The following is a 230,686-nucleotide window of genomic DNA, read 5'->3' as shown; positions in this document are numbered from 1 at the left end:
TGGCCCCGAAGCTGACGCAAAACGTTGAACAGAATCAGCGTCTGATTCGCCATGCTATCAGCGACTGGTTTGCCAAACAGAGTGTAATAACCGAGCTACAGTCGCAGCGCCATATCCTGATGGAAATGGCGTGCCAGGCAGATCTGATGATTGACCTGCACTGTGACTGGGAGGCGCTAACACATCTCTACACCACACCGCAGGCCTGGCCGGCGATTGAACCGCTGGCGCGTTATCTGGGCAGTGAGGTACAGCTGATTGCTGAAACCTCCGGCGGTGAACCCTTTGATGAGGCCTGCCGCGAACCCTGGAACTTTCTACAGCGTGAACTGGGCGCAGACTTCCCGCTGCCTCAGGGGCTTCAGCCGGTCACGCTGGAGCTGCGCGGAGTACGCGATGTAAGCCATCAGCAGGCAGAGCAGGATGCAGATGCGATTATTCACGCTCTGGCACAGGCTGGCTGGCTGACTATTTCTCCCGCCACTCTTCCACCGCTATTAAACGCTGCGGTTCCGCTGGCGGGCTGCGAATATCTCAGCGCTCCCCATGCGGGAGTGATACTGCATCGTCGTGACATTGGAGAGTGGATCAATCCGGGAGACGTGGTGGCTGATATTCTTGACCCGCTCAACGATCGACTAACGCCGCTGGTGGCACAATTTGGCGGCAGGCTGTATGCACGCCACTGGGTACGATTCGCCACGGCGGGGATGCTGGTCAGCAGGCTGGCCGGGAATGAAGCCAGCAGGCGCGGAGAGTTATTAGTGCCCTGACGCAAAAAAGGCTTCCCGGAGGAAGCCTTAAAATCACATGCGGACTAAATCAGTCCAGCCATTCGGTGTGGAACACGCCGTCTTTGTCGGTACGTTTGTAGGTGTGAGCACCGAAGTAGTCGCGCTGCGCCTGGATCAGGTTCGCTGGCAGTACCGCTGAACGGTAGCTGTCATAGTAAGCGATCGCCGCAGAGAAGGTTGGCGTCGGGATGCCGTTCTGCACCGCATAAGCCACCACGTCACGCAGCGCCTGCTGGTACTCATCAGCAATGTTTTTGAAGTAAGGCGCTAACAGCAGGTTCGCGATATCGGCGTTATCTTCGTAAGCATCGGTGATTTTCTGCAGGAACTGGGCGCGGATGATGCAACCGGCACGGAAGATCTTGGCGATTTCGCCGTAGTTAAGATCCCAGTTGTTCTCGGTAGAAGCGGCTTTCAGCTGAGAGAAGCCCTGCGCGTAAGAAACGATTTTGCCAAGGTACAGCGCACGGCGCACTTTCTCAACAAATTCCGCTTTATCACCGCTAACGGTCTGCACTTGCGGACCAGACAACACTTTAGACGCCGCAACGCGTTGCGTTTTCAACGAAGAGAGGTAACGGGCAAACACGGATTCGGTGATCAGTGACAGCGGTTCGCCGAGATCCAGCGAGCTCTGGCTGGTCCACTTACCGGTGCCTTTGTTCGCCGCTTCGTCCAGAATCACATCGACCAGGTAGTTACCCTCTTCATCTTTCTTAGTGAAGATATCTTTGGTGATGTCAATCAGGTAGCTGCTCAACTCGCCTTCGTTCCACTCGCTAAAGGTTTTGGCCAGATCTTCATTGCTGAGATTTAGCGCGCCTTTCAGCAGGGAATAGGCTTCAGCAATTAGCTGCATATCGCCATATTCAATACCGTTGTGAACCATTTTCACATAATGACCGGCACCGTCTGGCCCCATATAGGCAACACAGGCTTCGCTTTCGGCAACGGCTGCAATTTCGGTAAGGATTGGCGCAACCAGCTCATAAGCTTCTTTCTGGCCACCAGGCATGATTGAAGGGCCTTTCAGCGCACCCTCTTCGCCGCCAGAAACGCCGGTGCCGATAAAGTTGAAGCCCTGCTCCGACAGTTCGCGGTTACGGCGAATGGTGTCTTTATAGAAGGTGTTACCCCCGTCAATCAGGATATCGCCTTTATCAAGATGTGGAGTGAGGGAAGCAATGGTCTTATCGGTTGCTTCACCGGCCTGCACCATCAGCAGGATCCGGCGCGGTTTCTCCAGAGAGCTAACAAACTCTTCGATGGTGTAATGTGGAACCAGCTTCTTACCTGGATTCTCTGCGACGACTTCATCGGTTTTTTCGCGTGAGCGGTTGAAGATAGAGACCGAGTAGCCGCGGCTCTCAATGTTGAGAGCCAGATTACGGCCCATTACCGCCATACCTACAACGCCGATCTGTTGCTTGGACATTACATACTCCTGTCAGGAAGTGTGAACGGGGTGAAGTTCACCTCGCAAATGGATGCCTTGATATTAACTTAAATGGAACACATGCATAAAGCGATAGATGGGATAGGTAGAAAAAAGCATTAGAAGACACAATGGTCGCGAGGCTGCTCACGGCAATCTGTTTAAGAAACAACCAGAAAGGGGTTACTCCTCACAAAGACACCTAAGAATTGCCTTAAAAAAATGTGGTGCATTAAGCATAGAAATGTATGTGTTTACTTAAAAAAAAATTATAATAAATCCTGTGTGGGAACCATGCAATCGAGCGAACAAAGTGCTAAATAAGGCAAAAATATGTTGATAAGAAAAATAAAATCTTTTATCTACCCATACCTGTATAAAAGGCAAGACCTGAGTTTGCAGAAGCAAGACGCCATCATGCAGAAGCATGAAGAATTGTGTCAAAAATTAGAAGAATTAAGGATATGTGTGAAAAATCAAAAGGATGAAATAGAGAATAACAACGACATAACATTCGTAGAAAATTCTCAAGTCATCATCAATAAAATAATTGAACAAAACGCTCAATTGAAAGGAGATGTTTCAGTTATAAAAAAAATCGTAGAAACGCTTCACCAAAAGATTAAGAATCTATCGGATGAAATAACTTGCGTTTTTCTGGTGCACAATGTCAGCGCATGGGACAGTTTAAGCCCGGTGTATGACGCGATGCTAAATGACCCAAGCTTCAATCCTATCGTTGCAAGTATAAATAAAAAATTTCCAGGCGAAATGAGTTTTGCCGGCGAGGATGCCGTTGATAACTATTTAAGTGAAGAAAAAATAAAACATATCCGGCTTAAGTCAGAAAACTCTCATGAAGACCTTGATATTATTAAAACGATCAAACCAGAAGTAATTTTTAGGCAGTCGCAATGGGATGCTGATGTTCCTCCAGCATTCTCATCACAAGAATTAAATTTCGCGCACCTTGCTTACGTCCCTTACGAAATCATGAATTTCCTCGGCAACGTAGATCCGAACGTTGAAAACAGCGTATTCCATAAACACTGCTCAATGCTGTTCGTCGCAAATAAATATGCATATGATTCACTCAAGGAAAACTCTGGCATAAGTGAAGAACGTATTTTCATCACAGGCCATCCTAAAGTGGAGAAATTACTTTCTTCAGAGGGCATCTGGCCCATTTCCTGGGCAGATGGGAGAAAGAACTATCGTGTTCTATGGGGAGCTCATCATAGTATTGAGAACAACTGGTCTAACTTCGGTACATTCCTGGAGATTTACCCGCAAATGCTTGAATGGGCAAAGGAGAATTCTCAAATAGATATTGTCTTTAGTCCTCATCCGGCCTTACTTACTACGTTAAAAAACGAGAAATATGATCATATCAGACATGATATTGATCTCTTTTTCAAAGAATGGAATGAGCTACCGAATACCATGCTATTCGAGAACAATACTTACGGGCCGTTATTCAAAGCATCAGATGCATTGATAATAGATGGTATAAGTTGGCTGCTAGAATATCAGATTTTGGAAAAACCAGTAGTGTTTTTAGAACGTAATGACCACCTTCCCTTCTTAACAAGTGGCGAAATAATTGCAGAAAGCGTTTGCCGAGTATCTGATTTTAATGGCGTAAAAGAAGCTATTAGCATTCTTATGGCAACTTCAGAAGATTGTTACAAACAACAACGCCAAATTACCCTAAATGAACTGCTACACATAAAAAAAGCTTCAGAAAACATATTAAAAGTAATAAAGGATACTTTACGTTAAAATTTAATAAACGCTATTATAAATCAATTAATAGAATCATTAAAATGGCGTTATATTAATTTTTTATAGACGGCAAGCGTGCTAGCTATAATGATTTCAGAAGAAAATTTCTTTGAAACGATTTCTGTACCACGCCTGCCCATTTTTTTTCTAGCTAAAGGGTATTGGAGCAGATAGCTGATGCGTTCAGCAAGTGAATCAACATCGTGTTTAGTCACCAGGAACCCATTTTCACCATCGATAACTAGGCTTCCACAACCGCCGCTATCATAGCAAATACAAGCACGGCCGATTGCGCATGATTCGAGTAAAATTCTGGGGATCCCTTCATTATAGACAGAAGGTAACACAACGAGATTAGCTCCCCCGATCAGCTGGGCAACGTCTTCAGACATGCCCAGCCATTCAATCCATCCATTTTCCACCCATTTTTGCATTACAGAATCCTGTATAGCATCTTTATCGTCAGTAACAGCGATTCCCGCAACAAGTATCCTAAAATTCACGTCTTGATCTTTGAGTTTTACTTTTGCTTGAATGAGATCATAGAGACCTTTAGACCAAATCAACCTACTGGCAAACAATATTATTGGAACTTCATTTAAAGGTTCAGGTTGATAACAAAATTGATCTGTATTGACGCCGGCTCCATCAATGACTGCAGTTTGATGAATGGATCCATGGGTTAACGTCAAGAGCTTATCTCTGTCAGAGTTATGTTCAAAAATGAACAAAGCTTTGGGATTTTTGAAAAAAAGTTTATAAACTTTAGTGATGAAATATTTCAATATTTTTAGAAATGGAGTATTACCATCAAAAAGTCTACCTAAACCAACAATGCTAAGAACAACAGGTTTCTTTCTAAGAAATGAGTATAACCCACCAATAATTATTGGTTTAATAGTAATGCAATGTAAGATATCCGGGGAGATACTCTTCATAATGGCAAAAAATTTACAAACACTTTTCGTGAACCGTATCACATTTAGAGACTGTGAATGAACATTAAGCTTGTAGCATTTGAGTCCCAAACCTTTAAATTTTTCATAGATGATCTCATTATCAAAATTACAGATAATATTAACCTCATAACCATTATCTCTGGCTGACAAAGCTCTTTCTAACCAATGTAAATCAAAATACCAGTCAGTATTGATAAAATAGCAGATCTTATGCATGAAAGAACACCTATCAATGACGCCGTCCCGTTTTGAGTGAACGCCCATCAACTAAAGCTTTAAAGAAGTATTTGATATACTGCACAGGAGATGGTTGTCTGAAAGATATAACAAAATACTTTATCAGGCGCATGCAAATGAAACACAATGAGAACGGCCCATCAGAACCGAAATATTTACTTTCAAGCAGTAAGTTCCTGACAAGATAATAAACTTTCCAGCTTGGCTCTATAGACTTTGCACTCGTATTTATATCATGCGTGAAAGTTATCTCCGGCAAGTAGTGTAGACGAAAGCCACGAAGATGAAGATGGTATGAATAGTAGATATCATCAAAGTATATAAATAAGTCGTCGTGAATATAATTAGTAGTATCGCAAAGAAGATCTCTTTTTATTATCAAACCTACAAAAGAAAAAGAAATGATTTCCTCTCGACGCTCCCCACTAACACAATAAGAATGAGGCTCTCGCAGATACGCAATATTTTCTCTGAAGCTAACGGGATATTTCATCCAAGGTGCATTCATTTTACAAACATCGCCAGATGAATCAATCACCTTTGCAGCATATGCATCGTATCTGTTAACTTCGGATATATTATCAAAACATTCGACAATATCTTCTTGAGGATAAGCATCATCATCATAGATGAAAACCCAATCGGCACTGATATTATCTTTTATAAATTGAGCACCTTTTTTAAACCCACCGGCCCCACCAGAGTTATCAGATAGATGAAGTCGATGTAGTCTCGTATCTACTATAGTATTAAGCCACTCCTTAGTTCCGTCGGTAGAAGCATTGTTGACAATAACAATATCGTCAAATGATTGGCGGGCCGTTGAGGCCCAGCACAACATTAGCTTGTTCAGCCGATTATAAGTGACAATTAATGCAACTGTTCTCATCTTACACATACCGTAAACGCCGGCATTATTTTGTTTTTATCATTGATTGAATCAAGATAAGTCTCAGCAGTTTTCAGTGCTTCAGCAATCGTCACATCCATATCGAGATAACGATATGTACCCAGACGGCCTACAAAAGTAATATTTTCTTCCTTTTCGGCGAGGTCGAGATACTTATGCAAGATTTTCATCTCTCCCATTTGGCGGATTGGATAATATGGGGTGTCTGACTCTTCACAGGATCGACTAAATTCTTTATAGCAAATAGATTTTTTGTGACTCTCCCAAGGAGAGAAATATTTATGCTCAGTGATGCGAGTATAAGGTACATCCTGCTCGCTATAATTCATTACCGCGCATCCTTGATAATCACCATTGTAACTAAAACGTTCAAAATCCAGTGTGCGATAGCCTAATCGACCGAATTTATTTTTATAGAAAGCATCCAGAGGGCCACTATAGAAAACATGATCGTATAAGCTACGCTCTTCATTATTATAATCAACATTAAGATCAATGGTGATATTTGGGTGCTGAGCCATATTTTCAATCATCTCAGTATAACCTTTTTCTGGCATACCTTGGTACTTATGATTGAAGTAGTTGTCGTCGTAGTTGAATCGCACCGGTAACCGTTTGAGTATGGAAGCCGGTAGCTCAGAAGGTTTTATTCCCCACTGTTTAATTGTGTATCCTTTGAAGAATGCCTCATATAGCTCTTTACCTACAAACCTCAGTGCCTGCTGCTCGAAGGTAACAGGAGACTCGATTGAGCTATCCCCCTTACTTTCAATCAGTTTTTTTGCCTCATCAGGGCTACATGTTTTATTAAAAAACTGATTAATCGTGTGCAAATTAATTGGAAGTGAGAAAACTCTGCCCTTGTAAGTCGCCTTGACTCTATTTATAAAAGGCATCATAACTGTAAATTGATTTACGAAATCCCATACTTCCTTATTATCGGTATGAAAAATATGTGGTCCATAGGTATGAACCATAACATTCGTTTCCTGATCCCGAGCGTCATAGCAGTTACCTGCGATGTGATTACGACGATCGATAATACGAATCGTATGTCCATTTTCAGCCAGTTTACGGGCAATGACGACACCAGAAAAACCTGCGCCTACGATTAATATTTTTTTACTCATTTTTTTTCCTAACCTAAAATTCTGCGTCTAATTTTATAATAGATACGGGCTATGTCGCTTCGACGCTGTGTTCCTCGTGGAGCAATTCTATCGAGATATGGGAGTAATTTTCTTTTTATCTTTGTCTGCAATAATTCTATCTTAATATTTTTAGTATGAACTGTTGCGGTTGGGACAGATAAATGAAGAAGTTTCGAATAAACTTCCAGCTCCCAAGGAGTACCTTGGACATTTTTGATAAAGTTATCGTAATAATCCACTTTATCAGTATGCCAGGGCTTATTCTCACCTGCAAAGTGAATCATTTTTGGATTTTTTCTAGCCTTAAGGTAACGACTATATGTAGAGAACTTAAGATTTGGGTAAAAGGTATCGGTATGGCCATTACCATGATATACGTTCCACTCCAATGGTAGAAAATGTACACGCCCGTGGAATACTTTATTCATAATATCTTGGTCCAGAAACCAGAATTTTTGTCCCTTGAGCTCATTCATCAACCTGGAGAAAATATCCTCTTTATTCATTGCATCGATATTGAAGACCATAATACCACCCTGAAAATACTCTTCAGGCTTGCTTAGAGCGAGCTTGGTTTTGAGATATTCCCCAGCTGTTTGTACACCTTCATCAGACTCCGCAATACTTCCGAACTGAACAAATCCTTCCATTACGATATCCTGGACAGCTGCGACAAGTTTATTACCTAATGGAATATCTATAAGTTCAGCCAAGTCACTTTCAACAACTGTATCAGTATCAATAAATACTACCTTTTTAAAACCCCTAAAAAGGCGAGGAATAAATAGTCTTGAGTATGTCGCGATAGTAAAGGGTGGTCTGATGTGAACATCTTTTATTTCATCAAAAGCATGTACGCTGAAAAAACGAATACAGAAATTATCTATATTATTAATGAGTGAGAGTATTCGATTCTTGTTTTTATCAGACAATCCATTATCTAAAATAACCAAATCGTAGTTTTTTACACTACTTGCATTGTTTAGTATTGATTTAATCAGCCCGCCTAATGCCATTGCGTAATTATCATCAGAGCAGATCACTATAGGTACTGAGTTGTTGATATACTGCGGTAAAAGATAACTATTAAACTTTTCTTTATTAATAAAAGTGCGCTGTATTTCTTTTATTTTTATTGCTGAGTCGCCAATCTTTTTGATAATGAAAATATTGAAGAGTCTTTCAGATAAATGTCCAAATACTCTTTTTTCTTGCTGTGAATAATTTCTAAAGTAGAGAGTTTCCTCCAGATCGCTCAAAATTGAGAACAACCACTCTGAATACTCTATAAAAAGGTCACGTTTCATAACGTACATATTAGTATAATAACCATTATGTGCATCATTAAATTTAGTTACATCAGTTTGGTACTCAGGGTATTTATTAGTTAGAATGTCGAGTGCGTTTTGATAGTCTTCAATGTGTAAGTGATCAGAAGCTTTATAATGCTCAAAATTATTTATGTTTCCAGCTGCTTTAACCGACCACTTTTTAGGCAGAAGCAAGTCTGCGTCACCAATGCACTTTTTTATTGAATCTTCATTCAAACCAAATTCATTTTCGTAGTCAGTATTAATTTCAGAGCGATTGACCATGCCCCACACATCTTCATCTTTATACTGATCATCAGAAAAATTGAAATGTCTCCGGTAGTGCATGAAACCAACATAGTCAGGGATGTCTGTGTTTTTCCAAACCCAATAATGAGCGGTTAGTTCGCAGTAAAAGGGATTTTTTAGCGAAATACTATCCCCGCTGTCATCTCCCGGGCAGCATATCTCATCAAGAGAATTAGCTTTGCCTACATGAAGGGGTTTAATTACTGGAGAACTCAAAAAAGCACTTGGTTTATGATGTGATGTGTAGATAGAAATTTTCATTCAATGTCGACTCTTGATATAATTTTATGCCATTGCAATCTTATAGGCACTGATAACTTCACTGGATTTGCCAGTCATTTTTAAGCGATGATTCTCGATCCAAATAACTCGATCACAAACTTTTTCGATATCGGATAAATTGTGGCTGACAAAAAGAATGGTTACACCCTTCTTCTTGAATTCATTAATAGTGTTAATGCATTTCCTTTGGAAAGCGATGTCGCCTACTGCCAGCACTTCATCAATAATTAAAATGTCCGGATTAATCTGCGAAATAACAGAGAAACCGAGTTTTGCCAGCATACCGCTAGAGTAAACTCGTATAGGCTCGTCAATGAATTCACCTAACTCAGAAAATTCTATAATGTCGTTTATTCGAGCGTTAAGCTCTTTGCGGCGTAATCCCAGAAGAGTGGCATTAAGCCGTATATTTTCTCTACCCGTTAACTCCGGATGAAATCCACCACCGAGCTCCAACATCGATGCCACGCGTCCGACAACGTTCACTTCACCTGCTGTCGGTTTTAATACACCAGCAACCAAACCAAGGGACGTACTCTTTCCAGCACCGTTTCGGCCAATTAAAGCAACGGATTCCCCCTTTTCCACCCTGAAGTTTATATCCTCAATTGCAAGATAACTGCGACCGCTTAATAAACTCAAGGCCCTAATTGGATTGAAAACAAGCTCTTTGATACCTGAACCGATGTGATGGTATAGCGGATATGATTTGGTGACATTAATGAATTCAATTACAACACTCATTATAAAATCTCTGCAAATCTATGTTTAAGCTTATTGAAGATCAAGCTGCCAAGAAGTAGGAAAATTGCACCGTATACGTAAAGTTCACTCACTAAGCCATAGTTAAGTGTATTATGCATAAACAATTCCCGCCAACTAAGTATCATTGATGCAAAAGGATTATAGTCAATTAGCCATCTATATTCTTGAGGTATCATTTCTGCAGAATATAAAATTGGTGTGCAATAGAACAGTAACATGATCCCCAAACTTACAAATCTTTCTAAATCACGGAAAAAGAGATTGAGCGTTGAAAAAATCAGGGCAATACCAAGCATTAATATAATCTGAGCCAACCCAATTAGCGGAATACCCCAGATCCAATTAAGTGCTGGGCGCATATCATAGATAAAGAGGAATACAAGTATAACCGGGATTGTACAGAGAAAGTGCAGGCATTCCATAAGCACATTACAAAGCGGGATCACTGAACGTGGAAACACTGTTTTTTTTATTATTTGAGCATTTGATAAGAAAGAAAACAGTGAATTGACGGTCGAGCTGGCAAACCACTGCCACGGAAATAACCCAGCGATAATAAATACGGTATAATTTGGTATTTGAACTCTCATAATAAGTTTGAAAATGAAGAAATATATCATGGCAAACAATAAAGGGTTTGCTATAGACCAAAGATACCCGAAGAAGCTGCTTTTGTATCTGACTTTAAGTTCTTTTTCAGTTATGACTGTTACCAAATCATAAAGGTAACCTATACTAAACTTCATAATTTTCTCATCATTAGATTACTTCACGGGGAAGGTTTTACAGATTTAAAATCAAGCTAGCATTAAAATTGATTAGCTCGTAACAGAATCAGTACCTAGCTGATGATGTACATACATATGCATGCTTTTCATCCCTTCATAGACTGATATGAAGCTTCTTTTACCAATTTTAGTCTGAACTTTAGAAGTATCGAGGATGCTGTAGCTAATATCTCCGACCTTTTTATTGTGCATTACTAAATTCAATTTATTACCGCTAATGACTTCAGCGTAGTGCAATATTTCTTTCAAACTCGTCCCTTTTCCCGAACCAATGTTATATATATCGTTCCAAGAGTAATTATTGTTGACTAATGCGTACGTCATCTCACAGACATCATCTATATGTATATAATCTTTGCAAATACCTACATCGCCATATATATGCATATCTTCTTTTTTAATTGCATTTTTTAAGGCGACACCGATTATCCTGTTCAACTTTTGATATTGTCCATAGACATTAGCAGGACGTAATATCAAATAATTGAATGTAGAATTTGTTCGATTTTCATATGCCAGATAACGTTCTGAAACTTCCTTTATCCACCCATAGAAACTGACCGGAGATAGTTCGTGCCGCTCATCGATTGGGGCATCCGATACGCCATAGATGGATCCGCCGGATGAAAAATACACCAATTTATATACACTGTACTTTCTCATCAAAGAGATAATATCAATTAAACAAGACAAGTTCACTGACACTAAATCTTGGCAGCTACCAAAAGAATCCGTTGCTGATATACTTGTCAACGAGTGAAAAACAAAATCTATTTTATGATTATTAAATACAAATTCTAAATCAGTCAAGTTTCTGATATCACCCACAATCTTCTCAAGATTAGGATGCTCAATTACCGGCATTGAACGTCCAAAAGTGATAACTTTGTAGTTTTTATTGCAATAAAATGCAATCAAATTGGTTCCTATAAATCCTGAACCTCCTAATATCAAAACCGTTGGCATGGTAACTCCTTTAACTCACCTACTTTGTTTGCAAATATGTATTAAATTCAGCATCCTGCTATATTTAGCTCTTAATTGAATAAAATGTGTTCAAAATTCAGTAGTGTCTGCCTGAGATCTAGCCACTAATGACAGTATGAAGATATTTGCCGTAATCAGTTTTCTCAAGCGATTTTGCCAAATCAGCTAGTTGCGCTTTGGTTATCCAACCTTTTCTGAAAGCGATTTCTTCAAGGCAGGCTACTTTTAAACCCTGTCTTTTTTCAATGGTATGTATGAATTGTGATGCTTCAATCAAGCTATCATGAGTCCCGGTATCTAGCCATGCAAACCCGCGCCCTAATAACTCAACCTCAAGCAAGCCATTCTGAAGGTACATTTCATTTAGTGCAGTAATTTCTAATTCACCACGGTGAGATGGTTTTACTTTTTTTGCCATCTCGACTACATTTTTGTCATAAAAGTACAGACCTGTTACTGCCCAATTTGATTTTGGCTTCTCAGGTTTTTCTTCAATTGAAAGGGCTTTAAAAGCCTGATCGAAATCTACAACACCAAAACGACCCGGATCCTTTACCTGATAGCCAAATACGGTTGCACCTGTTTTCTTGGCAGCGATATTCTCAAGAACTGGAGCAAATCCCTGACCAAAGAAAATATTATCACCTAAAACCAAAGCACATTCGTCACCATCAATAAACTTCTCGCCAATGATAAATGCCTGAGCTAATCCATCCGGGCTGGGTTGTATTGCAAATTGCAGGTTAATACCAAAATCACCACCATCACCAAGTAATCTTTGAAATGAACTCAGATCCTGCGGTGTGGTAATAATAAGGATATCTTTAATGCCCGCCAACATTAGCACTGAAAGAGGGTAGTAGATCATTGGCTTATCATAAACCGGCAAGAGCTGCTTTGATAAACCTCGAGTGATAGGATGTAGACGTGTGCCAGATCCTCCTGCTAAGATAATTCCTTTCATATCAAAAATCCTTTACCTCTAAACATCTTTCACCAGCGTAGGATCCATCCAGAACCCGTTTCCACCATTCTGTATTTTCCAGATACCAGCGGACGGTCTTCTCAAGTCCCGTCTCAAAAGTTTCTTCGGGTAACCAGCCCAGTTCTTTTTCAATTTTTGTTGCATCAATCGCATAGCGTAAATCATGTCCCGGACGATCCTGGACAAAAGTGATAAGTACAGAATAGTCAGTAATACCGCGGGGCTTATCGACTACAAGACGATTGAGGACTCTGCAGATAGTATTCACCACATCGATGTTCTGTCGTTCGTTATGACCTCCGATATTATAGGTTTCGCCAACAATACCTGCAGTAGCTACCCGATATAATGCTCTGGCGTGATCTTCCACATAAAGCCAGTCTCGAACCTGTTTACCATCACCATAAACGGGCAATGGCTTGCCTGCGAGCGCATTTAATATCGTCAGAGGAATTAATTTCTCCGGGAAATGGTATGGCCCATAATTATTTGAACAGTTTGTTATTAGTGCCGGTAAGCCATAAGTACGCTGCCAAGCTCTGACCAGATGGTCGCTGGACGCTTTTGAAGCAGAGTAAGGACTGCTAGGTGCATAAGCGGTTTGCTCGGTAAACAAATCGTCTGTGCCGTGTAAATCTCCAAACACTTCATCTGTAGATATATGATGAAATCGAAATGCTTCTTTTCTTTCTACTGGCAGCCCAAGCCAATACCTTCTGGCTGCTTCGAGTAAAACATATGTTCCAATTATATTTGTCTCAATGAAAGCCGCCGGACCATTGATTGAACGATCGACATGACTTTCGGCAGCCAAATGCATAACAACGTCGGGTTCGAAATCATTAAATGCATGATTGAGTGACTCGGGATCGCAAATGTCTGTTTTAGAGAAATGATAACGAGAGCTATCACTGATACCCTGCAAAGACTCTAAATTACCTGCATAAGTAAGCTTATCAACATTTAATACAACATCATCAGTATTGTTGATGATATGACGTATAACGGCTGAACCAATGAAGCCAGCACCACCGGTTACCAAAATTTTCATAGTATTTCTCACAACACTGTGTTTTTATTGAGGTTTAGACGTGTAGCGGAGAAGATAGGGGCAGTCACATAAAAAAAGCACGCTACCGCCCCTGAGTTAAGGCTCTCAGCATGCCGATGCAGCTAACTATTGTCTGTTGTGAAAAGCCGCTAACTGGTATGCGCTGTAGAGATTATATCATTCGCATTTTTTGAAAACTAATGAAAAATGGTGCAATACCAGCATAGCTTTGAGCGTTCCAGCATTATAAATGCTAATATTTCATAGTGGATAAGATACTTAATCTAAGACTAAAAAGATATTACTACCTGATGTTTAACAAAAGACATTCAACAACTTCATTTAACAAAAAACCCAGCACTCGCTGGGTTTTGCATTAGTTACTGCTATCAATCAGCTATAGCCTTGAGGATTCTGACTCTGCCAGTTCCACGTATCACGCATCATCTCGTCAATGCCGCGCGAAACGCGCCAGTTAAGCTCTTTTTCAGCCAGCGCGGCATCGGCCCAGAAAGCAGCCAGGTCGCCATCGCGTCGTGGAGAAATCTGGTATGCCACCGGCCGGCCAGACGCTTTTTCAAATGCCTTAACCATCTCCAACACCGAGTAACCTTCCCCTGCTCCGAGGTTATAGGCTTTGTATCCTTCAATCGATTCCAGATGATCAAGCGCCTTGAGGTGCCCCTCTGCCAGATCCATGACATGGATATAGTCACGGACGCCTGTGCCATCTTTTGTCGGATAGTCATCACCAAAGATGCCGAGTTTTTCCAGACGACCAATAGCCACTTGGGCAATATACGGCAGCAGATTGTTAGGGATGCCATTGGGATCTTCGCCAATCTGACCTGATTCGTGCGCGCCTACCGGGTTAAAATAGCGTAATGCAATGGTTTTGAATTCCGGGTTAGCTTTAGCGTAATCACGCAGTATCTGCTCAACCATCAGCTTGGAAGTACCGTAGGGGCTGGTGGTACCACCGATTGGCGTGGTTTCAACGTAAGGTACAGGCGCATCGGCACCATATACGGTGGCTGATGAGCTGAAAATGAACTGATTCACCCCGGCGCTGCGCATTTCTTCCAGCAGCACCAGCGTACCGGTAACGTTATTTTGATAATATTCCAGCGGCTTGCGCGTCGATTCCCCTACGGCCTTAAGTCCGGCAAAGTGGATTACGGCGCTAATGCAGTGAGCGCTGAAAATACGACGCAAACAGGCACGATCGAGGATGTCACCTTCAATGAAGGTCGCTGTTTTACCAGTTAACTTTTCAACACGGTTAATCGACTCGCGCGCCGCATTACTCAGATTATCCAGTACGACCACGTCATCACCGCGTTGCAGCAATGAAAGTACGGTATGGGATCCGATATAGCCTGCTCCACCCGTGACTAAAATAGACATTCAAACTCCTTCAGTCAGGCCGCGCAAGTGGCACGGCGGTGATCAGATTTGGTATTATTTCGCCAGGATTTTCTGGATCTCGTCGCGGAACTCACGCCCCTGACTATGGTTACGCAAGCCCCAGGTAACGAAGGCTTTCATATAACCAAGTTTACGTCCGCAATCAAAGCTATCGCCACTGAGCAATTGAGCATCTACAGGCATCTTCTTGTTTAAGCTGGCGATGGCATCGGTTAACTGGTAGCGCCCCCACGCACCCGGCTCCAGCGCTTCCAGCTCGGGCCAAATATCGGCTGATAACACATAGCGCCCCACAGCGGCAAGATCGGAGTTCAGCATCTCTGGGTTTTCGGGTTTTTCAACGAAATCCAGAATGGAGCTGACTTTGCCAGGGAAGTCCAATGACTCCTCAGTGGTAATCACGGAGTACTCTGAAAGATCGGCTTCCGGCATGTGATGAGCCAGCACCTGACTACGTCCGGTTTCTTCAAAACGTGCTACCATCGCCGCCAGGTTGTAGCGCAACGGATCGGCGCTGGCATTATCCAGCAGCACATCAGGCAGCACCACCACAAACGCCTCATCATGCAGCATTGGACGGGCGCACAGCAAAGCATCGGCAAGCCCCAGCGGCTGGGGTTGGCGCACGTTCATAATCGTTACACCTGGTGGGCAGATCGATTTTACCTCACTCAGCAGGGAGCGTTTAACGCGGGCTTCAAGCAAGGCTTCAAGTTCATAGGAAGTATCAAAATGGTTTTCAACCGCATTCTTGGATGCATGGGTGACCAGAACGATTTCCTTTATACCCGCCGCCACGCACTCATCAATGATGTATTGAATCATTGGCTTATCGACTATGGGCAACATCTCTTTAGGAATAGCTTTTGTCGCAGGGAGCAGATGCATTCCGAGACCCGCAACCGGTATAACTGCTTTCAGCTTGGTCATAATTTTTCCATATGAATGATGTCAAAAACTTAAATTTATTATGCATTAAAGAGATGATTCGCAAGTATAATCTTAATCCGAAAAAATTACAGCGGGGCTTGGTCATAAAAATGCAAGCATAAGAGTGACCCTAATATTAATTTTGGGTTAGAACCAGCGGCTGAACCATTCAGGCATGATAAACAAATTATAATGACTAATCAGCGCTATAATTCCGATAAACACCGCTGAAACTGACATCCACTGGCGCGCATACGGCAAGAATCGGATGCCAATCACCGGTTTGATAAAGAACGGGTGGGCAAAAGCGGATATCAGTACCTGAGAAATCGATAAAGTTAACGCGACATACCACACATTTGGCCAGATCCACACCGTAGCCAGCACCATGACCACAATACCGCTCGCCACAACGTTCCAGTAAAACTCAATGTTGGTGCGACCATTGGCTTGTGAAATAGCTCCGGTCAGGCCCCCCATCGGCCGTAACATGCCAAACATTAACATCAGCGGGATAAGCTGCGCCACGGCTTCGTGCGCCGGTCCATAAAGCATGCGAACAATCACCGGAGAAAGAATACCGATCGCCAGGTACATCATCGCGCTAAACAGCATGATAACGAAGGTGCCCTTGAGAAACAGCTGCTGCAGGCGGACAGGGTCGTGTTGTTTCTCGGCAAAACGCGGTAAAGCCAGACGGTTAATCACCGGCGTCACCAGTTTAAGCGGTTGAAGTATCAACTCTTTAGCCAGAGAGTAAACCCCTAGCAGCTCTGCGCCCATCACTTTACCGACGATCAGGGAATCCGCCTGCGTGCGCAGCTGATTAATGGTCTGCGAACCTAGCTGGTAAATGCCATATTTGAGCGAGCTGTAAAACGTGGCTTTATCAAATTCGAATGTCGGCCGCCACGCTTTCTCCCCGAGCCAGATCATGCACAGAATGCGCATAGCCGCATTGGCGAAAAGACCGAGGATCACTGCCGCAACATTGAGTGAAGAGTAATAGAGCAATATCACCGTAAACGCAAAGGCAAGTAACTTGGTCGCCATCTCGATTTTTGCCAGCAATATCATCCGTTTGGCTTTAATAAAATGTGCCTGATATTGCGATAGCGACCCAAGCACCAGAAAGTTCAGGCTGGTAAGCATAATCAGCCCGCCAAGCTGCGGCAGATGATAAAACCAGGAAATTGGCCAGGCAATAGCCACCAGCAGCAAGCCTGTCAGCAGGCTCAGCAAGACGTTTACCCAGTAAATCGTGCTCTGCTCTTTGCGGGTGATATTCTGCCGATGCACAATATAACTGCTCATTCCCATATCCTGCAGCACCATCGCCACCGCCAGAATAGCGTTAATGATGGCCAGAATACCCAACTCATGGGCTTCAAGTTTGCGTGCCAGCACGCCAAGCTGCACAACCTGCAATGCAGCGGCAAAGCCGGTGGCACCGAACAGCCAGATGGCCTGACTTTTTAAGCTACTCACGCTAACCGCTCCAAAATTTCTGCCAGCTGACGGTATGCAATATGCTGATTAAATTCGGTTTCTACCTTAGCGCGTGCCGCCAGCACTACCTGGGCAATATCGTCTTCTCCCCGGGAAAGTTTCAGCAGAATAGCCGCCAGAGCTTGTGCATCGCCTTCGGGTGCCAGCCAACCTGATACATTGTGTTCGATCAGTTCAGGTATACCACTATGCCTGCTTGATACAACCGGTAACCCAACCGCCATCGCTTCCATCAGCGCTACCGGGATGCCCTCCATATCGCCATCGGCCGCAGTCAGTGACGGAAGAAGGAATATATCTGCCTCATCGAGATAGCGTTTAATCTCCTCCTGCGGCTTAAAACCCACCAGCTTGACGCAGTCTTCAAGGTTACCGTCTGCGATGCCGGTCTTCAGTTGATTCTCAAGATCGCCGTAGCCAACGATGGTGTACTCGAATTGTCCGCCCTGCTCTTTCAAGATTTTGCAGGCCTCGATCGCCACAGCCAAACCTTTCTTTTCGGTCAGGCGCGCCACGGAGAGAATGCGTAGCGGCTGATGCAGCGAATCACGTAGCTTAAGGTTGAATTTCTCTGGCTCAATGCCCATGCGCGTGACGTTAATTTTCTCCGCCGGACAGCCCATAGCAATCAGTTTGTGCTCCCACAGACGGCTGATAGGTAACAGCAGTTCGTTTTGAGCGAAAAGCCTGGGATAGTCGTCCCTGTGCTCTTCAAGAATATGGCGACGTGAAATATCGGCACCGTGGAACACCGTCACCTGTTTGCCCTGCAACACATTCAGCTCGCGCAGCTTATTGGCCAACGCACCGGCATAGCCAAAATGGACAAGGAAAATATCTGCCACAAAGGGCTTTTTGTTAGCGGCAACAATGGCCGGCAGCAATAGCTTGCTGGATTGGGCGCCATAACGCCCGATATGGAATGATTTCAGCGTGCCGGGTTTGTAGATTTTCGGCAATATGATTTTGAGACGTTGTGCCAGCTTACCGACCTTTCCAGCCTTGTCATCAGGCAACAGATAGTGCGTTTTGGCGGCAAGATTGTATTGATCAAACGCGGCATGACGGTTAACCAAATCGCCCGGGAAAACGGCGATAATCTCAACCTCATAGCCGATATCAATAAAATGTGTCACCTGGTTCAGCACAAACGTTTCCGAAGAAACAGGAAACTGCATGGTGAAAAATGTGAGTTTCATCGGATCACCCTAAACTGTTGAGAACATCTGCAGTGATTTTGTTGCCAAGGTTCCTTTCCTGTTCCACCGCCCGCGCAACCTGCTGCTCTACAGCCTCGTAGTTATCCAGTACACCGTTCACCTTGGCAATGATGCTGCCGTCCATCAGGCTCTGTACGTCACTTGCCATATCCGGCAGACCGAGCTGTTTCATCACGCCCAGAGATTTGTGTTCATAGTTAATCGCCACTGCAGGGGTGCCAAAATTCATCGAAATGATGGCGGAGTGTAAACGCGTGCCGATGGTCAGATGACACTCACCTAACAGGATGCCTAATTCAAGATCGTTGAATTCATCCATGATAACGCGGTACTTATCTTTCTGTTTTACATATTCACCCAGAGTGATTGCCACCATGCGGTCATCTCTGTGATAGCTATCAATGCCGGTACAGGTCGACAGGGCAACCACCTGATACCCTCTGTCAATCATGGCATTAATCACCTTACCAAACGCCATTTCATACTCCTGCTGCGTCACCCCCAGGCGTTTGTCGAACGGGGCCAGTTCACGCACGGTTATGGCAATGGTTTTAGTTGCGGCTATCTGTTTCTGCCAGTAAATCAGGTTGTGGCCAGGCGCATCCAGCGTTCTTGTGCGTACCAGGAAGGCTGTGTCAGCCCCCGGGATGACTTTTTGCGTGGTGATCCCCGCCTTTTCCATCATTTCCAGACTGACACTTTCGCGAAGCACCAGACTGTTTACGCGGGAGAAAACAAAATTAGCGATCTGGTTAAATCTCTCTTTCTGGAATGGTCCTACGCTGTGACCAATCATATAGACTGGTTTTTTTGCCAGCAGGGCGCAAAGCGAGTGCTCAAACTGCAAGGGCCCGTACAGATCGACGAAAAAAGAGCCGCCGACCTGAATCACTGCGTCATACTGCTTTAATTTATCGGTAAACTTCTGCAAATATTCCGGTACCGCAAAGTTTTTAAAGAAACCGCTGCCCCGGATATGTGCCATCATAATTTTGGGCATCAGACGACGCTTAATTTTAGTGACCAGACTGTTCGACTTTTTGGTTTCCAGGAACAGCTCATCCGGCAAAATATCCTGTTGCAATAGGTAGCTGGAGCTGGTGGGAAAGCGACTGATAACATCGATATCCAGATCGTTTCTTTCGAGGTAAAGCGAATCAATAATTCCGCGCAAAATAGCACCATCACCACGGTTGCCGCATGTGTGATTGCCAACTAACAAAATCTTCATAACACCCCACGGTTTTATTGTAATCCTACAAAATTATCTTTTTCGATAATAAACCAATAGCTACATAGAGTTATCCGAAAATAACGGATGAGCCAGCGCGCAATGTAGAGCTTATACGCGAATGACGTGGCGGAATGATCCCGCCAGTCATCAGGTCTTCTGCTTCAGTGCAAAATAGGGTACAGCCACCTGCTGGCCATTAATCACCAGCGAAATGTAACCTTCGGCCCTGGAGGTGTCGACCTTAGCGCTAGCAAGATGCCGCGTTTCGACCAGCAAATCACCCTGCTCGTTAGCACCGACACCTGCCAATCCATTATGAAGAGAGAAGCGGCGTACGGCCGAATGCACCTTCCCCCCTTTTGGCGGTTCGGAAAGCGACATCCGGCTGTCAAAACGCGCACACTGTCCCGTAGCGAATCGATCCTTCGCGGTGGTTTTTATGATCACGCCTGCAGAGCCTAACCACTGCGCGAGTTTGATAAATACCCGCGTGTCGGTGTCGTTCAAAGTGGTATACACAACGTCGTTAATCGGGCTGCTGCCTTCTACATTCCAGCTGGCTTCAAAGCCATGCACTTTACGCTGCAGATTGATAATGGCTTTACCGCCGGTATTGCGATCGTCGGTCATGTTCATTAATGCCTTAGTGCCTGAGCCATTACTGAACTGTGACTGACCAAAGACTTCGATTTCCCAGCTGTCTCCCACATCGGGGGTATGAATATTACCCAGCTCATACCACTTTTCTTGAGAACTGTGATTTTCTATACGGAAACGGGAAGTGAGGAAGTTGTATTTCATGCTGCCATCAACGGCGATGCCATAAGACTCCACCCGCGTGGAGCCACGCTCAAAAGCACTTAACCACTCATCATTGCCCAATGAATTATCAATCCAGCTACCGGACTGTAAATTGGTTTGACGCATGTTCAGCCGCGAACAGTGGGCTATTAGTGGATTCTTACAAGCCTCAAGACTCAAGGCATCAACAATCCACTGTCCGTTAGAGAGATCCCCTGGAAATTCGGAATGTTCAATCCAGCCATTATGGATAATAGACTGGGTACAACGTGGTAAATTAAGCACTTTGCCCTGACGACAGTGCTGCACATTGAAATTGGACAACTCAATGGCGGTGTTATGATCCCAGTTGCCTTTTTTAGTGAATGACCATGCGCCACGGATAACATCTCCGGTACATTTACTGGCATACCATTGATCGATCTTGCAATCGAGCGTATCAATCAGGCTTAGCGAAACACCACCAACGCCGATAAAGCGGAGACAGGAACCGCGAAAATATTGCCCGGCCGGGCAAGTATTATGGAAAAATCCCTGACCGTTAGGCGAATGTTCGATCTGACCTTCAAAACTGATATTACTTAGCTCCACCCAACGGGCATTAACCTTAAACAGAAAATCTGATTTCCCATCAGAGACCAGCGTGGTTGCAGGAAAATAGCCAAAATTTACCGGTGCACCTGCCAGGCGCAGAAAACGGACATACTTAGCAGAAATATCAAGTGATGAAATGAAGAAACGTCCGGCTGGAAACTGGATCGATAGTTTTTGGTTATTATTCTGCGCCCAGTGATACATGGCAGTCACGGCAGGCAGGCAGTCCTTTTGGCCATCAGCGACGGCACCAAAATCAAACAGAGTAATGCGATTCATATCGTCACTTACCCGTCGCCAGTGGAAATCCTGCCCTGATGAAGCGATATAGCCGCCATCATCATCTGCCGCCGTCAGTTCGCCGATAAAAGCACCTCCCCCTACTTCTGTACCATCATGCCAGCCTTTGAGACGAACTTTCGCCCCAGAAAATAAAGGGCGGGTTTGACGCAGCGAGGCAAAAGAGGAAATTTCCCCGATTAACTGGTAACCGCCCGGTTGAGACAGGCGGCGGCTGAACTCTGAAACGCCATTGTTTTTTACGTCCGGAACATAGAAAAGCTGTTGGTCATTGTCATTATGCAACGCCATCGAATACTCGCTTTCAGACCACAGAGCGCCCTTAGCCGCAACAAAAGTTTTCAACGTCTCGCTGTTCAGAACAATGGGTTGGGCAAGTAGAGAAACATCGCCATTGGCATTTTTCACAAACACATCAACCACATTCTGCGGCTTTGTGGGATCGCTTCCGGCCTTACCAATATAAAGCTTTCCCTTAAAATCTCGCCAGAATTGCTCTGGCATTGTAAAGACATCATCAGGCGAAAAGATCGGAACATCCGTTTTAGGAATAGCATCTGCCGATACTTTTTTTAGCGTCAGTGCATCCAAATCTTCGCTTCGCGCTCGTGCAGGAACAGCACCTAGCGCCGCCGTTGCCACCATAGTTGAAAATGCCGTTCGAATTAACTCTCTGCGTTTCATAAAATTAGCCCCGTAATTCATTCAAGGTTTCATTGCTCATTCACCCAGATGCATTTTTATATGTGGACAGGTTAGTTTCTTATTATCCTTTACGGTCTTTCTCATAAAGAAACTTCATAACTTTTACCGGCATTAAGCGTGTCATGGTACGGATAAGAAAATAAATCGCGCCATGGATGAATCCGGTCTGATTTAATTTCCTTTTCAGGCGATAGAGCTGAACTTCACTTTTGATATAAACCCACCCTCGCCTTTTATTCACCATCTCGCTACCTGCCCGAACCTTCATCAGAACTTCAGGCAAATTAGACACCGGGTAGCCCTGTGACATCATCCGCAGCCAGAGGTTGTAATCTTCCATAAACAGATGATGCTGATAGCTGCCTGCAGCAATCACCTTATCCTTACGGAAGACAACACACATATGGTTAAAGGGGTTTTTCATTTTGGCGAATTGATGGATCTCGCTATTGCTGAGAGGCAAACGTTTTAACCGCTCTTTACCATGCTCATCAAATTCGATGACGGCAGCACCTGACAAAACGACTTCAGAATGCGATTCCATATAGGAAATTTGTTTCTCAAAGCGTTCGGGCAGACAGATGTCGTCCGTATCCATGCGCGCAACAATATTGTGCGTACAGCGCTCAAGCCCGGCATTTAATGCCTTACCCAGCCCGACGTTTTTCTCCAGAGGTACGATAACCAGCGGTAATAAAACAGCCCATCTGGTTACCACCGCCTTAAGAGGTTCACTAACCGGGCCGTCATAGACTAAAACAATTTCATCAGCAGGTAATGTCTGTTGATATAAACTCTCAAGGCATTGCTCAAGATTATCTGGCTTCTCTTTATTATAGAGTGAAATAAGTACTGAAAACATGACACCTTCCCCTTAGTTCAGGATTTCATTCCATTTTCTTAAGATTAACTCAGGCCCATAGTTCACAGAATTATGCCAGGCGGTTTGAGCGAATTCTTTTCTCAGGTCGTTACTTTCAATAAGCTGATTTAACCGATCGGTAAATGCGTTATCACTTTCATAATTGATGACATAACCATCATCTTTAATGATTTCCGCCGGGCCTGTTTTACAATCAAAAGCTATCGCGGGTAAGGCATAATTCTTAGCTTCAATTAAAACCATCGGCAAACCTTCATAGCGTGAAGTCATAGCGATAACGCCAGATGAACGATAGTATTCGCTAATATTTTTGCTTGGGCTAACTATCTCTGCACTTTCTTCCAGTTGATATTTTTTAATTTTTTCCAGTAGTTCTGTCTTTTCTTCACCATCACCGACAATAAGCAATTTCCAACCCTGTTTATTTACATTTTTCCAGATATCAAGCAGACGGCCGAAGTTTTTTTGGTAAGTCAAGCGTCCCACGGCCAGCACTCTGTTCTGCTTCTGTGCGAAAACATCATCAAAGCGATTGAGGCTGTTTTCGTGATGGAAAGGTGACATGTTCCCAACAACGTGCACGTTTTTTAGCGAAAACGATGATGTAAGATAATTTTTATCATGGTGCGTCAGTACCACCACCTTCTCAGCCAGCCCGTAACAGAATACCTTTAGCTTACGCACAGCAGTGCTAAAAGTCTCAATCGAAACGTGATCGCAACAGATAAGCCTGGATTTAATACGGAATAACTTTGACAGCAGGAGTGCCTGAACAGAAAGTTTACCCATTGAGATGATCATTATGCCATCAGGGCGCATATTTTTAGCATAACGAATAAACTCTAACAGCTTTAATATACGCACTGAAGATTTCGGATAGCGAATAGAGACTTTATTATCGACAGGGTAGAAGGGATCGCCTGGATTTAATGAAAACAGGGTCACTTCATATTGATGGTTACTCAATAAACTCGACAAGGTACTGGCTACCCTGTCAGTCCCACCACTGTTGGATATTCCATCAATGAGGATTAACAACTTGTACATGTTAAGCATCCTGTTAATAATTTCAGCCCGAATTGCAGGTTGATCACTTGCCAGATAAAAAAATATTGTCAAAATGACAGAGAAAAGATATATGCCGCTCAATCTGTCTAGCCTGCACCTGGCTAAAAGATTTTTCTCTGCAATCCATTCATCTGTATATGTAGCGGTTAGCTAAAAATCCTGAATAATGGCGCAACGCTGTACCCCAGAATCGACTGAGCAGAAAGTACCGTGTTATAAGCAAGATAATAAGTCGTAATGGAAAACAACATAATGAAGTTCAGTAATAAATTACGTATACGTAGCATCAGGAATGCAAATAACAGCGGTTCCGTATGAAGAAAAAGGTTACCAACCCTGCCACCAAAAATACTGAAATCAGAGAAAGTGATGCGTACCGCAGCACCTATGCTGTAAGCAACCAGAAGGATATAGACAAAACGGTCTTCCTTCATGATTCCGTTACGGAAATAATAAAGTGTAAAAGCACCAATAAATGCAATATTTTTCAGGTTCGCCAGGCCGAATACCGGGGAAGTTGTATCAAAATTGGTTCCGCTGTAGCTTGCAGCGCGCTCCCCCAACACTGGGACTATTCCGAGAGAGTCAAGGAACAGTTTTTTACCACCGATAATGCCCAACGGGATAGATGCAAAAACCACTATCAGCGGCAAGTACTTACGCTCCCGAATGAAAAAGAAAGGAATAATCATAACGATGGTATACCCGGTGGAGTGAGACTGGGTACTAAGAATAATAAAAAGTAATGAGAGTAAATAGTTACGCGCCACCAGACTACATATAAAGGCAATAGCAAACGCACTACATAATCCGAAACGGATTTGATTCATATCCTTGTTGATGAACAGATGTGCCGAGTAAAGGCACAGAGAGCACAGGATCAGCGGCGAATATTTTTTATAAACCCAGGCGTTGGTCGACACCGCGATAAAACTGATAAACAACAGGAAGAAGTAGCTCTCATGGGTGAAGCACGATGCTAACCACGCCAGCAACATGAAAAAATTCTCATAGCGATAGATATCTGCTACCGCCTGATAGCCGGTCATGCCCGTTTGACGGGAAAAATCATGGAAAAATCCAACATATTGTGAATCATCCATACCGGAATCTGGCCCGCGCATTCCAGCGAACAAAATTAGCGCCAACACCCCTATCAGAAAGAAATAGTTAATCAATAATTTCGTTTCTGCTTTGCTGGCCTGATTAATCATCGCCAGTTCAAAAAAGCAAAAAACGAGAATGCTGTAGCTAACTATCCAATATATAGCCATAAATTTACCCGTTATTATTCTGCAGCGACCGCTACATTCCTCCCAAACGCGCCCGTAATTTATTCATAAGGCGCTTGAGGAAGTCGGTGCGGTTATCTTTATTGGTCAAGAAAAAGTAGCGGGCAAAGCTTAGGCTGGCCTGCAATGGTTTACCGTCCATCTTATAACGCAGCGGTAACTTATAGGCTTTATAGGTATGAACATCACGCCTGGTGAGATACGGCTTCATTGCGTCCAGCCAGAACAGAGAATACTTAACCGATTCCCCTTTATGCTTCGATCCAAATTGAGTCACCATATGATAATTAGCCAGCGGCTTGTCTATCATCACGAAATTAAAGCCCAATTTGTCGGCACGGATGCATAAATCGTAATCCTGATGGCGGATGTACCTTTCATCAAAACGGATTTCAGCCGCATCTTCACGCTTTAGCACGATGGTACTGGTCTGGATAAACCCGTAGCAGCCAAAAAGATATTCGGCTATCGATTCATGTTCACCGACCGGCTTTAGCGGCATGACTTTAAGGAAGCTGCCATCCTGAATAATGTTGACCTGACTATAAATAATAAAGCGCCGATTGCCCTGCCCTTCCAGCCGTTCAATCAGACTCAAGTTCTGTTGCAATTTATCTTTATGCCATTCATCGTCGGCATCGAGAAAACAGACATAGTCCCCGGTAGCAAGGTCGATACCCCGGTTTCTGGCACCCGCCCCGTTAAGTTTTATCTCAGAGAGTACTAAATTGATGTTTAATCCTCTGTAGCGTTCACTTCTCACCACTTCCGCGAGTTTTTGCGCATCGGCAGATTTATCATCGACAATAATTACGTCAAACTTTTTATAGCTTTGCTCGTTCAGACAATCAAGCGTGGTGATAATTGATTCTGATGCATTATATGCAGGTATGACAATCGAAAAGGAGATATCCTTCATGACCAGGCACCTTATTAAACATTCTCAAACTGACACTAGCCGTAATCGTGGAACCTTTCGACAGGGTGTAGAAAGGTTCCGCACGGCAGCTAGCTTTTCTCACCCTGTTTGTAGCTGTAGTCGTAATAGTCGTAACCATAACCATAGTTATTCGCTGACTTACGCACTACGGCATTGAGGATAATCCCTTTAATTTCGATGCCGTTCTGAATAAAGCGTTTGTAACTGATTTCAACTTCCTTGACGGTGTTGGTTTCAAAGCGCGCCACCATCAGTGAAGTGCCAGCCAGCTTGCCAATGATCGAGGCGTCGGTTACGGCCAGAATCGGTGGGGTATCAATCAGCACCAGGTCGTAATTTTTACTGGCCCAGTCAACCAACTCTTTCATGCGGCTGTGCATCAACAGTTCAGATGGATTGGGCGGCACCTGACCTCGGGCGATAAAATCAAAACCGTAATCTCCACGCTGCACCAGATCGGTACTGAAGGGAAGTTTTCCAGACAGAATGTCTGACAAGCCGGTTTTGCTTTCCGCGCCGAGCAGATCGTGGGTGTAGCCACGTCGCATGTCACCATCAATAAACAGCACTTTCTCGCCGGTTTTCGCAACCAGCGTCGCCAGGTTGGCGCAGATAAAGGTCTTACCAATCCCCGGACTGGCACCAGTGACCATTAAAATGTTATTTTCGGCATCCATCATCGCAAAATGTAAACTGGTGCGCAGACTGCGGATCGCTTCAATTGACAGGTCAGTAGGGTTACCCAACGCCAGTAACCTGTGATGCGGATCAACTTTTGCGGCCAGTTTTCGTTTCAGCTGCACCTCCTGATCTTTCTTACGCTGCCATTCGGAAAGCGGCACGCTGGCATAGACGCTTAAACCCAGCTCTTCCAGCTGCTCAGGATTATCAATCCCATGATGGAACAGCGCTTTCAACAGGACTAATCCGACAGACACCATCAGCCCGACGATCAAACTGGCGGCAACGATTATCAGGTTTTTCGGGGCAACGGGTTTTGCGGCGGTTTCCGCATGATCGATGATTCGGACATCACCTACGGTGCTGGCCTTACTGATATTCAACTCCTGCTGACGACTCAGCAGCTGCATATATATCTCCTGCCCCGCCTGCACATCACGCGTTAAACGAACAATCTCCTGCTGGGTTTGCGGCATCTGGCTGATTTTACCATTCAGCTGTTTCTGCTGGTTTTCCAGCGTTTGCCGTTTTTCCAGCAGGGCGCGATAGGTCGGGTGATCCTTTTTGAACAACTGGGATACTTCCGCTTCCCGGAAGGTTAACTCGTTCAGCTGTGTCTGAATGCTGACCGAAGAATCAAGGGCAGACTTAGCTTCCAGTGACATATCGACCGAGTCATGCTGACGGCGGAAGACGTTGAGTTTATCTTCAGCCTGATCCAACTTACCGCGTACTTCCGGCAGCTGTTGGGCAAGAAACTGGATGCTTTTTTCGGCTTCTTCAGATTTGCGCGCGATGTTCTGGTACAGATAGTTATTAATGACCTGGTCCAGCACTCGGCTTATCTGCAGCGGATCCTCACCGCTATAGGTCAACCCTAAAACGCCGGTATCTTTACCCATATCGGCCACAACCAGATTGTTGCCGATCATTTTGATCGCTTGCAGGGTGCTCAGTTTGCTGACGGTGAAACGGGTACCTGCATCAGCATCAATATGGCTAACCAGCATGCTGACATCACCGTGCTGCTCGAACTGACCGACTTTACCTTTAAATAGCTCATTGTCATCTTTGCTGACGGTGTAACTATCCGGCCCGTTCACTTCTACGCTAAGCTCACGCTTATCCCAGAAAGCCGGAACAGTGAGACGTGAAACAGCTATCTGTTGCGCTTTTTTTCCCATAATGCGCGACAGGCCAGCGCCTATCAGCGGGAAGTGGTCCTGCTGTACCAGCGCATCAAGGCCGAGGTCAGCCACCGTTTTGCCCAAAACCATACGCGAGGTAATAATTTCTATTTCGGCGGCAGAAGCGGGTTGCGCGTTCGGCATCATCTGAGAAAGGTCATTAAGTACCGTGTTGGCATTCTTTTGCTCAACCTGCACCATCGCGTCTGCACTGTAAATTGGCGTCGCAAACAAACTGTATAGCGTGCCCATTAACGTAAACAGTACTGACACTGCCAAGATCATCCAACGATGATCAATAAGTTGTCCCACAAGGTGCGCCAGTTCGAATCTGATCGCCTCGCCACCGTTCGCTGACGGTTCCTTACTATTTGATTTCATGGAAAATCCCAACTATCGGCTTAATGCGTTGACCCATTTCTGGGCAGCGTTTTCAAGAACTCCATACACGGCCTCAAAGGCATCCCGGCTTTTCTTGTAGGGGTCCGCTATTTCTTGCTGATTGATCCAGTGTCCAAACAGCATGGTTTTGCCACGTACTGACGGGTTAATACGGCAAACAAGGTCGATATGTTTTTTTTCCATCACCAGAATAAGATCGCTGTCACGACACATATCTGCCGTAAGCTGTTGTGCTACATGATCCTGCAGGGACACGCCGCGTTCATCGGCCACCACGCTGGCGGTTTGATCAGCCGGGCTTCCTACCATCGCCTTCAAGCCGGCGGAAGCGATTTTCTTCTCTGGCAATGCGGCCATCAGCAGCCGCTCCCCGGTAGGAGAGCGGCAGATATTGCCGATACACACCACTAAGATTGAATTGATCATAAATTCAGCCGCCGTTTACCATTTATGAATAATCTGTACGTTACGTGTCGCATCGTAGACACCATTAATAGTTGGCACCAGCTGCGAGATCACACGATTCCAACGGGTGAGAGGGGTGGAGGTAACATAAACAATGTCATAAGGTTCTAAACGGAATTCAGTTCCCATTACCATTGCGGCGGCATCTTTGGTATTAAGCTGGTAGATATTGGCGATTTTACTGCGGTTTGTACCCTTAACTGGACGAATAACGAAAACGCCGGTGGCATCAGCAACGCTCTGATCCATCCCCTGTGCACTGCCCAGCGCTTCAGAAAGCGTCATCCCGCTGCGATCCATCTTCAGCGTCGCCTGCTGCTTGACTTCTCCCATCACGAACACTTTGAGATCGTCATTACGCGGCACGTAGAGAATATCACCAGGGTATAACAGATGATTTTGTGACAGATCACCATTTTGCATCAGCGCCTGAAGAGAGACAGGCTGTTCGCGTCCGTCATGCGTTAGCACCACATTGCGCCAGTCTGCGGTGGCGGTCAGACCACCAGCGGCATTAACGGCATCAAGGATAGTCAGGGGGACGTTGGTGATCGCCTGCTGACCTGAAGTAGTCACTTCTCCCGTCACGTATGTTTTTTGCGATTTAAATGAGGCAACGTTGACATCAACCTGCGGGCTTTCGACATACCTGGACAACCGGCTGGCAATTTCATCACGAATCTCTTGTACGGTATGACCTGCTACGCGCACTCTGCCAATGTAGGGATAGAAGATGGTGCCGTCAGAGTGAACCCAGTTACCTGTATCACTGGCGCTGCGGTATTGACCCGCTGGGGTGGTCAGTTCCGGATGGTCCCAAACCGTTACCATCAATACATCGCCCACGCCAATACGATATTCGTAGTTCTGCAGTTCCCGTTGCAGCGTAGCGTTAGCCTGAGCCACTACCGGCTTAGGCTTCATGCGTTCCACCAGACTCGGGGTCAGCGGAAAAACATTGACATATTTATCAATGTCAAAATCACTATCCTGCTGCTCAACAACGTCTTTGCCCATTGTCGAAAGATGGTTACCCGGCACGACGGTACAGCCGGAAAGGAGTGCTGCCGATACCAACACAGGTATCAATTTAGTTTTGATTATAATCATCTGGTTCATCGCTATCGGTAATTTGAATGACAGTGGCAAGACCGCCACTGTACGCGTCTGGAAGTCATCAGTTGATCATATCAGGCTTGATAATTATCACTATCCTTCGCTCCCTCGTTGATTAGTAAGCGCCATCACGTTTCAGAACCACCCCAATCGTTTTGAACAAAATGGCGATATCGTTCCAAAGTGACCAGTTCTTTACGTACCATGAGTCGAAATAAACGCGGGTTTCATAACTCACATCGTTACGCCCACTCACCTGCCACAATCCGGTCATGCCTGGCTTAGCCATAAAATAGTAATCAACATCGCCCGCATAGCGTTCAAGCTCGGCTTCAATCACCGGTCGTGGCCCGACCAGACTCATTTCACCCCGTACCACGTTCCATAATTGCGGCAGTTCATCAAGACTGGTTTTACGAATAAAATGGCCGATGCGAGTAATACGCGGGTCGTTTTTCAGCTTAAAGTCTTCATCCCATTCGGCACGCGCGACCGGATCGTTACGCAGCACCTCTTCCAGCACCTCTTTGGAATTCACCACCATCGAGCGGAACTTGAGACACTTGAATTTGCGACCGTCACGACCGACGCGTTCATGGCCATAAATAGGTGCCCCTCCGTCGCGTGAAACCATAAAAATCAATACGACTAATGCGGGTAGCAGCAAGGTGATAATGCCCAGCGCGCCAACAAGATCGAAGGTACGTTTCAGAAAGCGTGAACTGTGTTTAGCGAGATTATTACTGACCCTCAGGATCATCACTTCATGGCTAAAGATATAGGCCATATCCGTGCCATAAAGCGGAACGCCGCGTAAAGAAGGGATCACCGAAACCGAGCGGCAATTGTGGGTAGCCAGATTTTTTAGCCACCAGTCACGCGACTGACTCTGCTCATATTCAACCGCCACGATAAACTGCGTATCGCTGTCTACCAATGCCCACAGCTGCGATTCCTCTTTCAGGACTGGAACCCCAAACAGTTCAAGGGCGGTCTGGCTCCCGTCAACATCGTAGAAGGCAACCACATCAAACCCCATCATCTCTTCGCTTTGCAAAGCCTGCCAGGCTTCTTGCGCATTATCCCCACTGCCAAGAATGATTGACTGCTTCTTCCATAGCTTTTTACGATTTAACAGACGTTTGACGCAGGCACGCCCAACAGGAACCAACGCCATGGACAGGATCCAGGTTAATATCCAGATCCAGCGAGAAAGTTCCCATTTAGATAACGCACTAACAGAAAGGTCAACAATTGAAAATATCAAGATTGTTCTTAATACTTCTTTCAGCTCAAACCAGAAAGGTTTTCGATAAGTGTAGTGACGTAACCGCACCCAAAACCAGCCGACACAGACCACCGACAGCAAAATGTGTGTCGCTATTTTTAGATCTAATTCGTGTTGCGGAATCCCCGTAAGAGTTTCACCTGAAAAGCCATTAATCAGCACGATGGCGAGTGCCAATGCTACATTAAAAAAGATGAGATCTGACAGGGCCAGTGACAATCTGATTAACAACCCTTTAAAGGTGAATTCAATTTCGCGCATAATTAACTCTTAATTTTATCTCAGGAATCCTGTGATTTATTGGTTTTGAAGCGGGAGTGAGGGATATTGCTTGCACCACGTCCTTTATTACACAGGGAACTCATTCAGAAAATTCTACAAAAGGTCATCATAACTGCATCACGAGCAGGGTTTTGGGTGTTAAAAACAACTTAACTATATGGTTTCCTGGATTTTACTGAACGGGTTTATCACTCATCAAGACACGCTACCGCCCCTGGCTTGTAGCTGCCAATGCGCTGTAAATGTTGCCGTTTGCTGTTAAAAGCCCGTCATATCCGACGCCCGCTAACATTTATCAGTGGATTGTGTGCTGCCTCACAAAATTCATCATTCCCCCCCACTGCACTGTGCCAAATACAACGCCCACGCAGACATTCACTAATATGTTGCTATACTAGTTATAAATGGTCTCTTTACAAGAGTCTCTCTGCCCGTGCTGACTCTTTTAGGAATAAGACTACTTTCATGTTGCGCCAGTACCACTTACCCCCCATTTTAGCCACTTTAAATTGAGATTATTCTCAATGTTTTTTCTTCTAAATCCAGCTCCCCCCTCCTTAATCAACCCAGTTGATATACGATTAATCCTGGATATATGTAAATTATGAAATGCGGTATGCCTGATAAGTAGTGTCAACATAGCTTTTGCATCCATAACAATGTTTTGCCCGCTAAGCAGGCTGACAGAACTTTAAATGCCCCCATCATCAGGTTGAAATATTCATACATACCGCCCATCATGGATTAATCAAAGATGTCATTAAGGTGAAGTCATGTTCGAATGGATCGCCGCCCCGTCAATTTGGGCCGGCCTGGTCACTTTAGTGGTGCTGGAACTGGTGCTGGGCATAGACAACCTGGTGTTTATTGCCATCCTGGCGGAAAAGCTACCACCAGCCTTGCGCGACCGTGCACGCCTGACCGGCTTATCACTGGCATTAGGAATGAGACTGCTGCTGCTGGCTGGCGTATCCTGGCTATCGTCACTGACTTCGCCATTATTCAGCCTGAGCGGGCACCCCTTCAGCGCTCGCGACATCATTATGTTACTGGGGGGTTTATTCCTGCTGTTTAAGGCTACGATGGAACTGAACGAGCGGCTGGAGGGTAAAGATCAGGCGGATAGCCCGCAAAAGTACGGCGCCCGCTTTTGGCCGGTCGTCGCGCAAATCGTGGTGCTTGACGCGGTATTCTCCCTTGACTCCGTGGTCACCGCCGTTGGTATGGTCGACCAGCTTGCCGTGATGATGGCAGCCGTCATTATCGCCATTTGTTTGATGTTGCTGGCCAGCAAGCCGCTAACAGCTTTTGTTAACGATCATCCGACTATCATTATTCTGTGTCTGAGCTTTCTTCTGATGATTGGATTCAGCCTGGTGGCAGACGGCTTTGGCTACGCCATTCCAAAAGGCTATCTGTACGCAGCCATTGGCTTCTCCGTGATTATCGAAGCACTTAATCAGCTGGCCCGATTCAACCGCCGTCGGTTTCTTTCGGCACAATATCCGTTGCGGAAACGCACGGCGGATGCGGTGCTCAGGCTACTGCGTGGGCATCCTGACCAGGCCGAACTGGATGCAGAAACCTCTTCGCTGGTGGCAGATCACAACGGACGTAAAGCCATTTTCAATAAACAGGAACGTATGATGATCGCGCGCGTACTGGCAATGGGTCAGCGTAGCGTAAGCAGCATCATGACCACCCGCCATGATATTCAACATATCGATCTGGCCGAGTCGCCGGAGAAAATCCTGGCACAGCTTGACGCTAACCAGCATACGCGCCTGCTGATAACTGAAAACGGTGACGAGCCGCTGGGAGTCGTGCATGTGATCGATCTGCTGAAGCAGGCACTTCACGATCGTCGCATCGATCTGCGCGTGCTGATGCGCCAGCCGCTGGTCTTTCCTGAAAGGCTGCCCCTGCTGCCGGCACTGGAGCAATTTCGCAGCGCCCGCACCCATTTTGCTTTTGTGGTGGATGAGTTTGGCTCGGTAGAAGGGGTGGTCACGCTCAGTGACGTGATGGAAACCATTGCAGGTTACCTGCCAAACGAAAGTGAGAAAACCGATCCGCGCCATGATATCCAGCAGCATAACGATGGCAGCTGGACGGCAAATGGCCATATGCCGCTGGAAGATCTTGTGATGCACCTGCCGCTACAGCTCAGTGAGAAGCGCGACTATCATACGCTGGCGGGACTGCTGATGGAGCATCTGCAGCGTGTTCCCCTGGAAGGCGAAGAGGTAGAGGTGAGTGGCTATCTGTTTCGCACCTTACGGGTTGCCAGCCACAGGGTGCAGAAGGTGCAGATTATTCCGTTGCCGGGATCGCTCTGAAAACCAAAAAAATAGGCCCTGCCCTTCGCCTTCCGCATCAAGGCGGCCAGCATAATGGCGGCGGCGCTCACTTTCGGCCGCCCGCCATCAAAGCTCGTTGATCAACTTTTTAACGTCACTGCTATCAGACTTGTCAGGGTTACGCTTGATCCATTTTTGCAGGCGATGCCGCGCTTCGTCACGCACCTGCTGGCGCAGCAGCTGGTCCACTTTCAAGTTGTAATTAACAGCCGACCACGGCCCGTAAACCCTCAGGGGCACCGGCAGTTGCTGCAAACGCTGCACCAGCTCGCTGTCCCCGCTCCAGCCTCCGGCGATCGTCACGCCAAACAGCACGTCTAAATTTTTCTTAATTAAATCGATGCTGCCGCTGGCGTTGTAGGTGAGCATCGCCGAGCTGGCGTCAAGCCGGGAGAAAGCAATCACGCCATTATTCAGGGTAGCGCTTCCCTGGAGATGTAGCGGATTTGGCGTGCCGTCGTCGCTCTTTCCACGCACCTTAGCGCTATTATTTTCTACCGCGCGCTGAACCATCTGCATCAGATTCAGGCCGGCAAACTGCGCGTCATCAAGACTCAGTTCGGCCTGCCCCTGCCACTGATGCTTAAACGCGGCCACGTTCAGTCCATCACCACTAAAACGCCCCCGCAGCGACAACGAACCGCTGATGGTGTCCGGAAGCTCAAATCCTTTCAGCAACGAACTCATGGCAATCTGCTTCAGCTCCGGGATCAGAGTGACCTTGGTCGGCGCGCCGCGCGCATCCACCGTACCCGGCAGCGAGAAGCTTCCCCCTTCGCCCGTCCCTTTGAAGGTGTTCATGGTCAGCAAACCCTGCTGGCTGGCAGCGTGCAGCAACACATGATTCATCTGCATCTGACGCCAGCGAAGCTGATCCACTGCCAGCGTCAGTTGCCCATCCAGAGCATTGAGAACGGAATGGACATTGTCCGTCACCGGTACGCTGGCGATAACCGGGGCATGGCCGCTACGCGGTTCAGTCGCTAAGGCGTCTTGATCCATAGCGCCGGACAGACCCAACAGCGAATCAAGGTCGAGACTGCCGATATGCAGGTTAGCCAGCAGTTCGGGGTGCGCGCCCAGCGTCCCCGACAGGGTTCCGCTTAGCTGGCTGTCATTGGCGTTAAGATGGATGTCTTCGAGGCTGAAGCGCCCGGTCAGACTCTCCCAGTTGGCTTTCATCTGCGCCTTGCCCTGGATACCGGCCAGCGGTAGATCGACCCCCTTGAGCTGATAATCTGACTGCTGAACGATCGCCTTCACCCGCTGTGGGTAATCAGTGATATCCAGCTCGCTGCTCAAATCTAACTGCAGTTCGCGCTGGTCGCGGTTAATGCGGCTACTGATTTCAATGTGCACCTGGCGCGGCTGGTTCTGGTCAAGCGCCAGATTCAGATCGCGTACATTAAGCTGCTCGCCGTTGCTCTGCTGCCATACCAGCAGGCCGTCAGCAATACGTAAATGGGAAATGTCGAACTTCCAGCCACGCGCAACATCATCAGTGGGCGAAAAGGTGCTGCTGCCGGCAGGGCCGATCGGCGCATTAACGGGAGGAAGGCTTTTACTGTCCGGCGTCAGACGTATTACCGCGCCTTTCAGCATCACCTGTTTTACCGAAAGTTGGTGAGAGAACAGGGGCAAAAGATTCACGTCAAGACGCATATTAGCCGCGCTTACCACCGGCTGCCGCGCCCCCGGAGCGGTCAAGGTGACCGGACCGGACAGGATGCTAAGCTGCGGCCAGACATGCCAACGCAGATCGCCGTTAAGCGCAAGGTGATAGCCGCTACGCTGCTCGACCTGGCGGACCATGTAGGCGCGAAAATCGTTCGGATTCACCAACATCACCAGCGCGGTCATTCCGGCAACCACCACGACCAGTAGTATCGCAAGTGTGGTAATAAACCTTTTCATGCCTGCTCCTTAACTCTTTATTTTGCCACTGACTGCCCGTCACCCGGTGCCAGGCCAGGGGTTCACCGGGTTGCCACCTTGTGCAATCTTAACCCACAGGCGCACCTTCCGCTCATTTAGTCCTTATCTATACGGCTGGCAACCGCGCCCTGTTGGCCTTTGTACTTGGCATCCTGGCGGCTGTTGTAGGGGCGGGCAGCGGGGCCTGAAAGCGGCTCAAAGCTTAACGCACCGATCAGCATGCCGGGACGCAGCGCCAGCGGCAGCTTACCTGAGTTATAGAACTCCAGGACGATGCGCCCCTGCCAGCCGGGATCGATACGGTGTGCGGTAACGTGAACCATCAAACCCAGCCGCGCCAGTGACGAGCGGCCGTCCAGCCAGCCGACCAGATTGTCCGGCAAGGTCACCGACTCCAACGTCACCGCCAGCGCCAGTTCACCCGGATGCAGAAAGAACGCATCACCTTGCGGCAGGACAATCTCATCGCTCATCACGCGATCCAACGCCGCGCTGACCTCATCTTTAGGGCCGCTCAAATCGATAAAAGCAGCGGTATGGCCACGGAAGGTGCGGAACTGGTTACCCAGGCGCACATCAACGGTCGCACCATTAATGCGCTCTACAGGCGGGCGCGGATCGATACCCAGCTTGCCATTGTCGAGCCAGGCTTCAATATCGCGGTCACATAGTCTCATTCAGGATCTCCGGCTGGCGCTTCGATTATTCAAAGAACTGATTTATTTTCGCTTTCAGGATATCGATGGCAATACGATTTTTGCCGCCGCGCGGCACGATAATATCGGCGTATTGCTTGGAGGGTTCGATAAATTGCAGGAACATCGGCCGCACCGTTTTCTGGTACTGTGCCATCACCGAGTCCATCGACCGCCCACGCTCGTTGACATCACGCTTCATACGGCGCATCAGGCAAATATCGAGCGGGGTATCAACGAAAATGGAGAAATTCATCTCCTGGCGCAAGCGAGCATCGGTCAGTAGCAGGATCCCTTCCAGGATAATCACCTTCTTCGGTTCAAGGCGAAGGGATTGCCTGGTACGGGTATGCTCGACATAACTGTAAACCGGCAAATCGATAGCCTTGCCTGCTTTCAGCATCTGCAGGTGCTGTAAAAGCAGGCTATGATCCATGGCGCTTGGATGGTCGTAATTGGTTTTGACCCGCTCTTCCATGGTCAGATGACTCTGATCTTTATAATAGGCATCCTCGGGGATCACACCAATATTTTCATCACCGACACGCTCGCGAACTTCACGATATAGCGTACTGGCAATAAGACTTTTTCCCGAGGCGGATGCGCCTGCGATACCTACGATGACGCACTGATGCGACTTGTCAGCCATATTTCAAAGACCTGGTTCTGAGACAATATAAAGGGTAAGTATTCCCTGTTAATTTCCGGATACAGCATGGCCTCATCAGGCCGTCCACCTGAACTCGGTAAAGTCAGATGAGCGGGCAAATGATAGCAACCAACACATCTGCAGCTGAAAATATAAAGGGCACAGCGGCGCAATTATAAGGAGTAACCCCTTATGATGCCAGAAAAAAGCACCTTCGCCTTTTCAGACTTTACCCTTAGGCGGCAATCGCTTTCACCGCTAAACTGGGCAACAGAAAACAGTTATAAGGAATTAGTGTGTTCTGGCCTCTTATCCACTTTCTTACCTATTTGGGTGACAGCATGTTGCTGCTACCCACCGCCCTGATCATTGCGTTGTTGCTGTTCTGGAAGAGTGACGATGAACGCAGCGCCTGGTACTGGCTACTGACATTTTGCACGGCCGGCGCGCTGGCCAGCCTGTCTAAAATCGCTTTCATGGGTTATGGCATCGGCAGCGCCCGTTTCAATTTTACCGGTTTCAGCGGCCACAGTGCCATGTCCGCAACCCTGTGGCCAGTGATGCTGTGGTTAATGAGCGCTCGCCTGAGCGGAGGGTGGCGTCGTGTCGCGATAATCATCGGCTATTTCATTCCTTTGTGCGTCGGTGTTTCACGTTTGGTACTCCACTACCACTCAGACAGTGAAGTCATCAGCGGATTATTACTCGGCTTTACCTTGAGCAGCGTTTATCTGATTGGCCAGCGCCATAATTCTCGCCGCACTATCCCCACGACACAACTGTGCCTTGTGCTGATCGTCCCCTTACTGCTGATTAGCCAGGGGCGCAAAGCCACCACTCAGCAATTCCTTCAGCACATTTCTGCGCAGATTGCCGGCATTGAACAGGCCTGGACGCGTGAGAAATTACTTAAACTATCCCAGTAAACGGCGGGCGTGGTCGGCTTTGCGTCTATTAATACCGTCACCCACCTCAAGGCCGTGGCCGGCTAATCGTCGGGCGAAGCAGCAAAAGGCATCCTCCTTTGCTCCGCACGGCTAACCCTTTTCTCAACGCGGTTGAGAGCGTCGCTGAGCGGTTATTGGCACGCTGAAGCCGCTGGTGCTTGCACGGCCTGCACTCTCAGGCTAAAGTCCTCCCTTTTTTTCACACTCAGCGGAGGAAACGATGTTTATCGGTTTCGACTACGGAACGGCAAACTGCTCTATTGCCAATATGGAGAACGGCGCACCCAGGCTGCTGCCGTTAGAGCAAGGCTCGCCTTATTTACCTTCAATGCTGTGTGCGCCAACCCGCGATGCGGTAAGTGAATGGCTGTTCCGTCATCATCAGGTGCCAACTCCGCAGGCAGAAAATCAGGCGCTGCTACGCCGCGCTCTGGCTTTCAACCGTGAAGAAGATATTGATGTCCTGCCCGGCAGCGTCAAATTTGGTCTGGCTTCGCTGGCACAATACATGGATGACCCGGAAGAAGTCTGGTTTGTAAAATCGCCTAAATCCTTCCTCGGTGCCAGCGGTTTAAAGCCACAGCAGGTGGCCTTTTTTGAAGACCTGGTCTGCGCCATGATGTTGCATATCCGTCAGACGGCGGAAAACACGTTAAATGACAGCGTCACTCAGGCGGTGATTGGGCGACCGGTAAACTTTCAGGGGCTGGGTGGCGATGAGGCCAACCGTCAGGCCGAGGGCATTCTGGCGCGCGCCGCCAGCCGTGCAGGGTTTAAGGAAGTGGTTTTCCAGTTCGAACCGGTGGCGGCCGGGCTGGACTTTGAAGCCACGCTGGGCAAAGAAAACCGCGTGCTGGTGATCGACATCGGCGGGGGGACCACCGACTGTTCCATGCTGCTGATGGGGCCGCAGTGGCACGATAAGGCCCATCGCGCGGACAGCCTGCTGGGCCACAGCGGCTGCCGCGTCGGCGGTAACGATCTGGACATTATGCTGGCGTTTAAGGAACTGATGCCGCTGCTGGGCCTGGGCGGGGAAACCATAAAAGGCACCGGGCTGCCTGCCCTGCCGTGGTGGAATGCCGTGGCGATCAACGATGTTCCGGCACAAAGCGACTTCTATGCCACCGCATCGCGCAAGCTGTTGCAGGATCTGATCCGCGATGCCGCCGAGCCGCAGAAAGTGCAGCGGCTGCTCAAGGTGTGGCAACAGCGTCTTGGTTATCGCCTGGTACGCTCGGCAGAAGAAAGCAAAATTGCCCTGTCACAGCGCAGCAGGGTTCTGACCGCGCTGGACTTTATTGATAACGGTCTGGAAACCGAGATTAGCGTGGCGGGATTAGAAGCGGCTATCAGCCAGCCGCTGGAACGCATTCAGGAGCAGGTGTCGCTGGCGCTGGCCACCAGCGGCACTCGTCCCGATGTCATTTACCTGACCGGCGGCAGCGCCAAATCTCCGGTTCTGCGCGCCGCGCTGCAACAGCAGCTACCGCACATTCCGCTGGCCAGCGGCGATGATTTCGGTTCAGTGACCGCCGGTCTGGCACGTTGGGCGCAGGTGATGTTCAGATGATCGCCTCCGGGCGGGGCTTGGCAGCAGCCACCCATCGCTTTTAATAACGGCTCGCATCCGATAGCAGGCGCAGATCCTCATCCTTCAGCTTCAGCACGGCGGCCTTCGCCAGCTCATCAACCTGTGCCAGCGACGTGGCGCTGACGATAGGCGCGGTGATCCCCGGGCGTGCAATCTGCCACGCCAGCGCAACCTGGGTCGGTGAAGCGTGATACGTTTCGGCCACCTGCACCAGCGCGTCAACAATTTTCAGCCCGCGCTCATTCAGATATTGATCAACCACGCCCTGGCCACGGGCGCTCTTCGCGGCATCCTCTTTGATACGGTATTTACCACTCAGGAAGCCGCTGGCGAGTGAATAGTAATTAATCACGCCCAGCCCGTGTTCAATAGCGACCTGCTCAAGGCCGCTCTCATACCCGGCGCGATCGTAGAGATTGTATTCCGGCTGCAAGGTTTCATAGCGTGCCAACCCCTGCTCTTCACTGATTTGCAGCGCTTCACTCAGGCGTTCAGCCGAATAATTAGAAGCGCCGATAACCCGCACTTTACCCTCTTTAACCAGCGCGTCGAACGCGCCCAGCGACTCCCGCAACGGCGTATCTTCATCGTCGCGGTGGGCCTGATAAAGGTCAATATAGTCAGTTTGCAGGCGCTTCAGGGAGGCTTCCACCGCCTGACGAATATACTTCGCCGCCAGCCCGGTTTTACCGTTTCCCAAATCCATACCGACTTTGGTGGCGAGGATAATCTGGTCGCGCTTGCCGCTGTGCTTCAGCCAGTTGCCGATAATCGTTTCTGACTCGCCGCCCTGGTTGCCGGGCGCCCAGCGCGAATAAACGTCGGCCGTATCGATAAAATTCAATCCTTTCTCCAGCAGTGCGTCGAGCAGAGAAAACGACGTCTTTTCGTCGATAGTCCAGCCAAATACATTGCCGCCAAAGGTCAGGCGCGGAACCTGAATAGCGGAACGGCCCAGCGGGCGCAGTTCTGAATGACTCATGATGATTCTCCTGATGAGAAGTGGATGGCGCAGTGGATAAGACTAGCAAACATCATTCAGCGCGCTGCGGTGATTTGTAGCAAATCATTTGCAAATATTGAATTTTCTCTACGCGACAGCCCGCATCTGAGCCGTTATCCTTATTTCCTTCATTTTTCAGCGCTTGAAATTCGCTATCCTTACCCGCCTTGAGGCTGGTCCCTTATCCCGCCCAGCGCCCTGCATTAATTTCACGGAGAGCAGTACACAGGATGAAAATACCCCGCCGTTTCCCTCTTATCGCCATGACGATCGCCGCCATGTTGGCCGCTGCCGCGCTTTACGGGTGGTACAGCCACAGTAGGGCATCCACGGCGCAAACCCGCCAGGGTTCAGAACAGCAGCGAGCCAGCGCACAGCACGCGGGCGATAGACCGCTGCCGGTGCAGGCCGCTGAGGCAGTACATCAGAGCGTGCCGCAGTATCTCTCCGGGCTGGGCACGGTGACCGCTGCCAATACCGTGACGCTGCGCAGCCGGGTTAATGGCGACCTGGTCGCCCTGCATTTTAACGAAGGACAAGAGGTTACAGCCGGACAGCTGCTGGCTGAGATCGATCCGCGCCCATACGAAGTGGCTTTAATGCAGGCCGAGGGGCAGCTGGCGAAGGATCGGGCAACGCTGACCCATGCACGGCGCGACCTGGCGCGTTATGAAAAACTGGCGCAAACCCAGCTGATTTCTGCTCAGGAGCTTGACACCCAGCGCGCGCGCGTCAGTGAAACGCTCGGCACGGTCAAAGCGGATGAAGGCAGCGTGGCCAGCGCCAGACTCAACCTGTCCTATAGCCGCGTGACCGCCCCCATCTCCGGTCGGGTCGGTTTGAAACAGGTCGACGTTGGCAATTATGTCAGTAGCGGCGATAGCAACGGCATGGTGGTGATTGCCCAGACTCATCCTATCGATCTGGTCTTCAGCCTGCCGGAAAACGATATTGCCAGCATCCTCAGTGCACAGAAAAACGGCCAGCTGCCGGTGGAAGCATGGGATCGCAGCAACAAAAAACGGCTGACCCAGGGCGTGCTGCTGAGTATGGATAACCAGATTGACAGCACTACCGGCACCGTTAAGCTGAAAGCGCGCTTTGATAATCGGGACGACCGCCTGTTCCCTAACCAGTTTGTCAACGCACGCCTGAAGATCGGCACGCTGCAAGAAGCCATTGTCATCCCGACAGCCGCATTGCAGATGAGCAACGAGGGTCATTTTGTCTGGGTGATTAACAGCGACAATCAGGTCAGCAAAAAAACCGTTTCGCCCGGCCTGCAGGATAGCGAGAAAGTGGTGATCGGCGACGGGCTGGAAGCCGGCGAGAAAGTGGTGACCGACGGCATGGATCGCCTGACCGATGGCGCACAGATAGAAGTGGTGCCCCCCCAGGCCACGCCGCCCGCCGGCAAAACCGCCCTGCCCGCCACGGGAGCCAGCCACTGATGCAGGTTATGCCCCCATCGCCCGGCGGCGGTCCGTCACGTCAGTTTATTCTGCGGCCGGTCGCCACCACGCTGCTGATGATCGCCATGTTACTCGCCGGCATCATGGGCTATCGCGCCCTGCCGGTTTCCGCCCTGCCGGAAGTGGATTATCCCACCATCCAGGTGGTCACTCTGTACCCGGGTGCCAGCCCGGACGTGGTGACCTCGGCGGTCACCGCCCCGCTGGAGCGCCAGTTCGGGCAGATGTCCGGCCTGAAGCAGATGTCCTCGCAAAGCTCCGGCGGTGCCTCGGTGGTCAACCTGCAATTCCAGCTAAGCCTGGCGCTGGATGTTGCCGAACAGGAAGTACAGGCGGCGATCAACGCCGCCACTAACCTGCTGCCGGGCGACCTGCCCAATCTACCGGTTTACAGCAAGGTCAATCCCGCCGACCCGCCGATGATGACGCTGGCCGTCACCACCACCAGCATGCCCATGACCCAGGTGGCCGATATGGTGGAAACCCGCGTGGCGCAGAAGCTATCTCAGGTTACCGGCGTAGGCCTGGTGACGCTTTCCGGCGGGCAACGCCCGGCGGTACGGGTGAAACTGAACGCGCAGGCGCTGGCCGCGCTCGGCATCACCAGCGAAACGGTGCGCAGCGCGATCGGCAGTGCCAACGTGAATTCGGCAAAAGGCAGCCTCGATGGCCCGGAACGCTCAATTACCCTGTCCGCCAACGATCAGATCAAAACCGCTGAAGGCTATCGCCAGCTAATCATCAGCTATCAAAACGGATCGCCGGTGCGCCTCGGCGACGTGGCAACGGTAGAACAGGGAGCGGAAAACAGCTGGCTGGGTGCCTGGGCCAACCGCCAGCCGGCCATCGTGCTGAACGTACAGCGCCAGCCGGGAGCCAATATCATTGCTACCGCCGATAATATCCGTCGCCTGCTGCCGTCGCTAACCGCCTCGCTGCCGAAATCGGTCGAGGTTAAGCTGCTGAGCGACCGCTCCACCCATATCCGCGCCTCGGTGCGTGATGTACAGTTCGAGCTGCTGCTGGCGCTGGCGCTGGTGGTGATGATTATCTACCTCTTTCTGCGTAACGCGGCGGCCACGCTGATTCCGGCGGTGGCGGTACCGCTGTCGCTTATTGGCACGTTTGCGGCGATGTATTTCCTCGGTTTCTCGGTCAACAATCTGACGCTAATGGCGTTGACCATCGCCACCGGCTTCGTGGTCGATGACGCCATTGTGGTGGTGGAAAATATCTCACGCCATCGCGAAAAGGGCGAGAAACCGTTGGCGGCGGCGCTGAAGGGAGCGGGCGAAATCGGCTTTACCATTATTTCACTGACTTTCTCGCTGATTGCGGTGCTTATTCCGCTGCTATTTATGGGCGATATCGTCGGCCGCCTGTTCCGCGAATTTGCTGTCACTCTGGCCGTGGCGATCCTGATTTCGGCGTTTGTCTCACTGACGCTGACGCCGATGATGTGCGCCCGAATGTTAAACACCGGGTCAGTGCGCCAGCAGAACCGCTTCGCGCGCGCCAGCGAAGCGCTGTTTGACCGCGTCATTGCCCGTTATGGCCGCCTGCTACAACGCGTGCTTAACCACCCCTGGCTGACGCTCGGCGTGGCGCTTGCCACCCTGGCCATCACCGTACTGCTGTGGGTCACCATCCCGAAGGGGTTTTTCCCCCTGCAGGATAACGGCATCATCCAGGGTACGGTGCAGGCGCCACAATCGGTCTCCTATGCCAATATGGCACAGCGCCAGCAGGCGGTGGCCTCGGTTATCATGAAAGACCCGGCGGTACAAAGTCTGACCTCGTTTGTCGGCGTTGACGGCAACAACCAGGCGATCAACAGCGGACGGCTGCAAATTAACCTGAAACCACTGGATGAGCGCACCGACCATATCACTGAAGTGATGGCTCGCCTGCAACAGCAGGTTGCACGGCTGCCCGGCATCCAGCTCTATCTGCAGCCGGTGCAGGATTTGACCATTGATACCCAGGCCAGCCGCACCCAGTACCAGTTCACCTTACAGGCCGGCTCGCTCGACGCGCTTAGCCTGTGGGTACCTGAACTGCTGGCGGCGCTGCAGGGTTTGCCTGAACTGCGGGACGTGAGCAGCGACTGGCAGGATCGGGGGCTGGAAGCTTACATTCGCGTTGACCGTGACAGCGCCAGCCGCCTCGGCATTTCGCTGGCCGATGTGGACAATGCGCTGTATAACGCCTTTGGCCAGCGGCTGGTATCCACCATTTTTACTCAGGCAAGCCAGTATCGCGTGGTGCTGGAACACGACACGGCGGCCACGCCGGGGCTGGCGGCATTGCAGAGCGTACGGCTGAAAAGCAGCGACGGCGGCAGCGTTCCCTTTAGCGCCATTGCCAGCGTTGAACAGCGTTATGGTGCACTGAGCATTAATCACCTCGACCAGTTTCCGTCCACCACCTTTTCGTTCAACGTCAGCGACAACGCTTCGCTGGAACAGGCGGTGGATGCCATTAGCCTGGCGCAGCAGGATCTGGCGATGCCAGCAGATATCATCACCCGGTTCCAGGGCAGCACGCTGGCCTTCAAGACGGCGCTTTCCAACACCGTATGGCTGATCGTCGCCGCCATTGTGGCGATGTATATTGTGCTCGGCGTACTGTATGAGAGCCTTATCCACCCGGTGACCATCCTTTCTACCCTGCCTACCGCCGGTGCAGGTGCGCTGCTGGCGCTGATGATCGCCGGTAGCGAGCTGGATGTGATCGCCGTCATCGGTATTATTCTGCTTATCGGCATAGTGAAGAAGAATGCCATCATGATGATCGACTTTGCGCTGGCAGCTGAGCGTGACCACGGAATGACGCCATATGAAGCCATTTACCAGGCCTGCCTGCTGCGCTTCCGCCCCATCCTGATGACCACGCTTGCCGCGCTGTTTGGCGCGCTGCCGTTGATGCTGAGTCACGGAGTGGGTGCCGAACTCCGGCGTCCGCTCGGCACCGCCATGGTCGGCGGGCTGGTGGTCAGCCAGGTGCTGACGCTGTTCACCACGCCGGTGATTTACCTGCTGTTCGATCGCCTGGCGCGGGCTGCCCGCCGTCGTCTGCCGGCACGGGGGGCAGAGTGAAATTCTTCTCGCTGTTTATTCATCGCCCGGTTGCCACCTGTCTGCTGGCGCTGGCGCTGGTGCTGGCCGGGTTTCTTGGCTTGCGCATGCTGCCGGTCGCACCGCTGCCGCAGATGGACTTCCCGGTGATTGTGGTCACCGCCTCACTGCCCGGCGCTTCGCCGGAAACTATGGCCTCCTCGGTCGCCACGCCGTTGGAGCGGGTGCTGGGGCGAATTGCCGGCGTCAGCGAAATGACCTCCAGCAGCTCGCTCGGCAGTACCCAGGTGGTGCTGTTGTTCGACTTCGATCGCGATATTAATGGCGCGGCGCGCGATGTGCAGGGCGCGATTAACGCCGCGCAAAGCCTGTTGCCCAGCGGCATGCCGCGCCGCCCGAGCTATCGTAAGGTCAATCCGTCCGATGCGCCGATCATGATCCTGACGCTCACCTCGGATGATCATTCGCCGGGACAGCTTTATGACTATGCTTCCACGCAGCTGGCGCAACGACTGGCGCAAATCGACGGCGTCGGCGATGTCACTGTCGGCGGCAGTTCGCTGCCGGCGGTGCGCGTCGACCTCAATCCCCAGGCGCTGTTTAATCAGGGCGTCTCGCTGGATGCGGTGCGTACCACCATCGCCAATGCCAACGTGCGTAAGCCCCAGGGAGCCATTGAGGATCATCAACAGCGCTGGTGGCTGAAAACCAATGATGAGCTGCATACCGCCGCCGAATACCGGCCGTTGGTGATCCATTATCACCACGGTGCGGCGGTACGATTGCAAGATGTCGCCACCGTCACTGATTCGGTGGAGAATGTGCGCACCGCCGGGATGTCCAATGCACGTCCGGCGGTGCTGGTAGTTATCCGCAAGTCACCACGGGCCAATGTCATCGCGACCATTGACCGCATACGCAGTGAAGTGCCACAACTGCGTAAAAGCATCCCTGCCGCCATTCAACTTGAGATCGCCCAGGATAGCTCTCCAACCATCCGCGCTTCACTGCATGAGGTAGAACAGTCGCTGGCCGTTTCCGTCGGGCTGGTTGTCCTGGTGGTGTTTGCCTTTCTGCGATCCGGCCGCGCCACGCTGATCCCGGCCATTGCGGTGCCGGTTTCGCTGATCGGCACCTTTGCCGCCATGTACCTGTGTGGCTTCAGCCTGAATAATCTGTCGCTGATGGCGCTGACCGTGGCCACCGGATTTGTGGTTGATGACGCCATCGTGGTGCTGGAGAATATCTCGCGCCACGTTGAAGCGGGTCTCAAACCTTTGCAGGCCGCGCTGCTGGGGGTGCGTGAAGTGGGCTTCACCGTGGTAGCAATGAGCGTCTCGCTGGTCGCCGTGTTTATTCCGATGCTGATGCTTGGTGGGATAATCGGCCGCTTCTTCAAGGAATTTGCTATCACGCTGTCGGTGTCGATTGCCATCTCACTGGTGATATCACTGACGCTGACGCCAATGATGTGCGCCCGGCTGTTACGCAGCACGGCACCGCGCCAGCAGCCACGCCTGCGTGGCTTCGGCCGGATGCTGGTGGCCATTCAGCAGGGCTACGGCCGTGCGCTGCACGGGGTACTCGACCATGCGCGCTGGGCGCTTCTGGTGTTTGTCGCCACCCTCGGCCTGACGATGTACCTGTTCGTTTCCATACCAAAAACCTTTATGCCGGAACAGGACACCGGGCGGCTGATGGGCTTTATTCAGGCCGACCAGAGCATTTCATTCCAGGCGATGCGCGGCAAGGTGGAACACTTTATGCGCATCGTTCATGCCGATCCGGCAGTGGAAAGCGTGGTGGGCTTTACCGGTGGCTGGGAAGCCAATAGCGGGGCCATGTTTATTGTGCTAAAACCGTTATCCACACGCAGCGATAATGCTCAGCAGGTGATTGCCCGCCTGCGCAGCAAGCTGGCGAAAGAAGCGGGAGCCAGCCTCTGGCTGAGGGCCGTACAGGATCTGCGGATCGGGGCGCGTCAGTCTAATGCCGGATATCAGTACTCGCTGCTGTCCGACAGCCTCGACGATCTGCGCCAGTGGGAACCCAGGATACGCCGTGCTTTTGCTGCCCTGCCTGAACTGGTGGACGTGAACTCTGATCAGCAGGATAAAGGAGCCGAAATGGCCCTGACCTATGACCGTACCAGTATGGCGCGGCTGGGCATTAACGTTGCCGACGTCAACGGCCTGCTCAACAACGCCTTTGGTCAGCGCCAGATTTCCACCATTTATCAGCCGCTCAACCAGTACAAGGTGGTGATGGGGGTCGATGCGCGTTACGCACAGGATATCAATGCGCTGAACCAGATGTATGTGATTAACCGCCAGGGCCTGCCGATCCCGCTGTCATCCTTTGCCAGCTGGCAGCCGGCTAATGCGCCGCTTTCGGTCGAACACGAAGGATTGTCGGCCGCCTCGACCCTGTCGTTTAACCTGCCGGAAGGCGTTTCACTGTCACAGGCCGCTGCCGCCATTGACCGCAGCGTGACCGCGCTCGGCGTGCCTGCCAGCGTGCGCGGCAGTTTTTCCGGCACGGCGGCCGTCTTTGAGCAGACGCAGAGCAGCCAGCTGTGGCTGATCCTCGCGGCGATTGCCACGGTGTATATCGTGCTGGGTATGTTGTATGAAAGCTATGTTCATCCGTTAACCATCCTCTCCACCCTGCCTTCGGCGGGCATGGGCGCGCTGCTGGCGCTGAAGCTGTTTAACGCGCCCTTCAGCCTGATTGCGCTGATCGGCATTCTGCTGCTGATTGGCATCGTCAAGAAGAATGCCATTATGATGGTCGACTTCGCCCTGCAGGCTCAGCGCCAGGGCGGGATGTCGGCGCGCGAGGCGATATTTCAGGCCAGCCTGCTGCGTTTCCGTCCGATCATCATGACCACGCTGGCGGCGATGCTCGGCGCACTGCCGCTGGTGCTAAGCAGCGGCGACGGCGCGGAATTGCGCCAGCCGCTGGGTATCACCCTTGTTGGGGGGCTGGTAGTGAGCCAGCTATTGACGCTGTTCACCACGCCGGTAATCTATTTGTATATGGATAAACTGCGGCGCAAACCCCGGCTGCAGCCGGTGCAAGAGGAAAGCTGATAGCATGTTGGCAAAAATCCGTATCGGCATTACCGCCAAGCTGTTCGCCGCCATTTTTTCTACCTGTATGCTGGTGTTGATCACCATGCACTGGGGAGTGCGGCTGAGTTTTGAACATGGCTTTATTGACTATATCAAGCGCGGCAACGAGCAGCGGCTGATTTTGCTGGCCGATGCGCTGGGTGACGAGTACCAGCAGCACGGTAGCTGGGACTTTCTGCGTAATAACACCAAGCTGGTTTATAACATCCTGCATTCTATGGAGCAAAATCCGGACGCCAGTACGCAGCTGCCGCCACACGGCTGGCGCACGCCGTTCTGGGTTATTGACCAGCAATCGCAAATCATGATCGGGCCGCGCATGCCGCTGCCGCCGGAAAGCTCGCGGCGGAGTATTATCAGCAACGACGGTACGGTGGTGGGCTGGGTGATCGGCTCGCCCCCTGAACGGCTGACGCGAAGTGCCGACATCAACTTTGACCAGCAGCAAAAACGCACCAGCTGGATGATTGTTGGCTTGACAATGCTGCTTGCCGCGCTGGTCACCTGGCTGATGTCTCGCGGGCTGCTGGCTCCGGTTAAACGGCTGGTCGCGGGCACCCATCATCTTGCCGCCGGGGATTTTACCAGCCGGGTTGAGGATTCCAGCCGTGATGAACTGGGCAGGCTGGCACAGGACTTTAACCGCCTGGCCAGCACGCTGGAAAAAAACGAGAGCATGCGGCGCGCCTTTATGGCCGATATCTCCCACGAGCTGCGCACCCCGTTGGCCATCATGCGCGGCGAGCTGGAAGCCATTCAGGATGGGGTACGTGAATTGACCCCGCAGTCGATTATCTCCCTGCAGGGCGAGGTCGCCACCCTGACCAAGCTGGTGGATGATGTGCATCAGCTGTCGTTATCCGATGAAGGCGCGCTGGCCTATCGTAAAAGCCAGACCGACCTCGTACCGCTGCTGGAACTGGTATCGGGCAACTTCCGTCACCGTCTTGCGCAGCACCCGCTGACGTTAACGCTGGATCTGCCGCCGCATGCCGCCCAGTTCGGCGACGCTGGCCGGCTGATGCAGCTGTTTACCAACCTGTTCGAAAACAGTCTGCGCTATACCGATCCCGGCGGCAGTCTGCATATCACCTTACTGCGGCATTCACACGGCAACGTGCTGCACTTTGATGACAGCGCACCGGGTATCAACGATCGGCAGCGGGCAGATATTTTTGATCGCTTCTACCGGGCGGACGCTTCACGCAACCGTGCCAGCGGCGGGTCCGGGTTGGGGCTGGCTATCTGTCAGAATATTGTCGAAGCCCATGACGGCACTATCACCGCCGATCACTCCGCTGCAGGAGGCGTGAGAATTACGATACACTTACCGTATAAAACTCATTGAACCGGGCTGATGAAATGAACCAGGTCCCTGCCACTCCGCTGATTTTGATCGTCGAAGACGAGCCGAAACTCGGTCAGCTGATGATCGACTATTTGCAGGCTGCACACTACCGCACCCATCATCTGCTACGCGGGGATGAAGTGGTCGATTGGGTGAAACACCATACGCCCGACCTGGTGCTGCTGGACCTGATGCTGCCAGGAATGAATGGGCTGTCGGTATGCCGCGAGCTGCGCCGTTTTTCCGAGTTGCCGGTAGTGATGGTGACTGCAAAAATCGAAGAGATCGACCGCCTGCTCGGGTTGGAGATCGGCGCAGACGACTATATCTGTAAACCCTTCAGCCCGCGTGAAATGGTGGCACGCGTCAAAACCATCCTCAGGCGCTGCCGGCGCGAAACGGACGAGGCGCTCAATATTTCACCGCTGCTGATCGATGAAAAACGCTTTCAGGCCAGCTGGGATGATAAACCGCTCGATCTCACCCCGGCCGAATTTCGCCTGCTGAAAACGCTGGCGCAGCAGCCGGGCAAAGTGTTTTCGCGCGAACATCTGCTCAATCATTTATATGATGACTATCGGGTGGTGACCGACCGCACCATTGACAGCCATATCAAAAACCTGCGCCGTAAACTGGAGTCACTGGATGCCGAGCAGCCGTTTATACGTGCGGTGTACGGCATCGGCTATCGCTGGGAAGCAGATGGCTGTCGCTTGATTTAGATCAGCGTTTCCTGACAGCCCCGCTTTACCATCTGCGCCCAGCACGGGCCATGCGCTCACCTGGCGAGTCATTCACGGCTGATACCGCATTTCGCTGTAGCCTCTGTCCCTCATCACTATTTCGGACCTGATATCAAGACTGAGACATTATGGTTAAACCGGAACGGCTTTCTCGGCCGCAACGATGATGCCGCATCAGGGAAGCCGTTTAACGCCAATCTGCTGACCACGCTGGCAGGACTGGCGCATCGTGGCTATACCGAAGGTTATTTGTGCCGCCCCAGGCAACGGAATTTACAAAAAAAGTTTCGTCAGGTGATTAATTTTAGAATGCGATCACAGTAATACGCTCAGTTTCCTGCCAAGATGCACAGGCTCCTAACAATTAAATCCAAATAGCATAATCATCTGTTCTGAATCATGTCTGTAAAGGCATGCAGGATGAACGATCCTCGTCACATCTTAGGCCCACACGGCTCCCCCGTGCGGGTCATTTCTTTTTCCGCCGTACCTGACCGGACATCCCTTTACCATCGATGCAACACAACAGCGACCTGTCGCCGCAACGACTGCATTCCCGATTGGTGAATAAATGGAACCTTTGTTGACATTTTTCCACTTAGCGTTTTTAAGACAACTAAAGGTTTTCTATGCGCAATAAAGAGTTTCACTCTCTTTGTCGATCCATCACAAAGGTATATCAGCCGGCAACATCCCCGCCCGCACACCAGGATGATGACGTCTATCGCCTGACTTTCGACCATGATTTAAGTATGCATTTGATCGGTACGCAGCCTGGTTATATCAATATCGTTGCAACATTCCCGGCGCCAGAGGTCTGGTTTGCTCCCGATGGAATGGAATCCCTGCTGGCGGAAAACAGCTTTTCACTGACACATCCGGCGGTCATTTTCGGCATGGACAGCAAAAGGAAAAAGCTGGTTATCTCCACTCGCCAGCCTTTAAACGAGCTGAAGGAAGAAAGCGCAGTCAAACTGTTCCAGAAAATTTTTCATCTGGCACACGGAATGTACCGTGGGGACGCCACACAACCCAAGTAACTGACCGCCAACAATAAACAATCCCTCAGGGCAGTAAAAAAAACCGTTGACGGTATAGCCTGATTTTGTTGCATGAGATTGATTTGAATTTTTAAACACCAACGGGAGAACCCATGCCAAATTTCCGCATATTCGGAGGAAGCTCATCCTCCGCCTCTTACAATGCCATTGTTGAAAATTATGAAACCGACAGCAAAGTTCACGAAACGCACAACGCAAGTTCATTAGGACTGTCAGGCTATCAGCATCGTGAAGTTGTGGTGAGTTCAGGAACCATGTCTGCGCTTGCCGATGCCAGCTGGGCTAATCGCGTGGTGAAAAATGTGCTGCCACATGGTGCAGGCAACCAGCAACACTCTATTCGCGCCACATCAGGAGAGAGTTGGGCGAGGATGCACCTCGGCTACGAAAAATACTCGGGAGGTGGGATAACCAATCACCTGAAGCGTGCACAAAAATTCCAGGGGGGTAACTGTTCAGTCCATGCGTCAGTCGCAGCGGCGGCGCTGAAAAGCAAAGGCGTCGATCGGCCAATTTGCCGCATGCGTATTCGCCTGCCGGAAGATAACAGTCACGAATTTGTCATGCTCGGCGATCACCGCGACTCGCATTACGGGGAACGCAATACGGTAGTGGTCGATGCCTGGCCCCAGCATCCCAGCGCCAGCACCCTTGACCAGACGGTGTTGCATGACGCAAGCAGGGGGACGCACATGGCGCTGACCGACCTGATGGGTCAATACCGTAATGAAACCTGGGATGTGTCTGATACGGCCAGCCGCAGTGATATGGCCTTATTACGTGATGTTAAAGTACTGAGCAGTGATAAGTTGCAGAAAAAACTGCGGGAACAGGGATTACCTGCCCTTCATTCCTCCGATCTGGTGAGTCACGCGCTAAACGATGACTCCTTCGGCTCGTTCGATGTCCGGGTTAATACAGATCCCAGCACCACTTACACCCGTGACAGTCAGTACTATGGCAGAAGCTTCGATTATCTTTTCAACGACCATCACTGATGCTGAAAAAGAGGCGATGAAAAGTCCCTGACGCGGCTGCGGCGGCTGTTGCCACGCATAAATTCCCGCCCGGCAAAAAGGCGTAATCCAGGAGTTCCATTTCTCCTGGGTTACTCAACGGCGGCAAGGTATGCTATAGATTGATGCAAACGGCAATTGCCTTCAGGGATCAAAATATGGAAACACATTTAGTAACGCTGGCGATTTTAAACGGCAAAAACGCGGGCAATGAAGAGCTGCGCCAGGCCATTTCTACCCTGCGTGAAGAGGGATTCAGTCTGGAAGTGCGCGTCACCTGGGAACATGGTGACGGCGAGCGCTACGTACGCGAAGCGGTAAGACTTAACGCAGCCACGGTGATTGCCGCCGGCGGTGACGGCACGATTAATGAGGTCGCCACCGCGCTGGCGGGGATCGCGCCGGAACATCGTCCGGTGCTGGGGCTGGTACCGCTCGGCACCGCCAACGATCTCGCCAGCAGCGCGGGAATTCCGCTGGAGATGGAAAACGCCCTCAGACTGGCGATACTCGGCAAAGCAACGCCCATCGATCTGGCACGGGTTAATCAGGATCGCTACTTTATTAACATGGCGACCGGCGGATTTGGCACGCGCATTACCAGTGAAACGCCGGAAAAACTGAAATCGGCGCTCGGTGGTGTCTCCTATCTTATTCATGGCCTGACGCGCATGGATACGCTGAAAGCGGACAGCTGCACGCTGGAAGGGCCGGATTTTCACTGGCAGGGTGACGCGCTGGTGATCGGCATCGGTAACGGGCGACAGGCCGGCGGTGGTCAGCGCCTGTGCCCGACCGCACTGATCAACGACGGCAAACTGGCGCTGAGCATCGCCCCTTCACAGGATCTGCTGCCCACGCTGATGCACAAACTGACCCGTGGTGGGGACGACAATCCTAACCTGGTTTCCGCATCCCTGCCGTGGTTGACCATCCGCTCCCCGCACGAGATGACGTTTAATCTCGACGGCGAGCCGCTTAGCGGCACCGAGTTCCATATTGAAGTGCTGCCCGCCGCTTTGGAATGCCGTTTGCCACCCTCCTGCGAACTGCTGGCATAATCTGTTACTGACATCGCGCTTTGTAGCCCTGCATGGCACGCCCGGCGTTTGTACCCCCGCCGGGCAAACTCATATGTTCTCGCTATCGCTGGTCACCTACCACCACTGATAAAAATGATGAACCGGCCCCTGTCCGTGGCCAACCTCCAGCGAATCCGCCTGCGCCAGCGCGCCCTGTAACCACTGTTTGGCTGCCTGTACCGTGTCTGCCCAGTTATCATGGCGTGGGCGCAGCGCCGCCAGCGCCGCCGACAGCGAACAGCCGGTGCCGTGCGTATTGCGCGTGGCGATGCGCGGCGTACTGAAGCGCTGCTCGCCTTCCGCCGTAAACAACCAGTCAGGGCTTTCCGAATCGCTAAGATGGCCTCCCTTCAACAGGACTGCCCGGCAGCCCAGCGCCCGTAGCGCCCTGCCCTGTTGCCGCATTTGCGTTTCATCTCCTGCCGGGGCGCAGTCGAGTAATGCCGCCGCTTCAGGCAAATTTGGCGTGATCAGCGAGACCTGCGGCAGCAGCCGTTCACGCAGCGTGGCGACAGCCCCGTCGCTAAGTAACGCATCACCGCTTTTCGCCAGCATCACCGTATCCAGCACCACCCAGGGCGCGCTGGTTTTTTTCAGCCGCTGCGCCACCACTTCGACGATGTCACTGTCCGCCAGCATGCCGATCTTGATCGTGTCAATGCGCACGTCAGACAGCACCGAATCAAGCTGCGCACCGACAAAATCAGCATCGATGCGCCTCACCGACTGTACGCCGGTGGTGTTTTGCGCCACCAGCGCGGTGATCACGCTGGTGGTGTAAACGCCCAGCGCGGAGAACGCTTTCAAATCGGCCTGAATGCCCGCCCCCCCGCTTGGGTCAGTGCCGGCAATGGTCATGGCATTAATACGTTTCATGCCCGCGCCTCCGCATCCAGCTGATACAGCGCATCCAGAAAGGCCGGGATAAAGCTGCCAGGCCCCCGCGCCTGTGCCGCAGCACGTTCCCCGGCAAGAGAAACCAGCCGGCAGGCGCTGGCGACATGCGTCAGGCGGTCGCCCGACAGTGCGGTAAAACCGGCCACCACCGCCGACAGCGCGCAGCCGGTGCCGACCACGCGCGTCATCAGCGCAGAGCCACCGTTAACGCGAAGTACCCGCTGGCCGTCAGTGACGAAATCCACCTCGCCGCTGATGGCCACCACTGCCCCACTTTTCTGTGCCAGTAAGATGGCGGACCTGATGGCCGCATCCGACGCATGCAGGCTGTCGACGCCGCGTCCGCTGACGGGCTGCCCGGCCAGCGCCATCATCTCAGAAGCGTTACCGCGAATGGCGGCAGGTTTAAGCGAAAGCAATCGCTGACAAAAACGCGTGCGGAAATCCAGCGCACCGACCGCCACCGGATCCAGCGTCCAGGGGCGCCCGGCAGCTTTAGCGGACGCTATCGCCGCCAGCATCGCCTCGCTACGCCCGCGTGTCAGCGTACCGACATTGACCAGCAGCGCATCGGCTATTGCGCTGAACTGCGCGGCTTCTTCACCATCGATAACCATCGCCGCAGACGCGCCCAGCGCCAGCAGCACGTTAGCGGTAAAGGTTTGCACCACATCGTTGGTCATACAGTGAATGAGCGGAGGTTGCTGGCGAAACAGGGTCAAAGAACGGGCCACGTCGGCGTGGCGAAGGGCTTGAGGTTGGATCATTTCTACTCCCAACCGGCGATCAAGAAGGCGATGCCGGTTGGGCATCTGACTTCCCTCCGCTGGCATTATCCAGTTCAGGTTCAACGGGTTTTTCTCAGCCGGTTCCGGTGAAGGAACGGCACCCCGAGTCATTGGTCATGCTTATCAGTGAATCAGCATAGGGAAGTGACTGGCCGAAGGCAAGCAGCAAACCGGGCTATCCGGGTCAGGCTACCTGACCACTGCCGTGCTGTGACGCTGAAATAGAGGGTAAGACCTGAAGTATCAGGCTAACAGCCTGAAATCACATCGAGTGATGTCTTATCTGACGTTGGCGGAGAATGTGCTGCAACGCTTGCGCCTGACGCGGGCTGAAAAGATGAATGACGATCTGTTAGATTCAGGTGATATACACATCGTCATTCATTGTTAACTGCACGCTATGTGAAAAAATTTGCCATGTTAATCAAGTCGATGTTTATTCTCTTTGACGTACGGGTGGAACTCAGAATGTTTGAGCCGGGCCTGCTGAAGCTGGGCTTTACGCTCCGTACCCATGGTTCTGAGCGTTTCCCGATTCATAGCCGTTTCCCGCTTATCGACTTTCCTCGCGTGGTAGTTCATTTCGTGATCTTCGGAAAAATTGACGTAGTTATGATCGCTGATTGGCATATCAATACCTTTATTCAGTAAATTGATAAAATTAGCTACAAACTACAGGCCTGTAAGATTTATCTTACCTCATAAAGAAAAGTTATCTCTGCCCTTTTAATGAAAAGATGATCTGGAACAAAAAATGCTGATGCGAGTATTCAAAGCTTATCAAGGCGGATTCTTGTTCTCAGCGGGTTAACATCGTGAGCTATGCTGGCGGATAAACACCATCGTCAGGGCCAGGCACCAATGCTGAAAACGCATTTTAGCCAGCCGCCGTCGCGCAACCCAGCCCTTTGACAAAGGTCATTATGGTGATGCCCTGAGCCTTTAACCGCGCCTTGTCATCGCCACAGGTTTCACGACCGGGACAGTTCACGTTCTGTGAGGCGTGGCGATGTTGAAAAGAACTATTTCCACTTACTTATGCAAAGTAATTTGCTGCAAGGCTTGCCACAAGCGGGTTTTATCACTGTCTTTTAAGTTGGTTTGGTCAAGCCCTTTGGTAAAAGCGGTTTTGTCGGTAAACAGATCGCCCCGGGTTAATCTTTGACTGATGTGAGTCAGAATATCGGTGCTCAGGGCGCTGATTTTTGATCTCACCTGCTCCAGCGGTTGGGGTTGCCACCCTTTTTGCGCTGCGGATAGCCAGTCAGCCCGGTAGCGATATTGGATCGCCTTGGCAGCATCCATTTGCGCTTGTATAAAGGGTTTGACCGACTCGCCATCCAGCCCCAGCTTGACCGCTAAATCCACCGAGCCGGACAAAACTTTGACTTCCTGGGAGAGATCTTCAATAGCAAGATGATTGTTCGCTTTGTATCCTGCCACATCCTTCATGTAGGACAAACGTTGGTTGATCAACGCAGCCACATCGTCTTTTGGTGCTAACGTCGCCATTGCCGTTGCCGAGAAAAGCAGTCCCGCCAAAAGCACCAGCCCCATTGGAACTTTATTACCCATTGAATTCCACCTTTTCTGTCAATCCTCAGTCGCCAGTACGCACCAGCAATCAATGTTAAATTTTCACAGCCTTTTCTATAAGGTTTGTGGTGTAAGCTGCTGCCCCAGTTCCCGTTAAGCGTTGAAATTATACAAAAATGTCGATAAAGGTAAGAAGGCCGATGGTTTAAGGCGTTCATCCCACGCTCCTGCCCTGATACGCTAAGCTGAGATAAACGCTCTCATGACCGCACGCTTTTTTGTACATCGGGTTTGACGATTTTGAGATAAACTTCGCGCCGTTGCCGTACGGCGTATTGATGTCAGGAGTCTCGTTTTGAAAATCCGCCCTTTTAATGAAGCCGATCGCCCGTTTCTGCGCACGCTTTTTCTCGCCGCGCGTAAAACCAACTGGACCTGGTGCGATACCAGCGAATGGCAGCTGGAGGACTTCGACCGCGTCACGCTGGGCGAACGGATACTGGTGGCAGAAGAACAGGGGCACCGCGTTGGTTTCGCCGCCGTGCTGGATAACGATAATTTCCTGCACAGCCTGTTTATCGACCCTGAATACCAGGGCTGCGGCGCTGGCAGCGCGCTGCTACAGGCGGTGCAAAGCAGCTTTACCTCGACCGGCGCGCTCAAATGCCAGACGGAAAATCTGCATGCACAAAGTTTTTATAAAAAGCACGGCTGGCGGGTGGCCGCACAGGGGCAAAGCGATCGGGGCGAATATCTGTTGATGCACTATGTGCTTTAATAGCGCTTTCAAATCAAACAGAAGGGACAGTTGACGATGAACAGATCGCTTCATGAGCAGGCGGGTGTTAGCAAGGTAGCCTGGGAAATGCTGCAATATCTGCAGCGTATCGCTCGCGGCGATAGCACATTTACCATTCAGGATACCCTGCTCAACCACCGCTGCAACGTGACGCCGGATAATGATTTTACCCTGCTCAACCAGTTGTTTGACGCCGGAAAGATTGATTACGACTACTCGATGGTGGACGGTTTCCAACAGCGTCTGGTGCGCCTGGTTTAGCGGCCAACAGGAAAGCATCGGCCGCGCGACAGGGCAGTTTACAGGGTACGAAAAGCAATATCTTCAGGGATAACGTCGCCCTGCCAGTAAAGCTGGGCGGCAACGTTTATCGCCAGCTGGCGGTAAAGCCCGGTAAATTCGCTGTCCGGGCGGCGAATGACCGTCGGTTCACCGTTATCCAGATCTTCGCGCAGACTGATATGCAGCGGAAGTTGACTTAGCAGGCGGGTATGATACTGCTGCGCCAGTTTTTCCGCGCCACCGCTGCCAAAGAGAGATTCCTGGTGACCGCACTGGCTGCAAATGTGTACGCTCATATTTTCCACCACACCCAAAACCGGCACGTTGACCTTATCAAACATCACAATGCCCTTGCGCGCATCGATCAGCGCAATATCCTGTGGCGTGGTGACCACCAGCGCCCCGGTCACCGGCACGTTTTGCGCCAGCGTCAGCTGGATGTCTCCGGTGCCAGGCGGCATATCCAGCACCAGATAGTCCAGTTCCGGCCATAACGTCTCATTCAATAACTGCAGCAACGCCTTACTGGCCATTGGGCCGCGCCAGACCATGGCGTTATCTTCGGTTACCAGATAGCCAATGGAGTTAGTCGCCAGCCCGTGTGCAACAATCGGTGCCATATGCGTACCGTCCGGTGAGGTTGGGCGCTGGTCTTCTGTACCCAACATGTCCGGGATTGACGGGCCGTAAATGTCTGCATCCAGCAGGCCAACTTTTGCCCCTTCTGCCGCCAGCGCCAGTGCCAGATTGACGGCGGTGGTGGATTTACCGACCCCACCTTTGCCGGAGCTAACGGCAATGATGTTTTTCACCCCGTTAACGCCGGGACGATTTTTTACCCGTTGCAGCGTTGCCACGTTCAGCGTTAAGCGCCAGCCGATCTCTCCGGCTCCGGTCAGACGCAGCAGTTCAGCGCTGACCTGGTCTTTCAGCTGTTCAAACGGGCTTTGCCAGACAAACGGCATACCCAGTTCGATATGCAAACGGTTGTCGATCAGCGCACAATGGCGCAACGCTTTCAGCGTGGTGAGATTATGCTGCAGGCTGGCGTGTTCAAATGTGGCCAGCACATTCATGACGATAGCGCGTAGTGCTTCGGGTGTATGGGGCTGCCGGGAGGATAACGTCATCGGGTTTCCTTGCTCTCGCGGGTTGTTCAGCTGCGACTCTGTGGTTAAGCATATCAGATCTGGTTTACTCTCACGTACCCGTAAGGAAAAATCCCCCGCCGCCTGAACCCCTTGTTTACGCCGGGTCGGGCAATCGGTTACCATCTAACCCCCTTTTTCAACAGGTATGAGCTAAGTCTTACTATGACTCAAGTCGCGAAAAAAATATTGGTAACGTGCGCCCTGCCGTACGCAAATGGTTCCATTCATCTCGGCCACATGCTCGAGCATATCCAGGCCGATATTTGGGTCCGTTACCAGCGAATGCGCGGCAACCAGGTTTACTTCATCTGTGCTGATGACGCACACGGTACGCCGATCATGCTGAAAGCCCAGCAGATGGGGATGGCACCGGAGCAGATGATTGCGGACATGAGTCAGGAACATCAGACCGACTTTGCCGGCTTTAATATCAGCTATGACAACTACCACTCCACGCACAGCGAAGAGAACCGTGAGCTGTCCGAGCTTATCTATACCCGACTGAAAGAAAACGGGTTTATTAAAAACCGCACCATTTCTCAACTCTACGATCCGGAAAAGGGCATGTTCCTGCCGGACCGTTTTGTGAAAGGCACCTGCCCGAACTGTCAATCACCGGACCAGTACGGCGATAACTGTGAGGTCTGTTCTGCTACCTACAGCCCGACGGAACTGATTGAGCCGAAATCGGTGGTATCCGGTGCGACTCCCGTGCTGCGTGATTCGGAACACTTCTTCTTCGATTTGCCAGAGTTCAGCGCCATGCTACAGGCCTGGACCCGCTCCGGCGCGTTGCAGGAACAGGTGGCCAATAAGATGCAGGAGTGGTTCGAGTCTGGCCTGCAGCAGTGGGATATCTCGCGCGATGCGCCCTACTTCGGCTTCGAAATCCCCGGCGCGCCGGGAAAATACTTCTATGTCTGGCTGGATGCGCCCATCGGCTACATGGGTTCATTTAAGAACCTGTGCGACAAACGCGGTGATATCGATTTTGATGCTTTCTGGCGTCAGGATTCTGACGCCGAGCTTTATCACTTCATCGGTAAAGATATCGTCTACTTCCACAGCCTGTTCTGGCCAGCGATGCTGGAAGGCAGCCAGTTCCGCAAGCCGACCAACCTGTTTGTGCATGGCTATGTCACGGTGAACGGCGCAAAAATGTCCAAGTCACGCGGCACCTTTATTAAAGCCAGCACCTGGCTGCAGCATCTCGATGCCGACAGCCTGCGCTACTACTATGCCGCCAAGCTCTCTTCGCGCATCGACGATATCGACCTGAACCTTGAAGATTTTGTGCAGCGCGTCAATGCCGATATCGTCAACAAGGTGGTGAACCTGGCCTCGCGCAACGCCGGTTTTATCAACAAGCGCTTTGCCGGGCAGCTGTCTGCTGAAGTCGCCGATCCGGCGCTCTATCAGACCTTTATCGACGCATCCAACAGCATCGCCCAGGCCTGGGCCAGCCGTGAGTTCAGCCGGGCAGTACGCGAAATCATGGCATTAGCTGACGCCGCCAACCGTTACGTTGATGAACAGGCTCCGTGGGTGGTGGCAAAACAGGAAGGCCGTGACGCAGAGCTGCAGGCTATCTGTTCGATGGGCATCAACCTGTTCCGCGTACTGATGACCTGGCTGAAGCCGGTGATGCCCTCTCTCGCCGAGCGCGCTGAAACTTTCCTCAATCAGCAACTGAGCTGGGAAGGCATTGAACAACCGCTGCTGAACCACAATATCGCCGCGTTTAAAGCGCTGTACAGCCGCATTGAAATGGATAAGGTGAATGGTCTGATCGCCGCCTCAAAGGACGATGCCGCCACCGCCCAACCGGCAGTGAGTGGTCCGCTGGCAGACGACCCATTGCAGGAAACCATCAGCTTTGACGACTTCGACAAAGTAGATATGCGCATTGCGCTGATCGAGAATGCCGAGCTGGTGAAAGGTTCTGACAAGTTGCTACGCCTGACGCTGGATATCGGCGGCGAAAAACGCAATGTGTTCTCCGGCATTCGCGCTGCCTACCCCGATCCGGCGCTGCTGGTGGGTCGCCTGACGGTGATGGTTGCCAACCTGGCGCCACGCAAGATGCGCTTTGGCCTGTCAGAAGGGATGGTGATGGCAGCAGGGCCTGGCGGAAAAGATATCTTCCTGCTCAGCCCGGACAGCGGCGCGCTGCCCGGACAGCTGGTTAAGTAATCGTCATCTGATATCGGGGGCGGCGGCAACTACGCCGCCCCCGACAGTTTCTGGAGCTTATATGCGTTCCGTGCTGCACGTTACCTGGCAATATCTGCGTGCCATATTCATTATTTATCTCTGCCTGTATGCCGGTCGCGGTGTTGCCGGGCTGTTGCCTCTTGCTATCCCCGGCAGCATTCTCGGCATGCTGTTGCTTTTTATCCTGCTTAGCTCCAACCTCCTTCCGCTTTACTGGGTCAAACCCGGCTGCCATCTGCTGATTCGCTATATGGCGCTGCTGTTTGTCCCCATCAGCGTGGGCATCATGGATCATATGGATATCCTTAGCGCGCAGTTCGCTCCGATTGTCATTTCCAGTACGGTGGGCACGCTGATCGTGCTGGTGACGACCGGGCTGGTCGCGCAGCATATGGCGCGCCGTTATCACTCACGCCAGGGGGCTAAAGATGAATGAAATCTGGTGGTCACTGCCGTTAACCGTGCTGGTATTTCTGGCGGCACGCAGGCTGGCGGCCAAAGTCAACAGCGCCATCTGCAATCCGCTACTGATTGCCATGGCGGTGATTATCCTGCTGTTACTGCTGCTGCACATGCCCTATGCCCGCTATTTTCAGGGCAGCGCGTTGCTTAACCAACTGCTGCAACCGGCGGTGGTGGCGCTGGCGCTGCCGCTTTACGAGCAAATGCCCCAGATCCGCATACGCTGGAAGTCGATCCTCAGCATCTGTTTTATTGGCAGCCTGACGGCGATGACTTCCGGCAGCGCCATCGCATTATGGCTGGGGGCCACGCCGCAAATCGCCGCGACCCTGTTACCCAAATCGGTGACCACGCCCATCGCGATGGCGGTTTCCGCTGCGCTCGGCGGCATCCCCGCCATCAGCGCCGTTTGTGTGCTGATAGCGGGCTTGCTGGGCGCGGTATTTGGCCATATGCTGCTCAATCTGTTGCAGGTACGCAGCAAATTTGCACGCGGGCTGGCGATTGGCAACGCGTCACACGCGCTGGGCACCGCCCGCGCTGCCGAGGTTGACTATCAAGAAGGAGCGTTCAGCTCGCTGGCGCTGGTGCTGTGTGGCATTATCACCTCGCTGCTGTCACCGTTTATTTTCCCGCTAATGCTGAAACTTAGCGGGTAAAACTTGCGATAAGTCTCTCATTTTGGTGATGCGTTTCACTTATTGCATTGATAGAGCGATTTAGATCACATATAACTGGCTGCCGGCCCGTTATATGGGCTGCATTCAGCGCAAGAGGCTTACTATGCACCCACGTTTTCAGCCGGCATTTGCCATGCTTCCCCACCGATTACAGCACACCTTAGAACCCATATTATCGGCGACGGACTTTGCCGGGTTTATCCGCGCTGAACAGGCCGTTGCCCTAAAGAAACAGTGCGGATTCAACGACAGCGAACTGGCCTTTGCCCTGCTGCCGCTGGCGGCTGCCTGCGCCGTTGCGCCGCTGTCTGATTTTAACGTCGGTGCCATCGCCCGTGGCAAAAGCGGCACGCTGTACTTTGGTGCCAATATGGAATTTGTCGGCGCCACGATGCAGCAAACGGTTCACGCCGAGCAGAGTGCGGTCACGCATGCCTGGCTGCGCGGGGAAAGCGCGCTGATAAGCATCACCGTTAACTACACGCCGTGCGGCCACTGCCGCCAGTTTATGAATGAGCTGAACAGCGGCACCGATCTGACGATAGAGCTACCGGGCCGCGCCGCCGCCACGCTTGGCCACTATCTGCCGGACTCATTCGGACCACGCGACCTGGCTATCTCTACCCTGCTAATGGACGATGTCGACCACGGGGTGGCGCCCTGGGGCGATGTGCTGCAACAGGCGGCGCTGGCTGCCGCCAACCGCAGTCACGCGCCTTATACCGGGTCATGGAGCGGCGTGGCGCTGCAAACCGCCAGCGATGCGATCTTTGCCGGGCGCTATGCCGAAAATGCCGCCTTTAATCCCAGCCTGCCGCCGTTGCAAGGCGCGTTGAATTTACTCAATCTGGCCGGAGAAAATCTGAGTGATATCAGGCGTGCGGTTCTGGCCGAAGCGCCGGATGCAAAATTAAGCCAGCAGAGCGCCAGTGCAGCAACCCTGACCGCGCTGGGATGCCACAGCTTCACCACTATTCCACTGGTAAAAGTGGAATAAACATGCTGTAAGGCAGACAAAACCACCGCTTTTGTTATCAGCTGTTAACAAAAGCTGTACTTTCGGATGAATTATTTTAGGATTGGTGCCACCACATCCCGATCCAGAAAGAGTAAGAATTCCATGGAACTCGACTACGAAAGCAAACGTTCGCTGTACATCCCTTATGCTGGCCCTATCCTGCTGGAATTTCCCCTGCTGAATAAAGGCAGCGCCTTCTCGATTGAGGAGCGTAACGACTTCAACCTCAACGGGCTGCTGCCGGAGACGGTTGAAAGCATTGAGGAACAGGCAGAACGCGCCTGGCGTCAGTTCCAGGACTTCAAAAACAATAACGATAAACACGTCTACCTGCGTAATATTCAGGACACCAACGAAACCCTGTTCTACCGCCTGCTCGACAATCATCTGGAAGAGATGATGCCGATTATCTACACCCCGACCGTTGGCGCTGCCTGTGAACACTTCTCCGAGATTTACCGCCGCGCGCGCGGCCTGTTTATCTCCTACCCTAACCGCGCCAGCATCGAAGATATGCTGCAGAATGCCACCAAGCAGAACGTCAAGGTGATCGTGGTTACCGACGGCGAGCGTATTCTCGGCCTCGGCGACCAGGGGATTGGCGGCATGGGCATCCCAATTGGCAAGCTCTCCCTGTATACCGCCTGCGGTGGCATCAGTCCGGCCTACACCCTGCCGGTGGTACTCGATGTGGGAACCAACAATCAGCAACTGCTGAACGACCCACTGTATATGGGCTGGCGTCACCCGCGCATCACCGGTGAAGAGTACGACAGTTTCGTCAATGAATTTATCCACGCGGTGAAGAACCGCTGGCCGAACGTGCTGCTGCAGTTTGAAGATTTCGCGCAAAAAAATGCCATGCCGCTGCTTGAGCGTTACCGTGACGAAGTGTGCTGCTTTAACGATGACATTCAGGGTACTGCTGCCGTGACGCTGGGTACGCTGATTGCCGCCAGCCGTGCTGCAGGCAGCAAACTGTGCGAACAGAAGGTGGTGTTCCTCGGAGCCGGTTCAGCCGGTTGCGGTATCGCCGAGCAGATCATTGCGCAGATGAAGTCAGAAGGTCTGAGCGACGAGGAAGCACGCGCACGGGTGTTTATGGTTGACCGCTTCGGCCTGTTAACGGACAAACTGCCTAACCTGCTGAACTTCCAGAGCAGGCTGGTGCAGAAAAGTGACCATCTGGCCAACTGGGACAGCGCCAGCGATTCGCTCTCGCTGCTGGACGTGGTGCGTAACGCCAAACCTGACATTATGATTGGCGTATCCGGTCAGCCGGGTCTGTTCAGCGAAGAGATCGTGCGCGAGATGCACAAACACTGCGCGCGCCCGATCGTTATGCCGCTGTCTAATCCGACCTCGCGGGTGGAAGCGACGCCACATGACATCATGGCCTGGACCGATGGCAGCGCGCTGGTGGCAACCGGCAGCCCCTTCTCCCCGGTTAGCTGGAAGGATAAAACTTATCCTGTTGCCCAGTGCAATAACTCCTATATCTTCCCCGGCATTGGCCTCGGCGTGATTGCCTCCGGTGCTACTCGCGTTACCGACAGCATGCTGATGGCAGCCAGCCGGGCGCTGGCCGACTGCTCACCGCTGGTTAACGATGGCGAAGGGCCGGTACTGCCGGAAGTCAAAGATATCCAGGGCGTGTCGAAAGTGATCGCAATGGCGGTGGGTAAAGCGGCCCAGCTGGCTGGCGTGGCGGTGGTGACCCCTGAAGACGTGCTGTCGAAAGCCATTGCCGCCAACTTCTGGCTGCCGCAGTACCGTAACTATCGTCGTACCTCAATCTGATAACGCTATTCCCCTGAGTGGCTGGTATCAAAGCAGGTGCTTTAATCAAACCCGCTGTGATGCCAGCAATAATGGGGAATTTGCCTGGAAATACCCCACCCGGCACGGAGTGACTTGCTTCACCTTGCTGCCTCAAGTAGCCTTGACCCTCTCTTACCTGCCAACCCGAGTGCCGTTCATCATGTTGAAGCGCCTGATTTATGGTCTGATTATCATCATTACGTTGATATCAGCGACCGCACTCGGCCTCGATCGCTGGGTCAGCTGGAAAACCGCACCCTATGTGTATGACGATCTCACAGCGCTGCCGCATCGTCAGGTTGGCGTGGTACTGGGAACCGCTAAGTTTTATCGTACCGGGGGGATCAATCAGTATTATCTCTATCGTATGCAGGGCGCGCTGAACGCTTATAACAGCGGCAAGGTCAACTACCTGCTACTGAGCGGAGACAATGCCCTGCAGAGCTACAATGAGCCGATGACCATGCGCCGCGACCTGATCGCCGCCGGCGTGGATCCTTCAGATATCGTGCTGGATTATGCTGGTTTTCGCACGCTTGATTCCATCGTACGTACGCGCAAGGTGTTTGATACCAATGATTTTATTATCATCACCCAGCGTTTCCACTGCGAACGTGCACTGTTGATCGCGCTGCATATGGGGATTCAGGCTCAGTGCTATGCGGTGCCATCACCAAAGAATATGATGAGCGTGCGGCTGCGCGAAGTGGCAGCGCGTCTCGGGGCGCTGTCCGATCTGTACGTGATGAAGCGCGAGCCGCGTTTCCTCGGCCCGCTGGTGCCGATCCCAGCCCGCCATGACGTGCCGGAGGGTGCGCAAAGTTACCCGGCGGTCAGCCCGGAGCAGCTACTGGAGTTACAGCAGAAGAAGTAAAAAGGCTGGCGTGACGGCCAGCCTCTGGTACAGCATTATCGCCCGGTTAATCCCTGTTTCTTACGTGCGTACTTGAGTAAGTCCAGCGCCACGGCGAAGATAATAATGCCGCCCTTAATAATGTACTGCCAGTAAGGATTAACGCCGATACAGGTCAAACCATAGTTGATCACCGTAACGATAATCACGCCGGTTACCACGCCTGCCACCGTTCCTACCCCACCGGCAAAAGATACGCCGCCGACCACGCAGGCAGCAATCGCATCCAGTTTATACATAAAGCCAAGATTGTTAGTGGCCGAACCAATACGCCCCGCTTCCAGCATTCCGCCGAAGGCACAGAAGACCCCGGACAGGGCATAGACGAGTATCAGGTTAAACGGCACGTTGACGCCTGAGACGTGCGCGGCCTCCGGATTACCGCCGATGGCGAAGATGTTTTTACCGAAGCGCGTCTTAGTCCACAGGATCCACACCAGCAACACCGCAATCAGCGCGTAGAAGGTAATATAAGAGAGTTCGAAGTCGCCAAAGCGCAGAAAGCCCAAACAAAGGTGGAAAACTTCTCGTCAAAACCGGCAACCGGCGATGCGCCCACATGGTCGTAATAGAATGAGTTGACGCCGTAAACGATAATCATCGTGCCCAGCGTAGTGATAAATGGCGTGACCTTCAGGCAGGCAATAATCATGCCGTTAACCAGCCCTACCAGCGCCAATGGCACAAACGATCGCCACAACCAGCGCAATCGGCAGTGTTTCCAGCTGCGGAAAAACCTTGTTAGCGTTATCCATCGACTGTAACAGCGTGGCGGCCACCACGGCGGCCAGACCCACCTGACGCCCGGCGGACAGATCGGTCCCCTGGTAACAATCAGCCCGGCCACGCCCAGCGCGATAATCACGCGCACCGATGACTGAGTCAGAATATTACTCAGATTCATTAAACTTAAAAATGTCGGATCCTGAATAATAATAATGGCCAGTAACACCATCAGCACCACGTAGATCCCACCCTCTTTTAACCAGGCGAGTGCACTTTTCTTATTTACCGCGTTCATAATCACATCCACTGGATAATTAAAGGTGTAATGATGCCAGACGAAAAATTTCGTTTTGCGTGGCCGTTTTCGTTTCGACAATGCCTGCCACCAGGCCATTACTCATCACCAGCATCCGGTCGGTAATACCTAAAAATTCCGGCATTTAAGAAGAGATGATAATAATCCCTTACCTTTTTTTTCCAGTTCTGCAATCAGCTGATAGATTTCAAACTTCGCCCCCACGTCAATATCGCGCGTGGGGTCGTCCAGCATCAGAATTTCCGGCTAAGTCAGCAACCAGCGGCCAATAATCACTTTTTTCTGGTTACCGCCGGATAAGGAACCGATGGCGGTATAATGCCCCGGCGTTTTTACCCGCATCGCATCAATAACCCATTGGGTATCGCTTTTCATGCGGCTGTTATCCAACAGCCCGATGCGGTTTTTATATTTGGCGATGTTTGAATCAGCGAATTAAAGCCAATATCCAGATAAGCATAAATACCGGTCGATCGGCGCTCTTCGGTCACCAGCGCAAAGCCATGATTAATGGCTTCATTGGCGCTGTGGTTATTAATGGCCTTACCGTGCAGGCGGATAGTACCCGCTGATTTTTCGCGAATACCAAACAGGGTCTCGACAATATCGGTGCGTTTTGCTCCCACCAGCCCGGCGATACCGAGGATTTCTCCCTGACGAAGATCGAAAGAGACATCGCGAATTGACGGCTGGCGCAGCGAGGACAGGTTGCGGACTTCAAGGATGGTCTCGCCCGGCACGTTAGTTCTGTCGGGAAAACGCTGATTAAGTGAACGCCCAACCATCATGGCGATGATTTTATCCATATCCAGTCCTTGCAACGTCTGAGTGGTGATCCACTGACCGTCGCGCAGGATGGTTATTTCATCGCACAGCTGAAATATCTCCTCCATTTTGTGTGAGATATAGATAATACCGCAGCCGCTATCCTTCTTTTTCCGTTAACGACGAGGTAGGCTCATCCATGATGACTATTTTAGCGTCCCAGGAGAATGCCTTGGCAATTTCGGCCATCTGCATTTGCAGCGACTGGGCAACGGCGTCAACCGCGTTGACCAGCGCGCCAAAAACGGGTCGGAGACATCCCTCACCACCACACCGATGGTAGCACTGAGCCGGTTAGCCAGCGCCTGGGCGTTGGCATCAGGGCGATAACCCAGCCGTTCGATGGTTTTCATTACCCGCGCGCGGGTATCTGCGGTGACCACTGCGCTGTTGTTCAGCACCCGCGAGACGGTGGCGAAAGAGACGCCCGACTCCCGCGCCACATCCCGTATGGTCAACATGGCCGTGCGCCGCTGTGAAATCGATGGTGCATCGTTACTCCTGACATAAACACATTCTGCGGTCTGTTTTGTCAGGCACTTAAGGCTGGCTACGTGAGAAACATCACAGCCATGAAAAGGGTTACAGCGGCATTTCCCGACTTTGTGAACCCTGTCATCTTCCGTCAGAGGTTTTTTGCTCTGCATTCACACTAAATGAGGTCAAACGCCGCCATAGCCATTCCGCCGGCCCCTGACGGAATAAACGCAGCCAGAATACGGAAAACAGCAGGTTCACCAGCCAGATCGCCGGCACCAGCGCCAGCAGCTGCAGGCGGTTTAAGTGATTGAACAGGGCAAAGTGATTAAACAGCGTGGTGCAGATCAGCGTCTGTAACAGATAATTGCTCAGCGCCATGCGCCCGACGGCACTGATTGCCGGGGTAAGGCGCAGACGCTGTAACCGTGGCCACCAGCCAAAGCACAGCGCGGCATAGCCCAGCGCCTGCATCGGTGCGCTGATTTCACGCGGCAGCTGCAGGAAAAACCCGGCCCAGCGGAAATCCCACTGGCAGTACCATTGCAGGGCAATGGCGGGTATTTCAATCAGCAGCCCCGCCAGCACCAGCAGTAGGCCGCTGCGACGATAGTGTTGCAGGCTGCCGCTGCCGCGCAGCCAGCCGCTGCGCATCAGGGCCGCCCCCATCATCATTAATCCGGCCAGCTGCCAGCCGTACTGCGCCGCCAGCGCCATCAGCGTCGATCCCAGCATATCCAGCCGATTGGTCACCGCTTCCCAGCCGCCGTGCGTACGCCAGAAGGTTTCATACTGCACGTCAGCCGCGCGCGGTAGCCATGAGCTGTTGCCATGCGGCTCGGACGCCAGCCCGAGTACCACCAGTACCGCACTACCGACCAGATACAGCATCACGCCGGTATTGAACAACTGACTGCTGGCGGCAACGTCGCGGATCATGCGCCAGGCAATCAGTCCGATCATGCCGTAGGCCAGCAGGATATCGCCCTCCCACAGCAGTGACCCGTGCAAAAAACCGATAATCACCAGCCAGGAGAGACGCGACTGTAGCCAGCGTTTACCCCTCGGCAGCAACAGTTGCAGCCCGGCACCAAACAGGAGGGCAAACAGCGTAAGAAATTTGGCCTGAGCCAGCAGATCCATCGTGGCCCATACCCAGAAGTCACTGGCGGTAGGCAGCCCGTTCCACGCGGGATTAAGGTAGGCGGCTTTTGGTAAACCAAAGGCGGTGATATTGAGCAGAAGAATGCCAAGGATCGCCACCCCACGCACAAAATCCAGCGGAAGAATACGGGACATAGCAGGTTCCACACCGGGGCGATGGCTGTTTATCAGCGCCCTGTTTCAGAGTTAATCGCGGGCGCTTTAGAGACACGCCCGCCGGGGACAGATAATGAATTAACGATGGCGCACCGAGCGCAGAAATTCCTGGCGGGTATTCTGGCTGGATTTAAACAATCCACCCAGTGAGGTGGTGGTGGTGGCGCTGGTGGCATCACGGATGCCACGCGCCTTGACGCAGTAGTGCACCGCGTCAATCGAAACCGCCACGTTGCTGGTGCCGAGCAGCGTCTGTAACGCCACGAGGATCTGCTGCGTCAGTCGCTCCTGCACCTGCGGGCGCGAGGAGAAAAACTGCACGATGCGGTTGATTTTAGACAGGCCGATGACCTTGTCTTTTGGGATATACGCCACGGTGGCCTGACCATCAATGATCACAAAGTGATGTTCACAGGTGCTGGTCAGCGTGATATCACGCACCGTCACCATCTCATCAACCTTCATCTTATTTTCAATTACGGTGATTTTCGGGAAGTTGGCATAATTCAGGCCGGAAAACACTTCATTGACGTACATTTTGGCAATACGCTGCGGTGTCTCCGCCAGGCTGTCATCTTCCAGATCGAGATTCAGCAGCTGCATGATTTCGGTCATATGGCCGGCAATCAGCCGTTTGCGGGTATCGTCGTCCATTTCACGCGCCGGTGAACGCAGCGGGGTTTCCAGACCACGGGCGACCAGCGCCTGATGAACGAGTGTGGCTTCCTGACTCAACGTCGCCATGTGTTTTTCTTCTCCGGCAGTAGCGGGGCTGCTGGCTATCCATATCGGGCAAGCCCGGCCGTTCGCCGTCGTCCTGCCTGTGTAAGACGGCGGTGACGGCGGCATAAGCGAGTGGATAACCTTAACAGTCCCGGCGAAATTTCGTGAGCGCTATTCTGGAACACATTCGGCGTGTAATCCAGTGAATCCCTTTAACAGGCAGTGAAACAGTTTCATTCAGCCGCAACCGCACGCCGCCAGACCAGCGCTCCGGCGATGCCTGGAACGATATCGGCGGCAAAGACGCCCATCGCCTGCAGCCACAGCGCCAGAAAAGCGCTTACCGCCACACGTACTGCCATCATACCTCCTGAATGGATTGCCGATTGCCACCCGCATGCACTAAGGTTAGAATTACGGAATGTGAATAATTAACACAAAGTTAATTACGATAAGTGAATATATGGATCTGACCCAGCTGAAAATGTTCTGTGCCGTGGCTGACTGCGGCTCGATGGCGCGGGCGGCACAGCAGCTGCATCGCGTGCCGTCAAACCTTACCACCCGCCTGCGCCAGCTGGAAGAAGAGCTGGGTGGCGACCTGTTTATTCGCGAAAAACAGCGGCTGCGCCTGTCCCCGATGGGCCACAATTTTCTCTGTTACGCGCGGCGTATTCTGGTGCTGAGTGAAGAAGCGCTTAATATGGCCCACGGCGGCAAACCCGGCGGGCATTTCGCTTTCGGCGCAATGGAGAGCACGGCGGCCACGCGCCTGCCTCTGCTGCTGGCCGAGTTTCATCAGCGTTATCCGGCGGTCACGCTGGCGCTGTTTACCGGCACCTCGGGCGAGTTAATTGAACGGGTAAGCGCCGGAACCCTGGCTGCCGCGCTGATGGATGGCCCGGTCAACGTAGAAGAACTCAACGGCTGCGTGGCGTTTCATCAGGAGATAGTATTGATTTCCAGCCCGGATCATCGCGCCATCAGCCGTCCGGCAGATGCGGCAGGCAGTACCCTGTTTGCCTTTCGTCCCGGCTGTTCTGACCGCGCTCGTTTTGAAAACTGGTTTCGTGCCGCCGGAGTCCAGCCGGGCAGCGTGATCGAGATCCCGTCTTATCACGCGATGCTCGCCTGCGTGGCCAGCGGTAGCGGGCTGGCGCTGCTGCCCGCTGCGGTTCTGGCACAGCTGCCGGGCCATGAGCGCGTGCGCCAGCATCCGCTGCCGCCCCCCATTTGTGAAACCACAACCCTGCTGATATGGCGGCGCGATGCATTCAGCGCCAATATTGAAGCGCTGAAATACCTGATGATTGAACAATTTGATGCTAACGGCTGCGATTAGAGGCGTTTTTCTCAATCCTGGTTAGGCTTAACCACACATTATGCTCCCCACCGGTTAATCCCGGCGCGGAGCCACTGACAGGAGCAACATATGCAGATGATCAAAACGCGCGCCGCCGTAGCCTGGGCTGCCGGTGAACCACTGAAAATTGAAGAACTGGATCTGATGCCGCCGCAGAAAGGTGAAGTGCTGGTACGCATCGTCGCCACCGGCGTTTGCCATACCGATGCCTATACCCTGTCGGGCAAAGACCCGGAGGGCGTGTTCCCGGCGGTGCTTGGCCATGAAGGCGGCGGCGTGGTGGAAGCGGTCGGTGAAGGGGTCACCAGCGTGGCGGTCGGCGACCACGTTATTCCGCTGTATACCCCGGAATGTCGCCAGTGCAAATTCTGCCTTTCCGGCAAAACTAATCTGTGCCAGGCCATCCGCACCACCCAGGGTAAAGGCCTGATGCCGGACGGCACCACCCGCTTCTTTAAAGACGGCCAGCCAATTTACCACTATATGGGCACCTCGACGTTTTCTGAATATACCGTGGTGCCGGAAATCTCACTGGCGAAAATCAGTAAAGAAGCGCCGCTGGAAGAAGTGTGCCTGCTGGGCTGTGGCGTGACCACCGGCATGGGTGCGGTCATGAATACCGCTAAAGTGAAGGAAGGTGATACCGTCGCCATCTTCGGTCTTGGCGGTATCGGCCTGTCGGCGATTATTGGCGCGAAAATGGCCAAAGCCGGCCGCATTATCGGCATTGATATCAATACCAGCAAATACGATCTGGCGCGCAAGCTTGGCGCCACCGACCTGATAACCCCGAAAGACTTCGACAAGCCGATTCAGGACGTTATCGTCGAAATGACCGACGGCGGCGTTGATTTCTCCTTCGAGTGCATTGGCAACGTCAACGTGATGCGTTCTGCGCTGGAGTGCTGCCACAAGGGCTGGGGCGAATCAGTCATTATCGGCGTGGCCGGCGCGGGCGAAGAGATCGCCACCCGTCCGTTCCAGCTGGTCACCGGCCGGGTCTGGCGCGGCTCCGCATTTGGCGGCGTAAAGGGCCGCACGCAGCTGCCGGGTATCGTTGAGCGTTATATGAACGGAGAGTTCCGGCTTAATGACTTTATTACCCACAATCTGCCGCTGGAAGAGATCAACGATGCGTTTGAGTTGATGCATGAAGGTAAATCGATTCGTACCGTGGTGCATTTCGCTAAATCATAAGGAAGATAAGGATGCCATCTTCACTGGAGCTTTTAGAAGAACACCGCCTGTTTGGTGGCTGGCAGCAGCGTTACCGCCACCCCTCCACCAGCCTGAACTGCGCGATGACGTTCAGCATCTTCCTGCCGGAGCCGAAAGGCAGCACGCCGCCGCCGGTGGTCTGGTTCCTCGCCGGACTGACCTGCAGCGATGAGAACTTCAGCGTCAAGTCCGGGGCGCAGCGCGTGGCCGCAGAGCTGGGGCTGGTGCTGGTGATGCCGGATACCGGTCCACGCGGTAAACATGTCGCCAACGACGATGGTTACGATCTTGGCCAGGGGGCGAGTTTCTACCTCAATGCCAGCGAAGCCCCGTGGTCCAGCCATTTCCACATGTACGATTACATCAACAGCGAACTTCCGGCGCTGGTCGCCGGGAACTTCAACGTCAGCGATCGCCAGGCGATGATGGGGCATTCGATGGGCGGGCATGGTGCATTGATGATGGCACTGCGTAATCCGGGGAAATTCAGCTCGGTGTCCGCTTTTGCGCCAATCGTTAATCCGATGGAGGTGGCGTGGGGGCAAAAGGCCTTTAACGCCTATCTGGGTGAAAACACCAGCGCCTGGCGGCAGTATGACAGCTGCTGGCTGATGCGCAACGGCGGTGCGGTGCTGCCAATGCTGGTCGACCAGGGGGACAGCGATCAGTTCCTGGCCGACCAGCTACGGCCAGAACGGCTGGGTTCGCTGGCGCACGAGCTGGGCTATCCGCTGACCCTACGCATTCAGCCGGGTTATGACCACAGCTACTTCTTTATCGCCAGCTTTATCGACGATCACCTGCGCTTCCACGCGAAGCATTTGTTAGCCTAGTCATCGTTGGTGACGGTGCCGACCGATAGTCCGGTCGGCACCGTTTGTCAGGCGAGTTGCTGCACCAGCCCGTCAACCAGCACCTGCGGCGTGCCCTGCGAACAGCGCTCAATGCGCCCCTGTACACCATAAACCCGCGCCAGACTTTGCGGCGTAATCACCTCTTCCGGCTGCCCGTGCGCGATTAGCTCACCGTTTTGCAACATCAGCACATGCTCTGCGTGGCGCAGCGCGATATTGATGTCGTGCACCACCACCACGGTAACGATATGGCGCAGACGCGTTTCGCGCCGCACTAAATCCATGACGTGAAACTGATAGTTCAAATCGAGCGCGCTTAACGGTTCATCGAGCAGCAGCAGTTCCGGGCGACGGATCAGCGACTGCGCCAGCCCGACCAGCTGTTTCTGTCCACCCGAGAGCTGGTCGAGATAGCTGAGCGCCAGGTGCGCAATACCGAGCTGTTCCAGCAGCGTCATCACTTCGGCTTCACTGGCGGCGCTGCTGCGCCCGCCGCTGGCCCTCTGCGCCACGATAATCGACTCCAGCACATGCAGATGCACCCCGGCCGGCAATGACTGCGGCAGATACACCACGCGTGAAGCGCGACGGGCAAACGGCAGCGCCGTCAGCTCTTCGCCGTTCAGCCACAGCTGCCCCTGCGCACGGTTCAGCCCGGCCAGAGAACGTAGCAGCGTCGACTTGCCGCAGCCGTTCGGCCCCAGCAGTACGGTAATTTTGCCACGGGGCAGCAGCTCCACGTTCAGGTTGCCGATCACCTGACGTTTTGCATATCCGGCACTGAAGCCGCTGATTTTCAACCCCTGCATCAGACGATCCCCCGATGGCGCAGAATAATGCTGAGAAAGAACGGCACGCCGACCAGCGAGGTGACAATGCCGACCGGAATGATCACGCCGGGGATCAGATTTTTTGATACCACCGAAGCCACAGACAGCACCAGCGCCCCGGTCAGCGCGCTGGCCGGAAGATAAAAGCGGTGATCTTCACCAAATATCATGCGCGCGATATGCGGCGCAACCAGGCCGATAAAGCCAATCGGCCCGACAAACGCCACCGCCAGAGCAGAGATAATACTGATACGCAGCAGCGTCACCAGCCGCAGACGGCGCACGTCAATGCCAAAACTGACGGCGCGATCTTCCCCCAGCCGCAGCGCGGTCAGCTTCCAGGCGCCGATCATTGAAAACGGCAGCAGCAGCAACAGTGCGCCGCACAGCACCGCCAGTTTTTCCCATGATGCCCGCGCCAGGCTACCCATGGTCCAGAAAACCAGCCCCTGCAAGGTGTCTTCGTTGGCGATAAACTGCATCACCGAAACCAGCGCGTTAAAGGTAAATACCAGCGCAATACCAAACAGCACCACGCCGGAGGTAGACACCTGAGTCCAGCGCGTGACCGCATCCAGCATCAGCGCGGCCAGCAGCGCAAACACGAAAGCGTTAGCCGAAATAAACCACTGTTCGGGAATACCCGGAATACCCATGCCGAGCACAATCGCCAGCGCCGCGCCGAAAGCCGCAGCGGAAGAAACGCCGAGGGTAAAAGGACTGGCCAGCGGGTTATTGAGGATGGTTTGCATTTCTGCCCCGGCGAGGCCGAGTCCCAGCCCGACCACCACCGCCATCAGCGCATACGGCAGACGAATATCCCAGACGATCACCCGCGTACCGGCATCCACCGTTTCTGGCGACAGCAGCGTCTGCCACAGCACAGGCAAGGACAGCCCGGAGGGGCCGAGGGTAAAGTCGAGCATCAGCGAAGCGACAATCGCCACGACAAGCACGCCCATAATCAGCACCCGGTGACGCAGTAACTGATGATAGCGCCTCATCACGCCCTGCGGCGGTACATTGTCTGACTGCTGCACAACCTGGTCAGTTAAACTCATTATCAATACCTGTTCAGCCTGGTGAATACCGATTAAAAGAGGGCAAATGATAATACTTATCAACATAATTTGTCATATTGAATCATGCAGCAAAAAAAAGGCGCGGGATCCGCGCCTTCACTGATAACGGTAAACCTGCTACAGGTTCGACGTCGGGAACTCCATCTCGCTGTATTTCACGAAACGGCTTTTGCGCGTCAGTCTGAAGCCCAGCCAAATCAGCAGGAACAGCGGAATACCGATGTAGGTTGCTACAACGCCGTACCAGTCAATACGATCGGCAAGGAACGCATGATAGTTCTGTCCGAGGGTAATCATCAGGCAGAGCACAAAGGCGAAGACAGGCCCCAGCGGGAAGAAACCGGAACGATAAGGCAGTTCAGCCAGACAGCGCCCCTGCGCCATATAACCTTTACGGAAACGGTAATGGCTGATGGCAATGCCCAGCCAGGCAATAAACCCGGTCATACCCGAGGTGTTTAGCAACCACAGGTAAACGGTCTGGTTACCAAACATCGAGGTCAGGAAGCACAGACCCGCGACCACGGTGGTGGCGTACAGCGCGTTACGCGGCACGCCGCCTTTAGACAGCCTGGCGAAAATTCGCGGGGCATTGCCCTCAGAGGCCAGGGTATAAAGCATACGCGTGGAGGCGTACATCCCCGAGTTGCCCGCCGACAGCACCGCCGTCAGGATAACCGCGTTCATCACCGCCGCCGCTGACAGCAGGCCGGCATGCTGGAACACCAGGGTAAACGGGCTGATGCTGATGTCTTTGATGTCGGTGCGCAGCAGGCTGGGATCGGTATAGGGAATGATCAGGCTGATCACCAGGATGGCGAAGACGTAGAACAGCAAAATGCGCCAGAATACCCGACGTACCGCACGCGGAATATTTTTCGCCGGATCTTTAGATTCACCGGCTGCGATACCAATCAGTTCCGTGCCCTGAAACGAGAAGCCGACGATCATCGCCACGCCGATCATGGCGGAAAAACCGCCGGAGAACGGCGCATCGCCTGTCTGCCAGTTTTGCCAGCCGGCGCTTTCCGCGCCGCGCAGGATGCCGACGATCATCATTACGCCAACAACGATAAATACGATAACCGTAGTCACTTTTATCAGTGAGAACCAGTACTCGGCTTCACCAAAACCTTTTACCGAGATGTAGTTGAGCAGGAAAATCAGGCTGAGGAACAGGGCGCTCCAGATCCAGCCTGGGGTGTCCGGGAACCACCAGGTCATCACCAGCTGCGATGCCACCAGATCGACGGCGATGGTCACCGCCCAGTTGTACCAGTAGTTCCAGCCCAGCGCGAAGCCAAAGCCCTCTTCAACATATTTGGCACCGTAGGTGGAGAAAGAGCCGGAGACCGGCATAAATGCCGCCAGCTCGCCAAGGCTGGTCATCAGGAAGTAGACCATCAGGCCGATCAGCGCGTACGACAGCAGCGCTCCGCCCGGCCCTGCCTGGGAAATGGTTGCGCCAGAGGCGACAAAAAGACCGGTACCAATCGAACCGCCAATGGCGATCATCGTTAAATGCCGAGCTTTCAGCTCGCGCCTTAAGCCAGACTGTTGTGTTGTTTTTAGGTCATGATCCATGTTTTAACGCTGCGCTCTAGCAAAATGAGGCGCGATTATAGCAACCTGCTGCCGGTGGTATAGCGCTAACACCGTTTTATAAGTTTGCTTCATGATCCGCTACAGATTATTAGAAGAGCCGTGCGCCCGATGTGAGAAATGAGCGCAACATCGGCGTAATGCGTACTTAATCTGCCTCTTCCGTACAATAGCTAAGAAAGCGACTGAGAGCTTTGGAAATATGTTTCTGACGATGATGAATGCGGTACAGCGTGCGTTTCAGTTCGGGCAACGGGATAGCCACTTCAACCAGCGTCCCCAGCTCCAGCTGTTCGGCAATCGCGCGGCGCGACAGGCAGCTGATGCCCATCCCGTGGCGTACCGCATTCTTGATCGCCTCGGAATTCCCTAACTCCAGCGCCAGCGTAAACTGCGGCAGATGCGACAGCAGCAGATAATCAACGATTTCGCGCGTGCCGGAGCCTTGTTCACGCAGGATCCACGGCGCAACGGCCAGGCTTTGTAGCGATACCGGGCGGCTGAGAATGTCTGCGCCCGGCGCGGCAAAGACCACCAGTTCATCTTCCAGCCAGGGTTCGCTGACCAGCTCCGGCCTGTGACAAGGCCCCTCAATCAGACCGATATCGACGCGGAAATCGGCAACGGCGGCGATCACCTCCTGACTGTTACCCACGTTCAGTTCCAGCGGCAGATGGGGATAATCGCGGCGATAGCGGGCAATCATGCCCGGCAGCAGATAGTTGCCAATAGTGCTGCTGGCCGAGAGACGAACCGCGCCGTTGTCTTCACGAAACAACTGCTCGATTTCCAGCGCCTGCTCCAACAGCGCCACCACGCGTGGGTAGAGCAAACGACCGTGCTCATTAATCACCAGTCGTTTGCCTATCCGGTCAAACAGCAGCACGCCGAGCTGCCCTTCCAGATCCGCCAGCGCCGCGCTGACCGCCGACTGCGACAGCGCCAGCACCTGTGACGCCTGAGTAGTGGAGCTATTTTTCAGCACTACGCTAAATACTTCCAGCTGGCGCAAAGTAATGTGCATTTCCTGTCCTTTCATCGTCTGCCGCTGCACAGCATCAGCCAGGCTGGATGACGCTGCGGACGCCGCTTTATCGCTTATAGTGGTTGGTTATAAATATATAATCAATTTCTCTTTTAAGCCAGCAGCGCTCATGATGAAGGTATTGCCACCGGAGAAGCATCATGAGCGTACTGACCACCAACCCACCCGCGCAAAATCCCGCCCGCCATATACCCGGCCTGCTGCTGGCTGTGACCATCGCCGTACTGGCCACCTCACTGGGTCATTTGCCGCACGTAGCCGCACTGGGGGTGGGATCGTTAACGCTGGCGATTATCGGCGGCATTATCGTGGGTAACACTTTTTATTCACGCCTTGCGTCGCACTGTGACAGCGGTACGCAGCTGGCGAAACAGCAGCTGTTACGCGCCGGTATCGTGCTGTATGGCTTCCGTCTGACGCTACAACAGCTTACCGATGTTGGGATAAGCGGCGTGATTATCGATGTGCTGACGCTCGGCTCGACCTTCCTTCTCGCCTGCTGGCTAGGCCAGCGCCTGCTGGGACTCGACCGCGATACCAGCTGGCTGATTGGTGCCGGCAGCAGCATCTGTGGCGCTGCCGCCATTCTTGCCACCGAACCGCTGATCAAAGCCGATACGGCCAAAGTCGCCGTGGCGATTGCTACCGTGGTGATTTTCGGCACGCTGGCGATATTTATCTATCCGCTGATGTGGCCGCTGGTCAGCCACCTGTTACCGCTGGTGAGCGCCAGTGAATATGGTGTGTATATCGGCTCCACGATGCATGAGGTGGCACAGGTGGTCGCCGCCGGGCACGCGGTTGGCGCCGAAACTGAAAACTCTGCGGTGATAGCCAAACTGCTGCGCGTGATGCTGCTTGCCCCCTTCCTGCTGCTGCTGGCCGCCCGGGTACAGCGCAGCGACGGCCCCGGCCACAGCGGCCCGATTGCCTTCCCGTGGTTTGCCCTGCTGTTTATCGCCGTCACGCTGTTTAACTCATTGCATCTGCTGCCAGCGCACTGGATAGCGTACATTAATCAGCTGGATAATTTGCTGTTGGCCACCGCGATGGCCGCGCTGGGGCTAACCACCCGCATCGCCGCGCTGAAACGTGCCGGTTTCAAACCGCTGCTGCTGGGACTGGTGCTGTTTATCTGGCTGATGGGCGGCGGCGGTGCAATCAATCTGCTGGTGCGGCATTTGATGGCATAATTTCGCTCTTTTTCCGGTTATCATGGCCTGCCTGCCATTAAGCAGGTCATTAACAGGAGAACGGCATGAAATATATTGGCGCACACGTCAGCGCAGCGGGCGGCGTGGATAGGGCGGTAGAACGCGCTGCGGAGTTGGAAGCCACGGCTTTCGCCCTTTTTACCAAAAACCAGCGCCAGTGGCGCGCGGCTCCGCTCACTGATGAAGTGATTTCCGCCTTTCGCCGCGCCTGTGAAAAACACCACTATACCCCGGCGCAGATCCTGCCCCACGACAGCTATCTGATTAATCTGGGGCATCCGACGGCGGAAGCGCTGGAGAAATCACGCGACGCCTTTCTTGATGAAGTAACCCGCTGCCAGCAGCTGGGCCTGACGCTGCTTAACTTCCATCCCGGCAGCCATTTGCAGCAGATTACGCAAGATGAGTGCCTGAAGCGCATCGCCGAGTCGATCAATATCGTGCTGGATAAAACCGCTGGCGTGACCGCAGTGATCGAAAATACCGCCGGTCAGGGCAGTAACCTGGGGTTTCGCTTCGAGCATCTGGCGGCGATTATTGACGGCGTGGAAGATAAATCGCGCGTTGGCGTGTGTATTGATACCTGCCATGCTTTTGCCGGCGGTTACGACCTGCGCAACGAAGAAGCCTGTATCAACACCTTTGCCGAGTTCGATCGCATCGTGGGTTTCCAGTATCTGCGCGGTATGCATCTTAACGACGCTAAAAGTGAGTTTAACAGCCGGGTCGACCGTCACCACAGTCTGGGCGAGGGCAATATCGGTAAGACGGTATTCAGCTGGCTGATGAAGGATAAGCGCTTTGATGGTATTCCAATGATTCTGGAAACGGTCAATCCGGATATCTGGAAAGATGAAATTGCCTGGTTGAAGTCAGAACAGAAATAACAAATGACGGAGCGTATAACGCTCCGTCATTATCAGGCTGAAGCCTGTATCAAGGGTGTGCTATACGGCCAACCCTTTTTATGCAGCAATCAGGCCTGAGCCAGCTCGGTTTCCGGGCGTTTCAGCAGCGCGTAAGACAGGCCAGCCACCAGCGTACCGGCGACAATAGCCAGCAGATAACCCACCACTGGCGTGATGGCGCCAGGGATCAGCAGCACGAACAGGCCGCCGTGTGGTGCCATCAGCCTGGCGCCGATAGTCATGGAGATCGCCCCGGTCACCGCGCCACCGATAACACAGCAGGGCAGTACGCGCATCGGGTCACGGGCGGCAAACGGAATGGCACCTTCAGAGATAAAGCACATCCCCAGTACCAATGCCGCCTTGCCTCCTTCCTGCTGACTTTTGCTGAACTTGCTACGCACAACCAGCGTTGCCACGCCCATCGCCAGCGGTGGCACCATACCAGCAGCCATGATCGCCGCCATTGGCGCATAGGTTTGCGAACTGAGCAGCCCCACACCGAAAGCGTACGCCACTTTGTTCAACGGGCCACCCATGTCAAGGCACATCATGCCACCGAGGATAGCCCCCAGCACCACGGCGTTGGCGGTGCCCATATTGGCAAGCCAGCCAGTCAGGCCAGACATGATACCGGCAACCGGTTTACCGACCACGTAGATCATCAGCAAACCCGTGACCAGGCTGGACACCAGCGGGATAATTAATATCGGCTTGAGCGCTTCCATACTGGTTGGCAGCTTCAGTTTCGAACTGAGGAACTTCGCGGCATAACCGGCAATGAAACCGGCAATGATCCCGCCGAGGAAACCGGCATTAATCGTGGTGGCCAGCATTCCGCCTACCAGGCCCGGTGCCAGGCCAGGACGGTCAGCAATTGAGAAGGCAATAAAGCCCGCCAGCACCGGCACCATGAGTGCCAGGGCGGTGTTACCGCCAATCTGCATCAGCGCGGCTGCCAACGTACCCGGTTCTTTAAACGCGGTGATACCGAAAGCGAATGACAGGGCGGTGATCAGCCCCCCCGCAACCACCATCGGCAGCATATAGGAGACGCCGGTCAACAGGTGACGATAAGCACCGGCCTTCTCTTTCTTTTCTGGCTGAGCACTCTGACAGCCCCCCTGCACCTGGTAAGGTCTGGCTTCCGCTACCGCTTTGTCCAGCTCCTGCACGGTTTTCTTCAGCGCCAGGCCGGTTGAGGTGCGGTACATCGGTTTACCGGCGAATTTCGCCAGATCCACTTCGATATCCGCCGCGACGATCACCAGGTCGGCCGCCGCCACTTCTTCAGCGGTGATGACATTGCCTGCACCCACTGAACCACGGGTTTCAACCTTGACCCACCAGCCGCGCTTTTTCGCTTCGGTATCAATCGCTTCTGCCGCCATAAAGGTGTGCGCCACGCCGGTTGGGCAAGCGGTCACCGCCAACACACGTTTTGGCCCGTTGCCTGCAGCCACGGGAGCTGCCGCCGTGGCCGTGGGTGCACTGTAGGGCTGGGCATCCGTTTGCACTTGTGCCAGCACCTGCGCCGGTTGATGTATCAGCCGCTCGATGTCCGCCAGATAGATGGCTTTGCCATTGAGCGCGCTGTCTGCCGGTATGTTTTTACCTGCAACGATCGCACGGTCGGCTTCTGCCGGATTATCAGTCAGCGCGATCCCGGCGCTGGCTGCTGCCGCGCTGGTGATTTTTTTGGCCAGATAACCTGCGGCCAGTCCCAGTGAAGAATCAATTATCAGCAGCGTTTTCATTATGTGTCTCCTGCTGTCAGTGGTTAATAGGTTGTAAGTCGACACGCGCCATCATCGCGGCCAGCTGCGTACGATCGGTGACGCCGACATTGCTCTGGCTGACGGCAAGCGCCGCCACGGCGGTCGCCAGGCGCAGCGTGTGCTCGCTGGATTCACGCATCAGCAGTCCGTAAATCAGCCCGCCGACCATCGAATCGCCTGCTCCTACGGTGCTCACCACTTCGCAAGCTGGTGGCTTGGCTAACCATTCGCCAGAGGCATTGACCCACAGCGCCCCTTCGGCACCCAGCGAAATAACCACATGCGCAATACCCTGTTCGCGCAGCGCATGGGCGGCGGCGATCACATCCTGTAAGGTCGGTAATTTACGCCCGGCCCAAATTTCAAGTTCGCGGCGGTTTGGTTTTACCAGCCAGGGAGCGGCTTTCAGCCCGGCAACCAGCGCCTCGCGGCTGCTGTCGAAAATGATACACGGGCAGTGGCTGCGTAGCTGGGTCATCCACGCGGTGAATGCCTCCGCATCGACCCCGGCCGGCAGGCTGCCGCTGACGCAGACCATGTCGAACTGGCCAAGCCAGGTCAGTGAATCGGTGGTAAAACGTTCCCAGTCCTGCGCCGTCACCTCAAAACCGGAAAAGTTCAGGTCGGTCACGTCGCCCTCTTTTTCCGTCAGTTTGACGTTGATCCGGGTTCGCCCTTCCACCACCTGAAAACGGTTAGCGATGCCCAGTTCGCTAAACAGCAGCTGGAAGCCGTCCTGATTTTCTTTCCCGAGGAAGCCGCCGACCGTAACGTCAATCCCCAGGTCTTTCAGCACTTTGGCAACGTTAATCCCCTTTCCTGCCGCGTGCAGCCCGGTGGTTTTCACCAGGTTGACTTCGCCGCGCTCAATTTCCGGGATATATCCGACCAGATCATAGGCAGGATTAAGGGTGATGGTGGCTACGCGTCTGCTCATGCTGCCCCCTCGCCCAGGCCTGCGGCGATGGCTTCACCGACCGCATCCAGCGCGCGGCGCGCATCTTCACCGCTGGCGGTAAAGCGTAGCCGATGGCCTTTTTTCACGCCCAGCGCCACGACTTTCATCAGGCTGCGGCCGTTGGCCGGTTTGCCGCTGCCGTCAAGGTTTATCACGCTGACCTCGCAGTTAAACTGCTTGATAACGCTGACCAACGCGGTGCCCGGACGGGCATGCAGGCCGTGCTCGTTGCGGATGGTAAACTCTTCGGTCACCGAATCAGCCTGCACGGACACTTCGCTGGTGAGTAAGGCCAGAATGCCGGCGGCATCTGCACGCAACAGGCGGTCGGCCTGCTGTTTAATCACCAGGTCGCTTAAGTAGTTCAGCACGGTCATTGGCTGGTCGTCGGCAACGGAAACGGTGATCAGCAGCGCTGCCGCTTCACCCTGTATATCGACGGGTTTAGCCGCACGGCTGACCGCGACGGCGCTGGTCAGGTTGCCATCAGCGCAGTCGCTTAGCCAGATGCCCTGGCCGAGATGGAGTGGTTTAGTCGAAATGACGCCCGTGACGAAGGAGGCATCTACTGCACCAGCCTGTTGTAAACGTCCGGCGTTAAGCGCCTGCAGCGTCATCAGATCGCTGGCGGCCACGTCGGTCGCAATCAGCGAGGTATCAAATTTAAATTCAGCGGCCAGCTTTTCTCCCATCAGGATACTGCGCAAGGTTTCAGCTGAATCGGTAGTTTTAAGCTGTTCCGCCACGCTGTCATCGCTTAACACATGGGTTAACTGACGTAACAGCGCCAGGTGCTCATCCGATTTCGCTGCAATGCCGATCGCCACATACGCCGTCTGGTCTTCGCCCCAGGCAATCCCCTGCGGGAACTGGAACACCTGTACACCGGTTTTCAGCACCAGATCGCGGGTATCGGTTGTACCGTGCGGGATGGCAATACCATTACCCAGGTAGGTAGAGGTTTGCTGCTCACGCGCCAGCATACCGTCAACGTAGCCTGCGCCGACGTTTCCGGCGGCGGTTAACGCCGCAGCAACCTGGCGAATCGCATCCTGTTTGTCGCCAGCCCGTGCTCCGGGCTTGATGGCATTGAGTTCTAGCTGGAACATAGTTCTCCCCGTTGCTGAATTTGAATCGTTTCAGCTTATTTGAGAAAAAAAGCGCAACCACGTCAGTAACAACCTGAAGAGACGGCGCTGAAACGTTTCAATTATTTTGTTACGGTTATCAGTTTCGTTGCAAGTTTTAACGTAATCGACTTAGCAGATTTTTGACAGCCAGCACATTTTATCGTGCATTTTCGGAAAAATGCGCCTGTCAGGAATGAAAACTGCAGCTAACCGGCAAGGCGTGGCCGATCCTGGCTGAAGGGCGCGATCGGCCCCGGCTGCGAGATTTACAGAGACGGGCAGCTGATGCGCAAGCCCGCATCTTCAGGGAGCCGTTTGCGCCTCCAGATCCAGCAGAAACACCATCGCCTGCTCGCGGCTGCTGCCGCACATTTCCTGATGCGGCCGTAGCCCGGCACAGACCTTTGGCCGCAGCGCAGAACCAAATATCTTGCAGCGCAGCCGGGCGTCCAGCTGTATGCAAGGCGTATTCGCCGGTTTGCCATGCGGCATACCCGGTATAGGCGATGAAATAGAAGGGGCGGTACAACAGGCCCCACATGCGGCTCGACACTCCACAAATTATCTCCCTATGCAAAGCGCGACAATAGCAGCCCGTCAGGGCGAATACTATTCCTGTCACCCCGCAGAAAGCTGCGCTTTACTCTGGATGACACAGGCAGATCTTGCCTGGCGGCGCGGGCGCGAGTAACGTGTCGCCATCAATTCCTGTTTACCTGTTCGCGAGACCTGTTTTATGCCAAGAGCCAACGAAATTAAAAAGGGTATGGCCGTTAACCTTAATGGCAAACTGCTGTTAGTTAAGGATATTGACGTTCAAAGCCCCAGCGCCCGTGGCGCATCCACGCTTTACAAAATGCGCTTCACCGACATCCGTACCGGTTTGAAAGTTGAAGAGCGTTTTAAAGGCGATGAGATTATCGACACCATCTCCCTGAGCCGCCGTCAGGTGACCTTCTCGTATATTGATGGTGACGAATACGTGTTTATGGATGATGAGGATTTCACCCCCTATAACTTCAAGCAGGATCAGATCGAAGAAGAACTGCTATTCCTGCCTGAAGGAGGCATTCCGGGGATTCAGGTTCTGACCATGGATGGACAAATTCTGGCGCTGGAACTGCCGCAAACGGTAGACATGGAAATCGTCGAAACGACGCCGGGCATTAAAGGCGCTTCAGCCAGTGCACGCACGAAACCAGCCACCATGAGCACCGGCCTGATTATTCAGGTGCCTGAGTACCTCAGTAACGGGGACAAAATTCGCATTCACGTTCCGGAACGCCGTTATATGAGCCGCGCAGACTAGCCAGCCCGAAAGGCGGCATCGCCAATGCCGCCTTTGGTTTAACGTGATAATCCGTCACTCTTTTGGAATTTTTTGCCAAGTTCTCGCCTTAATATTGGTTTATTATCTCGCGTATACTCCAATAACGGATTTTGCTGAAGATTTCTGAACAGATATGACTCTTAAACGTATATTGATCATCCTGCTGCTGAATACAGTCGGCCTGCTGCTGTTTTTCTCCTGGTATCTGCCAGCCGATCATGGCCTGTGGTTTATCATAGATAAAACGATTTTCTACTGGTTCAACAGGCATATGGTCACCAGTCCGACTCTTTTGTGGCTGGTGGCGATCACCAATTTCCGGGCTTTCGACGGCGTATCGCTGCTGGCGATGGGCGGATTGTATCTCTGGTTCTGGCGGAGGCAGACGCCCGCAGGTCGTCGCCGCATGTTCGCCATCGGCATCACTATGCTTATCAGTGCGGTAGGTTTAAACCAGCTCGGCCATCTGATCCCCGTTTCGCACCCCAGCCCAACCCGTTTCTTCCCGGACGTGAACCATGTGGCAGAGCTGACCGGCATTCCGACCAAGGATTCTTCCGCTGACAGCTACCCCGGCGACCACGGCTTAATGCTGATGATATTCGCCTGCTTTATGCTGCGCTATTTCACCCGTGGCGCTTTTGCCGTCGCGGTATTAATTGTGCTGCTCTTTGCCCTGCCACGCGTGATGATCGGCGCGCACTGGTTTACCGATATTGCCGTCGGATCTCTCTCGATTGCGCTGGTTGGTATGAGCTGGTGGCTGCTTACCCCGGCCAGCGATTATCTGGTGAACTGGCTATATCGCCATTTGCCGGGAAAATACAAACCGGTGAAATAATATTTCGTCCGCAGCGGGCGCTGGCATATTTATGGCCCGCTGCCCCCGCTTACCTGACATCCTCAGCGGCTTTCGCGCTGCTGACAGCCACATTTTATCACCAGCGGCTGATGGCCTCTTCACCTCTTCCTTGATGCAGGCCGGTCATGCGCCGCCACTCCCCCATTCGAGCAAGAATTGTCCTCAAACTGGCTCTATAGCGCGAGTTGCGCGCGTTATTGCAGCCAATTTATTGCATTGCGATTTCACAGCTAAGAAACTCTAAGAAAGTGCTTAAAAGCTCTCGCCATGCGGCTTGCAATCGGGTAATCTCGACTTCGGTCAGATAATGCAGGCTAAATTATTGCGGTAATTTACATTTTGAAGTGCGCTTATTTACACTTCTTAACCTTTTACGAATTGTCTTACCACGATGTACTCATTTAATCTCGTTTCGTTTTCGCTCTTTTCTAACGACTCCGTCGTTAAGGACTTCAAGGGATCACACATATAATGGTCACGTCTCAACCTTTTCTGAGATATATCCTGCGGGCGCTCCCCGCTGTCGCATTAGCGACACTGTTGTCAGCATGTAGTTCGAACAGCGGACACAATGTACAAACTGATACTCATGCAGTTAAAAACCAAAACGGTTTTTTACTGCAAGCGTCTCAGGATGAATTCGAACAGATGGTTCAGAATGTGGATATTAAATCCCGCCTGATGGATCAATATGCCAGCTGGAAAGGTGTACGTTACCGTCTTGGCGGTACCAGTAAAAGCGGCATTGATTGCTCCGCCTTTGTCCAGACCACGTTCCGTGAACAGTTTGCTCTTGAACTGCCACGTTCAACATGGCAGCAGGAAGACACGGGTAGAAGCATTCAGCGCACCAAACTCCGCCCCGGCGATTTAGTGATGTTTCGTGCCGGTTCCACCGGTCGACATGTCGGTATTTATCTCAGTAACGACAATTTTGTTCATGCCTCTACCAGTAGTGGCGTGATGATTTCCAATCTAAATGACGCCTACTGGAAAAGCCGATACCGTGAAGCACGTCGGGTACTGAGCCGAACGCAAAGTTGATTTCCACCCCTTGAACTCTGCGAAACCGAGATAAAAAACGCTGCCTGTGGCAGCGTTTTTTTATTGCTGGAACTTTTTTCGATTCTGATGTACCTGTATTTGTCCGATAGCACCAGATAAATGCGTCTTTAACACTGTTATCGCTTTAGGCGAACAAAATTAAAGGTATTGATAAGCTTCAATAAGTTAGAGACAAACTGCCCACCGCGTTATATCCTCGTTTAATGGCGCTCGCATAAGTAATTTGCACCCGATACAGGCTAAAACAAGAGAAATGACTCTATGCCATTATCTACCACCGTCAGACGGCATGTTATCCAGCCGCGCAGAGTCACCTTTCTGAGTATGAGTATCGGCTTTATTGTTTTTCTACTCTTTATCTGTTGCTCAATAGCCGTCACCTCGCACAAACGTTCTGAAGATCACGACCGACTGGTCAACTATAGCAAGAACTACCTCATTCGCGTTATGAGAGAACTGCAACAAACCCTGCTGCCTTTGCAGGCGGAAACCAATGCCAACTGCGACCGGGTACGCGACAACTTAGCCGAGCGGGCAGCATTGACGTCCAATATCCGCGCTATTTTATTGGTAAATCACAATAATGTCGTTTGCTCATCGGCTACCGGCACGATGAGCATGGATATCCATAAGATATCCCCTTATACCAATGCAAATGAATCGACGGATACTCACCTGATTTCCGCTACGCCAATGCAAAAGGATAAACCAGCCATGGTGCTGTGGCTGAAAAACGCCGCGCTTCCCGGCAGCGGCATTCTGACCACCCTGAATATCAATATGGCCCCCTATCTGCTGCTGACATCGCGTCAGCATGAGAACAGCGGAGTGGCCATTGTCACCGGTGATACGGCCATCACTACCTGGAACGAACAGGTAGTGAACGCGCGCGCGCTGCCGCCCGATCCGCTACGGCGTGTTGTCATTCCCGGCTACCCAATGACGCTGTACCTGTACGGTGAAACGCTGCCCAACCGCGATCTGCATATTATCGTACTGTCCGGGCTGTTAATCGGGATAATTATCGCCTGCGGCTGCTACCTGCTGTTTGCGTTGCGCTCGCGCCATGGCAAAGAGATTTTACAGGGGATCAAGCGCGGTGAATTTCACGTAGAATACCAGCCCATTATTGCCGCCCACAGCGCTAAACCCTACGGACTGGAAGCTCTGCTGCGCTGGACCCATCCCACTGAGGGACCGATACCCGCCGATGCATTTATCAGTTATGCCGAAGGGCAGAACCTGATTGTGCCGCTCACGCGCCATTTGTTTACCCTGATTGCTCAGGACGCCCAAAGTTTGCGCCATGTGGTGCCAGCCGGTACCCAATTGGGGCTTAATCTCTCCCCTAATCACCTGACCAGCCCGGGCTTTTGCAAAGATGTGCATGAATGGCTGGCGATGATGCCCGTTGACCATTTTGAATATATCTTCGAAATAACGGAACGCACGATGGTGTCGGACAGCAACGCCAATGAAATGTTTGACTGGATCCGTGAACAAAATATTAAAATTGCCATTGATGACTTTGGCACCGGTCACAGCGCCCTGCTCTATCTGGAAAAGTTCCACTTTGACTACCTCAAGATAGACCGTGGCTTTGTACAGAGTGTCGGCATCAAGACGGTCACTTCTCAGGTGCTGGATACGGTGCTTGCACTGGCGAAAAAACTGAATTTGAAAACGGTTGCGGAAGGCGTTGAAACCAAAGAGCAGGCTTTATGGCTGATCGACCGTGGGGTCACCCATCTGCAAGGTTATCTGTACAGCCGCCCTCTTACCGTGGCGCGGCTAACCGAGTATTTCATTCAGTGGCAAGCTCCTGCCCCGGATTGCGCTGGCCCGAACATTTCGCCCGTGCCACACTGATCAAAAATAGCGGTTAATATCATTCTCTGAACCACACGTTTTTATATAACACAAAGTGAATTCATCACTGCCGGAGCCAGTCAAATCATGATCGTGCGTATTGCTCTACTTGCCCTGCTCAGCCTGCCCGCTGGCTATCTTCACGCTGAAAAAATCAATCAGGGTGAAAGCTTCGCCCAGCTTGGTACGGCAAAGTATGCCAACGGCTTTACCCACTTTGATTATGCCAATCCGGCTGCGCCAAAAGGCGGCGCGGTGACGCTCTCAGCAATAGGAACCTTCGATAACTTCAACCGTTCGGCACTGCGTGGTAATCCCGGCGTGGGCACTGAAACGCTGTACGATCGTCTGTTTGTCTTTTCAAACGATGAAGCGGGCAGCCTCTATCCGCTGATTGCGCTATTTGCCCGCTATCCGGACGACTACCGCTGGGTAGAAATCACCCTTAATCCGCAGGCGCGTTTTCAGGATGGTTCGCCGATTACCGCTGAAGATGTGGCCTTCACATTTAATATGTTTATGACCCAGGGCACTCCTCAATACCGCCTGGTTTATAGAGGCGTGACTGCAAAGGTGATTTCTCGGTTGAAGGTGCGTTTTGATTTACCCAAACCGGATCGCGACCAGATGCTTTCCCTGCTTTCCACGCCGGTTTATCCGCAAAATTTCTGGACGGATCATAACCTTGCCGACCCGCTGTCAGTCCCCCCTCCTTCAAGCGGTCCTTACCGGATTACCGCCTGGAAAATGGGCCAGTCAATCACTTATTCGCGGGTAAAAAATTACTGGGCGGCCGACCTCCCGGTGAATAAAGGCCGTTATAACTTTGACAGCATCCGCTACGACTACTATCTCGATGATAACGTTGCGTTTGAAGCGTTTAAGGCCGGAGCATTTGATTTTCGTAGCGAAGGCTCCGCCAAAAAATGGGCAACCCAGTATAGCGGCAGCAATTTTGCAGACGGTTACATCGTTAAACAACAACAGCCTGATACGGTTGCCACCGATACCCAGTGGCTGGCGTTTAATATCCAGCAATCGCAATTTGCCGACCGGCGCGTACGCGAAGCGCTCACGCTGCTGTTTGATTTTGAATGGATGAACAAAGCGCTGTTTTATAACGCCTATAAACGCGTAGACAGCTATTTTCAGAATACCGAATATGCGGCGCGCGATTATCCCGATGCGAAAGAACGCGCCATTCTGGCACCGTTAAAAGGCCTGTTTCCGGCGGAGGTACTCGACAAAATTTATCAGCCACCGAAAACGGATGGCTCCGGCTACGATCGTGAAAAACTGTTACAGGCGCTGGATCTGCTGAAGCAGGCGGGATGGGTGCTGAAAAATCAGCGGCTGGTAAATCTGAAAAGCGGTCAGTCATTGCGCTTCGAACTGCTGTTGCCGGGCGGTGGTAACTATTCGTGGGTGCTACCCTTCCAGCATAATCTGGCACGTATCGGCATCACGATGGATCTGCGCCAGGTGGACAGCTCGCAGTATCTGGCACGTTTACGCAAGCGCGACTTCGATATGACACCAACGCGTTACCTCGCTTTCGCCACCCCCGATACTAACTTGAAGATTATCTGGGCATCGGCCTATATCAATTCGACATGGAATACTCCAGGAGTGAGCAGTCCGCTGGTCGATAATCTGATCGACCAGATTGTTCAGCATCAGGGCGATAAAGACGCCCTGTTAACGCTTGGCCGGGTGCTGGACCGGGTGCTGTTGTGGAATTATTATATGATCCCGATGTGGTATACCGCTGACGATCGCTACGCTTACTGGAATAAATTTTCCATGCCAACGACACGCCCCACCTATACGCAAGGTTTCGATAACTGGTGGTATGATGCCAATAAAGCCGCACGGTTGCCGGCACAACGTCGTTAAGGAGTCTGACCGTGGGTGCTTATTTAGTCCGTCGCTTATTATTGGTCGTTCCCACGCTGTGGGCGATTATTACTATTAACTTTTTTATCGTGCAGGTCGCACCAGGGGGGCCGGTAGACCAGGCGCTGGCCAATATTCAGTTCGGTCAGACCAGCGGCATGCCCGGCGCTGCCGGTGAGGGTGCAGCGCACGGGCGCAGCGCGCTGAACGCCCAGCCGGGCGACAGCCAGTATCGCGGATCGCGCGGGCTGGATCCGGAAGTGATTGCCGAGATAACCAAACGCTACGGCTTTGATAAACCCCTGCATGAGCGTTATTTCACTATGCTGTGGAACTATATACGCTTTGACTTTGGCGACAGCCTGTTTCGCAGCAGTTCGGTTATCCAGCTGATTAAAGAAAGCCTGCCGGTTTCGGTATCACTTGGGCTGTGGAGCACGCTGATTATTTACCTGGTTTCAATCCCGTTGGGGATTAAAAAAGGCCGTGCGCAACGGCAGCGCCTTTGATCTCTGGAGCAGTACGCTGATTATCATCGGCTACGCCATCCCGGCATTCCTGTTCGCCAATATCATGATCGTGATATTGGCTGGCGGCAGCTATGTCGACTGGTTCCCACTGCGCGGGTTGACCTCGCCGCAATTTGACAGTCTGCCGTGGTACGGCAAGATAACCGACTATCTGTGGCATATCTGCCTGCCGGTGCTGGCCACCACTATCGGTGGCTTTGCCACGTTAACCATGTTGACCAAAAACGCATTTATGGATGAGATCCGCAAACAGTACGTGGTAACCGCACGCGCCAAAGGGCTGGATGAAAAGAAAATCCTCTATCGTCACGTCTTCCGTAATGCCATGCTGCTGGTGATCGCCGGTTTCCCGGCCACGTTTATCAGTATGTTTTTCACGGGTTCGCTACTTATCGAAGTGATGTTCTCGTTGAACGGCCTAGGATTGTTGGGCTACGACGCCACTATCCAGCGCGATTATCCGGTGATGTTCGCCACGCTGTATATTTTCACCCTGATTGGCCTGTTGCTGAATATCCTGAGCGATATCACCTATACGCTGGTCGATCCGCGCATTGATTTTGAGGGCCGCCAATGAGCCGTTTAAACCCGATTAACCAGGCGCGCTGGGCGCGATTTAAACACAACCGTCGCGGTTACTGGTCACTGTGGATCTTTGCGCTGCTGTTTATTCTCTGTCTTGGTGCGGAGCTGCTGGCCAATGACAAACCCCTGTTAATGCGCTATCAGGAACGCACCTGGTTCCCGCTGCTGGTGAACTACCAGGAGAGCGACTTCGGCGGCCCGCTGGCGACGCCTGCGGATTATCAGGATCCGTGGCTACAATCGCGACTGGCGCAGAATGGCTGGGCGGTCTGGGCGCCTGTCCGCTTCAGCGATGACACCATTAACTTCGCCACCCGCACGCCCTTCCCTTCCCCGCCTTCCGCGCAAAACTGGCTGGGTACCGATGATAAAGGGGGAGATGTGCTGGCGCGTATTCTGTACGGTACGCGCATCTCACTGCTGTTCGGCTTAATGCTCACCCTCTCCTCCAGCGTAATAGGTGTCTTTGCCGGGGCGGTGCAGGGCTATTTTGGTGGCCGTGTGGATCTGTGGGGGCAGCGTTTTATTGAGGTGTGGTCCGGCACGCCAACGCTGTTCTTAATTATCCTGCTTTCCAGCGTGATCCAGCCCGGTTTCTGGTGGCTGTTGGCCATCACCCTGCTCTTTGGTTGGATGAGTCTGGTCGGCGTGGTGCGCGCCGAGTTTTTGCGCACGCGTAATTTTGACTACATTCGTGCCGCACAGGCGATGGGCGTGAATGACTGGCGCATTATCTCCCGCCATATGCTGCCTAATGCGATGGTGGCAACCCTGACTTATCTGCCGTTTATTCTTTGTGGTTCCATCACTACCCTGACCTCGCTGGACTTCCTCGGCTTTGGGCTGCCGCTGGGTTCACCTTCACTGGGGGAACTGCTGCTGCAGGGCAAAAATAACCTGCAGGCACCCTGGCTGGGTCTGAGCGCTTTCTTCACGCTGGCGATCCTGCTGTCACTGTTAATCTTTATTGGTGAAGCGGTACGCGACGCCTTTGACCCGAGCAAGGTATATTGATATGGCGCTTCTGACAATTCAGGATCTTAGCATCGCTTTCCGTCAACAGGGTGAGCAACGCCTGGTGGTTGACGGGCTGTCGCTGTCGGTGGATGCCGGAGAAACGCTGGCGCTGGTCGGTGAGTCCGGCAGCGGGAAAAGCGTCACTGCCCTGTCGGTGATGCGCCTGCTGCCAACCCCGCCAGTCTTGTACCCACAGGGCGATATTCTGTTTGCTGGTCAAAGCGTGCTGCGCGCCGATGAGCGCACGCTGCGCGGCCTGCGTGGCAACCGCATAGCAATGATTTTCCAGGAACCGATGGTTTCGCTGAATCCGTTGCACAATATTGAGAAGCAGCTGTATGAGGTGCTTTCGCTGCACCGGGGAATGCGGCGTCAGGCCGCGCGCGGTGAGATGCTAAGCTGCCTGGAGCGGGTTGGCATTCGCCAGGCGGCTAAACGCCTGAATGATTACCCGCATCAGCTCTCCGGCGGTGAACGCCAGCGCGTGATGATTGCCATGGCTTTGCTGACACAGCCTGACCTGCTGATTGCCGATGAGCCTACCACCGCGCTGGACGTTACGGTCCAGGCGCAAATCCTTACCCTGCTCAAAGAGCTGAAACAGGAGCTGAATATGGGGCTGCTGTTCATTACCCATAATCTGAATATCGTGCGCAAAATCGCCGATAACGTCACCGTTATGCGCAACGGCCAGGCGGTGGAACACAGCGCCACCCGGCAGCTGTTCAGCGCGGCTCAGCACCCTTATACCCGGCAACTACTGAATTCCGAGCCGGAAGGTTATCCTGAACCGGCTGATGAACAGGCAGCACCGCTGCTACGCGTCAACAACCTGCAGGTGGCCTTTCCGGTTAAGCAAGGGCTGAAGAAACGCACTGTGGGCTACCATCATGCGCTAAAGTCACTCAGCTTTACGCTGCGCCCGGGGGAAAGCCTTGGTCTGGTGGGCGAATCCGGTTCCGGCAAAACTACCGCTGCCCTGGCGCTGCTGCGCCTGATCCGCTCACAGGGTGAGATCTGGTTTAATGACTCGCCACTGCATCTGTGGGGGCGAAAAAAAATGCTGCCGGTGCGCCGCCAGATCCAGGTGGTGTTTCAGGACCCCAACTCTGCGCTTAATCCCCGACTCAACGTATTGCAGATTATCGCCGAAGGTCTGCAGGTTCACCATCCGCAGCTGAATGCCGCCGAGCGTGAAGCGCAGGTGATTAGCGCGATGGAAGAGGTCGGACTCGATCCGGCGACGCGCCAGCGTTATCCTTCCGAGTTTTCGGGGGGGCAGCGACAGCGTATTGCCATTGCCCGGGCGCTTATTCTGCAACCGCAGTTAATGATTCTGGATGAACCGACGTCATCCCTGGATCGTACGGTGCAGAAACAGATCCTGGAGCTGCTTAAGAAGCTGCAGCAGCAGCACAGGCTGGCCTACATCTTTATCAGCCATGATTTACGCATAGTGCGGTCGCTGTGCCATCAACTGGTGGTTTTACGTCATGGGGAAGTTGTGGAACAGGGGTGCTGCGAAACAATATTTAACGCGGCCAGCCAGTGCTACACGCGAGAGCTACTGGCACTGGCGTAGTTACCAGGACGGGCGCTCAGCAACAAATGGCTCGGCAATACCCACACCAAAATTCTTCAGGCGGCAGGTGGCAGAGCTTTCATCGGCGCGGTGAACAAAAAGGCACGGTTCTCCTTCCCACTCCACCACCGAACACGCCAGCCGAATGTCTGCCAGCGCGGCTTCAATTTTGTGCATAATTTCCCAGGCACTGGCACCATTATGACTGAGCAAACGCAGCCCGATAAGATCGTCGTCACGGTTAAGGTGGTTCAGCGCCAGGGGTTCCAGAACCAAACCCGCATGGCCGGCACACCAGCGATAACTTTGCGGTAACCGATGTACTACCGAATGTTGCAACGTATTCAACATAGTTCCCCCCAGAGCAAAATTTGCACAATAATTTCACATTTAGTTCACAAGGTAAATCATCAATTTGCAGAATGAAATTAACTCACTGATTATTATCGGTATATTTGCTTTTCCTTTTACCGTTTCACCTGGTAAAAAGCCGCTTTCTACCGTTTTTTTGAGAGGTATTTCTCATTTATTTGATATATCTACCGCGTTGATGCACGGATAACAATCTTTATTGCCGCAAATTAGTTGTTTTTCTCGATAGTTATTCACAAAAAATTAACATGGCAGAGGGGGTTTGAGTCCGCACTGGTTGATATGGCAGGGGGGAAGAAATGCCGCAAAGCGGTGATGAAAACAGGGAGCGAACGCCGGGCTTGTGGCGAACAGGCTCCCGGGGTTTCGCCGCTTACGCCAACGGGGTGGATGTCGGACGCGAAGCGTACAGAAATAGCAATATCGACAGCGTGGAGCAGATAAAGATTGCTGCGACCATTGGCCATGCGCTGGTGAAATCAAGGGCTGACAGTAATGCTCCGGCCAGCGCTCCTACGCCAAAACGCAGGGTGCCGGCAAGCGATGAAGCCGTACCTGCCATATGGGGAAATGCTTCCAGAATCACCGCCATTGCATTGGAGGAAACCATCGAAACACAGCCAATAAATACCGCTACGCCAAATACCAGCGGCAGAAAACCGAGGTTTAACGCACTGACCCCTACCAGCCATATGCCCATGGAAAACTGTATCAGCAGCCCCAGACGGAGCATCAGCACCGGCCCGAAACGGCGCACGCAACGGCTATTCATCAGCGTCATCAGGAACAAAAATACGATATTCAGCGCGAAGTAATAACCAAAATTCTGTGGGGAAATGTGGTTCAACTCAATATAAACAAACGGCCCGCAATTGATAAACGCAAACAGTCCGGCAAAAGAGAAACCGCTCGCCAGCATGTAGCTGAACGCGCGCTGATGACGAAACAGCACGAGAAAATTATACAGAGTGGCACGCAAACTGAATTTTTGCCGCTTATCCTTTGGTAGCGTCTCTTTGATCCGCGTCACCACCAGCAGCGTGGTGATAATCGCCGCTGCGGAGATAATCCAGAAAATGGCATGCCAGCTCCATAACAGCAGCACCCAGCCGCCAAGAATCGGTGCCACCAGCGGGGCTACGGTCATCACCAGCAGCACAAAAGACATCATGCGGGAAAACTCCTCTTTCGAGTAGCTGTCGCGCATCAGGGCGCTGATCACTACGCTGCCTGCCGCTGCCGAAAGACCGTGCAGAAAACGTAAATGCATAAGCTGTTCGATAGTTTGTGCCATGGCACAGGCTGCTGCCGCGATGGCGAAAATCAAAGTACCGATGGCGATCACCGGCTTGCGGCCAAAGCTGTCAGCCAGTGGACCATAAACTATCTGGCCGAGAGAAAAGCCGAGGATATACAGATTAAGCGTCATCTGCACGCTGCCTGCCGACACCGAGAATTCTCGCGCAATCTGCGGCAGGGCCGGCAGATACATATCGATCGATAGCGGCATTAACATCGCCAACAGTCCGAGGATCACCACCAGTCCCGTGGGCGAATTTTTTTCCATAGCCATTGCTACCCCCTGCCTGCCGCTGATTCGTTTTTTAGCGCGCCAGCCCGACACTGGCAATCTCTTCGGCGCTTAACGGACGATATTCGCCCGGCTGCAAATCACTGTCCAGGCGGATGGCACCGATACGTTCACGATGCAGGCCCACCACGCGGTTACCCACGGCGGCAAACATACGTTTAACCTGGTGATAGCGCCCTTCGCTGATAGTCAGACGCACCACATTCGGCTCTATCACTTCCAGCATTGCCGGTTTGGTCAGCGTTTTTTCATTGTGCAGCTGAACGCCGTCTGCAAACTGCTGCGCGTTGTCATCACTGATTGCCGATTCCAGCGTGACCAGATAGGTTTTCTCGCAGTGATGCCGTGGAGAAGTAATACGATGCGACCACTGACCATCGTCGGTCATCAGCACCAGCCCGGTGGTGTCATTATCCAGACGCCCGGCGGCATGCAGCCTGTACGCGCCCGGCTCTTCAAGGAAGTACAATATGGTCGGATGATCCGGATCGTCAGTAGAACAGACATAGCCCACCGGCTTGTTGAGCATAAAGTAGCGCGGCCCTAACTGCTGTTCCAGCACGTTGCCGTCGTATTCCACCGTGCTGTCCGCACTTAATTTATATGCACCTTCGCGAACAACCTCGCCATCGACGGTAACTTTTCTTGCACGTAGCTCACGCGCGGCGATGGCGCGGCTGACTTCCAGCTGCTGGGAGATAAATTTATCAAGTCGCATTAACTCTGCATTGCCTGTTTTGGTTTGAAGTGAAAACTGACGCTAAACGTCTGGTGGTATGGCGCACGGCGCTCATCCTGAATGGAGCGGGTATTATAGCTGCAGAACCCTTGAAGGCCATAGGAGGAACACACTTATCATGCTTTCATGACATAATAAGCTATTGTTGACCCTTTTCGAGTATTCATGTCATTTACTTTACGCCCCTATCAGCAGGAAGCGGTGAATGCCACCATCAGCTACTTTCGCCGCTCCACTCAGCCAGCGGTCATCGTTTTGCCTACCGGTGCCGGAAAAAGTCTGGTGATTGCCGAACTGGCGCGCGTTGCGCGTGGCCGCGTACTGGTACTGGCTCATGTCAAAGAGCTGGTGGCGCAGAACCATGCCAAATACCTCGCGTACGGGCTGGAGGCAGATATCTTCGCCGCCGGACTACAGCGTAAGGAAAGCCAGGCGAAAGTGGTGTTTGGCAGCGTGCAGTCGGTGGCGCGCAACCTTGAGCAGTTCAGCGCGGCGTTTTCATTGCTGATTGTTGATGAATGCCATCGTATCAGTGATTCAGACGACAGCCAGTATCAGCAAACTATTAGCAGGCTACGCCAACATAACCCCGCACTGCGGCTACTTGGGCTGACCGCCACCCCCTACCGACTGGGGAAAGGCTGGATTTATCAGTTCCACTATCACGGCATGGTCAGAGGCGATGAAAAGGCGCTGTTCCGCGACTGCATTTACGAACTGCCGCTGCGCTACATGATTAAACGTGGCTTCCTGGTGCCGCCAGAGCGGCTCGATATGCCGGTGGTACAGTACGATTTCAGCCGGTTACAGGCGCAGCAAAGCGGCCTGTTCAGTGAAGCCGACCTCAATCGCGAGTTGAAACAGCAGCAGCGTATTACCCCGCATATTATCCGGCAAATTGTCGAATTTGCGCAGCAGCGCAAAGGGGTAATGATTTTTGCCGCCACCGTAGAACATGCGCGCGAGATCCTGGATCTGTTACCGGCCAGCAAAGCGCTGATCAGCGCGGCCACCCCTGCCGCCGAGCGTGATGCGCTGATTAACGCTTTCAAGGCACGCAAACTGCTGTATATGGTCAACGTTGCGGTGCTGACCACCGGCTTCGATGCGCCACACGTTGATCTCATCGCCATTTTACGCCCCACTGAATCGGTCAGTCTGTATCAGCAAATTGTCGGGCGCGGGCTGCGCCTCAGTCCGGGAAAAAGCGACTGCCTGATCCTCGACTATGCCGGTAATCCTCACGATCTGTTCACGCCGGAAGTGGGTACGCCGAAGGGCAAGAGCGATAACCAGCCGGTACAGGTATTTTGTCCCGGCTGCGGCTTTGCCAATACCTTCTGGGGGAAAACCACCAGCGATGGCACCGTTATTGAACACTTTGGGCGTCGCTGTCAGGGCGTGCTGGAAGACGATGACGGCCAACGTGAACAATGCGATTACCGTTTTCGTTTCAAAAGCTGCCCGCAATGTGATGGCGAGAATGACATTGCCGCACGCCGCTGTCGCGAGTGTGACGCCATTCTGGTTGACCCGGACGATATGCTGAAAGCAGCGCTGAAGCTGAAGGATGCGCTGGTGCTACGCTGTGCGGCAATGGTGTTGGAAAGCGGCAGTGACGAACACGGCGAATGGCTGAAAGCACGATATTATGACGAGGACGCCAGCGAAGTCAGTGAGCGCTTCCGCTTAAAAACCCCGGCGCAGCGCACCGCATTTGAGCAGCTTTTTTTGCGCCCGCATCAGCGCGCGCCCGGCGTTCCACTCGGCTGGAAGAATGCGGCGGATATCGTGGTACTTCAGCCGCTGCTGCGCCATCCAGACTTTATTGTCGCGCGTAAACAGCGACACTTCTGGTCAGTGCGCGAGAAAGTCTTTGATTACCAGGGGCGTTTCCGCCGGGCAAATGAGCTGCGCTAGCGTTAATGCATTGCCCACTGCGGCAAACATCGTTATAATGCCGCCCGCTTTTGCTCTGTGGAAGCTGAACAAGACTACCTGCTGCTGGGTCGCCTGTAGCAGGAATAAAACCTGAAGAGACTTAAAATGTTCACTATTAATGTTGAAACCCGTAAAGAGCAGGGCAAGGGTGCGAGCCGCCGCCTGCGTACAGCTAACAAATTCCCGGCAATCATCTATGGCGGAAATGAAGCAGCTGTTGCTATCGAACTGGATCACGACTCCGTAATGAACCTGCAATCTAAGCCTGGTTTCTACGAAGAAGTGCTGACTCTGGTTGTAGATGGTAAAGAAACCAAAGTAAAAGTGCAGGCTGTACAGCGTCACCCGTTCAAGCCAAAACTGCACCACATCGACTTCGTTCGCGCTTAATCGCTCGTCCGTCACTGATGTGAATAAAACGCCGCGTAATGCGGCGTTTTTTTTGCGTCATTTTCACGCCCGGCGGCAATGTTTTACTCCGGGCAATCATGCATTCAGCGAGTCAGGCTTCGCCAGATATACATCAATTATTTCGCGCCGGTTCGCCGCTGCAGCTGGTCGCGCAGATTGGGCGGGGTTCCTTTTATGGTTAAGGTATCCGTGACCGGATCCCAGAAGATACGCTCGCCTAACAACATCGCATCGAAGTTAAGCGTCAGACCACCACCACTACCGGAAAATTTAGTCAGCTGGCGCAATGTCGTGCGATCTGCCGGGAAGCTCTCTTCCAGTTCATAGCCCTGCTCCTGAGTGAACGCCTGGAAGGTTTTCTCGCTCAGCGGGGCCAGTTCGTTCGATAAATCCTGCAGTTCAATTTCTTCACCGGCCTGCAGCTGCTCATTGCAGTAGCTGTAAACCTGCTGACGGTAATTCTGCCGCTCATTTTTGTCCAGGCTGGCTTGTGCACAGTAATCGTCCACCGCCTGAAGCAGGCCACGGTTTTGCGCTTTGGTATCCAGACCGACGCTTGCACCAAGGAAATCCATAAAGAAATCGGCGACTTTGCGCCCTACCCGCCCGCGCAGAAAGGTCAGATAGCGCGTTGAGTCAGGATTGGTTTCCCATTCGGTCAGATCGATACGCGCAACGATATCCGCATGGTTAATATCCAGATAATGCGTGCTGCTGATATCCAGCTCTTCGTTAACCCGCATGCTGTTCTGGCTACTCAACACCGCAATCAGCAGATACTCAACCGCCAGATAGCGATAATGACTAAAAAGCACAATGCCGCCTTCGGCGAAAGGATATTTGCCTAACTCATCGCGCAAACGCGCGCTGGCAGCGCGGCTGAAAGCAAGGAAATCGTTTTCACCTTTGCGGCAGCTGCGCAGCGCATCGGCCAGTTCGCTCTCTTCATTGAACAGGCCATAGGCTTTACTTTTGGCGCTGTAAACACGATGTAATTCTTCCATCAACGCCGTGACGGTTGGGTTAGACGGCAACAACGAGTCGCGCAGAACCAGTTCCAGCGTTTGTTCATCGCGCTTAATCATCTGGTGAAGGGCGATCTGATCGATATCCAGACTCATGGTAAACTCTCCTTTAGACACAGGCGCGTATTCAAACACTGTGCGTCTTTACGATCAACTGCAACAACACTGCTCAATTCATTCGGGGTTGATGACGATAAAAAAGCAGAAAAAAACGCGCTCTTACGGTAAGATAGCGCCTTTTAAACTTTAGTAAAACTGACTTCATGGCACAATCATCCCGTTACAGCAACGAACGCGTGGAGAAGATCCTCGCAGAACTGGTTCAGGTGCTGGAGAAAAACCAGACCCCAACCGACCTTTCCCTGATGGTGTTGGGAAATATGGTGACTAACTTACTCAACACCAGCGTGGCTCCGGCTCAACGCCAGGCAATGGCTCGCTCGTTTGCCGATGCCTTGCAGGCCTCGGTACGCAATGACCGCTCCCACTGATGAGATAATACTGACTCCATTATGGTAACCAATCGACAGCGCTACCGTGAAAAAGTGTCCCAGATGATCGGCTGGGGGCACTGGTTCGCCCTGTTTAATATTATCTTTGCTGTTATTTTGGGTAGTCGTTACCTTTTTATTTCCGACTGGCCAGCGTCGCTGGCCGGGCGCATCTATTCCTACAGCAGTTGGATCGGGCACTTTAGTTTCATCGTTTTTGCTGCCTACCTGCTGATTATATTCCCGCTTACCTTTGTAGTGACGTCACAGCGTCTGCTGCGCTTCCTGTCGGCGATCATAGCCACTGCCGGACTGACCCTTATCCTGGTCGACAGCGCGGTATTTGCCCGTTTCCATCTGCACCTCAATCCGGTGGTATGGGAACTGGTGGTTAACCCCGATCAGAGCGAGATGGCACGCGACTGGCAGCTGATGTTTATCAGCGTACCGGTCATTTTTTTGCTGGAAATGCTGTTTGCTACCTGGAGTTGGCAGAAGCTGCGCAGCCTGAACCGCCGCAACTTCGGCAAACCCCTGGCGGGGCTGTTAATCAGCGCCTTCTTTGCCAGCCATCTGATGTATATCTGGGCGGATGCCAATTTCTACCGCCCGATCACCATGCAACGCTCAAATCTGCCGCTCTCCTACCCCATGACTGCCCGACGTTTTCTGGAGAAACACGGGCTACTGGACGCAAAAGAGTATCAGCGACGTCTGGTGCAACAGGGTAGTCCGGAGGCGCTGTCAGTCGCCTATCCGCTCAGTGACATCACCTTCCGCGATAATGCCACGCACAATAATCTGCTGGTGATTACGGTTGATGGCCTCAATCAAGGCTCAATGGCGCAAGCGTTACCCAATTTGACGCGCTTTGCGGATAGTAACGTGCGCTTCAGCCAGCACTTCAGTGCCGGAACCAGTGATGATGCCGGGCTGTTTGGCCTGTTTTACGGTATCTCGCCAGGCTACATGGATGGCGTGCTGTCATCGCGTACCCCCTCGGCGCTGATAAATGCGCTTGGGCAGCGCGGCTACCAGTTTGGAATATTTGCCAGCGACGGTTTTAGTTCTCCACTTTATCGCCAGGCCCTGCTGTCAGATTTCTCACTGCCAACGGTGAAAAATCAGTCTAATGCAGAGACCACCCTTCAGTGGATGCACTGGCTAAACGGGCATAAAAATGAAGCGGCTCCGTGGTTCTCTTATCTTTCGCTGACGACCTCTGCCACCAGCGGTAAGCTGCCACAGTCGAACGAGCACCGCTACCAGCGCGCTGCGGCTGACGTCGACCAGCAGATCCAGAATGTGCTGAACACGCTACAGCAGAAAGGCCTGCTGGCAAACACCGTGGTGGTGATTACCGCACAGCATGGCGTAGTACTGGACGATAATACTCATGATAGTCATCGTGCCATGCTGCAAGTTCCGCTGGTGGTGCACTGGCCAGCTACCCCGGCACAAACGGTGAATAAACTGACCGATCACCAGGACATTATGACCACCCTGATGCAGCGCCTGTTGCATGTGAATACACCGTCTTCTGACTATTCCCAGGGCGAAGACTTGTTTGCAGCTCAACGCCGTCATAACTGGGTAACCAGCAGGAACGCCGGTCAATTGCTGATTACCACGCCGGAAGAGACGCTGTCGCTGGATAATAACGGCAATTATTCCGCATGGGATCTGCAAGGCAACCAGTTGAAGGATCGTAAACCCCAGCTGGCGCTGCTGTTACAGGTATTGACCGACGAGAAACGATTTATCGCTAATTAGCTGTATAAATCTAGAGCGGTCAACGCGTTAGCAGCTTGCATTCATGTTTCATTTGAGTAAGATAGTGGCATCTGTCGGCACGTAGCGCAGCTTGGTAGCGCACCGTCATGGGGTGTCGGGGGTCGGAGGTTCAAATCCTCTCGTGCCGACCAAAATATCCCTTAAAAACCAACCCTTTGCGGTTGGTTTTTTTATGTTTGAGATTTGCCGATGGTAAAATAATGGTAAAACGATGGTAAAACCTCACCTGCTTCATGTTGATATCGCGGTAATGATCACTGGCTCGCCTCCCGCCGGCTTCGCTATTTTTGGCGACATTCAGGCCTATTCCCATCCTGTTCACCTATCCAGCCTGAACAAATCCACAGAAGCTACGATTCATTAGCCCGGGTTATCATGAGCGCATAGATGGTGGCCGGAGGAGACGTTCGGTTGAGGTGGTTGTATCATAGCTTGGTGAGCAATAAGGACACGCAATTACAGCATGCAAAGTGACATACTACATGTAGTTGAAATCATTCGCCGCATACCTGATTGTGCGACTCAGCCATTTCTTTGCCGATGTGATAATGGCGAGCTTTATGTTGTTAAAGGGATGCAATGCGTCCCTAAAAAACAGCTCATCGCCGAGTGGATTTCAGCATTTTTAGCCAAAGAAATGGATCTTTCAATTCCAGAGTTTGGAGTCGTCTATGTTGACCAGGCCTTGACGGAGTTCAAACCAGAGTGGCGCACTGCGCTACAGGAAGGCTATGCGTTCGCAACGAGATACGTGACAGGCGCGGCACCAATAACATTTACACAAGCGCACTCAAACGTTGATGTACAGGATCAAAAGAAGATTTATCTACTTGATAAATGGATAAATAATTCAGACAGATCACTATCACCTCTTGGCGGAAACGTTAACATTATTTTTGATTACCAAAACAATAGATACTATCTAATTGACCACAACCTTGCCTTCGATCATGATGAGCTAGAGGGCGAGTTTGATTACCACGTTTACGGCAATAGACATCGTTCTTGGAAGTTCGACTTGGTAGACCGCCAGCTTTGCGAAGATCAAATTAAGCGGGTTACAGCTCTTCTTCCAGCCGTAGTTAGCTGCATTCCGCAAGACTGGGAACTGGAAGAGATCGTACAGCATACTGAATTTTTAGAATTTATCGAAGAAACACTTAACCGAGCAGAAAACGAAGGATTTTGGAGCAAAATCACATGACTACGCCATGTCTATACAGCATCGTAAGATATGCGCCTTATGCAGAAACTGAAGAGTTCGCAAACATAGGGGTAGTTTTGTGCGCGCCTAAAAAATACGCATTCCACTTTAAACTGACGCAAAGCAATGACGCCAGAATAAGTGCATTTTTCCGAGACGATACAATATTTCCTTATGCAAAAGATGCCGTAGCAAGAGAACTTAGGCTTGCCAAAGAGCAAATTAGAAACTTTTATAGCCCTGAAGGATTAGCTCAATTTTTCAGCTACCTAACGGCAAAAAAAGAGTCTATATTCCATTTTAGCTCTACCCGGGTAGTCTTGACCTCTGACCCTGAGCATGAGTTAGCCTTAATTTATGATAAGTTCATCAACCACGCTGAGTACAGCAAGGAAAGAAGAGAGGACATATTAGCCAAGGAACTTAAGTCAAGATTAAATTCATACTCTGACCTTAAAAATGCTTTCATGAAAGAAACCCTTGGTGGTGATTTAACGAGATTTGCTATGCCGTTTGTTGCCAAAAATGATGATGAAATACTTTGCGCCATAAAGCCGTTATCGTTTGGACAGAAAGAACCCGGGAAGATGATGGAACATTGCGATTCTTGGGTGGCTCGTGTTACAAGGGCGGCAAACGAGAACATACTCAACCTTGCCAACGTACTATTCACCATCGATGGACACAAGAAACCATTGGCAGCAGAAGCAAAAGCCATGGACGAGATTCGAAGAACATTCGACAGGCACCATATATCTCACTTCAAACACGATGATGAACTATCAATAATTTCTTTCGCAAAACAATCTCTATGAGCCCAACCTGACCACCGCGCCGGGAGACTGTAATTAAAATTGTGTCATTGCCTGTTTTTGATATGTTCACTCCAGTAACGGAGACAGGCANATTATGGACGAAAAGAAACTCAAANCCCTTGCGGCTGAACTGGCTAAAGGCCTTAAAACCGAAGCCGATCTNAATGCTTTTTCCCATATGTTGACGAAGCTTACCGTGTAAACAGCGCTCAATGCAGAGCTGACTGAGCACCCCGGACACAAGAAAAATGTCCCAAAATCAGGCTCGAATACCCGTAACGGATACTCGTCAAAAACGTTGCTTTGCGACGATGGCGAGATTGAACTGAGCACACCCCGCGATCGTGAAAACACCTTTGAACCTCNGCTGATAAAGAAAAATCANACGCGTATCACGCAGATGGACAGCCAGATTTTATCTCTGTACGCCAAAGGNATGACGGTAATCCCCCCATTTTTAAACGGAGTGGATAAGTAGAATCAGATCGTGCGTTGTCTATGCTGCATCGGCGTGTGGCCATTCAGCGCCATATTCGGACGTTGGTGATTATAAAACCATTGCCATCGCGTGGCATAGTTCTGCAACTCATCCAGTGAGGTAAACAGGTGCTGCCCCAGCCAGTCATAACGCACTGTCCGGTTATATCGCTCAATACAAGCGTTCTGCTGAGGTTTACCCGGCTGAATAAAATGCAGGGTTATGTTCTGCTGAGCTGCCCATAACATCAGTAGATTGCCGGTATATTCTGGCCCGTTATCGCATCGTATCGCTGCCGGTTTACCTTTCCATTCAATGGGCTGCTCGAGAGTCCTCACCACACGATTTGCAGGCAGAGAAAAATCCACCTCAGTGGCCAGGGCTTCACGATTAAAGTCATCAATAACATTCAGTAAACGGACGGAACGGCCATCCGATAGCCGATCATGCATGAAGCCATCGACCCGCATTCGTTGCTGTTTTCAGGCACAGCCAGCGGTTCAGGTTTATTCCGTTTCAGTCGTTTTTTCGGTTTGATCCGCATGTTCAGCGACAACTCGCAGTCAATCCGGTACAGCCTTTTGTGGTTAAACCGAAAGCCTTTTATGTTACGCAGGGTCAAAAAACACAGGCCGACCCCCCGGTTGCGCTGACTGTCGGTGATGCGGAGCAGTCAGTCAGCAATCGCGTCATTATCTTCACGCAGTTTAGCCTGATAGCGATAGCAACTTTCGCTGACAACAAACAGCCGGCAGGAAAACGTACACTGATATTGCGACGCCTGACAGCATCCTGCGCCATCTGCTTTCGAAGCGATGGCTTCACCACTTTGTCAGGCCTGAATAATCATCACTCAGTGGAGAGACTAATCCCTTTTCTCCCGCCCTGTTGGCGAAAAGGCGTTGCAGGCTCTCGCACTGCTCTTTGCTGTGAAGTTACCACTGCGACCGCGAGAACCAGTGGCTGCACATCTGCCGCCCATTTCACAGCTAAAATTGCCTGTTAAAGGCAGCATTTGTGCATTTCCTTGTTAGCATCCTCAACCGCCATCCCCGCCATAATATGCTGTTTAGTACCAGCTGGCAGCGGCATTCGCTAATGCGCATAAGGCAAGCTAGATGCCTCACCGCAGACCAGCTTCGGCTATCGAGGCAGCGGTGAATGATGCTGACGGTTTCGGTTATATCCTGCTGTTTTCATATGTCTTTTTATCCGTCCCGTGTTTGATGACACACAGATAACTCTTGTTCAATTTCACAGCAAGCGATATTGCATATATTGAAAAAAAAAGCCCCGGCAGGGGCCAGGGCTGTGAATTTTAAGATGGTAAGCTGTTGTCATTGTCACCACTCTTAACACGCTACAACACTTTTTGCGTAACGCCGTGGAATTATTTACTATCGCTGTACAACTGCCTTTTATAACTGAGCACCACAGCCAGCTGATGCCACGCTTTTGCTCAGACTCAAACGGAGAACGGATGCATGGCACGTCAGATTGCCCCAGGTTACTGTGTTGTTGAACGCCCGGGAAACCTTGATTTCCAGGCCAGGGAGCTGTTCAGGGATATCCGCTCCCCTGCCGCCAGCCTGTTTATGACACTCAATGCGGATACCCAGTGGCTGAAGCCCGGTCAGATATTGATTGTTGCCGATCCGCAAACTACAGCACCTGTAACAACACAGATGCTGCACAAACTCAGACAGGCAAAACAAAATACCAATAACGCCCTTATCGGCGTCAGTACAGAGGATGCCGGCTTTCTTCAAAAGCACTACGGCATGATTGCCGGGCTGACCAGCGCCGGTAATCAAATTTTCGGCACTGCAGGAGACGTGGGCGAAAAATACTTTTCATCCNTTGAGCAGACCCTGAAGAAAATCGAAGCCAGCTATCAGAACCAGTACCGCACACAGGGTTCGCTCATCGGTCAACAGTTTTACGCTGAGCGCAATCAGCTACTGAACCAGCTAAAAGAGCTGGTCAACAAGCCGCTGCTCAAATCACTTGCCCGCCATTATGTGAAATTCCGACCCTACGAGGATATGCGCAGGGCGTTAAACCTCTCCAGTCGTTCTATCGTGCATGAATGGTCAACGGCCGGCGTTACGGGTATANCGGGTTATTCAACCTATGTCGGCAATGCCGCAAAAGCCGCACGCTTCCTCAGGTACGGGGGATATATCGGCATCGGATTCGCTTTTGCCGGAACGACTAATGATGTGGCAGATGCCTGCACCAAAGGGCGTGAAGGTGAATGCGGGAAAGTTGCTTTCAAGGAATACGGAAAGTTTGCCATTAGTACCGCCGGGGGGATGGCAGGTGGAGTATATGGTGGTGCAGCTATGATGGGTGTCTGTACAGGCGTAGGGATCGTCACCGTCGGAGTAGGAGGTGTTGCGTGTGCAGCCGTTGGTTCTATAGCTGGTGGGTATATCGGAAGCACAGGTGCAGAGGCAATAATCAACAAAGTAATAGAATATTATGATAACTAACAAAATATTAGCTCATGCAGCGTTATTTTTTGGACTGGCAGGCAGTGGCCTCATATTCATCTCATTTTTAATCTATGCAGTAAAAAGGCAAGATTATTATAAGCTAGTCTCATCCTTTGCGAAAAAATATACATTCCCAGCTCCATGTTCTTTCTATCATATGGTCGGTTTCTTTGGTGCCTTTCCGGTGATTCGATTCTTTATAAAATTAAGCCAGAGAAAGAAAGTGTTTTTTATGGATCGCAACGATCCAGCATATTCTTTCTTTGATGATAATCAAATCCAAATACATACATGGATGAGGTTCTTTTCTTTCCTGTGGCTGGCGGCAACGGCGTGTCTTATCTTATTCGCTTTTTTTGGCCTGCTTTTGCCTTGATTACAACAGTGGCTCATATTGGAGCCACTTTTTTAAGTAAAGTTACTCCATCTCAAGCCTGACATCCAGCATCGCCAGGCGGCCCTCAATAAACTCTTCCGCCATCTGAAACTTTATGCGGATCATGCCCTCCGACAGCTTCAACTTGCGCCCCAGCGCGCGTTTTGAGATATCTTTGTATAATGATCCACCAGCAAAGCATACTCATGCGGGCGTTTCTGCTTTAGTCTGCCCACGCAACCATCAATAATCAGCGCATCATTCTCGGTGCAACTTATACCCACAGAGTTTTCAGGCAACAGCCCTTTAAATCCGGCAGCAATGGCAGAATAGCCCACATCATGTTCAATCCGGTGTTTTGACCAGTTGNCCCAGCGCGCCAGTATCAGCTAAATATCACGCATTCTTGTCTCCGCTATTTTTGTTGCCGTNGAAATTTTTGCGTAACGCCGTGGAATTATTTACTATCGCTCTGCAACTGCCTTTTATAACTGAGCACCACAGCCAGCTGATGCCACGCTTTTGCTCAGACTCAAACGGAGAACGGATGCATGGCACGTCAGATTGCCCCAGGTTACTGTGTTGTTGAACGCCCGGGAAACCTTGATTTCCAGGCCAGGGAGCTGTTCAGGGATATCCGCTCCCCTGCCGCCAGCCTGTTTATGACACTCAATGCGGATACCCAGTGGCTGAAGCCCGGTCAGATATTGATTGTTGCCGATCCGCAAACTACAGCACCTGTCACTACGCAGATGCTGCACAAACTCAGACAGGCAAAACAAAATACCAATAACGCCCTTATCGGCGTCAGTACAGAGGATGCCGGCTTTCTTCAAAAGCACTACGGCATGATTGCCGGGCTGACCAGCGCCGGTAATCAAATTTTCGGCACTGCAGGAGACGTGGGCGAAAAATACTTTTCATCCNTTGAGCAGACCCTGAAGAAAATCGAAGCCAGCTATCAGAACCAGTACCGCACACAGGGTTCGCTCATCGGTCAACAGTTTTACGCTGAGCGCAATCAGCTACTGAACCAGCTAAAAGAGCTGGTCAACAAGCCGCTGCTCAAATCACTTGCCCGCCATTATGTGAAATTCCGACCCTACGAGGATATGCGCAGGGCGTTAAACCTCTCCAGTCGTTCTATCGTGCATGAATGGTCAACGGCCGGCGTTACGGGTATANCGGGTTATTCAACCTATGTCGGCAATGCCGCAAAAGCCGCACGCTTCCTCAGGTACGGGGGATATATCGGCATCGGATTCGCTTTTGCCGGAACGACTAATGATGTGGCAGATGCCTGCACCAAAGGGCGTGAAGGTGAATGCGGGAAGATAGCTATTAAAGAATATACTAAATTCACAACCGGTACTGTTACCGGGATAGCTGGAGGTGCTCTGGGTGCATCTGCTGGTATGGGCATTTGCGTTGCGGTAGGCATAGTAACCGCTGGTGCCGGAGGTGTTGCTTGCGCCGCTGTGGGTTCATTAGTCGGTGGAACTATTGCCAGTTCTGCAAACGATTATATTATTGAGACATGGTTAAAATAGCATGAAAAGTATTATTTATTACACCGGCCTTGCATTTGCTATCGTTCCTTTCTTCATTCTTGTTATACAGTTCATTATTTTTTCTATCAATACCAAAAAATATAACACTTTGTTATCCATGTACCACAGTAAAGAATTTAAACTCCCTCCCCTGTATCAATTTTACGGTTCAATGGGTTTTTTTGGTTCTTTTGGAATGGCATACTTTTTTTCAAGAATTAAAAAAGGAAAAAAAATAAATCTTTCAACCCAAAGAACACCTTGATATTTCCAACTTCCTGAGACGTATTGACGTGAACCTCACAAAGTGGATCGATACTTATTATTGCATGTCAATTGCAGCAATGATTTTGTACATGGTTTTTGTTGTAATGACCCTGATAAAAATGGTTGTTACGTAACGTTAAAAGCCCACAAAGTGGGCCATTCCTTCTTTCATTAATTTAACTGTCCATCTCCAAATCAACATCCAGCATCGCCAGGCAACCCTCAATAAACCCTTCCGTCATCTGAAACTTTATGCGGATCATGCCCTCCGACAGCTTCAACTTGCGCCCCAGCGCGCGTTTTGAGATATCTATGATATAGTGATCCACCAGCAAAGCATACTCATGCGGGCGTTTCTGCTTTAGTCTGCCCACGCAACCATCAATAATCAGCGCATCATTCTCGGTGCAACTTATACCCACAGAGTTTTCAGGCAACAGCCCTTTAAATCCGGCAGCAATGGCAGAATAGCCCACATCATGTTCAATCCGGTGTTTTGACCAGTTGNCCCAGCGCGCCAGTATCAGCTAAATATCACGCATTCTTGTCTCCGCTATTTTTGTTGCCGTNGAAATTTTTGCGTAACGCCGTGGAATTATTTACTATCGCTCTGCAACTGCCTTTTATAACTGAGCACCACAGCCAGCTGATGCCACGCTTTTGCTCAGACTCAAACGGAGAACGGATGCATGGCACGTCAGATTGCCCCAGGTTACTGTGTTGTGGAACGCCCCGGGAACCTTGATTTCCAGGCACGGGAGCTGTTCAGGGATATCCGNTCCCCTGCCGCCAGCCTGTTTATGACACTCAATGCGGATACCCAGTGGCTGAAGCCGGGTCAGCTATTGATAGTTGCCGATCCGGATACCACGGCACCGGTGACAACGCAGATGCTGCACAANCTCAGACAGGCAAAACAAAATACCAATAACGCCCTTATCGGCGTCAGTACAGAGGATGCCGGCTTTCTTCAAAAGCACTACGGCATGATTGCCGGGCTGACCAGCGCCGGTGATAAAATATTCGGCACCGCAGGAGACGTGGGCGAAAAATACTTTTCTGCCATTGAGCAGACCCTGAAGAAAATCGAAGCCAGCTATCAGAACCAGTACCGCACACAGGGCACGCTCATCGGTCAACAGTTTTACGCTGAGCGCAATCAGCTACTGAACCAGCTAAAAGAGCTGGTCAACAAGCCGCTGCTCAAATCCCTTGCCCGCCATTCCGTGAAATTCAGACCCTACGAAGATATGCGCAGGGCGTTAAANCTCTCCAGTCGTTCTATCGTGCATGAATGGTCAACGGCAGGTGTGACTGGAATACCGGGTTATTCCACCTATGTTGGCAACGCTGCAAAAGCCGCGCGCTTCCTCAAGTACGGGGGGTATATTGGCATTGCTTTCTCTTTTGCTGGTACAAGTAACGAAGTTGCCAATAGCTGTTCCACGGGACGGGAAAGCGAATGCGGGAAGATTGCTTTCCAGGAATACTCAAAGTTTGCTTTGAGTACGGGTGGAGGCATAGCTGGTGGTGCCTGGGGCAGTAGCGCTATGATAGGGGTTTGTGCTGCAGTCGGTGTTGCTACAGTAGGAGTTGGCGGCGTAGCATGCGCGGCAGTCGGATCTGTCGCCGGAGGTTACGCTGGTAGTGTGGCTGGCGAGAAACTGGTCAACATGTTTTTGGAGTCAACCGGTGATTGAACATATACTAGCAAAAGCAGGATTATTCTTTGGGCTATTCGCCAGCACGCTTATTTTTGTATCATTTTTTCTCTACCTGGCTAATAAAAGTAGTTATGAAAATTTAGTCTCTCTTTTCAAGGAAAAATATACATTCCCTGCTCCAAGCTCATTTAACCATATGGTTGGTTTTTTTGGTGTTTTCCCCGTTAGCAGATTTTTTATCAAATTGAGTAAGAAAAAGAAGATTTTCTTACTCCAGCAGAACGACCCTGCTTATAATTTTTTTGAAGAGAATGATTTAAAAATTCAACCGTGGATGAGATATTTATCTGCCATGTGGATGACTGCAACTGCGTTTTACCTGATTTCTGTATTAGCTGCCGTTATCTTATCTGTGGTCCGGTAAGCAAAAATTATCAATTTAGCAAAACTGCCCACATCGCTGTGGGCAGATTTGTCAAATTCCCGCATCCATCTCCAGCTCAACATCCAGCATCGCCAGGCGGCCCTCAATAAACTCTTCCGCATGACAAAAAAGTCTATTCCCAATGCAGGGTTATCTTGAATAAGTACGCTCATGCGTTCAGGAGGTAAAACAAGAATATAATTTTTATCATTACTTATTTTTATTCTGGATAATTTTGGTACAAGATAGTCAGAATCGAATTCGTTTATGAAGTCATGGTATGCTTCTGATAACAATCATATGGTTGGCATAATTATCACGATAACTTTGTAGCAATTAAGATAAATATTTTCCCTCATGATTTTTGTGTTATCGAAAGAGGTGGAGTGCTTATTATTAAACGCCTTTTTTAAAATGAATTGAATATTTCATTTTGAGATTTTGTCAAGGTAGTTTCTGATTTTGAGCTTGTATAAAAAACCCATCAAAAATTATACCCTGCGGAGATACATCCGAATTATAGTTTATTTAATTATTTGAGAGCATATCATCATATATAAATATCCGTGATTTCACGATCCAATCGCGAAGTAATTGCTGAATAATTCTATCCTTAATTTTTTATTCGCTATGTAGCAGATTAGCTTCACACACCAATTATATTCCCGAATTCAACCCAGTAAGCATCTGCTTGTTTATAACCCCAAGGACCTTTATTGTCTGAGTTGTGATAAAACAAGTAATAAGTAGGGGCAGCGCCATATTGCGTAACTACCCGTGCTAACGCGCTTCTTTCATATTATTCCGGACTATTCCCATCCCCGGCACTGAAAAGAGTGTTACTGACATTGTTATATTCCTCCATCCGTGAAATCCAGAGGGTTTATATTGAACTAAGGTGACATTTACTATCGGTCTGCTATGCTCAATCCAGCTTGCATAAGCAGTCATCGCTCATTTTATCAACCAGATCATCCTGCCAAACCTGGACTGTTACTATTAAGATTAATCTGTCAAATGCAACCACGACACTTTGTTGGCTTTCTCAATATGGAATCATTCCAATGACCGTTATCAGTGCCCGTAACCTCAAAGATGCGCAAGAACTGCTTTATTCAGCTATTTATAAAGTCGCGCTGGCCTGTGATATCGGCTGCGACGAGTTCTTGCGCCTTGCCAGAAAAGGGGGCCAGCGTGGTGCAACTATCTCTAAAGCCGACCGATATTTTGGGGTATCGTTGAAGGGTTTCACCATCGCACCCAATGAATGAAATCAAGAGTTTATTTTGATCTCTGCCCGCTAACCTGCTTAACTGTTTCGTCTTTTCATTACGGGTAAGTCGCTATGCCCCTCCCGATTATTCCCCTGCTGCCGCCGTTTATCACTCGCGCCTCACTGCAACCGCTCGACGGCTACCCGTCCGTTCAGCAGCTTGATGTGCGTTTTGATGCCGACCATTTCACGCCATCCCTGTTCAGCACACTTGAGATCCCCATGCCTGTACATCTGAACCGCGCGGTCAGCAAGCGTCGTGCGGAATATCTGGTCAGCCGCTACGGCCTGCAGCAGGCGCTGGCCAGCTTTGGCGTTGAACGCTTTGTGCTGGGTAATGCTGCGGATCGCGCACCAGTCTGGCCACAGGGAATAACCGGCTCGCTGTCACACACCCAGCAGCAGGTATGCGCTTTGCTGACGCGCGATCGCAATCTGCTGCTGGGAATTGACTGTGAGCAAATAATGACGCTTTCAGTCGGCAAAGAAACGCAAAGTATGCTGATTAATCAGCAAGAAAGAGAACGGCTTGAGCAATGCTCAATGCCGTTTAATACCGCGCTGACGGTGGTTTTTTCCTTAAAAGAGAGTTTGTACAAGGCGCTCTATCCGCACCTGAAGCAGTTTATGGATTTCAGTGCGGCTGAAGTGGTGGAGTGCCATCCCGATATGCGGCAGGTTGGCCTGCGTTTAACGCAGACGTTTTCCGCAGAAATGGTGACTGGTAGGGTGTTCACAGGTCATGCCGTGCTGCAATCCGATCGGGTTTTGACATGGATTGTCGAACCGCAGCCGCGCTGAATCAGTGAGGTTCATCCTCAACGCACCGATCGTTGACCCACAGCTGTTGCAAATCGCCGCCGTATAGCTCCGCCATCGGTATCAGCGCCTCGACGATACGACAGCTGTCCAGCGGTGCCATGCCAGAAGGTGCCTGAAAATAACGCATAAAGTGCAGCCAAATACCGTTCATCTTTGTGCTCCTCTGTAGAGTGAACCTGTAGTTAGCCCGAATTCTCTCCCGGATGAAATACGCATTTTGCACAGCCTTTGCCGCTTCCCGGCAATAGCGCGTAATCCCGTTTAGCGACTGATTTAAGCCGGATATGTTGTTTTACAGCCGCTGTTCCCGCCGCCAATAATTGCCAGCATCTGAACCTGTCAAGGAGATGTGATGGCTTACCGATTAAGCTTGCTGGATAAAAGCCCGCTGGATGAGGGCGAAGACGCGGCGGCGGCGCTGGCACGTACACTAACGCTGGCGCAACGGGCGGAGGAGCAGGGTTATTACCGTTTCTGGCTGGCTGAACATCATAACAGCCCGGCGCTGGCCAGCCCGTCACCGGAGGTGTTGATTGCCTGGATTCTGGCGCATACCCGCCGCATCCGCGTCGGCTCCGGCGGCGTCATGTTGCAGCACTACAGCCCCTATAAAGTGGCCGAAAACTTTAATCTGCTGGCCTCGCTGGCACCCGGCCGTGTTGATCTGGGCGTTGGCAAAGCGCCGGGCGGCCTGCCGCTGTCGACAAAGGCGTTGCAGGCAGGCATGCACGCGGAGGAAAAAGGCGATTTTGCCAGCCAGCTGGCGGCGCTGGACGGCTGGCTTAACCCCACGCCATCGACTGAACAGAGTGAAGATCGGCTACTGGCAACCCCGCTTCCCCCGCATCCCGCCAGCCGTTTTCTGCTCGGTGCCAGTGAAGCGAGCGCTCGCCTGGCAGCAGATCTGGGCTGGCAGTTCGTGTTTGCCGCGCATCTTAACGGCGATAAGCAGGAGCTGGAACGCGCATTAACCACATACCGGACGCGCAGCGGCGGCCAGAGTGCGCTGCTGGCCGTACAGGTCGTTGCCGCTGATACGGCGGCACAGGCGGCGCTGCTGGCGGCTGATTTGCAGCACTACCGCGTGCACACCGATCGTGATCAGAGCGTTACCGTTGGTAGCATCGCACAGGCAGAAGCTTATATCCGCCAGTCGGGTGCAACCGAGTATCGCATTGAACCGCGCACGCTTACCGTGCTGAAAGGCACTGCCGCACAGGTACACGACCAGCTGGAGCAGCTTCACCAACGCTTTGGCGTGGAGGAATTCATCATAGATACGCCAATCGGCAGCGGCACGTCACGTCTTAAATCCTTGCAGTTACTGGCCAACCATCTGCGCGTCGCCGCGTAAGGAGTCCGTCATTATGAGTCATTCCCTTGCACAGCAGCTGATTGCCTGGCGTCGTGAACTGCATCAGTTTCCCGAGCTGTCCCACGAGGAATTTGCCACCACCGCACGCATTAAAAGCTGGCTGAATGAGGCGGGTATCACCCCACTGCCCTGGGATCTCACCACCGGTGTGGTGGCGGAGATCGGACAGGGGGAACCTTTAATCGCTCTGCGCGCGGATATCGACGCCCTGCCGATTGAGGAAGTTGCCGAGGTGTCGTTCCGCTCGCAGCATCAGGGCGTCATGCATGCCTGCGGCCATGACCTGCATACGTCGGTGATGCTCGGTGCGGCGCAGTTGTTGAAGGCGCGCGAGAAGACCTTGCCAGGCCGCGTGCGCCTGCTGTTTCAGCCGGCGGAGGAGCGCTTTGGCGGGGCGAAAACCCTGATCGATGCGGGCGCACTCCAGGGCGTGAGCGCTATTTTCGGTATGCATAATGCCCCGGAGCTACCCACAGGCATCTTTGCCACACGCGGCGGCCCGTTCTATGCCAACGTCGACCGTTTTGCTATTGAGGTCAACGGCAAAGGCGCGCACGCCGCACGTCCACAGGAAGGCATTGATGCCATTGTTATCGCCAGCCAGATTGTTGGCGCACTACAAACTCTAGTCAGCCGCAGCTACAGTCCGCTGGAAACGGTGGTGGTCAGCGTAACGCGCATTGAAGGCGGCAATACATGGAACGTGCTGCCACAGCAGGTGGTGCTGGAAGGGACGGTGCGCACCTATAACGCACAGATCCGCAGCGAGCTGCCGCAGCGTCTGCGGCAGCTGATTACGGGTATCGCCAATGGCTTTGGCGCACGCGCCGATCTGAGCTGGCATCCCGGCCCACCTGCCCTGATCAACAGCGAACGCTGGGCGGAATTCAGCAAGCAGGTGGCAGCACGCGAGGGCTACGAGGTTCAGCACGCCGAGCTGCAAATGGGCGGCGAGGATTTTGCCTTTTATCTGCATCATGTCCCGGGAGCCTTCGTCAGCATCGGCAGCGCCAGCGAGTTTGGGCTACACCATCCCGGATTTAACCCGGATGAAGACCTGCTCTACCCGGCGGCACACTATTTCAGCCAGCTGGCCGAAGCGGCACTACACGACATCGCCTGAAGGACAGCGCCGCTGCCCTGCTCATTTGCCTGTTAACTCATATCAGCGTAGGTCACTATGAAACACATTGCCATTACTCGCTCTGCTGGCCACCGCATTACCGATCGCAACGATGGCAAACGCAGAAACGGTGAAGATCAACGACACCGGCATCAGCGTAGAGGCCAACAGCGCCCCCGTTCATGCCCCGCTCAACCCACAGGCCGTGGCCCTGCTGCCGAAAAACCTGAGCCTGGCGGTGCCGGGTAAGTTTACCGTTGCCGTTGCCGCCCTTAACTCCCCGCCGCTCACGCTGTTTTCCGATGACAACACAACCCTGCTGGGCAGCGAAGTGGATATTGCCCGGCTGGTGGCAGACAGTCTCGGGCTACAGCTGAATGTGGTGCCGACTTCATGGGAAGACTGGCCGCTTGGCGTCAGTTCCGGTAAATATGACGCGGCGATAACCAACGTCACGGTGACCAAAGCGCGCAAAGAGAAATTTGACTTCGCCACCTATCGCCGTGACTCACTGGGTTTCTACGTTAAATCTGACAGCAAGATCGCCGCGATAACCAAAGCCGAAGATATCGCCGGGCTGCGGATTATTGTCGGTTCCGGCACCAATCAGGAAGCTATCCTGCTGGCGTGGGAGGAACAAAATCAGAAGAAAGGGCTGAAGCCGTTCGTCCCCAACTACGTTAAAGACGATGCTGCGCAAACGCTGGCGCGACAGTCCGGCCGCGCCGATGCCTATTTCGGCCCCAACGTGATTGGTGCATGGAAAGCGGCTCTGACCGGCAAGACCAGACGGGTGGGCACCGTGGACGGCGGCTGGCCAAAAGCGGCCCATATTGCCGTCACGCTGAAGAAAGACAGCGGACTGGTGACGGCGGTTAACGCCGCGCTGAACGGCGTGATCAAAGGTGGCGAATACGACAAAGTGCTGAATCGCTGGGGAGAAGGCATTGAGCGTCTCGATCATTCTGAAATTAACCCGTCCGGGCTGGGCGATTAGCGGAGATTGACATGAGCGAAGAGAATTTCCGCCAGCTGTCTCCGGAAGCGCCAGAGCTGGAACCGATTATTGCCGGGCTGTTTGGGGAATACAGCGCCCGCTATGGCGACTTCTTCGCAAGAGATGCCGAAATTGAGCTGACCGAATGGTATCTGCCACCACAGGGGATGTTTGTGGTGCTGGAACGGCACGGAGAAATTATTGCGATGGGGGCTTACAAGTCATTCGACGCGCAAACCGCCGAGTTGAAACGGATCTGGACGCGCGGCGATCTGCGGCGCCAGGGGTTGGCGCAGAAGGTGCTGGTGGAGCTGGAACAACGGGCGCAACGGGCAGGCTACCGTCACATCTACCTGACCACCGGCTTCCGCCAGCCGGAGGCGGTGCGGCTGTATCTGTCACACGGCTATCAGCCCCAGTTTGATACCACGCGCGATACGGAGGACTACAGCAAGCCGCCGTTCGACGGTCGTTTGCGTTTTACTAAATCGCTGTATCAAACAATGACTACCGGAGCCGCCGATGAAATCCAGTGAAACCTTGCGCGTGGTGCCCGCACGCTACCCGCTGCGGCTGGCCGGTACGGCCATCGCGCTGTTTATTCTGGCCATCGTCGTGCAGTCCGTGGCGTTCAACCCGCGCTGGGAGTGGTCGGTATTTGCCCACTGGTTCTTTGCCCCGGCGATCCTGTCCGGGCTGGGCCAGACCCTGCTGCTGACGCTGACAGCCAGCGTACTGAGCGTGCTGCTGGCGCTGGCCCGACTATCCCCTTCCTGGCTGCTGTCCGGGCTGGCGTTCAGCTATATCTGGCTGTTCCGTTCGCTGCCGCTGATTTTGGTGCTGATTATTCTTTACAACTTCTCTTATCTCTACGATCGGCTGTCACTGGGCGTTCCTTTTACTCCGTTAACCCTGGCGACCTGGAAAACCATCGACGTGCTCGGTCAGTTCAGCACTGCCGTTATCGGGCTGACGCTGGTGCAGGCGGCCTACACCGCCGAGATCGTACGTGGCGGCATCGCCGGGGTCGATCACGGGCAGTTCGAGGCCGCCGCCGCCCTTGGCCTGCCGTCATCGCGCCGCACCCTGCGTATTATCCTGCCACAGGCGCTGCGCGCGATTATTCCTGGTGCTTTTAATGAAATTATCAGCCTGGCGAAAGGCACGGCAATGGTTTACGTGCTGGCGATGCCGGAGCTGTTTTACACCATCCAGATGGTTTACAACCGCACCCAGCAGGTGATCCCGCTGCTGATGGTCGCCGCCGTCTGGTATCTGCTGATCACCACCCTGCTGTCGGTGGTACAGCACTATGTTGAACGCTGGCTGGCACGGGGCACCACGCGTCAATCCGGCAACCGGCAGCCGGCGTCACCACAGCGCGCGGCCATCACCCCCATCAGGAGTTAATCATGTCTGAAGCTATCGTTCTGCATAACGCGCCGGCCGCTGGCCATATTTCGATTTCTGGCGTCAGCAAAAGCTACGGGCGTTTTAACGCGCTGGATAATGTCTCGCTGGAAATCCCCCCCGGATCGGTGACGGTGATCCTCGGCCCGTCCGGTTCAGGGAAATCCACCCTGCTGCGCGCCATTAATCATCTGGAGCGCGTTGACCAGGGCTTTATTCGTATCGACGGTGACTACATTGGTTACCGCCGCAAAGGTGATAAACTCTACGAGCTGAAAGAGAAAGCCATCCTTAAACAGCGCGCCGGCGTAGGATATGTCTTTCAGAACTTCAATCTGTTTCCCCATCTGACGGTGCTGGAAAACATCATTGAAGCGCCGCTGGCACATAAGCGCATGACGCGCACGGCCGCCGAAGCGCATGCTGGGAAGCTACTGGAATCGGTCGGATTAGGTCATAAGGCCCACGCCTGGCCACGGCATCTTTCTGGTGGGCAGCAGCAGCGCGTGGCGATTGCCCGTGCGCTGGCGCTCAACCCTAAGGTTGTCCTGTTTGATGAGCCAACCTCCGCGCTCGACCCGGAGCTGGTCGGGGAAGTGTTGGGCAGCATCAGGCAGCTGGCGCGTTCCGGCACCACGCTGGTGGTGGTGACGCACGAGATAGGTTTCGCCCGCGAGGTGGCCGACCACGTAGTCTTTTTGGTTGAGGGGAAAATCGTTGAGCAGGGCAGCGCCCGCCAGGTATTGAATCATCCGCAGCATCCGCGTACCCGTCATTTTCTCGCCAAAGTCCTGTGAGAAATCGCTATCCGGGGGATAATCCCCCGAAGCCGCATCAGTTCTCTGCCGTATCGGTACGCTGCACCGCATCCAGCGTTGCCTGCTCACGCTCAATGCCGGTCAATTCTGTCAGAACTCCGGCTCGCATCTCCAGCAGGCGGTCGGCATGCAGAAAATAGTGGTCGTCGTGGCTAATGGCAAACACCGTTATACCCATCTCGCGCAACCACGGCAGCAGCTCGCGGTAGAAGATACGCCGAAAATGCGGGTCCTGATCCGCAGCCCACTCATCCAGCAGAAGAATATCGCGCTGCCCGGCGATAGCCAGCAGCAACGCCAGCCGTTTGGTCTGACCTTTTGATAAATTGAGGTTCAGGACGCGATTGCCCTCCAGCGTAATTTTGTCCTGCATTTGCAGGCGCGCCAGCCAGCTCTGCACCAAAGCCGGATCGGCAGGCTGCCCGCGATCGTCTATAATGCGGTCAAACAGATGCACCTCGGTGAAAACCGCCGAGAACAGCCGACGATAGCTATCGATTGCAGAAGGATGCACCACCTGGCCATCAAGCAGGATTTCGCCAGAAACCGGCTGATAAAGCCCGGTAAGCAGCATTGCCAGCGTTGACTTACCGCTGCCGTTGCCGCCAATCAGAAATACCAGCTCGCCGCGTTTCAGCGTCATGTTAACCGGCCCGACCTTAAAACCCTGGTCACCGTAGTGGAACGACAGATTGCGCAGCTCCAGCGTTTGCCAGTTTCTTGCCGCCGCCGGCTGTGGGAAATCAGCTTGATATTCTGCCAGCTTAAACGTACTGAGTTTGTTAAACGCCACCTGAGCGCTCAACAAGGTTGGCAATGCCCCTACCGCCGACAGCATCGGGGTACGCAAAAACAGCAGGGTCAGGGAGTAAGTGGACGCGACGGCGGTATCCGCCCAGCCGAGACCGTTTGCCAGCCAGAAAGCCAGCCCGATGGCTCCCAGCATCATGATGTTCGACCAGTTTACCGCGCTGAGGTGGAAGGTGTCGGCGCGCACGATGTGATGGCGGTAAGTTTTCGCATCTTCGCCGTACACGTTGTCGAAGATCTGCTGCGCACGCTGGCGATTCAGCGCCAGCTCTTTGCGCCCTTCAATGATGGTCTGAAAATCAGCGTAAAGGCGATCTTCAGTATCACGCAGCGTAGCCATATGCCGGTAGACGCGCGCCACCAGCAGCCAGCCAGCCACCGATAAGGGTGACAGTCACCCATGTGGCGGTCACCATCAGCATTTTCGGAGAAAGCCAGCCGAGATAAGCCGCCGACGCCACGGTCAGGATAATCCCCTGAATAAGCTCGGGCAGACGCACAAAGGCATAAGTGATGTTGCGCACGTCGCCGGTCAGCGCCGCCAGCAGGCTGGCGCTGCCAATCTGCTCAATGCGCTCGATCTGGGTATCAAGGATGCGTTTGATAAACTCACCCCGCAGGCGATAGACAAAATGATGTCCAAGCAGGGTGAGCGCCAGCTGAGATGCCAGCGTGACCGCCAGCAGCAGCAGCAGCAAGCCGAGAAACTGCGGCAGCACTGTTAGTGAAGAGTTCAGGGTAACGATCAGTTCGCGATTGATAAAGGCAATCAGGCCAATGCCCAGCGCGGCACTAAGCAGGCTGAGCACGATGACCAGAATAAACGGCCAGCGATACTGTTTATAGACGATGTGAAGCAGCTCCATCAGGACATCCCGGCAGGTAGAAAGCAGCCCGCAGTGTAATCACAACGCCCATCAGATCAATAACAATTCTCATCCGTGTTCCATGCAGCCCGTATTTCAGCGCGCCCGGCGGAAGGTCAGGTTAAAACGAAATGCCCCGGTCAGGGGGTGAATGCCGGCTTTAAGCGGCAGAATGCCGTGATAGCGCAAACGCGATGGCCCGCCCCACACCACCACATCGCCGTGTTCCAACAGCACGCGCTGGCTGGCGTCACCCCGTTCAAACCCGCCGAATAAAAATACCGCTGGCAGCCCGAGCGATACCGAGACAATCGGCTGACGCAGATCGCGCTCGTCTTTATCCTGATGCAGGGTCATCTTCGCTCCTGGCTCATAGCGGTTTATCAGGCAGGCGTCGGGATTAAATCCACTGAACCCCGCCTCACGCGCGCACTCCTGAGCCAGCTGGCGAAACTGCGGCGGCATCGCCGGCCAGCGCTGCCCGTTGGCCTCATCCTGGGCGCTGTATTGGTAACCGCGTGAGTCGGTGGACCAGCCCAAATCGCCGCAGTTGGTCATCGCCACCGACATACGATGTCCACCCGGCGTGATACGGTAGTGAAAAGGATTGTGGGCGGCAATATGTTCGATCTGCGCCATCAGCTGCCCCGTCATATCACGGGCGCGGCGGCGCAGGATCAGCGCGCCCTCTGCCAGCGGTTCCTGCCAGGGTTCGTCTTCCGCGAACAGATCGAGCATATTGATTCCTTAACCATTCTTACGGGGAAGAGGGCTGAATAAAGGCCGCAAACTGAGGCGACATCCAGCCGGTAAATGTATCACCCTGCTTGAAAATCAGATAGACCGCCAGTTTATTACGCAGCGCCAGCGCTTTAGCCTGCTTCGGGCCTGATACCATCAGCCCGGTATCCCAGCCATCGGCTTCCAGCGCGGTGGTGGCAATCACCGTAGCAGAGACCAGCCTGTGCTGAATCGGCCGCCCGGTTGCCGGGTCAATAACGTGAGAAATACGTTTGCCGTCCAGTTCATAGTAATTGCGGTAGCTGCCGGAGGTGCTGATACCGTGACCCTGTAAATCAACGATCGCCTGCACCGCATTTTCGCGATCGGTCGGTTTCTGGATCGCCACCTGCCAGGCATTGCCCTGAGCATTTTTACCCCGCGTCAGTACTGCGCCACCGACTGAGACAAGATAGTTATTGATTCCCTCCTGTTCCATCAGCCGTGCAAGATGGTCGGTGGCAAACCCTTCGCCAACGGTGGAGAGATCCACGTACAGCTCCGGCAAGTCCTTCTGCAGATATGACTGGTCAGCACGATTGATAACGTGTAAATGGGACAGGCCAGTCAGCTTCCGGGCGCCATCAATCTGCTGGTGCGTCGGGGTCTTCAGCGGCTGTTTATCCGGTCCAAATCCCCACAGATTCACCAGCGGCCCGATGGTAATATCCATCGTGCCAGCGGTCTGCTGGCCGATACGTAACGCCTGGGTGACAATATCGGCCATCTCCGCGCTGACCGGCTGCGGTTCACTGCCGCGATATTGATTGAAACGTGACAGAACCGAGTCACTTTTCCAGGTGGACAACTGGCGATCGTCGTTGTCAAGACGCTGCTGTATGGCATTTTGCAACGCGTTTTGCCGCGACCGATCCACTCCCGCGAGGCTTACCCGCCAAATTGTTCCCATTGTGTGACCTTGCAACACCATTCCTTCAGGTGCTGGTGAAAGCTGAGAGTCGTTACAGGACGCCAGCAGGTAAACCACGATAAAGCCTGTGAAACACCGCCAAAAATTGTTCATTTGTTATCTGCAACCTTAATCAAAAGCTGGTACCTGTCGCGCAAGTTCGCCGAAAAAAGGGTATTCCCCCCCCTTTTATCTCACCTTAGTTGCACATCACAATAGTCTCAGACCGAGTGCAAACCGCGCCGTTAACCCCATCTTAACTGGAGAGCCAAAAAGATTGGCTACCTACTGCCAGTGATAGCAGCTGCCGTAATTATCTTTGCGGGCTATAAGCATTACAAGCAGACCCGCATGAATCGCCTGCATGGCTTCTGTCAACATTAGCAACGGGTCAGCTGGCCCGTATTCGTCCTGTGGGCACCACTTCGGCGCAGACTGCACCTGATTGACGCAGACATTGTGCCACCAGCAACCTGATCCCCCCCTTTATCACTCTTTTGCAGCTGGCACGTTTAGTGCTTCTCTCCTGCTGACGTTAAATAAACCGAGGAGCAGGATATGCGCAATAAAAATAAGCTGAAAGATAACCTGAAGCGGCAGCGGCTGCTCCGGTTCTTATCCTTCACTCTGGGTGGCGTTGGCCTGGAAGGCAGCTATCTGCAAGCCGCAGAGGATCAACTTGTGAAAAAACCTGCGGGCGATATGCTGGCATGATCCAGGCCAATTTCGGCATGGTACGATTGATCATCGCTCACCAGTGAATTGGTGATGCTTGTTTGTGGCGCGCAATGGTGGGCGGTGTGGTTATGCCATCCAGTACAGACTAAAGAAAGGTTTTAATACCAGACAAAAACGCCCGTTGCATTGTATGCATCGGGCGTTTTTTTAAGATCAGCAGTCGCCGGAAGACCGGCTCAGATCAGAACTGATACACCAGCCCCACTGCCATCACATTGTCAGTATTGATACCGGCCGCTTTAGTAAAGTCATTTTCATCCAGCAGGTTGATCTGATAATCAACATAAGTAGACATGTTTTTGTTGAAGTAGTAAGTCGCACCGACATCGATGTACTGCTTCAGGTTTTGAGTTCCCCAGTTCTGAATATCGCTACCGCGCGACGTCACGTAGGAAAGCGAAGGACGCAGGCCAAAGTCGAACTGGTACTGCGCCACCAGCTCCCAGTTCTGCGCTTTATCCGCAAAACCGTACGCGGCCGGGTTATTGCTGCTGCCGAAACGCGTGGCGTTAAAGGATTTGGTGTACAAGGCTGCCAGGTAGATGCTATTGGCATCGTACTTCAGACCAGCGGAGTAGGCTTCTGCTTTATCACCATTACCCAATAGCGCAACCCGGTTCTGGGTATCAGTTCGATCGGCAGAAAACATCGCAGCACCCGCGCTAAAACCGGGAGCCAAATCGTAAGTGGCAGAAAGACCATAGCCGTCGCCATTTTGCGCAACTGCACTGCGGTTACCGGCCACTTCGACGTTGCTATCGTTCTTGCCCTGATACTGAATGGCAAAATTCAGACCATCAACCAGTCCAAAGAAATTGTTGTTACGATAGGTCGCCATGCCGCTGCCGCGCTGGAACATGAAGTTATCCGCACCGTAGGCATCCCCACCGAATTCCGGCAGTACGTCGGTCCAGGCTCCGACGTCGTACAGCACGCCATAGTTGCGGCCATAATCAAAGGAACCCACATCACCGAACTTCAAACCGGCGAAGCCAAAGCGGGTGAAGCTGTTAGCGGTACCCTCTGCTTCAGTGGTGTTCAATGCCGCCTGATACTCCCACTGGCCGTAGCCGGTCAGGAGATCGGAAATCTGCGTTTCGCCTTTAAAGCCAAGACGCATATACGACTTGTCACCATCTGAAGAAGAGTTGTCGGAAAAATAGTGCAGTCCTGCAGCTTTGCCAGACAGGTCAAGCTTGTTTCCATCTTTGTTATAAATTTCAGCCGCACCTGCTGAACCAGCAACCAGTAGTGCCGGAACCAGCAGGGAAAGAACGCGAAGTTTCATTTTACTACCTCTGTATTATTCGTTTTATAATGCCACTGCGTGCTAAACATCAATATTAAGCACTTAGTGCCATATTAAGGGACAAAGGGTAATAATCCATCAGGAAAATGCTACTAAATTTCCAAAAGTGTTTCATACAGTCAGGAAGTCATTGCGACATGTGTAAATATAAGAACCCTCTGATCTAAACAGATAACGGTAATAATGGCACGCAAAGCCAATAAAAAACAAAACAGATTCAATTCATGAACTTAGGTTCAATATCTATGATAGGCACTGAATGATAAAAATTTCCTGATACGAAAAAGTATTATTTCCGCGCTATCATCATTTTTTATTTCATAATTACCTTCACTTGCCGAAATGAACTGTATGACTTCATATTCCCGCCAGGCTTAATGCCTGGCGTTTTTTTACACGCTTAATGTTATCCTGCAAAAATTATACCATGACTTAGTCAGATCTTTCGCGTTAACACCTGCTCAATATTCAGACAAAAAATATACCCTATTATTAGAAAAACGCATCACTGCAGCGGCTATTTTTAAGCCTAATTAACTCTTACCTGCTTCCGCTTCTATATGAAGACGAAAAAAAGATCGGGCTGAACTTATGCATTGGCGTATTAAAAGCTTTACAGGGTTAATGCCGCGCAGCGGGATAAACGCCACCGCCAGAGAAGGGCCATGCACAGTGATGACGTTGGCTCGCTCTAAAACATGCACCCAGTTTCCCGGGAGTTTATGCCCACTTAATACAAGTTAAGCACTCACAGGCGTTTAAGTGGTGCCGGATGCGCATCAGGAGAGTGTAGCCGCGTTGCTTCAGCCGGAAGGCCATGTTTAATCCTGCCCGCAATCATCGTAGGTTAAAGGCGCAAGGATCAAGCACTTTTCCCTTTTTGCTCACATGCCTGGGTCAGTTTCCATAAGGTAATGTCATCCAGACAGCGATAAACAAAGTGCCTTTAAAGGAATATTCCGATAAACAAGAAGAATTATTTGGGGTATTAAGCTACCACAACTCACAGGGTTGAACTAATGCCTCTTCAACTAAGGGATTTTCTTTTTAACTGGTCGTACTTGTGATAGAAGTTGGCACTGATTACATGACACGCAAATGGATAAATGTATAAAATGGACGTACCGTTTTTTGTGAGTGGATCACTGGTGACCGAACATGCGCCACGCGCAGTATTGTTATTTGCTGACATCGGCAAGCTACCAGGCGATTGTGTCTGTAACCGCGCTATTGCCAACGGCCGTGTCAGGCTGCTGCTATTTCTGTCAGCCACCCTGTCTGCTGCCTGTCGACGGGTTCACGCCCTGATGATTTTTGGTGCAGATAACGCGCTGCCAGCCTTGCCCGATGCGGTGGTGAAGCGCCATGAAATGCCGTCAAATCTCACCATTTCGATCATTACAATCATAGTATACGGGTATTCTGACTGGCCCCATTTTGGTCGGATTTATCTTTTTTTTTGCCCGCCGCACTTTGCCGTTCAGCACCACGGCAAGGCTGCTTTTAGTTGGGGCGGCCAACGCCCGACTATTGACAAGGTAATTGGGGTTTTACAGCATGTTGCCATATAAATTTCCGCTAACTTCCGGCAATGTAACACGCTTTTTTGTGGTGTTTATCCTGCTGCAGCTGCTGGCCACCGGATTTATGATCCATAATGCGGTCAACACCTGGTTAACGGAAAAGCGTTATGCTGTAGAAGATATCACTCATGCCATGCAGAAACGCATTGATACCTACCGTTTGGCCGCCTGGCAGATATACGAAAATCTGGCGGCCAACGCTGTGGGTACGGCGATGAACAGCAATTTGCAGGAAACTCCTCTGCACCCGGATGTTTATTATGTGGAAAAAACCCGGCGCAAAACAGAAGCCCTGATTTTTGGCCCGCATGAAACTACCGCGCTGGATATGACGCAGCGCATGTCCGGTTACCTTGATACGCTTTGGGGGGCGGAAAACAGCACCTGGTCAATGTATTTTCTCAATGGCCAGGATAACAGCCTGATCCTCATTTCCACTCTCCCGCTGAAAGATATGGCAACACGCGACAAAGATAATGCCATTAGCAATATCGTTGAGGCCCGACGAGCGGAAATGCTCCAGATGGCCAACGCGCTGGATGAGCGCGAGAGCTTTTCACCATTACGTCGCTTTTCCTGGCAGAACGATCACTATTTTACCGTGCGCACCACCTTCAATCAGCCAGGCCATCTGGCTACGGTGGTCGCTTTTGATCTGCCGGTAAATGACATTATTCAGCGCAATTTGCCGCTGGATAATTTCCAGTTGAAGCAGGATGCTGCCCCGCTTCCTGAAGACGGAGATAATCTGGGGGCCAGCACGCATATCAGTTGGATGAATCCGAATATTGGCATTACTGCCGCCCTGCCCGGTACTCCACTTCAGCTTATTTACCGCGTCCCGATCACCCGCCTGGTGGCAGATACCCTGCATAACTTGCTTTGGCCGCTACTGGCTAATCTGAGCCTATTATTACTGTCGCTGTCGGGTTTGTTCCTGCTGCGCCAGCAGTCTTTGCGCCCGAGTGAAAACCTGAGCACAGAGCTTGAAGCTGCACGTCTGCTCAATGAAGAAATAGTCGGCAGGCTACCCCTCGGGCTAATGGTGTATGATTTTGTCAATAACCGTACCCTCATCAGTAATAAAATTGCCGACCATCTGTTGCCTCATCTTAACCTGCAAAAAATTATCAATATGTCCGATCAACATCAGGGCGTTTTGCAGGCTACGGTCAATAACGAGGTCTACGAAATCCGCCATGCGCGCAGCGAGCTGTCACCGCATACCCAGCTGTTTATGATGCGCGACCAGGACCGGGAATTACTGGTCAATAAAAAGCTGCAAAAAGCCCAGCAGGTATTAGATAAAAATCACCAGTCGCGCCAGCAATTGCTACAGCATCTGGGCCAGGCTTTGCAGCGACCGCTACATGCTGTGATTGCCAATTTACAGCTGCTCGGCCACGAGCAAGAATCTGAGCAGCTGGACGCTTCTCTGGAAGCCTCTCAGGCCCTGAGCCGTCTGGTTGACGATATCGTTTTGCTTAACCAGTTGGAGACCTTTGACTGGACGCCGGATGCCAGCAGTTTCAAACTGCAATCCCTGCTGGATGAGCGGGCGGGCGAAATCCTGCCGATGATTCGCCGTAAGGGTTTGTCGCTGACCATTTCCAATCATCTCAACAGCGATGAAACGCGCTTTGGCGATCGCAAAGCCTTAGCAAAAATCCTCTCTACATTGCTGCATTATGCCGTCACCACGACCAACTGGGGGCGGATAAGCGTCACCGTCACCTCTCCAACCGATCGCCTCGACCGGTTACTGATTGAGATTGTAGATACGGGAGCAGGGCTATCCGCTGAAGAAATGGCCAACGCGGAATTTCCATTTCTCGGTGATACTCATCAGGATCGTTACGGTCAGGCGTCGGGAATGGCTTTTTTCCTGTGTAAGCAACTGTGTAAACAGCTGGGGGGGCGCCTGGAGATTGGCGCCCGTCCGGACATTGGCACGCGCTATAGCATCGAAATTCAGGCTCCGCTGGAGCCACAGCAGGATTATGAAGAGAAGCTATTAGACGGGGTTAATGCGCTGATTGATATTACCGTTGAGGACGTACGTAAAATCGTCATACGCCAGTTAGAAAACTGGGGGGCCAGCTGCATCACTCCCGATGAGCGCTTCTCCGGTCAGCTGCACGATGTTCTGATCACCGACGAACCAGAGCATTTAACCCCGTGGTCACTTCTGGTCACGGATGATGAACCCGGTTTTACAGCGTTAACTGGAAACCAGTATCGGGTAAATTTCAATATCAGTAGCGCAATGCAGGATGCGTTGCTGATGCTGATTGAACAACAGCTGGCGCAGGATGAGCTGGCTGATGATGGCGTCGAGCAGCAGGACACTGCTCAACTATTTGCCAGTGGCTACCTGCAGCTTTTTATTGAGACAGTACCAGATGATATCAAGAGACTGTATAATGAAGCTGCAGACAGGGATTACAGTACGCTGGCGCAGACCGCACATCGTCTGAAAGGTGTGTTTGCCATGTTAAATTTATTACCCGGCAAGCAGCTTTGTGAAACTTTAGAGCGTCACATTCAACATTGTGATGAAACTAACATTAAAAATACCACCAGTGAAGTTGACACTTATGTCAAAGATCTCCTGCAGCAAGGTAACCAATAATATGAATAATCTGAATGTCATTATTGCCGACGACCATCCTATTGTTCTGTTCGGCATTCGTAAGTCACTCGAACAAATTGAGTGGGTCAATGTGGTTGGCGAGTTTGAAGATTCTACGGCGTTAATTAACAGCCTGTCCAAGCTCGATGCTAACGTGCTGGTCACCGACCTCTCTATGCCTGGCGAAAAATATGGCGATGGCATCACGCTGATCAAATATATCAAACGCCATTATCCTGACCTGTCGATCATTGTTCTGACCATGAACAACAACCCGGCCATTCTCAGCGCCGTACTGGATCTTGATATCGAAGGCATCGTGCTGAAGCAGGGTGCACCAACTGACCTGCCTAAGGCACTGGCAGCCCTGCAGAAAGGCAAAAAGTATACCCCGGAAAGCGTGGCGAAACTGCTGGAGAAAATCAGCGCGGGTGGTTACGGTGATAAACGCCTGTCACCAAAAGAGAGCGAAGTTCTGCGCCTGTTTGCCGAAGGTTTCCTGGTGACCGAAATTGCCAAAAAGCTTAACCGCAGCATTAAAACCATCAGCAGTCAGAAAAAATCGGCGATGATGAAATTAGGCGTAGATAATGATATTGCTTTGCTAAACTATCTGTCATCGGTGAGCATGATGCCGATTGATAAGTAAGGTGTTGTCCACGCCAAATTTGCCGTAGCGACATTATCGAAAATCGAACTCGCTCTCTGAAAGGGTCATACGCCGTAATAAGGCGGCCCTGATTTCTTGACAACCCGCCGTCTTACGGCGGGTTGACTGTTACCCACCCTGTGCTCCGCCTGTTACTCAACGCTTTCACGGCTCTTTCTGACCCGCCCGGCATAAAATGACAATGCCTGCTGCAATGTTTCCATCGTGACCGGTTTGGACAGACAATTGTCCATTCCTGCTTCGATACAGCGCTGTTTCTCTTCCGCTAATGCATTGGCCGTTACGCCTATCACCGGGAAGGTCTGCCCCAGTTCGCGCAGGCGCTGCGTGAGAAGATAGCCATCCATATTCGGCATATTGACATCGGTCAGTACAATATCAATCTCGTTGCGGCCGATCACGTTGAGTGCATCAATGCCATCCTGAGCGGTTTTCACCCGGTAGCCCAGCGATCCAAGCTGATCGGACAACAGCATGCGGTTGATTGGATGGTCGTCTACCACCAGGATGAGAATATCGTCGTTTCCGACGTTTTCCCCGGCTTTCGTCAGTACCGCCTGTATGCCTTCAGGCACTGCCACCTCGACCCGATAGATGCGCCCTAACAGCAGAGGCAGTTCATTAGGGGTGGTGGTTGCACAGATCCAGCGCCCTGGTACCAGCTCTCTTGGCGCGTCGTTATGACGCCCGTCAAAGCGAATCACCGCACGCACGCTTTGTAGCGGCTGGAACTCATGATCGGTAATAATGATGTCGTCAACCGCCGCCTGACCGGCATAGTCCTGAACCTGCATTCCTTGTTCATGCAATACGCGGCTGAGGAAAGTGGCCAGGGTAGCATGACGCAGCTGAAGCCAGCACTGCTTATCCTGCAGGCCATCACGCGGCTCCAGCGTCACCACCCGGCTGTTATAGAGCGGAATGCGGACGATAAACTGACTCCCCATGCCCGGCTCAGACTCCACCTCAATATCACCATCCATCATGTTCATCAGTTTTTCGCAGATCGCCAATCCCAGCCCGGTGCCCTGAAAATGACGCTGCACGCCGCTGCCGACCTGGAAAAAAGGATCAAACAGGCGCGTAATTTCCTTCGCCGGTATCCCTACCCCGCTGTCGCGTACGCGAAAAGCCAGATAGTCGCCTTTAACATAAGCCTGCAGGATAATACCGCCAGTATGCGTAAATTTGATGGCGTTATTGAGCAGGTTAGAAATGACCTGCTGCAAACGCATCGGGTCACCATCCAGTGCAACCGGCACATCGCTGTCAATAAAGCACCACAGCGTGAGGCGTTTTTTTACTACCATCGCCAGATAATTCGCGGTGATATGAGCTATCACTTCTCGCGGTGAGAATTCCCGTGGTTCAATCTTCAGTTGTTCCGACTCAATTTTAGAGAAATCAAGAATATCGCTGATAATTTTCAGTAGCAGGCTGGAAGAGTTGTTCATCGCCGTCACCAGCGAATCGGCACCCGCTGGCAGCGCTTTGGTTTTTAACAGGTCGAGGTTACCAATGATCCCGTACAGCGGGGTGCGTAATTCGTGGCTGACGGTCGCCAGGAACATGGATTTAGACTGGCTTGCCTGCTCTGCCTCTTGGGCAATCTCGTGCAGAGACTGTTCCATTTTCACGCGTGCGCTGACATCAACCAATACGCAAATTGCTACGTTCTCGTTACGATAGCGTGAATGGACAAAGCTGATTTGCAGGTTGGTATTACTGCCGGTCAGAACATCAACAAAATTGACCTGTTGGCCGCAGATCATTTCGGTCAGGCGCAGTCTGTCCTCCTGTGTCAGCAAAGTCAGATAGTTATGCGCCAGCTCGTTACTAAGAATATTGGTGCCGTCACTGGTGCGCAGAATGCAAATCCCAACCGGCGCCGAAGCCACGATTTTGCGGTTAAATTGCTCCTGTTCTTCCAGGCGGTAAGCATTCTCTTCAGCAGGCAGGAACATTCTCCGCTCAAACATGCGGGCAAAAATAAACATAAGGATAGCGCTGATCAGATTGAGCAGGACGGAATTAACCATCAGCATTTTCAGCCTGTCAATCATTGCGCTGGTCGAGACGGCATAAACCACGCTGAGCGAAGAGGACGGCAGCTTCTTTTTCATTATCAGCTGGCTATAACCCGAAATATAGCCAAACCATGCGGCATCACCGGGCAGGTCATCTGCTGAGAAGCTCACTGCACCCTGCTCTGTAGAAAGGATACGCCTGTTGTTCTGATCGACCAGCATTGCCGTCATCGGCAGGCTGCCGGGCATCATCAGATCTTCTATGCGGATACTCTGCTCAATACCCAGCAGCGCAGTGACCTTACTGGTGAGATAGACCGGCGTGATCATGTAGTAGTAACCCACGCCCGGCTGCACCGTCGGAGCGACCCACGACAGGTTATTTTTGCGCTCTTCTTTAGAGCCATCACGATAGAGGGAAATCCGCTCACGCAACACTTTCATCATTCTGCTACGGTCTGCTGGCGTCGACGCCAGATCGAAGCTTGCCAGGCACTGATCCTCTTCGCCAACAAAAACCACCCTGTTAAGGCGGGTGTAAGAAGCGAAGTTATCTCTCCAATAGTCAAGAAAATAACCGAACGAACTCAGAGTGTTGTACAAAGTATGACGCATCGAATTACATTCAGATGCGGCATACAGCGGGTCGATCTGCGGCTGCAAGAGCGTGCCGGAATGCCGATCGCCGCCCGACTGATTGCCGCTGTTCCCTGAAGCATTCAGGTGGTTGTCAGCAATAAATTTCATCTCTCGCATCACATCCACCGAGTGGCGGACATACCACTGAGCCTGCTGGTAGCTGGCGGTGAAATCATGCCGAACCTGAGATTCTCTTTCCCGTAATAAATTATTAATATAAAAGACCGTCAATAACGCTCCCAGCGTCCACAGCATCAGTGCAAGAATGCGGAACAAATAGCGGGAGATCTTTAACGTTGTGCGGAAAGAGACAGGATATTTCAAGCGAAACCCACTGGCAGCCATAGCGGACAAGAGATAAATAAGTGCCGATACAGTAGCGTCAGGAGGCAAAAAAAGCCAGTTATCCCGGCCATCCCCCGCAGATATTGTCTCCGCTTTCATCTTATTCCCAGGCGTTCGTGCTACTGAGAGGACGTTTTCCGGTTATGCGCCATCACTCGCGGTTAACGTTAGCTTTGCTCTTAAAACCAATCCTTTCCATCACCTCAATCGCCGTCTGCTGACCCCAACTTAGCGTGCGCAAACTACCTTGATGCGCCAATAGGGAATTGCGGCAGAAACCCTCTGCCCCTTGCCTCATGGCACCAACAGGGATATTCGCATCTTGTTTGGCCACATTTAGCGATAAAAAAAGCCGGTTCAAAAGAACCGGCTCTGCTATATGGACTGGCATTGAACGATTATTCGTCGTCGGCTTCTGGCGCCTGGTCATCGGTGTCCACTTCAGGGGCGATCTCATCGTCCCCTTCCGCAGCGCTGCCGTCGATAGCGTCGAGTTCTTCTTCGGCAACCGGTTCGGCCACGCGTTGCAGACCTACTACGTTTTCATCTTCGGCAGTACGGATAAGGATAACGCCCTGGGTATTACGCCCCACCACGCTGACCTCGGACACGCGGGTACGCACCAGCGTACCCGCATCGGTGATCATCATGATCTGATCGCCGTCGACCACCTGTACCGCACCGATCACCGGCCCGTTACGTTCGGTCACCTTGATCGAGATAACCCCCTGAGTCGCACGCGACTTGGTCGGATATTCGACGTTAGCCGTACGTTTGCCGTAGCCGTTTTGCGTCACGGTCATGATAGCGCCATCATCACGCGGCACGATCAGCGATACCACGCGGTCGCCTTCGGCCAGCTTGATACCGCGCACCCCGGAGGCGGTACGGCCCATAGTACGCACCGCGCTCTCCGCGAATCGCACCACTTTACCAGCGGCAGAGAACAACATCGCTTCATCGCTACCGCTAGTCAGCGAAACGCCGATCAGTTCATCGTCATCACGCAGGTTGACGGCAATAATACCGGCGCTGCGCGGGCGGCTGAAGTCAGTCAGAGCGGTTTTCTTCACCGTTCCGCTGGCGGTCGCCATAAAGATGTTCCAGCCTTCAGCATATTCACGCACCGGCAGAATGGCAGTGATACGCTCGTTGGCTTCCAGCGGCAGCAGGTTGACAATAGGACGCCCACGCGCACCACGGCTTGCTTCCGGCAGCTGGTAAACCTTCATCCAGTACAAACGGCCCCGGCTGGAGAAGCACAGAATCGTGTCATGGGTGTTGGCCACCAGCAGGCGGTCAATAAAGTCTTCTTCTTTGATTCGCGCTGCCGACTTGCCTTTACCACCACGGCGCTGCGCTTCGTAATCAGACAATGGCTGATACTTAACATAGCCCTGGTGCGACAGGGTGACCACCACATCTTCCTGGTTGATCAGGTCTTCGATATTGATATCGGCCGTGTTGGCGGTGATTTCGGTACGCCGTTTGTCACCGAACTGATCGCGGATCAGCTCCAACTCTTCGCGGATCACTTCCATCAGACGCTCTGAACTGCCCAGAATACGCAGCAGTTCGGCAATCTGCGTCAACAGCTCTTTGTACTCATCAAGCAGTTTTTCGTGCTCAAGGCCGGTCAGTTTTTGCAGGCGTAAATCGAGGATCGCCTGGGCCTGCTGCTCGGTCAGATAATACTGCCCGTCGCGAATGCCGTACTGGTCTTCCAGCCACTCCGGACGCGCGGCGTTGTCGCCCGCACGCTCCAGCATGGCAGAAACGTTACCCAGCACCCACGGACGGGCAATCAGGCCCGCTTTCGCTTCCGCAGGCGTTGGTGCGGCACGGATCAGCTCGATAATCGGGTCGATATTGGCCAGTGCCACGGCCAGCGCTTCAAGGATGTGGGCGCGGTCACGCGCTTTGCGCAGTTCGAAAATGGTACGGCGGGTGATGACTTCCCGGCGATGACGCACGAAGGCTTCAAGAATATCCTTCAGCGGCATGATCTTCGGCTGGCCCTGATGCAGTGCCACCATATTAATACCAAAAGAGGTCTGCAGCTGCGTCAGCGAGTAGAGGTTGTTCAGCACCACCTCACCCACCGCATCGCGTTTGACTTCAATCACGATGCGCATACCGTCTTTGTCGGACTCATCGCGCAGGGCGCTGATGCCTTCCAGACGCTTCTCTTTCACCAGCTCGGCGATTTTCTCAATCAGTCGCGCTTTGTTAACCTGATAGGGAATTTCATGCACGATGATGGTTTCGCGGCCGGTTTTAGCATCCACTTCAACTTCACCACGGGCGCGGATATAAATTTTGCCACGCCCGGTACGGTAGGCTTCTTCAATGCCGCGACGACCGTTGATGATGGCGGCGGTGGGGAAATCCGGGCCGGGTATATGCTCCATCAAGCCTTCGACGGTAATATTTTCGTCGGCGATGTAGGCCAGGCAGCCGTTGATCACTTCGGTGATGTTGTGCGGCGGAATGTTGGTCGCCATGCCCACGGCGATGCCTGAAGAACCGTTAATCAGCAGGTTCGGGATGCGGGTGGGCATCACTTCAGGGATCTGTTCGGTGCCATCATAGTTCGGTACAAAATCAACGGTCTCTTTTTCCAAATCCGCCAGCAGTTCGTGAGCGATTTTGGACATGCGCACTTCGGTGTAACGCATCGCTGCGGCGGAGTCGCCATCGACGGAACCAAAGTTACCCTGGCCATCGACCAGCATATAGCGCAGCGAGAATGGCTGCGCCATACGTACAATGGTGTCATAGACGGCGCTGTCGCCGTGGGGGTGATATTTACCGATAACGTCGCCGACGACACGGGCGGATTTTTTATAAGCTTTGTTCCAGTCGTTACCGAGCACGTTCATAGCGAAAAGCACTCGGCGGTGAACCGGCTTTAAGCCATCACGGACATCTGGCAGCGCACGGCCAACGATGACCGACATTGCATAATCCAGATAGGAGTTCTTTAACTCTTCTTCGATATTGACCGGTGTAATTTCGCGGGCGAGGTCGCTCATGGACGCGCTTTCCTTACTATTTAATCCCGGATTCAAAGGTGCGAAAGTATATCACATTGCGTCCTGGTGGTGAATGGAAAGCATGGCTGCAGGCGCTTAATTACTTTCTGCATGATTAGCTTAGCGCTGCTCTGCCCATCACAAAGCGTTAAGATGTATACTGCAACCAACTTTGGCTGGAGTGATACCCCCATGAAAACAGAACAAAATACAGACGCGTACAATGTTGACAACAGTGAAATCGCCAAATTTGAAGCCGTCGCGTCACGCTGGTGGGATCTGGAAGGTGAATTTAAACCGCTGCACCGGATCAATCCGCTGCGTCTCAACTGGATAGCGCAACACGCTAACGGCCTGTTTGGCAAGAAGGTGCTGGATGTCGGCTGCGGCGGTGGCATTCTTTCCGAAAGCATGGCGCGTGAAGGCGCGAACGTGACCGGGCTGGATATGGGCGCAGAGCCGTTGCAGGTTGCGCGTCTGCACGCGCTTGAAAGCGGCGTGACCATTGATTACGTCCAGCAAACGGTAGAAGAGCACGCCGCTCAGTTTGCCGGGCAGTATGACGTGGTCACCTGTATGGAGATGCTGGAGCATGTACCGGACCCGCGTTCCGTCGTTCATGCCTGTGCACAGCTGGTCAAACCCGGTGGCGAGGTATTTTTCTCTACCCTTAACCGCAACAGCAAATCCTGGCTGATGGCGATTATCGGCGCAGAGTACGTGCTGCGCATGGTGCCACGCGGTACGCATGACATTAAAAAGTTTATTCGTCCGGGCGAACTGCTTAACTGGGTGGATGAAACACCGCTGCGTGAACGTCATATTATTGGCCTGCACTATAATCCCCTGACCAACCGTTTCAAGCTGGCACCCGGCGTCGACGTTAACTATATGGTGCATACGCACCGCGCTGTTACAGGTTAATTCTTCCTGTTATCTTCATCAGGCGGGGGCGCTTCCGCCTGGTGAAATCTCACTGGCGCTTATCAAATACTGGCTATTTCAACGTATTTTCGTTTTACCCCTTACCTAACCCGCCCGTATTTATACGTCATGCTGTTGCTGGCGGTAAGGCGCTTTCAGCGCGCGCACTTTTCCGGCAAAGTAAAGTTGCCGGTTGCACAGCTGAACAAGAAACCCGCGCCTGGTCAAAAAACTAAAAATATTCTTACCCCATTGACAACGACACATGGCCTTGAGAAACGCGGACTTAGGAAAAAAGCCGGCCTGGCACTCCCACTTTTAAACGAAAATCAAGCCTTGTTAACCGCGTGGAAGTTACTAGAATACTCACTATATTGTTGTTAAAACATCTCTCACCCCCTATATGTAGTGTTTATCCACAGAGTTACTCACAAAGAGCCACCTGTGTATAAGCGTGGGGATTATTTGTTAAGGACAGGTAAAACGCGACATGAATCAGAGTCTGCTTGTAACCAAACGCGATGGCCGCACCGAGCGTATCGATCTCGATAAAATCCACCGTGTTCTCGACTGGGCTGCCGAAGATCTGCAAAACGTCTCCGTCTCTCAGGTTGAACTGCGTTCGCATATCCAGTTCTACGAAGGTATCCGCACTTCTGATATCCATGAAACCATCATCAAGTCAGCCGCTGATTTGATCTCTCGCGATGCGCCTGATTATCAATATATGGCCGCACGCCTGGCCATTTTCCATCTGCGCAAAAAAGCCTACGGCCAGTTTGAGCCGCCAAAATTGATTGACCAGGTGACGCGCATGGTGGAAATGGGTAAATATGACCCGCACCTGTTAACGGACTACAGCGCCGAAGAGTTTGAGCAGATGGACGGCTTTATTGACCACTGGCGCGATATGAACTTCTCCTATGCCGCCGTGAAGCAGCTGGAAGGCAAGTATCTGGTGCAGAACCGCGTCAGCGGTGATATTTATGAAAGCGCCCAGTTCCTGTATATCCTGGTGGCCGCCTGCCTGTTCTCCGGTTACCCGCGCGCCACCCGCCTGGATTACGTCAAGCGCTTCTATGATGCGATTTCAACCTTCAAAATTTCGTTGCCAACGCCGATCATGTCCGGTGTACGCACCCCTACGCGTCAGTTCAGCTCCTGCGTGCTGATTGAGTGCGGCGACAGTCTGGACTCTATCAATGCCACTTCCAGCGCCATTGTAAAGTACGTTTCCCAGCGTGCCGGTATCGGCATTAACGCTGGCCGTATTCGCGCCCTGGGCAGCCCGATCCGTGGCGGTGAGGCCTTCCACACCGGCTGTATTCCGTTCTACAAACACTTCCAGACGGCGGTGAAATCCTGCTCTCAGGGCGGCGTGCGCGGTGGCGCGGCTACGCTGTTCTACCCCATGTGGCACAGGGAAGTGGAAAGCCTGCTGGTACTGAAGAACAACCGTGGCGTGGAAGGTAACCGCGTACGACATATGGACTACGGGGTTCAGCTGAACAAAGTCATGTATCAACGCCTGCTGAAAGGCGAAGACATTACCCTGTTCAGTCCGTCGGACGTGCCGGGCCTGTACGATGCGTTCTTCGCCGACCAGAACGAGTTTGAACGCCTGTATACCCAATATGAAAAAGACGACAGCATCCGCAAGCTGCGCGTGAAGGCCGTCGATCTGTTCTCCCTGATGATGCAGGAACGCGCTTCGACCGGTCGCATCTATATTCAGAACGTTGACCACTGCAATACTCACAGCCCGTTTGATCCGGCCATCGCCCCGGTGCGTCAGTCGAACCTGTGCCTGGAAATTGCGTTACCTACCAAGCCAATGCAGGATGTGAACGACGAAAACGGTGAAATCGCGCTTTGTACGCTTTCTGCGTTTAACCTTGGTGCCATCGAGAGCCTGGACGATTTGCAGGAGCTGGCAACGCTGGCGGTTCGTGCGCTCGATGCACTGCTCGACTACCAGGATTACCCCATCCCGGCGGCCAAACGGGGTGCAATGGGACGTCGTACCCTGGGTATCGGCGTGATCAACTTCGCCTACTATCTGGCGAAGCATGGCGTACGTTACTCTGACGGCAGCGCCAACATCCTGACACATCAGACATTTGAAGCCATTCAGTACTGGCTGCTGAAAGCCTCCAACGAGCTGGCAATCGAACAGGGTGCCTGCCCGTGGTTTGCAGAAACCACTTACGCTCAGGGTATTATGCCGATTGATACCTACAAAAAAGATCTGGATGCCATCTGTAATACCCCGCTATTGCTCGACTGGGAAGGTCTGCGTGAGTCAGTGAAAAACCACGGTCTGCGTAACTCCACGCTGTCTGCTCTGATGCCGTCAGAAACCTCTTCACAAATTTCTAACGCCACTAACGGCATTGAACCTCCGCGCGGCCATATCAGCATTAAAGCCTCTAAAGACGGTATTCTGCGCCAGGTGGTGCCGGAGTACGAACGCCTGAAGGATAACTATGAGCTGCTGTGGGATATGCCGAATAACGACGGCTATTTGCAGCTGGTTGGCGTAATGCAGAAGTTTGTCGACCAGGCCATTTCGTCGAACACCAACTACGATCCGACCCGCTTCGCTAACGGTCGCGTGCCGATGAAACAGCTGCTGAAAGATTTGCTCACCGCCTATAAATTCGGCGTAAAAACGCTCTATTACCAGAACACCCGTGATGGAGCAGAAGATTCACAGGACGACCTCGTACCCTCTATTCAAGATGACGGCTGCGAAAGCGGTGCCTGCAAAATCTAACCTTTATCCCGGGGGCAGGCGTGCCTGCTCCCCCGTTTTTTGGAATGAATCATGGCTTACACCACGTTTTCGCAGAATAAAAATGACCAGCTGTTGGAACCGATGTTCTTCGGTCAGTCGGTTAACGTTGCGCGCTTCGACCAGCAAAAATACGATATCTTCGAGAAACTAATCGAAAAGCAGCTTTCCTTCTTCTGGCGTCCGGAAGAAGTTGACGTCTCGCGCGATCGCATTGACTACCAGGCGCTGCCGGAGCACGAAAAACACATATTTATCAGCAATCTGAAATACCAGACGCTGTTGGACTCGATTCAGGGGCGCAGCCCGAACGTGGCGCTGCTGCCGCTGATCTCTATTCCAGAACTGGAAACCTGGGTTGAAACCTGGGCGTTTTCCGAAACGATCCACTCACGTTCCTATACCCATATCATCCGCAATATCGTGAACGATCCGGCGTTGGTGTTTGACGATATCGTCACCAACGAACAGATCCTGTCGCGCGCCAAAGATATTTCCGGCTACTACGACGATCTGATTGAGATGACCAGCTACTGGCATCTGCTGGGTGAAGGAACGCACCAGGTCAATGGCAAAACCGTCACCGTTAACCTGCGCGCGCTGAAAAAACAGCTCTATATCTGCCTGATGAGCGTCAATGCGCTGGAGGCGATCCGCTTTTATGTCAGCTTCGCCTGCTCCTTTGCCTTTGCCGAGCGCGAGCTGATGGAGGGTAATGCCAAGATAATCAAGCTAATCGCCCGCGATGAGGCGCTGCACCTGACCGGCACTCAGCATATGCTCAACCTGCTGCGCAGCGGTGTGGATGACCCGGAAATGGCGGAAATCGCCAAAGAGTGTCGCCAGGAGTGTTATGACCTGTTCGTGCTGGCAGCAGAACAGGAAAAAGAGTGGGCCGAGTACCTGTTCAGCGGCGGTTCGATGATTGGCCTGAATAAAGACATTCTGTGTCAGTACATTGAATACATTACCAATATCCGCATGAATGCCGTGGGTCTGGATCTGCCGTTCAAAACGCGCTCGAACCCCATCCCGTGGATTAACTCCTGGCTGGTTTCAGATAACGTGCAGGTCGCACCACAGGAAGTGGAAGTCAGTTCTTACCTGGTCGGGCAGATTGACTCCGAAGTCAACGCTGATGACCTCAGCGATTTCCAGCTGTAACCATGGCACGTTCGACCATTACGCTGCGTGCTTCCGGTATGCAGCTTGAATGCCATGACGAGCACCCTTCCCTGCTGGCTGCACTGGAGTCGCACCGCGTGTGCGTGGAATATCAGTGCCGGGAAGGCTATTGCGGCTCCTGCCGAACCCGTCTGTTAAAAGGTGAAGTCTGTTACAGCACTAAACCGCTGGCCTTTGTGCAGGCAGGGGAAATTCTACCCTGCTGCTGCCAGGCCAGCGGTGATATTGAGATCGAGCTGTAAGTAATGGCCTCTTTATAAGGTAAGCCGATAAAACTTAAGCAGATTTATCAATCAGATTACACAGGAGATGAATATGACTTGCCGGCTACAACATCGTTACTCCCCTGATTTTGGCAGTCTCCCATACGATCAAAGTAAGTTTAATGGCCGACATAAGTGTGCGGGTTGTGCTTATGAAAAGGGTTTCGAACAAGGGCGTTCTAAGGCTCAGTTCCTGAATATTGATTACACTACATTACCAAATAGTCAGGCAGGTACTGTAAGGCACAAAAGCGTTCAGGCTGCCTTTGCTAAGGGTTATTTTGAAGGTGTACTCGCTTCTTATCAGTGAAGCTAAAAACTTTCAGTCAGAGATACTTCGTTAAGCCGGGCAGATGCGCCTGACTGAGATAACCCACTCATCAAGTGCATCGACTTTCACAGCAGGAAGCCAAACCCCGTTAAGCAGGCGTCAGCTTCCTCTGACTGGACTACGGACTACAGGGTTTCCACCACCTCAATCCAGCCGTGCCCGCTGGTGACCGTCTGACCATTCAGCCAGCGGCGCAGCATATTCATCGCCAGCATGGCAACCATATCCTGACGTGCTTTCAGCCCGTGACGGCTGACGCCGAACTTCACTTTCTGCGCGAACGTTCCTTCCGGCGTATGCAGCGCAAGGCCCAAACGCTGGTCTTCCATTGCTCCGACCACCAGCGCCAGATGGGCATGATGCTTGTTGGCCAACTGCTGACTGCGCGCCGCCAGTAAGCCAAGCGTCTCGGCCTGGGCGGGCAGCACATTGCCTGCGGCCAGCGCGGCTCCTGCTGAATGGAGCTGCCACTGTAGCAAACCGGCGCTGAATTGTTCACTGACCGACAGCAGCAGCTTGTGCTCTTTTAAACGCCGCGCCAGCTGTTCAGGCAGCGTTTCCAGCCCTTCAAAAATGACGCTGTCGCTGGCGATTTCCCGCACCTGCTGCCAGAACCGTTCCATTTCAGCACGCTTTTCCACCGGCCCATTCAGCTTCAGTTCGATGATGGGCATTGAGGCGCGATAGCCCATCACCACGCCTTCCGGCAGCGTTAACGCTTCAATGGCTGAAGCCAGGTCGCTCTCGCCACGGCCAAAGGTGGTCATGCGTAAACACAGTGGGGGGTGCGGCAGCGCGTAACGCGCTTTCAGACGTGGCAGGATTTGATCCGTCACCATCACCTTATATTCGGATGGCACGCCGGGAGTGAAGAATATCCAACAGCGGTTCAGCTGCATGGCAAAGCCGCACGCGGTGCCAACCGGGTTATCGATCATTTCCGCACCCTGTGGGATTTCAGCCTGCTTGCGATTGCTGGCCGCCATCACTTTGCCACGGCTGGCAAAGAACGCTTCCATTTTCGTCAGCCATTCGGGCTGAAATTCCAGCGCCACGCCAGCGGCAGTGGCGGCCGCCAGCGCACTGAGATCGTCACTGGTCGGCCCGAGACCGCCGTTAACGATTAATACATCAGCCACCTGACTGCGTTCGGTCAGTACCGCGACCAGCTCTTCCAGACTGTCACCCACCGTCTGACGGCGCGTCATCGCTAAGCCCTGCTCCAACAGCAGCGCGGCCAGCCAGGCCGCATTGCTATCGACGATCTGCCCGTGCAGTACTTCATCGCCTGTCGCGAGCATTTCCACTCTGATCATTTTTATCTCCGGATATAAGCCATTCTTCACACTGTATGAAGCGCAAGTCAGAAACACAATTCAATTTTAACTAATGGAATCAGTTTCTGCCGGAGAATTACTCATCGTTTTACACCCCGCGCGGGTGGGCCGGGCGGGGTGCAGAATCACCGGACCGTCGCTGAACGGGGGTCAGTCCGTCGCGCCCGTCACATTCCCAGGAGGCATTTTGTCTGGCTCACCGGGTACATGCACCTCGTCAGCCGTGGATTCCGTTGCCGCCATTATCTCCTGCGCATCGGCTTCGTCTGCGGCATCTTTTTCAAGGCTTTCCTGCTGTTGACCTTTGAGCGGTGCGTAGACCAGATCGATAAGAATAGGAAAATGGTCCGATCCCATATTTTGCAAACGACGAATGCCTGCCAGAACAAAATGTTGACTGTGGAAAACGTGATCCAGCGGCCAACGTAAGAAGGGATAGCCCGCATGGAAAGTACAGAACATTCCCCGGCCACGGCGCGGGTCAAGCAGGCCACTGATTTTCAAAAACAGCTGAGTGGTGCGTGACCAGGCAACATCATTAAGATCGCCGGTAACAATGACCGGTTGCGCCGCCGATGCCACGCTTTTACCCACCATCACCAGTTCGGCATCCCGGTCTGTCGATTCGTCGCTCTCCGTCGGGCTGGGCGGCATCGGGTGCACACAGTGCAGCCGGACATCAGTCTGTTCATCCAGTTGAACCAGCATATGCATCGAAGGAATTTCATCATCGACCAGATACTGAATTTCGGCATCTTTTAGCGGCAGGCGCGAGTAAACGTGCATACCATAGAGATTATCCTGTGGGCATTTCAGGCTGTAAGGATAGTCTGCTGACAGCACGTCCAGCTGCGATTGCCACCAGCGATCCGTTTCCAGCGCAATCAGTACATCTGGCTGCTCCGCCTGCACCTGAGCCAATAGCCGTGGTGCCTGTCTGTTGGGAGTGAGGACATTCGACACCATCACCCGTAAACGGGGAGCATCGCTATAACCACGGTGATCCTTGACCTGCTTTGGGCTGAAAGACGTATAGGGGTAGATCCACCTGCATTGATAAGCGGCACAGCCAGCATTAATCAGTGCCAGCAACAGCGCCCAGCCGTGCTGGCTGCTGAAACAAAGGCAGACCAGCATCATGCACGCCGCAATAATGGCCAGCTGCAACCGGGGGAAGTCCCAAACGCGTATCCACCAGGCTTGATAATGCAGAAGTGGGGCGAGGGTTAACAGCACCAGCGCCAGCGTAAGAAATGTCAAAAATACCATGTCATCTATCCTTTAATAACGGTTAAAAACGGTGCTGTGCAGCCTTATCCGGCCAGTCAATATCACGTTTTGCCATAGGTGACGGGCGAAGGAAGATGTTTTTCACCGTGCCAGTCTGGCTCGCCCCGTTTTGTTTGGTGCAAGCGCGACAAAAATGCCTCTGCCCACCAATGACTATCGTGAAGGGTAAGCTGTCTTAACAGACGCCCGTGCCGTTTACGGCGTTCCGCCAGAGGAAGATGCAAGGCGGAATGTATGGCTTCGGCTATCTCCTGCGGATCGTAAGGGTTAACAATCATCGCTTCCTTCATCTGCTCTGCCGCGCCGGCAAACTTTGACAGAACCAGAACCCCCGGGTCGTCCGGGTCCTGCAGGGCAATATACATCTTGGCCATCAGGCTCATGCCCGCAACCAGCGGCGTAACCAGCGCCACCCGTGCTGCGCGGTATATTCCGGCCTGCTGCTCACGGCTATAAGACGTGGTCAGGCAGCTCACCGGGTACCAGTTCAGCGTGCCGTGCGCGCCATTCATTCCACCACACAGGCTTTCCAGGTGATGGCTAATGTCCCGCGACAGGCACGAATGGCCCGCCGCCGGTGAGGCTAACTGCAGCAACGTGGCGTTACCCGTATATTGAGGGTGCGCCTGCAAAAGCGCCTCCATCGCGCTGATGCGGTAAGGCAACCCGGCACTGTCATCGAGATGCCCGCCGCTGAGGATGATACTTTCTGGCAATGTGTCCCGGCACTGCTGCTCAATGGTGCTGCATCCTTCGCTTTCGCTCAACGTCAACGCGTCACGGGTATCGATGCCGGCGGGAAATACGCCAATGCTAATCGTACGGCCACGAACCTTGAAGGCGGTGGGAGCAATCCGCTCGGCGCGGAAAGTTGATTCAATCCACAGCAGAAAACTGTTCATATCACGCTGCGTCTGAAAACCGATCAGATCGCAGCAAAGCAATGATTCGGCCAACCACTGCCACTCGGGAATGGCTTCGATACCCAGCCCTGGGGGAAAGGGCTGATGCAGGAAAAAGCCAACGGGATTATTCAGGCCAGCATCGCGGAGCAGTCTTACACAGGGTATCAGGTGATAATCCTGTATCCAGATATCATCATCCGGACCGGCGCATTCTGTCACCGCACGGGCATAGGCTTTATTAAGACTCTGATATTGAACGAGATATACAGCGGTGAAGTGGGCCAAATCGGCCCGCTGGTGGAATACTGGCCACATCCCTTTATGTACATAACCGTGATAGCCCTGTTCGTATTCATCATCAGTCAATGGGAATGTCAGGGTGTTAAAGTCACTGTCGCAGCGGGAGGTTAGCTGGCGTAAGGCGTCTGCCCGGGCTGTTTCCCTTGTGCCGTCCCAGCTGATCCACGTCCCTTTGCGGCGTGCCAGAATACCCGCATAAATCGTGGAAAGGGTTGAGTGACCGGACTGATTGAGTGATACCAGGATTAAACCAGACATCAGGCTTACCTCTTGTTACAACGCAGGCAGATGAAATAAGACGGAGTGAATACGCACGGGAGCTGACATCTTCAATCGTATGCCGCTTGTTTCACACCTCGCTGTCACGTTGGGAGCAATTATTCAGTGATGACGCCAAAAAACCGGGTTCCAACGCAAAATGCTGTTCTGGCATCCGAGCGTGAAACAGGGTTTTATCCTGCATGTTGCACACTAAACAGCGCAGAAAATTGGCTGTTATACGCGCTGCGCCAGTGGAGGGGATATCAGTGTTCATGGCTTTCCCGATTGAGGGTTCAGATATCATTAGTGCCAGGCATTAAACTGCTTTTGGTGTAAAAAAGGCGTAAAAATTTTGCCATAAATCTATAAATCACGTAAATAATATTGTACTTATGTATGCTGTTACAGCGTCTCTCGGCACTATCCTGAAACCAGAGCGGCAATACGAATAGCTTATCGGCCGCACTCTACCGAACGTTCAGGGGGGCCAGTTGAGAATCAGATGTCGTCATACTTAACTCACAATAAGACCGGTAAATGAAAACTTCAGATAAACAACCCTTGCCCACGGCCATGCTGGCGGCAGCGGGCATCGTATTTGGTGATATCGGAACCAGCCCGCTTTATACCCTTAAAGAATGCCTGTCCATACTACCTGACGGCGGCATGAATGAAGTGGCCGTGATGGGGTTCCTTTCCCTGATTTTCTGGGGACTTACGCTTATCGTAACGGTGAAGTACGTTTGCTTTGTTATGCGTGCCGACCATGATGGTGAAGGCGGTATTCTTACGCTGATGTCGCTTGCGCGACAGAAGGTGGGTAGCCGTGCCTCACGGTTGATCGTGCTGGCCGGACTGACGGGCGGTGCCTTTTTCTACGGTGATGGCATTATCACCCCGGCTATTTCGGTGCTGTCCGCTGTTGAGGGCATTGAGGTTGTTGCGCCGGCTCTTGACCGTTTTATCGTCCCGCTGTCGGTCGTCATCCTGACTGTGCTTTTTATCATTCAGAAACACGGAACTGAAAAGGTCAGCCGGGTATTCGGGCCGGTCATGGTGGTCTGGTTTATCACGCTCGCCGCCATGGGTATCAGGGGAATACTGATGAACCCCGCTATACTGCATGCGCTTAATCCGGCATTTGCGCTGGAATTCCTGTTAAGTAATCAAGCGATTTCTCTCGCCGCGCTGGGGATGGTCGTGCTGGCCGTAACCGGTGCTGAGGCGTTATACGCTGATATGGGGCATTTGGGTAAGCGCCCAATCAGGCTGGCCTGGCTGGTTCTGGCAATGCCGGCGCTGGTGCTGAACTACTTCGGCCAGGGAGCACTGGTTCTGGCAGATACCGCCACCGCCAGGAACCCCTTCTACCTGCTGGCACCGCAGTGGGCGCAGATCCCGTTAATCGTTCTTTCCACGCTGGCAACCGTTATTGCGGCCCAGTCGATCATTACCGGTATTTTCACCCTGACCCAGCAGGCAATACGCCAGGGCTTTTTGCCCCCGGTTCGCATTGTGTTTACCTCCGCCACGGAATCGGGCCAGATCTACATTCCGGTGGTTAACTGGCTGCTGTTTGCCGCAGTCACTGCGGTTATTCTGGCTTTCCAGCACTCTTCTTCCTTGTCGTCTGCCTACGGCATTGTGGTCACCGGCACGATGGTGCTGACATCCTGTCTGGCCGGGGTGGTTGCAGTGAAAAACTGGAAGTGGCCTTTAATCGCCTCGGTTCCTTTTATCCTTTGCTTGCTGGCCGTCGACGTTCCGTTGTTCGGCGCTAACCTGCGCAAACTGCTGTCCGGAGGATGGGTTCCGGTGCTGATGGCGCTGGTTATGCTGGTTCTGATGTACATCTGGAGTTCTGAGCGCTCTAAGATTATTCGTCGCCTGACTGATAATGCCGAAGGACTCAATGCCTTGGTTCGCTCGCTGGAGAAGTTACCTCCCAAGCGGGTCGAAGGTACGGCCATCTTCATGACCAGGAAAGAACACGAAATTCCGCAGGCGTTGCTGCATAACCTGAAGCATAACCGGGTGCTGCATGAACGTGTTGTCCTGCTGCATATCAGGACCTGTGACACGCCAAGGGTGCATAACCAGCAGCGCATAACTCTGCGGCAGCTGTCCCCCTCCTTCTGGCAGATCGTTGCCTCCTATGGCTGGCAGGAAGTGCCTTCGATGCAGGATATTCTCCACCTCTGTGGACTGGAAGGATTTGGATGTACGGTCAACGAAGCCTCCTTCTTCACGTCGCACGACACCTTAGTGATGAAAAAAAGGAAAGGTCTGGCACGCATAAGCGGTGGAATATTCCACTTCTTCCAGCGCAACGCACTGCGCGCTCACGCACAGTTTATGATCCCCCCTAACAGGGTGATTGAGCTGGGTGGGCAGAAAGAGTTCTGATCGCTGCCTGCAATCCCCCCAATCCGGAGCTTTTGTCTGCTCCGGATTGCCCTGCCCGAATACGCTTTGCCCGCAGAACGATGGCCGAGGCCACAATGATGCCGGTTGGCGGTTTTCCAAACTGGTTTTATCGTCTGGTCAGTTCTACTGGTGACGCAGGCGGTCAAAGCGGAAGAAGATTAACGTGAGAATCGGACGGGGAAATAACAGGCGGACGTAGAGCAGACGCCCAACCGGGCGTCTGTGTTAACCAACGACATTAACGGCGCAGCAGTAAGCCGATAACCAGGCCCAGCGTGGCACCAACGCCTACGCCATGCCAGGGCTTATCATGGATGTAATCATCCGCGCAGCACGCGGCCTGTTTCGCTCGTGCGTAGTAAGAATCAGACGCGCTGCCAAGGCGAGATTTAACTTCATTAAGTGATTTTTCCGCTTTAGCTTTAAGCTCAATGTACTTCTCATCGGCCGAGTCGCCGGACGATTTCAACACCGACTCCAGCGTTTCTGCCAGCAGAGCCAGGTCGTCATCAAGGCGGGTATCTTGTGATTCATTCTTAGTAGCCATTTGTTCCTCCGTGGGCGAATAAAAGTATGTCGACTAACTATAGACAGTTTTTGCCGTTTTGCCTGACAAAGGTCAGCAATTGGCTGTAATCCCCGACAAATTTACCATCGACTGCTAAAAGAACGGTACAAAATCAAGTCGCAGAATGGACAAACAGTCGAAATTTCTGCGCTGATTAGATTAATCTGATAAATTTTGGCTGGATCGAATTATTCATCAGGTTTGGTGTCGTAACTCCCTGTAACCGGGCAAAATCCGGTTGAGCGAATGTGAATATGCCCGACGGATTTCAGGATGCCGGATCGCGGTGATTTAGCCGGTGCGAGTGAGTTTCAATAACCCAACCCACCTGAAAAATGAAAGGCGTAGCGACCACTACAAACTCCGTTCTACCAGAGGAAATGATTTCCGGCATGAATCGAAGAATGTTTATGAAAGCGTCAATGGCATTCGCGACCTTAAGTGGGATGTCCGGGCTATCCACGTTATTCTCCCAGGCTGCTTGGGCGGAAGACGGGATTGCCGACGGCAGCGCAAAGCGATTTGATTTTGACGTGCTTAAAAAAATGGCCGCCGGCATGGCGGGTAAAGCTTATGGCGGAGCGCCCGCTCCGTTACCAGAAACTCTGGCAACGCTGACCCCACAGGCCTATAACGAAATCCAGTACGATGCTAACCACTCGCTGTGGAATGGCAGCGACCGCCAGCTTGACGTCCAGTTCTTCCACGTTGGCATGGGCTTCAAACGCCGTATCCGTATGTTCTCCGTTGACGGGGAGAGCCGCGAGGCGCGTGAGATCCACTTCCGCCCGCAGCTGTTCAACTATAACGATGCCCATGTTGATACCAAACAGCTGGAAGGCAAAACCGATCTCGGCTTTGCCGGTTTCCGCGCGTTTAAGAAACCGGAACTGGCCAAACGCGATATCGTCTCTTTCCTCGGAGCCAGCTACTTCCGGGCAGTGGATGAAACCTTTCAGTACGGCCTGTCTGCGCGTGGTGTGTCGATCGATACCTTCAGCAATGGCAAGGAAGAGTTCCCGGACTTTACCGCTTTCTGGTTTGAAACGCCAAAAGCGGATGATACCACATTTGTGGTTTATACCCTGCTCGATGGCCCCAGCTGCACCGGCGCATTTAAATTCACCATTCACTGCGAAGAAAAACGCGTGGTGATGGAGGTGGAAAATCATCTCTATGCGCGTAAGGATATCCAGCAGCTGGGCATTGCGCCGATGACCACCATGTTCAGCTGCGGCACCGTTGAACGCCGCATGTGCGATACCATCCACCCGCAGATCCACGACTCGGATCGCCTGGCGATGTGGACCGGTAACGGCGAATGGATCTGCCGTCCGCTCAATAACCCGCAGCGCCTGACGTACAACGCCTATCAGGACGAAAATCCACGCGGGTTTGGCATGCTGCAGCTCAATCATGACTTTGACAGCTATCAGGATGTGATTGGCTGGTACAACAAACGGCCAAGCCTGTGGGTCGAACCGGTGGGCAAGTGGGGCAAAGGCGCTATCAATCTGATGGAGATCCCGACCACGGGCGAAACGCTGGATAATATCGTCTGCTGCTGGCAGCCTGCCGAGGCAATTAAGGCCGGAAGCGAGCACAGTTTCTCCTACAAGCTCTACTGGAGCGGACTGCCGCCGGTACGCAGCGGTTTGTCGCGGGTGAATGCCACCCGCTCCGGCATGGGTGGCTTCCCGGAAGGCTGGGCGCCGGGCGAGCAATACCCTGCCGTCTGGGCGCGTCGTTTCGCGGTGGATTTCGTCGGGGGTAATTTGACAGCTGCCGCACCGAAAGGCATCGAGCCGGTGATCAATATTTCTTCAGGCAGCATTAAGCAGGTGGAGATCCTCTACGTCGAACCGATTGACGGCTACCGCATCCTGTTTGACTGGTATCCTGATGGCGATGCAGTGCATCCGGTGGATATGCGCCTGTTCCTGCGCACTAAGGATGAAACGCTGAGTGAAACCTGGCTGTATCAGTATTTCCCACCGCCGCCGGATAAGCGCAAATATGTTGATGACCGGGTGATGACCGCCGGCTAAATCCAACATCATCGGCAGGGGCCGCATGGCTCCTGCTGCATGAGGGTGGATAAGCGCTTCAGTCACGGGTATTTCGCTGCGAAATACCCTCTTCCAATATTCAGTGCTTACCGCACTGATACCCAGCCAGAGGCCAGCACAGCGCCCCCGGCGCGCTTTCAGCTCCGGTGTACCCACTCAGAACAATAACCCTCTCAGCAAGGTTATCCTCCAGCATCACAGGGCGTGACAACACTAACGCACCTGGTATCAGCTGAAGACCGCGCCCGTGAGATTGTGTTCCAGCGCCATGATGGCATTCGCGATGTCATTTAGTCACCGTCAGGCATTTTCTACAATGCGCCAGAAAGCTTAACCTGTGCTTAAAACGCGGTTAACCGCGCAAAAAAAATCGGGCTACTGATAGCCCGATTACTGACGATGCATTAGCTGCGTTAATCTTATTGCAGCGGCTGCGCCATATTCACCAGCGAAATCAGCGGCTGCGGGTAAATACCCAGTACCAGCACCAGGATCGCCGAAATCAGCACCACCACGCCCCCGGCGGTGAACGCCCAGTTTGCCGGGGAATCGCGCTGCATCAGCTCAGGTGGCGACAGATACAGACTGACGGTCATCCGCAGATAGTAGTAAAGGCCAATGGCGCTGCCCAGCACCACCGCCCCGGTCAGCCACCACAGCTGCGCGCTCACGCCGAGCGCAATCACATAGAACTTACCGATAAAGCCCAGCGTCATCGGAATACCCGCCAGTGACAGCATCATCACCGTCATCACTGCCGCAAGGATCGGGCGATGCCAGAACAGACCGCGATAGGAGTAGAGCGATTCCGCATCCGGGCCACGGTACGGGCTGGACATCAGGCTAACCACGCCGAAAGCACCGAGGCTGCTGAACAGGTAACCTGCCAGATAAACACCCACGGTTTCCAGCGACAGCTGATGGGATTGCACCGCAATCAGCGCCACCAGCAGATAGCCAAGATGGGCAATGGACGAATAGCCCAGCAGACGTTTGATATTACTCTGCGAGATCGCCATCAGGTTACCGAACAGCATCGACGCCACGGCGATAATGCCCAGTACGGTACGTACGCCTTCACTGTTGGCCATTGGCGCGTACATAAACAGGCGCATCAGCACGCCAAAAATAGCGATTTTACTGGCGGTGGCGAGGAAGGTCGACACCGGCGCAGGCGCGCCCTGGTAAACATCCGGCGTCCACAGGTGGAACGGCACCAGCGACAGCTTAAAGCCAAAGCCGACGATCATCAGGCCCAGTCCGGCCAGCAGCAGGGGCTGATGAATCAGACCGTCATTCAGGCTGTTGCCCAGCTCCTTAAACCCGAGGCTTCCGGCGTGCGCATACACCAGCGCCATACCGAACAGCAGGAACGAGGACGCCGCAGCAGACAGGATGGTGTACTTGATCGCCGCTTCCAGCGAACGCTTTTGCTGGAAGGCGTAACCCACCAGGCCAAACAGCGGCAGCGAGATCAGCTCAATACCGATAAACAGCGACGCCAGATGATTGGCACTGGCCAGCACCACGCCGCCGAGAGCGGCAATCAGCACCAGCAGGTAAAACTCTTCACGGTTATCCGGGTAGGTTGCCAGCCACGGATAGGCAAAGGTACAGGTCGCGAGGCTGGCGAGGACAACCAGTCCGGTATAGAACATCGAGTACGCGTCTACCCGCAGCAGCGGGGTAACGTCCATTGGCCCTGCCTGGCCGACGAAGTATAAGGAAAACAGCGCCAGGTTAAGACCGACGACGGCAAGCGTGGCGTTGACGAAGTGGTTGCGTCGCCACGCAATGGACAGCATCACAACTACCACCGTCAATCCGACGATCAGCAGCGGCAGAAGCGCGATCAATTGTTGAGGAGTTATTGTCATGGCGAATTACGGCCTTGTAGTTGAAATTGAAGCAGTAAACCACTGCTGAATATTGCTCATCGCAGCGTGGGAGGTATCCAGAATCGGCTGTGGATAAACCCCCAGCAGCACCAGCAGCACCACCAACACCATGATCATCAGGAACTCACGCGCTGACATGCCGCGCAGCGGCGTCTCTGATTTTGCCGGGCCGTAGTAAGCCCGTTGCATCATCACCAGCGAGTAAACCGAAGCAAACACCAGACCAAAGGTGGCAATGATGATGATCATCGGGACGCTGTGGAAACTACCGGTCAGGATCATAAACTCACCGACGAAGTTACCGGTGCCCGGCATCCCCAGATTGGCTACCGCGAAGAACAGCGACAGGCCTGGCAACCATTTGATCCGCGACCACAGGCCACCCATCTGACGCATATCGCGGGTATGCAGGCGTTCATACAGCTGACCACACAGGATAAACAGTGCTGCCGCTGACAGACCGTGCGCGATCATCTGGATCACCGCCCCCTGGTACGCCAGCTGGCTGCCGGTGTAGATAGCAATCAGCACAAAGCCCATATGGGAAATTGAGGTGTAGGCAATCAGACGCTTGATATCATACTGCGAGAACGCCATCCACGCGCCGTAGAAGATACCGATAATCCCCAGCCACATAGCGATCGGAGCAAATTCAGCGGAAGCGTTGGGGAACAGCGGCAGCGCAAAACGCAGCAGGCCATAGGCGGCGGTTTTCAACAGAATGCCCGCCAGGTCAACCGAACCGGCAGTCGGTGCCTGACTGTGCGCGTCCGGTAGCCAGCCGTGCAGCGGTACTACCGGCATTTTCACCGCGAAAGCGATAAAGAAACCCAGCATCAGCAGGTATTCAACGCCGTGCGACATCGGGGTTTTCAGCAGCTGTTCATAGTTGAAGGTCCACACGCCCGTGGCGTTGTAGTGCACAAACACCAGCGCCAGAATGGCAATCAGCATCACCAGACCGCTGGCCTGGGTATAGATAAAGAACTTGGTCGCTGCGGTAATACGCGTCTTCCCGTCGGAGGCCTTATGGCCCCATAGCGCGATCAGGAAGTACATCGGCACCAGCATCATCTCCCAGAAGAAGAAGAACAGGAACAGGTCGATAGCCAGGAACACGCCGATCACGCCGCCGAGGATCCACAGCAGGTTCAGATGGAAAAAGCCCTGCCATTTCTCGATTTCGTTCCACGAACAGAGGATCGCCATCACGCCCAGCAGGCCGGTGAGCACCACCATCAGTAACGACAGGCCATCAAGAGCCAGATGGAAAGCAATGCCGAAACGCGGGATCCACGGCACGGAGAACTGCGCCTGCCACTGCGGGCCGCCTTCAGCCTGTGACAGTGAATAGCCGCCCTGTAGCCATAGCTGCAACGAGAGCGCCAGCGTCAGTCCCATTGCGATCAGGGCAATCCAGCGCGGCAGCTTCGCGCCGAAGCGCTCCGACTGCCAGCACAGCAGGCCGCCGACGAAGGGTAGTATGATAAGCCAGGGTAGTAACATGGCGGTTTGTTCCCTATTGTGTCCTTTGTTTGGGCTATCTTGCTCGGTATTTTGCTTCCCGGCAGTGCTCGCAATGCTCACATACTTAAGTATGCTCCGCTTGCTGCGCGCTGGCGGTAAACAAACTCCCTTCGCCGATAACGCCCATCATTCAGGAGAAATTTTCGATTTTTTCTTTCCGGGACGGCAACAATATGCCACCCCACTCACCTTTACATCACCATCAGCAGCGCCAGCACCACCACGGCACCGATGCTCATTGAGGCAAGATACCAGCGCAGATAGCCGTTTTCACTGAACGCCAGCCCTTTGTTGCCGCCGCGTGCCAGCAGAGCCGGGATATTCATCAGGGAATTCAGCGGATCGCGCGACAGCAGCCGGGCGATGCCAAGATAAGGCTTCACAAAAACTTTGTCGTACAGCCAGTCGAAGCCCCAGGCAGCAAACCACCAGGTGGAGAAGAAACGCCCCGGCGCGCTGTTGGCTACAGCGGTAACCAGCGTGCGTTTGCCCAGCCACAGCGCGGCTGCCAGCAGAATGCCGACAATCGCCACCACGCCAGAGGCGATTTCCAGCGTCAGCACGCTGCCGTGCGCCAGTTCGCTGGTCTCCGGCAGTACGCCACGCAGCGGCGGCACGATCATTGCGCCAATAAAGGTCGAGAGCATTAACAGCACCAGCAGCGGCAGATGATGGGTGATGCCCTTCCCTGCATGCGCATGGATTTGTTCTTTGCCGTGGAAAGCTATAAAGATCATGCGGAAGGTGTACAGGGAGGTCATAAACGCCCCTGCCAGCCCGGCAAGCATCAGATTCAGATGGCCGTTGGCAAGCGCCCCGGCAAGGATCTCATCCTTACTGAAGAAGCCTGCGGTAATCAGCGGCAGCGCCGACAGCGCCGCACCGCCGACCAGGAAGCAGACATACACCAGCGGGATGCTCTTACGCAGACCGCCCATTTTGAAGATGTTCTGCTCGTGGTGGCAGGCGAGGATCACCGAACCGGAAGAGAGGAACAGCAGCGCCTTAAAGAAGGCATGGGTCATCAGGTGGAAGATCGCCGCATCCCAGGCCTGCACGCCGAGCGCCAGGAACATATAGCCAATCTGACTCATCGTTGAGTAAGCCAGCACGCGCTTGATATCGGTTTGCACCAGCGCGGCAAAGCCCGCCAGCACCAGCGTCACCGCGCCGACAATCCCCACCAGATGCAGCACTTCCGGCGTCATCAGGAACAGGCCGTGGGTGCGGGCAATCAGATAGACACCTGCGGTCACCATCGTCGCCGCGTGGATCAATGCGGAGACCGGGGTTGGACCCGCCATCGCATCGGCCAGCCAGGTCTGCAACGGCAGCTGGGCAGATTTACCGACCGCACCGCCTAACAGCATCAGGGTGGCCCATTGCAGCATAGGATTATCGGCAGCAAAGTGTGCCGGAGCCAGCGCCATCATTTCGCGGAAGTTCAGCGTCCCCAGCTCGTTGTAGAGAATAAACAACGCAAACGCGAGGAACACGTCACCAACGCGGGTGATAATAAAGGCTTTCATCGCCGCCGCCCCGTTAGCCGGGTGGGTATAGTAGAAGCCAATCAGCAAATAAGAACAAAGGCCCACGCCTTCCCAGCCGAGATACATCAGCATCAGGTTATCGGCCAGCACCAGAACCACCATGCTGGCGATAAACAGGTTGGTATAGGCGAAGAAGCGCGAATAACCCTCCTCCCCGCGCATATACCAGGAGGCGAACATATGGATCAGGAAGCCCACGCCGGTCACCACCGACAGCATGGTCAGCGACAGGCCGTCCAGCGTCAGATTGACGTCAATTCTGAAGTGACCCACATGCATCCAGGTCCACAGCGCCTGGTTAAACACCTGCTGGCCGTTATGGAAGAAGTCAAGCCCGGCATACGCCGTGACCAGCGCTGCCAGACCCACGGCACCCATGCCGACGGCAGCAGACAGGTTTTCTGACCAGCGACCGCGCGAAAACGCCAGCAGTAAAAAGCCGATCAGCGGAAACAGAATGGTTAAATAAAGAAGGTTCATCCGCGCATCTCGCTCACTTTATCAATGTTGAGGTTCTGACTGCGACGATGCAGCTGCAACAGCAGCGCCAGGCCAATACTGGCCTCTGCCGCGGCGAGGCTGATAGCCAGGATAAACATCACCTGACCATCAGCCTGCCCCCAGTAGCTGCCCGCCACCACGAATGCCAGCGCGGCGGCGTTGATCATGATTTCCAGACCAATCAACATAAACAGCAGATTGCGGCGGATAGTCACGCCCGTTAGCCCAAGGACAAACAGAATGGCCGCCAGAATAAGTCCATGCTGCAGAGGGATCATGCCCGCTCCTCCTTCTTGCTTTTCGCCGCGTCCGCCGGACGGTTAGCCAGCACTTCACCGCCACGCTGTTCGCGGCCGATGTGGAACGCCACCACCAGCCCCGCCAGCAGCAGCATGGAGGCCAGTTCAACCGCCAGTACGTAAGGCCCGAACAGGCTGATACCGACCTGCTTACCGTCAATCATGGTGCCGTCAATGCCCTGGTCGTTAACCGACAGAATGGCATAGACGATGGTGACCAGCAGCAACAGTGACAGCAGCCCGGGGCCAATCCACATGCCCGGTTTCAGCCAGTCTTTCTCCTGCTGCACTTCGGCACCGCCGAGGTTCAGCATCATCACCACAAAGACAAACAGCACCATGATGGCACCGGCGTAAACGATAATTTCCAGCGCACCGGCAAAATAGGCGCCGAGCGAGAAGAACACGCCGGACACCGCCAGCAATGAGATGATCAGGTACAGCAATGCATGTACCGGATTGGTATGGGTGATGACGCGCAATGTCGCCAGCACCGCGACCAGTCCGCAAAGATAAAACGCAAATTCCATGCCTGGCTCCTTAAGGTAACAAGCCCTTGACGTCGATGGGTTTGGCTTCGTTTTCAGCGTCGCCTTTGTCTTTGCCGTCGATCGCCATACCCGCCATCCGGTAAAAATTGTATTCCGGGTACTTGCCCGGGCCGGAAATCAGCAGGTTTTCTTTTTCATACACCAGATCCTGACGCTTAAACTCACCCAGTTCAAAATCTGGGGTAAGCTGAATCGCAGTGGTCGGGCAGGCCTCTTCACACAGGCCACAGAAAATGCAGCGCGAGAAGTTAATGCGGAAGAACTCCGGATACCAGCGACCGTCGGCGGTCTCGGCTTTCTGCAACGAAATGCAGCCCACCGGGCAGGCCACCGCGCACAGGTTACAGGCCACGCAGCGCTCCTGACCGTCCGGGTCACGCGTCAGCACAATGCGCCCACGATAACGCGGCGGCAGATAGACCGGCTCTTCCGGGTACATCAGGGTTTCGCGTTTGGCAAAGGCGTTCATGCCGATCAGCCAGATACTGCGTACCGTGGTACCAAATCCAACGACAATGTCTTTTAACGTCATGTTCTTAACCCCTTACTGCGCCGTGTACAGAATCACTGCGGCAGTCGCCAGCAGGTTCAACAGCGTCAACGGCAGACAAACTTTCCAGCCGAACGACATCACCTGGTCATAACGCGGGCGCGGTAACGCAGCACGGATCAGAATAAACATCATCATAAAGAAGGCTGTCTTCAGCGCAAACCAGATAACCGGTGGCAGCCACGGCCCCTGCCAGCCGCCGAAGAACAGCGTGACGATCAGTGCAGAAACCGTGACGATACCAACGTATTCACCGACAAAGAACAGGCCAAACTTCATGCCGGCATATTCAATGTGGTAACCATCGGCCAGCTCCTGCTCGGCTTCCGGCTGGTCAAACGGATGGCGGTGACACACGGCCACCCCGGCGATGCAGAAGGTGAGGAAGCCTAAGAACTGCGGGATCACGTTCCACAGGTGCGCCTGGCTGTTAACAATGTCGACCATGTTGAACGAGCCAGCCTGCGCCACCACGCCCATCAGCGAAAGACCGAGGAACACTTCGTAGCTCAGCGTCTGCGCCGAGGCGCGCATCGCGCCAAGCAGCGAGTATTTGTTGTTACTCGACCAGCCGGCGAACAGCACCGCATACACCGCCAGCCCCGCCATCATCAGGAAGAACAGCAGGCCGATATTCAAGTCAGCGCCCATCCAGGTGGAGGTGACCGGCACGATCGCCATCGCCAGCAGTAGCGAGGTAAAGGCGATCATCGGTGCCAGGGTAAAAATAACGCGGTCGGTAAACGGCGGGATCCAGTCCTCTTTAAAGAACATTTTGATCATGTCGGCCACCAGCTGTAACGAGCCGCCCCAGCCAACACGGTTCGGCCCGTAGCGGTTCTGGAAAAGGCCAAGCAGGCGACGTTCGCCAAAGCTCATAAACGCGCCGCAGCCGACGACGACGAACAGGATCACTAAGGCTTTAACCACGGCGATAATGACGTCGATCACTTCCGGTGTCAGCCAGCTCATTGTGCAGCCTCCCGCAGATTGTCAACATTTGCCCCGGACAGGAACGCGGGAACACCCGGCAGTCCGAGCGGTAAACCCACCTGCCCTGCCTGTAGCGTGCTGGAGAAGCGCACCGGCAGACGCAGATTTTCGCCCCGGCAGCTGAACGCCAGGGTGGTACCTGCGTTAACGCCGAGCTTCGCCGCATCTTCCGCATTCACCATCACGTAGGCCTCTGGCATACGCTGCTGGATCACCGGGGCGCGCTGGGTCATCTCTTCACTGCCAAACAGATGGAAATACGGTGCCACGCGCCAGCTGTTATCCTGAGCTGTAAAAGCGGCAGGGACAGATTCAAACCAGTTCAGCTGCGGTGTACCCGCTTCGATCAGGCGCACGCCCGGATCGCCGTTGCGCAGCTGCCCGCCCACTTCGGCCTGGAACTTGTTCCATGCCTGCGGTGAGTTCCAGCCTGGCGCCCAGGCAAACGGGATCTGTGAACGGGCGGCACCCGGCTGGTTATTCCCTTCCATTGAGAAAGCGAACATGCTGTCTTTGTCCTGCGGCTGGCGCGGCTCGTGCACGCTGATATTGGCGCGCATCGCGGTACGTCCGCTGGAGCGGTGCGGAGAGCGTGACAGCTTCTGGCCACGAATACGGAAGCTGGCATCCGGCGCGGCCTGTTTGATTCCGGCCAGCTGCGGCAGGGCCAGGATACAGGCATCAATCACATCGTCGAGCTGGCTCCAGTCCACTTCACGGCTGTTCATGGTGCTCTGCAACGAGTGCAGCCAGCGCCAGCTTTCCAGCATCTGGACTTTTTCGTCGTAGTACGCCGGATCGTAAACCTGGAAGAAACGCTGGGCGCGACCTTCCTGGCTGACCACCGTGCCGTCGCTTTCGGCAAAGCTGGCGCAAGAAAGGATCAGGCCGGCTTTTTCCGTGGTCGCGGTGCGCTGATGGTCGAGCACAATCACGTTTTGCGTGTTGCTCAGTGCCGCCTCGACGGTGGCTTTTGGCAGGTGACGATAGAGATCGTTTTCGAGGATAATCGCCGCATCGGCTGCACCGCTGGTCAGTTCGGCTAGCGCCGCATCCAGTGAATGACCGCCGATCAGCCCCAGGCCTACGCTGTTGGTCGCCGACGCCAGCAGGGTGATCCCCACATCGGCTCCGCGCCCCTTCAGCGCTTTAGCCACGTTGGCCGCCGCCTGAATTATCGCCTCGCTACCCGCGTGCGTTCCCGAGATAATCAGCGGTTTTTTCGCTCCGGCCAGCGCCTGTACGATAACGTCAATTTTGCCGGACAGCGCTTTATCCACATCGCTCACCGCCGGTGCGCTGGCGTCCAGCTCATGGGCGATGGCGAAGCCGAGACGCGCCTGATCTTCCACCGGCGCGCGGTAGCTCCAGGCGGCGATATCATCGAGCCGGGTTTCATCGACGTTAGTCACAAACAGCGGATATTTGGCGTTCTGACCAATATTCAGGATCGCCGCGATCTGCCAGTCGGCTACCTTCTGAGCCGCCGCCATCTCACGCGCTTTGCCTTTCACCGCCTGGCGCACCGACAGCGCCACGCGCGCACCGGTCTGGGTCAAATCCTCACCCAGTACCAGCACTGCATCATAGCTTTCAATTTCACGCAGCGCCGGGGTATGAATGCCGCCGTCACGCAGCACCTGTAGCATCAGCTCCAGCCGCGCCTGCTCCCCTGCCGCGATACCGGTGGAGAAGTTTTCCGCGCCCACCAGCTCGCGCAGGGCAAAGTTGCTCTCCACGCTGGCGCGCGGCGAGCCGATGCCGATCACCTTCTTCGCCTGGCGCAGCACGTCGGCCGCACCCTGCATCGCCTGGCCAGCGTTCAGCGCAATCCAGTCGTCGCCACGGCGCTGCATCGGCTGGCGTGGACGATCCTTCAGGTTAACGTAGCCATAGCCAAAGCGGCCACGATCACAGAGGAAATAGTGGTTAACCGTGCCGTTATAGCGGTTTTCGATACGGCGCAGTTCACCATAGCGCTCACCCGGGCTGGTGTTACAGCCGATGCTGCACTGCTGGCAGATGCTGGGCGCAAACTGCATATCCCATTTGCGGTTGTAGCGTTCAGAGTGGGTTTTATCGGTAAATACGCCGGTCGGGCAGATTTCTACCAGGTTGCCTGAAAACTCACTTTCCAGCACACCATCTTCGGTACGACCAAAGTAGACGTTATCGTGCGCACCGTAGACGCCGAGATCCGTGCCGTCGGCGTAATCTTTGTAGTAACGCACGCAACGGTAACAGGCGATGCAGCGGTTCATCTCATGAGATATGAACGGCCCCAGATCCTGATTACGGTGAGTACGCTTGGTGAAACGGTAACGGCGGAAGCTGTGGCCGGTCATCACCGTCATATCCTGCAGATGGCAGTTACCGCCCTCTTCGCACACCGGGCAGTCGTGCGGATGGTTGGTCATCAGCCACTCCACCACGCTTTCGCGGAACTCTTTCGCTTCGCCGTCATCAATCGAAATAAAGGTGCCATCAGACGCCGGAGTCATGCAGGACATGACCAGACGTCCACGGGTATCTTCGGCATTTTGAAATTGCTTTACCGCGCACTGGCGGCAGGCACCGACGCTACCGAGCGCCGGATGCCAGCAGAAATAAGGAATATCAAGGCCGAGGGAGAGACAGGCCTGTAACAGGTTGTCTGCCCCGTCAACATCATATTCTTTACCGTCTACATGGATTGTAGCCATAGTGAACATGCTTCCATAAGGCTCGTGCTGGCACGAGCGTTAAACTTTGCTTACCAGCGCGCCTTTAACAGGTTGGGCTGGATGCCGCTAATCGCGTGTGCGTTGCTGTATACCTGGGGTGCCATACCCGCTTCAAACTCTTCGCGGAAGTATTTAATGGCGCTTTGCAGTGGCTCTACGGCACCCGGCGCATGTGCGCAGAAGGTTTTGCCCGGGCCAAGCTGGCGGCAGAGTTGCAGCAGGGTTTCGATATCCCCCGGCTGCCCCTGTTTTTGTTCCAGCGCGCGCAGAATTTTCACACTCCACGGCAGGCCATCGCGGCATGGCGTACACCAGCCGCAGGATTCACGGGCAAAGAACTCTTCCAGGTTGCGCACCAGCGACACCATATTGATCTCGTGGTCTACCGCCATCGCCAGCGCCGTCCCCAGACGGCTGCCGGCTTTACCGATGCTGGCAAATTCCATCGGCAGGTCGAGGTGCTGCTCGGTGAGGAAGTCAGTACCCGCGCCGCCCGGCTGCCACGCCTTGAATTTCAGGCCATCGCGCATGCCGCCGGCGTACTCTTCGAGAATTTCGCGTGCGGTGGTGCCGAACGGCAGTTCCCATACGCCCGGGTTTTTCACCCGGCCGGAGAAGCCCATCATCTTGGTTCCGGCATCTTCGCTGGTTGAGATGCCCTTGTACCAGTCAACGCCGTTGGCGAGGATAGCGGGCACGTTGGACAGGGTTTCCACATTGTTGACGCAGGTTGGCTTGCCCCAGACGCCGGCGGAGGCCGGGAATGGCGGTTTGGAACGCGGGTTAGCACGACGCCCTTCCAGCGAGTTAATCAGCGCGGTTTCTTCACCACAGATATAGCGGCCCGCTCCAGTGTGCACTATCAACTCGAAATCAAAGCCGGTGCCGAGAATATTTTTGCCCAGCAGACCCGCTTCGGTGGCTTCGGCAATCGCCCGACGCAAATTAACCGCGGCCTCAATGTATTCACCGCGCAGGAAGATATAGCCACGGTAGGCCTTCAGGGCGAAGGCGCTGATCAGCATGCCTTCCACCAGCTGATGCGGCATCTGCTCCATCAGCAGGCGGTCTTTGTAAGTGCCCGGCTCCATCTCATCCGCATTACACAGCAGGTAACGGATGTTCATCGACGCATCTTTCGGCATCAGGCTCCACTTCAGGCCGGTGGAGAAACCTGCCCCGCCGCGCCCTTTCAGGCCCGAGTCTTTCACCAGGCTAACGATTTCATCCGGTGCCATGCTTTTCAGCGCTTTCTCGGCCCCGGCATAGCCGTTCTTACTGCGGTACTCCTCAAGAAATACCGGCTGCTTATCTTCGCGCATGCGCCAGGTGAGCGGATGCATTTCGGCAGTACGCACAATCTGTCTCATTGATACTGCTCCAGTAAGTTGGCGATATTTTCCGGCGTCAGATGGACATGAGTATCTTCATCCACCATCATCGTCGGCCCCTTGTCGCAGTTACCGAGGCAGCAGGTTGGCAGCAGCGTAAAGCGTCCATCCGCCGTGGTCTGTCCCGGCTTGATGTTGAGGTTTGCTTCCAGCGCGGCCTGAATGCCCTGATAGCCGGTGATATGGCACACCACGCTGTCGCAGTAGCGGATCACATGGCGCCCTACCGGCGTGCGGAAGATCTGGCTGTAGAATGTTGCCACCCCTTCCACATCGCTGGCAGGAATAGCGAGCACCTCTGCAATGGCGTCAATCGCGCCGTCGGGCACCCAGCCACGCTGCTTCTGTACGATTTTCAGCGCTTCAATCGAGGCAGCGCGCGCGTCTTCATAGTGATGTTTTTCATGCTCGATGGCGTCACGCTCGCTCGCGCTCAGCACAAAAGCACCGGATTCATCGATCGTTTCGATCGCAATTCTTTGATCGTGCATAATTAGCGGTCCACGTCTGACATAACAAAATCGATACTACCGAGGTATACGATCAGGTCGGATACCAGGCTGCCGTTGATCACCGAAGGGATCTGCTGCAGGTGCGGGAAGCTCGGCGTACGCACGCGGGTGCGATAGCTCATGGTGCTACCGTCACTGGTCAGGTAGTAACTGTTGATCCCTTTGGTCGCCTCAATCATCTGGAAGGATTCATTGGCCGGCATCACCGGGCCCCAGGAAACCTGCAGGAAGTGGGTGATCAGGGTTTCGATATGCTGTAGCGTGCGCTCTTTTGGCGGCGGCGTGGTCAGCGGATGGTCAGCTTTGAACGGGCCGGCCGGCATGTTGTTCAGGCACTGTTCCAGGATGCGCATACTCTGGCGCATCTCTTCCATCTTCAGCATCACGCGGCTGTAAGCACAGCTGACGCCGTCTCCGATGGGTACTTCAAAGTCGAAGTTTTCATAACCGGAGTAAGGACGCCATTTACGCACGTCAAAGTCGAGCCCGGTGGCGCGCAGCCCGGCACCGGTGGTTCCCCAGGCGAGCGCTTCTTCCATGTTGTAGGCAGAAACCCCTTTGGCACGGCCAATCAGCACCGAGTTTTTCAGCGCGGTCTGCTCATAGGCTTTCAGGCGTTTTGGCATCCAGTCAAGGAACTCGCGCAGCAGACGTTCCCAGCCTTTCGGCAGATCGTGCGCCACGCCGCCGATGCGGAACCAGGCCGGGTGCATACGGAAGCCGGTAATGGCTTCCACCACATCGTAAATTTTCTGGCGATCGGTAAAGGCAAAGAACACCGGTGACATGGCACCGACATCCTGAATAAACGTGGAGATATACAGCAGGTGGCTGTTGATACGGAACAGCTCTGATAGCATCACGCGGATCACGTCCACGCGCTCCGGCACTTTAATCCCGGCCAGTTTCTCTACTGCCAGCACATACGGCATTTCGTTGACGCAGCCGCCGAGGTATTCGATACGGTCGGTATAGGGAATATAGCTGTGCCAGGACTGGCGCTCGCCCATCTTTTCGGCACCGCGGTGGTGGTAACCGATATCCGGCACGCAGTCGACGATCTCTTCACCATCCAGCTGCAAGATAATGCGGAACGCCCCGTGCGCAGACGGATGGTTGGGGCCGAGGTTGAGGAACATAAAGTCCTCATTGGCGGTAGAGCGCTTCATGCCCCAGTCTTCAGGTTTGAAGGTCAGGGATTCCATTTCCAGATCTTCTTTCTGCTTCGTCAGCTCGAAAGGGTCGAATTCGGTCGCACGCGCCGGATAGTCTTTACGTAACGGGTGCCCCTCCCAAGTCTGCGGCATCATGATGCGCGTCAGATGAGGGTGGCCGACAATATCAATACCAAACATCTCCCAGGTTTCCCGCTCATACCAGTTGGCATTGGGGAAAATTTTCGTCAGGGTCGGTACATGCAGATCGTTTTCTGACAGCGCCACCTTGAGCATGATATCGCGGTTGCGCTCAATCGAGATAAAGTGGTAGAAAACGGAAAAATCCGCCGCCGGTAACCCGGCACGGTGGGTACGCAGGCGCTCATCCATGCCATGCAGGTCATACAGCATTACATAGGGTTTTGGCAGCTTGCGCAGAAACTCGACTATCTCTAACAACTGCTCACGTTTCACCCAGACTACCGGCACGCCGGTACGGGTTGCTTGCACGGTAAAGGCATCAGGCCCAAAACGATTACGCAGCTCGCCGATCGCCGGGTCATCCTGGTGATCACGGGTTTGCCATAACGGCTGAGCGAGATCTTGCGTGGTTAAATCTGTCATAAGTTGTTCACCATTCTGGCCTGACTGACAGGCGCTCAGTGTTGGCGTCAAGGGGGTCAGCGCATCTTACATTGTGTTTTTTTCGCGCTTTTTCTGACCGCACCCATAAACTGCTGGGTTAAATTTCGTCAGGGGTACGCAGATTGGTCACGGCAATACGCTCTGCGTTTTTCCTGTCGCGCTCGGACTGCATATTGGCGCGATAGACGCCCTGATCGTTGACCACCCATGATAATGGACGCCGCTCTTTACCGATCGACTCTTGCAGCAGCAGCAGTGCCTGCATATAGGCTTCGGGGCGCGGTGGACAACCAGGAATATACACGTCTACCGGCAGGAACTTATCAACGCCCTGCACCACGGAATAGATATCGTACATACCGCCGGAGTTGGCACAGGCTCCCATTGAGATCACCCATTTCGGTTCCAGCATCTGGTCATACAGGCGCTGTATCACCGGGGCCATCTTGGTAAAACAGGTCCCCGCCACCACCATAAAGTCAGCCTGGCGCGGCGAAGCACGAATCACTTCCGAGCCAAAGCGCGCCACGTCGTGCACCGCCGTAAACGAGGTGGTCATTTCGACATAGCAGCAGGAAAGACCGAAGTTGAACGGCCAAAGGGAGTTCTTACGCCCCCAGTTCACCATATCGTGCAGAGCATGTTCTAACTTGCCCATATAGACATTTTGATGAACGTGCTTTTCCAGGGGATCGGTAACAATCTCCTGTTTTTGCAGGGGATAACGGTCATTCTCACCGTTCGGGTCTATGCGGGTGAGCGTATAGTCCATGTGTTTTAGCCTCGCTGTTACTGCTTGTGACGGTTGGCGTGCGAGATGGTAGTTGGCTTGACGTCAAACTGACGACGGGCAGGCGCCCAATCCAGCGCGCCAATGCGAACCAGATAAAACAGACCAGCAAGCAGAACCAAAATGAAGATAGCGGCTTCGACAAAGCCAACCCAGCCGCTTTCGCGGATGGCGGTCGACCATGCGTAGAGATAGAGCGCTTCAACGTCAAAAATGACGAAGAACATGGCGACCAGATAGAACTTGGCAGACAGGCGCAATTTCGCAGTGCCAACGGAAGCAATACCGGATTCAAAAGGTGTATTTGTATGCCTTCCGCGCGCTTTTCCGCCTAAAAACCATGCTCCCGCCAACATCAGGCAGCAAAGACCTATCGAGACGATCAGGAAAACAGCGAATGCCCAGTGATGGGCGACGACTTCTGTGGTTGTTGACATACTCTGACTTACTCACCAAAAGTGGCGTTACGCGTCCTGCTCTAATAAATGGCAGCTCACACACCACATCGATTCAAGGGAACAATGAAAAAACCTTAAAAATTATACTGACTTCAGCAGTAAGCCAGTAGTTTTATGTGGTTTTTACTCCTTTAACTCACCTTTTGTCAACTTTGACAAAACTATCAGCACATTATTTTACATAAAGAACATTAAATTAACACAGGAAACGCATTAAGCGAGCTAAATCGAGTCAGTCACTTCGTGCATCCAGAGTGTAGCGGGTAAAATCTTGTGGGAGTTGCTATTAGCCTGGTCTATTTTGGCAGGAATAATCTCTTTTTCCTTCCCCTTGTAAGGGCTATTTTTTTGATCCAGCACACACTTTAGGGTTTTATGATAAAAAAACAGCCAGATTTTGCTGGGTAAAATGGATTTCCCGGTAAGAACTTAACGGCTGAAAATTAAGAAATCTCTTAATTTACCACAAGGCAATTGGAAAGAGGCAAGGATAAACTTTTAGGGCCATCTGAACATGAATTAGGCTATATATTTATCAATAAAAAGGCCCTTCAGTCTAAAATCCGACTGAAAGGCCTTTTTTATCAAGTAAAATTGAAATTCATCAACGTTAAATGATGAAAGTCATCGTTTACATTTAGCAGATTACTCTTCTTCATTATCCTGTAATATCGCGCTGCCTTTATCCTCTGTGCTCAGCGGGTACAGATCGTTGCCGGGCTCCATCGCCTCGAAGATCGCCAGCGCCAGCTCGTTATCACTGTCCGGATTGCGACATAGCAGATACTTGGTATCAGGTAACATTGGCAGACCTTCGGCAGCGCCCATGACACGCAGTTCAGGGCTCATCATCTCTACCGGGCGAGCCGTGACCCCCAGACCAGCTTTCACCGCAGCATGTACTGCAGCAAGCGTTGAAGCCACATACGAAATACGCCACGGAATGCCCGCTTGATTGAGATGATCTATTGCCATATCGCGATGGGGGCTTGGCTCATCCAGCAGGACCAGTGGAATCGCTTCCCCACGCTGGAAGATATAGTCTGCCGCGCAATACCACAGGGTGGGTGACGTGCGGAGTACCTGCCAGATAAAATTCATCGGACTGGAAGTGGTGACCACCAGATCGACTTCGCCCTGATTAAGCATTTCCATCATAAACGGGTTGCGCTTAACACGAACATCGATGGCAAGCTTTGGATAAAGCGAGGTCACACGGTTTAGCATAAACGGTAAGATGGTGTCTGAAGTATCATCAGAGGCACCAACGGACAGTACGCCCTGGATATTGCTGTACATCAAAGAGGTATAGGCTTCATCATTAAAGCGCAGTATCTTTCTGGCATAGCCTAACAGCTGAATACCATGTTCAGTTAATAACTTGTTACGCCCATGTCTGGCGAACAGTTCTTTGCCTACTAATTGTTCCAGTCGCTGCATTTGCTGACTGACAGCCGACTGCGTTCGGAACACCGATGTTGCAGCAGCTGCAAAGGTGTTCAGATCGGCAACGGCAACAAAAGTTCTCAGCAGATCAAGGTCAAGATTGAGTATCGAACGAGTTGTACTAGTCATATTATATCTTCACTTTATAAGTTTTTACAAACAGCTACCCTGGTGTTATTACTCTATTTATCAATGAGATAATAAATGAGTAACAATTGCATAATGGCTACAGTGTTTAGCAATCAAAAAAAATTACCCGATGCATACCTGATTTTCAGACAATAAGAATTCTTAATTCTGCTCATTCTGTTCGGCTAAAGCAGGACAGGCTGCTGCGTAAAGATTCTTCCGTCTGATACATCACCCATGCACGCTGCACAAACCCATAAGTTGCAGGAAGCCGCGTCGTTTAAGTTAATTAACACTGACAAAACTCATTACGAGATGAGTTCGAGTGTTGTTAGTCTAAAACAACCATTGAAAATTCAATTACCAACACGCTGGATCACAGCGTAAAATATTAAGTAACACTTACTAATAAAAGGAACAAAAAACGTTTTTTTATCCCTGCAAAGCCCTGTGCATTTAGTGCAAGGTACTCTGAACGTTATCCTGACATACTGCCGTTCACTTTTTAAGCCCAAACCTGATTATTCTTTTCACTAAAGCGAGATTTTAGCGGCTGTGGCACAAAATACAGCGTCCTGCATCATAAAAACGACTTGTTAGGGCGAACACGACGCGGCTTTCAGTAAAAGCAGGCTGGAAATTAGCTTAGTCACTCTAACCAGACCCTATCCTTGTTCTGCTCAAAAAATGCACTAACAAATAAGCATAACTTGACTGTTACCCCGATCATCAATGCACTAATTATTAATGTTTTTCTGGTTGAGTGCGACCGGTGCCACGCTATAGCGGTCATAAAACCGCAATCAGACGATAGACTCGCTTTTAAGTTAATTTACAGCATAATATTTTGCCATGAATACTTTGGCGTCCTCACCTCATCAACAAAGTAAAAAAAAACCCTTTAACTCAACAAAGCCCCTTCCTGCCCTTCAAAACCGCAAAGGAGAAGAGTACATTGTGCCCTATTAAGTTTTCCACGGCTGGAACGCGGTTCCGCCAGTAAAGGCAACAGATATGACCCCAATTGATAAATCCGGCAAGCTGGATAACGTGTGTTATGACATTCGAGGCCCGGTATTAAAAGAAGCTAAGCGACTCGAAGAAGAAGGTCATAAAGTCCTCAAGCTCAATATTGGAAATCCTGCCCCGTTTGGGTTTGAAGCCCCTGATGAGATTCTGGTCGATGTGATCCGTAATCTGCCGGGCGCGCAGGGCTACTGTGATTCAAAAGGATTGTATTCGGCACGCAAAGCGATCATGCAGCATTATCAGGCCCGGGGTATGCGCGACGTCACGGTGGAAGATATCTATATCGGTAATGGGGTATCTGAGCTGATCGTGCAGTCTATGCAGGCGTTGCTCAATAGTGGCGATGAAATGCTGGTTCCGGCCCCTGATTACCCGCTTTGGACGGCCGCCGTTTCGTTATCCAGCGGCAAAGCGGTGCACTACCTGTGCGATGAGTCCGCAGGCTGGTTCCCCGATCTTGACGATATTCGCAGCAAAATCACCCCTCGCACGCGTGGGATAGTGATTATTAATCCGAATAACCCAACCGGTGCTGTCTACAGCAAAGAGCTACTGTTAGAAGTTGTTGAACTGGCGCGCCAGCATAATCTGATCATTTTTGCTGACGAGATTTACGACAAGATCCTGTACGACGCCGCGCAACACCATTCGATTGCTGCTCTGGCACCGGATCTCCTTACCATCACCTTTAATGGTTTGTCGAAAACCTATCGCGTGGCGGGTTTCCGTCAGGGCTGGATGGTACTGAACGGTCCTAAGAAACACGCTAAAGGCTATATCGAAGGACTGGAAATGCTGGCTTCAATGCGTTTATGCGCTAACGTACCGGCGCAGCATGCCATTCAGACCGCACTCGGTGGCTATCAAAGCATCAGTGAGTTTATCCAGCCCGGTGGCCGACTGTACGAGCAGCGCAACCGTGCATGGGAGCTGATTAACGAGATCCCGGGCGTGAGCTGCGTAAAGCCCAATGGGGCACTGTACATGTTCCCGAAAATTGACAGTAAGAAGTTCAATATCCATGACGACCAGAAGATGGTGCTGGACTTCCTGCTACAGGAAAAAGTGTTGCTGGTACAGGGCAGCGCATTTAACTGGCCGTGGCCGGATCATGTTCGTATTGTTACCCTGCCGCGCGTCGATGAACTGGAAATGGCGATTGGCAAATTTGACCGTTTCCTGAGCGGATACCGCCAACGTTAAAGCTTCTCCCCCGGAGCGGTTAAGGCCGCTCTCTGTTTTATGCCGCATAGGAAAAAGTACGATGACCCAGAGCCATTTCTTTGCTCACCTCTCCCGTCTGAAGCTGATCAACCGCTGGCCACTGATGCGTAACGTGCGTACTGAAAATGTTTCTGAACACAGTCTGCAGGTTGCCATGGTCGCTCATGCGCTGGCACTGATCAGAAACGCCAAATTCGCCGGCAATCTCAATGCCGAACGCATTGCTTTGATGGCAATCTACCATGACGCCAGCGAGGTGCTGACCGGCGATCTGCCTACCCCTGTAAAGTATTACAATGCGCAAATTGCGCATGAGTACAAAAAAATTGAGAAAATCGCCCAGAACAAGCTGATTGAGATGTTGCCCGAAGAACTGCGTTCAGCCTATGCCCCATTAATCGATGAACACCAGCACAGCGAGGCAGAGACGGCTATTGTTAAGCAGGCGGATGCGCTTTGTGCCTATCTGAAATGTCTGGAAGAACTGTCTGCTGGTAATAACGAGTTCCTGCTGGCAAAAGCGCGTCTGGAGAAGACTCTGGCTCAGCGCCACAGCCCGGAAATGGACTATTTTGTCGAAGTGTTTGTTCCAAGCTTTAGCCTTTCTCTGGATGAAATCAGCAAGGAATCGCTGTAATCCTTCCTTCTGACGGCAGGCTCAGGATCGGTCTTTGCCTGGCTAAAGACAGCCGGCCGTTTCTGACTTCATCTTTGACTGGCCGGCGATACAGCTAGATAAAGAGGTATTTCAATCTGTCCTTTTCATCGTCTGACGGATTAACTACTTCCTCCAGTTCGATATCGCGACCAGTAATGGCTTTGCATCTGAAGACGGTATTATCTTCAATTAAAATTTCTGCTTCAGTCAGTTTACCCGTGTAGAGCATCACCGGGTGCGCCGCTTTCACAACATTAATTTTATAACGGATGCCGTTGGCGGCAGCCGCAAAATTTCTGGCAACTTGCTGCTCAGTAGAGGTAGAGATAAACTTTTTGCTTGCAATGATATCTCCTGATTTCAGTTCGGCTAGATCCATCATCCCATGACAGTCAGGCTTGCTTCCACGGTAAACCACACCGTGAATACTGGGCAACTTTTTTAACAGCGTTCTGATGTTTTTCACATGTTGAAATGCCTGCTCTCTCACAGGGGGGCTTTTATACTGCTCAGGCATATTTTCCAACATAAATCCATTGATATTGGCGTAGCTATTGCCGCCATAAGTGCGAATACTTTTATATTCATCAGAGGTAATCCCTCCAATATTGTTATCGAAATCCTCGAGTAGATGATAGGCTTCCGCCGTCAGCCTAGAGAAATTGAAGAGTTCCATCGTGTTTTCAATTTTGCTGGTTAAAAAATTCTCACCGTTGACTAAACTAAAAAAACCACTGGTTATGTAAAACTCTTTTTTTCTCTTTAAAAGACCCGAGGGTTTCCTGCCATAAATATGAACTTCTGCATCAGAGGCGTGCTCAGCCGTTCCCTTATGGACTATTTTGACCCTGAACAGCACACCATTGTGCTTGATATAATTTTTTCCATTACTGGAAACCAGAATAGCAGGATATTTTTTATCGGGATGAAGTTCGCCCGATTTGATCAGAATCACTCCTGCCTCATGGTTATCCGCAAGAATCTTCCCTACATCTGCAGAAAAAGACATACAGGGCAGACCAGGCGCTCTTTTCAAACGACAGGACGAATACGTTACCCCGATGCTTTGCTTCTTACTGGCGAGGTAATACTTGCCATGAAATAAAAAGACTTCGCTTTCCGGTCGGGCATAAATAGCCAGATGACGCTCTGTTGACCCCTTACTCACGCGATAGAACTTGCCATTGAGTTTTAAGGCAAGCAGGTGCTGTTTTTTACCGGGCAAAGAATAATGATAAATTCCTTTTTTATTTGGATTTAAATGTGCGAAGAGTCTGGCGTCAAGTTTCCGCACACCTTTTAAACGGGCCGCCATTTCAAGATCGAAGACATCCAGGTGAGATATCAAATTCTTTGACGTTTTCTTATCCAGGCTGGAAACAGGGTTTCTGACAGCATCTTTTTTACTAACCAGGCTCCATGATTGATTTTCAACCGAATAGCTGACCTCCACTTCCCCGCGATCGCCGATCGCAAGATATTTTTCCCCATGATGAACCAGAAGATACTCTTCACCATTAAGATAAATATGTAAACGGCCGTATCTGATAAAGGTTTGTTCGGGTAGCACGACGTGTTGGTCAATAATATGACCATATTCATCTTTAGGTGAAATATCCGCTACCACCTTTGCTACCATCAAAACTGGATTGTTGATATCAATAACATCCTGCGGATCAAGAGATTTCCCCTCCAAATCATCTGCCAGCATGATGAATAACTTCCCCCCTATTCTTTGCATAATCACCAACGGGGTCATTTCGGGAAAGAGTGATAGCAACATGCTGACCGTCTGATCCACTCTGCCTGCTATCGCTGCCATATGCTGAATAGCCAAATCGTCCGGGCAACGACCCAGCTTATTATAGTAAGCAATGATCATCGATTCATGCGCCAGCGCCTCAACAGGATTTGACAGCGTTTTGCCTATTTGTCTTAAAATACCGCTAAGCCCCAAAGACTGTCGTTGCTCAAGGCAAGAAAAATCTATCTTCACTCTCTTCACATCATCAGTCGGTATTTTTTTAGTCGTGGCAGCCTCTTTTGGCGCCCAGATCGCAGCCGCCATGGGTAAAGGCTCCGGCTGTAGAGAACTCATTGCCTTACCGGTAACAGATGCTGTGCTGTCCGTATGCCGATCGGCCGCCGGCTCTGTCATGCCACCCGAACTGAAAAGATGGTGAGTGTAAGCCAGTGCACCCGCGCCCGCAGTGACCAGCGCTGCACCTGCAAAGCAGGCAAATTTTCCGCTCATCCTGAAAGCTGGAGGAGCAATTGCACCGGGCCGCTGCCCGTTACGGACGCAATCTTCTGCCAACAGTTGCAGTTCTGCTCCTTTGATATGCATTTCCTGAAGTTCAGCCTCATCTGCTGAACTTGTTTTTGACTCGCTGGCGCATAGCCATCCGTTCAGCCCGCTAACAGCCTGTTGCCAGCACTGAATGAAAGAAGAATGATGAGGGGTTATCATTTCAATGGCAGAACCTGAAACCGAGAAAATACTCAAAGCAAGTCCCCGATCGGGACAGTCTGTTTTGTCATCATCCCCTCTGCTTTGATGGGGAATAATGAGCAAAGAAGTTCGATCCGCAGATGCGGCTTCAGATATAGTGCGCGGCATTATTGAATTCCTGTATACTCATTGAAATTAATCAACTGGCGCTTCAGTGGCGAATGATAATAAATAAAATAAAAATCATAAAACAACGATGTAATCTCTCTGTTTCGGCCATGAGCATGAGTATTAACCAAAGCAGAAACCCTGCGGATCTGACTGACAATCAAATATAGAGATGTTTTAATCGTCTTAAATCATAGCCAGAAGGATTAACTAATTCTTCCAGAACGACGTCCTTACCGTAAATGTAAACGCATCTGAATACGGTATTATCCTCTATCAATACTTCGGCCTCCCTAAATTTCCCCGTAAAAGTCAGTATAGGATGAGCAGCCTTTCTTACGTAAATTGTATAGCGGACAGCATTAGGCCCGGCGGCGAAAGTATTTGCTATAGCCGGGTCCATTGAGGCTGAAATAAATTTCCGGCTTGATATAATATCTTCTGCTTTAAGGTCGGAAAGAGCTTTAACCCCGTGAGAATTGAGTTGACTACCCCTGTATACCACACCATCAATACTGGGCAATTTCTTTAACAGACCCCTGATGTTTTTTATATCAGCAACCACTGTCGCTTTGAGTTCATCATCAGTATAGTCATTCAGCCTGCCATTATAAATAAAATCATTTATATCACGATACCTTACCCCACCATATGCACGAATGCTTTTATATTCTTCTGCTGTAATTTCGCCGTTCCTGCTCTCAAAATCCTTAACTGACTGGTAGGCTTCTGCCGTCGGCCTGGTCAGATAAAGCGACTCCATAATACTTTCAACCTTGCTGTATAAGAAACCATCACCCTTAGATTCACTGAAATAACCACTGGCGATATGAAAATCCGTTTTCCTTTTAAAAACGCCCATCCTCTTTTTACCGTAAATACGTATTTCTCTGCTATCCACGCTGCCAGAAGACGTAGCTGAAACCACTTTAACTTTAAAGAGAACACCATTGTGCTGGATATATTTTTTATTACTTTTCGCGGACACCAGAATGGCAGGATTCTTCACATCACTCCGCAACCAGGTGAGTTCCAGTGGACTTAAGCCGTAATCATGATTATCTGCCAGGATTTTATCCAACTCTTGCGAGTAACTCATGCAAAATGAGGGGGGCGATCTTTTCGCTCTGCAAGAAACAGATTTAACCTCAACGTCTTTATCGTCAGTAGCAAGATACCAGGTGCCGTCATACATGACGATTTCTGATTCTGGTTTATCATAAACTGACATCCTGTTTTTTGTCGTACCGGTACTGACGCGATAGAATTTTCCGTTCAGTTTTACAGCAAGCATCGCTTCTCTGTTTTTCTCAGCGTATCGGTAAATTCCTTTGACATTTGGGCGTGAGGCGCCGAAAAGCCTGCTACTCAGTGGCTGCACATCTCTCAAAGCATCAGCAATTTCAAAGTCAATCCTGTCTGAGTGAGTGAGTCTCATTGGCTTTTTATCCCCGGCAGAGGATGTAGCCAGAGATAGCAACTTCTTCTCGTTTAGTACCGAATACCAGGATTTTTCTTTATAAGCATAATTAACGGGAAACTCACCTTTATTATCGCGCGCAATGAATTCCCCATGCTTATTGGTTATTGTATACTTAGCACTTCCAATCCAGGCTTTAACATATCCATCTTCGAGACAGGTATTCTCCGGCAGCAAGGATTTGTTATTAATCAGCTGACCGTTTTCATTCTTAGGTGAAAAGTCAGCGATCATTTTTGCCATCATCAGTACTTGTTCATTTATTGACTGAACGTTATAAAAATCAACAGGTTTACCTTCTAAATCATCGGCAAAAATGCGGAATAAAGCCCCCCCCACCCTGTGTATAATGACGGCCGGCATTACCCCAGGAACCATCGAAATCAGCGCATTAACAACCTGATCCACTTTGCTTGTCACTGCCGACAGGAATTTGATTTCTTCATCATCAGGGCAACGCCGCAAACTATTGTAATAGTCAATCACCTGGGATTCTTTTGCTAATTCTTCAATCGGGTTTAACAATGTGTTGCCTATCTGTCGGAAAATATCTGCCAGCGTCAGTGTTCGTCTTTCCTCCAGACATGAGAAATCCAGCTTTCCTATCTTTACATCACCAACATGCGTTATTTCGTTGGGATTAGCCATTTTGGCTGCCCATATTCCGGCAGCTTCGGGCAGAGGCTCCGGCTGCATTGTTGTAGTGCCGACGTTTGTCGGGAAGACAAGAAGATTTTTGTTCATGTTTATTGCCGGGCGATTCGCGCCACCTGTACCAAAAGGGTAGCGGCTACAGCCGAACACAGAGATCCCAAAGGTTGCCAGCGCGGCACCAGCAATCCAGCCTGATTTACCGCACAGTTTGAGAGCTGGGGTTTGTAGCGCCTGCGCTTCCAGACAAGCCCGGGAATAATCTTCAGCCAACCGTTGTAGCTCCCCTCCTTCAACACAAACTTCCTGCAATTGCGTATCGTATTCGTCAGATTTATCTGGGTGATGCCGTGATAATCTCCGGACTGAAGAACCCAGTCCTTGCTGGCGTGATTGAAACCGGCGCTGGTGGCCAGACGCGAGTATCTCGTTAGGCATTCTGGAAACAGAAATAATATTCGCTGAGAGTCCATCACGGCTGGATTGGGGGGTTTTCTTGTCCTCAGGACAATCTGAAACTACATTCATCGCCGAAAAATTCGCTGCAGTCGATAATTCAGACAGTTGACATTGCATTTATAAGATCCCTTTACTTAAAAATAAGAATTTAGATTAACACTTTTTCAGTATATGCGGATTATTTCAACAGAAGAATCTAACTAAATGGCAACAGAAAGCGTTTTGTGAAAAAAGGATTATATCCAGCACCACGGTGCCAGTAGGCCCGTCCGCCCCAGTGAGAATTGATGATTAATGACGAGTTTTATTTTTTTAACAATCAGAAGATGATTAGCTATCATAATATCTGAACGTGACACGGAGGTAACAGTGGAGGTAAATTTACGGCTGGCATGGTAAGAATTGTTATTCTGCTCGCTATTAGCCACTATTTTAAGAAGAAAGCTTTATGGATAAGCGAAAATAAAAAAAACAGGCACAGATGCGCTAATAGGCGTCTGGCTGCCGTTCCGGATTATCAAACCATTTAAAAAAAACCACTTCCCCCCTATCATTAATCAGCAATAAATAATGGGATGAGCGTGAAATTTTAAAATATTGAATAGCGGAGCTATCACAGAAGCCATTCATTCATATCTTCCAAATTCGAAAATGGATGGTTGACCTAAGTAATGCAACCGCTATTTCTATGGATTTACGCTAGTCACAAGATATTAGTACCTGGGGGAGTAGTTTACATCTTCAACCCGGGTATCAGTATAGTAGTGACGTATTGAGCTGGTCTGGATTGTGCTGCTTTCAGTACAGGGAGCGGCTAGCTGAGGCACGCTCACATGCTCACGGAGCGCGCCATGAAGTCTGTGTGGAGGATAAGAAAATCCGTGTGCTCGATACTGATCTATTGGGCACTCGCCGTTCTGTCTGCCATATTCATAGATCGTCTCACAAATCCACTTAAGAAAAATTAAAATTATTCCCCCCACGATCACAGGTTCCTTTTTTATCTGCTCCGTAAGCGATTTGAGTAGAGACACAACATAGTCACGCGCCACTTGATAAGAATCCACGCCATCACCAGACCCCGTGCCGCGAGGATGACGCGCCGCATCGCCAATATTATTATCACCACAGCCTTCAATCCCGTCTGCGCGGTAATCCCTTCCACTTCCAGAACTATCCGAAAGCGACTCACTAAAGCTGCCGTCGACATTTTTTATTGCGCCAGGAATGCCAAAACCTGGAGCGCTCAGTCTGCTTGGGGTATTGTCGACTGAAGAAACACCTCCCAGTAAACTGTGATCGCAGTCGGGTAGGTTACCGGTTTTAGCTCTGTTTTCAGGGGGGGGGGCAGACTGAGTACGGGGCGGTAATTCAGAAAAGGTGATGTTTGCTGGCATAATAAAACTCCTGTTGAATGAGGTATAATAAATTATTTTTCATTACTGACTTCACTCCATAAATACTTTACGGTAAACATCTTTATTTAGCTGATTTTCAACCTTCGATATCAGGCATCACCGAAAAACATTTACCTTCCAGATTCGCCATCTTTCAATAGTAAGAATAAATTACTGATAGATGGGTGGTAAATCCAACATCCTGTTTATCTTATTCATTTCAGACATCCGCTAATAGCTATTAAATTATACACAAGCCAAATTAACAATATATATACGACCACACAAGGGTATAAAGTTGTTTTATGAAAATGGCGTCATTTTTAGACTTTTCGCCCGCCTAATCTGGCGGCAAGCCAGGTTTTGACAGAGTCAGAAGAAGAGCAGCGCCAAGAAGTCGGGATCGGTGTCGGCAAGAGTGTATCATTGAATTAAGGTGTGAATTACCCGCACTTCAGAGGGCCTTTAGCGCGGGCAAAGCATTTAAGCAGGATTTAATGTCGGCGATAAATATTGACGCTGCCATCGGCGTTTTTGTGAATAATCAGTTCCTCCAGCGAGCTGAGCACCATATCCACATCTTCCAGCCGTTGAGCATCTTCAGGAGGATTAACGGCAATCACATGGCAGCCTGCTGCCAGTCCGGAGAGAATACCGGCAGCTGCATCTTCCACCACCACGCACTCTTCAGGTTCAAGGTCAATCAGCTGGGCGCCGAGTAAATAGGCATCCGGCTCTGGTTTACCGCGCTCTACGCGCTCAGCGGTAACAAATGCCAACGGAGCGGGTAAACCTGCCGCTGCATGACGTGAACTGGCGACCGGCACAGAACCGGAGGTCACGATTGCCCACGGGATCGATAATTCATCCAGCGTCGCCAGCAGCTGAAGCGCACCCGGCAGAGCAACAATGCCCTCGGTATCCCCTGCTTCCATTTTCTCCAGCTCGATAAACTCCTGCTGGATCTCCTGCGCACTGGCCCCCGCCATAAAGTGCCGTAGTGACGTTATAGCCTGCTTGCCGTGGATAAAGTTCAGCAACTCGTCAGCGGCTATCCCGTGGCGTTCACCCCAGCTTTTCCAGGCACGCTCAACCACCGCAAGGGAATCAACCAACGTACCATCCAGATCAAACAGAAAACCTTTACACTTCACTGCGTCTTCCTTCTTAGGTTTTGTTAATAGCGCATATGATGCGCACAAGGCGGGTTAGCGAGGCAACTCCGCATCGTGTTTAAAGATCGTCAAGGAAGGTTTTATCCAGCTGCTTAAATGCGCGCCTGAGGACATCTGCCAGTGACTGATAGGTGGGTTTACCTTCGAGCGGGGCAAGCGCCTGGCCTGCCGCCTGCAACTTTTGGCGCACATCATGGAACCAGCCCAGCAAACCTGGCGGTAACGGCGTTACCGAGCGCTTACCCAGCCACCACAGCCCTTGCATCGGCAGGCTACAGGCGAACAGGGCAGTGGCGACAGCAGGGCCGAGCTGCCCACCAAGGGCAATTTGCCAGCTCAGGCAAAAAACGGCCAGCGGCGGCATAAAGCGGGTAGCAAAACGCGTTGCGCGCGCTACTCTGTTTTCAGGAAACATCGGCGCAAGACGTTTATCAACAGGCCATGTCTTCATATAGTGCTGCCCATGCTGGAACAATTTGAACCAACCGACGGAGCCGGATTCATTAGCCATGGCAAACCTCAACTTCAGAGATAAATTTTAAAAGAAACACACAACGCACCAACTTTACCTTAAAGAAATCAAAATATTTTGTTTTTGCGAGTGACTCTGGTTATCCTGTGCGCATTTATTGCCCTGGATCGGGAGCGATGCTGCCGAGGCCACGGTAAAAACGCGCACAGCGACAGAATGCAGACCATCATAACTCCAAAATTTTTTGCTTTCGGACAACACTTTCAAAAGCCAGATGTCCAACATTAATGTACCAGCTTTCATGCGTAACGCTGATAGTCGGATTGACTTTTTTCGCCAAATTAAACATATAGGACCTTCCATGTCGAGTAAGTTAGTACTGGTTCTGAACTGCGGTAGTTCTTCCCTGAAATTTGCCATCATCGATCCGGCAAATGGCGATGAATATCTGTCGGGTTTAGCAGAATGCTTCCACCTGCCGGAAGCCCGTATCAAATGGAAACAGGATGGCGCTAAACAAGAAGCGGCTCTGGGTGCCGGCGCTGCACACAGCGAAGCGCTGAACTTCATGGTTAAAACTATTCTGGCACAAAAACCAGAACTGTCGGCACAAATTGCTGCCATCGGTCATCGTATTGTTCACGGTGGCGAAAAACTGACCCAGTCCGTGATCATCGATGAGTCGGTCATCCAGGGTATCAAAGACGCTTCTTCTTTTGCTCCGCTGCACAACCCGGCGCACCTGATCGGTATTGATGAGGCGCTGAAAAGCTTCCCTCACCTGTCAGATAAGAATGTCGCCGTTTTCGACACCGCTTTCCATCAGACCATGCCGAAAGCGTCTTATCTCTACGCCCTGCCTTACAAACTGTATAAAGAGCACGGCGTGCGTCGCTACGGCGCTCACGGCACCAGCCATTACTACGTGACCCAGGAAGCGGCTAAAGCGCTTAACAAACCCGTGTCTGAACTGAACGTCATCACCTGCCACCTGGGCAACGGCGGTTCCGTTTCGGCCATCCGTAACGGCGAATGCGTTGACACCTCAATGGGTCTGACCCCGCTTGAAGGTCTGGTCATGGGCACCCGCAGCGGTGACATTGACCCGGCCATCGTGTTCTTCCTGCACGACACGCTGGGCATGAGCGTAGACGCAATTAACACGTTGCTGACCAAAGAGTCGGGCCTGCTGGGTTTGACCGAAGTCACCAGCGACTGCCGTTACGTTGAAGATAACTACGAAAGCAAAGCCGACGCCAAACGTGCGATGGACGTTTACTGTCACCGTCTGGCTAAATATATCGGTTCCTACAGCGCCCTGATGGATGGTCGTCTGGATGCGGTAATTTTCACCGGCGGCATTGGGGAAAACTCCTCTCTGGTGCGTGAGCTGACGCTGAACAAACTGGCTCTGCTCGGGATTGAGGTCGACCAGCAGCGTAACCTCGCCGCCCGTTTCGGCAAGTCAGGCTTCATCAACAAAGAAGGCAGCCGCCCGGTGCTGGTGCTGCCAACCAATGAAGAGTTGGTTATCGCTCAGGACGCCAGCCGTCTTACCGCATAATCACTTTTGTCTCCGTCAGCTCTGGCTGACGGAGCTGTTGCAGACACCACGTTTTATCTGGCCAATATCACTCAGGTAGGAAAAAGCGATAACGGCTTCAACCATCACTGACCGACTGCGCTGCTGACAGACTCAGGGCGTCCCCGGGTTGTAGGATCGGGGGAATACAGCGCGGTGTTTATGGCCAGGTCACAGGAGGAATTACCTTGTCCCGAACTATTATGTTGATCCCAACCGGCACCAGCGTCGGCCTGACCAGCGTCAGCCTCGGCGTTATTCGTGCCATGGAACACAAAGGCGTGCGGCTAAGCGTCTTCAAGCCCATCGCCCAGCCACGTTCTGGCGGTGACAGCCCGGATCAGACCACGACCATCGTTCGCCAGCACGCCAACATTCCGGCTGCTGCACCGCTGGCGATGAGCCGCGTTGAGTCCCTGCTGGGTTCCAACCAGCAGGACGTGCTGATGGAAGAGATCATCGCCAGCTACCATGAAAATACCAAAGAGGCTGAAGTGGTATTGGTGGAAGGTCTGGTTCCCACGCGTAAGCACCAGTTCGCCTCTGCGCTGAACTATGAAATTGCCAAAACGCTGAACGCTGAAATCGTTTTCGTAACGGCACTGGGCAATGACTCGGCGGATCAGCTGAAAGAGCGCATTGAGCTAACCCAGGCCAGCTTTGGCGGCAGCAAAAACAAAAGCATTACTGGCGTCATCATCAATAAGCTCAATGCTCCGGTCGACGATCAGGGCCGTACCCGCCCTGATTTGTCTGAGATCTTTGATGACTCCAGCAAAGCCAGCGTGGCGCATATCGATGCAAAACAGCTGTTCGCTAACAGCCCGCTGCCGGTGCTGGGCTGCATACCCTGGAGCTTTGAGCTGATCGCCACACGCGCTATCGATATGTGCCGTCATTTGAACGCCAGCGTGATTAACGAGGGGGATATCGCTACCCGCCGCGTGAAATCGGTGACGTTCTGCGCGCGCAGCCTGCCAAACATGCTGGAGCATTTCCGTCCTGGCTCCCTGCTGGTGACCTCCGCAGACCGCCCGGACGTGCTGGTCGCCGCCTGCCTGGCCGCGATGAACGGGGTAGAAATTGGCGCCATCCTGCTGACCGGCGGTTACGCCATCGATGCACCGATTCAGAAGCTGTGCGAACGCGCCTTCCAGACCGGCCTGCCGGTATTCCGGGTTGATACCAACACCTGGCAGACGTCACTGAGCCTGCAAAGCTTCAACCTGGAAGTCCCGAGCGATGATACCCAGCGTATCGAACGCGTGCAGGAGTACGTGGCCAGCCATATTGATGCCGAGTGGATCGAGTCCCTGACCGCCACCTCCGGGCGCAGCCGTCGTCTGTCGCCACCGGCGTTCCGCTATCAGCTGACCGAACTGGCGCGTGCTGCTGGCAAGCGTATCGTGCTGCCGGAAGGTGATGAACCGCGCACCGTCAAAGCGGCGGCCATCTGCGCCGAGCGCGGCATCGCTACTTGTGTCCTGCTGGGCAACCCGGAAGAAATTCAACGCGTTGCGGCGGCTCAGGGTGTCGAACTGGGCGCGGGCATTGAGATTGTTGACCCGGCCAGCGCACGCGAAAACTACGTGGCGCGTCTGGTTGAGCTGCGTAAGAGCAAAGGCATGACCGAAGTGGTGGCGCAGGAGCAGCTGGAAGATAACGTGATGCTCGGCACCATGATGCTGGAGCGCGGCGAAGTGGATGGTCTGGTTTCCGGGGCGGTACACACCACCGCGAACACCATTCGCCCGCCGTTGCAGCTGATTAAAACCGCACCAAACAGTTCGCTGGTCTCCTCAGTGTTCTTTATGCTGCTGCCGGAGCAGGTGCTGGTGTACGGTGACTGCGCCATCAATCCGGATCCCAACCCGGAGCAGCTGGCAGAGATCGCTATCCAGTCTGCGGATTCAGCGCTGGCGTTTGGTATCGAGCCGCGCGTGGCGATGATCTCCTACTCCACCGGTAACTCGGGAGCCGGTAGCGACGTGGAAAAAGTGCGTGAAGCTACGCGTATCGCCCAGGAAAAACGTCCCGATCTGGTGATAGATGGGCCGTTGCAATACGACGCCGCGATCATGGCCGACGTGGCGAAATCAAAAGCGCCAGATTCACCGGTCGCGGGCCGTGCTACCGTCTTTATCTTCCCGGACCTGAACACCGGTAATACCACCTACAAAGCGGTACAGCGCTCTGCCGATCTGATCTCCATCGGGCCAATGCTACAGGGGATGCGCAAGCCGGTTAATGACCTGTCGCGTGGGGCGCTGGTAGACGATATCGTCTATACCATTGCGCTGACGGCCATTCAGTCGAAACAGGCTGAAGCTTAAGCCATAACGGGCGATGCACATGCATCGCCCGCACCGCATCGGGTTATTCCCCCCACAGCGGAGCGGGCCTGCTTCAAGGCTCGTTTTTTTATCTATTGCAGCACCACATCCAGCGCCCGCAAATGCTGCGGCTGCCACGACAGCATCACTTCACTGCCCGCCCGCCAGCGGCCGTCCATTTTGTCCGGTGACAGCTTGACCATAAAGTTGCCCTGCCCCGCCACCTCGGTCAGCATACGCACATGATCGCCCAGGTAGATAAACTGCTGAATGCGCGCTTTAAGCTGCCCATCGCCCGGCTGTGGCGCATTGACGTTAATCCGTTCCGGGCGGATGCTGAGCTGCATTTTTTTACCCGGCGAACCTGGCCGCACCTTCAGCGCATCCAGCTCGCTGCCGTCGTCCAGCCGCATGCGATAATAGTCGCCATTGGCAGAAATTTGCGTGGCCAGCAGGCTGTTATTTTCGCCGATAAACTGCGCGACAAAGGCATTGGCTGGCTGCTCATAGAGCTTGCCCGGGCTGTCTATCTGCTGGATCATGCCGTCGTTGAATACCGCCACCCGGTCCGACATGGTCATCGCTTCGCTCTGATCGTGGGTGACATAGACAATGGTCAGCCCGAGCAGCTCATGCAGCTGTTTAATCTCCAGCTGCATATGTTCACGCAGCTGCTTATCCAGCGCCCCCAGGGGTTCATCCATCAGCACCAGCTTCGGTTCAAACACCAGCGCTCGCGCCAGCGCCACGCGCTGCTGTTGGCCACCGGACATCTGCGCCGGGTAGCGATCGGCCAGCGAGGTCAGCTTGATCATGTCAAGAATACGCGCCACGCGCTGTTTGATATCGCACTTGCTCATCTTGCGGACAGACAGGGGAAACGCCAGGTTTTCCGCCACCGTCATATGGGGAAACAGCGCGTAATTCTGGAAAACCATGCCGATATCGCGCTGGTGCGGTGGCAGGGTATGCAGCGGCTTATCGCGCAGAAAAATTTCGCCATCGGTCGGGGTTTCAAAACCGGCCAGCATCATCAGGCTGGTGGTTTTCCCCGACCCGGAAGGCCCCAAAAGGGTGAGAAACTCCCCCTCCTGCACGTCCAGGTTCAGATTGCGCACCACCAGCTTTTCGCCGTCGTAGCTCTTTTTGATATGTCTAAAACTCACCAGTTGTCTCATCGCATTCTCTCGTCAAACGGGGAAACATCATCCCGGGCGCGCTTTGTGCATCACTGAAACCGGGCGCATCTGTCGGGAGGCTCTTTTTAGCTCTACCACAACAAATTTCGTTCCGACAAGCAGAATTTGCGAAATCAATAAAAAAAAGCCTGAAAGAAGAACCTGGCAGGCTATTGTTTTATATCGCCTTTTTAATCTTGCACCAAAATACATCACAGAAAACCGTGCGCAATCAGGCCAGTTGAACGGCCTGCACCAGCACGGTGCAATCAGTTTTGCAGGCGGCGCGCCAGGCAGGCGAGGATCGGGGCGAACTTCTCCGCCATCTGCTGCTCATCCACGCAGGCATAGCCCAGCAGCAGCCCGCGCCGCGTGGCGCCCAGCAGGTAATAAGCCGACAGCGGGCGCGTCAGTACGCCATTCTGTTCCAGCTCGGCGCTGAGCGCCACGTCATCGATGTTATCCGGCAGCGCGAGGATCAGATGCAGCCCGGCGTTACTCTGCCGGGCAATAAAGCTTTCCCCCAGATTTTCCCGGATAACGCGCACCAACGCGGCGCGACGGCGGCTGTACAACTGGCGCATGCGCCGTACGTGCGCGGCGTAATGCCCTTCTCGAATAAACTCGGCCAGCGTCAGCTGCTCCAGACCGTTACCGCCCCGGTACAGCTCAGAATGGGCCATTTTCATCCGTGCCGCCAGCGGCTTAGGCACCACCATGTAGCTCAGTCGCAGGCCGGGGTAAAGGGTTTTGCTGAAAGTCCCGAGATAAATCACCGGGGCATCGGGTGCCAGCCCCTGCAACGCCGGGATCGGCGTTTCGGCAAAGCGAAACTCGCCGTCGTAGTCATCCTCCACCACCCAGCTGCCAATGCTTTTTGCCAGCGCCAGCAGCTGATGACGGCGTTGCAGGCTCATCACTGAACCCAGCGGGTACTGATGCGAAGGCGTAACGCAAATCAGACGCGGCGGCCGCGCCTCACCGCTCAAGGCGGGCAGCATCATGCCCTGTTCGTCCACCTCGGTCGGCAGCAGCTCAATGCCGTTAACCGCCAGCACGTTGCGGATGCCCCAGTAGCCCGGTTCCTCAATCCACGCCCGGTCACCGGGATCGCAGAGCATTTTCGCCAGCAGATCCAGCGACTGATGGGTTCCGGCGGTGATCAGGATCTGCTCCGGCGTACAGTTAACCGAGCGGATCACCCGCAGATAGTCCGCCAGCGCCTGCTGCAGTGGCAGGCATCCGCCGTGGCCGGAGTAGCTCAGCGCCTCCTCCGGCATGCGGCGGCTGATGCGCAGACGAATTTTGCGCCAGATATCATGCGGCATATGGCTAACGTCCGGTACGCCGGGCATAAATGCGCCCCACTGGTGCCGCCCCGCCCCACTACGTGCCAGCAGGCGCGCCCCCCGGCTGGAGAAGCGCACAAAGTTATACGTCCGCCCGGCGGCTGGCGGCGGGTTATCCACTTCAGGCGCGCTTTCCGGTAACGAATCACAGACGTAGGTGCCACTGCCGGCACGGGTTTGCAGATAGCCCTCCGACTGCAGCTGCTCGTAGGCGGTCAGTACCGTATTGCGCGATACCGACAGGTCTTTGGCCAGATCGCGTGAGGCGGGCAGGCGGCTGCCGGTGGCGATGGAGCCATCCTGAATGGCGCACTGCAATGCATCATACAAACGCTTGCCCAGCGTACCGTTAAGGTTCCGCGCCAGGCGGTGCGCCAGCAGGTCACCGAGTAAGGTTAGCAAAATTGGTTCCTTGAAATTTTAAAAACTGGCTCTGGATTATAAAACCCTGAAAAGGCTAAAAAGCAAGAAGTACCCGGCGTGCGTGGCGTTAATACCCGTCTCAGATAGCATGACAACGGCACACAGAAGCGGCCTGAAGTCACCACGGGGAAAGCCCGCGTCAAATTTTGCTAAGGGATAAACCATGAACAACCGTGAAACAGAAAAACGCCGCCTGAATGCCACCCCACGAGGCGTGGGCGTAATGTGCGATTTCTACGCTGCCAAAGCGGAAAACGCCACGCTGTGGGATCAGCAGGGACGCGAGTACACCGACTTTACCGCCGGCATAGCCGTGCTCAACACCGGCCACCGCCACCCGAAAGTGATGGCAGCGGTCAGCGCCCAGCTGGCGTGCTTTACCCATACCGCTTACCAGGTGATCCCCTACGAGAATTACATCCGTCTCGCCGAACAGCTTAACCAGCGGGTTCCCATCGCCGGGCCGTGTAAAACCACCTTTTTCTCCAGCGGCGCTGAAGCGGTGGAAAACGCGGTGAAAATCGCCCGCGCCGCCACCGGTCGCCCGGGCGTAATCGCCTTTAGCGGAGCCTTCCACGGCCGCACGCTGTTGACGCTGAGCCTGACCGGCAAAGTGACGCCGTACAAAACCGGTTTTGGTCCGTTTCCCGCATCGGTGTTTCACGCCCGATACCCAAATGCGTTGCATGGTTACAGCGTGGAAGATGCGCTGCAGAGCCTGGAAACCCTGTTCAAATGCGATATCAGTCCGCAGCAGGTTGCCGCCATCATCTATGAGCCGATTCAGGGCGAAGGCGGCTTTAATATTGCGCCTGAAGCCTTCGTCAGCGCGCTGCGCAAACTGTGTGACCAGCACGGTATCCTGATGATCGCCGACGAGATCCAGACCGGCTTTGCGCGCAGTGGAAAGCTGTTTGCCAGCGAATACTACCCGGATGCCCAACCTGACCTGATGACGATGGCGAAAAGCCTCGGCGGTGGCCTGCCGATTTCTGCGGTAAGCGGCCGCGCCGAACTGATGGATGCGCCGGAGCCTGGCGGGCTGGGGGGCACCTACGCCGGTAACCCGCTGGCGATCGCCGCCGCGCTGGCGGTGCTGGAAGTGATTGAAGATGAGCAGCTGTGCGCCCGTGCCTTACGCCTCGGCGCGGAGCTGGTAGAAACCCTGAATACCAGCGGCTGCCCGGCGCTGGCGGAAGTGCGCGCGCGCGGTTCAATGGTGGCGGCCGAGTTTAACGACCCACTCAGCGGCAAGCCCTCTGCCGCCATTGCACGCGGCATCCAGCAGCGTGCGCTGGAGCAGGGGTTAATTCTGCTGACCTGCGGCGTGCACGGCAACGTTATTCGCTTCCTCTACCCCCTAACCATCCCCGATGCACAGTTCAAAGCGGCCCTTAATCTGCTCGGTTCACTGTTGCGCGACTGAAACCATCGGGTAACACGAAAACTGCATCGATAAATATAAAACAATCAGAAGGTGAGTATGGTTAAGAAACTGGCAGCAATGACTATCGCCATGTTTGCGCTACAGGCACAGGCCGAGAGCCTGACGGTGGTCTCCTTTGGCGGCACCAATAAAGCCGCCCAGGAGAAAGCGTTCTACAAGCCGTTTACGGCAGCAGGTAAAGGCAGTATTGAAGCGGGCGAATACAACGGTGAAATGGCGCGTTTGCGTGCGATGGTGGAAACCGGCCAGGTCGGCTGGGACCTGGTGGAGATGGAAACCCCCGAGCTGCAACGCGGCTGCGAAGAGGGGCTGCTGGAAACGCTGGACTGGGGCAAGCTGGGTAATAAAGCCGATTTTATGCCCGCTGCGGTCAGCGAGTGCGGTGCCGGGATATTCGTCTGGTTCACCGCCCTGACTTATGACGCCAGCAGGCTGAAAACCGGCCCGAAAAGCTGGGCCGATTTCTGGGATGTCAACACGTTTCCCGGCAAGCGCGCACTGCGCAAAAGCGCGAAATACACGCTGGAAATTGCGCTGCTGGCCGACGGCGTAAAACGCGAAGAGGTTTACCGCGTGCTGGCTACCCCTGCCGGGGTGGAACGCGCGTTTAAAAAACTCGACCAGCTGAAGCCCCATATTCAGTGGTGGGAATCGGGCGCACAGCCGCTGCAGTGGCTGGTATCTGGTGATGTGGTGATGAGTTCGGCTTATAACGGCCGCATTGGCGCCGCACAGGACGAGGGCCATAACTTCAACATTGTCTGGGACGGTGCGCTTTATGATCTCGACAACTGGGCGATCGTCAAAGGCTCAAAACATAAGGCGCTGGCGGAACAGTTTATTGCCTTCAGCAATCGGGCGGAAAACCAGAAAGTGTATGCCGAAAATATCCCCTATGGCCCGACCAATATCAATACCAACCCACTGCTCACCCCACAGCGGCTGAGCAAGCTGCCCACCGCGCCGGAAAACCTCGCCGTCTCGTTGCAGGTCAACAGCAGCTTCTGGCTGGAACACGGCGAGGATCTGGAGCAGCGTTTCAATGCGTGGGCCGCCAGGTAAAAGCCATCAGGGTAGCCCCGGCCGGGTGACAGCGGCCATCAAACCTATAAGGAAGCAGCTATGAGTCAAAACCTCGTGATGGCCCCCTCTGTCCCCCCGACTGACGGGGCGGCGTTGCCCGACCTCCATCAGCGCCTGCGCCAGGCCGATGGGCTAAAAACCCGGCGCTCCCTGCTGCTGATTGCGCCGCTGCTGGTTTTCGTGGTGGTCTGTTTTCTGTTTCCCATCATCTCCATTCTGAGTAAAAGCGTCGATAATCCGCAACTGCATGACAACCTGCCGCAGACCAGTGCCGCGCTGCAACAGTGGTCGGGAAAAACCCTGCCGGACGAGGCGCTGTTCGCGGTCCTTGGGGAAGAGCTTATCGCCGCGCGTAAAGACGGCCGCCTGGCGATCATCGCCAAACGTCTGAGCTACGAAGACGCCAGCTACCGCCGCCTGATTATGACCGCTCCACGGCTGGTGCCCGCCTCCGGCAGCGGGGTGAAAGCGGCTCTGGTCGCCAGACAGCCGTTATGGGGCGAACTGAGCACCTGGCAAACCCTGAAACGCGTGGCTAACCCGGTGACCAGCTACTATCTGCTGTCGGTGTTTGACCGAAAAGTGGACGCAAAAACCGGCGTCGAACGGCCGCTGCCAGCTGACCAGGCGCTGTATGTCAATGTGCTGCTGCGCACGCTGTGGATGGCAACGGTGGTGACGTTGCTGTGTGTCGGCATCGGCTACCCGCTGGCCTGGTGGCTGGCAAAGCAGCCCGCTAACCGCGCTAATCTGTTGATGATCCTCGTGCTGCTGCCGTTCTGGACTTCCCTTATCGTGCGTACCGCCAGCTGGATTGTGCTGTTGCAGTCCGGCGGCCTGATCAATCGCGCCCTGATGGCCACCGGCATTATCGACCATCCCCTGACGATGGTATTTAACCGCATCGGCGTGTTTATCTCCATGACCCATATTTTGCTGCCGTTTATCGTACTGCCGCTTTATGCGGTGATGAAAGGCATCTCGCCCGCCTACGTACGCGCCGCCGTCTCGCTCGGCGCACATCCGTTTGTCGCTTTCTGGCGCGTCTACGTGCCGCAAACCTATACCGGCATCGCCGCCGGTGCGCTGCTGGTGTTTATGATGGCGATCGGCTACTACGTCACCCCTGCCCTGCTGGGCGGGCCGGACGACCAGATGGTGAGCTACTTCGTCGCCTTCTTTACTAACAGCACGATGAACTGGGGGATGGCTGCGGCGCTGGGTAGCCAGCTGCTGGTTATCGTCCTGCTGCTCTATATCGTCTACGTACGCGTGACCCGTACCTCTGCCGAAGCGGCAGCCCATTAAGGAGATTCTGATGCGACAACAAGGCACTCTGATCCTGCGCCTGTGGAAAGGCCTGTTTAACTTCTATGCGGCGGCGGTGTTACTGTTTCTGATTGTCCCCGTACTGACCATCGTGCCGCTGTCGTTTAACGCCAGCTCGTTTCTCAGCTACCCGCTTAGCGGCTTCTCGCTGCGCTGGTATCGAACCTTCTTCCATTCGCAGGAGTGGCTGGGCGCGCTGGGTAACAGCCTGCTGATTGCGCCGCTGGCTACCCTGCTGGCAACGGCGCTCGGGGTGCTGGCGGCGATGGGGCTGGTGCGCGGTGAATTCAGGGGCAAAGGGGTAGTAATGGCGATTATCATCTCGCCGATGGTCGCCCCGGTGGTGATTATTGCCGTTGGCATGTTCTTTTTTTTCGCCAGGCTTTCACTGCTTAACAGCTATCTTGGTCTGGTGCTGGCACACGCGCTGCTCGGCGTGCCCTTTGTGGTGATCACCGTGGTGGCGGTGTTAAAAAGCTACGATACTAATCTGTCACGCGCCGCTGCCAGCCTCGGGGCTTCACCGCTGCGGGTATTTCGTAAGGTGACGCTGCCGCTGATTGCTCCGGGGGTGTTTTCCGGCGCGCTGTTTGCCTTTGCGGCATCATTTGACGAGGTGGTAGTGACGCTGTTTCTCGCCAGCCCAAGCCAGCGCACGCTGCCGATCCAGATGTTTGCCGGTATCCGTGAAAACCTTGACCCCACCATTGCCGCCGCAGCCAGCCTGATGATCGGCGCTTCGCTGATCCTGCTGATCGTCATGGAGATGTTGCGCCGCCGTGGTGAGAAAATGCGCCAGTCCGCTCCGGCACACTGAACCCGTCACCGGGTAAGCGGGTTAAAAGCGATGGTGCGCGCTGGTGGCACCATCGCCGATAGTTACTGCTGGGCGGCGCGCCCGGACTCGTTGTTGCGCGTCAGCCACAGCGACAGCGCCTTCAACGAGTCTGCGGTAAACTCATCGCAGCGGGCGGTGATCTCTTCCGGCGTCATCCAGAAAATTTCATCCACCTCTTCTTCCTGCATCGCAAACGGGCCGTGAGACACGCAGCTGAATAACCCGCCCCATACCCGGCAGTGCGCATCTTCATAGTAAAACTGGCCATGCCCGGCAAACGGCACTGCGGCAATGCCCAGTTCTTCTTCCGCCTCACGCCGCGCCGATGCCAGCATCTCTTCGCCGCTCTGTACCACCCCACCCGCCGTGGCATCCAGCATGCCCGGCATAAAGTCTTTGTTTTCAGTACGTCGCTGTACCAGAATCTTACCCATGCCGTCGTGAACCACGATGTAGGTTGCGCGATGGCGCAAACACTGCGCCCGCATCTGTGCACGGCTGGATTGTGCAATCACCTCGTTATCTTCGTTAACGATATCCACCCACTCCGTGCCCTGATCTTGCTCCACCATCCGTAACCCTTTTTTTGTTCTGGCGCCTGGCGCAAAGTTAAATCATTCGTCTTCGCGCTTGATAGCGCGAGCCGCACTAAATTAATGTGTAACCGCGTATGAAGCAATCTCCAATTTGTGCGCTATCCGTGGTCAGCCAGCCAGCGTCGGCACGCGGCGCGTCAGCGACACCTCCGCGCAGGCCTGCAGCTGGTGATCCGCACTCGCCAGATCCACGCATTTCACGGTAAAAGGCCGTCACTTTTCATTCAGAACAACCTATACCGACATCACATAAGGGCTGAAAAAGTGGGCATCTGACCACAAAACAAGCGGGGGTTAACACATCGGTGCGTCCTCTGGCGTTCTCGCATCAGGAGCTTCCTGTTTACCGATTTTTCCCATCAAGGCAATCCCGGTTGCGTGCGCGGCGCGCAATTCACAACCTCGATCTCCGTGCAGAACTTCACACGCAATTTCGCCAACTTCACCTATGATAAAGGGCAGATGCGCTACTGACTTTTCTGAAAGGATAAACACATGCATATTCTGATTACCGGCGGCACCGGACTGATTGGCCGCCCATTAACTGCCCGCCTGCTGCAGCTGGGCCATCAGGTCAGCGTGGTCACCCGCGACGTCGCCTCTGCCCGCAGCAAACTGGGTGAGCAGGTTAAGCTGTGGTCCAGGCTTGAGCAGCAGCAGGATCTGAATGGCGTTGATGCGGTGATTAACCTGGCCGGGGAGCCGATTGCCGCCAAACGCTGGAGCGACGAGCGAAAGCGCCTGCTGTGCGAAAGCCGCTGGCAGATAACCGAACGTCTGGTCGCGTTGATTAAGGCCACCAGTCGCCCTCCTGCGCTGCTGATTTCCGGTTCTGCCACCGGCTACTATGGTAACAGCGGTGACCAGGTTCTTACCGAGGACGATCCCGGGCATGATGAATTTACTCATCAGCTCTGCGCGCGCTGGGAACAGCTGGCACAGCAGGCGCAGAGTGAGCAGACCCGCGTTTGCCTGATCCGTACCGGCGTGGTGCTGAGTAAAGAGGGTGGGGCGCTGGCGCAAATGAAACTGCCGTTTAAGCTGGGCATCGGGGGGCCGCTGGGCAGCGGCAAGCAGTATATGCCGTGGATCCATCTGGAAGATGCCATTAGCGGCATTTTGTGGCTGCTGGATAAACCTGAGCTGCACGGTCCGTTTAACCTCGTGGCTCCTTACGCGGTGCGCAACGAACAGTTTGCCGCCGCCCTCGGTCATGGCATGCATCGCCCTGCATTTATGCGCACCCCGGCAATGGCGATTAAGCTGATGATGGGCGAGTCTGCGGTGCTGGTACTGGGTGGACAGCATGTGATCCCCCAACGGCTGGAAGCATCCGGCTTCGCTTTCCGCTGGTACGATCTGGAAAAAGCACTGCAGGACGTGGTGTAAGTCCCCCCCGGAAAGGAACCGTTCAGACAACAGCAAGGGGGCAATGATGCGCCCCTTTGCCCGGCCATCCTGGCTTAATCCGCGCCACGCCCCGACTACTTCAATGCCCCCGAGAGAAACTGCTGCAGGCGCGCGCTTTTTGGCTGGCTGAACAGCGCTTCCGGCGGCCCTTCCTCTTCAATTTTGCCCTGATGCAGGAAAATCACATGGCTGGAAACATGGCGGGCAAACTCCATTTCATGCGTGACCACCACCATCGTTTTCCCCTCTTCTGCCAGCTTCTGCATAATACGCAACACCTCGCCGACCAGCTCCGGGTCAAGCGCCGACGTCGGCTCATCAAACAGCAGTACCTCCGGCTCCATCGCCAGCGCACGGGCAATGGAGACGCGCTGCTGCTGACCGCCTGACAGATGCATCGGATATTTACCTTGCGCCCGCTGGTCAATGCCGACTTTGTCCAGATAGTGGATGGCCCGCTCACGCGCCTGGGCTTTGCTCAGCCCCAGCACCTGCACCGGCGCTTCCATGACGTTATCCAGCACCGTCATATGGCTCCACAGATTAAAATGCTGGAATACCATGGTGAGGCGGGTACGCAGCATGCGTAACTGCTCTTTGTCGGAGACTTTCAGCTGCCCGTCGGTATCTCGCACCAGCTTGATGTACTCGTTGTTAACCGAAATCGTGCCTTCGCTCGGTTTTTCAAGAAAGTTAATGCAGCGCAGGAAGGTACTTTTACCTGAGCCGGACGAGCCAATAATGCTGATCACGTCCCCGGCGTTTGCCTGTAGCGAAACCCCTTTCAGCACCTCATGCTCACCATAACGTTTGTGCAGTTCAGTCACGCTTAATTTTTTTTCAGCCATAGTGTACTCAATGTGACGATGAAGGTTTAACGTGCGCCAGCCAGCGTTTTTCCGCTTTACGAAACAGGCTAATCAGCACATAAGAAATAATCAAATACAGCACGGCGGCAATGCCAAAAGCAATAAAAGGCTGATAGGTGGCTGAGTTAATATCACGGGCGACCTTAAGCAGATCCGGCACCGTGGCGGTAAACGCCAGCGCCGTGGAGTGCAGCATAAGGATCACTTCATTGCTGTAGGCGGGCAGTGCGGTACGCAGCGCCGAAGGCATGATAATGCAGCGATACAGCTTAAATGTCGAAAAGCCGTAGGCGCGCGCCGCTTCAATCTCACCGTGCGGTACGGCACGAATGGCACCGGCAAAAACTTCGGTGGTATAAGCACAGGTATTCAGCGTCAGCGCCAGCAGCGTACAGTTCAGGCCGCTGCGGAAAAAGGCGTTAAGCAGCTCCGTACCTTTGACCACTTCCAGCGTATACATACCGGAATAGAACACCAACAGCTGCACGTAAAGCGGCGTACCGCGAAATACGTAAGTGAACAGCCATACCGGGAAACGCACCGCTTTGTGGGGCGAGACGCGCGCTATCGACAGCAGCAGCGCCATACAGCCGCCCAGCACCACGGAAACCACCAGCAGCCACAGGGTGATCGCCACGCCAGAAAAGCGGTAACCGTCGGTCCACAGCAGGGCCTTCCAGTATTCCTGAATAATCTCCATCATAAGTCAGCCCTTTTCACACCCACCGTGTAACGGCGTTCCAGCCACCACAGCACGCCATTGGAGAGCGTGGTAAATATCAGATAGATAATTCCCGCCACAATCGCAAACCAGAACGGTTGCCAGGTGGATTTCCCGGCCAGCTGGGTGGCCTTGACCACATCTTCCAGACCCAGCAGCGATACCAGCGCCGTGGCTTTCAGGATCACCTGCCAGTTATTACCGATCCCCGGTAGCGCAAAGCGCATCATGGCCGGAAACAGAATACGGCGAAAAGTCTGGGAGCGGGTGAAACCAAAGGCGGTGGCCGCTTCGACCTGCCCTTTCGGCACCGCCATCCAGGCACCACGAAAGGTTTCAGTAAAGTAGGCCCCATAGATAAAACCAAGGGTGATAATGCCGGCCACCATCGGGTCGATATCAAACTGGGCGAAACCGAAGAAATCGGTCACCTGGTTAAGCGCAATCTGTAAACCGTAGAAAATCAGCAGCATCAGTACCAGGTCAGGAACGCCACGGATCAGCGTGGTGTAGACTTCAGAAATCACCGCCAGCGGACGGCGGTTAGACAGCCTGGCTCCGGCGCCAATCAATCCAAGTATGACGGCAAACACCACCGAGCTGAGCGCCAGCTCCAGCGTCACCAGCGCGCCTTTAAAAATCACTTCAGAGTAGCCATACAGCATGGGCAATATCCTGTCGTTATACCCGTCATCCCTCACCTTGCCTGGCAATGGCCCGGCTCTTGCGCTTTCACAGCCGAAACCACGCGTTTATATCGCATGAGAATGTTGTCAGCTGCAAGCGGCATGGCGGCAAGATGAGTGATGATGGGTACAGAAATCGTGACTACCAGGCATCAGCCTCACCGGAGTAAACGGTGAGGCCCGCAGACAGGTTTCATTAACCGCCGTACACATCAAAGTCGAAGTATTTTTTCGCTAACTTCGCGTAGGTGCCATCTTTGCGCATTTCATCAAACGCTTTATCGATGGCCGACTTCAGTTCAGGGTTATCTTTGCTCAGGCCAATACCGGTGCCCACGCCAAAGATGTTCTCATCTTTCACCGCCGGGCCGGCAAACGCATAGTCTTTGCCGGCTGGCTGCTTGAGGAAACCTTCGCTGGCAGCGACTTCATCCTGGAATGCCGCGTCGATGCGACCAGCGGTCAGATCCTGGTACACCAAATCCTGGTTGGCATATGGCGTAACGGTGACGCCTTTTGGCCGCCAGTTTTGGTTAGCGTAAGTTTCCTGAGTGGTGCCCTGCAACAGCCCGATAGTTTTGCCTTTCAGCGAAGCCAGCGTTGGCTCAATTTTAGAGCCTTTGGGCGCAATCAGGCGGGAGTTCGCCGCATACAACTTTTCAGAGAAGGCGATCTCCTGCTGGCGTTTAGCGGTAATGGACAGGGAGGAGATAATGGCATCAACCTTCTTTGCTTTCAGCGAAGGGATCAGCGCGTCGAAATCGCTTTCAACGAAAGTGCATTTCGTCTCCATGCGTTGACAAATTTCGTTGGCCAGATCGATATCAAAGCCCGTTAGCTGCCCCTGAGCATTTTTCATTTCAAACGGAGCGTATGTCGGATCGGTACCGATGCGCAGCGTTTTTGGGCCAGCGGCAAAAGCGCTGCCTGCCGCAGTGATGGCCATTAACAGGGAAAGAGCCAGAACCTGCTTTTTCATAGAAACCCCTTTAAGATTAAATTTTTATGCTGTGCGTGATGTCTTTGCGCGGTGACTGACACCGTTTAATTTGCAGGTTTCGTGCCACTTTATGCGGCATCCCTCTATATTTAAAATGCGTTTCACCCGGCGCTGTGTATACGCGGTGTGCTGAGAAACTTATAGCAGGTTTTTGCTGCAGATGAGTGGCAATGTTTCAGGCTGGTGCACACCATGCACAGAAAGCGGTTCAGCTTCTGGATTTGCACCGTTTTAGCGCAGCCGGTCAGGGTTTTGCACCTTGCCAACGCGTAAAAAGGTCATTATCCAGTTGAATATCGAACTGATCGAGCACGCGGTTCACCGTCTGGTCGACAATTTCCATCACGTTTTGCGGACGATGATAAAACGCCGGCACCGGCGGCATGACAATCGCACCCAGCTCCGCTGCCGTGGTCATCATGCGTAAGTGACCCAGATGTAGCGGGGTTTCACGCACGCACAGCACCAGTCGGCGACGCTCTTTCAGTACCACGTCGGCGGCGCGCGTCAGCAGCCCGTCGCTGTAGCTATGGACAATGCCGGACAGGGTTTTCATTGAACAGGGCAGAATAGCCAAGCCGTCAGTGTCAAAGGAGCCGGAGGAGATGCTGGCCGCGATGTCGCGCGCGTCGTGCACCACGTCAGCCATTGCCTGTACGTCACGTACCGAGTAATCGCTCTCCAGCGCCAGCGTCTGACGCGCCGCCTGGCTCATGATCAGATGCGTCTCGATATCGCTGACCTGCTGCAAAATTTGCAGCGCGCGTATGCCATAAATCACCCCACTGGCGCCAGAGATGCCAATAATGAGTCGTTTCATACTCTATCCTTAATAAAAAATGGGCCGGAATCGCTTCCAGCCCATGTTACCTGCTTACACCCCAAAGCGCTTAGCCTTCGTTATGCATTTCCAGGTTTTCTACCTCATTCTGACGCTGCATCGCTTTAGCATCATCATTACGCAAGGATTGCAGATACTCAAGATACTGCTGATCGACATCTTTGGTGACGTAGATACCGTCGAAAACGGAACACTCAAACTGCGAGATATCCGGGTTCTCTTCGCGCACGGCTTCGATAAGGTCGCTGAGATCCTGGAAAATCAGCGCGTCGGCACCGATCAGCTGGCGGATCTCTTCAACTTCGCGCCCGTGTGCAATCAGCTCCGTTGCGCTCGGCATGTCAATGCCATAGACGTTCGGGAAGCGAATTTCCGGCGCGGCTGAAGCCAGATAAACCTTTTTCGCCCCCGCTTCGCGCGCCATCTCAATGATCTGCTCAGAGGTGGTGCCGCGCACGATGGAGTCATCCACCAGCAGCACGTTTTTACCACGGAACTCGGCACGGTTGGCGTTCAGTTTGCGGCGAACCGCGCTGCGGCGCAGATGCTGGCCGGGCATAATAAAAGTCCGGCCGACGTAGCGGTTTTTCACAAAGCCCTGACGGTAAGGCTTATCCAGAATGCGCGCCATCTCCAGCGCGATATCACAGGAGGTTTCAGGGATAGGGATCACCACGTCGATGTCGAGATCTTCCCATTCACGGGCGATTTTGGCACCGAGCTTGGTGCCCATGCGCACGCGGGCGCTGTAGACGGAAATCTTGTCGAGGAACGAATCCGGACGCGCGAAGTAAACATACTCGAACAGGCACGGATTGTACTTCGGGTTGTCCGCGCACTGACGGGTAAACAGCTGGCCTTTTTCCGTCACGTACACCGCTTCACCCGGCGCCACATCACGCAGAAACTCAAAGCCCAACGTGTCCAGCGCCACGCTTTCCGAGGCCACCATATATTCGATGCGGCCATCGGCCATCGGGCGTTTGCCGATAACCAGCGGGCGGATGCCGTTAGGATCGCGGAAAGCCACCAGCCCGTGACCGATAATCATCGCTACGCAGGCGTAAGCCCCGCGTACCTTCTGATGCACCGCAGCAATAGCAGCGAAAATATTGTCTGCTTCCAGCGGGTATTGTTGGAAGCGGTCTACTTCCTGCGCAAAGATATTGAGCAGAATTTCAGAATCCGACGTGGTATTGACATGACGACGGCCGCTTTCGAATAGCGCTTTACGCAGCTCGTGGGCGTTTGTCAGGTTGCCGTTGTGGGCAAGGGTAATACCGTACGGTGAGTTCACATAGAAGGGCTGAGCTTCAGAAGCGCTGGAGCTGCCAGCCGTCGGGTAGCGCACATGGCCAATGCCCATATTACCCTGCATACGCTGCATATGGCGGGCTTCAAATACATCGCTGACCAGGCCGTTTGCTTTACGCAGACGGAAGCAATTCAATGCATCAATGGTAACGATGCCTGCGGCATCCTGCCCACGGTGCTGAAGCACTGTTAACGCGTCATAAATCGACTGGTTGACCGGCATAAAACCGGCGATCCCGACAATACCGCACATATTGATATTTCCTCATAAGCCGCGACCCCGGTGCGATTACCGGGGCAAAAAACTCGACGTGCTTTTCAGGTAATCAAAAAACCACCTGATGATGTAACTGAACTGGGGAACAAGCTGGGACTGCTGCCAGTCCGGGCTTTTGGCAAATCCGGTGAACGTATCGAGAAAAAACAGCATGGCGGAAACAATCAGCACGCCACGTAATGCCCCGAAACAGACGCCCAAAACCCTGTCGGTGCCCGACAGGCCGGTTTTTTCAACCAGAGAACCAATCACGTAGTTGACGATCGCCCCAACAATCAGCGTGGCAACAAACAACAGCGCAATGGCGATCCCATTCCGAACCAGTTGGTCTTCGAATCCTGTGAACCAGACGGCAAGGAAGGAGTAGTAATGACTGGCGACAAAAAAAGCGCATCCCCAGGTTACAAGGGAAAGCGCTTCCCGAACAAACCCACGGATCAGGCTGACAAGAGCCGAAAAACCGATAACCGCAATAATGACGTAATCTATCCAGATCATAAACACTTCCAGTGCCCCTGCCCCGGACTGAATCTTCAGAGACTCAGCCTCAGTTCGCGGCGAATTCTAACAGAAAAAGAAAACGTTTGCGTAGGGGTTTTACCGTGCGGATTCAAATTAACCCCGGGGTTTAAAAAACCGCTGGCGGCGGCCTTTCTCACCCACCCGCGCCCCCTGACGCAATACCTTGAATTAGCTCTGTCATCATGCACAACGCCCGAAGTTGCCGTGTGGCAACTTCGGGCGTATATGACGATCGCTATCGCAATAATAGCCCTGACCTGTGAACCATGACCGGCAAAACCATCAATGCACAGCGTAAGGTTTCACCACGCCACCCAGCCCCGATATGCCCTGCAGTGCGCCGATCGCCGCCTGCATTTTCGCTTTCGACGCATCCGGCCCGACGTAAATACGGGTAATCTGCCCCTGTACCGGCGTTGCCGGGACGGTAAAGGCGCGATAGCCTGAAAGACGCAGCTGAGCGACGATTTCATTCACTTTGGCGGCATTTTTCAATGCGCCGAGCTGTACGACATACGCCAGGCCAACGGGCGCGGTTTCTGCAGGCGGGCGGGAATTATCGACCGCCGCTTCAGACTTCGCTTCCGGTTTAGTAACCGGCTTTGGTTTTTCAACCGGCGCGGATTTCTCCACCGGCTTCTCAACGGGTTTTACAATCGGTTCAGGCCTGGGTTGCGGTTTAGGCCTCTCCACCACGTCAGGCGGCTGGACCTTTTGCTGCACCGGCGGCGGCGTCACCACCGTTGGCTGGTTGTGCGACGTCGGCATGGTCGAGCCGCTCTCCGCCTGCGAAGGGTTATCATTGCCTGCAGCGACAGCTCCCCCATTTCCCGGAGGCTGTGCAGGCAGCGACTGGGTTACCGGCGGCACCAGCTCGGTTTCGGGTTGCTCATCCGCTTTTGGCACCAGGGGAATGGCCGCAAACTCTTCTTTATAGTGTTTCTTCTGGCCATCAAGCACGCCTGGCAGCACGATCACCCCCAGCGCAACAATAATCACGGTGCCGACTAAACGGTTTTGAAACTTACTTGCCACTTCCATTCTCCGTTGCCATCGTTTCCATGACCTGCGCAACGGTGTGGAAAGAGCCGCACACCAGCACAATATCCTGTGGTTCCGCCTGGGTTAACGCACGGTGCCAGGCTGCGGTTACCGACGCAAAGGACTGCGCCGCGTTAAGATGCGCCGCCAGCTGTGCTGCACTGGCACCACGGGGACCTTCCAGCGGTGCGCAGTACCAGTAATCAACCTGCGGGGCAAGATATGCCAGCGTACCGGCGATGTCTTTATCATGCAGCATACCCACCACCGCATGCACTTTGGCCCCGCATTTGATCTCCGCCAGACGCCCCGCCAGATAGCTCGCCGCATGGGGGTTGTGCGCCACATCAAGAATAACCTGGGGTGACTCGCTCACCCTCTGGAAACGTCCCGGCAGGAGCGCCTGGTGCAGGCTGCGGCGGATGGTGGCCTCATCAACCTTGAGGGTTGATGCACGCAGCGCCGCGAGTGCGGTAGCCGCGTTGGGGACGGGCACCTGCGGCAGCGGCAGATGCTCAATACTGCCGCTGGCATCGTGGAAGGACCAGCTGTCGCCGTCGACCTGATACGACCAGTCACGATCGCGCTGATTCAGCTGCGCGCCCTTTTCCGCCGCGACGTCGGCAATGGTGCCTGGCATATCCGGCTCGCCAACCACCGCTGGCTTACCCTGGCGAAAAATTCCCGCCTTTTCGCGGCCAATGCTTTCGCGATCCGGGCCAAGCCAGTCGGTATGATCAAGCGCAATACTGGTGACTACCGCCACGTCCGCATCCACAATATTGGTGGCATCCAGCCGCCCGCCCAGGCCGACTTCGAGGATCACCACGTCCAGCTGCACCTGTTTAAATAACCACAGCGCCGACAGCGTGCCAAATTCAAAGTAAGTGAGTGAGGTGGCGGCACGTCCGGCTTCAATCGCCGCGAAAGAAGCCGTATGCGCCGTTTCTGCCAGCTCGGCCCCCTGAACGCGTACCCGTTCCGTGTAGCGTACCAGATGCGGCGAACTGTAAACGCCAACGCGATAGCCGGCGGCCAGCAAGACGGTTTCAAGGGTGCGACAGGTGGTGCCTTTGCCATTCGTCCCGGCAACGGTGATCACCACAGGGGCTGGGGTAAGCAAGTCGAGCGCAGCAGCAACGCGTTGAACGCGTTCCAGACCCAGATCGATGGCCTGGGAGTGCAAATGTTCAAGATAATGAAGCCACGCGGCAAGAGGCGACGTGGCTTGAGGAAGATTATCCATGTGTCCCGTTCACAAAGTTACGGTTCATTGGTGAAAGGGACGCGAAATCCCCTTCTCATCATCGATCAGGCCTCGGGGCTTTCTGATTCAGCAGCGGCTTCAGCAACGATATCTTCCTGGGGAGCAGGCAGATTCATCATTTTCGCCAGCACGCTGGCCAGCTTGAAGCGCATGACCGGGCGGCGCACGATCATATCAATCGCCCCTTTTTCAATCAGGAATTCACTGCGCTGGAAGCCAGGCGGCAACTTTTCTCGCACGGTCTGCTCAATCACACGAGGACCCGCAAAGCCGATTAAGGCTTTAGGCTCCGCGATGTTTAAATCGCCAAGCATCGCGAAGCTGGCTGAAACCCCGCCCATGGTGGGATCGGTCAGTACGGAGATGTAAGGCAGGCCACGCTCCTGCATTTTTGCCAGCGCGGCGCTGGTTTTCGCCATCTGCATCAGCGACATCAGCGCTTCCTGCATGCGCGCTCCGCCCGATGCGGAAAAGCAGATCATCGGGCAGTTGTCTTCCAGCGCCTGCTCAACGGCGCGCACGAAGCGTGCACCGACCACGGAACCCATTGAGCCGCCCATGAAGGCAAACTCAAACGCTGCCGCGACAATCGGCATACCGTGCAGAGTGCCTTTCATCACAATCAACGCGTCCGTTTCGCTGGTCTCTTTTTGAGCCGCTGACAGACGATCTTTGTATTTTTTTGAATCCCGGAACTTGAGCACATCTTTAGGTTCCAGCTCGCTACCCAGTTCAATCAGTGAACCTTCGTCCAGCACGCTGTGCAGACGATCGCGGCCATGCATCCGCATATGGTGGTCACATTTGGGGCAAACTTCCAGATTGCGTTCCAGCTCGGCACGGTAAAGAACCTGACCACAACTATCACATTTGGTCCAGACCCCTTCAGGAATGCTTGCCTTGCGCGATGGGGTAATTGTGCTCTTATTAAGAATTCGTTCAATCCAGCTCATTGATGACCTGTTATGTTGTTTTTGTGCTAAATCAGATACTTAACACAGATTATCGCCTGAGAATTAGGCATTATTACACCATAAAATACACCACTTCGCTACACATTCGTCAATGAGGCAAACTGCCGCGTTTATGGAGAAATTTCATGATGATATCCTGGACTCCCTGCGTATGCAGTAGGCGATACTCATAGAGAGACATAATAATCAGCCCATCCCGTTTAAGGTTGTGTATTGCAGGAATAAGTTTGGCGAAAGGGAGCACAGGAATTTTATGCGTGAGCGCGCGCCAGCATGGCCGCAGTTAGTTTCTTTTTACCAGTCTGTTGCGATAAATATCCAGCGTCAGAAGAGCGACACCGTCTGCGGTATTCAATAAAAGGTGCGCTAAATAGCCTGGATCGTGCGAAGCGAGGTAAGCGAGATTTTCAGGCTGCATAAAATGCTCCATCCGACCACGGTACAAGGATATTCGGCTGAGATACTGCTTGTTCAATTCTTTAAAATCTTGTTTTTCAACAACCTTACCCGCCATAATTTTTTCGATCATATCATCTTTGGCATCGAGCACCGGTATAAAATCCCCGTTTTCGATTGGAAAGTAGACGATATCGCTGGTCATCATGCCGACGTGCGAAGCCTCATGTAACAGGGTGCTGCTCAGGGTTAAAACGGGAGCCTTCCTCATGCTGTGATCAGGGTGAGTAGGATCAACAAAATAGAGTTTATCGGCATTGATAAAGATTCTGCCACTTCTGTCAAGCAGAGCAAAAGCCAGCGTGCCGAAATGCCTTTCTTCTTCGGTCAGAACCGGGCGATGATGAACAATTTCGTCACCCGGTAACATATGATCGGTTAGCGGCTCTTTAACCAAACTGGCTAAGTAGATCTTGTTCAGCTTCAGCGCAGCTCGCGTCCTGACAAGATATTTTTTAAGGGCAAGAGCAAAACTTCGCAGAAATTCCACATTATCAGTTTCCAATAGTTCACGAAGATAATATTCGCAATTCGGACTGAAGTTGCTCAGTTCTTTAATAACGGCAGGGATGATCTCAAGATTGAGATGCTTAACAGCATTTTCAACGTTGACTTTTGCACCACGTAAATAGAGCGGAAATGAATCGGTGATCTTTGTACTTGCGGAAAGCTCAACCGTGTTTTCACTGAATCTGACTCGGGATGAATAAAAATGCTTACCAATTAACTCTTTGACGTTCTCGTCATCGATAAAAGGAATATATTTTTCTCGCGGAATAGGCATAATGAACCGCTTCGACATTAGCACCTGATTCACGACATTTTCTATCGCATCCAGCCCCCCAATACTGTTATATACTCTTTTGCTCAAATAATTGCTGACCGCCCCTTTTCTCATACCCAGCCTTTCGGCCAAAAAATCGACCTGAGTTTTTAACTCTATCCTCTCGTTTTTACTATCAAAGATGATATAGGCTATATCCTTTTTGCGCCTGTAAATATCTCCTTTTGTGAAAATACGCAACATAACCCTACTGGCAGCATTCACTTTGCTGTCAGAAGAAACAATTTCAGCCCTGAAGAAATGCCCATTGTAAAGATAGTAATACTTACTTTTTTCAGGATTGACGTACAATCCTGGAAAATCCAGCATTTTATATTGGACAAGCCTGGTATTTAAAATCGTTTTCTTGCTTGCATGGCCCAATTCAATATTATGCTTGAGCAATGCATCTAAGCTGTCGGTGATAACAAGCGGAGTGCAACTGGAGCCTGCCTCCGGTGAGCGCTTCAAATCACAGTGGCCCAACTCAATGTAGCTGAGCATATTTTCTTTATTTGCTTCTCGTTCTCTCAGGTAGATATCCCTGCTTAGAAAAAGACCGATATTATTATTACCAGCCATATCAATGGCATTATTGATTACAACATGATTCCTGGAATAACTGAACACGGAAAAATGCTTGTCATTTACGGTGAACAGCATTTTACCTTTTTCATCAACGTAAACCCCTGGGCCGATTTTTCTTACGGGAGTGGTATCGGCGATTTCGCCATGAGCGCAAAGAAAATCATAAGCATCTTCTTCAATTCGCGGCAAAATTTCTGTTACGGGTTCAAGGTCAGGGAAGCCTACGCCCAGGTTTCTGTAGCCAAAGATAACATCAGGTGAATTTCTTAGTTTGAAAATGCCGTTCTCTTTGACGAATAAACTCTCTGGCCTGTTGATCAGATTATAGATATCACTAAATGGCTGATAGGCCTCGTAATATTTTTGCTTGTATTTAAGATACATTTTCCCTTCGGGATCATAGCTAAACCCGTCCGCCATGATATTACCGAACAAACGATCCTGACTGATAAATTGCCCATTTCCATCACTGCCAAGCAAAACGTCCAGATTCTCATCAATCTGGGTAGAGTCTTTTTCAAACACCCAGCCATATTCGGTTGCCAGCAGGATATTCCTCTCTTTTCCTTTAGGTGAAACTGCAACACTTGTTATGCTTCCGGAAATATCATACTGTTCTATTGGCACCAGCAGCCCTCCCGTAAGGACGTATTGCGAACATTTACCATCCTTTTCTTTCAGGCTTATGATGTCTGCATTCTCGTTATCAGCCTTCAGCAGAGTATCTTTATCTTTTATGAAATCTTTTATCGGAATACCAAAAAGCTTACTGTTATTAATATTGTGCTTTGAATAAACCATCTCCTTTTCTTTACTAATAAAATCCCATCTCGCCCTGGCCTTATTATAGGCAACAATATGCGTATCATCACCATCAGTAATATAAGACTCTCCCGTTTTACGTTTTAGGTAGGAATAGGATTTCCCTCCGATTTTTACCGCCAGCTTATTATCTTTCAAGGTAAATCTTCGAACAGGCTTGCCTATTGCCATACCTTTTTCGCCTTTTTTTTTCGCCGTTGCATCGTAGAGAGAGGCTATCTCCGATCCAGAAAGTGTTGGAATAGTTTGTCTTACCATAAACATTAACTGCTGGTTAAGCCCCGCTATATTTTCCACGTTAACAGGCTTACCTGACCAATCATCTGCAAGTATCTGCAGTGCAGGAGCAATAATGAGCTGAGTCACGGCAATAACCTGAGATCCTGGTAGCAGGGTCAGTATTTGCGTCGTTAAAGGATCAATTTTACTGGTTATATTGTCAATCCGTTCGGTTGTCTGATTTTTTGGACATCCCTGCCCCAGCGTATTGTGATAATAAATAATAAGTGATTCATCCCCCAGCGTTTTTACCGGAGATGCCAGCGTTTTCCCCACCTGCCTGACAATATCTATCCATGATAGAGATTCGCGCTCTTCAATACATGAAAAATCAAATAACTTTTCTATTTTCACATCATCTTTCACATCATCTTTCACATCATCGTCAAGCGTACTTATCGTCGTGTTATCATCTTCAATAACCAGATGAGTGCTGATTTCAGTTTGTGATGTTATTGCTATATTCGTGTGGGGGGAAGAAGTTATCCTGTTTTCCGGCCTTTTTGTTTTCCCTTTGCGATTTATAACTTCCCCGAACGTAAGAGGGCGAATTAGTTCAACTTTCTCACCTACGGGCGGGGGGCATAAGCATCTTGTTTTACCGACATTTAAAACAACATTTTTAAAAACTTTACTTTGTTTTTTTTGCTCACTATGAAATTTTTGACATCTTTGTTCAAACTGCGTCGATTTGCATATATCAGGTTGGTTTTTCGTATAGTAATACTTTCTCAGCGGCTGTGGTCGGGGCTTATGTTGCAGAACCTGAGAGGTAGTATTCTTGCAGGGCGCTATTCTTCTGTGTGCCATTCGCCCCGCGCCCACGGTTTCGTAACAAATCAGATCGGCGATTGCGGTTTTTTTTACATCATCGCGCTCAGGCGGCTTGCTGGTCGTTAGCTTACGTGGAGAGGCTCTGGCGGCGGGTTGTGGTAAAGGTTCGCTCTGACTAACATGTTCACCCGTATCATAATCCGCTGAGCGATAAGCCATCTGTGCATCGTGATGATTTAACGGGGGGGGAACCTCCGTGCGATACAAGTCCGTGCTGTTGTTGTTGCGGTCTGCTGCCCGGGCGCGCTGACAGGCCACGCTACCGACAGCACCTGCCAGCAGTCCGGCGCCTATCAGCAATCCCATTTTTCCTGTTAACCTTAGCGCTGACGGAGAAGTGGATGCCGGGTGAGCATCATTCTGCCAGGCACAATTTTCAGCCAGCTGGTGCAGTTCCTTTCCTTCAGTCATCATTTCTGTCACCCCGGCCTCCCCTTCATCCACGGGTTTGCTATTTCTCATATAGGGTAGCCAGCAGGTTAATCGCCTTAGCAACCCTGCCTGCGGCGGTGAGATCGGCATTGAGGAATGAAAGAGAAGAGGATCCGAACATTCCGATACGGAAATAACATGTCCAGCCATTGATACCTTTTCTGATGACGTATTTTTATCTTCAGACTTGAGAGGGGTACTAACGTGCTGACAGTCAATATCGGTCAAAATCGACGTTTCAGGCATGAAAAGACTCCACGGTTATATTCTCTGCCACAACGGCGGCAGCTAACGGTCGATGTCGCCCTACTATTAAGGTCATTCTTAAAGAGAAATAATATCCAAAAACGCCATTAGCAGGTTAATTGTGCCAACAGACTTATACATGGCTGGCGAATAGGGCCGTTTTTTGGTATGGGGATTATCTGAGGAGGCGCTATTACGCCGGGCATTACGCCTAATGATGAACGCTGCACTGACTGTAGCAGGAGATCCGTATGATGATTTTTTCAAGCTGGCTGCTCCTACCGGGGCAGCCAGCTTTGTGCTGTAAATGACGGGTGGAAGGATAAATTCAGGTTACTAAACCCTGTTTTGATCTGTCGCCCGACGTTGACGCCATACTTCAATCAGCCCGGGCAAAATCGACAGCAGAATAATTGCCGCAATCAATAACTTAAGGTTTTCCTGCACCGCCGGCAGGTTGCCAAAGAAATAGCCGACATAGGTGAAAAGCAGCACCCACAGCAGCCCGCCCGACACGTTATACAGGGCAAAATGGCGGTAAGACATGTTGCCCATACCGGCAACAAACGGCGCAAAGGTACGCACGATCGGCACAAAGCGCGCCAGGATAATCGTTTTACCGCCATGCTTCTGGTAAAACGCGTGGGTTTTATCCAGATAGCTGCGGCGGAAAATTTTCGAATCCGGGTTACTGAACAGCTTATCGCCGAACAGTCTTCCAATCGTGTAATTCAGCGCATCACCAAGGATTGCGGCGGCCACCATCAGTGCCGCCATAGTATGTACGTTAAGGTCGTTACCCGGCAGCGCTGCCAGCGCTCCGGCAACAAACAGCAGGGAATCCCCCGGCAGGAATGGGGTCACCACCAGGCCGGTTTCGCAAAACAGGATCAAAAACAGAATGGCATAGATCCAGATACCATACTGTGCCACCAGCTGCGCGAGGTGAATATCAATGTGCAGAATAAAGTCGACGACAAAACGAACTAAATCCATACGGGATTCCTTGAATACTTCAAACGAATATTAGTCACCGAGGAACAGCGGTCCCATCGGTGGGCGGGGTAACTCATAGCAGGCAGGATAGTCCACCGCAACCAGGTACAGCCCTTCCGCACGCGCTGTTGCTGCTGCCAACTTGCGATCCTTCGCCACCAGCAGCTCACGCATCCAGCCCTCTGGCTGATTACCGCAGCCAATTTCCATCAGGCTACCGACGATATTGCGCACCATATGATGAACAAACGCGTTGGCCTTAATATCCACCACCACATAGGCACCGTGGCGACTGACCTTCAGATGCATTACGTTGCGCATCGGCGTACGCGACTGGCACTGCACGGCGCGAAATGACGTAAAATCATTTTCTCCCAGCAGGCACTGCCCGGCGCGCTGCATTTTTTCCACGTCCAGCGGGTGGTAAAAATGCGTGACGCCGCCGGCGAGAATAGCCGGGCGCAGTCGCTGGTTGTAAATAACGTAGCGATAGCGCCGGGCGGTGGCGCTGAAGCGGGCATGGAAGTCATCCGCTACCGCTTTGACCCAGCGAACGGCGATGTCTGCTGGCAGGTTGGCATTCACCCCCAGCGTCCAGGCCGCATCTTTACGCTGCGCAGTCGTCTCAAAATGCACCACCTGGCCGGTGCCATGAACTCCGGCATCCGTGCGTCCAGCGCAGAAAACAGCGATCGGACGATCGGCGACCTTCGCCAACGCTTTTTCCAGTTTTTCCTGCACGCTACGCACTTCATTCTGCCGCTGCCAGCCATAGTAACGGCTGCCGTCATATTCAATGCCTAGCGCCAGTTTATGAGTTGGCTGCAGCACATCGATGTCGGACATCAGTAAAAATACTCCTGCACCAGCTTCTCGGCAGTTTTCACCGCCATCAGCGCCCCGCCAAAGCGCACGTTATCGGCCACTGACCAGAATTGCAGCAGCTCCGGAATACCGTAGTCGTTACGTACGCAGCCGATGCTGAGGTGGGCACTGCCGGAAGCGTCACCCACCTGGGTCGGGAAGTTATTCTCTTCCGTCAGAGTGATATCCTCACTCTGCGCCAGCGCATCGCGCGCTTCTTCCGCTGAAAGTGGGCGCAGGTTTTCAATATGCACAATCTGCCCGTTGCCGTAGAAAACCGGAGCCTGAACGCTGCTGACCGCAATCGGCAAACCTTCGTCCTGCAACACCTTGCGCACTTGCTCAACCAGCTGGCGCTCCTGGGCCACGCTGCCTTCGCCGTCCGCCAGCAGTGGCAGTATGTTAAATGCCAGCTGGCGGCCAAAATAGCCTTGTTCCACCGGCAGGCCATTAAGCAGACGCGCACTTTCTCCGGCCAGCGAATCCACCGCCGCTTTACCGTGCGATGAGGCGGCCAGCAGGTTCGTCACCTGTAAGCGGCTCAGTCCGGCCTGTTCAACCAGCGGCTTAATGGCGCACAGCAGCTGGCTGGTTAACGCATCGGCCACGCTGACAATATTGCGATTGCGGTAGTCGGCCAGCACCTGGGGGTTCACCTCTGGCACCACCAGCGGCACGTCCGGCTCCAGGGCGAACAGATCGCTGCTGTCGATAACCAGGCAACCGGCATTGGCCGCTTCGTCAGCGTAGCGCCCGGAGGCCTCACGCCCGGCGACGAAGAACGCCAGCTGAGCCTGTGACCAGTCAAATTCCGCCACATTGCTCACGCGCAGTGATTTACCCTGATAGCGCAGAACTTCACCCGCGCTGCGTTCACTTGCCAACGCATACAGCTCGCCAACCGGGAACTGGCGTTGCGCCAGCAGTTCCAGTAAAGCTCCCCCTACTGCGCCAGTCGCCCCCAGGATAGCGATATTCCAGCCGTCAGACATGTTGGTTTACTCCAGACAATGACACAAAATGAAGGGCGGTGAGTGCACCGCCCGAAGATTCAGATTTTTCCCGTGACAGAAAGGGAGTGATGCAAACGCGGTAATGCCGGTCAGTTTACGGGGTGCCAGGCGTTAAAACCCAGCCTGTTCAGCAGCGCAGCCGTTGCCGCGTTATCGCATTCAACCCGCAAAGAGGACCATTCCCGGCGCTCCTGATAATGCTTGCGCAAACGGTCAAACTCACCGGGAATGGCCGCACCGCGCCGCAGCGGCGCATCGTCGCGGCGCACATCATACACCAGATGCACCAGACGTTTCAGCGTTGCCTGATCAAGTTCGCCACTCAGGGTGATGCAACCAAACTCCGGCGCGGGTAATAACGTATTCAGCGCAACCTGCTGTGGCTGCCCGATAAACTGCGTCCAGGCTTCAAACACCTGGGTAGTACCGCGCGCTTTGCCCTCAAGGGTGTACCCGGCAATATGGGCGGTGGCGATATCCACTTTCGCCAGCAGTGGCAGCGACAGCTCCGGCTCTGGCTCCCAGACGTCCAGCACCACGCTGAGATCATCACGCTGCTCCAGCACCTTCAGTAAGGCCGCATTATCCACCACCGCGCCACGACAGGCATTAATCACAATGGTTCCCGGCTTCAGGTTTTGTAGCAGCGCTTCATCAACCATATGCCGGGTTTGATATGGTCCATCCTTGAACAGCGGAGTATGAAAGGTGAGCACGTCCGCTTGCGCCACCAGCTGTGACAGCGGCAAGAATTCTCCTTCATCACCGCGTTCGGCACGAGGAGGATCGCACAGCAGGGTGCGAATGCCCAACGCAGCAAGCCTGGCCTGTAAACGGCCGCCGACATTGCCCACGCCAACAATACCGACGGTGCGATCGGTTAACTGAAAGCCGTCGCGCTCGGCCAGCAGCAGCAGGGCAGAAAAGACATACTCCACCACCGCGATAGCATTGCAGCCCGGTGCCGCAGAGAAGGCAATCCCGTGCCGTTGCAGGAATGCCTCGTCGATATGGTCGGTGCCTGCAGTCGCCGTGCCGACAAATTTCACCGGTTTTCCACTCAACAGGCCGGCATTAACCTGGGTCACCGAACGCACCATCAGCCCATCGGCATCGTCCAGCTGCGCCTGCGGGATCGGCCGGCCGGGCACCGTTACCACATCGCCAGTACGGCTGAACAGTTCACGGGCATAAGGCATATTTTCATCAACGAGGATTTTCACAATCGGATTCCAGCTCATTTCAGGAGGGGGTATTCTGCCATAAAGCACGGCTCAGAGGCATCTTCAGCGCCGGGATAGATGGCACAAGCGGCGAAAAGCGCCTGTTTATGATTGTCACTGGCATGATGGTGGCCAGGCGGGATGCAGATGGGCAGACCGGGCGGCGTCAGCAGGCGTTCCCCTTCAACCTGCATCTCCAGCACGTTGCATTTCACAACAACAACCTGTCCCCAGCGGTGATGGTGTGGCAGATACTCGGTGCGGGCATTCGCCTGTTCGTAGCGGTTAAGATCCGCAATCGTTCGCCATCTTTGGGGCGCCAGGCGTCAGCGGGTGGATCGTTTATCTGCCCGACGAGTTAATTTGTCTGATTTTCGTTATCTGTTTTGAATATGACAAGTATAAACTGCCCCCTCTCTTCCTGCCCACCCGAGAACACAATGATGAATTTTCTCTTTCCGCTGCTGGCCGTGCTGATTTGGTCGGTTAACGCCATTGTCAGCAAACTGTCGGCGGCGGCAATCGATCCGGCGGCCATCTCCTTTTACCGCTGGCTGGTGGCGCTGCTGGTATTAGCCCCGTTTGCCCTGCCCGGCGTCTGGCGTCATCGCCAGCAGGTTAAGCAATCATGGTGGAAACTGTTGGTGCTGGGATTGTTAGGCATGGTGATGTACCAGAGCCTGGCTTATTACGCCGCACACAGCGTGAGCGCCCTGTTTATGGGCATCATTGCCGCCCTGATCCCGCTGCTCACCGTGCTGCTGAGCGTAGTGGTGATTCGCCTGGCTCCGACGCTGGGGATCCTGCTCGGCAGCCTGCTGTCGTTTTGCGGGCTGGTGTGGCTGGTCAGCCAGGGTAACCCGGCACAATTACTGACTCACGGGCTGGGTAAAGGCGAGTTGATGATGTTCGTGGCTTCAACATCCTATGCTTTATATGGTGTGTTGACCAGGCGCTGGGCAATCCCGCTGCCCAACTGGCAGAGTTTGTGGATGCAAATCTTCTTCGGCGTCATGTTACTGACGCCCGGTTTCCTGCTGGCATCCGATGTTTCGCTCAATGCGCATAATCTTCCCCTGGTGCTGTTTGCCGCTATCCCGGCATCGGTCATTGCCCCCTTCCTGTGGATTCAGGGCGTGATGCGCCTTGGGGCCAGCAGCAGCAGCATGTATATGAATCTGGTACCCATTTTTACCGCTGTGATTGCGGTCAGCTTTCTGCATGAGGCGCTGCACAGCTATCATTTTATTGGTGGGGGTATCGCACTGGCGGGGGTCATATTGGCACAGCGTCTGCGCACGCCATTGACCGGACGCAAGTCATCTGGTGCGCCTGGCAATAAATCAGCGAAATGATGAAATAAATTGCGTCAAACGGCGCGAATACTTCGCCATTCTCTACCTATCGCCGGGCGGGATTGTTATCATAGTGAATTACTCTTTTGCTCCGGTGCGCCCCGGACGTTGAATCTGACTGAAGGACTTCGCCATGCAACCTTTAAGCGGCCCCGGTACGCCGTTACCCGGCGAGCGCCCGGCGATTGATGCCCCATCCGCCACTGCACGCCCTGGCATTGGCGATCGGCCATTAACGCCGGCACAGCGCACCACGCTGGAACGCCTTATCGTCAAAATCATGTCGCTCAGTTCGCTGAAATCTGCCGAGCTGTGGGCGGGTCTGCGCCATGAGGTCGGCGTAAAAAATGATGCCGGGCTGCAGGCTCGTCACTTTCCCCAGGCCGAGCAGTTTCTTAATATCCGCCTGGCACAGGTACAGGATAGCCACGCCACACGCCAGCTGCTGCAACAGCTAAGCGACCTGCTGCCTACCGGTAATAACCGTCAGGCGGTGAGCGATTTCATCCGTCAGCAGTTTGGTCACACGGTGCTCAGTTCGCTTAACCCGGATCAGCTGCGCCAGGCGCTGACCATGTTGCAAAACGGCCAGATGGCCATTCCACAGCCGCAGCAAGGCCATGCGACCGATCGCACCCTGCTGCCAGCGGAACATCACGCCCTCAACCAGCAGATTTCGCGTCTCGCTGCCGCTACCGGGGAACAGCCGGTCAAGCTATGGGCATCACTGCTGAAAGTGGTCAATCTGCACAGCGGCGACCCGATCCCATCGCGCTTATTCCCGTTGCTGAACCAGTATTTACAGGCCAGCCAGACCAGCACGCAGCACGCGACTTCTACGCTGTCACAGCTGACCGCCACGTTGAAGCAGCCTCTGGACACGGGCGAACAGCGGCTGCTGGAGGATTACAGCCAGCAACGTTTTAACGCTACGCCGCAGACGGTGCTCAGTGCAACGCAGATACAGGATCTGCTCAATCTGCTGTTCAGCCGCCGCGCCGAGCGCCTGCTGGAGCACCCCATTGCCGACAGCGAACGGCATCCGAAACCCATCGCCATGCCGGTCTGGGGGGCGCTGCCGCCGGTACTGCAACCGCTGGCCAGCCGGCCGGTATTGACCGCCTTTGCGGCGTTAATCCTGCTGGGGCTGGTGCTGTGGATGCTGCTATAATTTAGCAGCCGCAGTCGGGCTGCATGGTCGCTTCTGGCCAGCAGCCTGGCTCATCCCCTGTTGTTACCGGATGCTGGTCGCGTCGCCAGAAATCCAGCCCGCCAATCAGTTCCTTCACCTTAAATCCTGCCGCCGCCAGCTTCCACGCCCCCCTTGTGGAGCCGTTACAGCCGATACCGTCGCAATAAGTGACATACACTTTGTCACGATCCAGCGCCGCCAGGCTGTCAGCGAGCATGGTGCGATGAGGAAAACTGATGGCGCCGCAAATATGTCCGGCGTGATAATGCTGCGATGAGCGCGTATCAATCACCACAATTTCCGCCACGCCGCTTGCCAAATCCTGCGCCAAGTCCCAGGCATCAGCATAGTAAGCCAGCTTCTCCGCCAGCCATGCCTCGCTCTGCCGTGGAGAAGGAGGGGGAAATTGTAATACCGCAGAAAAGTGACGCATAAGGAACTCCTGAGAGATGGGGTGTCTTGCTATCATAAACGGAACAGGTCTTAATAATAAGACCCATTCAGCCACCCGGATAAGACCCATATGGCGCAAACCAACGTCCCGTTCCTCGCCTTATTCAACACGCAACCTGCCGCCACGCTGCGCGCCAGAGTTTGCGCTATGCTGCGTCAGGCCATTGCCAGCGGTATCTTAACTGCGGGAACGCGCCTGCCGTCATCGCGGCTGCTGGCCAGCGATCTTTCCCTGTCCCGCGTCACCATTGAGGCTGCTTATAGCCAGCTTGAGAGCGAAGGATATCTGACGCGCCAAAGCGGCAAGGGAACATTCGTTGCCCTCTTTCCCGGGCGCACGGTGCGCCGCAGCCTGCCCGCGCCGGTACCGGTGTTATCAGCTCGCGGTCAAGGGATTATCGCAAAAGGGGGCTGTGACGATCCGCCGTTTCCCCAGGCCTTTGCCGCTGGCTCCCCCGATCTGCGCGCCTTTCCGCAACAGCTGTGGCGGCGTCTGACGCAACAGCGCCTGGCGCCTGGCGGTGAGTCGCTGATGGGTTACGGCGACCCGTTGGGGCTGCCGGCGCTACGCCAGGCGGTGGCGCATTACCTCGGCCAGTCTCGCGGGGTGCGCTGTACGGCAGACCAGGTGGTGATTGTCACCAGTTCACAGCAGGCGCTACAGATGATCGCCCTGCTACTCTGCGACCAGGGCGACATAGTATGGATGGAGGATCCGGGCTACCCCGGCGCTTATCACGCCTTTCACAGCGCGGGGGCAGAAGTGTGCACCATTGCCACCGACCAACAGGGGGCGATAATTGGCCGTACTGCCGCGCCGCGCCTGGTGTATCTCACCCCTTCTCACCAGTATCCGACCGGCTGCACGCTCAGTGGCCAACGGCGGCTGGCATGGCTTGATTTCGCCCGCCGTCACCAGTGCTGGCTGATTGAGGATGATTACGACAGCGAGTTCCACTACGACGGGCGACCGCTGCCGGCGTTACAGGGACTGGAGGAGCGGGCGCGCGTGCTGTACATCGGCACGTTTTCCAAAGTCCTGTTCCCTTCACTGCGGCTGGCTTACCTGGTGGTGCCGGATGCCCTGGTCGACCCGCTACGCCGTCTGCGCAGCCTGATGGACGGCCACAGCGCCCAGCTGATGCAGGCCGTAACCGCCGACTTTATCCAGCATGGTCACTTTGCTGCCCATCTGCGCCTGATGCGCCAGCTGTATGCCAGCCGCCGCAATCTGCTGATTGACGAGCTAAACAATAAACTGGCGCATCGCCTCAGTCTGTTTCCGCACCAGGGCGGATTACAGCTGGCGGTGGCTTTAAACACCGGGAATGAACAAAGGCTGACCCGACAGGCGTTACGGCACGGGCTGCTGCTGCCGCGCCTGTCGCCGCTGTATCGTCAGCAGCCTGCGCGTGAAGGCTGGCTGCTCGGTTTTTCAGCATTACAGCCCGCTGAGCTGGTGCAGGCAGTGAATAAACTCGCCCGGCTAAGCGACTGAATTCCCGGCTGGCAAAACACATGCCGTCGTTTTGACATTAGCCGTGCATATCCGCCAGCGCAGAGGCAGCGTATACCCGGTTTCGCTGACCGTTAAGGCCAGCCCGCAGATCAGCGGATGGGTTTTTCAAACGCCACTGTTGCCGGCTTACGCTGCTGCGCGCGCATGCGTGTCTGAAAGTGATCAAACTGTGCGGCAATCAGCGCCACCGTCTCATCCCACTCGGCATCCTGGCGTGGCCGCATGGGATAGAGAAGAAAGCCGGTAGTCACAGCATTAGCATCGTTACCAATCTGATAGCCCGGTACGATGCTGAACAGCGGCAGATCGTAACCCGCATTGACCCGATCCCAGCACTCCTGCATAAAGCGCTGCGCCAGCTCCTGACGGGACGGGGCCAGCGCGATCAGATCCGGGGCAAACGGTACCTCAAAGACCACTTCCCAACCAAGACTTGCCTGGTTAAGCACCCGGAACAGGCCGTGACGCTCAAGCGCATCGACCAACGCGTTGCGCGCCTGATGCAGACTGACAAGGTAATCTGCGTAGCCAGCGCGTCCCAGCCGGCGCAGATTGATCCAAGCCGCAAGGATCCCCTGGCCCGACCGCGAGTTTTCAAAGATATAGCGGTAGGCGCGAAATTTGCCCGACTGGAAATCCGTCTCGCCGTAGTGGTAATGACCATCGCCGAGCAGATCCATAAAATGCCGATCGCGGGCAATAAAGAAGCTGCTGGCATACGGGCAAAGGCCGTTTTTGTGGAAATCCACGCCGAGTGAATCAAACCCGCGCAAACCCTGCAGGCGCTGCTGCACTTCAGTCATACGTTGTCTGCTACGCGCATCGGGGATCACATGCCGCAGCTGTTCTTCACCCACGTTGAGCAGGCTTAAATACAGCCAGCCGATAACGCTGTCCAGATGCAGCCACGGACGTTGCTGCAAATGCTGCTCACGCACGAACAGATCGACGATTTCTACTATCTGCTGCGTATTGTCACAGTTGAAATTAATGGTGGTTCCACCGCAGCAAACGATGGCTGCGACCCGACGCCCGCGAGCATGTTGTTGGTAGAGAATGCGTAGCAACGCGTGACGGCACATGCGTCCGTCGCCGTCGCCGGGCACGCGCAGACAGTTGTCAGAACCTAATCCAAGCAGGCTGGCAGCATGTTCAACGCAGTAGTGCGCCCCTTCGCTGCACAAAATCACCAGATCGCCTGGCAGGCCAGAGCATAAGGATTCAGGTGCGATGCGGCTTAACGCTGATTTAATGGCGTACATGATGGTGAGTTTGCCGCCGCTACTGGAGATGCCCATCGCCTGTGGCCAGCCGGCCCAGCGCCCGATGCAGCGAGCCACCTTCTGTTCAATGAGCAGTGACTCGCCGCCAAAAAAATCCATCAGGCTGTTGGCATTATAGGCGGTTGTCAGCCATGCAGCGGCAGTGGACTCCACGCTCGGTGCTGGCACCATGTTAAACAAGGCGTGCCCTGACTGCGGGCGGATTGCTCCCTTAAAGAAGCGCGCCACCTCGTCAAGCAATTCAGCATCACCGGCTGGGGCGTCCTGCTGGTCGCCATCAAGTTCATCCCGCCAGCAGAAGGTTCGCGCCGGGTACTTAGGGCCAAGGCTGCCAAGCGCTGCGGGAGCAAAAGCCAGCTCGGGTAACCCGATCTGGCTGGCGCGGGCGCGATCCTGCACATGGCGGTCTAAATCCTGCGTGAAGTCGATGACGGCCTGCAGGCTTTCTGATTCGCCTGGCAGGGTGTGCTGTCGCATGCTCATGATTTAAATCCGTTTAGGGGGTGAAATAATAGCGGGCGCTTAGTCACCGGTTTCTGGTGTTAAGACCCTTTTCTTCCCATCTGCACAGGAACCTGATACTGGAAGCAAAAATGGCCAGGAGGAACGGCAAAGAGCGGCGCACGAAATCAAAACTTAATACCCTCACGGATATCATCACCTCATGATACATTAAGACCATATTATTAGTAAGGTTAAATGTTGTTTACGTTTAAAATTCAGTCAGCATGAACTGATGGTGGGCTGTCGGAGCGGGATCGAGGAGCGCCAGGCGAGCATTCAATCGGAGGTTCACTGCGGGCAGGCCAGGGCAGCAGCCCGTGGTGCGGAAAGTACACAAGGGGGCGATGGGTTCGCCCCCCTGAAGCGGTTATGCCAGCTTGCGCATCACCAGAGTGGCATTGGTGCCACCAAAGCCGAAGCTGTTAGACATCACGGTGGTCAGTTGGCGCTCAACAGGCTGAGTCACGATATCAAGACCTTCCGCAGCCGGGTCCAGCTCATCAATATTAATGCTTGGTGCCACGAAGCCGTGCTCCAGCATCAGCAATGAGTAGATCGCTTCCTGCACGCCAGCGGCCCCCAGTGAGTGACCGGTCATCGCCTTGGTGGCTGACATCGCCGGGGTTTTGCCCGGGAACACGGCACGAATGGCGCCCAGCTCTTTTACATCGCCAATTGGCGTTGAGGTGCCGTGTGTGTTCAGATAGTCGATTGGCGTGTCCACGCCTTCCATCGCCATACGCATACAGCGCATGGCACCTTCGCCCGATGGTGCCACCATATCAGCACCGTCAGAGGTCGCGCCGTAGCCAACCACTTCAGCATAGATATGTGCGCCGCGCGCCAGCGCGTGCTCCAGCTCTTCAACCACTACCATGCCGCCGCCGCCGGCAATCACGAAACCATCACGCGCGGTGTCGTAAGTGCGGGAGGCTTTTTCCGGGGTGTCATTGTAATCAGTCGACAGTGCGCCCATCGCATCGAACTCGCAGGACATTTCCCAGCACAGCTCTTCGCCGCCGCCGGCAAAAACGATGTCCTGTTTGCCCAGCTGAATCTGTTCGACGGCGTTGCCGATGCAGTGCGCGGATGTCGCGCAGGCCGAGCTGATGGAGTAGTTAACGCCCTGAATTTTGAACGGGGTTGCCAGGCAGGCTGAAACGCCGGAAGCCATCGCTCTGGTCACCATATACGGGCCAACGCCACGCAGACCTTTGGCGCGCATACCATCCACGCTGGCCGCCTGGTAGAACGGCGAGCCGCCGCCAGAACCTGCTACCAGCCCTACGCGCGGGTTGTTCTGATACTGCTCGTCGGTTAAACCTGAATCTTGCACCGCCTGCTGCATGGAAAGGAAAGCATAAACGGACGCACCGCTCATAAAACGCAGCATTTTGCGGTCAATACGCGCTTTAATGTCTTCTTCAGATAACTTGACGTTACCCCAGACGTGACTACGCATGCCGGAATCTTTCAGCTCCTGCGAGAAGGTAATACCGGAGCGCCCTGCACGCAATGATGCCAGAACTTCTTCCTGGTTATTACCAATACTGGAAACGATCCCTAAGCCAGTAATCACAGCACGTTTCATTCAATACCTCTTCCACTTATTCTAATAGGATTCGGGAAACACTTTAGCTTACAGTTGTACGCCGAACAAGTCCGATCAGCTTATTACTGTGTAAATTTGCGTAGGGGCAAGCTCATCGTTAAAATCCCGCCACTGCCTGAGCAATGAGCCTTTGTCGTGAAAATCGCCCCAATAGATTATGCAGAGCTAAGCTGGAATGAATGCGGTACACCTGTATCTCGAGCATTTGATGACGTCTATTTTTCTAACCAGAATGGTCTTGAAGAAACGCAATACGTGTTTCTCAACGGAAATGGCCTGCCCGATCGTTTTTCGACCCATCCGCGTAGCCTGTTTGTGGCCGCCGAGACCGGATTTGGCACCGGGCTGAATTTTCTCGCACTCTGGCAGGCATTTAACGACTTTCAGCAACAGCAGCCGGATGCCCGGCTTCAGCGTTTGCATTTTATCAGCTGCGAGAAGTTCCCTCTCAGTACCAGCGACCTGGCAGCCGCGCACGCTGGCTGGCCCCAGCTTGCATCCCTGGCCAGCCAGCTGCATCAACAATGGCCTGAAGCGCTGCCAGGCTGCCACCGTCTGTTGCTGGATGGCGGGCGCATTACGCTCGACCTGTGGTTTGGCGATGTAAACCAGCTTATCCACACTTTTGATGACACGCTGAATCAGCAGGTTGACGCATGGCTGCTGGACGGCTTCGCACCCGCAAAAAACCCGGAGATGTGGACTGCCGCACTGTTTGACTGCATGGCTCGGCTGGCGCGCCCCGGTGCGACGCTCGCGACCTTTACCGCCGCCGGATTTGTGCGCCGTGGCCTGCAACAGGCCGGGTTTGAAATAAGCAAACGTAAAGGATTTGGGCAAAAACGCGAGATGCTGGCGGGCCATTTGCCGAAGCCTGTCAACACGCAACTCCGAACGCCGTGGTACGCCCGCCCCGCTGCCGACGGCGATGATATCGCCATAGCAGGCGGCGGTATCGCCAGTGCGCTGCTGGCGCTGGCGCTGCTGCGACGCGGTAAAAAGGTAACGCTCTACTGCGCCGATGCCAGTCCGGCACAGGGGGCTTCTGGTAATCGCCAGGCCGCACTATATCCCTTGCTCAACCAGCATGACCCGGCGCTGGCGCAGTTTTTCCCAGGCGCATTTGCTTTTGCCCGCCGATTATACGATGGGGTAAACGTGCCCTTTGAACACCAGTGGTGCGGTGTTACCCAGCTGGCATGGGATGAAAAGAGCGCTGAAAAAATCAGTAAGATGTTGCAAATGGGCCTGCCAGCCTCCCTGGCGGCAGGTGTCACCACAGAGGAAGCCGAGGCGCTATGCGGAGTGGAAACCGGCTGCGGCGGCATTACCTATCCCAGGGGCGGTTGGCTTTCCCCCGCCGAACTCACCTGTGGCCTGTGGCAGCTTGCCGAACAGCAAGGGGCAAAATTGAACTGGCAGCATGAAATTGTGCAGCTGACGCCGCACGAGGATGACTGGCAGCTGAGCTTTGCCACGCAGCCTGCCGCCACCCACCGCAATCTGGTGCTGGCCACCGGTCATCGCCTGGCGGCATTCGCGCAGAGCGCAAAACTGCCGGTCAATGTGGTGGGAGGCCAGGTGAGCCATGTGCCGACCAATGATACGCTGGCGGCGCTGAAACAGGTGCTGTGCTATGACGGCTATCTCACCCCACTCAGTCCGCAGTTTCAGCAGCACAGCATCGGCGCCAGCTATCACCGTGGCGACGACAGCACCACCTATCGCGCCGACGACCAGCAGCAGAACCGCGAGCGGCTGCTCCGCTGCCTGCCAGCGGCAGAGTGGCCCAGGCAGATTGACATCAGCGGCGCACAGGCGCGCAGCGGCGTACGTGCCGCCACCCGCGACCACCTGCCAATGATTGGCGCATTACCGGACTACGCCGCCACGCTTGAACAGTATGCTGACCTGGCACAGCAGCCACAGCAGGCTCCGCCTGCACCTGTGCATAAGGGGCTGTTTGTGCTGGGCGCGTTGGGGTCACGCGGCCTGTGCAGCGCCCCGCTGGCGGCGGAGGTGCTGGCGGCGCAGCTGTGCGCGGAACCCATCCCGCTGGATCGCGCCACGCTGGCGACCACCAGCCCCAATCGCTTATGGATACGCAAATTGCTAAAAGGCAGGGCGCTGAACTGAATCAAGGATTATCTTTACCAACGTGATGCAGTTGGCAAATTAACGCAGATTGACTAAATAGCTGCGCGGAATAGTAGATCACTTTGAGGGAACTCAGCCCGGATTGTGCGATCTGATCAATCGCCAAATCAAAACAAATCACCAACCGGACTGAGCAATGCCGATCATAGCACCCATTTCCCGTGAAGAACGACGCCTGATGCGAAAAGCTATCCATAAAACGCGCGATAAAAATCATGCCCGCAGGCTGACGGCCATACTGATGTTGCACCGGGGAAACCGTGTCAGCCACGTCGCCAGAACGCTCTGTTGCGCCCGTTCATCCGTCGGGCGCTGGATTAACTGGTTTACGTTGTCCGGTGTTGAAGGTCTGAAATCGTTGCCCGCAGGGCGCTCCCGCCGATGGCCATTTGAGCATATCTGCACTCTGTTACGTGAACTGATAAAGCACTCTCCCGGCGATTTTGGTTATCAGCGTTCACGCTGGAGTACGGAATTGTTGGCTATAAAAATTAAAGACATAACCGGCTGCCGGTTGCATGCAGGAACCGTCCGTCGCTGGTTGCCCGCTGCCGGGCTGGTGTGGCGCAGAGCTGCGCCAACCCTGCGGATCCGTGACCCGCACAAAGATGAAAAGATGGCGGTGATCCGCCAGGCGTTGGACAAATGCAGCGCAGAGCATCCGGTATTTTATGAAGATGAAGTGGATATCCACCTCAATCCAAAAATCGGTGCTGACTGGCAACTGCGCGGGCAGCAAAGACGCGTGGTAACACCGGGTCAAAATGAAAAATATTACCTGGCGGGTGCGCTGCACAGCGGAACGGGCAAAGTCAGTTACGTTGGCGGTAACAGCAAAAGTTCGGTGCTGTTTATCAGCCTGCTTAAGCACCTGAAAGCGAGTTACCGCCGGGCAAAAACGATCACGCTGATTGTCGATAACTATATCATCCACAAAAGCCGTGAAACGCTGAGCTGGCTGAAACAGAATCCAAAGTTCAGGGTGATTTACCAGCCGGTTTACTCGCCGTGGGTCAATCATGTTGAGCGCCTGTGGCAGGCGCTGCACGATACCATTACACGCAATCATCAGTGCCGGTCAATGTGGCAACTGTTGAAAAAAGTACGCCACTTTATGAAAACGGTCAGCCCGTTCCCGGGCGGTAAACACGGACTGGCAAAAGTGGAGCGCTATTAGACGCAGCTATTTAGTGCCGGACGGGAAAACCAAATAGCCAGCGCAGTATATTCATCGGGTTATAATAAGAAAATGCGCCCTGCGCCTTCTCCACTGCATTAGTTGCTCACCTGCTGAGCAGCATGACTACTTACCGCAATCATCTTAAGCTCATGGAAGGCCTGATGCCAAAATTCTATACCTGCCTCCTGTGCCACTAACTCGTAGGCTTCACCATTCCACACGCGCTCACCAGCATGACTATTTACCGCAATCATCTGAAGCTCATGGAAGGCCTTATCAGAAGTTCCTATACCTGCATCCTGTGCCACTATCAGGCAGGATTCACCGCCGTCAACGCATGCAACAGAAGAACCATTTACCGCGACAATCAATCCTCTGCAACTTAGCCATGGCTTTACTACCGGGTTCTATGCCGAACTCAGAAGCCACTAACTCGCAGGATTCACCTTTGCGAACGCGTTCACCCGCTGGCCCATTTACCGCAACCATCTGCAACTTGTGCATGTAAAAAGTACCGGGTTGTATGTCGTATTCAGGAGCCACATTCTTGCAGGATTCACCGCTGCGAACACGTTCACCCGCTGGCCCATCTATCGCAAACTTAAGTAGCACACTTTTGTACACATCATGATCCTTAATCACTGAGCTACAATACTCACCGCACTTTATTCGCGAAGAAATAATATCAATGACCAAGTCAGGCGACTTGTCAAAGGGAATACCTCGCAGTTTATCCGATAATTGCTTTTTCAAAGCTGCTTTGTTTTCCGGTAATAACTCTTTATTGTCGGTAATATCCGTTACGGAATGTGGATTTCAGTGAACAAGCATCTGAGTATTTTCCCTCAACGAAACTTTTTGCGGCTAAGGTAAACAGGGTCGGGACACGCTGGTTAGTTTCTAACAATTGATTAGAGTTTTGCAATGTAAAGATCTTTTCAATGATTTTCTTCTCATCCGAACCTAGCCTAATTGCATTAGTACCCTTAGAAGAGCCAACTCCCGAAGAAAAAAACGTATTGATTATAAAGCCGAGCATCACCAACTCCTTTGGAAAAGTTATTTTGACCGATGAGAAAAAACCAGCCGTCAGCCACAGAATTTCCCACATATAATAACATGACAGCGCGAATCAAACTTATTTCACTAACACCCAAGGCAAACATATCAACAGAAAAAAAACGAAAATTTCGCCCGGTTTTTTAAAAGGAAATAATGAAACGGATTATAGTGAAACCAACTTTCCACCAATATAAAAAAAAAGACTTTTAGCATGATGTCAAACTCAGGTTCTCATGCATCACGCCTGCAGCGGTTTCACCACAGGCGCGGGCAGCTATTTCTACGCAGAAATAGCTGCCCGACGAATGACACGAACAATAAGGATATTAAGATGGTCAACAACGGAGTCTGAGGGCGGCAAGCAGGCCGCCCCCGGATAAGGTGCGGATTAAGACGCCTGACGCGCCTGCAGAAACAGGTTGTCCCACATGCCGATCACCAGCGCCTGGTCACGCGGTGACAGTTCCCCGGCCTGGATGGCATTTTGCAGGCTTCTTTGTACCTCGATCTGCAACGCCTCCGGGGTATGTTCGCCGGTCAGCTCCAGCTCGGCGACCGCAAGCGTTAAGTGGCCACGCAGATAGCCGCCCGCGAAAAGCTCGTCATCACTGGCGTGATCCACCATGTCATCAATCAGGCCGAGAATGCGCGCCTCGAATTCAACGATCATAAATTTCCTCTGTAAACGATTCGCTCCGCGCTTAACACAGATCTTCCGGCCAGGGAAACCGTGCCGCCGTCAGCGGTGGAGTTGAGTAAAACGAGCTAAGCTCGGCAATCAGCCGCGCCGGGCGAGCAGGAATGCCATTTTGCAGATACTCCATGACCTGGGCATGAACCTTGCGCTGAAACGCGATGCGATCCGGCTCACAGTCACCTTCAAGGTTGTCACAGCTTACGTTGAAGGGAAAGCCGGCGGCAACACTGAATAGCCATTCCAGCGCCTGAGGCTTGATTTCGACCGATTCAAACTGCCCCTGGGTAGCCGCATCGCGTCCGTCCGGGCAGTACCAATAGCCAAAATCCACCCGCTTACGGCGCGCCTCACCGGCAATGCACCAGTGGGAAATTTCATGCAGCCCGCTGGCATAATAGCCGTGGGCAAACACCACCCGATGCCACGGAGAACGGTCATCCGCCGGAAGATAGATCGGCTCGTCATCGCCTTTAATCAGGCGGGTGTGGAATTGATCCATAAAACAGCGATCGAAAATGTCGATCAGATCCTGATAGTGATGTTGCGTACTCATAGCCGTCAGTCGTCAAAGTAAAAAAACGCGCAATTGTCGCATTTTGCCCGCCGCGTTTCGAGCGATATTCTGCGGCAAAGCCTGGCCATCACAGCGCATGCAGCCATGCGGCCAGCTCTGCTCCGTGGCTGTCATACAGCAGTTTGGCGCTCATCACCGCCGAGACAATCACAATCATTGGGCGGATCAGCTTCTGTCCTTTACTTAACACCATCCTGGCGCCCAGGCGTGCACCGCACACCTGCCCTGCCAGCATCACCAGCCCCACCAGCCACACCACTTTGCCGCTCAGCATAAACAGCAGCAGACCACCCAGGTTAGAGGTGAAGTTCAGTACTTTGGCATGCGCCGTCGATTTCGCCAGGTTATAGCCGCACAGCGTCACAAAGGCCAGCGCATAGAAGGACCCCGCGCCGGGGCCGAAAAAACCGTCATAAAAGCCCACGCAACCGCCGGTCACCAGCGCAAACGGCAGGCCATGCAGACGGCGCTGGCGATCTTCTTCGCCAATACGCGGCATCAGCAGGAAGTAAAGCCCAATGGCAATCACCAGCAGCGGCAGCAGCTGGCGCAGAATGCCCCCCTGTACATGCTGAACCAGCAGTGCGCCAGCAAGAGAACCGACGAAGGTCAGCACAATATTCAGCCGCTGCTCGCGCAGATCCACCGCTTTACGGCGGATAAAGTACAGGCTGGCGGAAAACGACCCACCCACCGATTGCAGTTTATTGGTTGCCAGCGCCTGGGCCGGGGAAAGCCCCGCCGCCAGCAGGGCGGGCACCGTCAACAGCCCACCGCCTCCGGCAATCGAATCAATAAAACCCGCCAGTAACGCCACCAGAAACAGTACGCACAGTAAACCTGGCGCAACGCTAAGCCATTCCATTTAACGCCTTACAGTTGATGGTTATCCAGCAATGCCTGACAGCCAGGCGGTAGCGGCGGCGGTTCGCGTTTCACTGACGGCGTGCTGCCCGGTTTTGGCGGCGCAAACCAGCTTTGCAGTTCGGCTCCACAGCCGTCGCCAGGTGGCGGCGCGGGCTGATCTTCACACTGCAAACTGCCCGCCGGACAGCGCAAGCGTACGTGCATGTGCGCACGATGCTGGAACCATGGCCGCACCTTGCGCAGCCAGGCGCGATCGCTTCCGGCACCGGTACACAGCTGCTGTTTGATCGCCGGGTTAACAAAAATACGCGTGACGTCGTTATCCTGTGCCGACAGTTTGATCAGGCTGTCGATTTCCGGCTGCCAGTGACGCGCCACCACGTTTTTTCCGTCAGCGGTCACCAGATCCAGCGGCTGGGGTTTGAGCAGCATCTGCCGGGTCCAACGCTGTTTCGGCAGCTGCAACCAGATATCAACGTCAAGGCCGGACTGGTGGCTGGCATGACCGCTGCTAAAGCGCCCTCCTGCCGCCATGCCTATATCCCCGATCAGCACTTCCCCCAGTCCCAGCTGATGAGTGTGGTTACTGAGACGCAGAATAAAGGCGATCAGATCAGGATGACCAAAAAAACGACGCTGATCGTTGCGCATCACCTGATAACCCGGCGCATCCAGCGGCAGCGGCTGCGCGCCGATAATACAGCCATTGGCAAACCCCCCTATTGACTGCGGCGCATCGGCAATCGGCTGGCGAACGGTCTGCCACGGCGTGGCGGCCTGCACCGTGGTGGTGCAAATCAACAGCGCACACAGCGCAGTCAGCGTCTTTTTCATGGTGTTACCCGCGTGGCATATCGGCATTAACGTCGGCGTTTTGCCCACGGTGCCGCAACAGGTGATCCATCAGCACAATGGCCATCATCGCTTCAGCAATGGGCACCGCGCGAATGCCCACACAAGGATCGTGGCGGCCTTTAGTGATCATCTCCACTTCTTCACCGCTGCGGTTAATGGTTTTACCCGGCACGGTAATGCTGGAGGTCGGCTTCATCGCCAGATTAGCGGTTATCGTCTGGCCGCTGCTGATGCCGCCGAGAATGCCGCCCGCATGATTGCTCTGGAAACCGTTTGCGCGTATCTCATCGCGGTGCTCGCTGCCACGCTGGTTAACCACGGCAAAGCCATCACCGATTTCAACGCCCTTAACGGCGTTGATACTCATCAGCGCATGAGCCAGATCGGCATCCAGACGGTCAAATACCGGTTCACCGAGGCCCACCGGCACGTTTTCTGCCATCACCGCCACTTTGGCTCCGATGGAGTCGCCCTCTTTCTTTAAGGCACGCATCAGTTCATCCAGCGCATCCAGCTTGTCCACATCCGGGCTGAAGAACGGGTTCTGCTCCACCTGCTGCCAGTCTTTCAACTCGCAGACTACGTCGCCCATTTGCGCCAGATAGCCGCGTACTTTGATGTCATGTTTCATAGCCAGGTATTTTTTGGCTATCGCTCCGGCCGCGACGCGCATCGCCGTTTCGCGGGCTGAAGAGCGGCCACCGCCACGATAGTCGCGGAAACCGTATTTACCATCGTAGGTAAAATCCGCATGACCGGGACGGTAGAGTTCTTTGATCGCACCGTAATCCTGCGAGCGCTGATCGGTATTTTCGATCAGCAGCCCAATACTGGTTCCGGTGGTACGTCCTTCGAACACCCCGGAGAGGATTTTCACCCGATCCGGCTCCCGACGCGGAGTGGTATAGCGTGAAGTGCCCGGACGACGTCGATCGAGATCGTGCTGCAAATCGTCTTCGGTCAGCGGAATGCCCGGTGGAACGCCATCAACGATGCAGCCAAGAGCGATGCCGTGGGATTCACCAAACGTCGTGACCCGGAATAGTTGTCCAATGGTATTACCCGCCATGCTGGCTCCTTGCGAAAATTGAGTCTCAGTCTTTATACATTTTAAAGTGATGTTGCGCGTCGATCAGCTGCTGTCTGGTCAGCATAAATACGCCATCACCGCCATTTTCAAATTCCAGCCAGGTGAACGGCACATCAGGGTACTGCTCGATAAGGTGCACCATACTGTTACCGACTTCGCAGATCAGCACCCCCTGCTCGCTCAAGTATTCCGCTGCACAGCCCAGAATACGCCGCGTCAGCGTCAGACCATCGTTGCCTGCCGCCAGGCCCAGTTCCGGCTCGTGGCGATACTCGTTGGGAAGGTCATCCATATCATCAGCATCAACGTACGGCGGGTTGGTGACAATCAGGTCATACTGAGTTTTCGGTAACTCGCGGAACAGGTCGCAGCGGATGGGCGTCACATGCTGTTCAAGACCGTGCGCGCTGATATTCTGCTCGGTCACCGCCAGCGCATCGTCGGAGATATCCACTGCATCAACCTCTGCTTGCGGGAAAGCCCAGGCACAGGCAATCGCGATGCAGCCGCTGCCGGTACACATATCCAGAATATGCTGCGGCTGGTGGCCGATAATGCCGGCAAAATGCTGATTAATCAGTTCGCCTATCGGCGAACGTGGCACCAGCACACGTTCGTCGACATAAAATTCGTGGCCGCAGAACCAGGCCTTATTGGTGAGGTAAGCCACCGGAATACGTTCGTCAACCCGGCGGATCACGCGTTCAACGATACGCTGGCGCTCGCTCAGGGTAAGGCGCGCAGTACGCATATCCTCCGGGATATCCAGCGGCAAATAGAGCGTGGGGAGCACCAGCTGGACGGCTTCGTCCCAGGGATTATCGGTGCCGTGGCCGTACCAGATATCAGCAGCGGCAAAGCGGCTGACCGACCAGCGCAACATATCCTGAATAGTGTGCAGCTCATTGACTGCTTCATCGACGAAAATTTTGTCCAAGGTGCCCTCCGCAGGCCGTTCTGTTAAACCCGGGCGCTAGTTTGCCACGAAGCCGGCAATAATTCAGCGCAGGGGTGTGAAAAAGGTAAGATTTGTTTTAGCCTGATCAGAGGAAAAGGTAGACTTAGCGTATCAAATTGAGGGAATGGCGAAGTGTGCCATCCGAAAATTCAGCCTTCACAGAGTAGCGATTGCCAGAAATGAGTAAAAAAGAGAAGCTCAGTGCGGAAGAAAGGACGTTGTTTCGCGGGCTGATGAGCGGCACCCGTCAGCTGGTACAGGATACAATTGCCCACAGGCCGCCGCGCAAAAAATTCAATCAGGTACCGGTGAAACGCCTGCTGTCTGAACAGATGAACGCCAGCCACTATTTTTCCGATCAGTTTCAACCGCTGCTGCCGAGTGAAGGCCCTGTGCGTTATGTACGCAGTGACGTCAGCCACTATGAGCTGAAAAAACTACGCAGGGGGGATTATACGCCAGAGATTTTTCTTGATCTGCATGGTCTGACGCAGCAGCAGGCAAAACAGGAACTGGGCGCGCTGATTGCCGCCTGCCGCCGCGAACACATCTTCTGCGCCAGCGTCATGCATGGTCACGGCAAGCATATTCTCAAGCAACAGACGCCGCTGTGGCTGGCACAGCATCCGTGGGTGATAGCTTTTCATCAGGCACCTAAGCTGTTCGGGGGTGACGCCGCGCTGCTGGTGCTGATTGAAGTTGAAGAGTGGCTGCCGCCGGAGCTGCTTTAGACTTCACCGGCGCAGCATCATTGTGCTTGATTTCCGACATATAGCTCGCGGAGCACCCCTTCAGGGGCGCGCTCCGCAATGCGGTCAGATAGCCTTAGCCAGTTTTGCCGGAGAAACCTGCCATTCCAGCTCGCCCGCCGAGTTAACCGCATCAAAAGCAACACAGGCGATAGCAGACGTAGCAAACATCGGCGGTGCTTCCTGTGGGCAAAGTTCTGTTACCAGATAACCCACCAGCGGCAGGTGAGAAATCACCAACGCTGATTTTACCCCTTGATTAGCCAGCACCTGTAGGTAGCATGCCACCTGCTCCGGGTCGCCACCCGGCGTCAGTTCCGGCAGTAC

Annotated in this window: 187 protein-coding genes, 1 tRNA gene, 12 pseudogenes and 1 riboswitch (2 of these 201 running past the window's edge); of the genes and pseudogenes, 85 read left to right on the top strand and 115 right to left on the bottom strand. The window is 53.0% G+C overall.

What is annotated here, in order from left to right:
• A protein-coding gene (locus EPYR_RS07140; protein ID WP_012667731.1) for a succinylglutamate desuccinylase/aspartoacylase family protein crosses the window boundary here: on the top strand, positions 1 to 773 show its 3' portion. The gene continues 343 nt to the left of window position 1, outside the view; the window shows 773 of its 1,116 coding nt (coding positions 344-1,116); its start codon lies beyond the left edge, outside the window; its stop codon occupies positions 771 to 773.
• Between the two features lie 49 nt (positions 774 to 822).
• Here the strand turns inward: EPYR_RS07140 and gndA are convergent, their stop codons facing one another.
• Positions 823 to 2,229: an NADP-dependent phosphogluconate dehydrogenase gene (gene gndA, locus EPYR_RS07135; RefSeq protein WP_012667730.1), complete on the bottom strand. Its 1,407-nt coding sequence runs from the start codon at positions 2,227 to 2,229 to the stop codon at positions 823 to 825.
• Between the two features lie 333 nt (positions 2,230 to 2,562).
• Between gndA and EPYR_RS07130 the strand changes: the two genes are divergently transcribed.
• Positions 2,563 to 4,011, top strand: a complete 1,449-nt coding sequence (locus EPYR_RS07130) for a UDP-N-acetyl glucosamine 2-epimerase (protein WP_012667729.1) — start codon at positions 2,563 to 2,565, stop codon at positions 4,009 to 4,011.
• A 50-nt stretch (positions 4,012 to 4,061) separates the two neighbouring features.
• Here EPYR_RS07130 and EPYR_RS07125 read toward each other — a convergent pair whose 3' ends face one another.
• The 23 genes from EPYR_RS07125 to wbaP form a co-directional block, all read right to left on the bottom strand.
• Positions 4,062 to 5,189, bottom strand: a complete 1,128-nt coding sequence (locus EPYR_RS07125; RefSeq protein ID WP_012667728.1) for a glycosyltransferase family 4 protein — start codon at positions 5,187 to 5,189, stop codon at positions 4,062 to 4,064.
• A gap of 13 nt (positions 5,190 to 5,202) precedes the next feature.
• Complete coding sequence (locus EPYR_RS07120) at positions 5,203 to 6,108, bottom strand: glycosyltransferase (protein ID WP_014538793.1); 906 nt, start codon at positions 6,106 to 6,108, stop codon at positions 5,203 to 5,205.
• Positions 6,096 to 7,250 (bottom strand): UDP-galactopyranose mutase, encoded by a 1,155-nt coding sequence (gene glf, locus EPYR_RS07115; RefSeq protein WP_012667726.1) that lies wholly within the window; start codon positions 7,248 to 7,250, stop codon positions 6,096 to 6,098. Before glf ends, EPYR_RS07120 begins: the two co-directional genes overlap by 13 nt.
• A gap of 8 nt (positions 7,251 to 7,258) precedes the next feature.
• Entirely contained in the window at positions 7,259 to 9,151 is a 1,893-nt protein-coding gene (locus tag EPYR_RS07110) for a DUF4422 domain-containing protein (RefSeq protein ID WP_012667725.1), read from the bottom strand.
• Between the two features lie 24 nt (positions 9,152 to 9,175).
• Positions 9,176 to 9,916: an ABC transporter ATP-binding protein gene (locus EPYR_RS07105; RefSeq protein ID WP_012667724.1), complete on the bottom strand. Its 741-nt coding sequence runs from the start codon at positions 9,914 to 9,916 to the stop codon at positions 9,176 to 9,178.
• The gene (locus tag EPYR_RS07100; RefSeq protein ID WP_012667723.1) at positions 9,916 to 10,683 is read right to left on the bottom strand and encodes an ABC transporter permease; all 768 of its coding nucleotides are present in this window, start codon (positions 10,681 to 10,683) and stop codon (positions 9,916 to 9,918) included. Before EPYR_RS07100 ends, EPYR_RS07105 begins: the two co-directional genes overlap by 1 nt.
• Positions 10,684 to 10,755: 72 nt before the next feature.
• The gene (locus tag EPYR_RS07095) at positions 10,756 to 11,691 is read right to left on the bottom strand and encodes an NAD-dependent epimerase/dehydratase family protein (RefSeq protein WP_012667722.1); all 936 of its coding nucleotides are present in this window, start codon (positions 11,689 to 11,691) and stop codon (positions 10,756 to 10,758) included.
• 118 nt (positions 11,692 to 11,809) lie between these two features.
• Positions 11,810 to 12,676 carry a glucose-1-phosphate thymidylyltransferase RfbA gene (rfbA, locus tag EPYR_RS07090; protein ID WP_012667721.1) on the bottom strand — a complete coding sequence of 289 codons (867 nt, stop codon included), beginning with the start codon at positions 12,674 to 12,676 and terminating at the stop codon, positions 11,810 to 11,812.
• A gap of 1 nt (position 12,677) precedes the next feature.
• Positions 12,678 to 13,748 (bottom strand): dTDP-glucose 4,6-dehydratase, encoded by a 1,071-nt coding sequence (gene rfbB, locus EPYR_RS07085; protein WP_012667720.1) that lies wholly within the window; start codon positions 13,746 to 13,748, stop codon positions 12,678 to 12,680.
• A 393-nt stretch (positions 13,749 to 14,141) separates the two neighbouring features.
• On the bottom strand, positions 14,142 to 15,155 hold the full coding sequence (galE, locus tag EPYR_RS07080; protein WP_012667719.1) for a UDP-glucose 4-epimerase GalE: 1,014 nt from the start codon (positions 15,153 to 15,155) through the stop codon (positions 14,142 to 14,144).
• Positions 15,156 to 15,209: 54 nt separating this feature from the next.
• Positions 15,210 to 16,106, bottom strand: coding sequence for a UTP--glucose-1-phosphate uridylyltransferase GalF (gene galF, locus EPYR_RS07075; RefSeq protein ID WP_012667718.1), 897 nt, complete (start codon positions 16,104 to 16,106; stop codon positions 15,210 to 15,212).
• Positions 16,107 to 16,253: 147 nt separating this feature from the next.
• Positions 16,254 to 17,594, bottom strand: a complete 1,341-nt coding sequence (locus tag EPYR_RS07070) for a lipopolysaccharide biosynthesis protein (protein ID WP_012667717.1) — start codon at positions 17,592 to 17,594, stop codon at positions 16,254 to 16,256.
• The gene (locus tag EPYR_RS07065; protein ID WP_012667716.1) at positions 17,591 to 18,814 is read right to left on the bottom strand and encodes a glycosyltransferase; all 1,224 of its coding nucleotides are present in this window, start codon (positions 18,812 to 18,814) and stop codon (positions 17,591 to 17,593) included. The genes EPYR_RS07070 and EPYR_RS07065 overlap by 4 nt, the downstream gene beginning before the upstream one ends.
• A gap of 4 nt (positions 18,815 to 18,818) precedes the next feature.
• Positions 18,819 to 20,066, bottom strand: a complete 1,248-nt coding sequence (wcaK, locus tag EPYR_RS07060; protein ID WP_012667715.1) for a colanic acid biosynthesis pyruvyl transferase WcaK — start codon at positions 20,064 to 20,066, stop codon at positions 18,819 to 18,821.
• 150 nt (positions 20,067 to 20,216) lie between these two features.
• Positions 20,217 to 22,448, bottom strand: a complete 2,232-nt coding sequence (locus tag EPYR_RS07055) for a phage tailspike protein (protein WP_014538792.1) — start codon at positions 22,446 to 22,448, stop codon at positions 20,217 to 20,219.
• Positions 22,449 to 22,530: 82 nt separating this feature from the next.
• A complete protein-coding gene (locus tag EPYR_RS07050; RefSeq protein ID WP_012667713.1) occupies positions 22,531 to 23,331 on the bottom strand; it encodes a glycosyltransferase family 2 protein in 801 nt (266 codons plus the stop codon).
• A gap of 12 nt (positions 23,332 to 23,343) precedes the next feature.
• Positions 23,344 to 24,399, bottom strand: a complete 1,056-nt coding sequence (locus EPYR_RS07045) for a glycosyltransferase family 4 protein (protein ID WP_012667712.1) — start codon at positions 24,397 to 24,399, stop codon at positions 23,344 to 23,346.
• A gap of 167 nt (positions 24,400 to 24,566) precedes the next feature.
• Positions 24,567 to 25,694 carry an EpsG family protein gene (locus tag EPYR_RS07040; protein WP_012667711.1) on the bottom strand — a complete coding sequence of 376 codons (1,128 nt, stop codon included), beginning with the start codon at positions 25,692 to 25,694 and terminating at the stop codon, positions 24,567 to 24,569.
• Positions 25,695 to 25,725: 31 nt separating this feature from the next.
• Entirely contained in the window at positions 25,726 to 26,631 is a 906-nt protein-coding gene (locus EPYR_RS07035) for a glycosyltransferase family 2 protein (protein ID WP_012667710.1), read from the bottom strand.
• 89 nt (positions 26,632 to 26,720) lie between these two features.
• Positions 26,721 to 28,901, bottom strand: a complete 2,181-nt coding sequence (locus EPYR_RS07030) for a polysaccharide biosynthesis tyrosine autokinase (RefSeq protein ID WP_014538791.1) — start codon at positions 28,899 to 28,901, stop codon at positions 26,721 to 26,723.
• A 12-nt stretch (positions 28,902 to 28,913) separates the two neighbouring features.
• A complete protein-coding gene (locus tag EPYR_RS07025) occupies positions 28,914 to 29,348 on the bottom strand; it encodes an arsenate reductase/protein-tyrosine-phosphatase family protein (RefSeq protein ID WP_012667708.1) in 435 nt (144 codons plus the stop codon).
• Positions 29,349 to 29,363: 15 nt separating this feature from the next.
• Positions 29,364 to 30,497 carry a polysaccharide export protein gene (locus EPYR_RS07020; protein WP_187298253.1) on the bottom strand — a complete coding sequence of 378 codons (1,134 nt, stop codon included), beginning with the start codon at positions 30,495 to 30,497 and terminating at the stop codon, positions 29,364 to 29,366.
• Positions 30,498 to 30,618: 121 nt separating this feature from the next.
• Positions 30,619 to 32,052, bottom strand: a complete 1,434-nt coding sequence (wbaP, locus tag EPYR_RS07015; RefSeq protein ID WP_012667706.1) for an undecaprenyl-phosphate galactose phosphotransferase WbaP — start codon at positions 32,050 to 32,052, stop codon at positions 30,619 to 30,621.
• A gap of 794 nt (positions 32,053 to 32,846) precedes the next feature.
• Between wbaP and EPYR_RS07010 the strand changes: the two genes are divergently transcribed.
• Positions 32,847 to 34,412, top strand: coding sequence for a TerC family protein (locus tag EPYR_RS07010; protein ID WP_012667705.1), 1,566 nt, complete (start codon positions 32,847 to 32,849; stop codon positions 34,410 to 34,412).
• An 87-nt stretch (positions 34,413 to 34,499) separates the two neighbouring features.
• Here EPYR_RS07010 and asmA read toward each other — a convergent pair whose 3' ends face one another.
• The 3 genes from asmA to udk form a co-directional block, all read right to left on the bottom strand.
• Positions 34,500 to 36,347 (bottom strand): outer membrane assembly protein AsmA, encoded by a 1,848-nt coding sequence (asmA, locus tag EPYR_RS07005; RefSeq protein ID WP_012667704.1) that lies wholly within the window; start codon positions 36,345 to 36,347, stop codon positions 34,500 to 34,502.
• Positions 36,348 to 36,463: 116 nt separating this feature from the next.
• Positions 36,464 to 37,045 carry a dCTP deaminase gene (gene dcd / locus EPYR_RS07000; protein ID WP_012667703.1) on the bottom strand — a complete coding sequence of 194 codons (582 nt, stop codon included), beginning with the start codon at positions 37,043 to 37,045 and terminating at the stop codon, positions 36,464 to 36,466.
• Between the two features lie 25 nt (positions 37,046 to 37,070).
• On the bottom strand, positions 37,071 to 37,712 hold the full coding sequence (udk, locus tag EPYR_RS06995) for a uridine kinase (protein ID WP_012667702.1): 642 nt from the start codon (positions 37,710 to 37,712) through the stop codon (positions 37,071 to 37,073).
• A 296-nt stretch (positions 37,713 to 38,008) separates the two neighbouring features.
• Between udk and EPYR_RS06990 the strand changes: the two genes are divergently transcribed.
• Both EPYR_RS06990 and yegD read left to right on the top strand, forming a co-directional pair.
• Complete coding sequence (locus EPYR_RS06990) at positions 38,009 to 38,638, top strand: phosphatase PAP2 family protein (RefSeq protein WP_012667701.1); 630 nt, start codon at positions 38,009 to 38,011, stop codon at positions 38,636 to 38,638.
• Between the two features lie 241 nt (positions 38,639 to 38,879).
• Positions 38,880 to 40,232 carry a molecular chaperone gene (gene yegD / locus EPYR_RS06985; RefSeq protein ID WP_012667700.1) on the top strand — a complete coding sequence of 451 codons (1,353 nt, stop codon included), beginning with the start codon at positions 38,880 to 38,882 and terminating at the stop codon, positions 40,230 to 40,232.
• Between the two features lie 40 nt (positions 40,233 to 40,272).
• On the opposite strand, the gene EPYR_RS06980 is transcribed toward yegD, so the two are convergent.
• Positions 40,273 to 41,235, bottom strand: a complete 963-nt coding sequence (locus EPYR_RS06980; RefSeq protein WP_012667699.1) for an aldo/keto reductase — start codon at positions 41,233 to 41,235, stop codon at positions 40,273 to 40,275.
• On the opposite strand from EPYR_RS06980, the gene EPYR_RS19085 reads away from it, so the two are divergent.
• The 9 genes from EPYR_RS19085 (at position 41,227) to yegS (ending at position 54,168) form a co-directional block, all read left to right on the top strand.
• Positions 41,227 to 41,427: a hypothetical protein gene (locus EPYR_RS19085; RefSeq protein WP_012667698.1), complete on the top strand. Its 201-nt coding sequence runs from the start codon at positions 41,227 to 41,229 to the stop codon at positions 41,425 to 41,427. The genes EPYR_RS06980 and EPYR_RS19085 overlap by 9 nt on opposite strands.
• A gap of 59 nt (positions 41,428 to 41,486) precedes the next feature.
• Positions 41,487 to 42,707, top strand: a complete 1,221-nt coding sequence (locus EPYR_RS06975; protein WP_012667697.1) for an MdtA/MuxA family multidrug efflux RND transporter periplasmic adaptor subunit — start codon at positions 41,487 to 41,489, stop codon at positions 42,705 to 42,707.
• Positions 42,707 to 45,826, top strand: coding sequence for an MdtB/MuxB family multidrug efflux RND transporter permease subunit (locus EPYR_RS06970; RefSeq protein WP_012667696.1), 3,120 nt, complete (start codon positions 42,707 to 42,709; stop codon positions 45,824 to 45,826). Before EPYR_RS06975 ends, EPYR_RS06970 begins: the two co-directional genes overlap by 1 nt.
• Positions 45,823 to 48,897: a multidrug efflux RND transporter permease subunit MdtC gene (mdtC, locus tag EPYR_RS06965; protein ID WP_012667695.1), complete on the top strand. Its 3,075-nt coding sequence runs from the start codon at positions 45,823 to 45,825 to the stop codon at positions 48,895 to 48,897. Before EPYR_RS06970 ends, mdtC begins: the two co-directional genes overlap by 4 nt.
• Before the next feature lie 4 nt (positions 48,898 to 48,901).
• Positions 48,902 to 50,287 (top strand): envelope stress sensor histidine kinase BaeS, encoded by a 1,386-nt coding sequence (gene baeS / locus EPYR_RS06960; RefSeq protein ID WP_012667694.1) that lies wholly within the window; start codon positions 48,902 to 48,904, stop codon positions 50,285 to 50,287.
• 14 nt (positions 50,288 to 50,301) lie between these two features.
• A complete protein-coding gene (gene baeR, locus EPYR_RS06955) occupies positions 50,302 to 51,009 on the top strand; it encodes an envelope stress response regulator BaeR (RefSeq protein ID WP_012667693.1) in 708 nt (235 codons plus the stop codon).
• Between the two features lie 650 nt (positions 51,010 to 51,659).
• Complete coding sequence (locus tag EPYR_RS06950; protein WP_012667692.1) at positions 51,660 to 52,070, top strand: CesT family type III secretion system chaperone; 411 nt, start codon at positions 51,660 to 51,662, stop codon at positions 52,068 to 52,070.
• A 113-nt stretch (positions 52,071 to 52,183) separates the two neighbouring features.
• Positions 52,184 to 53,089 (top strand): hypothetical protein, encoded by a 906-nt coding sequence (locus EPYR_RS06945; protein WP_012667691.1) that lies wholly within the window; start codon positions 52,184 to 52,186, stop codon positions 53,087 to 53,089.
• Between the two features lie 176 nt (positions 53,090 to 53,265).
• Positions 53,266 to 54,168: a lipid kinase YegS gene (gene yegS, locus EPYR_RS06940; protein WP_012667690.1), complete on the top strand. Its 903-nt coding sequence runs from the start codon at positions 53,266 to 53,268 to the stop codon at positions 54,166 to 54,168.
• 96 nt (positions 54,169 to 54,264) lie between these two features.
• On the opposite strand, the gene thiD is transcribed toward yegS, so the two are convergent.
• A complete protein-coding gene (thiD, locus tag EPYR_RS06935) occupies positions 54,265 to 55,065 on the bottom strand; it encodes a bifunctional hydroxymethylpyrimidine kinase/phosphomethylpyrimidine kinase (protein WP_012667689.1) in 801 nt (266 codons plus the stop codon).
• The gene (gene thiM / locus EPYR_RS06930) at positions 55,062 to 55,853 is read right to left on the bottom strand and encodes a hydroxyethylthiazole kinase (protein WP_012667688.1); all 792 of its coding nucleotides are present in this window, start codon (positions 55,851 to 55,853) and stop codon (positions 55,062 to 55,064) included. Before thiM ends, thiD begins: the two co-directional genes overlap by 4 nt.
• Positions 55,854 to 55,887: 34 nt before the next feature.
• Positions 55,888 to 55,989: riboswitch (TPP riboswitch) on the bottom strand.
• 120 nt (positions 55,990 to 56,109) lie between these two features.
• Between thiM and EPYR_RS21510 the strand changes: the two are divergent.
• Together EPYR_RS21510 and EPYR_RS20880 are read left to right on the top strand one after the other, a co-directional pair.
• A pseudogene (locus EPYR_RS21510) lies at positions 56,110 to 56,265 on the top strand (hypothetical protein); the annotation flags it as partial.
• Between the two features lie 11 nt (positions 56,266 to 56,276).
• Positions 56,277 to 56,525: a hypothetical protein gene (locus EPYR_RS20880; protein ID WP_187298254.1), complete on the top strand. Its 249-nt coding sequence runs from the start codon at positions 56,277 to 56,279 to the stop codon at positions 56,523 to 56,525.
• 381 nt (positions 56,526 to 56,906) lie between these two features.
• Here EPYR_RS20880 and EPYR_RS06920 read toward each other — a convergent pair whose 3' ends face one another.
• A complete protein-coding gene (locus tag EPYR_RS06920) occupies positions 56,907 to 57,449 on the bottom strand; it encodes a chorismate mutase (RefSeq protein WP_012667686.1) in 543 nt (180 codons plus the stop codon).
• Between the two features lie 316 nt (positions 57,450 to 57,765).
• On the opposite strand from EPYR_RS06920, the gene EPYR_RS06915 reads away from it, so the two are divergent.
• Both EPYR_RS06915 and EPYR_RS06910 read left to right on the top strand, forming a co-directional pair.
• Complete coding sequence (locus EPYR_RS06915; RefSeq protein WP_012667685.1) at positions 57,766 to 58,188, top strand: GNAT family N-acetyltransferase; 423 nt, start codon at positions 57,766 to 57,768, stop codon at positions 58,186 to 58,188.
• Positions 58,189 to 58,224: 36 nt separating this feature from the next.
• Positions 58,225 to 58,470: a hypothetical protein gene (locus EPYR_RS06910; RefSeq protein WP_012667684.1), complete on the top strand. Its 246-nt coding sequence runs from the start codon at positions 58,225 to 58,227 to the stop codon at positions 58,468 to 58,470.
• 38 nt (positions 58,471 to 58,508) lie between these two features.
• On the opposite strand, the gene apbC is transcribed toward EPYR_RS06910, so the two are convergent.
• Entirely contained in the window at positions 58,509 to 59,621 is a 1,113-nt protein-coding gene (apbC, locus tag EPYR_RS06905) for an iron-sulfur cluster carrier protein ApbC (RefSeq protein WP_012667683.1), read from the bottom strand.
• A 132-nt stretch (positions 59,622 to 59,753) separates the two neighbouring features.
• Here apbC and metG point away from each other — a divergent pair, with 132 nt between their 5' ends.
• From metG to sanA, 6 genes are all read left to right on the top strand, one after another.
• Positions 59,754 to 61,835: a methionine--tRNA ligase gene (metG, locus tag EPYR_RS06900; protein ID WP_263060574.1), complete on the top strand. Its 2,082-nt coding sequence runs from the start codon at positions 59,754 to 59,756 to the stop codon at positions 61,833 to 61,835.
• A gap of 61 nt (positions 61,836 to 61,896) precedes the next feature.
• Positions 61,897 to 62,292 (top strand): CidA/LrgA family protein, encoded by a 396-nt coding sequence (locus tag EPYR_RS06895; protein ID WP_012667681.1) that lies wholly within the window; start codon positions 61,897 to 61,899, stop codon positions 62,290 to 62,292.
• Positions 62,285 to 62,977: a CidB/LrgB family autolysis modulator gene (locus EPYR_RS06890; RefSeq protein ID WP_012667680.1), complete on the top strand. Its 693-nt coding sequence runs from the start codon at positions 62,285 to 62,287 to the stop codon at positions 62,975 to 62,977. Before EPYR_RS06895 ends, EPYR_RS06890 begins: the two co-directional genes overlap by 8 nt.
• Positions 62,978 to 63,101: 124 nt before the next feature.
• Entirely contained in the window at positions 63,102 to 63,995 is an 894-nt protein-coding gene (gene cdd, locus EPYR_RS06885) for a cytidine deaminase (protein WP_012667679.1), read from the top strand.
• A gap of 123 nt (positions 63,996 to 64,118) precedes the next feature.
• On the top strand, positions 64,119 to 65,816 hold the full coding sequence (locus EPYR_RS06880) for an NAD-dependent malic enzyme (RefSeq protein ID WP_012667678.1): 1,698 nt from the start codon (positions 64,119 to 64,121) through the stop codon (positions 65,814 to 65,816).
• A gap of 181 nt (positions 65,817 to 65,997) precedes the next feature.
• Entirely contained in the window at positions 65,998 to 66,711 is a 714-nt protein-coding gene (gene sanA, locus EPYR_RS06875) for an outer membrane permeability protein SanA (protein WP_012667677.1), read from the top strand.
• 35 nt (positions 66,712 to 66,746) lie between these two features.
• Here sanA and mglC read toward each other — a convergent pair.
• The 6 genes and pseudogenes from mglC to EPYR_RS21335 all read right to left on the bottom strand — a co-directional run bounded on the left by mglC (position 66,747) and on the right by EPYR_RS21335 (position 71,502).
• Positions 66,747 to 67,771, bottom strand: a pseudogene (mglC, locus tag EPYR_RS06870) (galactose/methyl galactoside ABC transporter permease MglC).
• Between the two features lie 19 nt (positions 67,772 to 67,790).
• Positions 67,791 to 68,815: pseudogene (locus EPYR_RS06865) on the bottom strand (ATP-binding cassette domain-containing protein); the annotation flags it as partial.
• Positions 68,813 to 69,078, bottom strand: a pseudogene (locus EPYR_RS20635) (LacI family DNA-binding transcriptional regulator); the annotation flags it as partial. The pseudogenes EPYR_RS06865 and EPYR_RS20635, both read right to left, overlap by 3 nt.
• Positions 69,079 to 69,232: 154 nt before the next feature.
• Positions 69,233 to 70,393, bottom strand: a complete 1,161-nt coding sequence (gene yeiB, locus EPYR_RS06860) for a DUF418 domain-containing protein YeiB (RefSeq protein ID WP_012667674.1) — start codon at positions 70,391 to 70,393, stop codon at positions 69,233 to 69,235.
• Positions 70,394 to 70,492: 99 nt separating this feature from the next.
• The gene (gene folE, locus EPYR_RS06855) at positions 70,493 to 71,158 is read right to left on the bottom strand and encodes a GTP cyclohydrolase I FolE (protein ID WP_012667673.1); all 666 of its coding nucleotides are present in this window, start codon (positions 71,156 to 71,158) and stop codon (positions 70,493 to 70,495) included.
• A gap of 212 nt (positions 71,159 to 71,370) precedes the next feature.
• Positions 71,371 to 71,502, bottom strand: coding sequence for a hypothetical protein (locus tag EPYR_RS21335; protein WP_014538775.1), 132 nt, complete (start codon positions 71,500 to 71,502; stop codon positions 71,371 to 71,373).
• Positions 71,503 to 71,600: 98 nt separating this feature from the next.
• Between EPYR_RS21335 and ptrR the strand changes: the two genes are divergently transcribed.
• From ptrR to fghA, 3 genes are all read left to right on the top strand, one after another.
• On the top strand, positions 71,601 to 72,479 hold the full coding sequence (ptrR, locus tag EPYR_RS06850; protein ID WP_012667672.1) for a putrescine utilization regulator PtrR: 879 nt from the start codon (positions 71,601 to 71,603) through the stop codon (positions 72,477 to 72,479).
• 90 nt (positions 72,480 to 72,569) lie between these two features.
• Entirely contained in the window at positions 72,570 to 73,697 is a 1,128-nt protein-coding gene (locus EPYR_RS06845; protein ID WP_012667671.1) for an S-(hydroxymethyl)glutathione dehydrogenase/class III alcohol dehydrogenase, read from the top strand.
• An 11-nt stretch (positions 73,698 to 73,708) separates the two neighbouring features.
• Complete coding sequence (gene fghA, locus EPYR_RS06840; RefSeq protein ID WP_012667670.1) at positions 73,709 to 74,551, top strand: S-formylglutathione hydrolase; 843 nt, start codon at positions 73,709 to 73,711, stop codon at positions 74,549 to 74,551.
• Positions 74,552 to 74,598: 47 nt separating this feature from the next.
• Here the strand turns inward: fghA and EPYR_RS06835 are convergent, their stop codons facing one another.
• The 4 genes from EPYR_RS06835 to yieE form a co-directional block, all read right to left on the bottom strand.
• Entirely contained in the window at positions 74,599 to 75,381 is a 783-nt protein-coding gene (locus EPYR_RS06835; RefSeq protein ID WP_012667669.1) for an ABC transporter ATP-binding protein, read from the bottom strand.
• Positions 75,381 to 76,463: a FecCD family ABC transporter permease gene (locus EPYR_RS06830; protein WP_012667668.1), complete on the bottom strand. Its 1,083-nt coding sequence runs from the start codon at positions 76,461 to 76,463 to the stop codon at positions 75,381 to 75,383. The genes EPYR_RS06835 and EPYR_RS06830 overlap by 1 nt, the downstream gene beginning before the upstream one ends.
• A 138-nt stretch (positions 76,464 to 76,601) precedes the next feature.
• Complete coding sequence (locus EPYR_RS06825; protein WP_012667667.1) at positions 76,602 to 78,068, bottom strand: amino acid permease; 1,467 nt, start codon at positions 78,066 to 78,068, stop codon at positions 76,602 to 76,604.
• A gap of 166 nt (positions 78,069 to 78,234) precedes the next feature.
• Complete coding sequence (gene yieE / locus EPYR_RS06820; protein ID WP_012667666.1) at positions 78,235 to 79,110, bottom strand: DNA-binding transcriptional regulator YeiE; 876 nt, start codon at positions 79,108 to 79,110, stop codon at positions 78,235 to 78,237.
• 161 nt (positions 79,111 to 79,271) lie between these two features.
• On the opposite strand from yieE, the gene EPYR_RS06815 reads away from it, so the two are divergent.
• Positions 79,272 to 80,324: a YeiH family protein gene (locus EPYR_RS06815; RefSeq protein ID WP_012667665.1), complete on the top strand. Its 1,053-nt coding sequence runs from the start codon at positions 79,272 to 79,274 to the stop codon at positions 80,322 to 80,324.
• 65 nt (positions 80,325 to 80,389) lie between these two features.
• Entirely contained in the window at positions 80,390 to 81,232 is an 843-nt protein-coding gene (nfo, locus tag EPYR_RS06810) for a deoxyribonuclease IV (RefSeq protein WP_012667664.1), read from the top strand.
• 89 nt (positions 81,233 to 81,321) lie between these two features.
• Here nfo and fruA read toward each other — a convergent pair whose 3' ends face one another.
• The 4 genes from fruA to EPYR_RS06790 all read right to left on the bottom strand — a co-directional run bounded on the left by fruA (position 81,322) and on the right by EPYR_RS06790 (position 85,677).
• Positions 81,322 to 83,010 carry a PTS fructose transporter subunit IIBC gene (gene fruA / locus EPYR_RS06805; RefSeq protein WP_012667663.1) on the bottom strand — a complete coding sequence of 563 codons (1,689 nt, stop codon included), beginning with the start codon at positions 83,008 to 83,010 and terminating at the stop codon, positions 81,322 to 81,324.
• 16 nt (positions 83,011 to 83,026) lie between these two features.
• Positions 83,027 to 83,968 carry a 1-phosphofructokinase gene (gene fruK, locus EPYR_RS06800; RefSeq protein ID WP_012667662.1) on the bottom strand — a complete coding sequence of 314 codons (942 nt, stop codon included), beginning with the start codon at positions 83,966 to 83,968 and terminating at the stop codon, positions 83,027 to 83,029.
• Entirely contained in the window at positions 83,965 to 85,098 is a 1,134-nt protein-coding gene (gene fruB, locus EPYR_RS06795; protein WP_012667661.1) for a fused PTS fructose transporter subunit IIA/HPr protein, read from the bottom strand. Before fruB ends, fruK begins: the two co-directional genes overlap by 4 nt.
• Positions 85,099 to 85,422: 324 nt before the next feature.
• Positions 85,423 to 85,677, bottom strand: coding sequence for a YkgJ family cysteine cluster protein (locus tag EPYR_RS06790; RefSeq protein ID WP_012667660.1), 255 nt, complete (start codon positions 85,675 to 85,677; stop codon positions 85,423 to 85,425).
• A gap of 178 nt (positions 85,678 to 85,855) precedes the next feature.
• Between EPYR_RS06790 and yeiP the strand changes: the two genes are divergently transcribed.
• The 8 genes and pseudogenes from yeiP to yejF all read left to right on the top strand — a co-directional run bounded on the left by yeiP (position 85,856) and on the right by yejF (position 95,855).
• On the top strand, positions 85,856 to 86,428 hold the full coding sequence (yeiP, locus tag EPYR_RS06785) for an elongation factor P-like protein YeiP (protein ID WP_012667659.1): 573 nt from the start codon (positions 85,856 to 85,858) through the stop codon (positions 86,426 to 86,428).
• A gap of 154 nt (positions 86,429 to 86,582) precedes the next feature.
• A complete protein-coding gene (locus EPYR_RS06780) occupies positions 86,583 to 87,290 on the top strand; it encodes a phosphatase PAP2 family protein (RefSeq protein WP_012667658.1) in 708 nt (235 codons plus the stop codon).
• A 492-nt stretch (positions 87,291 to 87,782) separates the two neighbouring features.
• Positions 87,783 to 88,355, top strand: coding sequence for a bifunctional murein DD-endopeptidase/murein LD-carboxypeptidase (gene mepS / locus EPYR_RS06775; protein WP_012667656.1), 573 nt, complete (start codon positions 87,783 to 87,785; stop codon positions 88,353 to 88,355).
• A 282-nt stretch (positions 88,356 to 88,637) separates the two neighbouring features.
• Entirely contained in the window at positions 88,638 to 90,245 is a 1,608-nt protein-coding gene (locus EPYR_RS06770; protein ID WP_012667655.1) for a cyclic di-GMP phosphodiesterase, read from the top strand.
• 87 nt (positions 90,246 to 90,332) lie between these two features.
• A complete protein-coding gene (locus EPYR_RS06765; RefSeq protein ID WP_012667654.1) occupies positions 90,333 to 92,141 on the top strand; it encodes an extracellular solute-binding protein in 1,809 nt (602 codons plus the stop codon).
• Positions 92,142 to 92,152: 11 nt separating this feature from the next.
• Positions 92,153 to 93,248: pseudogene (locus EPYR_RS06760) on the top strand (microcin C ABC transporter permease YejB).
• Positions 93,245 to 94,270 carry an ABC transporter permease gene (locus tag EPYR_RS06755; RefSeq protein WP_012667652.1) on the top strand — a complete coding sequence of 342 codons (1,026 nt, stop codon included), beginning with the start codon at positions 93,245 to 93,247 and terminating at the stop codon, positions 94,268 to 94,270. Before EPYR_RS06760 ends, EPYR_RS06755 begins: the two are co-directional and overlap by 4 nt.
• A 1-nt stretch (position 94,271) precedes the next feature.
• Positions 94,272 to 95,855 (top strand): microcin C ABC transporter ATP-binding protein YejF, encoded by a 1,584-nt coding sequence (yejF, locus tag EPYR_RS06750; RefSeq protein WP_012667651.1) that lies wholly within the window; start codon positions 94,272 to 94,274, stop codon positions 95,853 to 95,855.
• On the opposite strand, the gene EPYR_RS06745 is transcribed toward yejF, so the two are convergent.
• The 3 genes from EPYR_RS06745 to rsuA all read right to left on the bottom strand — a co-directional run bounded on the left by EPYR_RS06745 (position 95,856) and on the right by rsuA (position 98,536).
• Complete coding sequence (locus tag EPYR_RS06745) at positions 95,856 to 96,206, bottom strand: YejG family protein (protein WP_012667650.1); 351 nt, start codon at positions 96,204 to 96,206, stop codon at positions 95,856 to 95,858.
• Positions 96,207 to 96,600: 394 nt separating this feature from the next.
• The gene (locus tag EPYR_RS06740) at positions 96,601 to 97,800 is read right to left on the bottom strand and encodes a Bcr/CflA family multidrug efflux MFS transporter (RefSeq protein WP_012667649.1); all 1,200 of its coding nucleotides are present in this window, start codon (positions 97,798 to 97,800) and stop codon (positions 96,601 to 96,603) included.
• Between the two features lie 31 nt (positions 97,801 to 97,831).
• On the bottom strand, positions 97,832 to 98,536 hold the full coding sequence (rsuA, locus tag EPYR_RS06735; RefSeq protein ID WP_012667648.1) for a 16S rRNA pseudouridine(516) synthase RsuA: 705 nt from the start codon (positions 98,534 to 98,536) through the stop codon (positions 97,832 to 97,834).
• A gap of 186 nt (positions 98,537 to 98,722) precedes the next feature.
• Between rsuA and EPYR_RS06730 the strand changes: the two genes are divergently transcribed.
• Positions 98,723 to 100,477: a DEAD/DEAH box helicase gene (locus tag EPYR_RS06730; RefSeq protein WP_012667647.1), complete on the top strand. Its 1,755-nt coding sequence runs from the start codon at positions 98,723 to 98,725 to the stop codon at positions 100,475 to 100,477.
• Between the two features lie 126 nt (positions 100,478 to 100,603).
• Positions 100,604 to 100,888, top strand: coding sequence for a 50S ribosomal protein L25 (gene rplY, locus EPYR_RS06725; RefSeq protein ID WP_004170278.1), 285 nt, complete (start codon positions 100,604 to 100,606; stop codon positions 100,886 to 100,888).
• Positions 100,889 to 101,025: 137 nt separating this feature from the next.
• Here the strand turns inward: rplY and yejK are convergent, their stop codons facing one another.
• Entirely contained in the window at positions 101,026 to 102,030 is a 1,005-nt protein-coding gene (gene yejK, locus EPYR_RS06720; protein ID WP_012667646.1) for a nucleoid-associated protein YejK, read from the bottom strand.
• A gap of 167 nt (positions 102,031 to 102,197) precedes the next feature.
• Here yejK and EPYR_RS06715 point away from each other — a divergent pair, with 167 nt between their 5' ends.
• From EPYR_RS06715 to EPYR_RS19960, 6 genes and pseudogenes are all read left to right on the top strand, one after another.
• On the top strand, positions 102,198 to 102,425 hold the full coding sequence (locus EPYR_RS06715; protein ID WP_012667645.1) for a YejL family protein: 228 nt from the start codon (positions 102,198 to 102,200) through the stop codon (positions 102,423 to 102,425).
• A 21-nt stretch (positions 102,426 to 102,446) separates the two neighbouring features.
• Positions 102,447 to 104,198, top strand: coding sequence for an LPS biosynthesis-modulating metalloenzyme YejM (yejM, locus tag EPYR_RS06710; RefSeq protein ID WP_012667644.1), 1,752 nt, complete (start codon positions 102,447 to 102,449; stop codon positions 104,196 to 104,198).
• Positions 104,199 to 104,273: 75 nt separating this feature from the next.
• Positions 104,274 to 104,350, top strand: a tRNA-Pro gene (locus EPYR_RS06705).
• 332 nt (positions 104,351 to 104,682) lie between these two features.
• Complete coding sequence (locus tag EPYR_RS06700; RefSeq protein ID WP_012667643.1) at positions 104,683 to 105,423, top strand: HipA family kinase; 741 nt, start codon at positions 104,683 to 104,685, stop codon at positions 105,421 to 105,423.
• Positions 105,420 to 106,238 carry a DUF3037 domain-containing protein gene (locus EPYR_RS06695; protein ID WP_012667642.1) on the top strand — a complete coding sequence of 273 codons (819 nt, stop codon included), beginning with the start codon at positions 105,420 to 105,422 and terminating at the stop codon, positions 106,236 to 106,238. Before EPYR_RS06700 ends, EPYR_RS06695 begins: the two co-directional genes overlap by 4 nt.
• 94 nt (positions 106,239 to 106,332) lie before the next feature.
• Positions 106,333 to 106,680, top strand: a pseudogene (locus EPYR_RS19960) (transposase); the annotation flags it as partial.
• A gap of 38 nt (positions 106,681 to 106,718) precedes the next feature.
• Here EPYR_RS19960 and EPYR_RS06680 read toward each other — a convergent pair.
• Positions 106,719 to 107,547 (bottom strand): annotated as a pseudogene (locus tag EPYR_RS06680) (IS3 family transposase); the annotation flags it as partial.
• Positions 107,548 to 108,200: 653 nt separating this feature from the next.
• Here EPYR_RS06680 and EPYR_RS06675 point away from each other — a divergent pair.
• Both EPYR_RS06675 and EPYR_RS06670 read left to right on the top strand, forming a co-directional pair.
• Positions 108,201 to 109,211 (top strand): hypothetical protein, encoded by a 1,011-nt coding sequence (locus EPYR_RS06675; RefSeq protein WP_014538765.1) that lies wholly within the window; start codon positions 108,201 to 108,203, stop codon positions 109,209 to 109,211.
• Positions 109,201 to 109,590, top strand: a complete 390-nt coding sequence (locus EPYR_RS06670) for a hypothetical protein (protein ID WP_012667638.1) — start codon at positions 109,201 to 109,203, stop codon at positions 109,588 to 109,590. Before EPYR_RS06675 ends, EPYR_RS06670 begins: the two co-directional genes overlap by 11 nt.
• A gap of 42 nt (positions 109,591 to 109,632) precedes the next feature.
• On the opposite strand, the pseudogene EPYR_RS06665 reads toward EPYR_RS06670, so the two are convergent.
• Positions 109,633 to 109,979 (bottom strand): annotated as a pseudogene (locus EPYR_RS06665) (antiterminator Q family protein).
• A 162-nt stretch (positions 109,980 to 110,141) separates the two neighbouring features.
• Between EPYR_RS06665 and EPYR_RS06660 the strand changes: the two are divergent.
• Positions 110,142 to 111,140 carry a hypothetical protein gene (locus EPYR_RS06660; RefSeq protein WP_014538763.1) on the top strand — a complete coding sequence of 333 codons (999 nt, stop codon included), beginning with the start codon at positions 110,142 to 110,144 and terminating at the stop codon, positions 111,138 to 111,140.
• A 1-nt stretch (position 111,141) separates the two neighbouring features.
• Positions 111,142 to 111,405 carry a hypothetical protein gene (locus EPYR_RS06655; protein WP_014538762.1) on the top strand — a complete coding sequence of 88 codons (264 nt, stop codon included), beginning with the start codon at positions 111,142 to 111,144 and terminating at the stop codon, positions 111,403 to 111,405.
• A gap of 178 nt (positions 111,406 to 111,583) precedes the next feature.
• Here EPYR_RS06655 and EPYR_RS06650 read toward each other — a convergent pair whose 3' ends face one another.
• A complete protein-coding gene (locus tag EPYR_RS06650; protein ID WP_269446372.1) occupies positions 111,584 to 111,934 on the bottom strand; it encodes an antiterminator Q family protein in 351 nt (116 codons plus the stop codon).
• Positions 111,935 to 112,096: 162 nt separating this feature from the next.
• Here EPYR_RS06650 and EPYR_RS06645 point away from each other — a divergent pair, with 162 nt between their 5' ends.
• The 4 genes from EPYR_RS06645 (at position 112,097) to EPYR_RS06630 (ending at position 115,569) form a co-directional block, all read left to right on the top strand.
• Positions 112,097 to 113,107 (top strand): hypothetical protein, encoded by a 1,011-nt coding sequence (locus tag EPYR_RS06645; protein ID WP_014538761.1) that lies wholly within the window; start codon positions 112,097 to 112,099, stop codon positions 113,105 to 113,107.
• Positions 113,100 to 113,495, top strand: a complete 396-nt coding sequence (locus EPYR_RS06640; RefSeq protein WP_012667632.1) for a hypothetical protein — start codon at positions 113,100 to 113,102, stop codon at positions 113,493 to 113,495. The genes EPYR_RS06645 and EPYR_RS06640 overlap by 8 nt, the downstream gene beginning before the upstream one ends.
• A gap of 1,064 nt (positions 113,496 to 114,559) precedes the next feature.
• A complete protein-coding gene (locus tag EPYR_RS06635) occupies positions 114,560 to 114,766 on the top strand; it encodes a hypothetical protein (RefSeq protein WP_012667631.1) in 207 nt (68 codons plus the stop codon).
• Positions 114,767 to 114,840: 74 nt separating this feature from the next.
• Complete coding sequence (locus EPYR_RS06630; protein ID WP_012667630.1) at positions 114,841 to 115,569, top strand: 4'-phosphopantetheinyl transferase family protein; 729 nt, start codon at positions 114,841 to 114,843, stop codon at positions 115,567 to 115,569.
• 1 nt (position 115,570) lies between these two features.
• Here the strand turns inward: EPYR_RS06630 and EPYR_RS20735 are convergent, their stop codons facing one another.
• Positions 115,571 to 115,741 (bottom strand): hypothetical protein, encoded by a 171-nt coding sequence (locus EPYR_RS20735; RefSeq protein WP_014538759.1) that lies wholly within the window; start codon positions 115,739 to 115,741, stop codon positions 115,571 to 115,573.
• A 201-nt stretch (positions 115,742 to 115,942) separates the two neighbouring features.
• Here EPYR_RS20735 and EPYR_RS06625 point away from each other — a divergent pair, with 201 nt between their 5' ends.
• From EPYR_RS06625 to EPYR_RS06600, 6 genes and pseudogenes are all read left to right on the top strand, one after another.
• Positions 115,943 to 116,944, top strand: a complete 1,002-nt coding sequence (locus EPYR_RS06625) for an MsnO8 family LLM class oxidoreductase (protein WP_012667628.1) — start codon at positions 115,943 to 115,945, stop codon at positions 116,942 to 116,944.
• 13 nt (positions 116,945 to 116,957) lie between these two features.
• Positions 116,958 to 118,088, top strand: coding sequence for a M20 peptidase aminoacylase family protein (locus tag EPYR_RS06620; protein ID WP_012667627.1), 1,131 nt, complete (start codon positions 116,958 to 116,960; stop codon positions 118,086 to 118,088).
• An 82-nt stretch (positions 118,089 to 118,170) separates the two neighbouring features.
• Positions 118,171 to 119,085, top strand: a pseudogene (locus EPYR_RS06615) (ABC transporter substrate-binding protein); the annotation flags it as partial.
• Between the two features lie 11 nt (positions 119,086 to 119,096).
• Entirely contained in the window at positions 119,097 to 119,621 is a 525-nt protein-coding gene (locus EPYR_RS06610; RefSeq protein ID WP_012667625.1) for a GNAT family N-acetyltransferase, read from the top strand.
• Complete coding sequence (locus EPYR_RS06605) at positions 119,608 to 120,495, top strand: amino acid ABC transporter permease (protein WP_014538758.1); 888 nt, start codon at positions 119,608 to 119,610, stop codon at positions 120,493 to 120,495. Before EPYR_RS06610 ends, EPYR_RS06605 begins: the two co-directional genes overlap by 14 nt.
• Before the next feature lie 2 nt (positions 120,496 to 120,497).
• On the top strand, positions 120,498 to 121,292 hold the full coding sequence (locus EPYR_RS06600; protein ID WP_012667623.1) for an amino acid ABC transporter ATP-binding protein: 795 nt from the start codon (positions 120,498 to 120,500) through the stop codon (positions 121,290 to 121,292).
• Positions 121,293 to 121,329: 37 nt separating this feature from the next.
• Here EPYR_RS06600 and EPYR_RS06595 read toward each other — a convergent pair.
• The 3 genes and pseudogenes from EPYR_RS06595 to apbE all read right to left on the bottom strand — a co-directional run bounded on the left by EPYR_RS06595 (position 121,330) and on the right by apbE (position 124,793).
• A pseudogene (locus EPYR_RS06595) lies at positions 121,330 to 122,989 on the bottom strand (multidrug ABC transporter permease/ATP-binding protein).
• Positions 122,990 to 123,085: 96 nt separating this feature from the next.
• Positions 123,086 to 123,727, bottom strand: a complete 642-nt coding sequence (gene alkB / locus EPYR_RS06590) for a DNA oxidative demethylase AlkB (RefSeq protein WP_012667622.1) — start codon at positions 123,725 to 123,727, stop codon at positions 123,086 to 123,088.
• A gap of 19 nt (positions 123,728 to 123,746) precedes the next feature.
• Complete coding sequence (gene apbE / locus EPYR_RS06585) at positions 123,747 to 124,793, bottom strand: FAD:protein FMN transferase ApbE (RefSeq protein ID WP_012667621.1); 1,047 nt, start codon at positions 124,791 to 124,793, stop codon at positions 123,747 to 123,749.
• A 444-nt stretch (positions 124,794 to 125,237) separates the two neighbouring features.
• Here apbE and EPYR_RS20730 point away from each other — a divergent pair, with 444 nt between their 5' ends.
• Positions 125,238 to 125,393 carry a hypothetical protein gene (locus EPYR_RS20730; protein WP_014538754.1) on the top strand — a complete coding sequence of 52 codons (156 nt, stop codon included), beginning with the start codon at positions 125,238 to 125,240 and terminating at the stop codon, positions 125,391 to 125,393.
• Positions 125,394 to 125,598: 205 nt separating this feature from the next.
• Here EPYR_RS20730 and ompC read toward each other — a convergent pair whose 3' ends face one another.
• The gene (ompC, locus tag EPYR_RS06580; protein ID WP_012667620.1) at positions 125,599 to 126,705 is read right to left on the bottom strand and encodes a porin OmpC; all 1,107 of its coding nucleotides are present in this window, start codon (positions 126,703 to 126,705) and stop codon (positions 125,599 to 125,601) included.
• 1,136 nt (positions 126,706 to 127,841) lie between these two features.
• On the opposite strand from ompC, the gene EPYR_RS06575 reads away from it, so the two are divergent.
• From EPYR_RS06575 to rcsB, 3 genes are read left to right on the top strand one after another with little or no spacing between them, the layout of a single operon-like run.
• Complete coding sequence (locus EPYR_RS06575) at positions 127,842 to 128,297, top strand: hypothetical protein (protein ID WP_012667619.1); 456 nt, start codon at positions 127,842 to 127,844, stop codon at positions 128,295 to 128,297.
• Positions 128,284 to 130,941: a phosphotransferase RcsD gene (gene rcsD / locus EPYR_RS06570; RefSeq protein ID WP_014538751.1), complete on the top strand. Its 2,658-nt coding sequence runs from the start codon at positions 128,284 to 128,286 to the stop codon at positions 130,939 to 130,941. The genes EPYR_RS06575 and rcsD overlap by 14 nt, the downstream gene beginning before the upstream one ends.
• 1 nt (position 130,942) lies before the next feature.
• Positions 130,943 to 131,590 carry a response regulator transcription factor RcsB gene (rcsB, locus tag EPYR_RS06565; RefSeq protein ID WP_012667617.1) on the top strand — a complete coding sequence of 216 codons (648 nt, stop codon included), beginning with the start codon at positions 130,943 to 130,945 and terminating at the stop codon, positions 131,588 to 131,590.
• A gap of 152 nt (positions 131,591 to 131,742) precedes the next feature.
• On the opposite strand, the gene rcsC is transcribed toward rcsB, so the two are convergent.
• Entirely contained in the window at positions 131,743 to 134,601 is a 2,859-nt protein-coding gene (gene rcsC, locus EPYR_RS06560) for a two-component system sensor histidine kinase RcsC (RefSeq protein WP_071819844.1), read from the bottom strand.
• 419 nt (positions 134,602 to 135,020) lie between these two features.
• Positions 135,021 to 137,657, bottom strand: coding sequence for a DNA topoisomerase (ATP-hydrolyzing) subunit A (gyrA, locus tag EPYR_RS06550; RefSeq protein WP_012667614.1), 2,637 nt, complete (start codon positions 137,655 to 137,657; stop codon positions 135,021 to 135,023).
• A gap of 192 nt (positions 137,658 to 137,849) precedes the next feature.
• Here gyrA and ubiG point away from each other — a divergent pair, with 192 nt between their 5' ends.
• From ubiG to EPYR_RS06525, 5 genes are all read left to right on the top strand, one after another.
• Positions 137,850 to 138,581, top strand: coding sequence for a bifunctional 2-polyprenyl-6-hydroxyphenol methylase/3-demethylubiquinol 3-O-methyltransferase UbiG (gene ubiG, locus EPYR_RS06545; RefSeq protein WP_012667613.1), 732 nt, complete (start codon positions 137,850 to 137,852; stop codon positions 138,579 to 138,581).
• A gap of 490 nt (positions 138,582 to 139,071) precedes the next feature.
• Positions 139,072 to 141,357, top strand: coding sequence for a class 1a ribonucleoside-diphosphate reductase subunit alpha (gene nrdA / locus EPYR_RS06540; protein WP_012667611.1), 2,286 nt, complete (start codon positions 139,072 to 139,074; stop codon positions 141,355 to 141,357).
• A 51-nt stretch (positions 141,358 to 141,408) separates the two neighbouring features.
• Positions 141,409 to 142,539, top strand: a complete 1,131-nt coding sequence (nrdB, locus tag EPYR_RS06535; RefSeq protein WP_012667610.1) for a class Ia ribonucleoside-diphosphate reductase subunit beta — start codon at positions 141,409 to 141,411, stop codon at positions 142,537 to 142,539.
• 2 nt (positions 142,540 to 142,541) lie between these two features.
• Positions 142,542 to 142,802 carry a class I ribonucleotide reductase maintenance protein YfaE gene (gene yfaE, locus EPYR_RS06530; protein WP_012667609.1) on the top strand — a complete coding sequence of 87 codons (261 nt, stop codon included), beginning with the start codon at positions 142,542 to 142,544 and terminating at the stop codon, positions 142,800 to 142,802.
• Positions 142,803 to 142,869: 67 nt separating this feature from the next.
• The gene (locus EPYR_RS06525; protein ID WP_231844233.1) at positions 142,870 to 143,133 is read left to right on the top strand and encodes a hypothetical protein; all 264 of its coding nucleotides are present in this window, start codon (positions 142,870 to 142,872) and stop codon (positions 143,131 to 143,133) included.
• 146 nt (positions 143,134 to 143,279) lie between these two features.
• Here EPYR_RS06525 and EPYR_RS06520 read toward each other — a convergent pair whose 3' ends face one another.
• The 3 genes from EPYR_RS06520 to EPYR_RS06510 all read right to left on the bottom strand — a co-directional run bounded on the left by EPYR_RS06520 (position 143,280) and on the right by EPYR_RS06510 (position 147,244).
• A complete protein-coding gene (locus EPYR_RS06520; protein WP_012667608.1) occupies positions 143,280 to 144,470 on the bottom strand; it encodes a nicotinamide mononucleotide deamidase-related protein YfaY in 1,191 nt (396 codons plus the stop codon).
• Between the two features lie 171 nt (positions 144,471 to 144,641).
• Positions 144,642 to 145,760, bottom strand: a complete 1,119-nt coding sequence (locus EPYR_RS06515) for an endonuclease/exonuclease/phosphatase family protein (protein WP_012667607.1) — start codon at positions 145,758 to 145,760, stop codon at positions 144,642 to 144,644.
• Between the two features lie 62 nt (positions 145,761 to 145,822).
• Positions 145,823 to 147,244, bottom strand: coding sequence for an alpha,alpha-trehalose-phosphate synthase (UDP-forming) (locus EPYR_RS06510; RefSeq protein ID WP_012667606.1), 1,422 nt, complete (start codon positions 147,242 to 147,244; stop codon positions 145,823 to 145,825).
• A 540-nt stretch (positions 147,245 to 147,784) separates the two neighbouring features.
• On the opposite strand from EPYR_RS06510, the gene kup reads away from it, so the two are divergent.
• Positions 147,785 to 149,653 carry a low affinity potassium transporter Kup gene (kup, locus tag EPYR_RS06505; RefSeq protein ID WP_012667604.1) on the top strand — a complete coding sequence of 623 codons (1,869 nt, stop codon included), beginning with the start codon at positions 147,785 to 147,787 and terminating at the stop codon, positions 149,651 to 149,653.
• A gap of 259 nt (positions 149,654 to 149,912) precedes the next feature.
• Here the strand turns inward: kup and elaB are convergent, their stop codons facing one another.
• Positions 149,913 to 150,221 (bottom strand): stress response protein ElaB, encoded by a 309-nt coding sequence (gene elaB / locus EPYR_RS06500; RefSeq protein WP_012667603.1) that lies wholly within the window; start codon positions 150,219 to 150,221, stop codon positions 149,913 to 149,915.
• 413 nt (positions 150,222 to 150,634) lie between these two features.
• Here elaB and EPYR_RS06495 point away from each other — a divergent pair, with 413 nt between their 5' ends.
• On the top strand, positions 150,635 to 152,290 hold the full coding sequence (locus EPYR_RS06495; RefSeq protein ID WP_012667602.1) for a glucan biosynthesis protein D: 1,656 nt from the start codon (positions 150,635 to 150,637) through the stop codon (positions 152,288 to 152,290).
• Between the two features lie 440 nt (positions 152,291 to 152,730).
• On the opposite strand, the gene nuoN is transcribed toward EPYR_RS06495, so the two are convergent.
• The 14 genes and pseudogenes from nuoN to lrhA all read right to left on the bottom strand — a co-directional run bounded on the left by nuoN (position 152,731) and on the right by lrhA (position 169,431).
• Positions 152,731 to 154,188, bottom strand: coding sequence for an NADH-quinone oxidoreductase subunit NuoN (gene nuoN / locus EPYR_RS06490; RefSeq protein ID WP_012667601.1), 1,458 nt, complete (start codon positions 154,186 to 154,188; stop codon positions 152,731 to 152,733).
• A 6-nt stretch (positions 154,189 to 154,194) separates the two neighbouring features.
• Positions 154,195 to 155,715, bottom strand: coding sequence for an NADH-quinone oxidoreductase subunit M (gene nuoM, locus EPYR_RS06485; protein WP_012667600.1), 1,521 nt, complete (start codon positions 155,713 to 155,715; stop codon positions 154,195 to 154,197).
• Positions 155,716 to 155,927: 212 nt separating this feature from the next.
• Positions 155,928 to 157,766: an NADH-quinone oxidoreductase subunit L gene (gene nuoL, locus EPYR_RS06480; protein ID WP_012667599.1), complete on the bottom strand. Its 1,839-nt coding sequence runs from the start codon at positions 157,764 to 157,766 to the stop codon at positions 155,928 to 155,930.
• Positions 157,763 to 158,065, bottom strand: a complete 303-nt coding sequence (gene nuoK, locus EPYR_RS06475) for an NADH-quinone oxidoreductase subunit NuoK (protein ID WP_012440954.1) — start codon at positions 158,063 to 158,065, stop codon at positions 157,763 to 157,765. Before nuoK ends, nuoL begins: the two co-directional genes overlap by 4 nt.
• Entirely contained in the window at positions 158,062 to 158,616 is a 555-nt protein-coding gene (gene nuoJ / locus EPYR_RS06470; protein ID WP_012667598.1) for an NADH-quinone oxidoreductase subunit J, read from the bottom strand. The genes nuoK and nuoJ overlap by 4 nt, the downstream gene beginning before the upstream one ends.
• Before the next feature lie 10 nt (positions 158,617 to 158,626).
• Positions 158,627 to 159,169 (bottom strand): NADH-quinone oxidoreductase subunit NuoI, encoded by a 543-nt coding sequence (gene nuoI / locus EPYR_RS06465; RefSeq protein ID WP_004158594.1) that lies wholly within the window; start codon positions 159,167 to 159,169, stop codon positions 158,627 to 158,629.
• Between the two features lie 12 nt (positions 159,170 to 159,181).
• Positions 159,182 to 160,159 carry an NADH-quinone oxidoreductase subunit NuoH gene (gene nuoH, locus EPYR_RS06460; protein ID WP_012440952.1) on the bottom strand — a complete coding sequence of 326 codons (978 nt, stop codon included), beginning with the start codon at positions 160,157 to 160,159 and terminating at the stop codon, positions 159,182 to 159,184.
• On the bottom strand, positions 160,156 to 162,882 hold the full coding sequence (nuoG, locus tag EPYR_RS06455) for an NADH-quinone oxidoreductase subunit NuoG (protein ID WP_012667597.1): 2,727 nt from the start codon (positions 162,880 to 162,882) through the stop codon (positions 160,156 to 160,158). The genes nuoH and nuoG overlap by 4 nt, the downstream gene beginning before the upstream one ends.
• A gap of 50 nt (positions 162,883 to 162,932) precedes the next feature.
• The gene (nuoF, locus tag EPYR_RS06450; RefSeq protein WP_012667596.1) at positions 162,933 to 164,273 is read right to left on the bottom strand and encodes an NADH-quinone oxidoreductase subunit NuoF; all 1,341 of its coding nucleotides are present in this window, start codon (positions 164,271 to 164,273) and stop codon (positions 162,933 to 162,935) included.
• A complete protein-coding gene (gene nuoE / locus EPYR_RS06445; RefSeq protein ID WP_012667595.1) occupies positions 164,270 to 164,785 on the bottom strand; it encodes an NADH-quinone oxidoreductase subunit NuoE in 516 nt (171 codons plus the stop codon). The genes nuoF and nuoE overlap by 4 nt, the downstream gene beginning before the upstream one ends.
• A gap of 2 nt (positions 164,786 to 164,787) precedes the next feature.
• A pseudogene (gene nuoC / locus EPYR_RS06440) lies at positions 164,788 to 166,601 on the bottom strand (NADH-quinone oxidoreductase subunit C/D).
• A gap of 104 nt (positions 166,602 to 166,705) precedes the next feature.
• A complete protein-coding gene (locus EPYR_RS06435) occupies positions 166,706 to 167,380 on the bottom strand; it encodes a NuoB/complex I 20 kDa subunit family protein (protein ID WP_012667593.1) in 675 nt (224 codons plus the stop codon).
• Positions 167,381 to 167,397: 17 nt separating this feature from the next.
• Positions 167,398 to 167,835, bottom strand: a complete 438-nt coding sequence (nuoA, locus tag EPYR_RS06430; protein ID WP_004158614.1) for an NADH-quinone oxidoreductase subunit NuoA — start codon at positions 167,833 to 167,835, stop codon at positions 167,398 to 167,400.
• Between the two features lie 666 nt (positions 167,836 to 168,501).
• Positions 168,502 to 169,431, bottom strand: a complete 930-nt coding sequence (gene lrhA / locus EPYR_RS06425) for a transcriptional regulator LrhA (RefSeq protein ID WP_012667592.1) — start codon at positions 169,429 to 169,431, stop codon at positions 168,502 to 168,504.
• Between the two features lie 1,014 nt (positions 169,432 to 170,445).
• Between lrhA and EPYR_RS06420 the strand changes: the two genes are divergently transcribed.
• Together EPYR_RS06420 and yfbR are read left to right on the top strand one after the other, a co-directional pair.
• The gene (locus EPYR_RS06420; protein ID WP_012667591.1) at positions 170,446 to 171,663 is read left to right on the top strand and encodes a pyridoxal phosphate-dependent aminotransferase; all 1,218 of its coding nucleotides are present in this window, start codon (positions 170,446 to 170,448) and stop codon (positions 171,661 to 171,663) included.
• 61 nt (positions 171,664 to 171,724) lie between these two features.
• Positions 171,725 to 172,321, top strand: a complete 597-nt coding sequence (gene yfbR / locus EPYR_RS06415) for a 5'-deoxynucleotidase (protein WP_012667590.1) — start codon at positions 171,725 to 171,727, stop codon at positions 172,319 to 172,321.
• A gap of 94 nt (positions 172,322 to 172,415) precedes the next feature.
• On the opposite strand, the gene EPYR_RS06410 is transcribed toward yfbR, so the two are convergent.
• The 5 genes from EPYR_RS06410 to yfbV all read right to left on the bottom strand — a co-directional run bounded on the left by EPYR_RS06410 (position 172,416) and on the right by yfbV (position 180,635).
• Complete coding sequence (locus EPYR_RS06410) at positions 172,416 to 174,962, bottom strand: ADP-ribosyltransferase (protein ID WP_012667589.1); 2,547 nt, start codon at positions 174,960 to 174,962, stop codon at positions 172,416 to 172,418.
• A 160-nt stretch (positions 174,963 to 175,122) separates the two neighbouring features.
• On the bottom strand, positions 175,123 to 177,669 hold the full coding sequence (locus tag EPYR_RS06405; RefSeq protein WP_012667588.1) for an ADP-ribosyltransferase: 2,547 nt from the start codon (positions 177,667 to 177,669) through the stop codon (positions 175,123 to 175,125).
• A gap of 596 nt (positions 177,670 to 178,265) precedes the next feature.
• Positions 178,266 to 178,949: a hypothetical protein gene (locus EPYR_RS19045; RefSeq protein WP_012667586.1), complete on the bottom strand. Its 684-nt coding sequence runs from the start codon at positions 178,947 to 178,949 to the stop codon at positions 178,266 to 178,268.
• 494 nt (positions 178,950 to 179,443) lie between these two features.
• The gene (locus EPYR_RS06395) at positions 179,444 to 180,103 is read right to left on the bottom strand and encodes a sugar phosphatase (RefSeq protein WP_012667585.1); all 660 of its coding nucleotides are present in this window, start codon (positions 180,101 to 180,103) and stop codon (positions 179,444 to 179,446) included.
• Positions 180,104 to 180,182: 79 nt separating this feature from the next.
• Positions 180,183 to 180,635, bottom strand: coding sequence for a terminus macrodomain insulation protein YfbV (gene yfbV, locus EPYR_RS06390; protein ID WP_012667584.1), 453 nt, complete (start codon positions 180,633 to 180,635; stop codon positions 180,183 to 180,185).
• A 322-nt stretch (positions 180,636 to 180,957) separates the two neighbouring features.
• On the opposite strand from yfbV, the gene ackA reads away from it, so the two are divergent.
• Together ackA and pta are read left to right on the top strand one after the other, a co-directional pair.
• Positions 180,958 to 182,160 carry an acetate kinase gene (gene ackA, locus EPYR_RS06380; RefSeq protein ID WP_012667583.1) on the top strand — a complete coding sequence of 401 codons (1,203 nt, stop codon included), beginning with the start codon at positions 180,958 to 180,960 and terminating at the stop codon, positions 182,158 to 182,160.
• 206 nt (positions 182,161 to 182,366) lie between these two features.
• On the top strand, positions 182,367 to 184,511 hold the full coding sequence (gene pta / locus EPYR_RS06375; RefSeq protein ID WP_014538742.1) for a phosphate acetyltransferase: 2,145 nt from the start codon (positions 182,367 to 182,369) through the stop codon (positions 184,509 to 184,511).
• A gap of 92 nt (positions 184,512 to 184,603) precedes the next feature.
• On the opposite strand, the gene EPYR_RS06370 is transcribed toward pta, so the two are convergent.
• A complete protein-coding gene (locus EPYR_RS06370; protein ID WP_012667581.1) occupies positions 184,604 to 185,689 on the bottom strand; it encodes an ABC transporter ATP-binding protein in 1,086 nt (361 codons plus the stop codon).
• Positions 185,690 to 185,958: 269 nt separating this feature from the next.
• On the bottom strand, positions 185,959 to 187,440 hold the full coding sequence (gene pdxR, locus EPYR_RS06365) for a MocR-like pyridoxine biosynthesis transcription factor PdxR (protein WP_012667579.1): 1,482 nt from the start codon (positions 187,438 to 187,440) through the stop codon (positions 185,959 to 185,961).
• A 184-nt stretch (positions 187,441 to 187,624) separates the two neighbouring features.
• Between pdxR (EPYR_RS06365) and EPYR_RS06360 the strand changes: the two genes are divergently transcribed.
• Genes EPYR_RS06360 through EPYR_RS06345 form a run of 4 tightly spaced genes read left to right on the top strand, consistent with a single transcriptional unit; the run spans position 187,625 to position 192,137 of the window.
• Positions 187,625 to 188,887, top strand: a complete 1,263-nt coding sequence (locus EPYR_RS06360; protein WP_012667578.1) for a 4-aminobutyrate--2-oxoglutarate transaminase — start codon at positions 187,625 to 187,627, stop codon at positions 188,885 to 188,887.
• Positions 188,888 to 188,944: 57 nt separating this feature from the next.
• Positions 188,945 to 189,970 carry an ABC transporter substrate-binding protein gene (locus EPYR_RS06355; RefSeq protein WP_012667577.1) on the top strand — a complete coding sequence of 342 codons (1,026 nt, stop codon included), beginning with the start codon at positions 188,945 to 188,947 and terminating at the stop codon, positions 189,968 to 189,970.
• Positions 189,971 to 190,030: 60 nt separating this feature from the next.
• On the top strand, positions 190,031 to 191,299 hold the full coding sequence (locus EPYR_RS06350; protein ID WP_012667576.1) for an ABC transporter permease: 1,269 nt from the start codon (positions 190,031 to 190,033) through the stop codon (positions 191,297 to 191,299).
• 10 nt (positions 191,300 to 191,309) lie between these two features.
• Positions 191,310 to 192,137, top strand: coding sequence for an ABC transporter permease (locus EPYR_RS06345; RefSeq protein ID WP_012667575.1), 828 nt, complete (start codon positions 191,310 to 191,312; stop codon positions 192,135 to 192,137).
• A gap of 62 nt (positions 192,138 to 192,199) precedes the next feature.
• Here EPYR_RS06345 and yfcD read toward each other — a convergent pair whose 3' ends face one another.
• Positions 192,200 to 192,730, bottom strand: coding sequence for an NUDIX hydrolase YfcD (yfcD, locus tag EPYR_RS06340; protein WP_012667574.1), 531 nt, complete (start codon positions 192,728 to 192,730; stop codon positions 192,200 to 192,202).
• 519 nt (positions 192,731 to 193,249) lie between these two features.
• Between yfcD and EPYR_RS06330 the strand changes: the two genes are divergently transcribed.
• Positions 193,250 to 194,143, top strand: a complete 894-nt coding sequence (locus EPYR_RS06330) for a TIGR01777 family oxidoreductase (RefSeq protein ID WP_012667571.1) — start codon at positions 193,250 to 193,252, stop codon at positions 194,141 to 194,143.
• Positions 194,144 to 194,238: 95 nt separating this feature from the next.
• On the opposite strand, the gene hisP is transcribed toward EPYR_RS06330, so the two are convergent.
• The 16 genes and pseudogenes from hisP to EPYR_RS21015 all read right to left on the bottom strand — a co-directional run.
• Positions 194,239 to 195,012, bottom strand: coding sequence for a histidine ABC transporter ATP-binding protein HisP (gene hisP / locus EPYR_RS06325; protein ID WP_012667570.1), 774 nt, complete (start codon positions 195,010 to 195,012; stop codon positions 194,239 to 194,241).
• 7 nt (positions 195,013 to 195,019) lie between these two features.
• On the bottom strand, positions 195,020 to 195,736 hold the full coding sequence (locus tag EPYR_RS06320; protein WP_012667569.1) for an ABC transporter permease: 717 nt from the start codon (positions 195,734 to 195,736) through the stop codon (positions 195,020 to 195,022).
• Entirely contained in the window at positions 195,733 to 196,419 is a 687-nt protein-coding gene (locus EPYR_RS06315) for a histidine ABC transporter permease HisQ (RefSeq protein ID WP_012667568.1), read from the bottom strand. Before EPYR_RS06315 ends, EPYR_RS06320 begins: the two co-directional genes overlap by 4 nt.
• Positions 196,420 to 196,636: 217 nt before the next feature.
• Positions 196,637 to 197,419, bottom strand: coding sequence for a lysine/arginine/ornithine ABC transporter substrate-binding protein ArgT (argT, locus tag EPYR_RS06310; RefSeq protein WP_012667567.1), 783 nt, complete (start codon positions 197,417 to 197,419; stop codon positions 196,637 to 196,639).
• Positions 197,420 to 197,684: 265 nt separating this feature from the next.
• Positions 197,685 to 198,260: a UbiX family flavin prenyltransferase gene (locus EPYR_RS06305; protein WP_012667566.1), complete on the bottom strand. Its 576-nt coding sequence runs from the start codon at positions 198,258 to 198,260 to the stop codon at positions 197,685 to 197,687.
• Positions 198,261 to 198,330: 70 nt separating this feature from the next.
• The gene (purF, locus tag EPYR_RS06300) at positions 198,331 to 199,848 is read right to left on the bottom strand and encodes an amidophosphoribosyltransferase (RefSeq protein ID WP_012667565.1); all 1,518 of its coding nucleotides are present in this window, start codon (positions 199,846 to 199,848) and stop codon (positions 198,331 to 198,333) included.
• A gap of 36 nt (positions 199,849 to 199,884) precedes the next feature.
• The gene (gene cvpA / locus EPYR_RS06295; RefSeq protein ID WP_012667564.1) at positions 199,885 to 200,370 is read right to left on the bottom strand and encodes a colicin V production protein; all 486 of its coding nucleotides are present in this window, start codon (positions 200,368 to 200,370) and stop codon (positions 199,885 to 199,887) included.
• A gap of 306 nt (positions 200,371 to 200,676) precedes the next feature.
• Positions 200,677 to 201,429, bottom strand: coding sequence for a cell division protein DedD (gene dedD / locus EPYR_RS06290; protein WP_012667563.1), 753 nt, complete (start codon positions 201,427 to 201,429; stop codon positions 200,677 to 200,679).
• Entirely contained in the window at positions 201,419 to 202,681 is a 1,263-nt protein-coding gene (gene folC / locus EPYR_RS06285; RefSeq protein ID WP_012667562.1) for a bifunctional tetrahydrofolate synthase/dihydrofolate synthase, read from the bottom strand. Before folC ends, dedD begins: the two co-directional genes overlap by 11 nt.
• A gap of 65 nt (positions 202,682 to 202,746) precedes the next feature.
• On the bottom strand, positions 202,747 to 203,655 hold the full coding sequence (accD, locus tag EPYR_RS06280) for an acetyl-CoA carboxylase, carboxyltransferase subunit beta (protein ID WP_012667561.1): 909 nt from the start codon (positions 203,653 to 203,655) through the stop codon (positions 202,747 to 202,749).
• A gap of 304 nt (positions 203,656 to 203,959) precedes the next feature.
• Entirely contained in the window at positions 203,960 to 208,156 is a 4,197-nt protein-coding gene (locus tag EPYR_RS06275) for a hypothetical protein (protein ID WP_012667560.1), read from the bottom strand.
• A gap of 336 nt (positions 208,157 to 208,492) precedes the next feature.
• Positions 208,493 to 209,152 carry a DedA family protein gene (locus EPYR_RS06270; RefSeq protein WP_012667559.1) on the bottom strand — a complete coding sequence of 220 codons (660 nt, stop codon included), beginning with the start codon at positions 209,150 to 209,152 and terminating at the stop codon, positions 208,493 to 208,495.
• Between the two features lie 30 nt (positions 209,153 to 209,182).
• The gene (gene truA, locus EPYR_RS06265; protein ID WP_012667558.1) at positions 209,183 to 209,998 is read right to left on the bottom strand and encodes a tRNA pseudouridine(38-40) synthase TruA; all 816 of its coding nucleotides are present in this window, start codon (positions 209,996 to 209,998) and stop codon (positions 209,183 to 209,185) included.
• Positions 209,998 to 211,008, bottom strand: coding sequence for an aspartate-semialdehyde dehydrogenase (locus tag EPYR_RS06260; RefSeq protein ID WP_012667557.1), 1,011 nt, complete (start codon positions 211,006 to 211,008; stop codon positions 209,998 to 210,000). Before EPYR_RS06260 ends, truA begins: the two co-directional genes overlap by 1 nt.
• A gap of 110 nt (positions 211,009 to 211,118) precedes the next feature.
• Positions 211,119 to 212,252: a 4-phosphoerythronate dehydrogenase PdxB gene (gene pdxB, locus EPYR_RS06255; RefSeq protein ID WP_041474103.1), complete on the bottom strand. Its 1,134-nt coding sequence runs from the start codon at positions 212,250 to 212,252 to the stop codon at positions 211,119 to 211,121.
• Between the two features lie 92 nt (positions 212,253 to 212,344).
• Positions 212,345 to 212,550 (bottom strand): annotated as a pseudogene (locus tag EPYR_RS21015) (cupin domain-containing protein); the annotation flags it as partial.
• A gap of 145 nt (positions 212,551 to 212,695) precedes the next feature.
• Between EPYR_RS21015 and EPYR_RS06245 the strand changes: the two are divergent.
• On the top strand, positions 212,696 to 213,607 hold the full coding sequence (locus EPYR_RS06245; RefSeq protein ID WP_012667555.1) for a DMT family transporter: 912 nt from the start codon (positions 212,696 to 212,698) through the stop codon (positions 213,605 to 213,607).
• Positions 213,608 to 213,740: 133 nt separating this feature from the next.
• Positions 213,741 to 214,778: a flagella biosynthesis regulator Flk gene (flk, locus tag EPYR_RS06240; RefSeq protein WP_012667554.1), complete on the top strand. Its 1,038-nt coding sequence runs from the start codon at positions 213,741 to 213,743 to the stop codon at positions 214,776 to 214,778.
• A 1-nt stretch (position 214,779) separates the two neighbouring features.
• Here the strand turns inward: flk and EPYR_RS06235 are convergent, their stop codons facing one another.
• A complete protein-coding gene (locus EPYR_RS06235; protein WP_014538731.1) occupies positions 214,780 to 215,232 on the bottom strand; it encodes a rhodanese-like domain-containing protein in 453 nt (150 codons plus the stop codon).
• A 90-nt stretch (positions 215,233 to 215,322) separates the two neighbouring features.
• Here EPYR_RS06235 and pdxR (EPYR_RS06230) point away from each other — a divergent pair, with 90 nt between their 5' ends.
• Positions 215,323 to 216,750 (top strand): MocR-like pyridoxine biosynthesis transcription factor PdxR, encoded by a 1,428-nt coding sequence (pdxR, locus tag EPYR_RS06230; protein WP_012667552.1) that lies wholly within the window; start codon positions 215,323 to 215,325, stop codon positions 216,748 to 216,750.
• Between the two features lie 110 nt (positions 216,751 to 216,860).
• On the opposite strand, the gene EPYR_RS06225 is transcribed toward pdxR (EPYR_RS06230), so the two are convergent.
• A complete protein-coding gene (locus EPYR_RS06225; protein WP_012667551.1) occupies positions 216,861 to 218,537 on the bottom strand; it encodes a pyridoxal phosphate-dependent decarboxylase family protein in 1,677 nt (558 codons plus the stop codon).
• 388 nt (positions 218,538 to 218,925) lie between these two features.
• Positions 218,926 to 220,149 carry a beta-ketoacyl-ACP synthase I gene (fabB, locus tag EPYR_RS06220; RefSeq protein ID WP_012667550.1) on the bottom strand — a complete coding sequence of 408 codons (1,224 nt, stop codon included), beginning with the start codon at positions 220,147 to 220,149 and terminating at the stop codon, positions 218,926 to 218,928.
• Positions 220,150 to 220,305: 156 nt separating this feature from the next.
• Here fabB and mnmC point away from each other — a divergent pair, with 156 nt between their 5' ends.
• Both mnmC and EPYR_RS06210 read left to right on the top strand, forming a co-directional pair.
• The gene (gene mnmC / locus EPYR_RS06215; protein WP_012667549.1) at positions 220,306 to 222,306 is read left to right on the top strand and encodes a bifunctional tRNA (5-methylaminomethyl-2-thiouridine)(34)-methyltransferase MnmC2/FAD-dependent 5-carboxymethylaminomethyl-2-thiouridine(34) oxidoreductase MnmC1; all 2,001 of its coding nucleotides are present in this window, start codon (positions 220,306 to 220,308) and stop codon (positions 222,304 to 222,306) included.
• A gap of 157 nt (positions 222,307 to 222,463) precedes the next feature.
• Complete coding sequence (locus EPYR_RS06210) at positions 222,464 to 223,504, top strand: IS630 family transposase (protein WP_012666458.1); 1,041 nt, start codon at positions 222,464 to 222,466, stop codon at positions 223,502 to 223,504.
• A gap of 98 nt (positions 223,505 to 223,602) precedes the next feature.
• Here the strand turns inward: EPYR_RS06210 and EPYR_RS20595 are convergent, their stop codons facing one another.
• The 9 genes from EPYR_RS20595 to prmB all read right to left on the bottom strand — a co-directional run bounded on the left by EPYR_RS20595 (position 223,603) and on the right by prmB (position 229,589).
• Entirely contained in the window at positions 223,603 to 223,761 is a 159-nt protein-coding gene (locus tag EPYR_RS20595; protein ID WP_157861013.1) for a hypothetical protein, read from the bottom strand.
• Positions 223,762 to 223,837: 76 nt separating this feature from the next.
• Complete coding sequence (locus EPYR_RS20260) at positions 223,838 to 224,260, bottom strand: hypothetical protein (RefSeq protein WP_012667546.1); 423 nt, start codon at positions 224,258 to 224,260, stop codon at positions 223,838 to 223,840.
• 28 nt (positions 224,261 to 224,288) lie between these two features.
• Positions 224,289 to 224,618, bottom strand: coding sequence for a hypothetical protein (locus EPYR_RS06200; RefSeq protein WP_148217829.1), 330 nt, complete (start codon positions 224,616 to 224,618; stop codon positions 224,289 to 224,291).
• A 339-nt stretch (positions 224,619 to 224,957) separates the two neighbouring features.
• On the bottom strand, positions 224,958 to 225,239 hold the full coding sequence (locus tag EPYR_RS06195) for a YfcL family protein (RefSeq protein WP_012667544.1): 282 nt from the start codon (positions 225,237 to 225,239) through the stop codon (positions 224,958 to 224,960).
• 31 nt (positions 225,240 to 225,270) lie between these two features.
• Positions 225,271 to 225,819, bottom strand: a complete 549-nt coding sequence (locus EPYR_RS06190; protein ID WP_012667543.1) for an elongation factor P hydroxylase — start codon at positions 225,817 to 225,819, stop codon at positions 225,271 to 225,273.
• Positions 225,820 to 225,907: 88 nt separating this feature from the next.
• Complete coding sequence (locus tag EPYR_RS06185) at positions 225,908 to 226,705, bottom strand: sulfite exporter TauE/SafE family protein (protein ID WP_012667542.1); 798 nt, start codon at positions 226,703 to 226,705, stop codon at positions 225,908 to 225,910.
• Positions 226,706 to 226,713: 8 nt separating this feature from the next.
• Complete coding sequence (mepA, locus tag EPYR_RS06180) at positions 226,714 to 227,541, bottom strand: penicillin-insensitive murein endopeptidase (protein ID WP_012667541.1); 828 nt, start codon at positions 227,539 to 227,541, stop codon at positions 226,714 to 226,716.
• Between the two features lie 4 nt (positions 227,542 to 227,545).
• On the bottom strand, positions 227,546 to 228,631 hold the full coding sequence (gene aroC, locus EPYR_RS06175) for a chorismate synthase (protein ID WP_012667540.1): 1,086 nt from the start codon (positions 228,629 to 228,631) through the stop codon (positions 227,546 to 227,548).
• Between the two features lie 25 nt (positions 228,632 to 228,656).
• Complete coding sequence (prmB, locus tag EPYR_RS06170) at positions 228,657 to 229,589, bottom strand: 50S ribosomal protein L3 N(5)-glutamine methyltransferase (protein WP_014538729.1); 933 nt, start codon at positions 229,587 to 229,589, stop codon at positions 228,657 to 228,659.
• A 200-nt stretch (positions 229,590 to 229,789) separates the two neighbouring features.
• Between prmB and smrB the strand changes: the two genes are divergently transcribed.
• Positions 229,790 to 230,341, top strand: coding sequence for an endonuclease SmrB (gene smrB / locus EPYR_RS06165; RefSeq protein ID WP_012667538.1), 552 nt, complete (start codon positions 229,790 to 229,792; stop codon positions 230,339 to 230,341).
• An 84-nt stretch (positions 230,342 to 230,425) separates the two neighbouring features.
• Here smrB and sixA read toward each other — a convergent pair whose 3' ends face one another.
• Positions 230,426 to 230,686, bottom strand: the 3' portion of a protein-coding gene (gene sixA, locus EPYR_RS06160) for a phosphohistidine phosphatase SixA (protein WP_012667537.1). Its footprint extends 222 nt past the window's final position; 261 of the gene's 483 nt are visible here — the last part of the coding sequence; its start codon lies beyond the right edge, outside the window; the stop codon is at positions 230,426 to 230,428.

Origin of the sequence: Erwinia pyrifoliae DSM 12163, from assembly GCF_000026985.1 — a bacterium.
Taxonomy (GTDB): domain Bacteria; phylum Pseudomonadota; class Gammaproteobacteria; order Enterobacterales; family Enterobacteriaceae; genus Erwinia; species Erwinia pyrifoliae.
This window is presented reverse-complemented; position numbering and strand designations above follow the sequence as displayed.

What these genes read in the sequence shown, in the direction of transcription:
- gndA (WP_012667730.1), bottom strand. Translation starts at nt 2,229, where the DNA reads ATGTCCAAGCAACAGATCGGCGTTGTAGGTATGGCGGTAATGGGCCGT.
- EPYR_RS07130 (WP_012667729.1), top strand. Translation starts at nt 2,563, where the DNA reads ATGTTGATAAGAAAAATAAAATCTTTTATCTACCCATACCTGTATAAA.
- EPYR_RS07125 (WP_012667728.1), bottom strand. Translation starts at nt 5,189, where the DNA reads ATGCATAAGATCTGCTATTTTATCAATACTGACTGGTATTTTGATTTA.
- EPYR_RS07120 (WP_014538793.1), bottom strand. Translation starts at nt 6,108, where the DNA reads ATGTGTAAGATGAGAACAGTTGCATTAATTGTCACTTATAATCGGCTG.
- glf (WP_012667726.1), bottom strand. Translation starts at nt 7,250, where the DNA reads ATGAGTAAAAAAATATTAATCGTAGGCGCAGGTTTTTCTGGTGTCGTC.
- EPYR_RS07110 (WP_012667725.1), bottom strand. Translation starts at nt 9,151, where the DNA reads ATGAAAATTTCTATCTACACATCACATCATAAACCAAGTGCTTTTTTG.
- EPYR_RS07105 (WP_012667724.1), bottom strand. Translation starts at nt 9,916, where the DNA reads ATGAGTGTTGTAATTGAATTCATTAATGTCACCAAATCATATCCGCTA.
- EPYR_RS07100 (WP_012667723.1), bottom strand. Translation starts at nt 10,683, where the DNA reads ATGAAGTTTAGTATAGGTTACCTTTATGATTTGGTAACAGTCATAACT.
- EPYR_RS07095 (WP_012667722.1), bottom strand. Translation starts at nt 11,691, where the DNA reads ATGCCAACGGTTTTGATATTAGGAGGTTCAGGATTTATAGGAACCAAT.
- rfbA (WP_012667721.1), bottom strand. Translation starts at nt 12,676, where the DNA reads ATGAAAGGAATTATCTTAGCAGGAGGATCTGGCACACGTCTACATCCT.
- rfbB (WP_012667720.1), bottom strand. Translation starts at nt 13,748, where the DNA reads ATGAAAATTTTGGTAACCGGTGGTGCTGGCTTCATTGGTTCAGCCGTT.
- galE (WP_012667719.1), bottom strand. Translation starts at nt 15,155, where the DNA reads ATGTCTATTTTAGTCACGGGTGGAGCAGGCTATATCGGATCCCATACC.
- galF (WP_012667718.1), bottom strand. Translation starts at nt 16,106, where the DNA reads ATGACCAAGCTGAAAGCAGTTATACCGGTTGCGGGTCTCGGAATGCAT.
- EPYR_RS07065 (WP_012667716.1), bottom strand. Translation starts at nt 18,814, where the DNA reads ATGAAACTCACATTTTTCACCATGCAGTTTCCTGTTTCTTCGGAAACG.
- wcaK (WP_012667715.1), bottom strand. Translation starts at nt 20,066, where the DNA reads ATGAAGATTTTGTTAGTTGGCAATCACACATGCGGCAACCGTGGTGAT.
- EPYR_RS07055 (WP_014538792.1), bottom strand. Translation starts at nt 22,448, where the DNA reads ATGAAACGCAGAGAGTTAATTCGAACGGCATTTTCAACTATGGTGGCA.
- EPYR_RS07050 (WP_012667713.1), bottom strand. Translation starts at nt 23,331, where the DNA reads ATGTTTTCAGTACTTATTTCACTCTATAATAAAGAGAAGCCAGATAAT.
- EPYR_RS07045 (WP_012667712.1), bottom strand. Translation starts at nt 24,399, where the DNA reads ATGTACAAGTTGTTAATCCTCATTGATGGAATATCCAACAGTGGTGGG.
- EPYR_RS07040 (WP_012667711.1), bottom strand. Translation starts at nt 25,694, where the DNA reads ATGGCTATATATTGGATAGTTAGCTACAGCATTCTCGTTTTTTGCTTT.
- EPYR_RS07035 (WP_012667710.1), bottom strand. Translation starts at nt 26,631, where the DNA reads ATGAAGGATATCTCCTTTTCGATTGTCATACCTGCATATAATGCATCA.
- EPYR_RS07030 (WP_014538791.1), bottom strand. Translation starts at nt 28,901, where the DNA reads ATGAAATCAAATAGTAAGGAACCGTCAGCGAACGGTGGCGAGGCGATC.
- EPYR_RS07025 (WP_012667708.1), bottom strand. Translation starts at nt 29,348, where the DNA reads ATGATCAATTCAATCTTAGTGGTGTGTATCGGCAATATCTGCCGCTCT.
- EPYR_RS07020 (WP_187298253.1), bottom strand. Translation starts at nt 30,497, where the DNA reads ATGATTATAATCAAAACTAAATTGATACCTGTGTTGGTATCGGCAGCA.
- wbaP (WP_012667706.1), bottom strand. Translation starts at nt 32,052, where the DNA reads ATGCGCGAAATTGAATTCACCTTTAAAGGGTTGTTAATCAGATTGTCA.
- EPYR_RS07010 (WP_012667705.1), top strand. Translation starts at nt 32,847, where the DNA reads ATGTTCGAATGGATCGCCGCCCCGTCAATTTGGGCCGGCCTGGTCACT.
- asmA (WP_012667704.1), bottom strand. Translation starts at nt 36,347, where the DNA reads ATGAAAAGGTTTATTACCACACTTGCGATACTACTGGTCGTGGTGGTT.
- dcd (WP_012667703.1), bottom strand. Translation starts at nt 37,045, where the DNA reads ATGAGACTATGTGACCGCGATATTGAAGCCTGGCTCGACAATGGCAAG.
- udk (WP_012667702.1), bottom strand. Translation starts at nt 37,712, where the DNA reads ATGGCTGACAAGTCGCATCAGTGCGTCATCGTAGGTATCGCAGGCGCA.
- yegD (WP_012667700.1), top strand. Translation starts at nt 38,880, where the DNA reads ATGTTTATCGGTTTCGACTACGGAACGGCAAACTGCTCTATTGCCAAT.
- EPYR_RS19085 (WP_012667698.1), top strand. Translation starts at nt 41,227, where the DNA reads ATGACTCATGATGATTCTCCTGATGAGAAGTGGATGGCGCAGTGGATA.
- EPYR_RS06980 (WP_012667699.1), bottom strand. Translation starts at nt 41,235, where the DNA reads ATGAGTCATTCAGAACTGCGCCCGCTGGGCCGTTCCGCTATTCAGGTT.
- EPYR_RS06975 (WP_012667697.1), top strand. Translation starts at nt 41,487, where the DNA reads ATGAAAATACCCCGCCGTTTCCCTCTTATCGCCATGACGATCGCCGCC.
- EPYR_RS06970 (WP_012667696.1), top strand. Translation starts at nt 42,707, where the DNA reads ATGCAGGTTATGCCCCCATCGCCCGGCGGCGGTCCGTCACGTCAGTTT.
- baeS (WP_012667694.1), top strand. Translation starts at nt 48,902, where the DNA reads ATGTTGGCAAAAATCCGTATCGGCATTACCGCCAAGCTGTTCGCCGCC.
- baeR (WP_012667693.1), top strand. Translation starts at nt 50,302, where the DNA reads ATGAACCAGGTCCCTGCCACTCCGCTGATTTTGATCGTCGAAGACGAG.
- EPYR_RS06950 (WP_012667692.1), top strand. Translation starts at nt 51,660, where the DNA reads ATGCGCAATAAAGAGTTTCACTCTCTTTGTCGATCCATCACAAAGGTA.
- EPYR_RS06945 (WP_012667691.1), top strand. Translation starts at nt 52,184, where the DNA reads ATGCCAAATTTCCGCATATTCGGAGGAAGCTCATCCTCCGCCTCTTAC.
- yegS (WP_012667690.1), top strand. Translation starts at nt 53,266, where the DNA reads ATGGAAACACATTTAGTAACGCTGGCGATTTTAAACGGCAAAAACGCG.
- thiD (WP_012667689.1), bottom strand. Translation starts at nt 55,065, where the DNA reads ATGAAACGTATTAATGCCATGACCATTGCCGGCACTGACCCAAGCGGG.
- thiM (WP_012667688.1), bottom strand. Translation starts at nt 55,853, where the DNA reads ATGATCCAACCTCAAGCCCTTCGCCACGCCGACGTGGCCCGTTCTTTG.
- EPYR_RS06920 (WP_012667686.1), bottom strand. Translation starts at nt 57,449, where the DNA reads ATGGGTAATAAAGTTCCAATGGGGCTGGTGCTTTTGGCGGGACTGCTT.
- EPYR_RS06910 (WP_012667684.1), top strand. Translation starts at nt 58,225, where the DNA reads ATGAACAGATCGCTTCATGAGCAGGCGGGTGTTAGCAAGGTAGCCTGG.
- apbC (WP_012667683.1), bottom strand. Translation starts at nt 59,621, where the DNA reads ATGACGTTATCCTCCCGGCAGCCCCATACACCCGAAGCACTACGCGCT.
- EPYR_RS06895 (WP_012667681.1), top strand. Translation starts at nt 61,897, where the DNA reads ATGCGTTCCGTGCTGCACGTTACCTGGCAATATCTGCGTGCCATATTC.
- EPYR_RS06890 (WP_012667680.1), top strand. Translation starts at nt 62,285, where the DNA reads ATGAATGAAATCTGGTGGTCACTGCCGTTAACCGTGCTGGTATTTCTG.
- cdd (WP_012667679.1), top strand. Translation starts at nt 63,102, where the DNA reads ATGCACCCACGTTTTCAGCCGGCATTTGCCATGCTTCCCCACCGATTA.
- EPYR_RS06880 (WP_012667678.1), top strand. Translation starts at nt 64,119, where the DNA reads ATGGAACTCGACTACGAAAGCAAACGTTCGCTGTACATCCCTTATGCT.
- sanA (WP_012667677.1), top strand. Translation starts at nt 65,998, where the DNA reads ATGTTGAAGCGCCTGATTTATGGTCTGATTATCATCATTACGTTGATA.
- yeiB (WP_012667674.1), bottom strand. Translation starts at nt 70,393, where the DNA reads ATGTCCCGTATTCTTCCGCTGGATTTTGTGCGTGGGGTGGCGATCCTT.
- folE (WP_012667673.1), bottom strand. Translation starts at nt 71,158, where the DNA reads ATGGCGACGTTGAGTCAGGAAGCCACACTCGTTCATCAGGCGCTGGTC.
- EPYR_RS21335 (WP_014538775.1), bottom strand. Translation starts at nt 71,502, where the DNA reads ATGATGGCAGTACGTGTGGCGGTAAGCGCTTTTCTGGCGCTGTGGCTG.
- ptrR (WP_012667672.1), top strand. Translation starts at nt 71,601, where the DNA reads ATGGATCTGACCCAGCTGAAAATGTTCTGTGCCGTGGCTGACTGCGGC.
- EPYR_RS06845 (WP_012667671.1), top strand. Translation starts at nt 72,570, where the DNA reads ATGCAGATGATCAAAACGCGCGCCGCCGTAGCCTGGGCTGCCGGTGAA.
- fghA (WP_012667670.1), top strand. Translation starts at nt 73,709, where the DNA reads ATGCCATCTTCACTGGAGCTTTTAGAAGAACACCGCCTGTTTGGTGGC.
- EPYR_RS06835 (WP_012667669.1), bottom strand. Translation starts at nt 75,381, where the DNA reads ATGCAGGGGTTGAAAATCAGCGGCTTCAGTGCCGGATATGCAAAACGT.
- EPYR_RS06830 (WP_012667668.1), bottom strand. Translation starts at nt 76,463, where the DNA reads ATGAGTTTAACTGACCAGGTTGTGCAGCAGTCAGACAATGTACCGCCG.
- EPYR_RS06825 (WP_012667667.1), bottom strand. Translation starts at nt 78,068, where the DNA reads ATGGATCATGACCTAAAAACAACACAACAGTCTGGCTTAAGGCGCGAG.
- yieE (WP_012667666.1), bottom strand. Translation starts at nt 79,110, where the DNA reads ATGCACATTACTTTGCGCCAGCTGGAAGTATTTAGCGTAGTGCTGAAA.
- EPYR_RS06815 (WP_012667665.1), top strand. Translation starts at nt 79,272, where the DNA reads ATGAGCGTACTGACCACCAACCCACCCGCGCAAAATCCCGCCCGCCAT.
- nfo (WP_012667664.1), top strand. Translation starts at nt 80,390, where the DNA reads ATGAAATATATTGGCGCACACGTCAGCGCAGCGGGCGGCGTGGATAGG.
- fruA (WP_012667663.1), bottom strand. Translation starts at nt 83,010, where the DNA reads ATGAAAACGCTGCTGATAATTGATTCTTCACTGGGACTGGCCGCAGGT.
- fruK (WP_012667662.1), bottom strand. Translation starts at nt 83,968, where the DNA reads ATGAGCAGACGCGTAGCCACCATCACCCTTAATCCTGCCTATGATCTG.
- fruB (WP_012667661.1), bottom strand. Translation starts at nt 85,098, where the DNA reads ATGTTCCAGCTAGAACTCAATGCCATCAAGCCCGGAGCACGGGCTGGC.
- yeiP (WP_012667659.1), top strand. Translation starts at nt 85,856, where the DNA reads ATGCCAAGAGCCAACGAAATTAAAAAGGGTATGGCCGTTAACCTTAAT.
- EPYR_RS06780 (WP_012667658.1), top strand. Translation starts at nt 86,583, where the DNA reads ATGACTCTTAAACGTATATTGATCATCCTGCTGCTGAATACAGTCGGC.
- mepS (WP_012667656.1), top strand. Translation starts at nt 87,783, where the DNA reads ATGGTCACGTCTCAACCTTTTCTGAGATATATCCTGCGGGCGCTCCCC.
- EPYR_RS06770 (WP_012667655.1), top strand. Translation starts at nt 88,638, where the DNA reads ATGCCATTATCTACCACCGTCAGACGGCATGTTATCCAGCCGCGCAGA.
- EPYR_RS06765 (WP_012667654.1), top strand. Translation starts at nt 90,333, where the DNA reads ATGATCGTGCGTATTGCTCTACTTGCCCTGCTCAGCCTGCCCGCTGGC.
- EPYR_RS06755 (WP_012667652.1), top strand. Translation starts at nt 93,245, where the DNA reads ATGAGCCGTTTAAACCCGATTAACCAGGCGCGCTGGGCGCGATTTAAA.
- yejF (WP_012667651.1), top strand. Translation starts at nt 94,272, where the DNA reads ATGGCGCTTCTGACAATTCAGGATCTTAGCATCGCTTTCCGTCAACAG.
- EPYR_RS06745 (WP_012667650.1), bottom strand. Translation starts at nt 96,206, where the DNA reads ATGTTGAATACGTTGCAACATTCGGTAGTACATCGGTTACCGCAAAGT.
- EPYR_RS06740 (WP_012667649.1), bottom strand. Translation starts at nt 97,800, where the DNA reads ATGGCTATGGAAAAAAATTCGCCCACGGGACTGGTGGTGATCCTCGGA.
- rsuA (WP_012667648.1), bottom strand. Translation starts at nt 98,536, where the DNA reads ATGCGACTTGATAAATTTATCTCCCAGCAGCTGGAAGTCAGCCGCGCC.
- EPYR_RS06730 (WP_012667647.1), top strand. Translation starts at nt 98,723, where the DNA reads ATGTCATTTACTTTACGCCCCTATCAGCAGGAAGCGGTGAATGCCACC.
- rplY (WP_004170278.1), top strand. Translation starts at nt 100,604, where the DNA reads ATGTTCACTATTAATGTTGAAACCCGTAAAGAGCAGGGCAAGGGTGCG.
- yejK (WP_012667646.1), bottom strand. Translation starts at nt 102,030, where the DNA reads ATGAGTCTGGATATCGATCAGATCGCCCTTCACCAGATGATTAAGCGC.
- EPYR_RS06715 (WP_012667645.1), top strand. Translation starts at nt 102,198, where the DNA reads ATGGCACAATCATCCCGTTACAGCAACGAACGCGTGGAGAAGATCCTC.
- yejM (WP_012667644.1), top strand. Translation starts at nt 102,447, where the DNA reads ATGGTAACCAATCGACAGCGCTACCGTGAAAAAGTGTCCCAGATGATC.
- EPYR_RS06700 (WP_012667643.1), top strand. Translation starts at nt 104,683, where the DNA reads ATGCAAAGTGACATACTACATGTAGTTGAAATCATTCGCCGCATACCT.
- EPYR_RS06695 (WP_012667642.1), top strand. Translation starts at nt 105,420, where the DNA reads ATGACTACGCCATGTCTATACAGCATCGTAAGATATGCGCCTTATGCA.
- EPYR_RS06670 (WP_012667638.1), top strand. Translation starts at nt 109,201, where the DNA reads ATGATAACTAACAAAATATTAGCTCATGCAGCGTTATTTTTTGGACTG.
- EPYR_RS06655 (WP_014538762.1), top strand. Translation starts at nt 111,142, where the DNA reads ATGAAAAGTATTATTTATTACACCGGCCTTGCATTTGCTATCGTTCCT.
- EPYR_RS06635 (WP_012667631.1), top strand. Translation starts at nt 114,560, where the DNA reads ATGACCGTTATCAGTGCCCGTAACCTCAAAGATGCGCAAGAACTGCTT.
- EPYR_RS06630 (WP_012667630.1), top strand. Translation starts at nt 114,841, where the DNA reads ATGCCCCTCCCGATTATTCCCCTGCTGCCGCCGTTTATCACTCGCGCC.
- EPYR_RS20735 (WP_014538759.1), bottom strand. Translation starts at nt 115,741, where the DNA reads ATGAACGGTATTTGGCTGCACTTTATGCGTTATTTTCAGGCACCTTCT.
- EPYR_RS06625 (WP_012667628.1), top strand. Translation starts at nt 115,943, where the DNA reads ATGGCTTACCGATTAAGCTTGCTGGATAAAAGCCCGCTGGATGAGGGC.
- EPYR_RS06620 (WP_012667627.1), top strand. Translation starts at nt 116,958, where the DNA reads ATGAGTCATTCCCTTGCACAGCAGCTGATTGCCTGGCGTCGTGAACTG.
- EPYR_RS06610 (WP_012667625.1), top strand. Translation starts at nt 119,097, where the DNA reads ATGAGCGAAGAGAATTTCCGCCAGCTGTCTCCGGAAGCGCCAGAGCTG.
- EPYR_RS06605 (WP_014538758.1), top strand. Translation starts at nt 119,608, where the DNA reads ATGAAATCCAGTGAAACCTTGCGCGTGGTGCCCGCACGCTACCCGCTG.
- EPYR_RS06600 (WP_012667623.1), top strand. Translation starts at nt 120,498, where the DNA reads ATGTCTGAAGCTATCGTTCTGCATAACGCGCCGGCCGCTGGCCATATT.
- alkB (WP_012667622.1), bottom strand. Translation starts at nt 123,727, where the DNA reads ATGCTCGATCTGTTCGCGGAAGACGAACCCTGGCAGGAACCGCTGGCA.
- apbE (WP_012667621.1), bottom strand. Translation starts at nt 124,793, where the DNA reads ATGAACAATTTTTGGCGGTGTTTCACAGGCTTTATCGTGGTTTACCTG.
- EPYR_RS20730 (WP_014538754.1), top strand. Translation starts at nt 125,238, where the DNA reads ATGCGCAATAAAAATAAGCTGAAAGATAACCTGAAGCGGCAGCGGCTG.
- ompC (WP_012667620.1), bottom strand. Translation starts at nt 126,705, where the DNA reads ATGAAACTTCGCGTTCTTTCCCTGCTGGTTCCGGCACTACTGGTTGCT.
- EPYR_RS06575 (WP_012667619.1), top strand. Translation starts at nt 127,842, where the DNA reads ATGGACGTACCGTTTTTTGTGAGTGGATCACTGGTGACCGAACATGCG.
- rcsD (WP_014538751.1), top strand. Translation starts at nt 128,284, where the DNA reads ATGTTGCCATATAAATTTCCGCTAACTTCCGGCAATGTAACACGCTTT.
- rcsB (WP_012667617.1), top strand. Translation starts at nt 130,943, where the DNA reads ATGAATAATCTGAATGTCATTATTGCCGACGACCATCCTATTGTTCTG.
- gyrA (WP_012667614.1), bottom strand. Translation starts at nt 137,657, where the DNA reads ATGAGCGACCTCGCCCGCGAAATTACACCGGTCAATATCGAAGAAGAG.
- ubiG (WP_012667613.1), top strand. Translation starts at nt 137,850, where the DNA reads ATGAAAACAGAACAAAATACAGACGCGTACAATGTTGACAACAGTGAA.
- nrdA (WP_012667611.1), top strand. Translation starts at nt 139,072, where the DNA reads ATGAATCAGAGTCTGCTTGTAACCAAACGCGATGGCCGCACCGAGCGT.
- nrdB (WP_012667610.1), top strand. Translation starts at nt 141,409, where the DNA reads ATGGCTTACACCACGTTTTCGCAGAATAAAAATGACCAGCTGTTGGAA.
- yfaE (WP_012667609.1), top strand. Translation starts at nt 142,542, where the DNA reads ATGGCACGTTCGACCATTACGCTGCGTGCTTCCGGTATGCAGCTTGAA.
- EPYR_RS06525 (WP_231844233.1), top strand. Translation starts at nt 142,870, where the DNA reads ATGAATATGACTTGCCGGCTACAACATCGTTACTCCCCTGATTTTGGC.
- EPYR_RS06520 (WP_012667608.1), bottom strand. Translation starts at nt 144,470, where the DNA reads ATGATCAGAGTGGAAATGCTCGCGACAGGCGATGAAGTACTGCACGGG.
- EPYR_RS06515 (WP_012667607.1), bottom strand. Translation starts at nt 145,760, where the DNA reads ATGGTATTTTTGACATTTCTTACGCTGGCGCTGGTGCTGTTAACCCTC.
- EPYR_RS06510 (WP_012667606.1), bottom strand. Translation starts at nt 147,244, where the DNA reads ATGTCTGGTTTAATCCTGGTATCACTCAATCAGTCCGGTCACTCAACC.
- kup (WP_012667604.1), top strand. Translation starts at nt 147,785, where the DNA reads ATGAAAACTTCAGATAAACAACCCTTGCCCACGGCCATGCTGGCGGCA.
- elaB (WP_012667603.1), bottom strand. Translation starts at nt 150,221, where the DNA reads ATGGCTACTAAGAATGAATCACAAGATACCCGCCTTGATGACGACCTG.
- EPYR_RS06495 (WP_012667602.1), top strand. Translation starts at nt 150,635, where the DNA reads ATGAATCGAAGAATGTTTATGAAAGCGTCAATGGCATTCGCGACCTTA.
- nuoN (WP_012667601.1), bottom strand. Translation starts at nt 154,188, where the DNA reads ATGACAATAACTCCTCAACAATTGATCGCGCTTCTGCCGCTGCTGATC.
- nuoM (WP_012667600.1), bottom strand. Translation starts at nt 155,715, where the DNA reads ATGTTACTACCCTGGCTTATCATACTACCCTTCGTCGGCGGCCTGCTG.
- nuoL (WP_012667599.1), bottom strand. Translation starts at nt 157,766, where the DNA reads ATGAACCTTCTTTATTTAACCATTCTGTTTCCGCTGATCGGCTTTTTA.
- nuoK (WP_012440954.1), bottom strand. Translation starts at nt 158,065, where the DNA reads ATGATCCCTCTGCAGCATGGACTTATTCTGGCGGCCATTCTGTTTGTC.
- nuoJ (WP_012667598.1), bottom strand. Translation starts at nt 158,616, where the DNA reads ATGGAATTTGCGTTTTATCTTTGCGGACTGGTCGCGGTGCTGGCGACA.
- nuoI (WP_004158594.1), bottom strand. Translation starts at nt 159,169, where the DNA reads ATGACGTTAAAAGACATTGTCGTTGGATTTGGTACCACGGTACGCAGT.
- nuoH (WP_012440952.1), bottom strand. Translation starts at nt 160,159, where the DNA reads ATGAGCTGGCTGACACCGGAAGTGATCGACGTCATTATCGCCGTGGTT.
- nuoG (WP_012667597.1), bottom strand. Translation starts at nt 162,882, where the DNA reads ATGGCTACAATCCATGTAGACGGTAAAGAATATGATGTTGACGGGGCA.
- nuoF (WP_012667596.1), bottom strand. Translation starts at nt 164,273, where the DNA reads ATGAGACAGATTGTGCGTACTGCCGAAATGCATCCGCTCACCTGGCGC.
- nuoE (WP_012667595.1), bottom strand. Translation starts at nt 164,785, where the DNA reads ATGCACGATCAAAGAATTGCGATCGAAACGATCGATGAATCCGGTGCT.
- EPYR_RS06435 (WP_012667593.1), bottom strand. Translation starts at nt 167,380, where the DNA reads ATGGACTATACGCTCACCCGCATAGACCCGAACGGTGAGAATGACCGT.
- nuoA (WP_004158614.1), bottom strand. Translation starts at nt 167,835, where the DNA reads ATGTCAACAACCACAGAAGTCGTCGCCCATCACTGGGCATTCGCTGTT.
- lrhA (WP_012667592.1), bottom strand. Translation starts at nt 169,431, where the DNA reads ATGACTAGTACAACTCGTTCGATACTCAATCTTGACCTTGATCTGCTG.
- EPYR_RS06420 (WP_012667591.1), top strand. Translation starts at nt 170,446, where the DNA reads ATGACCCCAATTGATAAATCCGGCAAGCTGGATAACGTGTGTTATGAC.
- yfbR (WP_012667590.1), top strand. Translation starts at nt 171,725, where the DNA reads ATGACCCAGAGCCATTTCTTTGCTCACCTCTCCCGTCTGAAGCTGATC.
- EPYR_RS06410 (WP_012667589.1), bottom strand. Translation starts at nt 174,962, where the DNA reads ATGCCGCGCACTATATCTGAAGCCGCATCTGCGGATCGAACTTCTTTG.
- EPYR_RS06405 (WP_012667588.1), bottom strand. Translation starts at nt 177,669, where the DNA reads ATGCAATGTCAACTGTCTGAATTATCGACTGCAGCGAATTTTTCGGCG.
- EPYR_RS19045 (WP_012667586.1), bottom strand. Translation starts at nt 178,949, where the DNA reads ATGCCAGCAAACATCACCTTTTCTGAATTACCGCCCCGTACTCAGTCT.
- yfbV (WP_012667584.1), bottom strand. Translation starts at nt 180,635, where the DNA reads ATGGCTAATGAATCCGGCTCCGTCGGTTGGTTCAAATTGTTCCAGCAT.
- ackA (WP_012667583.1), top strand. Translation starts at nt 180,958, where the DNA reads ATGTCGAGTAAGTTAGTACTGGTTCTGAACTGCGGTAGTTCTTCCCTG.
- EPYR_RS06370 (WP_012667581.1), bottom strand. Translation starts at nt 185,689, where the DNA reads ATGAGACAACTGGTGAGTTTTAGACATATCAAAAAGAGCTACGACGGC.
- EPYR_RS06360 (WP_012667578.1), top strand. Translation starts at nt 187,625, where the DNA reads ATGAACAACCGTGAAACAGAAAAACGCCGCCTGAATGCCACCCCACGA.
- EPYR_RS06355 (WP_012667577.1), top strand. Translation starts at nt 188,945, where the DNA reads ATGGTTAAGAAACTGGCAGCAATGACTATCGCCATGTTTGCGCTACAG.
- EPYR_RS06350 (WP_012667576.1), top strand. Translation starts at nt 190,031, where the DNA reads ATGAGTCAAAACCTCGTGATGGCCCCCTCTGTCCCCCCGACTGACGGG.
- EPYR_RS06345 (WP_012667575.1), top strand. Translation starts at nt 191,310, where the DNA reads ATGCGACAACAAGGCACTCTGATCCTGCGCCTGTGGAAAGGCCTGTTT.
- yfcD (WP_012667574.1), bottom strand. Translation starts at nt 192,730, where the DNA reads ATGGTGGAGCAAGATCAGGGCACGGAGTGGGTGGATATCGTTAACGAA.
- EPYR_RS06330 (WP_012667571.1), top strand. Translation starts at nt 193,250, where the DNA reads ATGCATATTCTGATTACCGGCGGCACCGGACTGATTGGCCGCCCATTA.
- hisP (WP_012667570.1), bottom strand. Translation starts at nt 195,012, where the DNA reads ATGGCTGAAAAAAAATTAAGCGTGACTGAACTGCACAAACGTTATGGT.
- EPYR_RS06320 (WP_012667569.1), bottom strand. Translation starts at nt 195,736, where the DNA reads ATGATGGAGATTATTCAGGAATACTGGAAGGCCCTGCTGTGGACCGAC.
- EPYR_RS06315 (WP_012667568.1), bottom strand. Translation starts at nt 196,419, where the DNA reads ATGCTGTATGGCTACTCTGAAGTGATTTTTAAAGGCGCGCTGGTGACG.
- argT (WP_012667567.1), bottom strand. Translation starts at nt 197,419, where the DNA reads ATGAAAAAGCAGGTTCTGGCTCTTTCCCTGTTAATGGCCATCACTGCG.
- EPYR_RS06305 (WP_012667566.1), bottom strand. Translation starts at nt 198,260, where the DNA reads ATGAAACGACTCATTATTGGCATCTCTGGCGCCAGTGGGGTGATTTAT.
- purF (WP_012667565.1), bottom strand. Translation starts at nt 199,848, where the DNA reads ATGTGCGGTATTGTCGGGATCGCCGGTTTTATGCCGGTCAACCAGTCG.
- cvpA (WP_012667564.1), bottom strand. Translation starts at nt 200,370, where the DNA reads ATGATCTGGATAGATTACGTCATTATTGCGGTTATCGGTTTTTCGGCT.
- folC (WP_012667562.1), bottom strand. Translation starts at nt 202,681, where the DNA reads ATGGATAATCTTCCTCAAGCCACGTCGCCTCTTGCCGCGTGGCTTCAT.
- accD (WP_012667561.1), bottom strand. Translation starts at nt 203,655, where the DNA reads ATGAGCTGGATTGAACGAATTCTTAATAAGAGCACAATTACCCCATCG.
- EPYR_RS06275 (WP_012667560.1), bottom strand. Translation starts at nt 208,156, where the DNA reads ATGCCTGAAACGTCGATTTTGACCGATATTGACTGTCAGCACGTTAGT.
- EPYR_RS06270 (WP_012667559.1), bottom strand. Translation starts at nt 209,152, where the DNA reads ATGGATTTAGTTCGTTTTGTCGTCGACTTTATTCTGCACATTGATATT.
- truA (WP_012667558.1), bottom strand. Translation starts at nt 209,998, where the DNA reads ATGTCCGACATCGATGTGCTGCAGCCAACTCATAAACTGGCGCTAGGC.
- EPYR_RS06260 (WP_012667557.1), bottom strand. Translation starts at nt 211,008, where the DNA reads ATGTCTGACGGCTGGAATATCGCTATCCTGGGGGCGACTGGCGCAGTA.
- EPYR_RS06245 (WP_012667555.1), top strand. Translation starts at nt 212,696, where the DNA reads ATGAATTTTCTCTTTCCGCTGCTGGCCGTGCTGATTTGGTCGGTTAAC.
- flk (WP_012667554.1), top strand. Translation starts at nt 213,741, where the DNA reads ATGCAACCTTTAAGCGGCCCCGGTACGCCGTTACCCGGCGAGCGCCCG.
- EPYR_RS06235 (WP_014538731.1), bottom strand. Translation starts at nt 215,232, where the DNA reads ATGCGTCACTTTTCTGCGGTATTACAATTTCCCCCTCCTTCTCCACGG.
- pdxR (WP_012667552.1), top strand. Translation starts at nt 215,323, where the DNA reads ATGGCGCAAACCAACGTCCCGTTCCTCGCCTTATTCAACACGCAACCT.
- EPYR_RS06225 (WP_012667551.1), bottom strand. Translation starts at nt 218,537, where the DNA reads ATGAGCATGCGACAGCACACCCTGCCAGGCGAATCAGAAAGCCTGCAG.
- fabB (WP_012667550.1), bottom strand. Translation starts at nt 220,149, where the DNA reads ATGAAACGTGCTGTGATTACTGGCTTAGGGATCGTTTCCAGTATTGGT.
- EPYR_RS06210 (WP_012666458.1), top strand. Translation starts at nt 222,464, where the DNA reads ATGCCGATCATAGCACCCATTTCCCGTGAAGAACGACGCCTGATGCGA.
- EPYR_RS20595 (WP_157861013.1), bottom strand. Translation starts at nt 223,761, where the DNA reads ATGATTGCGGTAAATAGTCATGCTGGTGAGCGCGTGTGGAATGGTGAA.
- EPYR_RS06200 (WP_148217829.1), bottom strand. Translation starts at nt 224,618, where the DNA reads ATGTGGGAAATTCTGTGGCTGACGGCTGGTTTTTTCTCATCGGTCAAA.
- EPYR_RS06195 (WP_012667544.1), bottom strand. Translation starts at nt 225,239, where the DNA reads ATGATCGTTGAATTCGAGGCGCGCATTCTCGGCCTGATTGATGACATG.
- EPYR_RS06190 (WP_012667543.1), bottom strand. Translation starts at nt 225,819, where the DNA reads ATGAGTACGCAACATCACTATCAGGATCTGATCGACATTTTCGATCGC.
- EPYR_RS06185 (WP_012667542.1), bottom strand. Translation starts at nt 226,705, where the DNA reads ATGGAATGGCTTAGCGTTGCGCCAGGTTTACTGTGCGTACTGTTTCTG.
- mepA (WP_012667541.1), bottom strand. Translation starts at nt 227,541, where the DNA reads ATGAAAAAGACGCTGACTGCGCTGTGTGCGCTGTTGATTTGCACCACC.
- aroC (WP_012667540.1), bottom strand. Translation starts at nt 228,631, where the DNA reads ATGGCGGGTAATACCATTGGACAACTATTCCGGGTCACGACGTTTGGT.
- smrB (WP_012667538.1), top strand. Translation starts at nt 229,790, where the DNA reads ATGAGTAAAAAAGAGAAGCTCAGTGCGGAAGAAAGGACGTTGTTTCGC.